Origin of the sequence: Amycolatopsis sp. A1MSW2902 (genome assembly GCF_017312175.1) — a bacterium.
GTDB classification, from domain to species: domain Bacteria; phylum Actinomycetota; class Actinomycetes; order Mycobacteriales; family Pseudonocardiaceae; genus Amycolatopsis; species Amycolatopsis nivea.
In genome coordinates this window covers 571,021-799,842 of record NZ_QJPO01000001.1, presented here as the reverse complement: position 1 = coordinate 799,842, position 228,822 = coordinate 571,021, and the positions used below count along the sequence as shown (strand labels likewise).

Annotated in this window: 212 protein-coding genes, 5 pseudogenes and 1 riboswitch (2 of these 218 cut by a window edge); of the genes and pseudogenes, 154 read left to right on the top strand and 63 right to left on the bottom strand. The window is 70.1% G+C overall.

The annotated features are described in order from the left end of the window. The 6 genes and pseudogenes from alaS to DMP23_RS03705 all read left to right on the top strand — a co-directional run. Positions 1–2,191, top strand: partial view of an alanine--tRNA ligase gene (alaS, locus tag DMP23_RS03730; RefSeq protein WP_037818976.1) — the 3' portion only. The gene continues 473 nt to the left of window position 1, outside the view; 2,191 of the gene's 2,664 nt are visible here — the last part of the coding sequence; the start codon falls outside the window, past its left edge; the stop codon is at positions 2,189–2,191. Then, on the top strand, positions 2,181–2,681 hold the full coding sequence (gene ruvX, locus DMP23_RS03725) for a Holliday junction resolvase RuvX (RefSeq protein WP_037818975.1): 501 nt from the start codon (positions 2,181–2,183) through the stop codon (positions 2,679–2,681). The genes alaS and ruvX overlap by 11 nt, the downstream gene beginning before the upstream one ends. Then, complete coding sequence (gene mltG, locus DMP23_RS03720; RefSeq protein WP_337820167.1) at positions 2,678–4,930, top strand: endolytic transglycosylase MltG; 2,253 nt, start codon at positions 2,678–2,680, stop codon at positions 4,928–4,930. The genes ruvX and mltG overlap by 4 nt, the downstream gene beginning before the upstream one ends. Further along, positions 4,914–5,780, top strand: a complete 867-nt coding sequence (locus DMP23_RS03715; protein WP_337820166.1) for a shikimate dehydrogenase — start codon at positions 4,914–4,916, stop codon at positions 5,778–5,780. Before mltG ends, DMP23_RS03715 begins: the two co-directional genes overlap by 17 nt. Positions 5,781–5,824: 44 nt before the next feature. Then, a pseudogene (locus tag DMP23_RS03710) lies at positions 5,825–6,388 on the top strand (GrpB family protein); the annotation flags it as partial. Between the two features lie 25 nt (positions 6,389–6,413). Further along, a complete protein-coding gene (locus DMP23_RS03705) occupies positions 6,414–7,358 on the top strand; it encodes a D-2-hydroxyacid dehydrogenase family protein (RefSeq protein WP_337820164.1) in 945 nt (314 codons plus the stop codon). On the opposite strand, the gene DMP23_RS03700 is transcribed toward DMP23_RS03705, so the two are convergent. From DMP23_RS03700 to DMP23_RS03680, 5 genes are all read right to left on the bottom strand, one after another. Then, positions 7,355–8,851, bottom strand: coding sequence for an alpha/beta hydrolase (locus DMP23_RS03700; RefSeq protein ID WP_337820163.1), 1,497 nt, complete (start codon positions 8,849–8,851; stop codon positions 7,355–7,357). The genes DMP23_RS03705 and DMP23_RS03700 overlap by 4 nt on opposite strands. After that, positions 8,848–9,663 (bottom strand): serine hydrolase domain-containing protein, encoded by an 816-nt coding sequence (locus DMP23_RS03695; RefSeq protein WP_337820162.1) that lies wholly within the window; start codon positions 9,661–9,663, stop codon positions 8,848–8,850. The genes DMP23_RS03700 and DMP23_RS03695 overlap by 4 nt, the downstream gene beginning before the upstream one ends. A 124-nt stretch (positions 9,664–9,787) precedes the next feature. Then, on the bottom strand, positions 9,788–10,057 hold the full coding sequence (locus DMP23_RS03690) for an HPr family phosphocarrier protein (protein WP_037818967.1): 270 nt from the start codon (positions 10,055–10,057) through the stop codon (positions 9,788–9,790). 29 nt (positions 10,058–10,086) lie between these two features. Beyond that, positions 10,087–11,325 carry a PTS transporter subunit EIIC gene (locus DMP23_RS03685; RefSeq protein WP_238607453.1) on the bottom strand — a complete coding sequence of 413 codons (1,239 nt, stop codon included), beginning with the start codon at positions 11,323–11,325 and terminating at the stop codon, positions 10,087–10,089. Further along, complete coding sequence (locus tag DMP23_RS03680) at positions 11,322–12,119, bottom strand: GntR family transcriptional regulator (protein ID WP_037818964.1); 798 nt, start codon at positions 12,117–12,119, stop codon at positions 11,322–11,324. The genes DMP23_RS03685 and DMP23_RS03680 overlap by 4 nt, the downstream gene beginning before the upstream one ends. Positions 12,120–12,364: 245 nt before the next feature. On the opposite strand from DMP23_RS03680, the gene DMP23_RS03675 reads away from it, so the two are divergent. Next, positions 12,365–12,601, top strand: a complete 237-nt coding sequence (locus DMP23_RS03675) for a glucose PTS transporter subunit EIIB (RefSeq protein WP_037818963.1) — start codon at positions 12,365–12,367, stop codon at positions 12,599–12,601. Continuing rightward, positions 12,598–13,053, top strand: coding sequence for a PTS sugar transporter subunit IIA (locus tag DMP23_RS03670; protein WP_037818962.1), 456 nt, complete (start codon positions 12,598–12,600; stop codon positions 13,051–13,053). Before DMP23_RS03675 ends, DMP23_RS03670 begins: the two co-directional genes overlap by 4 nt. 48 nt (positions 13,054–13,101) lie before the next feature. Here the strand turns inward: DMP23_RS03670 and DMP23_RS03665 are convergent, their stop codons facing one another. Beyond that, a complete protein-coding gene (locus tag DMP23_RS03665; RefSeq protein WP_037818961.1) occupies positions 13,102–13,521 on the bottom strand; it encodes a Rieske (2Fe-2S) protein in 420 nt (139 codons plus the stop codon). Positions 13,522–13,625: 104 nt separating this feature from the next. Between DMP23_RS03665 and DMP23_RS03660 the strand changes: the two genes are divergently transcribed. Further along, on the top strand, positions 13,626–14,027 hold the full coding sequence (locus tag DMP23_RS03660) for a hypothetical protein (protein ID WP_443111329.1): 402 nt from the start codon (positions 13,626–13,628) through the stop codon (positions 14,025–14,027). Here the strand turns inward: DMP23_RS03660 and DMP23_RS03655 are convergent. Then, entirely contained in the window at positions 13,990–14,406 is a 417-nt protein-coding gene (locus DMP23_RS03655) for a pyridoxamine 5'-phosphate oxidase family protein (RefSeq protein ID WP_337820160.1), read from the bottom strand. The two genes, DMP23_RS03660 and DMP23_RS03655, sit on opposite strands and share 38 nt — an antisense overlap. Positions 14,407–14,488: 82 nt before the next feature. Here DMP23_RS03655 and DMP23_RS03650 point away from each other — a divergent pair, with 82 nt between their 5' ends. The 8 genes from DMP23_RS03650 (at position 14,489) to DMP23_RS03615 (ending at position 22,951) form a co-directional block, all read left to right on the top strand. Next, the gene (locus DMP23_RS03650; protein ID WP_337820159.1) at positions 14,489–15,433 is read left to right on the top strand and encodes an AraC family transcriptional regulator; all 945 of its coding nucleotides are present in this window, start codon (positions 14,489–14,491) and stop codon (positions 15,431–15,433) included. Between the two features lie 400 nt (positions 15,434–15,833). Next, positions 15,834–17,024, top strand: coding sequence for an A24 family peptidase (locus DMP23_RS03645; protein ID WP_337820158.1), 1,191 nt, complete (start codon positions 15,834–15,836; stop codon positions 17,022–17,024). 49 nt (positions 17,025–17,073) lie between these two features. Beyond that, positions 17,074–18,261, top strand: coding sequence for a chorismate synthase (gene aroC / locus DMP23_RS03640; protein WP_037818955.1), 1,188 nt, complete (start codon positions 17,074–17,076; stop codon positions 18,259–18,261). Next, the gene (locus tag DMP23_RS03635) at positions 18,258–18,782 is read left to right on the top strand and encodes a shikimate kinase (protein WP_205670102.1); all 525 of its coding nucleotides are present in this window, start codon (positions 18,258–18,260) and stop codon (positions 18,780–18,782) included. Before aroC ends, DMP23_RS03635 begins: the two co-directional genes overlap by 4 nt. A 248-nt stretch (positions 18,783–19,030) precedes the next feature. After that, positions 19,031–19,204, top strand: coding sequence for a hypothetical protein (locus DMP23_RS03630; protein WP_337820157.1), 174 nt, complete (start codon positions 19,031–19,033; stop codon positions 19,202–19,204). An 8-nt stretch (positions 19,205–19,212) separates the two neighbouring features. Next, on the top strand, positions 19,213–20,328 hold the full coding sequence (gene aroB / locus DMP23_RS03625; RefSeq protein WP_037818953.1) for a 3-dehydroquinate synthase: 1,116 nt from the start codon (positions 19,213–19,215) through the stop codon (positions 20,326–20,328). Further along, a complete protein-coding gene (gene aroQ, locus DMP23_RS03620) occupies positions 20,325–20,756 on the top strand; it encodes a type II 3-dehydroquinate dehydratase (protein WP_037818952.1) in 432 nt (143 codons plus the stop codon). Before aroB ends, aroQ begins: the two co-directional genes overlap by 4 nt. A gap of 704 nt (positions 20,757–21,460) precedes the next feature. Then, positions 21,461–22,951 (top strand): beta-xylosidase, encoded by a 1,491-nt coding sequence (locus DMP23_RS03615; RefSeq protein ID WP_337824355.1) that lies wholly within the window; start codon positions 21,461–21,463, stop codon positions 22,949–22,951. Here the strand turns inward: DMP23_RS03615 and DMP23_RS03610 are convergent. After that, the gene (locus DMP23_RS03610) at positions 22,875–23,492 is read right to left on the bottom strand and encodes a B-4DMT family transporter (RefSeq protein WP_337820156.1); all 618 of its coding nucleotides are present in this window, start codon (positions 23,490–23,492) and stop codon (positions 22,875–22,877) included. The two genes, DMP23_RS03615 and DMP23_RS03610, sit on opposite strands and share 77 nt — an antisense overlap. A 128-nt stretch (positions 23,493–23,620) precedes the next feature. Between DMP23_RS03610 and DMP23_RS03605 the strand changes: the two genes are divergently transcribed. From DMP23_RS03605 to nusB, 3 genes are read left to right on the top strand one after another with little or no spacing between them, the layout of a single operon-like run. Beyond that, positions 23,621–24,712 carry a M24 family metallopeptidase gene (locus tag DMP23_RS03605; protein WP_337820155.1) on the top strand — a complete coding sequence of 364 codons (1,092 nt, stop codon included), beginning with the start codon at positions 23,621–23,623 and terminating at the stop codon, positions 24,710–24,712. A gap of 43 nt (positions 24,713–24,755) precedes the next feature. After that, positions 24,756–25,319: an elongation factor P gene (gene efp / locus DMP23_RS03600; RefSeq protein ID WP_134666313.1), complete on the top strand. Its 564-nt coding sequence runs from the start codon at positions 24,756–24,758 to the stop codon at positions 25,317–25,319. Beyond that, on the top strand, positions 25,319–25,777 hold the full coding sequence (gene nusB / locus DMP23_RS03595) for a transcription antitermination factor NusB (RefSeq protein WP_037818946.1): 459 nt from the start codon (positions 25,319–25,321) through the stop codon (positions 25,775–25,777). Before efp ends, nusB begins: the two co-directional genes overlap by 1 nt. An 840-nt stretch (positions 25,778–26,617) precedes the next feature. Here the strand turns inward: nusB and bldD are convergent. Beyond that, a complete protein-coding gene (gene bldD / locus DMP23_RS03590; protein WP_003096372.1) occupies positions 26,618–27,106 on the bottom strand; it encodes a transcriptional regulator BldD in 489 nt (162 codons plus the stop codon). Positions 27,107–27,367: 261 nt separating this feature from the next. Between bldD and pyrR the strand changes: the two genes are divergently transcribed. The 12 genes from pyrR to metK all read left to right on the top strand — a co-directional run bounded on the left by pyrR (position 27,368) and on the right by metK (position 39,836). Further along, entirely contained in the window at positions 27,368–27,964 is a 597-nt protein-coding gene (pyrR, locus tag DMP23_RS03585; RefSeq protein ID WP_009075803.1) for a bifunctional pyr operon transcriptional regulator/uracil phosphoribosyltransferase PyrR, read from the top strand. Then, positions 27,961–28,893 carry an aspartate carbamoyltransferase catalytic subunit gene (locus tag DMP23_RS03580; protein ID WP_037818941.1) on the top strand — a complete coding sequence of 311 codons (933 nt, stop codon included), beginning with the start codon at positions 27,961–27,963 and terminating at the stop codon, positions 28,891–28,893. Before pyrR ends, DMP23_RS03580 begins: the two co-directional genes overlap by 4 nt. Then, positions 28,890–30,176 carry a dihydroorotase gene (locus DMP23_RS03575; RefSeq protein WP_238607444.1) on the top strand — a complete coding sequence of 429 codons (1,287 nt, stop codon included), beginning with the start codon at positions 28,890–28,892 and terminating at the stop codon, positions 30,174–30,176. The genes DMP23_RS03580 and DMP23_RS03575 overlap by 4 nt, the downstream gene beginning before the upstream one ends. Then, complete coding sequence (locus DMP23_RS03570) at positions 30,176–30,679, top strand: PH-like domain-containing protein (protein ID WP_134666309.1); 504 nt, start codon at positions 30,176–30,178, stop codon at positions 30,677–30,679. The genes DMP23_RS03575 and DMP23_RS03570 overlap by 1 nt, the downstream gene beginning before the upstream one ends. Next, positions 30,676–31,803, top strand: coding sequence for a glutamine-hydrolyzing carbamoyl-phosphate synthase small subunit (gene carA, locus DMP23_RS03565; protein ID WP_337820154.1), 1,128 nt, complete (start codon positions 30,676–30,678; stop codon positions 31,801–31,803). The genes DMP23_RS03570 and carA overlap by 4 nt, the downstream gene beginning before the upstream one ends. Next, positions 31,803–35,120, top strand: a complete 3,318-nt coding sequence (carB, locus tag DMP23_RS03560; protein WP_337820153.1) for a carbamoyl-phosphate synthase large subunit — start codon at positions 31,803–31,805, stop codon at positions 35,118–35,120. The genes carA and carB overlap by 1 nt, the downstream gene beginning before the upstream one ends. Beyond that, positions 35,117–35,959: an orotidine-5'-phosphate decarboxylase gene (pyrF, locus tag DMP23_RS03555; RefSeq protein ID WP_337820152.1), complete on the top strand. Its 843-nt coding sequence runs from the start codon at positions 35,117–35,119 to the stop codon at positions 35,957–35,959. The genes carB and pyrF overlap by 4 nt, the downstream gene beginning before the upstream one ends. A gap of 107 nt (positions 35,960–36,066) precedes the next feature. After that, complete coding sequence (gene mihF / locus DMP23_RS03550) at positions 36,067–36,384, top strand: integration host factor, actinobacterial type (RefSeq protein WP_003096398.1); 318 nt, start codon at positions 36,067–36,069, stop codon at positions 36,382–36,384. Beyond that, positions 36,381–37,052 (top strand): guanylate kinase, encoded by a 672-nt coding sequence (gmk, locus tag DMP23_RS03545; RefSeq protein WP_037818934.1) that lies wholly within the window; start codon positions 36,381–36,383, stop codon positions 37,050–37,052. The genes mihF and gmk overlap by 4 nt, the downstream gene beginning before the upstream one ends. Continuing rightward, the gene (rpoZ, locus tag DMP23_RS03540) at positions 37,049–37,318 is read left to right on the top strand and encodes a DNA-directed RNA polymerase subunit omega (RefSeq protein ID WP_020658117.1); all 270 of its coding nucleotides are present in this window, start codon (positions 37,049–37,051) and stop codon (positions 37,316–37,318) included. Before gmk ends, rpoZ begins: the two co-directional genes overlap by 4 nt. Continuing rightward, positions 37,311–38,543, top strand: coding sequence for a bifunctional phosphopantothenoylcysteine decarboxylase/phosphopantothenate--cysteine ligase CoaBC (gene coaBC, locus DMP23_RS03535; RefSeq protein ID WP_337820151.1), 1,233 nt, complete (start codon positions 37,311–37,313; stop codon positions 38,541–38,543). The genes rpoZ and coaBC overlap by 8 nt, the downstream gene beginning before the upstream one ends. Positions 38,544–38,633: 90 nt before the next feature. Further along, the gene (metK, locus tag DMP23_RS03530) at positions 38,634–39,836 is read left to right on the top strand and encodes a methionine adenosyltransferase (RefSeq protein WP_037819197.1); all 1,203 of its coding nucleotides are present in this window, start codon (positions 38,634–38,636) and stop codon (positions 39,834–39,836) included. Between the two features lie 328 nt (positions 39,837–40,164). Here metK and DMP23_RS03525 read toward each other — a convergent pair whose 3' ends face one another. Continuing rightward, the gene (locus DMP23_RS03525; RefSeq protein WP_337819958.1) at positions 40,165–40,998 is read right to left on the bottom strand and encodes a transposase family protein; all 834 of its coding nucleotides are present in this window, start codon (positions 40,996–40,998) and stop codon (positions 40,165–40,167) included. Positions 40,999–41,599: 601 nt separating this feature from the next. Between DMP23_RS03525 and DMP23_RS03520 the strand changes: the two genes are divergently transcribed. Together DMP23_RS03520 and DMP23_RS03515 are read left to right on the top strand one after the other, a co-directional pair. Then, a complete protein-coding gene (locus tag DMP23_RS03520; protein ID WP_337820150.1) occupies positions 41,600–43,702 on the top strand; it encodes a primosomal protein N' in 2,103 nt (700 codons plus the stop codon). Between the two features lie 437 nt (positions 43,703–44,139). Continuing rightward, the gene (locus DMP23_RS03515; RefSeq protein WP_134730954.1) at positions 44,140–44,685 is read left to right on the top strand and encodes a GNAT family N-acetyltransferase; all 546 of its coding nucleotides are present in this window, start codon (positions 44,140–44,142) and stop codon (positions 44,683–44,685) included. Between the two features lie 4 nt (positions 44,686–44,689). On the opposite strand, the gene DMP23_RS03510 is transcribed toward DMP23_RS03515, so the two are convergent. Both DMP23_RS03510 and DMP23_RS03505 read right to left on the bottom strand, forming a co-directional pair. Continuing rightward, positions 44,690–45,847 carry a hypothetical protein gene (locus DMP23_RS03510; protein ID WP_337820149.1) on the bottom strand — a complete coding sequence of 386 codons (1,158 nt, stop codon included), beginning with the start codon at positions 45,845–45,847 and terminating at the stop codon, positions 44,690–44,692. Next, on the bottom strand, positions 45,844–46,911 hold the full coding sequence (locus DMP23_RS03505; RefSeq protein WP_134730950.1) for a helix-turn-helix domain-containing protein: 1,068 nt from the start codon (positions 46,909–46,911) through the stop codon (positions 45,844–45,846). Before DMP23_RS03505 ends, DMP23_RS03510 begins: the two co-directional genes overlap by 4 nt. A gap of 253 nt (positions 46,912–47,164) precedes the next feature. Between DMP23_RS03505 and DMP23_RS03500 the strand changes: the two genes are divergently transcribed. The 3 genes from DMP23_RS03500 to DMP23_RS03490 all read left to right on the top strand — a co-directional run bounded on the left by DMP23_RS03500 (position 47,165) and on the right by DMP23_RS03490 (position 48,887). Beyond that, positions 47,165–47,785 (top strand): hypothetical protein, encoded by a 621-nt coding sequence (locus DMP23_RS03500; RefSeq protein WP_037814607.1) that lies wholly within the window; start codon positions 47,165–47,167, stop codon positions 47,783–47,785. Positions 47,786–47,819: 34 nt separating this feature from the next. Further along, positions 47,820–48,482, top strand: a complete 663-nt coding sequence (locus DMP23_RS03495; protein WP_043838216.1) for a cyclic nucleotide-binding domain-containing protein — start codon at positions 47,820–47,822, stop codon at positions 48,480–48,482. Between the two features lie 120 nt (positions 48,483–48,602). After that, on the top strand, positions 48,603–48,887 hold the full coding sequence (locus DMP23_RS03490) for a hypothetical protein (protein WP_199817737.1): 285 nt from the start codon (positions 48,603–48,605) through the stop codon (positions 48,885–48,887). A gap of 615 nt (positions 48,888–49,502) precedes the next feature. On the opposite strand, the gene DMP23_RS03485 is transcribed toward DMP23_RS03490, so the two are convergent. Continuing rightward, on the bottom strand, positions 49,503–50,336 hold the full coding sequence (locus DMP23_RS03485; RefSeq protein WP_337820148.1) for a transposase family protein: 834 nt from the start codon (positions 50,334–50,336) through the stop codon (positions 49,503–49,505). A 399-nt stretch (positions 50,337–50,735) separates the two neighbouring features. Then, a complete protein-coding gene (locus DMP23_RS03480; RefSeq protein WP_337820147.1) occupies positions 50,736–51,194 on the bottom strand; it encodes a GatB/YqeY domain-containing protein in 459 nt (152 codons plus the stop codon). 125 nt (positions 51,195–51,319) lie between these two features. Between DMP23_RS03480 and fmt the strand changes: the two genes are divergently transcribed. The 3 genes from fmt to DMP23_RS03465 are packed head-to-tail and all read left to right on the top strand — an operon-like array spanning position 51,320 to position 54,170. Further along, positions 51,320–52,246, top strand: a complete 927-nt coding sequence (fmt, locus tag DMP23_RS03475; RefSeq protein ID WP_337820146.1) for a methionyl-tRNA formyltransferase — start codon at positions 51,320–51,322, stop codon at positions 52,244–52,246. Next, a complete protein-coding gene (locus DMP23_RS03470) occupies positions 52,243–53,667 on the top strand; it encodes an RsmB/NOP family class I SAM-dependent RNA methyltransferase (RefSeq protein WP_134666290.1) in 1,425 nt (474 codons plus the stop codon). Before fmt ends, DMP23_RS03470 begins: the two co-directional genes overlap by 4 nt. Next, the gene (locus DMP23_RS03465; protein ID WP_337820145.1) at positions 53,664–54,170 is read left to right on the top strand and encodes a flavoprotein; all 507 of its coding nucleotides are present in this window, start codon (positions 53,664–53,666) and stop codon (positions 54,168–54,170) included. The genes DMP23_RS03470 and DMP23_RS03465 overlap by 4 nt, the downstream gene beginning before the upstream one ends. A 64-nt stretch (positions 54,171–54,234) precedes the next feature. Here DMP23_RS03465 and phoA read toward each other — a convergent pair whose 3' ends face one another. After that, positions 54,235–55,638, bottom strand: a complete 1,404-nt coding sequence (phoA, locus tag DMP23_RS03460; protein WP_337820144.1) for an alkaline phosphatase — start codon at positions 55,636–55,638, stop codon at positions 54,235–54,237. 169 nt (positions 55,639–55,807) lie between these two features. Here phoA and rpe point away from each other — a divergent pair, with 169 nt between their 5' ends. From rpe to DMP23_RS03435, 5 genes are all read left to right on the top strand, one after another. Beyond that, positions 55,808–56,491 carry a ribulose-phosphate 3-epimerase gene (rpe, locus tag DMP23_RS03455; protein ID WP_037814617.1) on the top strand — a complete coding sequence of 228 codons (684 nt, stop codon included), beginning with the start codon at positions 55,808–55,810 and terminating at the stop codon, positions 56,489–56,491. A gap of 84 nt (positions 56,492–56,575) precedes the next feature. Continuing rightward, a complete protein-coding gene (locus DMP23_RS03450) occupies positions 56,576–57,181 on the top strand; it encodes a riboflavin synthase (protein WP_337820143.1) in 606 nt (201 codons plus the stop codon). Between the two features lie 33 nt (positions 57,182–57,214). Next, the gene (locus DMP23_RS03445; RefSeq protein WP_337820142.1) at positions 57,215–58,546 is read left to right on the top strand and encodes a bifunctional 3,4-dihydroxy-2-butanone-4-phosphate synthase/GTP cyclohydrolase II; all 1,332 of its coding nucleotides are present in this window, start codon (positions 57,215–57,217) and stop codon (positions 58,544–58,546) included. Then, complete coding sequence (gene ribH / locus DMP23_RS03440; protein ID WP_037814621.1) at positions 58,543–59,049, top strand: 6,7-dimethyl-8-ribityllumazine synthase; 507 nt, start codon at positions 58,543–58,545, stop codon at positions 59,047–59,049. The genes DMP23_RS03445 and ribH overlap by 4 nt, the downstream gene beginning before the upstream one ends. A gap of 5 nt (positions 59,050–59,054) precedes the next feature. Beyond that, positions 59,055–59,501 (top strand): PH domain-containing protein, encoded by a 447-nt coding sequence (locus DMP23_RS03435; RefSeq protein ID WP_037814999.1) that lies wholly within the window; start codon positions 59,055–59,057, stop codon positions 59,499–59,501. A 6-nt stretch (positions 59,502–59,507) separates the two neighbouring features. Here the strand turns inward: DMP23_RS03435 and DMP23_RS03430 are convergent, their stop codons facing one another. Beyond that, entirely contained in the window at positions 59,508–60,293 is a 786-nt protein-coding gene (locus DMP23_RS03430) for an exodeoxyribonuclease III (RefSeq protein WP_337820141.1), read from the bottom strand. An 81-nt stretch (positions 60,294–60,374) separates the two neighbouring features. Here DMP23_RS03430 and DMP23_RS03425 point away from each other — a divergent pair, with 81 nt between their 5' ends. The 6 genes from DMP23_RS03425 to DMP23_RS03400 all read left to right on the top strand — a co-directional run bounded on the left by DMP23_RS03425 (position 60,375) and on the right by DMP23_RS03400 (position 67,411). Next, positions 60,375–60,608, top strand: coding sequence for a DUF2283 domain-containing protein (locus DMP23_RS03425; RefSeq protein WP_337820140.1), 234 nt, complete (start codon positions 60,375–60,377; stop codon positions 60,606–60,608). 68 nt (positions 60,609–60,676) lie between these two features. Then, complete coding sequence (uvrC, locus tag DMP23_RS03420; RefSeq protein WP_337820139.1) at positions 60,677–62,695, top strand: excinuclease ABC subunit UvrC; 2,019 nt, start codon at positions 60,677–60,679, stop codon at positions 62,693–62,695. Between the two features lie 52 nt (positions 62,696–62,747). Beyond that, entirely contained in the window at positions 62,748–63,605 is an 858-nt protein-coding gene (gene rapZ / locus DMP23_RS03415; RefSeq protein WP_020658140.1) for an RNase adapter RapZ, read from the top strand. A gap of 1 nt (position 63,606) precedes the next feature. Continuing rightward, positions 63,607–64,569 (top strand): gluconeogenesis factor YvcK family protein, encoded by a 963-nt coding sequence (locus DMP23_RS03410; RefSeq protein WP_337824354.1) that lies wholly within the window; start codon positions 63,607–63,609, stop codon positions 64,567–64,569. Positions 64,570–64,605: 36 nt separating this feature from the next. Beyond that, positions 64,606–65,595 carry a DNA-binding protein WhiA gene (gene whiA / locus DMP23_RS03405; protein ID WP_093574335.1) on the top strand — a complete coding sequence of 330 codons (990 nt, stop codon included), beginning with the start codon at positions 64,606–64,608 and terminating at the stop codon, positions 65,593–65,595. Between the two features lie 841 nt (positions 65,596–66,436). Continuing rightward, positions 66,437–67,411 (top strand): LLM class flavin-dependent oxidoreductase, encoded by a 975-nt coding sequence (locus DMP23_RS03400; protein ID WP_337820138.1) that lies wholly within the window; start codon positions 66,437–66,439, stop codon positions 67,409–67,411. A 51-nt stretch (positions 67,412–67,462) separates the two neighbouring features. On the opposite strand, the pseudogene DMP23_RS03395 reads toward DMP23_RS03400, so the two are convergent. Beyond that, positions 67,463–69,508 (bottom strand): annotated as a pseudogene (locus DMP23_RS03395) (PQQ-dependent sugar dehydrogenase); the annotation flags it as partial. 208 nt (positions 69,509–69,716) lie between these two features. Next, entirely contained in the window at positions 69,717–70,157 is a 441-nt protein-coding gene (locus DMP23_RS03390; RefSeq protein WP_037814629.1) for a PPOX class F420-dependent oxidoreductase, read from the bottom strand. A 77-nt stretch (positions 70,158–70,234) separates the two neighbouring features. On the opposite strand from DMP23_RS03390, the gene DMP23_RS03385 reads away from it, so the two are divergent. From DMP23_RS03385 to DMP23_RS03375, 3 genes are read left to right on the top strand one after another with little or no spacing between them, the layout of a single operon-like run. Beyond that, complete coding sequence (locus DMP23_RS03385) at positions 70,235–71,698, top strand: hypothetical protein (RefSeq protein WP_275295595.1); 1,464 nt, start codon at positions 70,235–70,237, stop codon at positions 71,696–71,698. After that, complete coding sequence (locus DMP23_RS03380; protein ID WP_037814632.1) at positions 71,698–72,501, top strand: hypothetical protein; 804 nt, start codon at positions 71,698–71,700, stop codon at positions 72,499–72,501. Before DMP23_RS03385 ends, DMP23_RS03380 begins: the two co-directional genes overlap by 1 nt. Before the next feature lie 12 nt (positions 72,502–72,513). Further along, positions 72,514–76,983 (top strand): hypothetical protein, encoded by a 4,470-nt coding sequence (locus DMP23_RS03375; protein ID WP_337820136.1) that lies wholly within the window; start codon positions 72,514–72,516, stop codon positions 76,981–76,983. A gap of 48 nt (positions 76,984–77,031) precedes the next feature. On the opposite strand, the gene DMP23_RS03370 is transcribed toward DMP23_RS03375, so the two are convergent. After that, entirely contained in the window at positions 77,032–78,012 is a 981-nt protein-coding gene (locus DMP23_RS03370) for a YncE family protein (protein WP_337820135.1), read from the bottom strand. A 114-nt stretch (positions 78,013–78,126) separates the two neighbouring features. On the opposite strand from DMP23_RS03370, the gene DMP23_RS03365 reads away from it, so the two are divergent. Beyond that, complete coding sequence (locus DMP23_RS03365; RefSeq protein ID WP_337820134.1) at positions 78,127–79,017, top strand: LysR family transcriptional regulator; 891 nt, start codon at positions 78,127–78,129, stop codon at positions 79,015–79,017. A 54-nt stretch (positions 79,018–79,071) separates the two neighbouring features. Beyond that, the gene (locus tag DMP23_RS03360; RefSeq protein ID WP_337824353.1) at positions 79,072–80,523 is read left to right on the top strand and encodes a winged helix DNA-binding domain-containing protein; all 1,452 of its coding nucleotides are present in this window, start codon (positions 79,072–79,074) and stop codon (positions 80,521–80,523) included. A gap of 456 nt (positions 80,524–80,979) precedes the next feature. On the opposite strand, the gene DMP23_RS03355 is transcribed toward DMP23_RS03360, so the two are convergent. Next, positions 80,980–81,666, bottom strand: coding sequence for a hypothetical protein (locus DMP23_RS03355; protein WP_037814639.1), 687 nt, complete (start codon positions 81,664–81,666; stop codon positions 80,980–80,982). Positions 81,667–82,512: 846 nt separating this feature from the next. On the opposite strand from DMP23_RS03355, the gene gap reads away from it, so the two are divergent. The 5 genes from gap (at position 82,513) to DMP23_RS03330 (ending at position 86,308) form a co-directional block, all read left to right on the top strand. Beyond that, positions 82,513–83,514, top strand: a complete 1,002-nt coding sequence (gene gap / locus DMP23_RS03350; protein WP_037814640.1) for a type I glyceraldehyde-3-phosphate dehydrogenase — start codon at positions 82,513–82,515, stop codon at positions 83,512–83,514. 5 nt (positions 83,515–83,519) lie between these two features. Then, positions 83,520–84,734: a phosphoglycerate kinase gene (locus tag DMP23_RS03345; protein WP_337820133.1), complete on the top strand. Its 1,215-nt coding sequence runs from the start codon at positions 83,520–83,522 to the stop codon at positions 84,732–84,734. Next, positions 84,735–85,520 carry a triose-phosphate isomerase gene (gene tpiA / locus DMP23_RS03340; RefSeq protein WP_337820132.1) on the top strand — a complete coding sequence of 262 codons (786 nt, stop codon included), beginning with the start codon at positions 84,735–84,737 and terminating at the stop codon, positions 85,518–85,520. 136 nt (positions 85,521–85,656) lie between these two features. Beyond that, positions 85,657–85,887, top strand: coding sequence for a preprotein translocase subunit SecG (secG, locus tag DMP23_RS03335; protein ID WP_033292761.1), 231 nt, complete (start codon positions 85,657–85,659; stop codon positions 85,885–85,887). 76 nt (positions 85,888–85,963) lie between these two features. After that, entirely contained in the window at positions 85,964–86,308 is a 345-nt protein-coding gene (locus DMP23_RS03330; protein ID WP_009075886.1) for an RNA polymerase-binding protein RbpA, read from the top strand. A 531-nt stretch (positions 86,309–86,839) separates the two neighbouring features. Here the strand turns inward: DMP23_RS03330 and DMP23_RS03325 are convergent. Next, the gene (locus tag DMP23_RS03325; protein WP_162836018.1) at positions 86,840–88,042 is read right to left on the bottom strand and encodes a sensor histidine kinase; all 1,203 of its coding nucleotides are present in this window, start codon (positions 88,040–88,042) and stop codon (positions 86,840–86,842) included. A gap of 435 nt (positions 88,043–88,477) precedes the next feature. After that, complete coding sequence (locus DMP23_RS03320; RefSeq protein WP_337820131.1) at positions 88,478–89,017, bottom strand: YbhB/YbcL family Raf kinase inhibitor-like protein; 540 nt, start codon at positions 89,015–89,017, stop codon at positions 88,478–88,480. A gap of 90 nt (positions 89,018–89,107) precedes the next feature. Here DMP23_RS03320 and DMP23_RS03315 point away from each other — a divergent pair, with 90 nt between their 5' ends. Continuing rightward, positions 89,108–89,767 (top strand): GntR family transcriptional regulator, encoded by a 660-nt coding sequence (locus DMP23_RS03315; RefSeq protein WP_337824352.1) that lies wholly within the window; start codon positions 89,108–89,110, stop codon positions 89,765–89,767. A 301-nt stretch (positions 89,768–90,068) separates the two neighbouring features. On the opposite strand, the gene pgl is transcribed toward DMP23_RS03315, so the two are convergent. Genes pgl through tkt form a run of 6 tightly spaced genes read right to left on the bottom strand, consistent with a single transcriptional unit; the run spans position 90,069 to position 98,239 of the window. Next, positions 90,069–90,842, bottom strand: coding sequence for a 6-phosphogluconolactonase (gene pgl, locus DMP23_RS03310; RefSeq protein WP_337820130.1), 774 nt, complete (start codon positions 90,840–90,842; stop codon positions 90,069–90,071). Beyond that, positions 90,839–91,861, bottom strand: a complete 1,023-nt coding sequence (opcA, locus tag DMP23_RS03305) for a glucose-6-phosphate dehydrogenase assembly protein OpcA (RefSeq protein WP_037814651.1) — start codon at positions 91,859–91,861, stop codon at positions 90,839–90,841. Before opcA ends, pgl begins: the two co-directional genes overlap by 4 nt. Continuing rightward, positions 91,858–93,387, bottom strand: a complete 1,530-nt coding sequence (gene zwf, locus DMP23_RS03300; RefSeq protein ID WP_037814653.1) for a glucose-6-phosphate dehydrogenase — start codon at positions 93,385–93,387, stop codon at positions 91,858–91,860. The genes opcA and zwf overlap by 4 nt, the downstream gene beginning before the upstream one ends. After that, positions 93,384–95,003 carry a glucose-6-phosphate isomerase gene (locus DMP23_RS03295; protein WP_337820129.1) on the bottom strand — a complete coding sequence of 540 codons (1,620 nt, stop codon included), beginning with the start codon at positions 95,001–95,003 and terminating at the stop codon, positions 93,384–93,386. Before DMP23_RS03295 ends, zwf begins: the two co-directional genes overlap by 4 nt. Before the next feature lie 10 nt (positions 95,004–95,013). Beyond that, on the bottom strand, positions 95,014–96,126 hold the full coding sequence (gene tal / locus DMP23_RS03290) for a transaldolase (protein WP_037814657.1): 1,113 nt from the start codon (positions 96,124–96,126) through the stop codon (positions 95,014–95,016). A 13-nt stretch (positions 96,127–96,139) separates the two neighbouring features. After that, positions 96,140–98,239: a transketolase gene (gene tkt, locus DMP23_RS03285; protein ID WP_337820128.1), complete on the bottom strand. Its 2,100-nt coding sequence runs from the start codon at positions 98,237–98,239 to the stop codon at positions 96,140–96,142. Positions 98,240–98,678: 439 nt separating this feature from the next. On the opposite strand from tkt, the gene DMP23_RS03280 reads away from it, so the two are divergent. The 3 genes from DMP23_RS03280 (at position 98,679) to DMP23_RS03270 (ending at position 102,537) form a co-directional block, all read left to right on the top strand. Next, positions 98,679–99,659 (top strand): heme o synthase, encoded by a 981-nt coding sequence (locus DMP23_RS03280; protein ID WP_037814661.1) that lies wholly within the window; start codon positions 98,679–98,681, stop codon positions 99,657–99,659. 103 nt (positions 99,660–99,762) lie between these two features. Further along, positions 99,763–102,012, top strand: coding sequence for a HelD family protein (locus DMP23_RS03275; RefSeq protein ID WP_337820127.1), 2,250 nt, complete (start codon positions 99,763–99,765; stop codon positions 102,010–102,012). A gap of 9 nt (positions 102,013–102,021) precedes the next feature. Continuing rightward, entirely contained in the window at positions 102,022–102,537 is a 516-nt protein-coding gene (locus tag DMP23_RS03270; protein WP_238607425.1) for an FKBP-type peptidyl-prolyl cis-trans isomerase, read from the top strand. Position 102,538: 1 nt separating this feature from the next. On the opposite strand, the gene DMP23_RS03265 is transcribed toward DMP23_RS03270, so the two are convergent. Further along, positions 102,539–103,510, bottom strand: a complete 972-nt coding sequence (locus tag DMP23_RS03265; protein WP_337820126.1) for a quinone oxidoreductase family protein — start codon at positions 103,508–103,510, stop codon at positions 102,539–102,541. A gap of 92 nt (positions 103,511–103,602) precedes the next feature. Here DMP23_RS03265 and DMP23_RS03260 point away from each other — a divergent pair, with 92 nt between their 5' ends. Both DMP23_RS03260 and DMP23_RS03255 read left to right on the top strand, forming a co-directional pair. Beyond that, a complete protein-coding gene (locus DMP23_RS03260; protein ID WP_009075903.1) occupies positions 103,603–103,920 on the top strand; it encodes a hypothetical protein in 318 nt (105 codons plus the stop codon). Then, positions 103,917–104,780: an ATP-grasp domain-containing protein gene (locus DMP23_RS03255; RefSeq protein ID WP_337820125.1), complete on the top strand. Its 864-nt coding sequence runs from the start codon at positions 103,917–103,919 to the stop codon at positions 104,778–104,780. Before DMP23_RS03260 ends, DMP23_RS03255 begins: the two co-directional genes overlap by 4 nt. Positions 104,781–104,909: 129 nt before the next feature. On the opposite strand, the gene DMP23_RS03250 is transcribed toward DMP23_RS03255, so the two are convergent. The 5 genes from DMP23_RS03250 to mptB all read right to left on the bottom strand — a co-directional run bounded on the left by DMP23_RS03250 (position 104,910) and on the right by mptB (position 110,371). Next, a complete protein-coding gene (locus DMP23_RS03250) occupies positions 104,910–105,839 on the bottom strand; it encodes an acyl-CoA desaturase (protein WP_337820124.1) in 930 nt (309 codons plus the stop codon). Between the two features lie 95 nt (positions 105,840–105,934). Further along, positions 105,935–106,906 carry a COX15/CtaA family protein gene (locus DMP23_RS03245; protein WP_275295513.1) on the bottom strand — a complete coding sequence of 324 codons (972 nt, stop codon included), beginning with the start codon at positions 106,904–106,906 and terminating at the stop codon, positions 105,935–105,937. 142 nt (positions 106,907–107,048) lie between these two features. Further along, positions 107,049–107,837, bottom strand: coding sequence for an ABC transporter permease (locus DMP23_RS03240; protein WP_043827456.1), 789 nt, complete (start codon positions 107,835–107,837; stop codon positions 107,049–107,051). Beyond that, positions 107,834–108,760, bottom strand: coding sequence for an ABC transporter ATP-binding protein (locus tag DMP23_RS03235; protein WP_037814674.1), 927 nt, complete (start codon positions 108,758–108,760; stop codon positions 107,834–107,836). Before DMP23_RS03235 ends, DMP23_RS03240 begins: the two co-directional genes overlap by 4 nt. A 6-nt stretch (positions 108,761–108,766) precedes the next feature. Next, positions 108,767–110,371 (bottom strand): polyprenol phosphomannose-dependent alpha 1,6 mannosyltransferase MptB, encoded by a 1,605-nt coding sequence (mptB, locus tag DMP23_RS03230; RefSeq protein ID WP_337824351.1) that lies wholly within the window; start codon positions 110,369–110,371, stop codon positions 108,767–108,769. A 362-nt stretch (positions 110,372–110,733) separates the two neighbouring features. Here mptB and DMP23_RS03225 point away from each other — a divergent pair, with 362 nt between their 5' ends. From DMP23_RS03225 to DMP23_RS03190, 8 genes are all read left to right on the top strand, one after another. Next, positions 110,734–111,585: a helix-turn-helix transcriptional regulator gene (locus tag DMP23_RS03225; RefSeq protein WP_037814675.1), complete on the top strand. Its 852-nt coding sequence runs from the start codon at positions 110,734–110,736 to the stop codon at positions 111,583–111,585. Next, on the top strand, positions 111,582–113,030 hold the full coding sequence (gene sufB / locus DMP23_RS03220; protein WP_037814676.1) for a Fe-S cluster assembly protein SufB: 1,449 nt from the start codon (positions 111,582–111,584) through the stop codon (positions 113,028–113,030). The genes DMP23_RS03225 and sufB overlap by 4 nt, the downstream gene beginning before the upstream one ends. After that, the gene (sufD, locus tag DMP23_RS03215; protein ID WP_134669652.1) at positions 113,031–114,203 is read left to right on the top strand and encodes a Fe-S cluster assembly protein SufD; all 1,173 of its coding nucleotides are present in this window, start codon (positions 113,031–113,033) and stop codon (positions 114,201–114,203) included. It begins immediately after the preceding gene. A 32-nt stretch (positions 114,204–114,235) separates the two neighbouring features. Further along, positions 114,236–115,006 carry a Fe-S cluster assembly ATPase SufC gene (gene sufC, locus DMP23_RS03210; protein ID WP_037814678.1) on the top strand — a complete coding sequence of 257 codons (771 nt, stop codon included), beginning with the start codon at positions 114,236–114,238 and terminating at the stop codon, positions 115,004–115,006. A 50-nt stretch (positions 115,007–115,056) separates the two neighbouring features. Further along, complete coding sequence (locus DMP23_RS03205) at positions 115,057–116,373, top strand: cysteine desulfurase (RefSeq protein WP_037814680.1); 1,317 nt, start codon at positions 115,057–115,059, stop codon at positions 116,371–116,373. Then, positions 116,370–116,819 carry a Fe-S cluster assembly sulfur transfer protein SufU gene (sufU, locus tag DMP23_RS03200; protein WP_037814681.1) on the top strand — a complete coding sequence of 150 codons (450 nt, stop codon included), beginning with the start codon at positions 116,370–116,372 and terminating at the stop codon, positions 116,817–116,819. The genes DMP23_RS03205 and sufU overlap by 4 nt, the downstream gene beginning before the upstream one ends. Continuing rightward, positions 116,816–117,214: a metal-sulfur cluster assembly factor gene (locus tag DMP23_RS03195; protein WP_037814682.1), complete on the top strand. Its 399-nt coding sequence runs from the start codon at positions 116,816–116,818 to the stop codon at positions 117,212–117,214. Before sufU ends, DMP23_RS03195 begins: the two co-directional genes overlap by 4 nt. Positions 117,215–117,342: 128 nt before the next feature. Further along, positions 117,343–117,768: a hypothetical protein gene (locus tag DMP23_RS03190; protein ID WP_037814686.1), complete on the top strand. Its 426-nt coding sequence runs from the start codon at positions 117,343–117,345 to the stop codon at positions 117,766–117,768. Between the two features lie 745 nt (positions 117,769–118,513). Here DMP23_RS03190 and DMP23_RS03185 read toward each other — a convergent pair. Next, complete coding sequence (locus DMP23_RS03185; protein WP_337820123.1) at positions 118,514–120,433, bottom strand: ABC1 kinase family protein; 1,920 nt, start codon at positions 120,431–120,433, stop codon at positions 118,514–118,516. A gap of 173 nt (positions 120,434–120,606) precedes the next feature. Here DMP23_RS03185 and DMP23_RS03180 point away from each other — a divergent pair, with 173 nt between their 5' ends. Continuing rightward, the gene (locus DMP23_RS03180) at positions 120,607–121,149 is read left to right on the top strand and encodes a snapalysin family zinc-dependent metalloprotease (protein ID WP_043833247.1); all 543 of its coding nucleotides are present in this window, start codon (positions 120,607–120,609) and stop codon (positions 121,147–121,149) included. Between the two features lie 40 nt (positions 121,150–121,189). On the opposite strand, the gene DMP23_RS03175 is transcribed toward DMP23_RS03180, so the two are convergent. After that, a complete protein-coding gene (locus DMP23_RS03175) occupies positions 121,190–121,915 on the bottom strand; it encodes a class I SAM-dependent methyltransferase (protein ID WP_337820122.1) in 726 nt (241 codons plus the stop codon). A gap of 83 nt (positions 121,916–121,998) precedes the next feature. Between DMP23_RS03175 and DMP23_RS03170 the strand changes: the two genes are divergently transcribed. Next, complete coding sequence (locus tag DMP23_RS03170) at positions 121,999–123,198, top strand: sensor histidine kinase (protein WP_337820121.1); 1,200 nt, start codon at positions 121,999–122,001, stop codon at positions 123,196–123,198. Next, complete coding sequence (locus DMP23_RS03165) at positions 123,195–123,839, top strand: response regulator transcription factor (RefSeq protein WP_043833251.1); 645 nt, start codon at positions 123,195–123,197, stop codon at positions 123,837–123,839. Before DMP23_RS03170 ends, DMP23_RS03165 begins: the two co-directional genes overlap by 4 nt. Here DMP23_RS03165 and DMP23_RS03160 read toward each other — a convergent pair. Together DMP23_RS03160 and DMP23_RS03155 are read right to left on the bottom strand one after the other, a co-directional pair. After that, positions 123,823–125,502: a GGDEF domain-containing protein gene (locus DMP23_RS03160; protein WP_043833253.1), complete on the bottom strand. Its 1,680-nt coding sequence runs from the start codon at positions 125,500–125,502 to the stop codon at positions 123,823–123,825. The two genes, DMP23_RS03165 and DMP23_RS03160, sit on opposite strands and share 17 nt — an antisense overlap. 145 nt (positions 125,503–125,647) lie before the next feature. Then, a complete protein-coding gene (locus DMP23_RS03155; RefSeq protein ID WP_337820120.1) occupies positions 125,648–126,754 on the bottom strand; it encodes a lycopene cyclase family protein in 1,107 nt (368 codons plus the stop codon). A gap of 38 nt (positions 126,755–126,792) precedes the next feature. Between DMP23_RS03155 and DMP23_RS03150 the strand changes: the two genes are divergently transcribed. The 8 genes and pseudogenes from DMP23_RS03150 (at position 126,793) to DMP23_RS03120 (ending at position 135,587) form a co-directional block, all read left to right on the top strand. Beyond that, positions 126,793–128,355: a deoxyguanosinetriphosphate triphosphohydrolase family protein gene (locus tag DMP23_RS03150; protein WP_037814706.1), complete on the top strand. Its 1,563-nt coding sequence runs from the start codon at positions 126,793–126,795 to the stop codon at positions 128,353–128,355. A 41-nt stretch (positions 128,356–128,396) separates the two neighbouring features. Further along, positions 128,397–128,888, top strand: coding sequence for a GNAT family N-acetyltransferase (locus DMP23_RS03145; RefSeq protein WP_336158357.1), 492 nt, complete (start codon positions 128,397–128,399; stop codon positions 128,886–128,888). A 60-nt stretch (positions 128,889–128,948) separates the two neighbouring features. Next, positions 128,949–129,623, top strand: coding sequence for a barstar family protein (locus tag DMP23_RS03140; RefSeq protein ID WP_337820119.1), 675 nt, complete (start codon positions 128,949–128,951; stop codon positions 129,621–129,623). Positions 129,624–129,823: 200 nt separating this feature from the next. Next, positions 129,824–132,676, top strand: coding sequence for a S8 family serine peptidase (locus DMP23_RS03135; RefSeq protein ID WP_443111242.1), 2,853 nt, complete (start codon positions 129,824–129,826; stop codon positions 132,674–132,676). A 48-nt stretch (positions 132,677–132,724) separates the two neighbouring features. After that, a complete protein-coding gene (locus DMP23_RS03130) occupies positions 132,725–133,402 on the top strand; it encodes an acVLRF1 family peptidyl-tRNA hydrolase (RefSeq protein WP_337820118.1) in 678 nt (225 codons plus the stop codon). Positions 133,403–133,560: 158 nt separating this feature from the next. Further along, positions 133,561–134,148, top strand: a pseudogene (locus DMP23_RS47970) (ATP-binding cassette domain-containing protein); the annotation flags it as partial. Between the two features lie 75 nt (positions 134,149–134,223). Further along, positions 134,224–135,198, top strand: a complete 975-nt coding sequence (locus DMP23_RS47965) for an ABC-F family ATP-binding cassette domain-containing protein (RefSeq protein WP_370334306.1) — start codon at positions 134,224–134,226, stop codon at positions 135,196–135,198. A 179-nt stretch (positions 135,199–135,377) separates the two neighbouring features. Next, positions 135,378–135,587 (top strand): helix-turn-helix domain-containing protein, encoded by a 210-nt coding sequence (locus DMP23_RS03120; protein WP_003071237.1) that lies wholly within the window; start codon positions 135,378–135,380, stop codon positions 135,585–135,587. On the opposite strand, the gene DMP23_RS03115 is transcribed toward DMP23_RS03120, so the two are convergent. After that, entirely contained in the window at positions 135,574–136,884 is a 1,311-nt protein-coding gene (locus DMP23_RS03115) for a glycosyltransferase 87 family protein (RefSeq protein ID WP_337824349.1), read from the bottom strand. The two genes, DMP23_RS03120 and DMP23_RS03115, sit on opposite strands and share 14 nt — an antisense overlap. A 245-nt stretch (positions 136,885–137,129) precedes the next feature. Here DMP23_RS03115 and DMP23_RS03110 point away from each other — a divergent pair, with 245 nt between their 5' ends. Further along, positions 137,130–138,995: an ABC transporter ATP-binding protein gene (locus tag DMP23_RS03110; protein WP_337820117.1), complete on the top strand. Its 1,866-nt coding sequence runs from the start codon at positions 137,130–137,132 to the stop codon at positions 138,993–138,995. A gap of 130 nt (positions 138,996–139,125) precedes the next feature. Here DMP23_RS03110 and DMP23_RS03105 read toward each other — a convergent pair whose 3' ends face one another. Beyond that, positions 139,126–139,854 (bottom strand): SIS domain-containing protein, encoded by a 729-nt coding sequence (locus DMP23_RS03105; protein WP_337820116.1) that lies wholly within the window; start codon positions 139,852–139,854, stop codon positions 139,126–139,128. A 66-nt stretch (positions 139,855–139,920) separates the two neighbouring features. Between DMP23_RS03105 and DMP23_RS03100 the strand changes: the two genes are divergently transcribed. The 5 genes from DMP23_RS03100 (at position 139,921) to DMP23_RS03080 (ending at position 145,229) form a co-directional block, all read left to right on the top strand. Further along, positions 139,921–140,661, top strand: a complete 741-nt coding sequence (locus tag DMP23_RS03100) for an alpha/beta hydrolase (RefSeq protein ID WP_235146761.1) — start codon at positions 139,921–139,923, stop codon at positions 140,659–140,661. Positions 140,662–140,751: 90 nt separating this feature from the next. Further along, positions 140,752–142,014, top strand: a complete 1,263-nt coding sequence (locus DMP23_RS03095; RefSeq protein ID WP_337820115.1) for a cyclopropane-fatty-acyl-phospholipid synthase family protein — start codon at positions 140,752–140,754, stop codon at positions 142,012–142,014. Between the two features lie 109 nt (positions 142,015–142,123). Further along, complete coding sequence (locus tag DMP23_RS03090) at positions 142,124–143,320, top strand: LCP family protein (RefSeq protein WP_043833270.1); 1,197 nt, start codon at positions 142,124–142,126, stop codon at positions 143,318–143,320. Positions 143,321–143,398: 78 nt separating this feature from the next. Next, on the top strand, positions 143,399–143,923 hold the full coding sequence (locus DMP23_RS03085; RefSeq protein ID WP_337820114.1) for a GNAT family N-acetyltransferase: 525 nt from the start codon (positions 143,399–143,401) through the stop codon (positions 143,921–143,923). A gap of 145 nt (positions 143,924–144,068) precedes the next feature. Further along, the gene (locus DMP23_RS03080) at positions 144,069–145,229 is read left to right on the top strand and encodes an IS30 family transposase (protein WP_443111328.1); all 1,161 of its coding nucleotides are present in this window, start codon (positions 144,069–144,071) and stop codon (positions 145,227–145,229) included. A 77-nt stretch (positions 145,230–145,306) separates the two neighbouring features. On the opposite strand, the gene DMP23_RS03075 is transcribed toward DMP23_RS03080, so the two are convergent. Then, positions 145,307–145,765: a peroxiredoxin gene (locus DMP23_RS03075; protein ID WP_037814731.1), complete on the bottom strand. Its 459-nt coding sequence runs from the start codon at positions 145,763–145,765 to the stop codon at positions 145,307–145,309. A 245-nt stretch (positions 145,766–146,010) separates the two neighbouring features. Here DMP23_RS03075 and DMP23_RS03070 point away from each other — a divergent pair, with 245 nt between their 5' ends. Next, the gene (locus DMP23_RS03070) at positions 146,011–146,463 is read left to right on the top strand and encodes a hypothetical protein (RefSeq protein WP_337820112.1); all 453 of its coding nucleotides are present in this window, start codon (positions 146,011–146,013) and stop codon (positions 146,461–146,463) included. A gap of 17 nt (positions 146,464–146,480) precedes the next feature. Here DMP23_RS03070 and DMP23_RS03065 read toward each other — a convergent pair whose 3' ends face one another. From DMP23_RS03065 to DMP23_RS03035, 7 genes are all read right to left on the bottom strand, one after another. Beyond that, positions 146,481–148,316, bottom strand: a complete 1,836-nt coding sequence (locus DMP23_RS03065; RefSeq protein ID WP_337820111.1) for a diguanylate cyclase domain-containing protein — start codon at positions 148,314–148,316, stop codon at positions 146,481–146,483. A gap of 264 nt (positions 148,317–148,580) precedes the next feature. Beyond that, positions 148,581–149,984, bottom strand: a complete 1,404-nt coding sequence (locus DMP23_RS03060) for a cytochrome P450 (protein WP_337824348.1) — start codon at positions 149,982–149,984, stop codon at positions 148,581–148,583. A gap of 257 nt (positions 149,985–150,241) precedes the next feature. Further along, positions 150,242–152,506 (bottom strand): 5-methyltetrahydropteroyltriglutamate--homocysteine S-methyltransferase, encoded by a 2,265-nt coding sequence (gene metE, locus DMP23_RS03055; RefSeq protein ID WP_337820110.1) that lies wholly within the window; start codon positions 152,504–152,506, stop codon positions 150,242–150,244. Positions 152,507–152,604: 98 nt separating this feature from the next. Continuing rightward, a riboswitch (cobalamin riboswitch) is annotated at positions 152,605–152,826 on the bottom strand. Between the two features lie 175 nt (positions 152,827–153,001). Then, on the bottom strand, positions 153,002–154,075 hold the full coding sequence (locus DMP23_RS03050; protein ID WP_037814745.1) for a ribonucleotide-diphosphate reductase subunit beta: 1,074 nt from the start codon (positions 154,073–154,075) through the stop codon (positions 153,002–153,004). Between the two features lie 14 nt (positions 154,076–154,089). Next, positions 154,090–157,071, bottom strand: a complete 2,982-nt coding sequence (locus DMP23_RS03045) for a ribonucleoside-diphosphate reductase subunit alpha (RefSeq protein WP_337820109.1) — start codon at positions 157,069–157,071, stop codon at positions 154,090–154,092. 216 nt (positions 157,072–157,287) lie between these two features. Then, positions 157,288–157,899, bottom strand: a complete 612-nt coding sequence (locus tag DMP23_RS03040; RefSeq protein ID WP_337820108.1) for an acetoacetate decarboxylase family protein — start codon at positions 157,897–157,899, stop codon at positions 157,288–157,290. Then, positions 157,896–158,729: an enoyl-CoA hydratase-related protein gene (locus tag DMP23_RS03035; RefSeq protein WP_337820107.1), complete on the bottom strand. Its 834-nt coding sequence runs from the start codon at positions 158,727–158,729 to the stop codon at positions 157,896–157,898. The genes DMP23_RS03040 and DMP23_RS03035 overlap by 4 nt, the downstream gene beginning before the upstream one ends. 73 nt (positions 158,730–158,802) lie before the next feature. On the opposite strand from DMP23_RS03035, the gene DMP23_RS03030 reads away from it, so the two are divergent. The 9 genes from DMP23_RS03030 (at position 158,803) to DMP23_RS02990 (ending at position 168,997) form a co-directional block, all read left to right on the top strand. Beyond that, on the top strand, positions 158,803–159,168 hold the full coding sequence (locus DMP23_RS03030; RefSeq protein WP_337820106.1) for a VOC family protein: 366 nt from the start codon (positions 158,803–158,805) through the stop codon (positions 159,166–159,168). Between the two features lie 159 nt (positions 159,169–159,327). Continuing rightward, the gene (locus DMP23_RS03025) at positions 159,328–160,119 is read left to right on the top strand and encodes a TIGR03084 family metal-binding protein (RefSeq protein WP_037814753.1); all 792 of its coding nucleotides are present in this window, start codon (positions 159,328–159,330) and stop codon (positions 160,117–160,119) included. After that, positions 160,116–161,810 carry an acyclic terpene utilization AtuA family protein gene (locus DMP23_RS03020; RefSeq protein ID WP_337820105.1) on the top strand — a complete coding sequence of 565 codons (1,695 nt, stop codon included), beginning with the start codon at positions 160,116–160,118 and terminating at the stop codon, positions 161,808–161,810. Before DMP23_RS03025 ends, DMP23_RS03020 begins: the two co-directional genes overlap by 4 nt. After that, the gene (locus tag DMP23_RS03015; protein WP_443111241.1) at positions 161,765–162,958 is read left to right on the top strand and encodes an acyl-CoA dehydrogenase family protein; all 1,194 of its coding nucleotides are present in this window, start codon (positions 161,765–161,767) and stop codon (positions 162,956–162,958) included. The genes DMP23_RS03020 and DMP23_RS03015 overlap by 46 nt, the downstream gene beginning before the upstream one ends. Next, complete coding sequence (locus DMP23_RS03010) at positions 162,955–164,556, top strand: acyl-CoA carboxylase subunit beta (protein ID WP_051729070.1); 1,602 nt, start codon at positions 162,955–162,957, stop codon at positions 164,554–164,556. The genes DMP23_RS03015 and DMP23_RS03010 overlap by 4 nt, the downstream gene beginning before the upstream one ends. A 5-nt stretch (positions 164,557–164,561) precedes the next feature. Further along, positions 164,562–166,514, top strand: coding sequence for an acetyl/propionyl/methylcrotonyl-CoA carboxylase subunit alpha (locus tag DMP23_RS03005; RefSeq protein ID WP_337820103.1), 1,953 nt, complete (start codon positions 164,562–164,564; stop codon positions 166,512–166,514). Beyond that, positions 166,511–167,677: an acyl-CoA dehydrogenase family protein gene (locus tag DMP23_RS03000; protein WP_337820102.1), complete on the top strand. Its 1,167-nt coding sequence runs from the start codon at positions 166,511–166,513 to the stop codon at positions 167,675–167,677. The genes DMP23_RS03005 and DMP23_RS03000 overlap by 4 nt, the downstream gene beginning before the upstream one ends. 342 nt (positions 167,678–168,019) lie before the next feature. Then, the gene (locus DMP23_RS02995; protein ID WP_037814758.1) at positions 168,020–168,625 is read left to right on the top strand and encodes a TetR/AcrR family transcriptional regulator; all 606 of its coding nucleotides are present in this window, start codon (positions 168,020–168,022) and stop codon (positions 168,623–168,625) included. 102 nt (positions 168,626–168,727) lie between these two features. Continuing rightward, a complete protein-coding gene (locus DMP23_RS02990; RefSeq protein ID WP_337820101.1) occupies positions 168,728–168,997 on the top strand; it encodes a hypothetical protein in 270 nt (89 codons plus the stop codon). A gap of 295 nt (positions 168,998–169,292) precedes the next feature. Here the strand turns inward: DMP23_RS02990 and DMP23_RS02985 are convergent, their stop codons facing one another. Continuing rightward, on the bottom strand, positions 169,293–170,264 hold the full coding sequence (locus tag DMP23_RS02985; RefSeq protein WP_051729071.1) for a chitinase: 972 nt from the start codon (positions 170,262–170,264) through the stop codon (positions 169,293–169,295). A gap of 326 nt (positions 170,265–170,590) precedes the next feature. Between DMP23_RS02985 and DMP23_RS02980 the strand changes: the two genes are divergently transcribed. Further along, the gene (locus DMP23_RS02980) at positions 170,591–171,244 is read left to right on the top strand and encodes an NIPSNAP family protein (RefSeq protein ID WP_337820100.1); all 654 of its coding nucleotides are present in this window, start codon (positions 170,591–170,593) and stop codon (positions 171,242–171,244) included. A gap of 1 nt (position 171,245) precedes the next feature. Here the strand turns inward: DMP23_RS02980 and DMP23_RS02975 are convergent, their stop codons facing one another. Beyond that, complete coding sequence (locus DMP23_RS02975; protein ID WP_337820099.1) at positions 171,246–171,689, bottom strand: nucleoside deaminase; 444 nt, start codon at positions 171,687–171,689, stop codon at positions 171,246–171,248. Positions 171,690–171,768: 79 nt separating this feature from the next. Here DMP23_RS02975 and DMP23_RS02970 point away from each other — a divergent pair, with 79 nt between their 5' ends. Beyond that, on the top strand, positions 171,769–172,773 hold the full coding sequence (locus DMP23_RS02970; protein ID WP_337820098.1) for a helix-turn-helix transcriptional regulator: 1,005 nt from the start codon (positions 171,769–171,771) through the stop codon (positions 172,771–172,773). Here the strand turns inward: DMP23_RS02970 and DMP23_RS02965 are convergent. Both DMP23_RS02965 and DMP23_RS02960 read right to left on the bottom strand, forming a co-directional pair. After that, positions 172,720–172,983: a hypothetical protein gene (locus DMP23_RS02965; protein WP_337820097.1), complete on the bottom strand. Its 264-nt coding sequence runs from the start codon at positions 172,981–172,983 to the stop codon at positions 172,720–172,722. The genes DMP23_RS02970 and DMP23_RS02965 overlap by 54 nt on opposite strands. Positions 172,984–173,013: 30 nt before the next feature. Further along, positions 173,014–173,592: a TetR/AcrR family transcriptional regulator gene (locus DMP23_RS02960; protein ID WP_134663593.1), complete on the bottom strand. Its 579-nt coding sequence runs from the start codon at positions 173,590–173,592 to the stop codon at positions 173,014–173,016. Between the two features lie 89 nt (positions 173,593–173,681). Between DMP23_RS02960 and DMP23_RS02955 the strand changes: the two genes are divergently transcribed. Next, a complete protein-coding gene (locus tag DMP23_RS02955) occupies positions 173,682–174,584 on the top strand; it encodes an NADP-dependent oxidoreductase (RefSeq protein WP_337820096.1) in 903 nt (300 codons plus the stop codon). Here DMP23_RS02955 and DMP23_RS02950 read toward each other — a convergent pair. Next, positions 174,581–175,186 carry a TetR/AcrR family transcriptional regulator gene (locus DMP23_RS02950; protein ID WP_037814765.1) on the bottom strand — a complete coding sequence of 202 codons (606 nt, stop codon included), beginning with the start codon at positions 175,184–175,186 and terminating at the stop codon, positions 174,581–174,583. The genes DMP23_RS02955 and DMP23_RS02950 overlap by 4 nt on opposite strands. A gap of 335 nt (positions 175,187–175,521) precedes the next feature. On the opposite strand from DMP23_RS02950, the pseudogene DMP23_RS02945 reads away from it, so the two are divergent. The 7 genes and pseudogenes from DMP23_RS02945 to DMP23_RS02915 all read left to right on the top strand — a co-directional run. Continuing rightward, positions 175,522–175,760 (top strand): annotated as a pseudogene (locus tag DMP23_RS02945) (trypsin-like serine protease); the annotation flags it as partial. A 529-nt stretch (positions 175,761–176,289) separates the two neighbouring features. Next, positions 176,290–176,619 carry an AbrB/MazE/SpoVT family DNA-binding domain-containing protein gene (locus tag DMP23_RS02940; protein WP_275293929.1) on the top strand — a complete coding sequence of 110 codons (330 nt, stop codon included), beginning with the start codon at positions 176,290–176,292 and terminating at the stop codon, positions 176,617–176,619. Further along, entirely contained in the window at positions 176,616–177,002 is a 387-nt protein-coding gene (locus tag DMP23_RS02935; protein ID WP_337820095.1) for a type II toxin-antitoxin system VapC family toxin, read from the top strand. The genes DMP23_RS02940 and DMP23_RS02935 overlap by 4 nt, the downstream gene beginning before the upstream one ends. Before the next feature lie 179 nt (positions 177,003–177,181). After that, positions 177,182–177,316, top strand: a complete 135-nt coding sequence (locus tag DMP23_RS02930; protein ID WP_337820094.1) for a hypothetical protein — start codon at positions 177,182–177,184, stop codon at positions 177,314–177,316. A gap of 54 nt (positions 177,317–177,370) precedes the next feature. Then, positions 177,371–178,003: a DUF7711 family protein gene (locus DMP23_RS02925; RefSeq protein WP_275293931.1), complete on the top strand. Its 633-nt coding sequence runs from the start codon at positions 177,371–177,373 to the stop codon at positions 178,001–178,003. Positions 178,004–178,174: 171 nt separating this feature from the next. Next, positions 178,175–178,612: an SRPBCC family protein gene (locus DMP23_RS02920; protein WP_275293932.1), complete on the top strand. Its 438-nt coding sequence runs from the start codon at positions 178,175–178,177 to the stop codon at positions 178,610–178,612. Positions 178,613–178,621: 9 nt separating this feature from the next. After that, positions 178,622–179,287, top strand: coding sequence for an HAD family hydrolase (locus DMP23_RS02915; RefSeq protein ID WP_337820093.1), 666 nt, complete (start codon positions 178,622–178,624; stop codon positions 179,285–179,287). 30 nt (positions 179,288–179,317) lie between these two features. On the opposite strand, the gene DMP23_RS02910 is transcribed toward DMP23_RS02915, so the two are convergent. Continuing rightward, positions 179,318–179,938, bottom strand: a complete 621-nt coding sequence (locus tag DMP23_RS02910) for a LysE family translocator (RefSeq protein WP_134734253.1) — start codon at positions 179,936–179,938, stop codon at positions 179,318–179,320. Between the two features lie 230 nt (positions 179,939–180,168). Here DMP23_RS02910 and DMP23_RS02905 point away from each other — a divergent pair, with 230 nt between their 5' ends. Further along, positions 180,169–181,290 carry a S1 family peptidase gene (locus tag DMP23_RS02905; RefSeq protein ID WP_037814769.1) on the top strand — a complete coding sequence of 374 codons (1,122 nt, stop codon included), beginning with the start codon at positions 180,169–180,171 and terminating at the stop codon, positions 181,288–181,290. 68 nt (positions 181,291–181,358) lie between these two features. Here the strand turns inward: DMP23_RS02905 and DMP23_RS02900 are convergent, their stop codons facing one another. The 3 genes from DMP23_RS02900 to DMP23_RS02890 all read right to left on the bottom strand — a co-directional run bounded on the left by DMP23_RS02900 (position 181,359) and on the right by DMP23_RS02890 (position 186,406). Further along, complete coding sequence (locus DMP23_RS02900; RefSeq protein WP_337820092.1) at positions 181,359–182,207, bottom strand: formate/nitrite transporter family protein; 849 nt, start codon at positions 182,205–182,207, stop codon at positions 181,359–181,361. 240 nt (positions 182,208–182,447) lie between these two features. Continuing rightward, positions 182,448–185,399 (bottom strand): trypsin-like serine protease, encoded by a 2,952-nt coding sequence (locus DMP23_RS02895; RefSeq protein ID WP_337820091.1) that lies wholly within the window; start codon positions 185,397–185,399, stop codon positions 182,448–182,450. Positions 185,400–185,536: 137 nt separating this feature from the next. Further along, positions 185,537–186,406 carry an XRE family transcriptional regulator gene (locus tag DMP23_RS02890; RefSeq protein ID WP_337820090.1) on the bottom strand — a complete coding sequence of 290 codons (870 nt, stop codon included), beginning with the start codon at positions 186,404–186,406 and terminating at the stop codon, positions 185,537–185,539. Positions 186,407–186,523: 117 nt separating this feature from the next. On the opposite strand from DMP23_RS02890, the gene DMP23_RS02885 reads away from it, so the two are divergent. From DMP23_RS02885 to DMP23_RS02870, 4 genes are all read left to right on the top strand, one after another. Continuing rightward, positions 186,524–187,411: an XRE family transcriptional regulator gene (locus tag DMP23_RS02885; RefSeq protein ID WP_134734249.1), complete on the top strand. Its 888-nt coding sequence runs from the start codon at positions 186,524–186,526 to the stop codon at positions 187,409–187,411. Positions 187,412–187,678: 267 nt separating this feature from the next. After that, entirely contained in the window at positions 187,679–188,101 is a 423-nt protein-coding gene (locus tag DMP23_RS02880; protein ID WP_337820089.1) for a CHAP domain-containing protein, read from the top strand. Positions 188,102–188,115: 14 nt separating this feature from the next. After that, positions 188,116–188,961 (top strand): poly(ethylene terephthalate) hydrolase family protein, encoded by an 846-nt coding sequence (locus DMP23_RS02875; RefSeq protein ID WP_337820088.1) that lies wholly within the window; start codon positions 188,116–188,118, stop codon positions 188,959–188,961. Positions 188,962–189,040: 79 nt separating this feature from the next. Continuing rightward, the gene (locus tag DMP23_RS02870; RefSeq protein WP_337820087.1) at positions 189,041–189,733 is read left to right on the top strand and encodes an SGNH/GDSL hydrolase family protein; all 693 of its coding nucleotides are present in this window, start codon (positions 189,041–189,043) and stop codon (positions 189,731–189,733) included. 67 nt (positions 189,734–189,800) lie between these two features. Here the strand turns inward: DMP23_RS02870 and DMP23_RS02865 are convergent, their stop codons facing one another. Beyond that, positions 189,801–190,760, bottom strand: a complete 960-nt coding sequence (locus DMP23_RS02865) for a LysR family transcriptional regulator (protein WP_337820086.1) — start codon at positions 190,758–190,760, stop codon at positions 189,801–189,803. A gap of 154 nt (positions 190,761–190,914) precedes the next feature. On the opposite strand from DMP23_RS02865, the gene DMP23_RS02860 reads away from it, so the two are divergent. Together DMP23_RS02860 and DMP23_RS02855 are read left to right on the top strand one after the other, a co-directional pair. Then, positions 190,915–192,135 carry an FAD-dependent monooxygenase gene (locus DMP23_RS02860; RefSeq protein ID WP_337820085.1) on the top strand — a complete coding sequence of 407 codons (1,221 nt, stop codon included), beginning with the start codon at positions 190,915–190,917 and terminating at the stop codon, positions 192,133–192,135. Continuing rightward, positions 192,132–192,752 (top strand): NADPH-dependent F420 reductase, encoded by a 621-nt coding sequence (locus tag DMP23_RS02855; RefSeq protein ID WP_337820084.1) that lies wholly within the window; start codon positions 192,132–192,134, stop codon positions 192,750–192,752. The genes DMP23_RS02860 and DMP23_RS02855 overlap by 4 nt, the downstream gene beginning before the upstream one ends. A gap of 38 nt (positions 192,753–192,790) precedes the next feature. On the opposite strand, the gene DMP23_RS02850 is transcribed toward DMP23_RS02855, so the two are convergent. Both DMP23_RS02850 and DMP23_RS02845 read right to left on the bottom strand, forming a co-directional pair. Next, complete coding sequence (locus tag DMP23_RS02850) at positions 192,791–194,236, bottom strand: sulfatase family protein (RefSeq protein WP_337820083.1); 1,446 nt, start codon at positions 194,234–194,236, stop codon at positions 192,791–192,793. Between the two features lie 73 nt (positions 194,237–194,309). Further along, entirely contained in the window at positions 194,310–194,750 is a 441-nt protein-coding gene (locus DMP23_RS02845) for a VOC family protein (RefSeq protein ID WP_043840279.1), read from the bottom strand. 73 nt (positions 194,751–194,823) lie between these two features. Here DMP23_RS02845 and DMP23_RS02840 point away from each other — a divergent pair, with 73 nt between their 5' ends. Further along, complete coding sequence (locus tag DMP23_RS02840; RefSeq protein ID WP_037814782.1) at positions 194,824–195,342, top strand: MarR family winged helix-turn-helix transcriptional regulator; 519 nt, start codon at positions 194,824–194,826, stop codon at positions 195,340–195,342. A 17-nt stretch (positions 195,343–195,359) separates the two neighbouring features. On the opposite strand, the gene DMP23_RS02835 is transcribed toward DMP23_RS02840, so the two are convergent. Further along, entirely contained in the window at positions 195,360–195,548 is a 189-nt protein-coding gene (locus tag DMP23_RS02835) for a hypothetical protein (RefSeq protein WP_337820082.1), read from the bottom strand. A gap of 126 nt (positions 195,549–195,674) precedes the next feature. Here DMP23_RS02835 and DMP23_RS02830 point away from each other — a divergent pair. Continuing rightward, positions 195,675–196,727: pseudogene (locus DMP23_RS02830) on the top strand (sigma-70 family RNA polymerase sigma factor); the annotation flags it as partial. A gap of 85 nt (positions 196,728–196,812) precedes the next feature. On the opposite strand, the gene DMP23_RS02825 reads toward DMP23_RS02830, so the two are convergent. Further along, positions 196,813–198,297 (bottom strand): aldehyde dehydrogenase family protein, encoded by a 1,485-nt coding sequence (locus tag DMP23_RS02825; RefSeq protein WP_337820081.1) that lies wholly within the window; start codon positions 198,295–198,297, stop codon positions 196,813–196,815. A gap of 235 nt (positions 198,298–198,532) precedes the next feature. Here DMP23_RS02825 and DMP23_RS02820 point away from each other — a divergent pair, with 235 nt between their 5' ends. The 26 genes from DMP23_RS02820 to DMP23_RS02695 all read left to right on the top strand — a co-directional run bounded on the left by DMP23_RS02820 (position 198,533) and on the right by DMP23_RS02695 (position 220,918). Then, the gene (locus tag DMP23_RS02820; protein WP_037814787.1) at positions 198,533–199,051 is read left to right on the top strand and encodes a cupin domain-containing protein; all 519 of its coding nucleotides are present in this window, start codon (positions 198,533–198,535) and stop codon (positions 199,049–199,051) included. A 12-nt stretch (positions 199,052–199,063) separates the two neighbouring features. After that, a complete protein-coding gene (locus DMP23_RS02815) occupies positions 199,064–200,002 on the top strand; it encodes a PDR/VanB family oxidoreductase (RefSeq protein ID WP_337820080.1) in 939 nt (312 codons plus the stop codon). A 25-nt stretch (positions 200,003–200,027) separates the two neighbouring features. Beyond that, positions 200,028–200,273: a hypothetical protein gene (locus DMP23_RS02810; RefSeq protein ID WP_337820079.1), complete on the top strand. Its 246-nt coding sequence runs from the start codon at positions 200,028–200,030 to the stop codon at positions 200,271–200,273. Between the two features lie 82 nt (positions 200,274–200,355). Then, the gene (locus DMP23_RS02805; protein WP_037814792.1) at positions 200,356–200,577 is read left to right on the top strand and encodes a recombinase-like helix-turn-helix domain-containing protein; all 222 of its coding nucleotides are present in this window, start codon (positions 200,356–200,358) and stop codon (positions 200,575–200,577) included. Continuing rightward, entirely contained in the window at positions 200,577–201,635 is a 1,059-nt protein-coding gene (locus tag DMP23_RS02800; protein WP_043840273.1) for a Rieske 2Fe-2S domain-containing protein, read from the top strand. Before DMP23_RS02805 ends, DMP23_RS02800 begins: the two co-directional genes overlap by 1 nt. Positions 201,636–201,651: 16 nt before the next feature. Beyond that, on the top strand, positions 201,652–202,578 hold the full coding sequence (locus tag DMP23_RS02795; protein ID WP_337820078.1) for a VOC family protein: 927 nt from the start codon (positions 201,652–201,654) through the stop codon (positions 202,576–202,578). Next, positions 202,575–203,354: an aspartate dehydrogenase domain-containing protein gene (locus DMP23_RS02790; protein WP_337820077.1), complete on the top strand. Its 780-nt coding sequence runs from the start codon at positions 202,575–202,577 to the stop codon at positions 203,352–203,354. The genes DMP23_RS02795 and DMP23_RS02790 overlap by 4 nt, the downstream gene beginning before the upstream one ends. Further along, on the top strand, positions 203,351–204,139 hold the full coding sequence (locus DMP23_RS02785) for an alpha/beta fold hydrolase (RefSeq protein WP_337820076.1): 789 nt from the start codon (positions 203,351–203,353) through the stop codon (positions 204,137–204,139). Before DMP23_RS02790 ends, DMP23_RS02785 begins: the two co-directional genes overlap by 4 nt. Continuing rightward, positions 204,136–204,876 (top strand): 3-oxoacyl-ACP reductase family protein, encoded by a 741-nt coding sequence (locus DMP23_RS02780; protein WP_337820075.1) that lies wholly within the window; start codon positions 204,136–204,138, stop codon positions 204,874–204,876. The genes DMP23_RS02785 and DMP23_RS02780 overlap by 4 nt, the downstream gene beginning before the upstream one ends. 12 nt (positions 204,877–204,888) lie before the next feature. Further along, complete coding sequence (locus DMP23_RS02775; protein WP_337820074.1) at positions 204,889–205,677, top strand: SDR family oxidoreductase; 789 nt, start codon at positions 204,889–204,891, stop codon at positions 205,675–205,677. A gap of 13 nt (positions 205,678–205,690) precedes the next feature. Then, the gene (locus tag DMP23_RS02770) at positions 205,691–207,316 is read left to right on the top strand and encodes a thiamine pyrophosphate-binding protein (RefSeq protein WP_337820073.1); all 1,626 of its coding nucleotides are present in this window, start codon (positions 205,691–205,693) and stop codon (positions 207,314–207,316) included. 3 nt (positions 207,317–207,319) lie between these two features. Next, positions 207,320–207,907, top strand: a complete 588-nt coding sequence (locus DMP23_RS02765) for a dienelactone hydrolase family protein (RefSeq protein ID WP_337820072.1) — start codon at positions 207,320–207,322, stop codon at positions 207,905–207,907. Positions 207,908–207,951: 44 nt separating this feature from the next. Beyond that, a complete protein-coding gene (locus DMP23_RS02760) occupies positions 207,952–209,334 on the top strand; it encodes an MFS transporter (RefSeq protein ID WP_051173293.1) in 1,383 nt (460 codons plus the stop codon). Continuing rightward, positions 209,331–210,227 (top strand): MBL fold metallo-hydrolase, encoded by an 897-nt coding sequence (locus DMP23_RS02755; RefSeq protein WP_337820071.1) that lies wholly within the window; start codon positions 209,331–209,333, stop codon positions 210,225–210,227. Before DMP23_RS02760 ends, DMP23_RS02755 begins: the two co-directional genes overlap by 4 nt. Before the next feature lie 14 nt (positions 210,228–210,241). Next, positions 210,242–211,360 (top strand): FAD-dependent monooxygenase, encoded by a 1,119-nt coding sequence (locus DMP23_RS02750; RefSeq protein WP_337820070.1) that lies wholly within the window; start codon positions 210,242–210,244, stop codon positions 211,358–211,360. A gap of 99 nt (positions 211,361–211,459) precedes the next feature. Next, entirely contained in the window at positions 211,460–212,035 is a 576-nt protein-coding gene (locus DMP23_RS02745; RefSeq protein WP_337820069.1) for a dihydrofolate reductase family protein, read from the top strand. 330 nt (positions 212,036–212,365) lie between these two features. Then, positions 212,366–212,941: a TetR/AcrR family transcriptional regulator gene (locus DMP23_RS02740; protein ID WP_337820068.1), complete on the top strand. Its 576-nt coding sequence runs from the start codon at positions 212,366–212,368 to the stop codon at positions 212,939–212,941. Between the two features lie 128 nt (positions 212,942–213,069). Then, positions 213,070–213,564 carry a hypothetical protein gene (locus tag DMP23_RS02735; protein WP_275293957.1) on the top strand — a complete coding sequence of 165 codons (495 nt, stop codon included), beginning with the start codon at positions 213,070–213,072 and terminating at the stop codon, positions 213,562–213,564. After that, a complete protein-coding gene (locus DMP23_RS02730; protein ID WP_337820067.1) occupies positions 213,561–214,730 on the top strand; it encodes a WXG100 family type VII secretion target in 1,170 nt (389 codons plus the stop codon). Before DMP23_RS02735 ends, DMP23_RS02730 begins: the two co-directional genes overlap by 4 nt. A gap of 7 nt (positions 214,731–214,737) precedes the next feature. Then, complete coding sequence (locus DMP23_RS02725; protein ID WP_043840249.1) at positions 214,738–215,559, top strand: ESX secretion-associated protein EspG; 822 nt, start codon at positions 214,738–214,740, stop codon at positions 215,557–215,559. 36 nt (positions 215,560–215,595) lie between these two features. Continuing rightward, positions 215,596–216,378, top strand: coding sequence for a transglycosylase SLT domain-containing protein (locus DMP23_RS02720; protein ID WP_337820066.1), 783 nt, complete (start codon positions 215,596–215,598; stop codon positions 216,376–216,378). A gap of 10 nt (positions 216,379–216,388) precedes the next feature. Continuing rightward, entirely contained in the window at positions 216,389–217,495 is a 1,107-nt protein-coding gene (locus tag DMP23_RS02715) for a CHAP domain-containing protein (RefSeq protein ID WP_337820065.1), read from the top strand. Next, positions 217,492–217,791, top strand: coding sequence for a YbaB/EbfC family nucleoid-associated protein (locus DMP23_RS02710; RefSeq protein WP_037814821.1), 300 nt, complete (start codon positions 217,492–217,494; stop codon positions 217,789–217,791). The genes DMP23_RS02715 and DMP23_RS02710 overlap by 4 nt, the downstream gene beginning before the upstream one ends. Continuing rightward, on the top strand, positions 217,791–218,357 hold the full coding sequence (locus DMP23_RS02705) for a hypothetical protein (protein WP_337820064.1): 567 nt from the start codon (positions 217,791–217,793) through the stop codon (positions 218,355–218,357). The genes DMP23_RS02710 and DMP23_RS02705 overlap by 1 nt, the downstream gene beginning before the upstream one ends. A 479-nt stretch (positions 218,358–218,836) precedes the next feature. Further along, a complete protein-coding gene (locus DMP23_RS02700; protein ID WP_037814825.1) occupies positions 218,837–219,028 on the top strand; it encodes a hypothetical protein in 192 nt (63 codons plus the stop codon). Positions 219,029–219,139: 111 nt separating this feature from the next. Then, positions 219,140–220,918 (top strand): glycoside hydrolase family 76 protein, encoded by a 1,779-nt coding sequence (locus DMP23_RS02695; RefSeq protein ID WP_337820063.1) that lies wholly within the window; start codon positions 219,140–219,142, stop codon positions 220,916–220,918. 652 nt (positions 220,919–221,570) lie between these two features. On the opposite strand, the gene DMP23_RS02690 is transcribed toward DMP23_RS02695, so the two are convergent. Next, positions 221,571–222,743, bottom strand: coding sequence for an amidohydrolase family protein (locus DMP23_RS02690; RefSeq protein WP_337824347.1), 1,173 nt, complete (start codon positions 222,741–222,743; stop codon positions 221,571–221,573). 620 nt (positions 222,744–223,363) lie between these two features. Here DMP23_RS02690 and DMP23_RS02685 point away from each other — a divergent pair. The 7 genes from DMP23_RS02685 to DMP23_RS02655 form a co-directional block, all read left to right on the top strand. After that, positions 223,364–224,023 (top strand): GntR family transcriptional regulator, encoded by a 660-nt coding sequence (locus DMP23_RS02685; RefSeq protein WP_037814835.1) that lies wholly within the window; start codon positions 223,364–223,366, stop codon positions 224,021–224,023. After that, on the top strand, positions 224,020–224,832 hold the full coding sequence (locus DMP23_RS02680; RefSeq protein WP_337820062.1) for a carbon-nitrogen family hydrolase: 813 nt from the start codon (positions 224,020–224,022) through the stop codon (positions 224,830–224,832). The genes DMP23_RS02685 and DMP23_RS02680 overlap by 4 nt, the downstream gene beginning before the upstream one ends. Continuing rightward, positions 224,829–225,488: a DUF2848 family protein gene (locus tag DMP23_RS02675; RefSeq protein ID WP_238607326.1), complete on the top strand. Its 660-nt coding sequence runs from the start codon at positions 224,829–224,831 to the stop codon at positions 225,486–225,488. The genes DMP23_RS02680 and DMP23_RS02675 overlap by 4 nt, the downstream gene beginning before the upstream one ends. After that, positions 225,488–226,948: a 4-hydroxyphenylacetate 3-hydroxylase family protein gene (locus DMP23_RS02670; protein WP_037814842.1), complete on the top strand. Its 1,461-nt coding sequence runs from the start codon at positions 225,488–225,490 to the stop codon at positions 226,946–226,948. The genes DMP23_RS02675 and DMP23_RS02670 overlap by 1 nt, the downstream gene beginning before the upstream one ends. Beyond that, positions 226,945–227,289 (top strand): cupin domain-containing protein, encoded by a 345-nt coding sequence (locus tag DMP23_RS02665; protein ID WP_043840232.1) that lies wholly within the window; start codon positions 226,945–226,947, stop codon positions 227,287–227,289. The genes DMP23_RS02670 and DMP23_RS02665 overlap by 4 nt, the downstream gene beginning before the upstream one ends. Positions 227,290–227,344: 55 nt before the next feature. Further along, positions 227,345–227,863 carry a flavin reductase family protein gene (locus DMP23_RS02660; protein ID WP_037814847.1) on the top strand — a complete coding sequence of 173 codons (519 nt, stop codon included), beginning with the start codon at positions 227,345–227,347 and terminating at the stop codon, positions 227,861–227,863. Between the two features lie 108 nt (positions 227,864–227,971). Further along, on the top strand, positions 227,972–228,822 hold the 5' portion of the coding sequence (locus tag DMP23_RS02655; protein ID WP_337820061.1) for an MFS transporter. It continues 490 nt past the right edge of the window; the window shows 851 of its 1,341 coding nt (coding positions 1–851); its start codon is at positions 227,972–227,974; the stop codon falls past the right edge of the window.

Here is a 228,822-nt window from a genome sequence, read left to right as displayed (position 1 = left end):
CTACTGGGACATGGGCGTGCCCGGTCCCGGCGGCCCGTGCTCGGAGATCTACTACGACCGCGGCCCGGCGTACGGCCGCGAGGGCGGCCCGGTCGCCGACGAGGACCGCTACATCGAGATCTGGAACCTCGTCTTCATGCAGGACGTCCGCGGCGACCAGAGCCCGAAGCTGGGCCACCCGCCGATCGGCGAGCTGCCGAAGAAGAACATCGACACCGGCATGGGCGTCGAGCGCGTCGCGACGATCCTGCAGGGCGTCGAGAACGTGTACGAGACCGACCTGGTGCGCCCGGTGATCGGCCGCGCCGAGGAGTTCTCCGGCCGCCGCTACGGCGCCAACCACGCCGACGACGTGCGCTTCCGCGTCATCGCCGACCACGCGCGCACCGGCGTGCTGCTGATCGGCGACGGCGTCACCCCCGGCAACGACGGCCGCGGCTACGTGCTGCGCCGCCTGCTGCGCCGCATCGTGCGCTCCACGCGCCTGCTGGGTGTGCAGGAGCCGGTGCTGCAGGAGTTCGCGAAGGTCGTCAGCCAGACCATGGGCCCGACTTACCCCGAGCTGGTCAGCGGGTTCGACCGGATCTCCGAGGTCGTGCGCGTCGAGGAGGAAGCCTTCCTCGCCACCCTCACCAGCGGTTCGCGCATCTTCGACCTGGCCGCGGCCGAGACGAAGAAGGGCGGCGGCGACGTGCTCGCCGGCGACAAGGCGTTCCAGCTGCACGACACCTACGGCTTCCCGATCGACCTGACGCTGGAGATGGCGTCCGAACAGGGCCTCACCGTCGACGAGGCCGGGTTCCGCACGCTCATGGAGGAGCAGCGCAAGCGCGCCAAGGCGGACGCGGCGTCGCGCAAGAGCGGCCACGGCGACCTGTCCGAGTACCGCAAGGTGCTGGAGCAGCACGGCGAAACCGAGTTCCTCGGCTACACCGAACTGCAGGCGGACGCGAAGGTCGTCGGCCTGCTCGAGGACGGCCTGCCGGTGCGCAGCGTCGCCGCGGGCCGCAAGGCGGAACTGGTGCTCGACCGCACCCCGTTCTACGCCGAGAGCGGCGGGCAGATCGCCGACACCGGCGTGCTGGTCGGCGACGGCGTCGAGCTGAAGGTGCTCGACGTGCAGAAGATCGTGCCGGGCCTGTTCGTGCACCGCGTCGAGGTGACCCAGGGCGAGGTCGGGATCGACACCCGGCTCACCGGGTCGGTGGACGCGAACCGCAGGCTCTCGATCGAGCGCTCGCACTCGGCCACGCACCTCGTGCACGCGGCCGTCCGCGGCGCGTACGGCAAGCGCGCGGCGCAGGCCGGTTCGCTCAACGCGCCGGGCCGGATGCGGTTCGACTTCACCACGCCGGGCGCGGTGTCGGCCGACATCCTCACCGAGGTCGAGCAGGAAGTGAACGACTACCTGCAGACCGACGTCGAGGTGCAGAGCTACACCACCACCAAGGACAAGGCGCTCGAGCTGGGCGCGGTCGCGCTGTTCGGCGAGAAGTACGGCAACGACGTCCGCGTCGTCGACATGGGCGAGTACTCCCGCGAGCTGTGCGGCGGCACGCACGTCGGCCGGATCGGCCAGCTGGGCCTGGTCAAGCTGGTGTCGGACGCGTCGGTCGGCTCCGGCGTGCACCGCGTCGAGGCGCTGGTCGGCCCGGACGCGCTCAAGCACGTCCGCAAGGAGCAGCTGCTCGTGTCGCAGCTGGCGAACACGTTCAAGGTGCCGTCGGACGAACTGCCCGGCCGGATCGAGGACGTGCTGTCCCGGCTGAAGAACGCCGAGAAGGAGATCGAGCAGCTGCGCACGCAGCAGGTGCTCGGCTCGGCCGGCGCGCTGGCGGACAAGGCGCAGGACGTCTCCGGCGTCTCGGTGGTCGCCGAGGTCGTGCCGGACGTCGACGGCAACGGCCTGCGCGCGCTCGCCTCGGACATCCGCGGCCGCCTCGGCGACCGCGCCGGGGTCGTCGCGCTGTTCGCGCCCTCGGGGGAGAAGGTGGCCTTCGTGGTCGCCACGACCTCGGCGGCGCGCGACAAGGGAATCGCGGCGGGCAAGCTCGTGCCGTCGTTCGCCGGGGCGATCGGCGGGCGCGGCGGCGGCAAGCCGGACATGGCCCAGGGCGGCGGCAGCAACCCGGCGGGCGCGGAGCAGGCCGTGACGGCGCTGCGCGCGGCGGTCGCGGACCTTGGCCGCTAACCCCCGGAGAGGCCCGGATCGGCCCGGCGAGTCCGATCCGGGGCGGGGCAGGCGGCTCGCGGTCGATGTCGGGTCTGTCCGGGTGGGGGTCGCGCTCAGCGATCCCGCCCCCGTGCTCGCGAGCCCGCTCGTTACCCTCTCCCGTGATGCGAAGGACGACAGCGATCTGGACCGGCTTGCCGATCTCGTCACCGAACACGAGGTGGTCGAGGTGATCGTGGGCTTGCCGAGGACGCTGGCGAACCGGCAGGGCGCGGCCGCGGACATCGCGCTCGCGTATGCGGACAAGCTCGCCGGGCGCGTGGGGGACGTGCCCGTGCGGCTGGCAGACGAGCGGTTGACGACGGTCACCGCGTCGCGAATGCTGTCCCAGCGGGGGGTCAAGGGACGCAAGCAGCGCGCCGTGGTGGACCAGGCAGCGGCAGTCGAGATCCTGCAAGCCTGGCTCGACGCCGCCGCCGCGCACCGCGCCCGGAAAGGCGACTCATGACCGACCCCCGCGGCCCCGGCAATCCGGGTGGCCGCCGTCGGCTGCGCAACCCCGACAACCCGGACGTGCCGGACCCCGCGGCGGGTACCGGCGCTCCCGGCGGACGGCGCAGGCGACGCGAGCCCGAAGACGAAGCACCTCCCCGCCGCGCGATGCCGGAAGGCATGCCGCCTGGCGAACGACGACGTCCGCGCGGCGACGTGCCGCAGCGTCCCGCGGAAGGACGTCGGCGCGCACCCGAGGGAACCCCTCGCCCTGCCGGCGAACCGCCCCGTCGCGTCGCGCCGGACGCGATGCCTCCGGCCGAACCGCCCCGTGGCCCGGCCGCCGACGCTCCGCCGGCCCGGCGGCGCCGTCCGGTCGCGCCGCAGGACCGGCCGAAGCGGTCGACGGAGAACTGGGACTTGCCGCCGCACGCGGCCGACGACCTTCCCCGCGCCCGGCCGCGCCGCATAACTCCGGACGAGGTACCGGTGGCCGGGAACGACCTGCCGCCCGCGGAAGCCGAGCCGCCCGCCGGTCGACGCCGTCGCCGCGAGGACGTTCCGCCGCCCGTTGACGTCGAGCCGCCGTCCGGCCGTCGTCGCCGGGACGATGTCGAGCTGCCCGCGGAAGCTGCCGCGCCTGGCCGTCGCCGGGCGCCGGAGATGCCGCCGCCCCCTCCGGTCCGGCGCACTCCCGCTCCGCCGCCGGACGGCTCCATGCCGCCGGATCCCCGGTTCGCGGACGCGTCGATGCCGCCGGACCCGCGGTTCGCCGAGTCCTCGATGCCGCGCGATCCCCGGTTCGCCGACGCGTCGATGCCGCCGGATCCCCGGTTCGCCGAGGCTTCCATGCCGCGCGACCCGCGTTTCGCGGACGCGTCGATGCCGCGCGATCCGCGCAGCCAGCCGCCGCGCCGGCAGCCGGTCGAGCAGCCCACCGAAGTGATCCCGGCCGTGCCCGCCGCGGCGCACGAACCGGAGCACCCGGACGAGCAGCCGATCGACGGCCTCTTCGAGGACGAGTACGACGAATACGGCGAGTACGAGGACTACGACGAGGACTACGACGGCTACGACGAGGACGGCTACCCCGAAGACGGGGCCGAGCCGCCGGTCGACGAACCGCACGCGAAGAAGCCCCGCAAGAAGCGCAAGCGCGCGATCGGCTGGATCGCCGCGGTGCTCGTGCTCGTCCTGCTCAGCGGCGGCGCCTATTTCGGGTACCAGAAGATCTTCGGCTACGCGGACTTCGACGGTTCCGGCGAAGGCGACGCGCTCGTGCAGGTCGAACAGGGCGACACGACGTCCGCGATCGGCGCGAAGCTCACCGACGCGGGCGTGGTCGCGAGTTCCCGGGCGTTCGTGAAGGCGGGCGCGGAAAACACCGCGCTGAGCAAGATCCAGCAGGGCTACTACCTGCTGCGCCAGCACATGTCCGGCGAGAACGCGGTCGACCTCATCACCTCGCCTGCCGCGCGCGTCGGGCGGCTGGAAATCCGGCCGTACACCCAGTTCGACGACATCACCCAGCCCGACGGCAAGGTCACGCCGGGCGTGTTCAGCCTGATGTCGAAGGCCTCGTGCGCGACTTTGAACGGCAAGAGCACCTGCATTCCGGTCGACCAGTTGCGCAAGACCGTCGCCGACGCCGACCTCAAGGCGCTCGGCGCGCCGGAGTGGGCGCTGGCCGACGCGGGCAAGGCGCTGAGCAAGGACAAACGGCTCGAAGGGCTGATCGCGCCCGGCGTGTACGACGTGAAACCCGGCTGGAGCGCGACCGAGCTGATCACCGACCTGGTGAAACAGTCGGCCGATTCGATCCAGGCGGCCGGGCTCACCGCGCAGAACACCGGGCCGGGGAAATCGCCGTACGAGACGCTGATCATCGCGTCGCTCATCGAACGCGAGGCGATCAAGCCGGACTTCGGCAAGATTTCGCGCGTGATCTACAACCGGCTCACGCAGCGCATCCGGCTGCAGTTGGACTCCACGGTCAACTACGTGCTGGACCGCCCGACGCTGCTCACCAAACCCGAGGACCGGGCGAAAGCGGGACCGTACAACACCTACGCCAACTACGGTCTCCCGCCGACGCCGATCGCGGTGCCCAGCATGGACGCGATCAAGGCCGCGGTCAGCCCGACCCCCGGCGACTGGGTGTACTTCGTGAAGTGCGAGAAGGACGGACATTCCTGCTTCGCGGTCACGAACGACCAGCACAACGCGAACAGGACCCTGGCGGAGCAGCGTGGCGTCATCAAGTGACCGGCCGCGCCGCGCGGCGGTGCTGGGCAAGCCGGTGGCGCATTCGCTGTCGCCGGTGCTGCACCGCGCGGCGTTCGCGGCGCTGGGGCTGGACGGCTGGACCTACGACCGGGTCGAGACCGACGCCGACGAGCTGCCTGGCTTCGTCGACGGTCTTGGCCCCGAGTGGGTCGGCCTCTCGGTCACCATGCCGGGCAAGCGGGCCGCGCTCGACCATGCCGCCGAGGTCACCCCGCGCGCGGCCGCGGTCGGCGCGGCGAACACGCTCGTGCGGCGTCCGGACGGCTGGCTCGCCGACTGCACCGACGTCGACGGAGTGACCGGAGCCCTGCGCTACGCCGGTGGCTACTCGCCTTCCGCGAGTGATCAGGCGGTGGTGCTCGGCGCGGGCGGGACGGCTGCGGCCGCGGTGGTCGGATTGGCCGCGCTCGGCGTCGCGACGGTGCGTTTGGTGGTGCGCGAACCGGCGCGGGCTTCGGAAACCGTAGATGCGGCCAAGCGCGCAGGCCTGGACGTGGACGTGCTGCGCTGGTCCGATACGGACTTCGCGGACCTGGCGGACCGCGCGGCGGTGCTGGTCAACACGGTGCCGCCCGACGCGGTCGTGCCGCATCTCGCGGAGCTGTCCCGGATCGGCAGCGTGCTCGACGTGATCTACCATCCGTGGCCGACGCCGCTGGCCGAGGCGGTCGAACAGCGCGGTGGACGGATCGCGACCGGGCTCGACATGTTGCTGCACCAGGCATTCGGGCAAGCGGAGCACTTCACCGGGCAACCGGCGCCGCGCGCGGAGATGCGGGCGGCACTGCGCGAGGCGAGCGGGAACATCCTGCCGCTGCCGATCTCCTGATATCCTGGCGGGCTGCTTTTCAGTCAGCAACAGGGGGAATCACGGTGACCAGGCAACAGTTCGGGGAGAAAGAAATCCAAGCGGCGTGGGTCGGCGAGGCACCGAAACTCGGCACTACCATCACACTCGCCGAGTACGACCCGGAATGGCCGCGGCTCTACGAACGCGAGGAACAGCGGATCCGCTCCGTGCTCGGGGATCGCGTGCTCGTGCTCGAACACGTCGGGTCCACCTCGGTCCCGGGGCTCGCCGCCAAACCGATCGTCGACATTCTGCTCGAAGTGCCCGATTCGGACGACGAGGACGCGTACGTCCCCGACCTCGAAGCGGCGGGCTACCGGCTGGTGATCCGCGAGCCGGACTGGGAGAAACACCGCCTGTTCAAGGGGCCGGACACGAACATCAACCTGCACGTCCATTCGCCCGGCAACGGCCAGACCGAGCGCTACCGGCTGTTCCGCGACCGGCTGCGCAGCCATCCGGAGGAACTGGCGCTGTACCTGGCGAAGAAACGCGAACTCGCCGCGCAGGTCTGGGAGTACGTGCAGAACTACGCCGACGCGAAGAACGATGTGATCGACGAGATCATCGAGCGGGCGCGCAACGCCTGACCCGCGGGTTACGGTGGGCGGCATGAAGATCGCGATCCTCGACGACTACCAGAACGTGGCTCTCCAGTGTGCGGACTGGGAGCCGCTCGGGGCGGAGATCGAGGTGTTCACCGAGCCGTTCGCCGGGCCGGACGAGGTCGTCGCGCAGCTGGCCGGGTTCGACGTGGTGGTCGCGATGCGCGAGCGCACGCCGTTCCCGGCCGCGGTGTTCGACCGGCTGCCGGAGCTGAAACTGCTGGTCAGTACCGGCCGGCGGAACGCGGCGATCGATCTGGACGCGGCGAAGCGCCGCGGCGTCGTGGTGTCCGCGACCGGGGCTCTCGCCGCGCCGACCGTCGAACACGCGTGGGCGCTGATCCTGGCCGGTGCGCGCAATCTGCCGCTCGAATTCCGTTCGATGCGCGAGGGCGGCTGGCAGGTCGGTCTCGGGATGGCGTTGCGGGACAAGACGCTCGGCCTGCTCGGGCTCGGCAGGCTGGGAGCCGAGGTCGCGCGGATCGGCCAGGCGTTCGGGATGAAACCGATTGCGTGGAGCCAGAATCTCACTCCGGAGCGGGCGGCCGAGCACGGCGTCACGGCAGTGTCCAAAGAGGACCTGTTCGCACAGTCCGATGTGCTGTCAGTCCACTTGGTCCTGTCCGAGCGCACTCGCGGTTTGGTCGGTGCTGCCGAACTCGCCGCGATGAAGCCGACCGCACTCCTGGTGAATACTTCGCGCGGGCCGATTGTCGACGAATCGGCGTTGGTGGAGGCGTTGCGCGGCAAGAAGATCGCGGCGGCCGCCCTGGACGTCTACGACGTGGAGCCGCTGCCCGCGGATCACCCGCTGCGGACGTTGGACAACGCGATCCTCACGCCGCACATCGGTTACGTGAGCCGGGAAACGTACGAAATCTTCTACGGCGGCGCGGTCGAGGACATCGCCGCGTTTCAAGCGGGCGAGCCGATCAACGTGCTGAACGGCTAGGGGAACGGCCGGACCTCCGGCGGGTAGACCGTCCCTTCCGGAGGCACCGTCAGATCGGTGAAATACCGTGCCATCGCTGCGGAAGCGGCTGTGCTGGGCACGTCGAGCGTGGTGTGTCCGGCACCGTCGACCACGACTACGTGACCGTCGCCGAGTTCCCGTGCGGTGGCCTGGGCGTTGGCAAGCGGGGTGACCGGGTCGTTCCGGTTGGCCAGGATCAGGATCGGATGCTGCCGCGGCCGGTTCCACGGTCCGAGGTACCGGTCTTCGTCTCGGGCGGGCCAGCCGACGCACTGCGCCATCGAAAACACTGGCGCGACACCGAAATACGGCTGCCGTTTCGCTTCTTCCGCAGCGAGTTGGGCGTACTTGGCGGTGTCCTGCGGCAGTTCGCTGTCCAGGCACTGCACCGCCAGGAACCCGGGCGAATGCGTCGGCACGCGCGGATCCAGCACGGGCACGGGGGAGACTGGCGACGACGGCACGAGCGCGGCGAGCGTCTTCGCCAGCCGCGGCCACCGGGACGACTGATACAGCGCCCGGTCGATCGTTTCCATCAGCGACGCCACCGTCATGCCGCCGACCGGACCGTGCGTCAGCCGGGCGAACACCGCGGCGAATTTCTGTTTCAGGTCACCTCCGGCGAACGCGCATTTGCCCGGGCCAGCCGCGTTGCAGGCAGCGAAGAACGCTTCGAGTTCCTGTTGCTGGGCAGTCGCGACGTCGGCGCGCACGTCGACCGGTTTCTGCTGCTGGCCCGGCTGTCCGGTGGAATTCGCGACGAGGTCGAGCGTTCCGTCGAGGACCATCGCGCGCAGCTTGCCGGGGAACAGGTTCGCGTAGGTGCCGCCGAGATACGTGCCGTAGGAATAGCCGTAGAAGTTCAGCTGCTGCTCGCCCAGCGCCTGCCTCAGCAAATCCATGTCCCGCGCGACATTCGCCGTCGACAGGTGCGACAGCTCCGCACCGGTGCCCGCTGCACACGCCTTGCCGACGGCCGCGCTGGCGGTCCAGAACGCCGCGCTGTCCCGCAGCGGCGAACCGGCGGCGGGCGGCGTCCCCGGGCACTGCACCGGGGCGCTGCCGCCGATTCCGCGCGGATCGAAGCTCACCAGGTCGAACTTGGCCCGCAGCTCTTCGGGGTATCGCGGGCCGAACCGCATCAGCTCGCCGACGCCGTCTGTGCCCGGCCCGCCGAAATTGATCATCAGCGACCCGACGCGGTGCGCGGGATCGGTGGCGGGCATGCGGATCACCGAGAGATTCAGCTTCGCCCCACCGGGTTCGCGGTAGCTCAACGGAACCGGTGCCGTCGCGCATTGGAAACCGCCGTGACACGGTGCCCAGTCGAGTTTCGGTGCCGCGGCCCCGTTGGTGCCCAACGGAAGTGGCGCGTCCGGCGCGGGCAATGCTTGGGGCGCTTGGGTTTGCGCGGCCGGTGCGGAACAACCCGCGGCGAGCAGCAGAGCGGCCAGCGCCCACCGGAGTCTCACGCGGAGAGTTCCGCCAGCACGGCGTCAGTGAACGGCGGCCACACTTGCGCCGCCCACGGCCCGAACGAACGGTCGGCGAGCGCGACGCAGGCGTGTCCCGCTTCCGGGTCCACCCACAGGAAGGTGCCGGACTGCCCGAAGTGACCGAACGTGCGCGGCGAGCTGTTCGCGCCCGTCCAGTGCGGGCTCTTGTGGTCGCGCAACTCGAAGCCGAGGCCCCAGTCGTTCGGCTTCTGGTGCCCGAAGCCGGGCAGCACGCCGTTCAGCCCGGGGAACGCGATTTCCGTGGCCGCACTGAGGGTTTCCGGCGCGAGCAGCTTGGGCGCCTGCAGTTCCGCGGCGAACCGGAGCAGGTCGTCCAATGTGGACACCGCGCCCGCGGCGGGGGAGCCGTCCAGCCGGGTCGACGTCATGCCCAGCGGTTCGAAAAGCGCTTCCCGCTGGTACTCGGCGAAGGCGATGCCGGAATGTTCGGCCAGCGCGTCGGCGAGTTCCTCGAACCCGGCGTTGGAGTACAGCCTGCGCGTGCCCGGCTCGGCCATCGCCTTGTGCGCGTCGAAGGCGAGCCCGGAGGTGTGCGCGAGCAGATGCGCGACGGTGGAGCCTTCCGGCCCGGCAGGCGTGTCGAGGTCGACGACGCCCTCTTCGATCGCGATGTGCGCGGCGTAGGCGGTGAGCAGTTTGGTGACCGACGCGAGCCGGAACGGGCGGGCCGGGTCGCCGTGGCGTCCGCGCACCTCGCCGGAAGCGGAGACCGCCCCGGCCGCGGCGTTGTCCACTGGCCATTCGTCGATCAGGCGCAGACTCTCCATGCCCGCCAGCGTAATAGGACCCGCCGCCGGGCTGTTCCGCAGTGCCCCGACGCGAACGAACCGTGCGGGGCCCCGGAAGTCCGGGAGCCCGCACGGTTCGTGTTTTCCCCGTGGAGCGGTATCGCTACTGAGCGTCGAGATCGGTGGCGACCAGCTCGGCGACGGCCTCGACCGCCGCCTCGGCACCGTCTCCCTCGGCGCTGATGACGACCTCGTCGCCGTACGCGGCGGCGAGGGTCATCAGGTTGAGGACGCTGCCGGCGGCCACCGGGTCGCCGCCGTCCTTGGCGATCTGGACCGCGACGGGCTGGGCCGCGGCCGCCTTGGCGACCAGTGCGGCCGGCCGGGCGTGCAGCCCCACCTTGCTGGCCACGGTGACGCGTTTCTCCGGCATGGTGTACCTCTCTTGCTTTTTCTCGGGTGTTACTTCGCGGCCGTGCGCTCGAGGTCGCCCTCGATCGAGTCGTCCTCGCGGCCCGGCGTGCGCAGGTTGAACTTGGTGATCACGACGCGGAACACGACGTAGTAGATCACGGCGAACACGAGCCCGATCGGGATCAGCAGCCATGCCTTGTGCGCGGTGTCCAGCGACGAGTTCAGCGCGAAGTCGATCGCGCCGCCGGAGAACGAGAAGCCGAGGTGGATGCCCAGCGCGTTGCAGACCGCGAGCGAGACGCCGGTCATCACCGCGTGGAAGATGTACAGCGGCCACGCGACGAACATGAACGCGAACTCGATTGGCTCGGTGACGCCGGTGATGAAGGCGGTGAGCGCGGCCGAGATCATGATGCTGCCGACGAGCTTGCGCTGGCCGGGACGCGCGGTGTGCACGATCGCGAACGCCGCCGCCGGGAGGGCGAACATCATGATCGGGAAGAACCCGGTCATGAACGCGCCGGAGCCCTGCACGTGGTGGAAGAAGTTGGTGAGGTCGCCGCCGCCGAAGATGAACCACACCGGCACGTTCAGCAGCTGGTGCAGGCCGATCGGGATGAGCAGGCGGTTGAGCAGGCCGTAGATGCCGCCGCCGAGGACCGGCGAGCCGACGACGGCCTCGCCCGCCGAGGTGATGCCCTGGTCGACGTACTTGAAGAGCAGGCCGAAGATCACGCCGAGCACGATCATCGCCAGCGCGGTGATGATCGGCACGAACCGGCGGCCGCCGAAGAAGGCCAGCCAGGACGGCAGCTTGATCCGGTGGTAGCGCTGCCACAGCAGAGCCGCCACGATGCCGGACACGATGCCGGTCAGCACGCTGTAGGGCCAGTGGATCGGCGCGAGGTCCCAGCCGGGCTTGTAGCCCTGCTGGCTCTTGATCGGGGCGATCGCCTGGATCACCTTGTTAAACACGACCCAGCCGATGACGGCCGCGACGGCGGTCGACCCGTCGCCCTTGCGGGCGAAGCCGACCGCGATGCCGATCGCGAAGATCAGCGGCAGCCAGTCGAAGATGCCGCCGCCCGCCGCGCCGATCACGTCGGCGGCCTTGCCCCAGTTCAGGCCGTCCTTGCCGAGGACGTCGTCCTGGCCGAGCCGGTTCAGCAGACCGGCCGCGGGCAGCGTGGCGATCGGCAGCATGAGGCTGCGGCCGAAGCGCTGCAGCCCGGCAAGGCCGCCGCCCTTCTTCTTCCCGCTGGCCCCAGCCGCGGTGGTGGCGCTCATCGGATACCTCCATTGTGGGGTTGGTCGCCGGAACCCGGGGAGTTCCGGTCCAGCTGCATGGTCACCTGGTAGTGGTCGCCCCGGTACCAGGACGTCATGTCCTCGACCGGTTCGCCGCCGGAGCTGGAAACCCGGCGGAACACCAGGAGCGGACTGCCGGTGCGCATGCCGAGCAGGCGCGCCGTTTCGCGGTCCGCGGATTCGGCCCACACCGTCTGGTACGCCTGGTCCGGCCGGAGCGAGAACGCGTCGGCCAGCTGGGCGTACAGCGAACGGGTCAGGTCGAGGTCGAGCAGGCCGGGAGTCCGGCCCGCGTGGTACCAGCCGCGCTCCACGGCCAGCGGGACGCCGTCGGCGCGCCGCAGCCGCACGAGCCGGTGCGCCGCGACGCCCTCGGCGAGGCCGAGCGCGTGCGCCGAAGTCACCGGCGGGACCTCGGTCGAGGTCGAGATCACTTCGGTGGTCGGGGTGAGCCCGCGCCGGCGCATGTCGTCGGTGAACGACATCAGGTACACCTGCAGTTCCATCCGCCGGGCGGCGGTGAAGGTGCCCTTGCCCCTGACCCGGGCCAGCAGTCCTTCCTCGACGAGCTTCCCGATCGCCGAGCGGACGGTGAGCCTCGAAACGCCGTAGTGCTGCGCGAGCTCTCGCTCGGACGGGATCGGCGAGCCCGGCGGGAGCTCGCGCTCCACCAGGCGGCGCAGGATCTCCCGCAGCTGGGCGTGCTTCGGGGTCGGCCCGTTGACGACGCGGTCGGCGGGGTCGGACGGCGGAATGTGCGCGGCCGCACTCATCTCGATGTCACCCTCCCTCGCTTCTCGCGCACCGGGGCCGGTGCTCGCGTCCGCGCCGGAAGATTGGTACGTTCCGGTCTAGACCAATGATCTGATGGGGCAGGATGCTCCGCAGCGCGAGCAGGTGTCAACCACCGTTATCCGTTCGTGGCCGGGCTCGCTCGGCAACGTGGCAAACGGCGTAGTAATGGTGGCGGAGCGCACCTGTTCCAGGTGGAAAACCAACGGGATACGAGGAGGCCGCGATGGCGGATGACAGGCCGGAAAAGATTCTCGCGGCGCTCGGCGGCGCGGACAATCTCGTCGAGATCGAGGGCTGCATCACGCGGCTGCGGTGCGAGATCGAGGACATGTCCTTGGTGGACGAGGCCGCGCTGAAGTCGGCCGGCGCGATGGGCGTCGTGAAGATGGGCTCGGCGGTCCAGGTCATCGTCGGCCCGGAGGCGGACACCATCGCCAGCGACATCGAGGACTTGATGTGAGCCTGCCGATCCTGAGCCCGGTCGCCGGCGAGGTCGTCGCGATCACCGAGGTGCCGGACCCGGTGTTCGCCGAGGCGATGGTCGGCCCCGGCATCGCGGTGAAGCCGTCCGGCGGCCGCGCCGACGCGGTCGCCCCGGTCGACGGGACCGTGGTGACGCTGCACCCGCACGCGTACGTCGTGGCCACTGAGGACGGCCGCGCGGTGCTCGTGCACCTCGGCATCGACACGGTCAAGGAAAAGGGCGAGGGGTTCACCCTGCACGTCGTCAAGGGCGAGAAGGTGCGGGCGGGCCAGCCGATCGTGGGCTGGGACCCGGAGGCGGTCGCCGCCAAGGGCTACTCGCCGATCGTCCCGGTCGTCGGGCTCGACGCGTCCGCCGACGTCCTCGCCGGCCTCGAAGGCGGCCGCACGGTCGCCGCCGGGGACGAGCTTTTCACCTGGAACGATTGAGCCGAACGCCCTTTGTGGACGGTGAGCGTCCACAAAGGGCGATTCCGGTCACGCGGAGACGATGTCCCCGTTCTGGATCTTCACCGCCACTGCGGCCAGTGGCGTGCTCGCCGGTCCCTGCTTCACCGCGCCGGTCAACGCGTCGAATACCGAACCGTGGCAAGGGCAGCGCACCTGGCCGTTCTGCGGCGGGTTCACTTCGCAGCCTTGATGCGTGCAGACGGCGCTGAAACAGACGACCTTCCCCGCCGTCGGCTGCGCGACGACCACGTTGTCGCCGTTCATCAGCTTCGCGTATTTCGCTTGTCCCACCGGCACTTCCGCCAGTGCGATCACCTTCCCGCCCGGCTTCGGCGGGGCCGACTTGGGCTCTTGGCCCCCGGCCCCGCACGCGGCGAGGGTGACGGTGCCCGCGACGGTCGCCCCGCAGGCGAGGGCGGCGCGGCGGGAGTGCAGTTCGGCAGTCATGCCCAGTGCAACGAACCGCGGCGGTCCGAGTTGCCCGTGAACCGCCGAGGCCTTCCGTGCGTGTAGTCCGTATCCGGCTTTCCGCACGGAAGGAGACGCCCATGCTGACGACCTGGATGCGCGCACTCGGCGCGGCTGGCCTGGCGGGCTCGGCGGCGATCCACTTCTATCTGTATTGGGGCAGCGGCTACGCGGACATCCCGGTGGTGGGGCCGCTTTTCCTGGTGAACGGCATCGCTGGCGTGGTGATCGCGATCGCGCTGCTCGCCTGGCGGCATTGGCTGCCGGCGTTCTTCACGCTGGGCTTCGGCGGCGTGACGCTGCTGGCGTACCTGCTGTCGGTGACGGTCGGCTTCTACGGCGTGCGCGACCAGTTCAACAGCCAGTACGAGTACTGGGGCGTGATCACCGAAGCGGTGTGCGTGGTCTGCGGTCTGGTGCTGCTGGTGCAGGAGGTCCGCGGCCGGGTCAGAACGCGTAGCGGTGCACTTTCTCCGGGTGAATGACGATCCGGACCTGCGGCAGCTCTTCGAGGATCTTGAGCCCGGCCGCGCCCTCGTCGGTGCTGAGGTCCCAGTACCGTCCGGCGAGCCTGCGGGCGAGGTCGTGCCCGCCGTCTTCCTCGATCGTGACCCGCCCGGCGACGGACACCCAGCGCTCCGGTTCGCCGACCGGAGCCGCGACGACGATCGACGCGCGCGGATCCTCGCGCAGCTGGCGGATCTTCGCCGACTCCGGCGCGGTGAACAGCTGGATCGTCCCGTCGTCGGCGGCCTCGAACCACACCGGCCGGGGCTGCGGCGGCCGCGGTCCGGCGGCGACGGTCAGGAAGCCGTGCAGGGGTCGGCGGAGAAATTCGAGATCGTGGTCGGTCAGCGTGCTCATGGCTGGGATTTAACCGGGCTTTCTCGGACGATCCCATAGGCGATACGCCGGATTGCCTGTCCATTCGTCTAACCTCGGGCAGGTGGATGCCTTCAGCGATTTGATCCGCGGGGTCCGGGCGCACGGCTCGTTGTTCGGCTGCACGGCCCTGTCCGCGCCGTGGTCGCTGCGCTTCGTGGACGGCCCTCCGCTGACCCTGTGCACGCTGTTGAGCGGCGAGGGCTGGATCGTGCCGGAAGACCATCCGCCCGAGCTGCTGCGCGCCCGCGAAACCATCCTCGTCCGCGGCCCGTTCTCCTTCGTGGACCGCCTGGACACCCCCGCCGCCCCCGTCGAATGCGGCGAGTTCTGCGCCACCCCCGACCAGGGCGGCACCCAGCACCACCTGGGCTGGAACGACCCGTTCTATGGCGAAACCAACCTGATCGTCGGCGCGTATCCGGGACACAGCCGCAGCCGCATGGCCGCGCTGCTGGACGCACTGCCGGTAGTGGTCCGGCCTCCTTCCTCGGACGCGGAAGACCCGGTGCTGGACCACCTGGCCGCCGAACTGGCCGTCGACGCGCCCGGTCAGCAAGTCGTCCTGGACCGGCTCCTGGACTGGATGCTGGTCTGCCTGCTGCGCGACTGGTTCGACCGCCCAGGCGGCACCCCGCCGCCGTGGTGGGCGGCTCAACGGGACCCGGTGGTGGGCGCCGCGCTGCGCCTGCTGCACGCGGACCCGGCAGCCCCGTGGACGGTCGTCACGCTGGCCGCCCGCGCCGGAGTTTCGCGGTCCACCCTGGCCAAACGCTTCGCGGACCTGGTAGGGGAGCCGCCGATGACGTACCTGACCCGATGGCGGATGACCCTGGCCGCGGACCTCCTGACGGAACAGCCGTCAATGCCGATCGCGGAGGTGGCCTGCGCGGTGGGGTACTCGGACGCGTTCGGCTTCAGCGCCGCCTTCAAACGCTTGCGGGGCGTCAATCCGTCGGGATACCGGCGGGCTTTCCTGGCCGGGGAGTTGGTCTCTTCCCACGGCTGATTTTCGGCGGGCTGTGGCTTCTGCCCCGGCTGATGCTTTCCCCACTGCCGATCTCGGCGAGGCTGTTGTTTCGTCCGCCCGGCTGATGCGTTTCCCACGGCTGATCTCGGCGGGGTTTTGGCTTTCCGCCCGGCTGATGCTTTTTCTCACGGCTGACCTCGCCGAGGCGTTGGCCTCTTCCCCCGGCTGGGGCTTTTGCCCATGGGCTGATCTCGGCGGGGCTTTGGCTTGTCCCCTCCAGCTCATGCTTTTTCCGCCGCGTTCCTCGCCAAGGTTCTGGCTTCTTCCCCCAGCTGATTCTGCCTCTGTCGAGTGAACCTTCCGGCGTGTCGCGCACGAGGGGTCCCCTCGCGCAGTGGTTTGTTTGCCCTGGTCCAGGCGTTGGCGACAGGCTGGTCGCATGGTTTTGACAGCAGTGCTCGCAGCCGGGGCGGTGGTCCCCGTGCTGCTGGTGATGACGAAGAAAGCCGGTGCCCCAGTCTCCGCAGTGCTGGGCATCACCACCGCCGTGGCGGCAGTCGCCGTAGCCGCGTCCCGCGCCGACGCGGGCGCACTCCCGGCTTGGTGGCTCCCCGTGGCGTGGCTGGTCTCGGTACTCGGCGTACCCCTCGCGCTGGCTGACGCCCGGCACCGCCGTCTCCCGGACGTCCTGACCCTGCCCGCATACCCCGCTGTCGCCCTGACCCTCACCCTCGCCGCTCTGAGCGGCGGAGGCTGGCGCTTGGCCGCTGGCGCCCTCCTGGGCTGCCTGCTGTTCGGCGGAACACACCTGATCGTCCACCGACTGTCGGCGGGCGGCCTCGGCCCAGGGGACGTGAAACTGGCCGGGTCCTTCGGCGCTGTCCTAGGCGCAGTCGGCGGAATGGCCCCAGCGGTGGCGGCGGTTCTGGCGGCGCTGGTGAGCGTGGCGGCTTTCGTGCCGATGTGGCTGACACGCCGGATCCGTCAACTGCGCGGGTCCGCTCGACTGCCCGCGTTCGCTCCGCCCTTGTCCGCCATCAGTTCGACCGCGACCGCAGGAGGACTCCAGGAACCCGCCCCAACCCAGGTCGCTTCCGCGCCACCAGCGACTAACCCCACCCGCCGCGTCGGTCACCCACCGTCGGCGACCGACGTCCCCCTCGCGTCAACCGACTCAGCTCCGTCGCCGACGGCCGTTGCCCTCTCGCCGACCGACGTCGATCCCGTGCCGCTCGCTCCCGCTGCGCCGTCTGGTCCGGCCCCCACGCCAACCGGCACCGCCCTCCCGCCGAGGCCTGCCTCGTCCGCATCGTCGACCGGCCCCGCTACCGCGCCGTCTGCTCCAGCCCCCACGTCAACCGGCGTCGCCGTCCCGCCGAGGCCCGCCTCGTCCGCATCGCCGACCAGCCTCGCTTCCGCGCCGCCCGCTCCCGCTGCCGCGCCGCCTGCTTCAGCCCCCACGTCAACCGGTGCCACTCTCCCGCCGAGGCCCGCCCAATCCGCACCGCCGCCCGACCCCGCCCCCTCCCGAATCCGCGCCGGCCCCCTCCGCGTCCCCTACGGCCCGGGCTTGGTTCTGGCCACCTGGGCGTGCGCGGTCTTCCCAGCCGCTGGAACGGGCATCGCCTGAGGCCAGGGGCTCTGCCAGGCCGCCGGACGCGCCGTGACAGGATTGGCCGGTGCTGCGCTGGATCACCGCTGGAGAATCGCACGGACCCGCCCTCGCCGCTGTGCTCGAAGGGCTGCCTGCCGGGGTGGAGGTGACGACCTCGGACCTCTCCGCGCAGCTCGCGCGGCGCCGGCTCGGGTTCGGCCGCAGCCCCCGGATGGGCTTCGAGACCGACCAGGTCCAGTTCCTCGGCGGGGTCCGGCACGGGGTCACCCAGGGCGGCCCGATCGCCGTCCAGATCGAGAACGCCGAGTGGCCCAAGTGGGAAAAGGTCATGGCGACCGATCCGGTCGACGAGGCCGAGCTCGCCGGGCTCGCCCGCAACGAGCCGCTGACCCGGCCCCGCCCGGGGCACGCCGACCTGCCCGGCATGCAGAAGTACGGCTTCGACGAGGCCCGTCCCGTCCTGGAGCGCGCCAGCGCCCGCGAGACGGCCTCGCGGACCGCGCTCGGCACGGTCGCGCGGAACTTCCTGCGGCAGCTGCTCGGGGCCGAGGTTCTGAGCCACGTCGTCTCCATCGGCGGCGCGGACGCTCCCGACGGCCCGCTCCCGCAGCCGGGCGACCTCGCGGCGATCGACGAGAGCCCGGTGCGCGCGTTCTCGGCCGAGGGGACCGAGGCGATGGTTGCCGAGGTCGACGCGGTGCGGAAGGCGGGCGACACCGTCGGCGGCGTGATCGAGGTGATCGTCTACGGGCTGCCGCCGGGCCTCGGCTCGCACGTGCACTGGGACCGCCGTCTCGACGCGCGGCTCGCCGGCGCGCTCATGGGCGTGCAGGCGATGAAGGGCGTCGAGGTCGGCGACGGCTTCACCACCGCCCGCCGCTGGGGAAGCCAGGCGCACGACGAGATCGACCGCGGCACCGGACCGGTCGGCGTCACGCGCCGGTCGAACCGCGCGGGCGGGCTCGAAGGCGGCATCACCAACGGCGAACCGCTGCGGGTGCGCGTCGCGATGAAGCCGATCTCGACCGTGCCCAAGGCGCTGTCCACAGTGGACGTCCGGACCGGCGAGCCCGCCGTGGCGATCCACCAGCGTTCCGACGTGTGCGCAGTGCCGCGCGCGGGCGTGGTGCTGGAGTCGGTCGTGGCGCTGGTCGTCGCGGACGCGGCATTGGAGAAGTTCGGCGGCGACTCGCTGGCCGAGACCCGGCGCAACGCGCAGTCGTACTTGAAGGCGCTCGAGGAGCGCTGGTGAGCCCGCGCGCGGTCGTCATCGGACCGCCGGGCTCCGGCAAGAGCACGGTCGGCCCGCTGCTGGCCGCCGCGCTCGGCGTGTCCTTCCGCGACACCGACGACGACATCGTCGCCCGCGCCGGACGCGCCATCTCGGACATCTTCGCCGACGACGGCGAACCCGCCTTCCGCGCGCTCGAGGAGGAAGCGGTCGCCACCGCCCTCGCCGAGCACGACGGCGTCCTCTCCCTGGGCGGCGGAGCCCCGCTCACCCCCGGCACCCGCGCCCGGCTTCAGGACCACACGGTGGTCTTCCTGAACGTCGGGCTCGCCGCGGGCGTGCAGCGCACCGGGATGTCCAGCGCCCGCCCGCTGCTCGCCGGCATCAACCCGCGCGCCACCTTCAAAGCCCTGCTCGACCAACGGCTGCCGGTGTACCGCGAGGTGGCGACCGTCGAGATCGAGACCGACAAACGCACGCCAGAAGAGGTCGTCGCGGCCGCCGTCGCCGCCCTCGAACCCGACCGGGTCCGCGAACAGTGACCCGCCACCGGCCCGGACCCAGCCAGCGGAGCCAGCCCGGCCCCGCCTGGCTGACCGCGCCGAGCCAAGTGCGGTCCGCCATGTCGAGCCGAACCGGCTGGCCGGTTCGATGGCCGTGCCGGACAATCGGTCAGCGAGATCCGAGCGCGGCTGCCCGGTCGGCCGCGCCGAGCCGCGTTGTCGGAGTCCGGCCAGCGGGACTGCCCAGGCCGGTCAGCCACGCCGAACGGCGCGCCGCGGGCCGAGTCGTGCCGACCGGTTCGCCGGATCTGCTGGCCTCGGCCGTCCCCGGCGCGAACCAGCACCCCGCCGCGAACCAGCACCCCACCGCCAGCCACCCCGTCCGCACCAGCCTCGGCCGCACCCAGCCGATGCCGTTGAGTCACCACCCCGCCCAGGACCTCCCGGTCCGGGAGCAGTGAGGAGAACCGTGTCCGCCACCCCGCCCGTCCGGATCCGGGTCGCCACCGCGCAGCCGTACGACGTGCTCGTGGGGCGCGGCCTGCTCGGCGAACTCACCGAGCAGCTCGCCGACGCGTCGAAGGTCGCGCTGATCCACCCGCCGACGCTCACCGCCACCGCCGAGGCCGTTCGCGACGAGCTGGCCGCGGCCGGGCTCGACGCGCACCGCGTCGAGATTCCCGACGCGGAGGACGGCAAGGCGTTCTCGGTCGCCAGTTTCTGCTGGGAGGTGCTCGGCCGGATCGGGCTGGACCGGCGCGGCGTGGTCGTCGCGCTCGGCGGCGGGGCGGTCACCGACCTCGCCGGGTTCGTCGCGGGCACCTGGATGCGCGGCGTCCGGCTGGTGAACGTGCCGACGACGCTGCTCGGCATGGTCGACGCGGCGGTCGGCGGGAAGACCGGCATCAACACCGAAGCGGGCAAGAACCTCGTCGGCGTCTTCCACGAGCCCTCCGCCGTCCTGGTCGACCTCGCGACGCTGGAATCCTTGCCGCGCAACGAACTCGTCGCCGGGATGGCCGAGATCGTCAAGACCGGCTTCATCGCCGACCCGCGCATCCTCGAACTGATCGAGGCCGACCCGGAGCAGGCGCTCGACCCGGCCGGCGACGTGCTCGCCGAACTCGTCCGCCGCTCGATCCAGGTGAAGGCCGACGTCGTCGCGGCCGACCTGCGCGAGTCCGACCTGCGCGAAATCCTCAACTACGGCCACACCCTCGGCCACGCCATCGAACGCCGCGAGCGCTACCGCTGGCGCCACGGCGCGGCGGTCAGCGTCGGCCTGGTGTTCGCGGCGGAACTGGCCCGCCTCGCCGGACGCCTCGACGACGCCACCGCCGACCGCCACGCCTCGGTGCTCAAACTGATCGGCCTGCCCACCGCCTACGACCCGGACGCGCTGTCGCAGCTGCTGGAAACCATGAAAGGCGACAAGAAAACCCGCTCCGGTGTGCTGCGCTTCGTCGTCCTCGACGGGCTCGCCAAACCCGGCAGGCTGGAAGGCCCCGACCCGTCGCTGCTCGCCGCCGCGTACTCGGCGATCGCGGCCGAGCCCTCCGGAAACGGCGGGAGCGTGCTGCTGTGAAGACGTTCGTGTTCAACGGCCCCAACCTGGGCCGCCTCGGCAAACGCGAGCCGGACGTCTACGGCTCCACCACGCACGACGACCTCGCGCAGTTGTGCGTCTCGACTGGCCAGGAACTGGGCCTCGACGTCGAGGTGCGCCAGACCGACCACGAGGGCGAGCTGGTCGGCTGGCTGCACGAGGCCGCCGACGCGGGCGCGCCGGTCGTGCTGAACGCGGGCGCGTGGACCCACTACTCGATCGCCGTCCGCGACGCCGCCGCGCAGCTCACCGCGCCGCTGATCGAACTGCACATCAGCAACGTGCACAAACGCGAGGAATTCCGGCACCACAGCGTGCTTTCCGACATCGCGACCGGGGTGATCGTCGGCCTCGGCGTGGACGGTTACGGGCTCGCGTTGCGCTGGATTGCCGCGCACGCGTCCTGACTTCGCGGCGGGAGCTTCGGGACCGGCGTGATCGCTGGTTTGGGGCGGATGGTCACGGGCTCGCGTTGCGCTGGATTGCCGCGCACGCGTCCTGACTTCGCGGCGGGAGCTTCGGGACCGGCGTGATCGCTGGTTTGGGGCGGATGGTCACGGGCTCGCGTTGCGCTGGATTGCCGCGCACGCGTCCTGACCTCCCCGCGGAACCCCCGCAACCGGCGGGATCGCTGGTTTTGGGGCGGGTAGCCAAGGGCTCGCATTGAGCTGGATCGCGGTGCACACGTCCCGACCTCGCGGCGGGAGCTGTGACGAGGTGGTTTCGGGCGCACGGCGGGCTTTCGTGGATCGCGACCGGCGTGATCGCTGGCGTTGAGGCGGATGGTTGCGGGTTCGTGTTGCGCTGGATTGCCGCGCTCGTCCTGACACTGCGGCGGGGCGGTTCAGGCAGCAGAGCGGGCTTTCAGAGACCCCGCGCCCGCAACAACCGCCGGACTTGGCGCGGACAGCGCCATACCCCGCCCGACGCCAGGCAGCCACCCCCAGGCCAGCGGGCGAAAGACCTCCGCACCAGCCGAAAAGCAAGCCCCCGGTAAACCCGCCGTCTGACCGGCGGATGCGCGACGTGGTTCACCCATCCGGTGCCGCTGTCGCTACACTCGGCGATCATGCACCCGTTTCGTCGTGGGGGTCGGCGACCCGTGCGTCAGCTGCTCTCGCTGCTGATCGCCGGATCCCTCGTTTCCGGGTGCAGTCAGACGTTGGCGCAGCCGCAGGCCGAGGGCACCGGGCACGGCGGCATCGCGGGCGGGGCGCCGCAAACGCCGAAGGATCCGCCTCGGGCGGCGGACGTCGCGCTCGCCTCGGGGGCCAGCAGGCAGAGCGGCGGCGTCGTGGCGGCCGGGGCCGCGGACGCGTCCTACAACTACGGCCCCACCGTGATGGTCGAGAACGGCCGCACCCGGATCTGGTGGTGCAGCCAGTACAGCAGCGCCCCGCCGCCGGGGGACGACATCCTCTACGCCGAAGGTCCCTCGGCCGACGGACCCTTCACCGGGCCGGGTGGCGGCGCGCCCGCGGCGGTCCTGTCCGGCGCGCCCGGCAACTTCGACGGCATGCACACCTGCGATCCGTCCGTGCTGCGCGTCGGCGGCACCTACTTCATGTACTACACCGGCGCGGCGGGCGACCACGCGCTCGGCAACGCGATCGGCATGGCCACCAGCCCGGACGGCATCCACTGGACCCGTTCGAACGGCGGCAAACCGATTCTCGGCGCGTCCCACGACGTCCACCGCGCCAACGTCTACGGCGCCGGCCAGCCCTCGGTGGTCTTCCTCGACGGCTGGTACTACCTGATGTTCACCGACACCACCGGTCGCGCGGCGGGGTGGAACGGGGCGGGCCAGTTCGTGATCCGGGCGCACGACCCGGCGTTCCGCGAGGGCGTGGAAGCCTTGGGGGAGAAGGGATTCGAGCCCACCGCGACCACCGCCGCGCCGCGGACCCGTTCGGTGGTCGATGCGTTCAGCGTGGACCTCGAGTGGGTCGGCGCGCTCGACGCCTTCGCCATCGCGCACGAAACCGCGGACGGCACCACGATCACCTTCTGGGACCGCGATTTCACGATGCAGCCGTACAAACCGGTCGTGATCCCGGGCGCGTGGAAGGAAGGCCCCGGCCTCGTCCGCCGTCCCGACGGGCACGCGCCGACGTCGCTCAGCGACCCGTGCGACCTGGTTTCGCTGGACGTCGTGCGCGCCACCGAGATCGGCCCGTCGGGCGCGCCGACCGGGCTGAAGCACTTCGGGCTCGACGTGAAAGGCGCGGGCGGCTGCTCGACCCCGGCGCGCAGCACGGCGACCTTCGACGGCGTCGCGATGCCTTCGCCGGACCGCATGATCGACCTCTACCGCCGCGGCGAGCGGATCCGGATCGACCGGCGTTCAGTCGCCGAGGTGCTCGCCGGGGAACTGGTGAACCGGCCGTTGCCGCAGGTGCCGGAGGTGCCGGTGAAAACCCGCCTGCGTTCGGGGGCGACCGTCGTGCACGCGTACGGCCGCGGCTACGGCATGGTGCTCGACGGGCAGCTTTACGGCCTGCCGGACACGACGATCGTGTCGCTCAACGGTTCCGGGGTGCAGGAGATCGACCCGCAACAGTGGGACGGCGCCGCGCGCGGTTTGCCGCTTGGCGGCTGACCGGAGAAGGCTTCGGCTTCTCGGCCGGCGGCTTCTCCTCCCGAGGGGCCGGGCTCGGCGGGAGTTCGAGTTCGCCGGAACGGCTGCCGGTGCCGTCTTCGTCCTCGTCGTCGGGCTCCGGCTCGGCGTCGGCATCGGCATCCTCGGCCGGCCGCCGGATCCGGCCGCCGACGAACAATCCCAGCCCGGCGGGCACCAGCACCAGCAGCGCGGAGAACGCCGCCCCGCCGGTGAGCGCGGCTCCCAGTTCGGAAACCCCGGTCTGGTCGACGAAAATCGCCCGCCCGATCACGTACAGGATGCCTGAGCACACGCCCGCGACCAGGGAGGCGATGAACCACGCGCGCCCTCTGTCGCGCAGGCCGCGCCAGCCGTCGATCGCGCTCCACAACGCCGCAACGCCGACCAGCACGGCGATGGCGAGCGACGTGAACAGCGTCTGGCCGGTCGGGTGGAACACGGACCACTTGGCGAGCAGCGTCATCGCGGCGGCGTGCACGACCGCCATGACCAGCCCGCGCGTCAACCAGGCACCCAGCATGGACGGAGTGTAGGCGCGCCGAAGTTAACCGCCAGTAGGCCGTCCTCCCCGCCGCGCCGGAACCGTGCCGCAAGCGCGCTGAAACCGTGCCCGAACAGGGTCCGGAAGCCGCTGGTTAAGCTGGTCGCGTGCCGGAAATCCACGCTCGCCGCCGCGCCGCGCTCGCCGCCCTGCTCCACGAGAACGGGGTCGACGCGCTGCTGGTCACCGATCTGCTCAACATCCGCTACCTGACCGGGTTCACCGGGTCGAACGCCGCGCTGCTGCTGCACGCGGCAGGCGACGCGAAGACCCTGTTCTGCACCGACGGGCGCTACACGACCCAGTCGGAGTCGGAGGTGCCCGACCTGGAGCGCGTGCTCGACCGCGCCAGCGCCCGCGCGCTCGCGGTGCACGCCGCGGAGCAGGGCTACGGCCGGACCGGGTTCGAGAGCCAGCACGTGAGCGTCGAGGAGCACGAGAACCTCAAGGTGCGCTTCGACCGGGTCGAGCTGGTCCGCACGCCGGGCCTGGTCGAGCAGCTGCGAGTGGTCAAGGACGAGGTCGAGGTCGCTGCCCTGCGCGCCGCGTGCGCCGCCGCCGACCGCGCGCTCGCCGCCCTGATCGAGGCCGGGGGAGTGCGGCCGGGCCGGACCGAGCTGGAAGTGGCCCGCGACCTGGAGAACCGGATGCTGGAGCACGGTTCGTCCGGGATCTCCTTCGAATCCATCGTCGCCGCCGGGCCGAACTCGGCGATTCCGCACCACCGCCCGACCGGGGCCGAACTGAGCCGCGGCGACTTCGTGAAATTCGACTTCGGCGCCACCGTCGACGGCTACCACTCGGACATGACCCGCATGGTCGTCATCGGCGAACCCGCGGACTGGCAGCGCGAGATCTACGACCTGGTGCACCGCGCGCAGGCGGCGGGCTGCGAGGCGGTCCGGCCCGGCGCTGTGGTGTCCGAAGTGGACGCCGCGGCCCGCTCGGTGGTCGCCGACGCGGGGTACGGCGAGCAGTTCGCGCACGGTCTCGGGCACGGCGTCGGGCTGGAAGTGCATGAGGCACCGAGTCTCGCCGCGGCGGGCGTCGGTACACTGTCCGCCGGTATGGCGGTCACCGTCGAGCCCGGCGTGTACCTCGCGGGGCGCGGTGGCGTGCGCATCGAGGACACGCTCGTCGTGCGGGACTCCGGACCCGAACTCCTCACCCTGAGCACCAAGGACCTCGTGGCCGTCTGACGGCCGCGGCCGAAGAGATCGAACACAGGAGACCTGAAGACTCGTGGCCACCACCAACGACCTGAAGAACGGACTCGTCCTCAAGCTGGACGGCCAGCTGTGGAGCGTCACCGCGTTCCAGCACGTCAAGCCGGGCAAGGGCGGTGCGTTCGTGCGCACCACGCTCAAGCACGTGCTGACCGGCAAGGTCGTCGACAAGACCTTCAACGCGGGCACGAAGGTCGAGACGGCCACGGTGGACCGCCGGAACATGACGTACCTGTACAAGGACGGCGCGGACTTCGTCTTCATGGACGGCGACACCTACGACCAGATCACCGTGCCCGCCGAGACCGTCGGCGACAACGCGAACTACATGCTCGAGAACACCGAGGTCCAGGTCGCGGTGCACGAGAGCGAGCCGCTGTACGTCGAGCTGCCGACCTCGGTCGAGCTGGTCGTCCAGCACACCGACCCGGGCCTGCAGGGCGACCGCTCCACCGGCGGCACCAAGCCGGCGACGCTCGAGACCGGCGCGGAGATCCAGGTCCCGCTGTTCCTCACGACCGGCGAGAAGATCAAGGTCGACACCCGCGACGGCCGTTACCTCGGCCGCGTCTCCAGCTGATGGCGGACAAGCTTCCCCCGCACCCGAACCGCGGCGGCGCGATCAGCAGGCGGCAGGCGCGCCGGCGCGCGGTCGAGATGCTGTACGAGGCCGCCCAGCGGTCCGCCGACGCGGTCACGCTGCTGGCCGACCGGGTCGGCGCGGTCGAGGTCGACCCGGTCGCGGACTACACGATCACCGTCGTGGAGGGCGTCACGGCCCACCGCGAGCGGATCGACGAACTTCTCGCGGAGCACTCGCAGGGCTGGACCCTCGAGCGGATGCCGCCGGTGGACTTGGCGGTCCTGCGCGTCGGCGTGTACGAGATGCTGTGGTCGGGCGACGTCCCGGACGCGGTCGCGATCGACGAAGCGGTCGGCCTCGCGAAGGAACTTTCGACGGACGACTCGCCGCGGTTCATCAACGGCGTCCTCGGCCGCATCGGCACGATCGCCGACCGGCTGCGCGCGGTCCTGTAGCCCTCGCGGCTCGGTAGTCGGAGGTAACCCGGCTGGGGGAAAGCGGCCACCTGATTGGCCGCTGCCTGATCGGGTCACCGCCAGACCGCGGCGGTCGGCGCGAGGGGCGTCCGGGAGAAAATTGATCACCGAGCGGAATCAGAACCGGTCGGCGGGCGCCCTTCGCGGCAGCAGAATCCGGGCGGGCGCGCGGCGAGCCGGGGCGGCGGTCTTCCGGATTCGCTGCGGTGAGTGAGCAACCCGCCGGAGCGGCGACGCGGCATGCTGCCGGGGAAACCGCGACGGGGCAACGGTTTCCAGGCGGGGGAGAGAAACCGCTGCCCGGAGCAGGAATGTCGCGGGCGGGAAAGCAGCGGGACCGGATAGCCGCCGATGCCGGGAGAGCGTGCCTGGGGCGGAAAACCGGTCGCGAGCGGGCGAAATGCTCAGCGCGGAATTACCTCACTGCTTGGTCTCGGCGATTCAGGTTCGCGACGGCGGGCAAGCGATCGGCGCGAAACCGCAAGCCAGGCAAGGGAATCCGCTCGGGCGTCCAACACTCGGAGCTGGGGAGCGGCCGCGAGGAAAAGTCCTGGGCGGCGCTGCGGTGCGAAGCGGAAATGCGCCGGAATCCGGAACGAATCCGGGTTCTCAACACGGAAAACGTGGGCACTTACGGCGTTCGCCGAAGTGCGGAACACAGCAGGTCAACGGTCGCGGGCACCCCGGATCGCCCGAGGCCGGGCCGGACAGCGCGGAACCGCGGCGGTCGGAGCCTCACCCGAAGCGCGGCGGGCGTTCCCGGTTCCCCGGGTGCGGGAAGCCCGCCGCGTCGTGCACGGCCGTTGCCGCCATCAGTGCTCAGTCCTCTTTGGACGGGCGGGCTTCCGGCGGGAGGACGCCCCAGTCGATGAGCTGCTCGGTCAGCTCGCCGGGGGTCATGTCGTAGATGATGGCGAGCGAGCGCAGGTCCTCGGTGCGGATGGAGAGCACCTTGCCGTTGTAGTCGCCGCGCTGGCTCTGGATCGTCGCCGCGTACCGGGCGAGCGGGCCGACCTTCTCCGCGGGGAGCTGCTGGAGCCGCTCCAGGTTGATCACGATCTTCGTGGCGGGCTCGGCTCCCGAGGGGACCCGGCCCTCCGGCAGCAGTTCGACCACCGGCACGCCGTAGAAGTCCGCCAGCTCGGCCAGCTTCTGGACGGTGACCGCCCGGTCGCCGCGCTCGTACGAGCCGACCACGACGGCCTTCCAGCGTCCGCCGGACTTCTGCTCGACCCCGTGCAGGGACAGGCCTTGCTGCTGGCGGATCCCGCGGAGCTTGGCCCCGAGCGCCTTGGCGTAATCGCCCATCTGGTGGTTCTCCGTTTCATCGCCCCTGCCCGGCCGGGAGGACCGGAGCCGGGGACTCCTCGAGTCGAATACTCAGAGTAATGGTTACGCATAGTTGTCACCAGGTCAAGCAGAAGGTCGGTCCGCGCAGGTGGCGGCCGTGCGCGTACCACCCGGAAGACTGATTGACCGGTCCTGCTACTGTCGGTGCGGTTTCCGGCAGCAGCCGGTTGCCGACGTCCTTTAAGGACCCGTCCAGAGAGGCGGGGAAGGAGGTCCGCCTTGTCGTCACGTCCGCGTGGCGCGGCGGAGCCGGCGGGAGAGCGCGAGCTGCTTTCTGCCGGCGATGTCGCGCGCACGATCGCGAGGATGGCCCACCAGGTCATCGAGAAGACCGCTCTCGGAGCCGGTCCGCCTGAGCAGTACCCGGTGCTGCTCGGCATCCCCACCCGCGGCACTCCGCTCGCCGCGCGCCTCGCCGGGAAGATCGGCGAGTTCGCCGGGGCCGAGCCGCCGCACGGCGCCCTCGACGTCACCCTCTACCGCGACGATCTCCGCCGCCGTCCGCCGCGCGCGCTCGAGCAGACGCAGCTGCCGCCGGGCGGGATCGACAACCGGGTCGTCATCCTCGTCGACGACGTCCTGTTCTCCGGCCGCACCATCCGCGCCGCCCTCGACGCCCTGCGCGACCACGGCCGCCCGCGTGCCGTCCAGCTCGCCGTGCTCGTCGACCGCGGCCACCGCGAGCTGCCGATCCGCGCCGACTACGTCGGCAAGAACGTGCCCACCGCGCGCGCCGAAGGCGTCTCCGTGCTGCTGTCCGAAACCGACGGCCGGGACGCGGTGCTGCTGCGCGCGCCGGAAGGAGAAACCCGGTGAAGCACCTGCTCGCCACCGACGGGCTCGACGCGGACACCGCGACCGCCGTGCTCGACACCGCCGACGAGCTGAAGCACACGCTGCTCGGCCGCGAGGTCAAGAAGCTGCCGACGCTGCGCGGCCGCACCGTGATCACGCTGTTCTACGAAAACTCGACGCGCACGCGGGTGTCGTTCGAGATCGCCGGGAAGTGGATGAGCGCGGACGTGATCAACGTCTCGGCGTCCAGTTCCTCGGTGAACAAGGGCGAATCGCTGCGGGACACCGCGCTCACACTGGCCGCCGCGGGCGCCGACTGCGTGATCATCCGGCACCCCGCCTCGGGGGCCGCGCACCGGCTGTCGGGCTGGCTCGCCGGCCCGGGCACCGCGGTGGTCAACGCGGGCGACGGCATGCACGAGCACCCCACCCAGGCGCTGCTGGACGCGGCGACGCTGCGCGAACGTCTCGGTTCCCTGAAGGACCGGCGGATCGCGATCGTCGGCGACGTCCTGCACAGCCGGGTCGCGCGCTCGAACATCCACCTGCTCAGCACCCTCGGCGCGGAGGTGGTGCTCGTCGCGCCGCCGACGCTGCTGCCGGTCGGCGTCGAAAAGCTGCCGGTCACCGTGTCGCACGACCTCGACGCCGAACTGCCCGCGGTCGACGCGGTGATGATGCTGCGCGTCCAAGCGGAACGGATGCACGGCGGGTTCTTCCCGTCCGCGCGCGAGTATTCGATCTCCTATGGGCTTTCCGAGCGCCGCCAGGCGCTGCTGCCGGACCACGCCGTCGTGCTGCACCCCGGCCCGATGCTGCGCGGCATGGAGATCGCCTCCGCGGTCGCGGATTCCCCCTCCTCAGCCATTACCGAACAGGTCCGCAACGGCGTCCACGTGCGCATGGCGGTCCTCTACCACCTGCTGGCCAGTGAAGGAGCTGCCGCGTGAGCATCGTGATCAAGGGTGCCCGCCCGTACGGCGAGGGCGAGCCGGTGGACGTCCTGGTCGAGGACGGCGTGATCGCCGCGATCGGCGAGGTGGACGTTCCCGAGGGCGCCGAGGTGCTCGACGCCGAGGGCCAGGTCCTGCTGCCCGGATTCGTCGACCTGCACACGCACCTGCGCGAGCCGGGGCGCGAAGACACCGAGACCATCGACAGCGGATCCGCCGCGGCCGCGCTCGGCGGCTACACCGCCGTGTTCGCCATGGCCAACACCGATCCGGTCGCCGACAACGCGCTCGTCACCGACCACGTGTGGCGGCGCGGGCAGGAGGTCGGCCTGGTCGACGTCCACCCGGTCGGCGCGGTCACCGTCGGGCTCAAGGGCGAGAAGCTCGCCGAACTGGGCACGATGGCCAAGGGCACCGCGGCGGTGCGGGTCTTCTCCGACGACGGCGTGTGCGTCGCGGACCCGCTGCTGATGCGCCGCGCGCTGGAGTACTCGACCGCGCTCGACGCGGTGATCGCCCAGCACGCCGAAGAACCGCGGCTCACCGTCGGCGCGCAGGCGCACGAGGGCGAGCAGGCGTCGCGGCTGGGCTACGCGGGCTGGCCGGCTTCGGCGGAGGAATCGATCGTCGCGCGCGACTGCCTGCTGGCGCTGCACGCGAACGCGCGGCTGCACGTCTGCCACGTCTCCACCGCGGGCACGGTCGACGTCCTGCGCTGGGCGAAGGAACGCGGCACGAAGGTGTCGGCCGAGGTCACGCCGCACCACCTGCTGCTGACCGACGACCGGCTGGAGACCTACGACCCGGTCAACAAGGTCAACCCGCCGCTGCGCACCGGCGGCGACGCGGAGAAGCTGCGCGCCGCGCTGGCCGAGGGCGTCGTGGACTGCGTCGCCACCGACCACGCGCCGCACGCGGTGCAGGACAAGGACACCGAGTGGGCCGCGGCCCGGCCCGGCATGCTCGGCCTGCAGACCGCGCTGTCGGTGGTCGTCGAGACGATGGTCAAGACCGGCCTGCTCGACTGGCGCGGCGTCGCCCGCGTGATGAGCGAGCGGCCCGCGGAGATCGGGAACCTGTCCGGGCACGGCCGTCCGATCGAAGCGGGCGAACCGGCGAACCTGACGCTGGTCGACCCGGACGCCGAATGGACCGTGCGCGGGGCCGAACTGGCCAGCATCGCGGCCAACACCCCGTACGAGGGAATGCGGTTGCCCGGCGTGGTGACGGCGACCCTGCTGCGCGGGCGGATCACCGCGCGCGAGGGGAAGATCTGCTGATGGAGCGGTTGCTGCTGACTCTGGGGATCGTCGCGTTCTTCCTGCTGTGCCTGTGGGGCATGTGGATGGGCTGGCGGCGCAAGGCGCGTTCGCAGAGCGCGCGGATCGCCCCGTTCCCGGAAATCCCGGCCGACCCCGGCGAATTCCAGTTGGAATCGACGGGCGTGTACGTGGGCACCACGACCGCGGGCAACTGGCAGGACCGCATCGTCACGCGCGGCGCGGGCCCGCGGTCCGGCGCGGTCTGGCGGCTGCACCCGGACGGGGTGGCCGTGGAACGCGGCGGGCTCCCGGACTTCTGGATCCCGCGCGCCTCGATCACCGGGATCCGCCGCGACTCCCGGCTCGCCGGGAAGGTCACCGGCACCGACGTGCTGCTGGTGATCACCTGGCAGCTCGGTGACGTCGCGCTGGACACCGGGTTCCGCGGCGACGATCTCGACGACTATCCATTGTGGATCAACGAACTTTCCGATCACGACATCAAGGGAGGTGCCCAGTGAGCACCGGCACTCGCGGCCCCGCCGCCCTGGTTCTCGAAGACGGCCGGGTGTTCCGCGGCGCGGCATACGGCGCGCGCGGGCGGACCCTGGGCGAGGCGGTGTTCTGCACCGGCATGACGGGCTACCAGGAAACGCTGACCGATCCGTCCTACCACCGGCAGATCGTGGTGCAGACCGCGCCGCAGATCGGCAACACGGGCTGGAACGACGAGGACGACGAATCGGCCCGGATCTGGGTTTCCGGTTACGTGGTGCGGGATCCCGCGCGCACGCCGTCGAACTGGCGGGCGAAGCGCACGCTGGACGACGAGCTGGTCCGCCAGGGCGTGGTCGGGATTTCCGAAGTGGATACCCGGACGCTGACGCGGCATCTGCGCGAGCAGGGCGCGATGCGCGCGGGCGTGTTCTCCGGCGACGCGCTGGGCAGCGACGAGCAGATGGTCGCGGAGGTCCTGGCGAGCCCCCCGATGAAGGGCGCGGACCTCGCGGGCGAGGTCTCCACGGACAAGCCGTATGTCGTTGAAGCGCAAGGCGAACGCCGGTTCCGGGTCGCGGCGCTGGACCTGGGGATCAAGTCGAACACGCCGCGGCTGATGACGCAGCGGGGCATCGAGGTGCACGTGCTGCCGTCGAGCACGAGCGCGGAGGAACTGCTGGCGCTGGAGCCGGACGGGGTGTTCCTGTCCAACGGCCCGGGCGACCCGGCGACGACCGCGCACGCGACGGCGTTGACGAAAACCGTTCTGGAGCAGCGGATTCCGCTGTTCGGGATTTGTTTCGGCAACCAGATCCTCGGCCGCGCCTTGGGTTTGGGCACCTACAAGATGCGCTACGGCCACCGGGGCATCAACATCCCGGTGATCGACGTGGCGACCGGCCGGGTCGCGATCACCGCGCAGAACCACGGTTTCGCCCTCGAAGGCGAGCCGGGCCAGCGCTTCGATTCCCCTTACGGGGCCGCGCAGATCAGCCACTACTGCCCGAACGACGACACGGTCGAGGGCGTGCGCGCGTTCGACGTGCCCGCGTTTTCCGTGCAGTACCACCCCGAAGCGGCCGCGGGTCCGCACGACGCCGCGCCCCTGTTCGATGAATTCGTTGAGTTGATGGAGAAGAAGGCCTGATGCCGAAGAGGACGGACATCCAGCACGTGCTGGTGATCGGCTCCGGGCCGATCGTGATCGGGCAGGCGGCCGAGTTCGACTACTCGGGCACGCAGGCCTGCCGGGTGCTGCGGGCCGAGGGCCTGCGGGTGTCGCTGGTGAACTCGAACCCGGCGACGATCATGACGGATCCGGAGTTCGCGGACGCGACCTACATCGAGCCGGTGACGCCGGACTTCGTGGAGAAGGTCATCGCGGCGGAGCGCCCGGACGCGCTGCTGGCGACGCTGGGCGGGCAGACCGCGCTGAACTGCGCGGTCGCCCTGCACGAGCGCGGCGTGCTGGAGAAGTACGGCGTGGAGCTGATCGGCGCGGACATCGACGCGATCCAGCGGGGCGAGGACCGGCAGAAGTTCAAGGACATCGTGCGCACGGTCGGCGCGGACGTGCCGCGCAGCCGGGTGTGCCACGACATGGACGAGGTTCGTTCCACGGTCGAGGAACTCGGGCTGCCGGTGGTCATCCGGCCGTCGTTCACGATGGGCGGCCTCGGCTCGGGCATGGCGCACACGCCCGAAGACCTGGAGCGGCTGGCGTCGACCGGGCTCACGGAGTCCCCGGTGACCGAGGTGCTGATCGAGGAGAGCGTGCTCGGCTGGAAGGAGTACGAGCTCGAGCTGATGCGCGACAAGCACGACAACGTGGTGGTCGTGTGCTCGATCGAGAACGTGGACGCGATGGGCGTGCACACCGGCGACTCGGTCACCGTCGCGCCGACGATGACGCTGACCGACCGCGAGTACCAGGTGATGCGGGACGTCGGGATCGCGGTGCTGCGCGAGGTCGGCGTGGACACCGGCGGCTGCAACATCCAGTTCGCGTTCAACCCGGACGACGGCCGGATGGTCGTGATCGAGATGAACCCGCGCGTGTCCCGTTCGTCCGCGCTGGCGTCGAAGGCGACGGGTTTCCCGATCGCGAAGATCGCGGCGAAGCTGGCGATCGGCTACACCCTCGACGAGATCCGCAACGACATCACCGGCGAGACCCCGGCGTCGTTCGAGCCCGCGCTGGACTACGTGGTGGTGAAGGTCCCGCGGTTCGCGTTCGAGAAGTTCCCCGGCGCGGACCCGACGCTGACCACGACCATGAAGTCGGTCGGCGAGGCGATGTCGTTCGGCCGCAGCTTCCCCGAAGCCCTCGGGAAGGCGATGCGGTCGATCGAGACCAAGGCGACCGGGTTCTGGACCCAGCCCGACCCCGAGGGCGCGACGGTCGAGTCCACGCTGGACTCGCTGCGCACCCCGCACGAAGGCCGTCTCTACGAGGTGGAGCTGGCGCTGCGCCTCGGCGCGACCGTCGAGCAGGTGCACGAGGCGTCGGGGATCGACCCGTGGTTCATCGACCAGATCGCCCTCATCGGCGAGGTCGGCGCTGAGGTCCGCGACGCACCGGTGCTGGACGGCGACCTGCTGCGGCGGGCGAAGCGCACCGGCCTGTCCGACCGCCAGATCGCCGCGCTGCGGCCGGAGCTGGCGGGCGAGGACGGCGTGCGGGCGCTGCGGCACCGGCTGGGGGTGCGGCCGGTGTTCAAGACGGTCGACACCTGCGCGGCGGAGTTCGCGGCGAAGACCCCGTACCACTACTCGGCCTACGAGACCGACCCCGCCGCAACCTCCGAGGTCGCGGTCCAGTCGGACAAGCCGAAGGTGCTGATCCTCGGCTCCGGGCCGAACCGGATCGGGCAGGGCATCGAGTTCGACTACTCCTGCGTGCACGCGGCGATCGCGTTGCGCGAGGCCGGGTTCGAGGCCGTGATGGTCAACTGCAACCCGGAAACCGTGTCCACCGACTACGACACCAGCGACCGGCTGTACTTCGAGCCGCTGTCGTTCGAGGACGTGCTGGAGGTCGTGCACGCCGAGCAGCAGTCCGGCACGGTCGCCGGCGTGATCGTGCAGCTGGGCGGGCAGACCCCGCTCGGGCTCGCGCAGCGCCTCGCCGACGCCGGGGTGCCGGTGGTCGGGACGCCGCCGGAGGCGATCGACCTGGCCGAGGACCGCGGCGCGTTCGGCGAGGTCCTCACCGCCGCCGGGCTGCCCGCGCCGAAGTACGGGACGGCGACCTCGTTCGAGGGCGCGAAGCGGATCGCCGACGAGATCGGCTACCCGGTCCTGGTCCGCCCGTCCTACGTGCTGGGCGGGCGCGGCATGGAGATCGTCTACGACGAGGAGTCCCTGGCCGGCTACATCCGCCGCGCGACCGAGGTCACCCCGGAGCACCCGGTGCTGGTCGACCGGTTCCTCGACGACGCGATCGAGATCGACGTCGACGCGCTGTTCGACGGCGAGGACCTCTACCTCGGCGGCGTGATGGAGCACATCGAGGAAGCCGGGATCCACTCCGGCGACTCCTCCTGCGCGCTGCCGCCGATCACCCTCGGCGCGCAGGACCTCGACGCGGTCCGCCGCTCCACCGAGGCCATCGCGCGCGGCGTCGGCGTCCGCGGTCTGCTCAACGTGCAGTACGCGCTCAAGGACGACGTGCTGTACGTCCTGGAGGCGAACCCGCGTGCCTCGCGCACCGTCCCGTTCGTGTCCAAGGCCACCGCCGTCCCGCTGGCGAAGGCCGCGGCGCTGGTGATGACCGGCTCGACGATCAAGGACCTGCGCGCCAGCGGAGTCCTGCCCGCCGAGGGCGACGGCGGCCGGATGCCCGCCGACTCCCCGGTCGCGGTCAAGGAAGCCGTGCTGCCCTTCCACCGGTTCCGCACGCCGGAAGGACACGGCGTCGACTCCCTGCTCGGCCCGGAAATGAAATCCACCGGCGAAGTCATGGGCGTCGACACCTCCTTCGGGAAAGCATTCGCGAAATCGCAAAGCGGCGCCTACGGATCGCTGCCCACCTCGGGCCGGGTATTCGTCTCCGTCGCCAACCGCGACAAGCGTTCGCTGGTCTTCCCGGTGAAGCGGCTGGCCGATCTCGGCTTCGAGATCCTCGCCACCTCCGGCACCGCGGAAGTGTTGCGGCGCAACGGAGTTGCCTGTTCGGTGGTGCGCAAGCACTCCGAGCCAGACCCGGGCACCAGCGAGCCGAACATCGTCGACGTGATCCTCGCCGGCGACGTCAACATGGTGATCAACACGCCGTACGGAAACAGCGGACCGCGCGTGGACGGTTACGAAATCCGGACTGCCGCGGTGTCGCGCGACATTCCGTGCGTCACCACGGTGCAGGGTGCCGCGGCGGCCGTGCACGGCATCGAAGCGCTTATCCGCGGCGACATCGGCGTGCGCAGCCTGCAGGACCTCCAGGCGGCGCTGAAGGCGACGTCGTGACCGCGCGATTCGGGGCGCGGCTCGCCGAAGCGGTGGCCGCGCGCGGGTCGCTGTGCGCCGGGATCGACCCGCATCCGGGCCTGATCGAGGCGTGGGGCTTGCCGCTCGACGCGAGCGGGCTCGAACGCTTCGCGCTCAGCGCCGCGGAGGTGCTGGGCGAGGTGGCGGCGATCGTGAAGCCGCAGTCGGCGTTCTTCGAGGCGTTCGGGCCCGCCGGGGTGGCGGTGCTCGAACGCGTCGTGGACGTCGCTCACGACGCCGGAGCGCTCGTCCTGCTGGACGTGAAGCGCGGTGACATCGGCTCGACCATGGCGGCCTACACGGCGGCGTACGTGGCCGAAAAGGCGGCTTTCACCGCCGACGCGGCCACGGTGTCGCCGTACCTCGGCTTCGGCGCGCTCGACGCGGCTGTCGTGGCGGCGCGCGAAGCGGGCAACGGGCTCTTCGTGCTCGCGCGCACGTCCAACCCGGAAGCGGACGCGTTGCAGCGCGCGCGGCTCGAAGACGGCCGTACGGTCGCTCAGAGCGTCGTAGACGCTGCGGCGGACCACAACGCAGGTGCTGAGCCGTACGGCGACGTCGGCGTGGTCGTAGGGGCCACTGTGGCTCCTGGGGAAGTCGACCTGAGCCGGCTCAACGGACCGGTGCTCGCGCCCGGTTTCGGGGCGCAGGGGGCAACCGAGGCGGATTTGCGGGCAGTCTTCGGGGAAGGCCTCCCTGGCCTGCTCCCGGCGTCTTCGCGCGACCTGCTGCGGCACGGCCCGGACCCGGCGGCGTTACGCCGTGCGGCCCAAGAGGTGAACGGCCGGTTGGCGGGACTGCGCGGAAAAGGCCAATAGCAGGCCCCGGAATCGCGCTCCACCAGCCACCCCCGCATTGTGGCCCCTGCTCAGGGGTGGGTACCGTCGCGTCACCCACCCAGATGTGAGAACTACCGGAGGAAAACGTGGCACTTCCCCAGCTGACAGAGGAACAGCGTGCTGCGGCGCTGGAGAAGGCCGCCGCCGCCCGCCGCATCCGTGCTGAGCTGAAGGAGCGGCTGAAGCGGGGCGGTACCACTCTGGTCGACGTGCTGAAGCAGGCCGAGGAGAACGAAGTCCTCGGCAAGATGAAGGTTTCGGCCTTGCTCGAGGCGCTCCCCGGCGTCGGCAAGGTCCGTGCCCAGCAGACGATGGAACGACTGGAGATCGCCCCCAGCCGCAGGCTCCGCGGGCTCGGCGACCGGCAGCGCAAGGCGCTGCTGGCCGAGTTCAGCGGCGAGTGAGCGGCGTCGGTCAGGACTACCCGGTGACCCGGGGCGCCGACCGCGGCAGTGAGCCGGTGGCGGGGGACATCTCCCGCCCCCGGCTCACGGTCGTCTCCGGCCCTTCCGGCGTCGGGAAGTCGAGTGTGGTGGGACAGCTGCGCCGGCTCGAGCCGAACCTGTACTTCAGCGTTTCGGTGACGACGCGGGCGCCGCGGCCGGGCGAGGTCGACGGAAACCATTACCACTTCGTGGATTCCGCCGAATTCGACCGGATGGTGGCCGGGAACCGGCTGCTGGAATGGGCCGAGTTCGCGGGCAACCGGTACGGGACGCCGCGCGAGCCGGTCGAGAAGGCGCTGGCGGACGGCCGTCCGGCGGTGCTGGAGATCGAACTGCAGGGCGCGCGCCAGGTCCGGGCCGCGATGCCGGAGGCGCGGCTGGTCATGCTGATGCCGCCGTCCTGGGAGGAACTGGTCGGCAGGCTCACCGGCCGGGGCACCGAGACCGAGGCCGCGGTGGCCGCCCGGCTGGCCGAGGCGGAACGCGAACTGGCCGCGGCGGGGGAGTTCGACGAACGGGTCGTGAACGCCGACGTCGAGGTCGCCGCGCGGCGGTTGCTAGACTTGATTACCGGCGGTGGCGATTCTGCCGCCGATCGATGTGACGATACGGAGCACCACGAGTGACTGTGCAACAGGCGACGCTGGAAGAGCTCGAAGGCATCACCAACCCGCCGATCGACGACCTGCTCGAGAAGGTCTCCTCGAAGTACGCGCTGGTGATCTACTCGGCCAAGCGGGCCCGGCAGATCAATGACTACTACGCGCAGCTGGGCGAGGGCCTGCTGGAGTACGTGGGCCCGCTGGTCGAGCCCGGCCCCCGCGAGAAGCCGCTGTCGATCGCGCTGCGCGAGATCCACGGCGGGCTGCTCGAGCACACCGAGGGTGAATGACGCCAAGCCCAGGGTCGTCCTGGGCGTGGGCGGCGGCATCGCCGCCTACAAGGCGTGCGAGGTCCTGCGGGGCCTCACCGAATCCGGGCACGACGTCCGCGTCGTGCCCACCGAGGCCGCGCTGAACTTCGTCGGCGCGGCGACCTTCGAGGCACTGTCCGGGAACCCGGTGCACACCGGGGTCTTCACCGAGGTGCCCGAGGTGCAGCACGTGCGGGTCGGCAAAGGGGCCGACCTCGTGCTGGTCGTCCCGGCGACCGCGAACCTGCTGGCCAAGGCCGCGCACGGGCTCGCCGACGACCTCCTCACCAACACCCTGCTCACCGCCCGGTGCCCGGTCGCCTTCTTCCCGGCGATGCACACCGAGATGTGGGAGCACCCGGCCACCCGCGACAACGTGGCGCTGCTGCGCTCGCGCGGCATGGTCGTCACCGAACCCGCTGCGGGCCGGTTGACGGGCGTCGACACCGGCAAGGGACGGCTCGCCGACCCGGCCGAGATCGTCGACCTGGCCCGGCTGCTGCTCGCCGAGCCGCGCGCGCTGCCGCGGGACCTCGAAGGCCTGCGCGTGGTGATCTCCGCGGGCGGCACCCGCGAACCGCTGGACCCGGTCCGCTTCCTGGGCAATCGCTCGTCCGGCAAACAGGGCTTCGCGCTCGCCCGGGTCGCCGCGCAGCGCGGCGCCGAGGTGACGCTGGTCGCCGGGCACACCGACGAACTGCCGTCCCCGGCGGGCGCGACGCTGCAGCGCGTGTCCACTGCGGAGGAAATGCGCAAAGCGGTGCACGCCGCCGCGGCGGAGGCGGATGTGGTCGTGATGGCCGCCGCGGTCGCGGATTTCCGGCCCGCGACGCTGGCCGACCACAAGATCAAGAAGTCCGACGACAGCCCGGACCCGGTCATCACGCTCGACCGCAACGCCGACATCCTCGCCGAATTGGTGCGAGAACGGCGTTCCGGGCAGATCGTGGTGGGCTTCGCCGCGGAAACCGGCGACGAGAACGGCAGTGTGCTCGACCACGCCCGCGCCAAGCTCCGCCGCAAGGGCGCGGATCTGCTCGTGGTCAACGCGGTCGGCGACGGCAAAGCCTTCGGCACCGAGGACAATTCGGGCTGGCTGCTCGCCGCGGACGGCACCGAGCAGGTCATCTCGCAAGGCGCTAAAGCCCGGCTGGCGGCCACATTGTGGGATGCCGTAACAGCGTTGATCGAACGTCGACTCTAGCTACAGGCCCGCTGGGTAGGGTGGGCTGTGCCAGGAGCGCCTGAAATACCGGTGGGGCGCCATCGCTTGACCGAGGGAAGTGACGAGGTCGTGTCTGCGTCCACGAAGAGGCTGTTCACGTCGGAATCCGTGACGGAAGGCCACCCCGACAAGATCTGTGACGCCATCAGCGACTCGATCCTCGACGGCCTGCTCACCAAGGACCCGCGCAGCCGGGTCGCCGTCGAGACCCTGATCACGACGGGCCAGGTGCACGTCGCGGGCGAGGTCACGACCGAGGCTTACGCGGACATCCCCACCATCGTGCGGGACGTCATCCTGCGCATCGGCTACGACTCGTCGGCCAAGGGCTTCGACGGCAACTCCTGCGGCGTGAACGTGGCGATCGGCTCGCAGTCGCCCGACATCGCCCAGGGCGTCGACACGGCGTACGAGTCGCGGGTCGAATCGGACGAGGACGAGATCAACCGCCAGGGCGCGGGCGACCAGGGCCTGATGTTCGGCTACGCCTGCTCGGACACGCCCGAGCTGATGCCGCTCCCGATCGCGCTCGCGCACCGCCTGTCGCGCCGGCTGACCGCGGTCCGCAAGGACGGCGTGCTGCCGTACCTGCGCCCGGACGGCAAGACCCAGGTCACCATCGAGTACGCGGGCGAACAGCCGGTGCGGCTCGACACCGTCGTGGTGTCCACCCAGCACGCGGACGGGATCGACCTGGAGCAGATGCTCGGCGTCGACGTGCGCAAGCACGTCGTGGAGCCGGAGCTGGCCGAACTGGGCCTCGACACCGACAGCACCCGCCTCCTGGTGAACCCCACCGGCCGCTTCGTGATCGGCGGCCCGATGGGCGACGCCGGGCTCACCGGCCGCAAAATCATCGTCGACACCTACGGCGGCATGGCCCGCCACGGCGGCGGCGCGTTCTCCGGCAAGGACCCGTCCAAGGTGGACCGTTCGGCCGCGTACGCGATGCGCTGGGTGGCGAAGAACGTGGTCGCCGCGGGCCTGGCCGGACGGGTCGAGGTACAGGTGGCGTACGCGATCGGCAAGGCGGCTCCCGTGGGCCTGTTCGTCGAGACGTTCGGCACCGAAACGGTCGACCCGACCAAGATCCAGTCGGCCATCAGCGAGGTCTTCGACCTGCGCCCCGCCGCGATCATCCGCGACCTGGACCTGCTGCGCCCGATCTACGCCCCGACCGCCGCGTACGGCCACTTCGGCCGCCCCGACCTGAACCTCCCGTGGGAAAGCACCGCCCGCGCCGACGCCCTGCGCTCACTCGCCGGCGCCTGATCCGTTTCGGTCCGTGAAGGGCTCCTTGAGGGAATTGGATTCCCTCAAGGAGCCCTTCACGGACCTCGAACAACCACGTTTCCGCAGGCTGGCCAGCTGGCATGCCGTGAGGGGAACCCTCACGGCCGCTGATTCCCGCAGGGTTCCCCTCACGACCCCGCCTCGCTCGCCCCACACCCACCGCCGCCGGATGCGCCCCAATGCGGCATTGGGTGCGTCAGATGCACCCAATGCGGCGTTCGGTGCGTGGGATGCACCCAATGCCATATTGGGGATTTTTCATCCTGGTTTGTGCTGTTCATGGCGGGTTGACGGGGTGTGGTAGTTGTCAGGCCGGGGTGGGCTGGGCGGTGTCGCGGACGGCTTGTTCGTGCTGGGTGAGGACGAGCAGGGCGCGGACGAGGGTGGTGGCGTGGCGTGGTGCGATGCGGAGTTTGTCGAGGACGCGCCAGGTTTTGAGGGCGGCGAAGCCGCCCTCGACCGCGCAGCGCATCGCGTTGAACACGCTGTTGGCCTGTTTCTGCGGCTCGGTGAGCGGCCGGTTGGTTTCGGCTTTGAACGGGGTGAGCACGATCTGCGCGCAGGGGCCGCCGCAGTCCGGGCAGTGGCGGGTGTCGCGGACGTCTTTGTGCCAGCCCTGGTAGCCCTTGTCCGCGGCGGGGGTCAGGCCGTGGGCGTGGAGGCGGTCGCGCAGCCGGTGGCGGCGGGCGGCGGTGATGTCGGCGGTCCTGCCCGGCAGCGCGGCCGAGACCCACAGCAGCCGTCCGTGTTCGTCGGTGAGGCCTTGGACGTTGAGGCCGTGGTGTTTGTGCTTGCCGCTGTAGTTGCGGCGATTGTCTGTGCCGGTGCGGCGGCGGGTGCGGATCAGGGTCCCGTCGGCCAGCACCACCGCCGCGCCGCGGGCGGCCAGCCGCCGCAGCACCCGCCCCAGCCGCGGCGCCCGGGCCGCGAGCAGGTCGATGGCCTCCAGCAGCCAGCGGCGCAGCGTGGCGGCCGACACCGCGTTGGCGCGGGACAGGTCCAGCAGGCGCTGGTCGTGGCGCAGCATCGCCAGCACCAGCACCGCCTGCTCGGCCGGGGACGCCTTGCGCCACCGCGACCCGATCGCCCGGCGGCGGCGGCCGATCAACCCGGCCAGCATCGCGATCGTGGGCGGCGACACCGGCAGCACGCTGCGATACGAGGCCAGAACCTGCTGTGAGACAGTGAGAGCGGAGCCCCCGGACGTTTTTTCTCGAGTCACGACTTGATCAACATCCGGGGGCTCCGCCGCGTTCCCGCCCGGCCCACGCCCGCCCCGCAACTCCGTTACAGCACAACCACAACCAGCCCCGTCAACCCCACCTAACCAGCACCAACAAGATGAAAAATCCCCATTGGGGCGCTACACCGCCACCCACCAGACCGCAGCCAGCGCACCCAACGAGCGAGGCACCCAGCCCCTCCCCCAACCCCGATACGAAGCTCCCCTGCGGTTCGGGGGTGCTTGTCAAGGCATCTTTCCCGCCTTGACAAGCACCCCCGAGCCGTCAGCACAATCAAGCTTCGGGGTGCCCCGCCGCACCTTCCCCCCGAAGGGGAATCTCCCTCCCCGAGCCGTCAGCACAATCAAGCTTCGGGGTGCCCCGCCGCACCTTCCCCCCGAAGGGGAATCTCCCTCCCCGAGCCGTCAGCACAATCAAGCTTCGGGGTGCCCCGCCGCACCCTCCCCGAAGGGGAATCTCCCCGCCGCACTGTCGGACCAGTCTGGTAGAGATCTGCAAGTGACCAGCTCCGAACCCACCCCCCTATGGGACCTCCCGGAGCCTTCGCGCTCCGCTCCGGAGCCGAAGGCCACCCCGGCGAAAAAGCCCGCCCGCAAACCGGCCCGTTCCCGAAAAGGCCAGCAAACCCCGGCCCCCGAACTCGCCGTCGCGAAGATCGCCGTAGACATCCCGTTGGCCCACCTGGACCGCACCTTCGACTACCAGGTCCCGGAAAAACTGCACGAATCCGCAGTCCCCGGCTGCCGGGTCCGGGTGCGTTTCGCGGGCCAGCTGGTCGACGGCTACCTCATCGAACGCACCGACACGACGGAGTACGAACGGAAACTCGCCTACCTGGAGCGAGTCACCTCGAGCGAACCCGTCCTCCCTCCGTCGCTGCACGCCGTCTGCCGCTCGGTAGCCGACCGCTACGCCGGGACCCTTTCCGACGTCCTGCGCCTGGCCCTGCCCCCACGCCACGCGAAGACCGAAAGCGAGCCGCCCGCGGAACCGGCCCCGAAACCCGAGGCCCCGGACGTCTCCGCCTGGTCCCGTTACCAACGCGGCGAAGCGTTCCTGGAAGCGATCGCCGAATCCCGCCAGGCGAACGCGGTCTGGCAAGCCCTCCCCGGCGAAGACTGGCCGCGCCGCCTCGCCGAAGCGGCTGCCACCGCGGCAGCTCAAGGCAGGGGCGCGGTCCTGGTAGTCCCGGACCACCGCGACCTCACCCGGGTCCACGAGGCGTGCATCGAACTGGTGGGGGAGCAGGGCGTCGCCGCGCTGATCGCCGGGCTGGGTCCGGCGGAACGGTACCGTCGCTGGCTTTCCGTGCTGCGCGGCGCGGTTCGCGTGGTGGTCGGCACTCGCGCGGCGATGTTCGCGCCCGTCGCCGATCCCGGTCTGTTCGTCGTGTGGGACGACGGCGACGATCTGCATCTGGATCCGCATGCCCCGTACCCGCACGTGCGGGATGTGCTGATGGATCGGGCGCATGCCACGAAATCGGCGTTCCTGGTCGGCGGATTCGCCCGGACCGCCGAGGCGCAGCTGCTGGTGGAATCCGGCTGGGCGCAACAGATCCAGGCCGATCGCGCCGAACTCCGCGCCGCCGCCCCGCGCGTGACCCCGGTCGGCGAGGACTTCGACGTAGCGCGCGACGAAGCCGCCCGGGTCGCCCGGCTGCCCGCGGTCGCGTTCGAAGCCGCGCGCCAAGCTTTCGCCGCCGGTTTGCCGGCTTTGGTCCAGGTTCCGCGCCGGGGTTACGTTCCCGGATTGTCGTGCGGCCAATGCCGGACGCCCGCCCACTGCCGTCGCTGCGCCGGTCCGCTGGCGTTGCCCGGCGGGTCGGCGGACGGTGCTCCGCGCCCGCCCGCGTGCCGGTGGTGCGGCGTCCCGGAGACCGCTTTCCGTTGTCCTGCTTGCGGTTCCGTCCGGTTGCGGGCCGTGGTGGTCGGCGCGAAACGCACCGCCGAAGAACTGGGCCGGGCTTTTCCCGGGGTTCCGGTCCGGACTTCCGGCGCGACGGAAGTCCTCGCGACCGTCCCGGGCCGCCCGGCGCTGGTGGTCTGCACGCCGGGCGCGGAGCCGGTCGCCGAAGGCGGTTACGGCGCGGCGCTGCTGCTGGACGGCTGGGCGTTGCTCGGACGCCAGGATCTGCGTGCCGCGGAAGAAACCCTTCGCCGCTGGATGGCCGCCGGCGCGCTGGTGCGCCCCGCGTCGGGCGGGGGCCGGGTAATCGTCGGCGCGGAGGCGGGGCTGGCGGTGGTGCAGGCGCTGGTGCGCTGGGATCCGGGCTGGCATGCGAGCCAGGAATTGGAACAGCGCCGGGAACTGGGTTTCCCGCCCGCGATGCGGATGGCGAGCGTCGAGGGAAGCCCGGCTGCGGTGGCGAGCGTGCTCGACGACCTCCCGCTGCCGGACAGCGGCGAGGTCCTGGGTCCGGTCCCGCTGGGCGACTACGACGACGAGGGCAACGCGGAACGCGAACGGGCACTGGTACGGGTGGCCCGCCCGGACGGCCGCGCCCTGGCGACAGTGGTGCGCGACGCGGTGGCCCGCCGGGACGCCCGGAAAGCCGTCGAACCGGTGCGGGTGCAGCTGGATCCGCTGGACCTGATCTAGGCGCCGTGCGGCGGGGAAGCGGTTGTTCCGCTGCGAGCACGGCTGGATCGGCTGGTCCTGATCGAGGCGCGGGGCGGCCAGGCAGCGGTCCTCCCACCGCCGCACAGACCCGCCAACACGACTGGATCCGCTGACCCCCGTCCGCCCGACCGTTCATTTGCGCGCCAAACCCACCACCGGAAGCGGTTTTCCGCACTACCGCCCGGTTTCCGTTTGAATCGGGGCGTCCTGGGGTGTATTGGGGACGTGGAAACCGGGGGAGGGGCGCGGCGGCGCAGGGCGGCCCGTTGCTCCGTTCGCAGGACCGCGCTGCGGCATTCGCCGTCTTCGCGGTGCCCAGGCGCGCACTTACCCTTGAGGCCGGGCGGCCAAGATCAGGACCGCGGCCCGGGCCTGCCGCTCGCGTGCCCCGGTCCCGCGGACAGGAGTCGGCGTTGATGGGCGAGGTCTCGATCCGGCCGGCTGAGCAGGCGGACCTCGCGGCGCTGGCGGGGATCCTCGGCGACCAGGGGTTTTTCGAGGACCGGTTCACCCGGCAGGCGAAGGGACTCGGCGTCCTGTTCGCCGCGTGGTGCTCCGCGCGGCCGGTCGGCGCCGTGTATCTCTGGCTCGAGGACGCCGAGGAGCCGCCGATCCGCGGCCACCTGCCGGGCGTTCCGCTCCTGAACCATCTGGAGGTCGCCCCGGACGCGCGCAACCGCGGCATCGGCGCGGCTCTCGTGCGCGCAGTCGAGGATTACTTGGTCGGCCACGGTCACGCGCTCGGCGCGCTCGCGGTCCGCACGGACAACACGCGCGCCGCGAGGCTGTACCGCCGCCTCGGCTATCACGACTGGGGTCACGGCACGGTCGTCTGCTACGCCGAGCGCGTTTCGCCGGACGGGCGCACGATTCTCGAAGCCGAACGCTGCCACGTGCTGGTGAAGCGGCTGCCGGACGACCGTCCCGCGCCGCTCGCCACCCGCGGCTGCGGCGAACGCTGAACCTTCAGGACTTGTGCACGATCTCCGCGATCCCCAGCGTGTCGAACGCGGCGTCCGGATCGCCCGGCGCGCCGTGGCGCGCGCGCAACGACAGCAGATGCGTTTCCCACGTGTCCCGGTCCCGTTGCCAAGCGCGCAGGTAGCGAACACAGAGGTCCGGCTCGATCAGCAGGCTGCGGCCGAGCGCGGCCTTCAGCGCCGCGACCATCCGGTTCTCGTACGCGCCGGTCAGGTAAGGCGCGTCCTGGACCTGCTGCAGCGTGGTGCGGATGAACGCTCGGCGGCTTTCCAGGAAGTCCGCCCAGTACGCGACGTCCGCGCCGGCGATGCCGAGACCGTTGTCCAGCAGGCCGTAGATGCCCTCGGCGAGCGTGTCGCCCAGTTCCTCCGACCGGGCGCGCACCGTGTCGCGAAAGGGGTCGTAGTCGTGCTGGTAGGCGAAGCTGGTGATCGCCGTGGCGCGCAATCCGGTCGCGGTGAGGAGAAAAAACCAGTCCTCGTTGTAGATGTCCGGGAAGAACGAGGAGAACGCGGCCCGCCCGACGGCCAGTGCGCCGCCGCCGACGAACGTGTCCTGTTTTCCGCCGGACTCGCGGTAGGCGTGGCACACCACGGAGTTGTCCGGCATGCCGACGTTGGCCAGGCCCGCTGCCGCGTACTGGTCGAGCAGACCCGCGGCGGCGCGCAGGTTGCTCGGGCGAAGGAGCGGGATGTCCTTGTGCGGGAACAGCCGGATGTCGTCGTCGAGGAACAGGATGCGCTGCCAGCCCGCCAGGTCGGCGACGAGCACGCCGAGGTTGCGCTTGAAGCTCGTGTCAGTGCGGCGCAGCAGGCGCTTCGCCTGCAGCAGCTTGCTCGTCGCGAACGGCGGGACGGCGCCGAGACCGGCGGCCTCGTCGGTGTCGATCGCGCGGACTCGCACCCCGGCGCGCTTCCCGGCGAGCACCGCGTCGGTCGCGCGCGCGTTCTTGCTGCACAGCAGCAGAAGCGTGGCGTCGGCTTCGCGGGCGGCGCGGAACGCGTCCTTGAGATAGGCGGCGGGGCGGCCGTTGGGCACGACGATCGCGTCCAGCCTGGCCTGCGGCGCGTCTTCGGCGGCGACGTGGTGCAGCAGCCGCTGATGCGTCGTGTGCTGCGCCGGCGCTGCGACGGTCGCGGTCATGTGAGGCTCGATTCTGGCCACTCGTGCAGCCGGTTTTCGGGCAGGGTCCAGTCAGGGGTGAGCCCCTGGTTGTCGAAGACCGGGACCCGGCTGATGATGCTGAAGGAATCCGCGCCCGCGAAGCGCTGGTCGAGGTAGGCCTGGTTGCGGTCGCGGAAACGGCGGTCGGTCAGCGCTCGTACGGCCCCGAGGGTGCCGCGGCCGTACATTCCGTTGCACACGGTCACGGTGCGCTTGCGGTTGAGCGGGCTGACGCCGTGGTAGAAGTGCGCGACGTCCTCGAGCAGGATGCCGTCGCGCAGTTTGGCGCTGAACCTCTGGGTGCTGCCGTCCGGGCGGGTCACTTCGAACCCGGTGTCCAGCTGGTCCTCGTCGCCCTTGCGGCTGATCTGGCGGACCGGCACGTCGACCCGGTCGAGCAGCGCGCGGGTCTGCGGGTTCCAGTCGACGCCGCCGAGCAGCACCAGGTGCGCGGTGTACTCGTCCGCCGACAGCGTCGTGTTCTGGTCGGTGGTGCGGAAGGTGACGTTGCTGGCCGGGTTGCACGCGCGGATGTGGCCGTAGAGCTCCAGCAGCGCGTCCGGGTCGGCGTAGGTGTAGAGGTTCACGTAGTCCGGGCTGGACGGGTCGGTGTAGGCGATCCGGTACTTCTCCGGCAGCTGCGCGCAGACGATGACGATGTCCTGGTTCGGCGGGAAGTGCCACAGGCTCGACGGGGCGAACACCGGCTGGGCCGGCGGGTCGTCGAGGTCGCCGCGCAGCGCCTGCAGCTCCGCGAGCAGCTCCTTGCGGACGGTGTGCTCGTCGTCCGTCAGGTTCTCGGTGTCCAGGAGATGAAGCTGGGGGCCCTGCACCGAACGGCGGGTGGCGAAGAAGGTCGCGTACGCCTCGAGGCGGTGCGGCGGGGGCGTCACCGGTTTCGCCACGTTCTCCCACGACGACAGCAGGCCGGTGCTCACGCCGAAGGCCTCGGCGAGCTGCTTCTGGGTGAGCACCACGTCGGACCAGCTCTCCTTGCGCAGAGTACGCAGGCGAGCGGCGAGCGCGGGGTTGGGCTGAGACACGACTTCAGACCCTTCAGTGAAGTTCAGTCAGGCGTGAATGGCGGGGATTCTACACCCGGGAAGCCGGAGTGGCCGGACGGGCCGGGGTCGAGTGTCGGCGAGGGTTCAGGGGTTGCCTATCTCGGACTTGACCCGCACCTGAATCGAAGATGTCGTGTGCGCGACACCATTGTTTCAGTACGGGCCCACCCTTATAGTAGCTGCTGTGAAAGTCTACTAGATTTCAGTAGCTTCCTGAAATAAGGGGGCGGTCATGGACACCTCAGCAGTACCGGCACCAGTACACCGAGCCATCGTGGTCGTCGACATCGAAGGGTCGACCACCCGTACGAACCCGGCTCGGGCCGGGCTCCGTTCGGTTCTGTTCGCCCTGCTCGACGAGGCGTTCCGGGCCGGCGGCATCACGGAGCAGTTCCGGGATCCGTTCGTGGACCGGGGCGACGGGGCGCTGTGCCTCGTCCGGCCGGTCGACGAGGTGCCGAAGACGGTCCTGCTCGCCCGCGTGGTGCCCGCGCTCGCCGACCTGCTCGCCCGGCACGGCGACCAGGAGCCCGAACTGGCCTTCCGGCTGCGCGTTTCGGTGCACGCCGGCGAGGTGCACTACGACGCGCACGGGCCGTACGGCGAGGACATCGACATCGCCTGCCGTCTCCTCGACGCCCCTGATCTGAGACGCAGGCTGCGCAGCTCCTCGGGGCCGCTCGCGCTCGTCGTCTCGAACGCGATCCACCGCTCGGTCGTCCGGCACGGCTACGCCGGGATCGACCGCAGCTCCTTCGCACACGCCTTCCGCGTGCGCGTCGGCGGGCAGCGGACCCGCGGCTGGGTCCGCACCACCGACGCCGTCCGGCCGGGAGCGGGACTGATCGCCTGACCGGTCCGGCCGACGACGAGGAGGGGGGACCGCCGTGGAAACGATCGGGTTCTGGCCGGCGCTGGGCGCCGCGGAGCGCGCGAAGTTCGAAGAGCTGTCCGTCCGCAAGGCTTACCGGCGCGGGGACGTCCTCTGCCGCGAAGGCGAGCGGGCCTCGGTGGTGCTTCTCCTCCTTGCCGGGCACGTCCGGATCACCAACGCGACGCCGGACGGGCGCGAGGTCGTGATCGGCGTCCGCGGCGCGGGCGACGTGATCGGGGAACTGGCCGTGATCGACGGCGGACGGAGGTCGGCGACAGTGCAAGCGCTCGACGAACTGGACGTCCTGGTCGTGCCCGCCGCGCGGTTCGTCGCGCTGTGCCGGCGCGAGGCGGCGATTTCCTGGGCGCTGCTGCAAGTCCTTGCCGACCGGATGCGCGACGTCGGACGGCAATGGCTCGACATCGGCGGCGGGACGGCCACCCGCCGCGTCGCCGCGCAACTGATGCAGCTGGCGGTGCAACACGGCGTGCGGCGCGGTGCGGATATCGAAGTCGCGGTGCCCGGAACGCAAGCAGAACTCGCTATGACAGCAGCGATTTCGCGCGAATCGTGGGCGCGGGTGACACGGGAACTCCGCCGCCAGGGGGTGATCAGCACCGCGCGCGGAAAGGTGACCGTCCACCGGCTCGCGGAACTGCGGAGGCTCGCCCGCTGAAACGTGTCAGCTGACACAGATTTCCCGGCGCCGCCGGGGTTTTCTGGAAGCACACCACCGAGGGAGGCAGTCATGGAACCGTTTCTTCCCGCTCCTCAGCCGGTTCGCTGGCGTCGGGGGGTGTACGCGGCAGCTCTGGTCATCCCGTTCACCGTCGCTCAGGTGTGGGCGCTGCTGGTGTTGCTGAGCCTCGAATCGCTCCACGGTCTCGTCGGACAGGCCTTCCTGGTGACCCTCGCCGGTTCCGTCGTCGCGACGGTCATCGGCTGGCGGTGGGTGTGGCAGTTGGGCTCGGAACGGCGGCGGGTGCGGGCGCGTGAGGAGATGCGCAGGCGGGCGTACGAGAACGTGCGCGAATTCGGGCGGGAGAGTTTGGCCGAACCGCGGATAGAGGTGCGGTTATGAGTGCCGTGCTGGCTGCTGCGGAGAGCGCTGCTGCGGAGAGCGGCGGGCAAGGGGTGTCGGCTGGGGTTTTGGTGCTGGCGCTGGTTGTGTTGATCGCGGTGGTTCGGGTGCTGCGGTGGGTTGCCGGGCTGGCGGTGCGGTTGGCTGCTTCGGTTGCGGCTGTGGCTGGGTTGGTTGTGGGGGCGGCTGGGGTTGGGGGGTTGGCGACTATTACTGCGGTGGCTATGGCTGCTTCTAAGTGAGTGTCTGTGGGGCGGCTCGTCGCCTGGCGGCGACATTGCGCCCGTTGGTTGCGTGGGGCACCCCGAAGTTTGATTGTGCTGACGGTTCGGGGGTGCTTGTCAAGGCGGGAAAGATGCCTTGACAAGCACCCCCGAACCGCAGGGGAGCTTCGTATCGGGGTGCGGGGGAGGGCTGGGTGCCTCGATGGTTGGGTGCACCAGCTGCGGTACAGGGGCTGGGTGCCTCGACCGTTGGGTGCACCGGCTGCGGGTGGGGCGGGGTGCTCGGTGCGTGGGTGCGTCGGCTGCGGTTGGTGGGTGGGATAGCGCCCCAATGGGGATTTTTCATCCTGGTTTGTGCTGTTCATGGCGGGTTGACGGGGTGTGGTAGTTGTCAGGCCGGGGTGGGCTGGGCGGTGTCGCGGACGGCTTGTTCGTGCTGGGTGAGGACGAGCAGGGCGCGGACGAGGGTGGTGGCGTGGCGTGGTGCGATGCGGAGTTTGTCGAGGACGCGCCAGGTTTTGAGGGCGGCGAAGCCGCCCTCGACCGCGCAGCGCATCGCGTTGAACACGCTGTTGGCCTGTTTCTGCGGCTCGGTGAGCGGCCGGTTGGTTTCGGCTTTGAACGGGGTGAGCACGATCTGCGCGCAGGGGCCGCCGCAGTCCGGGCAGTGGCGGGTGTCGCGGACGTCTTTGTGCCAGCCCTGGTAGCCCTTGTCCGCGGCGGGGGTCAGGCCGTGGGCGTGGAGGCGGTCGCGCAGCCGGTGGCGGCGGGCGGCGGTGATGTCGGCGGTCCTGCCCGGCAGCACGGCCGAGACCCACAGCAGCCGTCCGTGTTCGTCGGTGAGGCCTTGGACGTTGAGGCCGTGGTGTTTGTGCTTGCCGCTGTAGTTGCGGCGATTGTCTGTGCCGGTGCGGCGGCGGGTGCGGATCAGGGTCCCGTCGGCCAGCACCACCGCCGCGCCGCGGGCGGCCAGCCGCCGCAGCACCCGCCCCAGCCGCGGCGCCCGGGCCGCGAGCAGGTCGATGGCCTCCAGCAGCCAGCGGCGCAGCGTGGCGGCCGACACCGCGTTGGCGCGGGACAGGTCCAGCAGGCGCTGGTCGTGGCGCAGCATCGCCAGCACCAGCACCGCCTGCTCGGCCGGGGACGCCTTGCGCCACCGCGACCCGATCGCCCGGCGGCGGCGGCCGATCAACCCGGCCAGCATCGCGATCGTGGGCGGCGACACCGGCAACACGCTGCGATACGAGGCCAGAACCTGCTGTGAGACAGTGAGAGCGGAGCCCCCGGACGTTTTTTCTCGAGTCACGACTTGATCAACATCCGGGGGCTCCGCCGCGTTCCCGCCCGGCCCACGCCCGCCCCGCAACTCCGTTACAGCACAACCACAACCAGCCCCGTCAACCCCACCTAACCAGCACCAACAAGATGAAAAATCCCCAATGTGGCGTTGGGTGCGTGGGACGCACCCAATGTGGCGTTCGGTGCGTCTGACGCACCCAATGCCGCATTGGGGCGCATCGGAGTTGGTCGTGAGGGGAACCCTGACGGAATCAGAGTTCCTCAGGGTGGCCCTCACGGACAGCGGGCCCGGCGAAGTGCGGGCCGGGACGGGGCGCAGGAGGAGTCAGCTGTTGGCGAGTTGGCGTTTCACCTCTGCGGCGACGCGGGAGCCTTCGGCGCGGCCTGCGATCTTCGGCTGCACCGCCTTCATCGCGGCACCCATTCTGGCCATTCCGGAGGCGCCGCTTTCCGTCACTGCCTCGGTGACCAAGGTGCGCAGCTCGTCGTCCGAGAGTTGGGCGGGCAGGTAGGCGGTGAGGACCTCTGCTTCGGCTCGTTCGCGTTCCGCTGATTCCGCTCGGCCTGCCTTCTCGAAGGCTTCGGCGGCGTCGCGGCGTTTCTTCACCTCTCGGGTGATGATCTTTTGTACCTCGTCGTCCGAGAGTTCGCGGGCGGTGTCGCCTGCGGTTTCTTCGTAGCCGATCGCCGAGAGGGTCAGCCGCAGCGTTGCCGAGCGCAGCTGGTCTCGGGCCTTGATCGCGGTCGTCAGGTCGTCGTGCAGGGTCGCCTTCAGCGTGGTCATATACCCGATCCTGGCGCCCGCCGCGGCTGGCTGCCCGCGCCGCGCCGTCGATGCGGGGGTCTTCTAGACTCGCTTCCGATGTCCGACCAGCCTGAAATTCCCTTTTCCCTTCCGGAGGTGCGGTGATGCGTCTCGTTTTCGCCGGCACCCCGGAGCCTGCCGTGCCGTCGTTGCGCGCGCTGATCGAGTCCGAGCGGCACGAGGTCGTCGCGGTCGTCACGCGGCCGGACGCCCAGGCCGGGCGCGGGCGCAAGGTGCTGCGGTCCCCGGTGGGGACGCTCGCCGACGAGCACGGCATCGAGGTGCTCACGCCCGCGCGCGCCGGCGATCCGGCGTTTCTCGCCCGGTTGCGCGAGCTGGAGCCGGACGTCTGCCCGGTCGTCGCGTACGGGGCGTTGCTGCCGCAGTCCGCGCTCGACATTCCCGCGCACGGCTGGGTCAACCTGCATTTTTCGCTGCTGCCCGCGTGGCGCGGCGCGGCCCCGGTGCAGGCGGCGATCCGCGCCGGGGACGAGATGACCGGCGCGTCCACCTTCCGGATCGTGAAGGAGCTCGACGCGGGGCCGGTGTTCGGCGTGGTGACCGAGCCGATCGGCCCGGACGACACGTCCGGAGTGCTGCTCGGCAGGCTCGCGGAGTCCGGGGCGCATCTGCTGGTGTCCACCGTGGACGGCATCGAGGACGGCACGCTCCGCGCGGTCGAGCAGCCGGGCGAGGGCATGAGCTACGCGCCGAAGGTGACCGTCGAGGACGCGCGCGTGTCGTTCGCTGACCCGGCTTCGGCGGTCGACCGGCTCATCCGTTCGGTGACGCCGGATCCCGGCGCGTGGGCGGAGTTCCGCGGCGAGCGGTTCAAGCTGGGGCCGGTCACCGTGCTCGACGAACCCGGTCCGCGGCCGGGCGAGCTGGTGGTCGAGCGCAAGCGCGTGCTCGTGGGCACGGCGACGAAACCGGTGCGGCTTGGCGAGGTCCAGGCGGCCGGGAAGAAACGGATGGCGGCCACCGACTGGGCGCGCGGCACGAGGATCGACGAAGGAGAGCGCCTCCAGTGAACGAGCGTGGAGAACGGCGGCCGTCACGGCCGCAGCGGGGCCGTCCGGCTCCGCGCAAACAGGGACCGCGGCGTCCGCCGGAGATCGACCCGGCCCGCCAGGTCGCGTTCGACGTGCTGCGCGCTGTGCGCGAGAAGGACGCGTACGCTAACCTCGTCCTCCCGCAGCTGCTGCGGGAACGTCGCGTGACCGGCCGCGACGCCGCGCTGGCCACCGAACTGACCTACGGCGCCTCTCGTGCGCAGGGCCTGCTCGACGCGGTGATCGCCGCGTGCGCCGACCGGCCGATCGAGAAGACCGACCCGGTGGTGCTCGACGCGCTGCGGCTCGGCGTCTACCAGCTGCTGCGCACCCGGATCCCGGAGCACGCCGCTGTCGGGTCCACTGTGGACCTGGTGCGCGCCGAAGCCGGTTCGTGGGCAACGGGATTCACGAACGCCATCCTGCGCGCGGTGTCCGCGAAGGACGAGACGCAGTGGCTCGACGAACTGACGCCGGACGAGGCCGCCGACCCGATCGGCGCGTACGCGCTCCGCACCGCGCACCCGCGCTGGGTCGCCCGGTCGTTCGCGGAAGCGTTGGGGGACAAGGGCGCTGAGCTGAAAGCCGCTCTCGAAGCGGACGACGCCCGCCCCGAGGTGCACCTGGTCGCGCGTCCCGGCGAGATCAGCGCAGACGAACTCGCCGCCATCACCGGCGGCGACCCCGCGCCGTACTCGCCCTACGGCGTCCACCTGCCCGCCGGCGCGGGCGACCCGGCCGACGCGGAACCGGTGCGCGAGCGCCTCGCGGCGGTGCAGGACGAAGGCAGCCAGCTGTGCGCCATCGCCGTCACCAAGGCCCCGCTGGAAGGCTCCGACGAGCGCTGGCTGGACCTGTGCGCTGGCCCCGGCGGCAAAGCGGCGCTGCTCGGCGCGCTGGCCAAGATCAGCGGTGCGCACGTGGACGCCGTCGAGAAGGCCCCGCACCGGGCCCGGCTGATCGAGAACGCGACCGAGGGCCTGCCGGTCACCGTGCACGTCGCCGACGGTCGCGAAACCGGCCTCGAACCGGGCTATGACCGGATCCTGGTCGACGCCCCGTGCAGCGGTCTTGGCGCGCTCCGCCGACGCCCCGAGGCTCGGTGGCGCCGCAAGCCGTCGGACGTCGCGGACCTCACCAAACTGCAAGGCGAACTCCTGATGGCGGCGCTGGACCTGGTGCGTCCGGGCGGCATCGTCACGTACGTCGTGTGCTCGCCGCATCTGGCCGAAACCGAAGGCGTGGTAGGCGAAACCGCCCGCCGGACCAAGTCCGAGATCGTCGATGCCCGCGAGTTCTTCCCGGACGTCCCGCAACTCGGCGACGGCCCGTACGTCCAGCTGTGGCCCCACCGACACGGCACCGACGCGATGTTCTGCGCGGTGCTGCGCAAGCCGTGACGGATCTGGGTTTGGTCGCCAGCTCGTGCGGCGGACTGGACACCCGGTTCACCGACGAGCTGGCGAAACCTGCGGTAGCCCGAGGCTGGCGGCTGACCGTCACCCTCACGCCGACCGCCTGGGGCTGGCTGAAAGCCACCGGCGGGCTGGGCGAACTCGAAGCCACGACGGATCTTCCGGTGCGCAGCACGTCCCGCCTTCCCGGCGAGCCGCGTCCGCACCCGGATCCGAAGGTGTTCCTTTTCGCGCCCGCTTCGGCGAACTCGGTGGCGAAGCTGGCGCTGGGGATCGCGGACAACCAGGCGCTCACGCTGCTCGGCGATGTCCTTGGCGCGCCAGGGATCACGATCGTCGTGGCCTACCAGATCCAGCCGACCCGGGAGCACCATCCGGCTTGGCGGCGGCATCTGGACACGTTGGCCGAGGCGGGCGTCCGGCTGCACCGGCTCGACCCGCGCCGTCCGTGGTCGGAAGCGCTCGACCTGCTGCCCTCGCCCGCGTAAAAAGCCGTGAAGGGCTCCTTGAGGGAATCAGATTCCCTCAAGGAGCCCTTCACGGACTTCAGGCTCAGCGCAAGCGAAGAGCGCGCTTCACGGTGCCGAACAGGTCGGTCTGGTTGGTCAGCCCGACGACGTTCGCCGCCTGCGGCCCGTAAGCCGCGATCCGGACCTGCGTGCCGGTGTGCTCCATTGAGGAACCGGGCAGCGCAGTCCCGTAGTTGAGGGTCATGTTCGCGCCCTCATTGGTGATCAGCGTGGCAGTCTGCCCAGGCGTCTTGGCGTCGTTGGACACGATCTGGCTGGTGTGCCCGTGGTCCGCGGTCACCACAACGAGCGTGTCGGTGTGGCTGCGCGCATACGCGAGCCCGGCGGCGACAGCGGCGTCGAAGTCGATCGTCTCGCCGATCTGCCCGCACGGGTCGGCCGCGTGGTCCTGCTTGTCGATCGACGCACCCTCCACCTGGAGGAAGAACCCCTTGTTGCTGCGGCGGTCCTCCAGCAGTTGCAACGCCTTCTGCGTCTGCGCCACCAGCTTCGGCTGCGTCTTCGGCAGGGCCGGGTTCGCGGTGCAGCGGGTCGGTGCGGTGCCGCCCTGCGTCGCCTTCGGGCCGGTCCAGTTCACCGGCATGTTGCCCGGCGCGAACAGCCCGAGCAGCGGCTTGCCGGGACGCGCCTTGGCGAGGTCGTCAGCGGTGTTGACCACGGTGTATCCAGCGGCCTTGGCCTGCTCCAGCACCGGTTTGCCCTTGAACTGCCCGGCGGTCGCCTTCTGGTCGAAGTACTTCGCGCCGCCGCCGAGGAGGACGTCCGGGCGGGTCTGCACGAGCTGCTCGGAGATCGAGCCCGCGCCGCCGTTCTCCTTGGCGTTCCGCGCGCACTTCTTGGTGGTCTCGTCCGGGCCCTTGCAGTCACGGTCGACGACGTGCGCGCCGAGCACGGCCGGGGTCGCGTCCTGGACCTCGGCGGTGGTCACGTCGCCGGTGCGCAGGCCGCTGCGCTTGGCGAGTTCGAGCAGCGTCGGGACCGGGTTGCCGTAGGCGTCCACGGAAATCGCGCCGTTGTAGGTCTTCGTGCCGGTCGCCCAGCCGGTGCCCGAGGCCGCGGAGTCGGTGACGTAGTCCGGCTTCGCCGGGTTGCCCTTCTCGACCGCGTACGTGGTGTAGTCGCCGGTCAGCGGGAATTCGTCCATCGCGAGCCGCCCGGCCGCGCCGCGTTCGTAGTTGCGCGCCGAGGTGATCTCGGACTGGCCCATGCCGTCGCCGATGAACAGGATGACGTTGCGCGCGTGCCCGCCCTGGATCGCCTGGCGGACCTCCTGCGTGCGGTCGCCCGCACCGGCCGAAGCGGCCCGCGTGCCCTGGTCGTCCTGGTTGCCCTGCGCGGCGATCGCGACCGGGGCGGCGGCGACCATCGCGACGCCGAGCGCGCCCGCGGCCAGCCACTTGCGGCGGCCTGCCAAGACCGTTCTCATGGTTCTCCTCGAAGTGCCTCTCGTCCGGAACTTCCGGACGTGACCCATTAGTGCTCGACGATGTGTTCGACGCGGAGAATCCCGATGAGCGCCGGATGTCCGTAAAGCGAACTCCGGTGCGGTCACGGCCGGTGAACAGGCCGGAACCGGGTCCTTTTACACTCGGGTCGTGGCTTCACCTCTCATCGCACCCAGCATCCTGTCCGCCGACTTCGCCAAGCTCGGCGAGGAGATCGCGGCCGTCGCGCGCCCCGGGGAGACCCGGGCCGACTGGGTGCACGTGGACGTCATGGACGCGCACTTCGTGCCGAACCTGACCCTCGGCCTGCCGGTGGTCCAGTCGATCCTCAAGTCCACCGACGTCCCCATCGACTGCCACCTGATGATCGACGACCCGGACCGCTGGGCGATCGGCTACGCCGAGGCCGGCGCGTACAACGTCACGGTGCACGTGGAAGCCGCCGCGGACCCGGTCATGCTGGCGAAGAACCTGCGTGCCGCGGGCGCGAAGGCCGGGCTGTCGATCAAGCCGGGCACGCCGCTCGAACCGCACCTGGAAACCCTCAAGCACTACGACACGCTGCTCGTCATGTCGGTCGAACCGGGCTTCGGCGGGCAGTCGTTCATCGCCGACGTGCTCGACAAGGTGCGCACCGCGCGCCGCCTGGTCGACACCGGGCACCTCAAGCTGGTCGTCGAGATCGACGGCGGGATCAACTCCGACACCATCGAACAGGCCGCCGAAGCGGGCGTCGACTGCTTCGTCGCGGGCTCGGCCGTCTACGGGGCCGAGGACCCGGGCCGCGCCGTCGCCGCGCTGCGCGAACAGGCCGCCCGCCTCCGCGTCGGCTGACGTTCCGGCCGGGGAAGCTCCCGGGGCCGGGCGGGTGTTGGATGGAGGGGTCGCCGAAGACGGCGGCCGGGCGAGGAGGCAGCAGTGTTCACGGGAATTGTCGAAGAGGTCGGCGAGGTCACCGCGGTCGAGCAGCTCACCGACGCGGCTCGGCTCACCGTCCGCGGCCCGCTGGTCACCTCGGACGCGGGCCACGGCGATTCGATCGCGGTCAGCGGCGTCTGCCTGACCGTCGTCACGGTCTCCGGCGGCGAGTTCACCGTCGATGTGGTGAACGAAACACTCCAGCGTTCGAGCCTCGCGAAGGTGGCCGTCGGCGACGCGGTGAACCTCGAGCGCGCGACCCCGGCGGGCGGGCGGCTCGGCGGGCACATCATGCAGGGCCACGTGGACGGCACCGGCGTCTTCGTCTCCCGCGACGAGCGCGGCGTGACGACGTTCTCCCTGCCCCCGGCCTTGTCGCGGTACGTCGTGGAGAAGGGTTCGATCGCCGTCGACGGCGTTTCGCTCACCGTCGCGAGCATCGCCGAGGACCGGTTTTCGGTCGCGCTGATCCCCACCACGCTCGAGGTGACGACCCTCGGCAGGCGGCAGGAAGGCGATCACGTGAACCTCGAAGTGGACGTCGTCGCGAAGTACGTGGAGAAGCTCACTGCGCCACACGTGGCGGCGAACGCGCACAATGTGTGACATCCACCCGGCGGCGGCAGCGAAGGAGCACCCGTGAGCGAGACGAAGGCGGCCGAGCCGCAGACCGGATGGACCCCGTGCGGAGCAGGCGCGGCGGTCGACGTGGACGCCATCGAGGCGGCGATCGCGGACATCGCCGCGGGGCGTGCGGTGGTCGTCGTGGACGACGAGGACCGCGAGAACGAGGGCGACCTCATCTTCGCCGCCGAGAAGGCGACGCCGGAGCTGCTCGCCTTCATGGTGCGCTACACCTCGGGTTACGTGTGCGTCGCGCTGACCGAATCCGAGGCGGACCGGCTCGACCTGCCGCCGATGTACCACACGAACCAGGACCAGCGCGGCACCGCGTACAGCGTCACGGTCGACGCGGCGGAGGGCATCAGCACCGGGATCTCCGGCACCGACCGCGCGCACACGACCCGGCTGCTGGCCGACCCCGAAGCCACCGCGAAGGACTTCCGCCGTCCCGGGCACGTGGTGCCGCTGCGCGCCAAGGAAGGCGGCGTGCTGCGCCGGCCCGGTCACACTGAAGCGGCGGTCGACCTGGCCCGGCTGGCCGGTCTGCACCCGGCGGGCGCGCTCTGCGAGATCGTGTCGCAGAAGGACGAGGGCGACATGGCCCGGCGCGACGAGCTGGAAGTGTTCGCCGCCGACCACGACCTCAAGATCATCTCGATCGCGGACCTCATCGCTTACCGGCGGCGCACCGAGAAGCAGGTCGAACGCGTCGCCGAGGCGCGGATCCCGCTGGCCGCGGGGGAGTTCCGCGCGGTCGGGTACGACAGCCTGCTCGACGGGATCGAGCACGTCGCCTTCGTGTACGGCGAGATCGGCGACGGCGAGGACATCCTGGTCCGGGTGCACTCCGAATGCCTCACCGGCGACGTGTTCGGCTCGCTGCGCTGCGACTGCGGCCCGCAGCTGGACGCCGCGCTGCAGAAGGTGGCCGACGAGGGCCGCGGGGTCGTGCTGTACATCCGCGGGCACGAGGGCCGCGGCATCGGCCTGCTGCACAAGCTGCAGGCGTACCAGCTGCAGGACGCGGGCGCGGACACCGTCGACGCGAACCTGGCGCTGGGCGTCCCGGCGGACGCGCGCGACTACGGCACCGGCGCGCAGATCCTGTGCGGCCTCGGCGTCCGGTCGATGCGGCTGCTCACGAACAACCCGGCGAAGCGGGTCGGCCTCGAGGGCTACGGCCTGCGCGTCACCGGCCGGGTCGCGCTGCCGATCTCGCCGAATCCGGAAAACCTGCGTTACCTGCGCACCAAGCGCGACCGGATGGGGCACGACCTCAGCCAGCTCGAGCACTACGACCAGGTCGGCGCGTCCGACCCGGGCACCGAGGAGGACACCACGCGATGAGCGGCGAGGGGCGGCCGGAAGCCGCGCTCGACCTGCGCGACTGCAAGTCCCTGCGGCTGGCGGTCGTCGCGACGCGGTGGAACGCGAAGATCACCGACGTGCTGCTGGAGCGCGCGCTCGCCGCGGCGAAGGACGCCGGGCTCGAGGAAGAGCCCACGGTCATCCGGGTGGCGGGCGCGGTGGAGCTTCCGGTCGCGGCGCAAGCGCTCGCGCGCAACCACGACGCGGTCGTCGCGCTGGGCGTCGTGATCCGCGGCGGCACCCCGCACTTCGAGTACGTGTGCGACGCGGTCACCGCTGGTCTCACCCGGGTCGCGCTCGACGAGAGCACCCCGGTCGGCAACGGCGTGCTGACCTGCGACACCGAGCAGCAGGCGCTGGACCGCTCCGGCATGCCCGGCTCCGTGGAGGACAAAGGCTACGAGGCGGCCGTGGCGGCGCTCGACACCGCGCACGTGCTGCGCGGTCTCGGCAAGCCGTGGACCGAGCGGGGATTCGTGTGAGCGTGATGACCGAGCAGCAGACCGCCCTGGTGATCCGGCCGCGCCGGGCGCTGATCATGTGCAGCGTGCTCGCGGTGGCGCTGCTCGCGGCGTTCGTGGTGGTGGCGGTCCTGCTGCGCAGTTCGCACACCGGTGTGGTGTTCGAGGCGTCGGACCAGATCGCGATGATCGGCATCGGCGTCGCGCTGTCGGCGGGCACGATGCTGTTCGGCAACGCCCGCGTCCGCGCGGACGCCACCGGCATCGAGGTCCGCAACGTCCTGGCGCGGCGGGTTTTCACCTGGGATCAGGTGCTGTCGATCAGCTTCCCGGACGGGGCTTCGTGGGCCCGGCTGGAACTGCCGGACGACGAGTACTTCTCGGTGATGGCCGTGCAGGCAGTGGACCGCGAACGCGCGGTGACGGCGGTGCGCGCGCTGCGCCGGTTGCACCGCGCCGCCACCGAGGCCTGAGGTCTCCTACAGGTCCAGATCCACGACGATCGGCGCGTGGTCGGACGGTTGCTTGCCCTTGCGGGCTTCGCGATCCACGTAGGAATCGGTGACCGCCTTGGCGAAAACCTCGTTCCCGTAGGCGAGGTCGATGCGCATTCCCTTGTTGTTGGGGAAGTTCCCGCCGCGGTAGTCCCAGTACGTGAACGGGTGGTCGTACTTCAGCGGCCGCGGGAACACGTCGGACAACCCGGCGTCGCGGAGCTTCTTGAGCGCGGCCCGTTCGGGTTCGGTGACGTGCGTGGATTCGGCGAACAGCGAGATGTCCCAGACGTCCTCGTCGGTCGGCGCGACGTTGAAATCGCCGAGCACCGCGAACGGGCGCGCGTGGGTCAGTTCTTCGCCGACGAGGTCGCCGAGCTTCTCGAACCACTCGAGTTTGTAGGCGTAGTGCGGGTTTTCCGGCTCGCGCCCGTTCGGCACGTACACCGACCAGACACGGATCCCGCCGCACGTCGCGCCGATCGCGCGCGCCTCGGCCTTCCCGTCGAAGCCCGGTTCGCCCGGCAGCCCGCGCACCACGTCGTCGAGCCCGATCTTCGAGAGGATCGCGACGCCGTTCCACCGCCCCAGCCCGTACGCGGCGACCTCGTACCCGCGCGCGGTGATCTCGTCGGCGGGGAAGGCTTCGGTGGTGTTCTTGAGCTCCTGAAGGCACAGAACGTCCGGAGCGGTGCTGTCGAGCCAGTCGAGCACGCGCGGCAGCCGGGGAACGATGGAGTTCACGTTCCAGGTGGCGACGCGGACGGTCATGGCTGCTCCCTGATCGTTCGGCGGGTCGGCGAGGCTAGGCTACGGCAGGCCGGTTTCTTCCGGCGACGACGGGGAGAAGCGATGGCGGAAGTCAGAGTCACTTACGACCGGGTAGCCAACGCGGCCTACATCTATTTCGTGGCTCCGGGCGATTCCACGAAGTCGGCGTACATGTATCCGTGCGACCCGGTCGCGGTCGACGGGATGATCAACCTCGACTTCGGCGAGAGCGGGCGGCTGGTGGGCGTCGAGGTCCTGGCCGCGAGCAGCAAGCTGCCGCAGTACCTGCTGGACTCGGCGGAGCAGCTTTCCTGAGAGGTCGAAGCCGCCCGCAGCAAGGGGTCTCACGGAAACTGTCGGACCCTCGCCATACAGTGGGGCACGTGGCTGATCCGACCACCTACCGACCTCAGCCGGGGAGCATCCCGGACTCGCCTGGCGTCTACAAGTTCCGCGACGACGCCAAGCGGGTCATCTACGTCGGCAAAGCGAAGAGCCTCCGCAGCAGGCTCAACTCGTACTTCGCCGACCTGTCCGGCCTTCATCCGCGCACGCGGCAGATGGTCACCACCGCGGCGAGCGTCGAGTGGACCGTCGTCGGCACCGAGGTCGAGGCGCTCCAGCTGGAGTACAACTGGATCAAGGAGTTCGACCCGCGGTTCAACGTCCGCTACCGCGACGACAAGAGCTACCCGGTCCTCGCGGTCACGCTGAACGAGGAGTTCCCCCGGCTGCACGTCTACCGCGGTGCGCGCAAGAAGGGCGTCCGCTACTTCGGGCCGTACTCGCACGCGTGGGCGATCCGCGAGACGCTCGACCTTCTCCTGCGCGTTTTCCCCGCCCGCACCTGTTCCGCCGGCGTCTTCCGCCGCCACGGGCAGATCGGGCGGCCGTGCCTGCTCGGCTACATCGACAAGTGCTCGGCTCCGTGCGTCGGCCGGGTGTCGGCGGACGAGCACAGGGCGATCGTCGAGGACTTCTGCGACTTCCTCGCCGGCCGCACGGACGCGATGGTGAGGCGGCTCGAACGCGAGATGGCCGCCGCTTCCGAGGAGCTGGAGTTCGAGCGCGCCGCGCGGCTGCGGGACGATCTGGGCGCGTTGCGGCGCGCGATGGAGAAACAAGCCGTGGTCTTCGGCGACGGCACGGACGCCGATGTCGTCGCGTTCGCGCACGACGAGCTGGAAGCCGCCGTCCAGGTGTTCCACGTGCGCGGCGGGCGCGTGCGCGGGCAGCGCGGCTGGGTGATCGACAAGGCCGAGGAAATGGACGTCCAGGCGCTGGTCGACCACTTCCTCACCCAGTTCTACGGCGAGGAATCCGACCGCGCGGGCCGCGACGACGTCGAGACCGGTCCGGTCGTCCCGCGCGAGGTGCTGGTGCCGGAGCTGCCCGCGGACGCCGACGCGGTCGCGGAGTGGCTGTCCGGCCTGCGCGGGTCGCGGGTACGGCTGCGGGTCGCGCAGCGCGGAGACAAGAAGGCGCTCGCGGAAACGGTGGAGCGCAACGCCAAGGAAGCGTTCACCCAGCACAAACTGCGCCGCGCGGGCGATCTCACCGCGCGGTCCGCGGCGCTGCAGGAACTTCAGGACTACCTCGCGCTCGACAGCGCGCCGCTGCGCATCGAATGCATCGACATCAGCCACATCCAGGGCAGCGACGTCGTGGCGTCGCTGGTGGTGTTCGAGGACGGGCTGCCGCGCAAGTCCGAGTACCGCAAGTTCGCGCTGCGCGAGGCGGCGACGGAGGGCGACGTCGCGTCCATCGCCGAGGTCGTGCGGCGGCGGTTCTACCGGTACCTCAAGGAAACGGCCGAAAACGCCGAGGAGACAACGGAAACCGCGTCGGAGACCGCGGACGAGGCGGTCCGGCCGGTGCGCGCCGGGATCGACCCGGAGACCGGCCGCCCGCGCAAGTTCGCCTACCCGCCCAACCTGCTGGTCGTCGACGGCGCGGGCCCGCAGGCCACCGCGGCCGCGGACGTGCTCGCCGAACTGGGCATCACCGACATCGCCGTCGTCGGGCTCGCGAAGCGGCTCGAAGAGGTGTGGCTGCCCGGCGAACCGGATCCGATGATCCTGCCGCGCACGTCGGACGCGCTGTATCTGCTGCAGCGGCTTCGCGACGAGGCGCACCGGTTCGCCATTCGCTACCACCGCGAAAAGCGCGCCAAGCGCATGCAGACGTCCGAATTGGACAGTGTGCCCGGACTCGGGCAGGCTCGGCGCACCGCGCTGATCAAGCACTTCGGCTCGGTGAAGAAGCTCAAACAGGCCCGGGTCGAGGAAATCGAAGCGGTGCCCGGCTTCGGCAGGCGCACTGCCGAGGCCGTGGTGGCGGCACTGGCCGGGGAGACCGGCGCCGCACCGCGGGCAGTACCGGGAGGGGACCAGGGGTCGTGATCGGGAAGGAAGCACAGACGTGAGTGCGGAAGAGGAAAAGCGGGGCAGCGGGATGGAGGTCGCGGTCGTCAGCGGCCTGTCCGGCGCGGGCCGCTCCACGGCGGCCAAATGCCTGGAGGACCTCGGCTGGTTCGTGGTCGACAACCTGCCGCCGGAGCTGATCGCCACCATGGTCGAGCTCGGCGCGCAGGCACGGGGGGCGATCACGAAGGTGGCGGTGGTGATGGACGTGCGCTCGCGCGCGTTCACCGACGACCTCGCCTCGGTCATCAAGGACCTCGACGCGCGCGGGTACAAGCCGCGCGTGCTGTTCCTGGAGGCCACCGACGCGGTGCTGGTGCGCCGGTTCGAGTCGGTCCGCCGCGGCCACCCGATGCAGGGCGACGGCAGGCTCGCCGACGGCATCACCGCCGAGCGCAAACTGCTTTCGCCGCTGCGCGAGGAAGCCGACCTGGTGCTCGACACGTCCGCGCTGTCGGTGCACGACCTGCGCGCGAAAATAGAGGACGCGTTCGGTTCCGAGGCCAGCACGCAGACCCGCGTCACCGTGCTGTCCTTCGGCTACAAGTACGGTTTGCCGATGGACGCCGACCTGGTGATGGACGTGCGGTTCCTGCCGAACCCGTTCTGGATCCCGGAGCTGCGCGAGCACACCGGCCTCGACGGCGAGGTGCGCAACTACGTGCTGTCGCAGGAAGGCGCCGAGGAATTCCTCGACCGCTACCACCAGCTGCTGCGGCTCATCGGCGCAGGCTACAAGCGCGAGGGCAAGCGGTACCTGACGCTCGCGGTCGGCTGCACCGGCGGCAAGCACCGCAGCGTCGCGATCTCCGAGGAACTCGCCCAGCGACTGTCCAATGAGGATGGCATGGCAGTAAAGGTGGTGCACCGGGATCTTGGCCGGGAGTGACGTGCGCGCGGTGGCGCTGGGCGGAGGACACGGGCTGCACGCGACGCTGACCGCGCTCCGGCGGATCACCCGCGCCGTCACGGCGGTGGTCACAGTGGCCGACGACGGCGGGTCGTCCGGCAGGCTGCGGCGCGAACTGGGGCTGCTGCCGCCGGGCGACCTGCGCCAGGCGTTCGCCGCCTTCGCCGCGGAGGACGGCGGGCGGCTGTGGGCGGAGGTGTTCCAGCACCGCTTCGGCGGCGACGGCGCGCTCGCCGGGCACGCGGTCGGCAACCTGCTGCTCGCCGGGCTGTTCGAGGTGCTCGGCGACCCGGTGGCCGCGCTCGACGAGGCGAGCAGGCTGATGGGCATCTCCGGCCGGGTGCTGCCGATGTCGCCGGAGCCGCTGGAGATCGAGGGCGAGGTCAGCGGCCTGGACAGCGAAGACCCGGACGCGATCCGGCGCATCCGCGGCCAGGTCGCGGTCGCGAGCACGCCCGGCCAGGTGCACCGCATCACGCTGCACCCGGCCGGCCGCCAGGAGCGTCCGCCGCGCGGCTGCCCGGAGGCGATCGAGGCGGTGCTGGAGGCGGACGTCGTGTTCCTCGGCCCCGGCTCGTGGTTCACCAGCGTGCTGCCGCATCTTCTGGTCCCGGATCTGCACGACGCGCTCGTGCGCACGGCGGCGACGAAGGTCGTCGTGCTGAACTTGGTCCCCCAACCGGGGGAAACCGGCGGATTCTCCCCGGAGCGGCATCTGGACGTACTCTTCGAGCACGCGCCCGCGCTGCGGGTCGACGCCGTCGTCGCGGACCGTGATTCCGTCCCTGACCCGGCAAGCCTGCGCCGGGCGGCCGAACGCCTCGGGGCGAGGGCCTGCCTGGGGGCGGTGGCCGACCCGGTCGTGGCGGGACGGCATGATCCTGGTGCGCTCGCCCAGTGCATGCGAGAGGCACTCGGCCTCGGCGGGGAGCACTGTGGGTGACGGCGGGCGCGCAGCGAAAGGCAGGAGGGGCAGTACATGGCGATGACCGCCGCGGTGAAAGACGAACTGAGCCGGCTCGAGATCACGAAGATCGGGCCGCGCCGGGCGGAGGTCGCGTCGCTGCTTCGCTTCGCGGGCGGGCTGCACATCGTGGCCGGCCGGGTGGTGGTCGAAGCGGAGCTGGACACGGGTTCGGTCGCGCGGCGGCTGCGCAAGGAGATCCACGAGCTGTACGGACATCATTCGGACGTGCACGTGATCACCGCGAGCGGCGGCCTGCGCAAGGGGACGCGCTACGTCGTGCGCGTGGTGAAGGACGGCGAGGGCCTGGCGCGCCAGACGGGTTTGATCGACCAGCGCGGCCGCCCCGTGCGAGGCCTGCCCGCCGCCGTGGTGTCCGGCGGAGTGGCCGACGCCGAAGCAGCCTGGCGCGGTGCCTTCCTGGCTCACGGTTCGCTGACTGAACCAGGCCGCTCGTCCTCGCTGGAAGTGACCTGCCCCGGCCCGGAAGCGGCCTTGGCCCTGGTCGGCGCGGCGCGGCGGATGGGCATCCAAGCGAAGTCCCGGGAGGTGCGAGGCGCGGACCGGGTCGTGGTCCGAGACGGCGACGCCATCGGCGCCCTGCTGACCCGTCTGGGCGCGCACACGAGCGTGCTGCAGTGGGAAGAACGCCGGATGCGCCGCGAAGTGCGGGCGACCGCCAACCGCCTCGCGAACTTCGACGACGCGAACCTGCGCCGCTCGGCTCGCGCCGCCGTCGCCGCGGCCGCCCGGGTGGAACGCGCCTTGGAGATCCTCGGCGACACCGCCCCCGACCACCTGCTCGCCGCCGGACGTCTGCGCCTGTCGAACCGCCAGGCGTCGCTCGAGGAACTGGGCCAGCTGTCCGACCCGCAGATGACGAAAGACGCCGTGGCCGGACGGATCCGCAGGCTGCTGGCGATGGCGGACAAGCGGGCGAAGGAGCTGAGCATCCCGGACACCGAATCGGCGGTGACCCCGGAAATGCTGGAAGAAGAAGCCTGACGCGCTTGACGGCGGGGTTCTGGTTCGGGACGGCCTAGCCCCGCCGCAGTGGCGTGGGGGAGTGGCCTGCGTGGCCCGGTTTGCGGCGTCTCGGTGGGAAGCCCGCTTCGCGCGTCGCTGGGGTAAGGGAGGGGCCTGCCTCATCCCTTTGCCGTGGCGTGCCCGGCCCCGGCTTGTGGCTTCTCGGGCGGGAAGCCCGCTTCGCGCGGTCGCTGGCTTGTGTGGGAAGGGAGCGGCCTGCTTCATCCCTTTGAAGTAGAATTGCCTGGCCCGGTTGCGGCTTTCTGAGGCGGAAGCCTGCTTCGCCCAGGGAGGGGCGAGGTCTGCTTCATCCCTTCGCAGTGGCTTGTCTGGCCCGGTTTGTGGCTTTCTCGGGCGGAAGCCCGCTTCGTGCGGTGGTCTGGCGACCAGCCTGATCCGTCCGCGGTGACTTGCGAGAGCGGAGCAGCCCAGTCGCGGAGCCACCAGCCGAGGCGGCTTGCTGGCGAGGGTCGGCCCGCCAAGATCTGAGGGATAAGAAGCCGCCTCGAAAGATCCAGCCGCGGTCGCCTGGGGCCTGCGCGATCGTTGGCGGGAGTCTCGTGAGTGTTCATGCCGGTTCTAACCGGCAAAAACGCTCACGAGGGTGCGCATGCCGAAGAACCTCGCCGCGCTGGCCGAGCCCGACATCATCCCTTGCCCCGCGGACCTCCCGCTACGCCTTCCGCACCACGCCCCACCCCACCCTGCGCTTTCCGCACCACCTGCCCGCCCCCCAACCGCGCCGCCCCGGCCGTCAAGACTTCGTCCACAGTGGACAAATCACCCCCGCCACACCACTGTCTTCGCTACCGTAGGGGGCATGATCGATCTGCCGCTCTCCGCACTTGAACTCGCGCTGGTCGAGGCCGGGCAGTCGGCCACCGCGGCGCTCGAACCGCTCTCCGCTGTCGCGCGCCGGGTCGACGAGCTCGGCTACCGCAGGCTCTGGTTTGCCGAGCACCACGGTTCCCCGGCCATCGCCAGTGCCTCCCCACAGGTGCTCGCGGCGCACGCGGGTGCGGTGACGTCCCGGGTCCGAGTCGGGTCCGGCGGCGTTCTCGCGCCCAATCACGCGCCGTTCGCGTTGGCTGAGCAGTTCGGCACCCTGTCCGCGCTCAACGGCGGCCGGGTCGATCTCGGTGTGGGGCGGGGGCCGGGTGCGCTCGATCCGGACATCATCCGGGCGCTGCGCCGCGGAGCAGAGCCGGCCGGGGAAGCCGACTATCACGCTGACGTCGACGAGCTCCTGAAGCATCTCGGCAGCGACAAGGTCCTCCCCGGCGGGGTGACCGTGCCGGAGCCGTGGCTGCTCAGTTCCAGTCCGGCGGGCGCGGAGGTGGCGGCTGAGCGCGGGTTGCCGATCGCGTTCGCGCATCACATCCGGCCGGACAACACCGCGCCCTCGCTGGAGCGGTACCGGGAGAAGTTCCGGCCGTCGAAGTGGCGCTCCGAGCCGTACGTGCTGTTGTGCGTCGAGACGATCTGCGCGGACACCGAGGACGAAGCCGAATACCTCTCCGGGCCGATGAACGTCCTGAAGTCCCATCTGCTCACCGGCGGCGGGGGAGACCAGCCGATGCTCACGCCGGACGAGGCCGCCGCCTACGAGTTCGCGCCGGAGATGGTTCCGCAGCTCGAACACTTCCGCGCGGCTCAGGCGTACGGCGAGCGGGAGCAGGTCCAGGCGCGGCTCGCGGAGCTGGCGAAGCAGACCGGCGCGGACGAAATCATGGTCACGGTGCCCGTCTTCGACGCGAAGGCGCGGATCCGCTGCTACGAACTGGTGAAAGAATAAGGTGCGGCAGGGGTGACCGGCGCCGCTCCGGTCACCCCTGCCGCGGCTTTATCCGGCGAACGCCGCGCCGGGGAACTTCAGCTGCACCACCACGTTGTCGATGGTGTCCGGCGTGCCGCCGAGCTTGTCGTTGTTCGTCGAGGTCACCCAGAGGTGTCCGTCCGGCGTCTTGGTCACCGAGCGCAGCCGGCCCCAGCGGCCGGAGAACACCGCCGACACGGTGCCGATGCTGTCGCCCTTGATCTGCGTCGCGAACAACTGCTTGCCGGTCACCGCCGCGATGTAGATCCAGTCGTTCACGATCTCGATGCCCGACGGCCCGGCCTGCGAGGTCGGCCACGTCTTCTTCGGCGCGATCGTCCCCTTGCAGTCGCCGATCGTGCCCTCGCACGCCGACCAGCCGTAGTTGCCGCCCTTCTGGATCAGGTTCAGCTCGTCCTGGCTGCTCTCGCCGAACTCCGACGACCACAGCCGCCCCTGCGAATCCCAGGCGAGGCCCTGCGGGTTGCGGTGCCCGTAGCTCCAGACGTACCGCGCGTTGCCGCCGGTGGCGTAGAACGGGTTGTCGCTCGGCGCGGAACCGTCCGGGTTGAGCCGCAGGATCTTGCCGTTGAGCGAGCTCTTGTTCTGCGCGTTGGCCTTGACCTTCGCGTCGCCGACGGTGGCGTACAGCTTGCCGTCCGGGCCGAACGCGATCCGGCCGCCGTTGTGGTACTGGTTCTTCGACATCCCGGTCAGCACCGGCGTGGTGGTCTTCGACAGCGTGGCGCCGTCGTAGGTGACCTTCACGATCCGGTTGTCGCTGGACGACGTGTGGTACAGGTACACCGCGTGGTCGGTGTTCCACTGCGGCGAAATCGCCAGCCCGAGCAGGCCGCCCTCGCCGTTCGTGGTGACCACGCCGGGGATCTTGCCGAGCGTCGTCTTCTTGCCGTCCGGGGTGATCTGCAGCAGCTCGAACCGGTCCCGTTCGGTCACCAAGGCGTTGCCGTTCGGCAGGAAACCGACCGCCCAGCCGAGGTCGACCTTCGCGATGTCCTTGTCGTACGACGGGATTCCGCCGCCCGCACCGCTGCTGCTGGTCGTCTTCGCGGTGACCGCGTTGCTCGCCGCGGAGGCGTTTCCGTTGGGGTCACGGGCTTTCACCGTGAACGTGTAGGACGTGTTCGGCTTGAGGTCGGTGACCGTCGCCGAAGTCTGCGACGTGGTCGAGACGACGGTGCCGCCCTGGTACACGTCATAGCCCGCGATCGAGCCGCTGTCGTCGGTGGAAGCCTTCCAGGACAGCGAAATGCTGTCCGAAGTGCTGCCGGTGACCTTGAGCGAACCGGGCACGCTCGGCGGGGTTTTGTCGTCGCTGGGCGGGGTTTTCACGCCGACGACGTTGCTCGGCTGGGACGGGTTGCCCGCCGCGTCGTAGGCGATCACCGAGATGTCGTACGACGTGTTCGGCGTCAGCTGGTCGACGGTCGCCGAGGTGGTCTTGCCGTCCACGACCTTCAGCGTGTTGCCGCCGCGGTTGATCTCGTACCGCGTGACGCCGACGTTGTCCGTCGCCGCGTCCCAGCGGAAATCGGCCGCGGTGGGCCGGATGTTCGACGCCTGGAAGTTCTTCGGCGGCGTCGGCGGCTCAGTGTCCACCGGGGCGCTGAAGCTGTCGGTGATCTTGTCGGTGTTGGGCCCGCCGTTCGCGGACGCCGAAACGGTGCGCACGTGGTTGACGCCCGCGGTGAGCTGGACGGTCGCGGTGACGGTCTTCCACGTCGTCCAGGAACCCGTGCCGGGGAAGGAAACCGTGCCCTTGTCGCCGCCGTCGACCACGAGCTTCATCGGCCGGTCGTCGGCGGTTCCGTTGGCATAGCGGAAAGTCAGCGTGTGCGTGCCGGCCTGTGCCGCGTTGACCGAGTAGTCGGCGTAGCTGCCGACGACGTTTTCGAAATCCACGAATCCCTTGCCGGAATAGCCGGAGTGGTTCGTGGCGATCTTGGCCTGGGAGAGCGTCGCGTCCTCGGACTCGTAATCCCCGGTCGCCGCGGTGGCGGTCACGGGGGTCAGCAGTGCGCAGCCGAGCGCGGTCGCCGCGGTACCGGCGAACAGCGCGCTCAACGTCGAGCGTCGTGCCACGGGGGCCTCCTGCTTGAGGGGGATCGGGGCGGCGGCGGGGAACTGCACGGTCTTCGTTAGGAAAGTTTCCTATTTATCGGGACAGATCACACACCCTCGGCAGGTGCGGTGTCAATAGTGCGATCGCGGCATTACGCTCCGCAGCCGTGGCCGCGGAGCGCGAGCAGAAAGAACGCGTAGGTCAGAAGCCGGCGATGTCCGCCCGCGCGATGACCTTCGTGATCCTCGCCCGGACGAGGGATTCTTCGGGGACGGCGTTGCGCTTGCCGTAGGCCGGGCCGTTCTCCTCGCCCATGTACCGCGCGCCGAGCCGGGTGGCCCACTCCAGCATTTCGTCGTAGTCGTGGTGCAGTTCCGCCTCGGCGGTGAACTGGACGTACGAGAACGGCGGCCGCTGGTCGTCCACCGCGAGCGAGAGCCGCGCGTCGCGGCGCAGGGCCTTGCCCTTGAGCGTGTCCGTGCCGGTGGTGAAGATCAGCTCGTCGCCGTTCGGCCCCTCGTTCAGCAGGAACCACACCGGCGTGACGACCGGGGCCCCGTTGGCCCGCACGATCCCCAGCATCCCGGTCCGCGTGCCCTCGCTCGCGAACTTCCACCACTCCGCCCTGGTCATCTCCCGCATGCCCGCCACGCTAGCCGTCCGCGTGTGCGGGCTCCCGGCCGGGCCGACTAGCCTGACCTGCTGTGCGATACGACGAGATGGGCGCCGCTGGGCTCGCCGACGAGGGGCTGACCCGTCGGCTGAAGGCGCTCGCCTGCACCGCGCCGTTGCACGACCTCGACGCGCGCAAGGCGAAGCTCGACTGGGCCGACGCCACGGTGTACCAGATGGCCGAGATCGCGCTGCACACGATCGACCAGGTCACCATCGCGATGGACTTCGACACCGGCGCGGGTCACGACCAGGTGATCGACCGGCTGCTGCCGTTCATCTCGCTGCAGGCGCCCTCGCGGATGCCGGAAGAGCACGTGCGCGTGGCGAAGTGGGTGCTGGACAACCTGATCAACGTCGGCACCACCGATCGCGGCTTCCGGCGCGTGTACGGCTCGCTCGGCCCCGGCGGCTACCAGCGCCGCCAGTTCGACTTCAAGCTGCTGGTCGAGCTGGCCGCCCCCGACGGCGAGGTGTACCTGCGCGCCACCGACGAGGCGATCAACGTGCTGGTCGGCGCGCTGGACACGGACGTCGAGTCGGCGCAGATCGCGGCCGAGGTGAAGCTGGAGAACCTGATCAACCGCGGCCGCCTCGCCGACGCGAAGCTCGCCGCGGAGCAGGCGCGCTACCGCACCGTGCAGTACGGCGAGACGCTGCGCGCGAAGCTTGACGCGACCCGCCGCGACGTGCGCGCGGTCGACTGGGAGAGCGAGGTGCCGGAGCTGATCGAATCGGCGCTCGGGCACATCGAGTCCCGGTTCCGCGCGGAGAACGCGATCCTGAAGAACATCACCACCGCGCGCGACGAGTCCGAGGACGCCGACCACAAGCGCCGCGCCGCCGAACTGGTCGACATCGTCGCCGACTGCATCCGGCGGCACACCCGCCTTCAGTCGCGGCTGGCCGACGCGGGCGCGGTCTTCCGCGCCGAACAGGACCGCCAGCAGTTCTCCGGACCGCCGCAGCGGGCCACGATCGACCTGTTCGGCCAGCTCCTGATGCCGACGCTCGGGCTGCCGCTCGCCGACGCCACCGCGCCCGCCGAGCACTTCTTCCACGCCGTCGCCGGGATCACGACGCCGGTCGTGCCGTCGCTGTCCTCGCTGGTGTCCCTGCTGCTGCGGCCCGCCCCGGAACGCGACCAGCTGGTCGGCGAGGTGCCGGAGCCGGAGCTGGTGCCCGCCGAGGTGACCGACCGCTTCGGCGACGACGTGTGGCGGCTCGCCGACGAACTGCTCGACCTGCCCGACGTGCCGCGGCGGCTGTCCGGGCTGCTGGAGGACGCGCGCCGCTCCGGGCAGCCGAACCTGGCGTCCCTGGTCGCGCTGCGTGCCCTGCACGCTTACAGTCCCGAGGTCGGCGCGGCGCGCCGGCAGGGGGAACGCCAGGTGCTGCTCGCCGTCGACGACGGCACCCTGCTCGACGACCCGGAGTTCGGCGGGGCCGATCTGCTGCTGATCACCGCGGAGGTCGAACGAGCTGACGACGAGACCGAGGAGGTCGCCTGATGCCGGTGACGCACACGAGCGTCGACGCCGAGGCCGCCGCGCGCCTCGTCGCATTCGGGATGCGCCCGAAGCAGCTGCCCGCCCGCGACGTCGTGTACGGCGAGCTGGTGCGCCGCTACGGCGAGGACAACGCGTTCAAGGCGCTCACCCACGCGGTCGCGTCCGGGCTCGGGCTGATGGTGCTGGAGGTGACGCAGCAGGCCGGATGCGTGCTCGCGGCCACCGACGAGTCCGTCTTCGAGATCAAGATGGACAGCTACGCGCGGCAGGCCAAGATCCGCGAGCGGCGCGAGACGGAAAAGGTGCTGCACGGCCTGATCCACCTCGCGACGGCCGCGCTCGGCTACCCGCGGCCGGACGACCTGGCCAACGACACCTACATCGGCCGGGTGAGCGTCGAGCAGGTCGACGCGATGGTCCGCGAAGCAGCGCGCGTGCTCGACGAGCGCGCGCAGCTGGCCGAGGCGAACAACGACCCGCTCGCGGACGCGCCGGAGCTGGAGCAGGCGTGGCGCGCGTACGCTCGGCGTCCGGCCGCGGCGGCGACGAAGGACGGCCGGATGGCGGCGGACACCACGCGCGGCATGGTGTCGCGGGCGCTGCGATTCCTTGCCGATCAAGGCTTTCTGGTGCAGGTGAGCGACGAGCAGGGCGGCACTTACCGCACGACGCCGCGGTACCAGATCCAGGTGCGGGAGCTGGCCGCGGACGCCGCGTTCGACGACCTGCTCGCGCTCGACGTCGTCGCGGTCGCCGGGGCCGGGGGAACGCTGCGCGCGACGGCCTCGGACACGCTGCAGTAAGAGGGGACGGGAATGTACGAGCTTTCGCGGGTCCGCCTGCATTCGGTGGGCCCGGCGGGCGCCCGGTACCAGGACGTGGTGCTGGACTTCAGCGGCGTCGGGGCCACGATCACCGCGCCGAAGCAGGACGCGCTGTTCTCCGCGGGCATCCACGCCGGCGGGCCGGTGCGCCGCCCGTCGCCGGCGAGCGTGCTGTTCCTGGAGAACGGCGGCGGCAAGTCCGTGCTGATCAAGCTGATCTTCTCGGTGATGCTGCCCGGGCGGCGCCAGGTCGTCGGCACCACGAGCACGAAGGTGCTGGAGAAGTTCGTGACGGCCAAGGACGTCGCGCACGTGGTGCTGGAGTGGCTGCACGTCGAGACCGGCCAGCGGGTGATCACCGGCAAGGTGTCGGAGTGGCGCGGGCACGTGACGTCGGCGGACTCGGAAAACCTCGTCGACTCCTGGTACTGCTTCCGCCCGACCGCCGACGTCGCGCTCGATTCGCTGCCGCTGACCGAGGACGGCCGTCTGCTGACGATGTCCGGGTTCCACGACCGGATCGCGGGCGCGGCGATGGCCGAACCGGAGCTGGAGCTGTTCTGGACGCGCCGGCACCACGAGTGGACCGGGCGGCTCGACCAGCTCGGTCTCGACACCGAACTGTTCCGCTACCAGCGCGCGATGAACGCCGGCGAGGGCGAGGCGGCCGACGCGTTCCAGTTCTCCACCGACGAGGCATTCGTGGAGTTCCTGCTGCGCGCGGTGCTGTCCGAGGACGAGCCGAAGGACCTCGCCGAGGTCGTGTCGACGTACGCGAACAACCTCGCGCAGCGCGGCGATCTGATGGCGGAGAAGGAATTCGTCGAGGGTGCGCTGGAACTGCTCGGTCCGCTGGCCGAGGAGGAAGGCGTGGCCGCGGCTTCGCGCCGGATCGCCGAATCGGCGCGCGAGGATCTCGGCGAGCTGGCCGGGCGGATCCACGCGCGCAACGAGCTGGAGAACGCGCGGCTGTCGGGGCTGGAAGAACACGTCGAGGAAGTGCGGAGTGCGGAAAAGCTCGCCGAGGGCGACCATCGGCGGCTGACCGCGGGCGTCACCGAGCTGCGGCGGCTGGTCGCGGTGCTGCGGCTGGAAGAAGCGCAGATCGAACGTGAGCGCGTCGACGGCGAGCTGGCCGAGGCGAAGACGCAGGCGGAAGCGTGGCGCGAAACCGCGACCGTGCTGAACCGGTTGAACGCTGCGCGCAAGGCGAAAGACCTGCGTGAGCTGGTCGGAAACCGTGAGGAGAAGGCGAAGCCCGCGTTGGCCGCCCGGGATGCGGCGGCGGTCGCGTTGGGGCGCGGTTTGCTTTCGCTGGCTCGTGACGCGCAGCGGCAGGCGGACAAAGCCGAGGCGCACGCGGACGCGTTGCGCGCCGAAGCGGAGAAGGCGCAGGTCGAGCGGGACGAGGCGGCGAACCTGGCTGCTGGGCGCCGGGCTGAGGCGCGTGGACTGTCGTCGCGGATTGCTGAGCTGCGCGAGGAAATTTCCGAATCTGTCCGAAGTGGACTGTTGCCGTCCGGGGCGGATGTCGCCGAAGCCGCGCGGTCCGCGCGGGCGGAAGCCGAGGCCGCGGCGGCGGAATCCGTTCGCCGGGAACAGGAACTCGACCGAGTGGGCGAGGACCTGCAAGCGGCGCAGCGTTCGGTGAACGAAGCGCATCAGCTCGCCGGGTCCACTCAGGACCGTCTCGTGCGGGCGGCCGAAGACCTCGAACGCGCGCACCGGCGGACCGACGCGCTGGCCGCGGAACCGCGGTTGATGGAGCTGCTCGGCGCGGACGACGTCAAGCTGGAGAGCGATCTTCCGGTGCTGCTGCAGCGCTTGCGCGACGCGAGCGCGGCGGTGGAGAAGGAACAGACCGCGCTGCGGATGGAAGAGTCGGCCGACGAACGGGCGCTGGCCGCGCTCGGTTCGGGCGGGCTGTTGCCGCCGCCGGAGGACGTCCAGGCTGCGCTGGATGCGTTGGAGCAGGCGGGAATCACCGCGTGGTCGGGCTGGCGTTATCTGTCCAAACTGGACTCGGTGCGGCGCGACGAAGTGCTGGAGCGGATGCCGCAGCTCGTCGCCGGCGTGCTGCTGAACGACGCGGCGCAGGTGAAGCGGGCGCGGGAAGTGTTGGCGGCTTCGCGGCTGCTCCCGAGCGCGGTGATCGCGGTCGGGACCACGGACGCGTTCCAAAAGGACGGTCCGGCCGCCGCGGGTGTCGAGTTCCTCGTGCCGCCGAACCCGGCGATGTACGACGAGGAAGCCGCGGACACCGAGCGGGAAGCCGTGGCGCAGCGGCACGCCGAACGGCAGCGTCGGCTGGAGCAGCTGTCGGAGTCGCTGGCGGCTGATGGCGCGTTGACGTGGAAGCTGACCACCTGGCGCGAGGACTATCCGGCCGGGGCGATCGGGACGCTTGCTGAGCAGGCTGAAAGCGCTCGCGTCGCCCGGGAGACCGCGCAGACCGCGCTCACGCAAGCCGAGGCGGAATTCGCCCGGTTGAGCGAAAAAATCACCGCCTTGCGGGAGCGGGTCCCGGCGTTGCGGACCGCGGCAGCGGAAGCCGAGGAGAAGGCACGTCGGCTCGGCGAACTGTCCACTCGGGCCGCGCGCGTCGCGGAGTGGACCGAAGAAGTCGAGCGGGCAACGGAAATCGCGGAACGCGCGGAGTCGTCGGCGGCTGAGGCATCGGCGCGAGCGGCGCGGTTGCGCGAGCAGGCGGCGGAGGAGCAGCGGACCGCTGACGGACACCGTCGCACGGTCACGACGGCACGGTCCGAGCTGGCCGAGGTGCCGGGCGCGGCCGAGCTGCCGGAGGACGTCGAAGCGCCTTCGGAACCGGTGGACGCGTTGCGGCGCACCTTCGTGTCGGCTTCCGAGTCTTACGCGAAGGTCGAGGTCGGCAGCGATCTCCGGGCAGAGTTGGAGCAGGCGGAATCCGCTGAGGCAGCGGCCTCGTCGGCGTTGGAAGCGCTGGACGAAGAGGTCCGGGTGCGCGCGGCTGCGTTGCTGGAGACGCCGGACGGTTCGGACGCTTCCACTCGGGCGGCGGCGTTGGCGCGGGCTCGGCGGGTCGTCGACGCGCTGGAGGAGGAACGCACCGAGGCGATCGGCCAGGTGTCGACGCGCCGGGCGGAGCTGGACGTGCTGCCGTTGCAGACCGGCGTCGCGTCTCCGGCCGAGCGGCCGCGCGACATCGAGCACGGGCTCGAGCTGATCGACGCGGCGTCGCTGGAAGTGTCTGCGGCGGCCCGGAAATGGGAAGAGCTGCAGGAACGCCGGGCGGCGGCGGAAGCGACGCTGGACGCGGGCAAGGCTTCGGCGTCCGGCTTCGGATTGCTGTCGGAATCGTTGGCGCACTTGCGTTCCGAGGAACCCGCGGACGCCTACGACGGCGACGTCGAGTCCGCGCGGACCCGGTACAATCAGCTCAACACCGTCCTGAACGACGCGCAGTCGGCGGCTGATTCCGGCGACCGGCGGGTGCGCGCGGCGGCGGACCAGCTGGCGCAATACGCGACCGAGAAGCGGTTCGAAAAGCTCAGCACGCCGGTGCGGCAGCAGGTGATTTCCGTGAAGCGGGACCAGCTTCCCGCGCACGCGGCGGAATGGAGCGACGCGCTGCGGCCCCGGCTGCGGACCCTCACCGACGACCTCGCGCAGATCGACCGGCACCGCGGCGGCATCATCACGCGGCTGCAGGGGATGGTCGAAGGCGCGTTGCGCACCCTGCGGTCGGCGCAGCGGGTGTCGCGGCTGCCGGACGGACTCGGCGACTGGTCCGGCCAGGAGTTCCTGCGGATCCGGTTCACCGAGCTGGAAGACCATGTGCTGGCGGAAAAACTGGGCGAGGTCGTCGACGAGGCGGCCGCGGGCAAGACCGCCGACGGCCGCGACGTGAAGCGCGACGGGCTGTCGCTGGTGCTGCGCGGGGTGCACGTCGCCGCGCCCAAGGGGTACCGGGTCGACATGCTCAAGCCGGACTCCGTGCTGCGCACCGAACGCCAGCGGGTGTCGGAGATCCGCGACGTGTTCTCCGGCGGCCAGCAGCTGACCGCGGCGATCATTCTGTACTGCACGCTGGCCGCGTTGCGCGCCAACAACCGGGGCAAGGCGCGGAACCGGCATTCGGGCGTGCTGTTCCTGGACAACCCGATCGGCCGTGCGTCCGCCGGATACCTGCTGGAACTGCAGCGGGCCGTCGCGGAGGCGCTGGGCGTGCAGCTTATCTACACGACGGGCCTGTTCGACGCGGGCGCGCTGGCGGAATTCCCGCTGATCGTGCGGCTGCGCAACGACGCGGACCTGCGGGCCGGGCGCAAGTACCTGTCGGTGGACGCGACGATCCGGAATTCCCTCGACGACCTCGGGGATCCAGACGGGGTCGCCCGGCTTTCGGCGACGCGGATGTTCAGCCGGGGGCCTTCCGCTCCCGCAGTGGACTCGTCTGCCGAAGAAGAACAACCGGCCTGACGGCTGGCGCGCGGTCTGCCCGGGCGGCACACCGCGCGCCGAGACCCGTCAGCTGATGGGTACGTACGCCAGCCCGTGACCGCCTGCCGCCCCGGCCGCTTCAGTGTCCAATGTGGTCACCAGGGTGCGGGTCTCGAGATCGATGACCTCCACCTCGGTCGATGCCGCCCCTGACACGAACGCGATCCGGCCGTCCGGGTCGGCGAGAATCGCGAGCGGAAACTCCGTCCGCAGCTCCATGGACCCGAGCAGTTCGTGGCTGGTCGCCGAAAACGCCAGCAACCGCTCGCCCAGCTCGGCGGCCAGCACCTCGCCGGACGCCGGGCAATGGATCGGCAGCACCGGATGTTCCGTCGGCAACAGGGTTTCTAGAGTCCCGGTGACCGCGTCGAACACCCGGATCCCGGGTGCCGCGCGAACCGGCTCGGTCCCGTTTTCCAGATACGGAGCCGCGACGTACAGCCGCTTGCCGTCCCGGGAGACTTCCAGCCCTTCACTGCCGGGCAGAGAGATTTTCTCGACCTCGCCACTGTCCAGGTCCACAAAGGACACGAACGGTGCTTCCTTGTTGGTCACGAACCCGCGCCGCCCGTCCGGACTCATGGCGACCCAATGCGGCCCCGGCGCGCCGGTCGCGAGATGCCGGACCTGCTGCCGCGTCGCGGTATCGACGACCACCAGACCGCCCTCGCTTTCCGGGCCGGCCTCGACCGTCACATACAGCAGCCCGCGCGTCGGATCGATCGTCAGACCGTGCGGCGCGTGATCCGGCGAGAGATCGACGACCTCCAGGACCTCGCGCGAATCCGGATCGATCGCGGTCAGCTCGGTCGCTCGTTCGCCATGGCTGTGGTACGCCCCGTGGCGGTACGCGCTCGCGGTCCAGACGAGGCGGTGGACGGGGTCGAAGCACAGGTCGTGCGGCTGCGCAGGCACCTCGACGGTGCCGAGGTGCTTCCCGGACCCGACGTCGAAGAAGGCGACCGCCGGCCCCTTCGCTCCCGCGACCGCGAGTATCGCTTCTCGCATTGGCTCTCTCCTTGTGTTCGGCTACGAGATCCACTCTGGGCGGCCGCGGATTGCGCGTCGATGCAAGAATCGGCACGGAATTCTTCCGCTGAACGCAAACCTTCCGGGACGGCCATGGACCTGAACCTCTTGCGCGTGCTGGACGTCCTGCTCCAGGAAGGCAGCGTCACGCGCGCCGCGGCCAGGCTGGGCAGCTCGCCCGCCGCGGTGAGCCGAACGCTCGCCAAACTGCGCCGCGCCGCCGGCGACCCTTTGCTGGTCCGCGCAGGTCAAGGCCTAGTCCCGACCCCGCGCGCGCTGGAACTGAAAGACGAAGTCGCCGCCCTGGTGCACCGCGCCGACCGCATCCTCGGCCCCGGCCCTGGTTTCGTCCCCGCTGACCTCCGCCGCACGTTCACCGTCCAGGCGACCGACCTGGTCGTGAGCGGCCTCGCTGGCTCTTTGACCGCCCGCCTCCGCGCCGAAGCCCCGCACGTCGAGGTCATCTTCGTCCCGGAGTCCACAGAGGACAGCGGAGCCTTGCGCGACGGCCGGGTAGACCTGGAAATCGGCGCCGCCGGTCACCACGACCCGGAAACCCGCACGGAGCCGTTGGTGCACTCGACGGTCCTGGGCATTGCGCGCCAAGGGAATCCGCTCTTCTCTGCCCCCATCGATCCGGTTTCCTTCGCCGCCGCCGACCACATCGGCATCTCCCGCCGAGGCAAGCAGCAAGGCCCGATCGACGCCGCCCTCGCCCGGCTGGGCCTGCACCGCCGAGTCGCCGCGGTCGTCCCCGGCCACCCGAGCGCCCTGATTTTGGCGAGCGAAAGCGACCTGGTGACCATCGGCATCGCAGGCTGGCTGGACCCGTTGCTGGCCGCTCTGGGCCTGCTGACGTTCGCCATCCCGCTCGACCTGCCGCCCGTCGAACTGGGCCTGGCCTGGCATCCCCGGACGGCAGCCGATCCCGCCCAGGCCTGGTTCCGGAACCACGTGCGCGCCGCACTGCTCGCATCCTCCTGACCAGCGCGGATGCGTTTTTTGTCGGACCTAGCTGGTAGGAATCAAGTCGTGAAGATGACCCTCGCCCAACGCCGGGCCCGCCTCGGCATACGCCACCACCTCGCGGCACGGGCGACGACCGTCGAGGAAGCAGTCGACGGCGTCGTCGCGCTGCACGCCACCGATCCCGCTTCGGTGTACCTGTCCGCCTGGTCGCGCGTGCGTGACGTCTCGATCGCCGACGTCGAGGACGCGCTGTACTCCCGGCGCACCCTGCTGCGCATCCTGGGCATGCGGCGCACCGTTTTCGTCACCGACGTCGCCACTGCCGGTGCGGTGCAAGCCGCGTGCTCATACGACGTCGCCGCCCGGCAACGCCGCTTGCTCGAGAAGCAGCTGGGCACCCTGGGCCATCCGGAGAACGTCGCGCGTCCCGGCGAATGGCTGGACGAGGTCATGGCGAGCGTCGAAAAAGCCTTGCACGCCAGGGGATCGGCGACCGCTCAGCAACTCGCGGACGACGAACCGCGCCTGCGGCAGCAACTGCTGATGGCGAAGGGAAAACCGTACGAGTCGATCGGCAACGTCACCAGCCGAGTGCTGTTCCAGCTGGCTGCGGAAGGCCACATCGTGCGCGGACGCCCGCGGGGGAGTTGGCAGAGTACGCAGTACCACTGGTCCCCGTTGACCGATTGGCTGGCAAGCGCTGAGGGGTCGGCTGGTTCTGGCGCTGGCCGTGGAGCCAAAACCGGTGCTGGCTCTGGCCCCGGCGCTGGGTCCGGCAGCCCCGCCCTCGTTCCCGCCGACTCGCCGGGCCCCTCGAGCTCTGCTGCTGGCAATCCGCACCACGCCGTTCCCGGCGTCGCGGGCTCGGGTTCTGGAACCAGCGGGCCAGGCCGCTCCGAACTCGGCGCCGCCGGACAACCAAACGGCTCGGACTTGGGCACCATCGGCGGGTCCCCCGACTGGCCAGGCCTCTCCGAAGACGGAGCCCGAGCCACCCTGGCCCGTCGATGGCTGCACGCCTTCGGCCCCGCCCCGGTCGCCGACCTCCGGTGGTGGACCGGGTGGACGGCAGGTCAGACGAAAAAGGCCCTGACCGCCGTCGCCCCCGCCGAGGTCGACCTGGACGGCGAACCAGCGATCGCCCTGCCCGACGACCTGGCCCCCGTCGCCGCTCCCGACCCGTGGATCGCCCTGCTCCCGGCCCTCGACCCGACCGCGATGGGCTGGCAGTCCCGAGACTGGTACGTCGGCCCGCACCGCCCCGCCCTGTTCGACCGCAGCGGCAACATCGGCCCGACGGTCTGGAGCGACGGCCGCATCGTCGGAGCCTGGTGCCACCGCCCGTCGGGAGAAGTCGCGGTCCGCCTGCTGGAGGACATCGGAACCGAGAAGACCGCCGCGGTGGACGCCGAGGCGGCCCGGCTGAGCGACTGGCTGGGGGAGGCGCGAGTGGTGCCGAAGTTCCGCACCCCGGTGGAGAAGGAGCTGGCTGAGCAGGGAGGCAAGGAACTGGCCGGGTAGCGGGGTCGCATTCCGCCGCCGAGAACCGTGGCCGGGCCGAGAATGCGCCGGGCCCCGCTGCCGAGCCCCGCTGCCGGGCCCCGATGGAGGCCGAGGCCGCCTGCCCAAGCCCGCGCCTGCCCAGGCCAGTCACCCGGGTCCGCGGTCGCCCGGGCCTGTCAGCTGGCTAGTCCGGTCGTCCAGGTCCGCAGTCGCCCGGGCCCGCACCTGCCTAGGCCAGTCGCCCAGGCCCGCGGCCGCCCGGGCGCGCCAACTGGCTAGTCCGGTCGCCCAGGCCCGCGGCCGCCTGGGTCTGCCAGCTGCCTAGCCCAGTCGTCCAGGTCCGCAGTCGCCCAGGCTCGCCAACTGCCCGGGCTTGCCCGGCACTTCGATCTGCCTTCCCATCAATCAGCCCGGCCGACCAGCCCGCGCCGCCCCACCGAAATCCGGCCAGCCAGACCCTGCCGGAACAGCCCCTCATTTATTCACCTTGAACGATTTCAGGATCTCGTCCTTGTCCGCCGCGGTCAGGTTCCGGTACCCGTCGATGGTCAAGGTCGGATCCATGAGGTAGTAGCAGATCACGGCGGTCACCGGTTTCCCGCCGGAATCCTTGGCGGGCAGCGCCACGAAGACCATGCCGTTGTCGAAATCGGGGTCGGTGTTGACACCGCCGTCGCAGTCGGCGACTCCGTGGTGCGCGGGACGGACGGAATACTTGTACCCCTGGACCCCGTCGATGTTCACCTCGCCCCATTGGCCGTGCTCGCCGTTGTTGACGTCTTGGAATTTGAAGCCGGTGGTCATCTCGTAGAACGACGGGATGATCTGCTGGAACAGCTTCAGCGCCGCGTCCTTGCCGGCACTGGCGCTGGCCGGGTACGCGGCGGTGAAGATGGACGCCTTGGTGACCTGGGCCTGCGAGGGTTTCCCGTCCTTGGTGCCGTGGCAGTCGCCGATGCCGTACTGCAGCATCTTCCATTCGCCGCCGCCCATGGTCAGCCGGGCGGAGAAGGGGGTCCACTCGTCGCTGACCTCGTACTGAAGGCCGGCCGCGTCGTCCGCGACCGGCTGGACTCCGGTGATGTGCGTCCAGTTGACCACGACGACGAGCGCGAGAAAAGCCGCGCCGAGAGCGAATACGAGGCCGGACGGGATGAACACCAACAGCTTCTTCTTGCGGCTCCACTTCTTCCGCGGCTTCTTACCGGTCTCATCGCCCTCCGGACCGGCGTGCGGCGAAGAAACGCCGACGGGATTCCACTGCCCCGCTCCTGGCCCGGGAGGTCCCTGGGGGAATTGCGGCCGCGTCGGCTGTTGTCCCGGATACCCGCCCTGCCCCTGACCGGGATACCCGGGATACCCGGGATACCCGGAATACCCGGAATGCTCCGGATAACCCGGACGGCCGGCTTGCCCTTGAGGGTTCTGATACGGCGGATACCCGCTTGGCTGCATTGCGCGATTCCTCCCCTGGCCGCCTTCCGGCGCATCGCGGAAGTGCGTGTTGATCAAGGAAGTTTATGAGGTCCGGGAGCCGGCTGTACCGCGTTCGGCGATAGTCGGCGCCGCCCGGGCCGGAGGCAACCGGGGGCGGTCCGCGCCGGGCATCACGGACCGGCGGCCACGGGGAGTCCGGCAGCTGTCCGGAAGGCCGCGGTCCGTCGGGGACCGTCCCGGCCACCCGCCCGACAGCGTGAACCGGGGCACCAAGACCGATCAAGCCACTGGTCCGCTCCCTCCCCCTGGCACCGCGGGAGCGTCCGCCCCGTTTCCGGTCCTCACCCGGCTGAGCTGGGTTCTTAATCGATTCTTGACGTCTCCCGGCAGTGGTGGAAGTCTCGTCAGGGCAGTCCGGGGCAACGGGGCCCGCACGCTAGGGTTGCACCGATTCCGGAAGTCGCAGAAGTCGTCCGGGGCGGGCGCCCCGGGGAACTTCCGCAGTGACCAACTTCAGCGGTCGGCGGCCGGCGCGCCGCCGCCGTGATCAACACCAGAGGAGTGGCAGCAGTGACCGTTCGCGTAGGTGTCAACGGCTTCGGCCGGATCGGCCGCAACTTCTTCCGTGCCGTGAAGGCGAGCGGTCACGACATCGAGGTCGTCGCGTTCAACGACCTCGGCGACGTCGCCACCATGGCCCACCTGCTCAAGTACGACTCGATCCTCGGCCGCTTCCCGGGCGAGGTCAGCGTCTCCGACGAGGGCATCGTCGTCGACGGCAAGACCATCAAGGCCCTCGCCGAGCGCGACCCGGCCAACCTGCCCTGGGGCGACCTGGGCGTGGACGTCGTCGTCGAGTCGACCGGCTTCTTCACCAACGCCGACGCCGCCAAGGCGCACATCGCCGGCGGCGCGAAGAAGGTCATCATCTCCGCGCCCGCCAAGGGCGAGGACCTGACCGTCGTCCTCGGCGTCAACGACGACAAGTACGACGGCTCGCAGACGATCATCTCGAACGCGTCCTGCACCACCAACTGCCTCGGCCCGCTGGCCAAGGTCCTCAACGACGCCTTCGGCATCGAGCAGGGCCTGATGACCACGATCCACGCCTACACGCAGGACCAGAACCTGCAGGACGGCCCGCACAAGGACCTGCGCCGCGCCCGCGCCGCCGCCCTGAACGTCGTCCCGGCCTCCACCGGCGCGGCCAAGGCGATCGGCCTCGTGCTGCCGGAGCTGCTCGGCAAGCTGGACGGCTACGCGCTGCGCGTCCCGGTCCCGACCGGCTCGGCCACCGACCTCACCGTGACCCTCAAGAAGTCCGCCACGGTCGAGGAGATCAACGCCGCCTACAAGGCCGCCGCCGAAGGCCCGCTGGCCGGCATCCTGAAGTACTCGGTCGACCCGATCGTGTCCTCGGACATCGTCACCGACCCGGCGTCCTGCATCTACGACTCGCCGCTCACCAAGGTGATCGGCGACCAGGTCAAGGTCGTCGGCTGGTACGACAACGAGTGGGGCTACTCCAACCGCCTCGCCGACCTGATCAAGCTCGTCGGCTCGAAGCTCTGAACCTGATGAGCGTCAAGAACCTCGACGACCTGCTGGGCGAGGGCGTTCAGGGCCGCTACGTGCTGGTGCGCAGCGACCTGAACGTCCCGCTCGACGGGTCGGCCATCACCGACGACGGCCGGGTCCGCGCCGCGCTGCCGACGATCAAGAAGCTCGCCGACGCGGGCGCGAAGGTCGTCGTCACCGCGCACCTGGGCCGCCCCAAGGGCGAGCCGGACCCGAAGTTCACGCTCGCCCCGGTGGCGAAGCGGCTCAGCGAGCTGCTCGGCGCCGAGGTCCCGCTCGCCGGCGACCTCGTCGGCGAGTCGGCGAAGTCGCTGACCGCCGGTCTGGCCGACGGCAGCGTCGTCCTGCTGGAGAACGTGCGTTTCGACGCGCGCGAGACCAGCAAGGACGCCGTCGACCGGTCCGAGCTGGCGGCCGAGCTGGCCGCGCTGACCCCGGGCGGAGCGTTCGTCTCCGACGGCTTCGGCGTCGTGCACCGCAAGCAGGCCTCGGTCTACGAGATCGCCGCGGTGCTCCCGGCGTACGCGGGCGGCCTCGTGCTGGCCGAGCTCGACGTGCTGAAGAAGCTCACCGACGACGTCAAGCGGCCGTACGTGGTCGCGCTCGGCGGCTCGAAGGTGTCCGACAAGCTCGGCGTCATCGCGAACCTGCTCACCAAGGTCGACCGGCTGCTCATCGGCGGCGGCATGGCGTACACGTTCCTCAAGGCCAAGGGCTGCGAGGTCGGCACGTCGCTGCTCCAGGAGGACCAGCTCGACCAGGTCAAGGGCTTCCTCGCCGAGGCCGAGAAGCGCGGCGTCGAACTGGTGCTGCCGGTCGACGTGCTCGCGGCCGACGGGTTCGCCGCCGACGCGGCGCACGAGGCCGTCGACGTCACCGCCATCCCGGCCGACCGCATGGGCCTCGACATCGGCCCGCGCAGCGCCGAGCTGTTCGCGCGGAAGCTCGCCGACGCGGCGACCGTCTTCTGGAACGGCCCGATGGGCGTCTTCGAATTCGAGGCGTTCGCCGGCGGCACCCGCGCGGTGGCCGAGGCGCTCGTCAAGAGCGACGCGTTCACCGTGGTCGGCGGCGGCGATTCGGCCGCCGCGGTCCGTCAGCTGGGCCTGCCCGAGGACGGCTTCTCGCACATCTCCACCGGCGGCGGCGCCTCGCTGGAGTACCTGGAAGGCAAGGAGCTGCCCGGCGTGGCGGCGCTGGAGGGGAAGAACTAAGTGGCACGCAAGCCCCTGGTGGCAGGCAACTGGAAGATGAACCTCAACCACCTCGAGGCCATCGCCCTGGTGCAGAAGATCGCCTTCGCGCTGCCGGAGAAGTACTACGCGAAGGTGGACGTGGCCGTGCTGCCGCCGTTCACCGACATCCGCAGCGTGCAGACGCTCGTCGACGCCGACAAGCTCTCCCTCACCTACGGCGCGCAGGACCTGTCGCCGCAGGACTCGGGCGCGTTCACCGGCGACATCTCCGGCCCGATGCTGGCGAAGCTGGGCTGCAGCTTCGTCACCGTCGGGCACTCGGAGCGGCGCGCGATCCACGGTGAGACCGACGAGCTGGTCAACAAGAAGGTCAAGGCCGCGCTCAAGCACGGCATCACGCCGATCCTGTGCGTGGGCGAGGAGCTCGAGATCCGCGAGGCGGGCGAGCACCTCGAGCACACCCGCAACCAGCTGATCGAGGGCCTCAAGGGGCTCAAGGCCGAGCAGGTGCAGGCCGCGGTGATCGCGTACGAGCCGGTGTGGGCCATCGGCACCGGCAAGGTCGCGACCGCCGCCGACGCCGAAGAGGTCTGCAAATCCCTGCGCGGGACGCTCTCGGAGAAGTACGGCGACGAGGTCGCCACCGCGGTCCGCGTGCTCTACGGCGGCTCGGTGAAGTCCGGGAACGTCTCCGAGCTGGTGGCCGCGGACAACATCGACGGGGCGCTGGTCGGCGGCGCGAGCCTCGACGGCGAGGAGTTCACCAAGCTCTGCGCGCTCGCCGCCGGTGGCCCGCTGCCCTGATCGTGGGCACTACCGGGTAGCCTGTGTGTTCGGTCCGTCACTAGAGCAGTGGACGAGTCCAGGGGTACGGTGAAGATCCGCACGCTGTGCGGGTTCGGCCGTACCCCTGCATGCTCCGACAAGCACAGAGGATGACATGAAGCTGTTCCTGCAAATCCTGTTGATCGCCTCCAGCGTCCTGCTGGTGGTGGCCGTGCTGCTGCACCGCGGCCGGGGCGGCGGCCTGTCGTCCCTGTTCGGCGGCGGGATGCAGTCGAGCCTCGCGGGGTCCAGCGTCGCCGAGAAGAACCTCGACCGGATCACGCTGCTGCTCGGGGCCATCTGGCTGATCAGCATCGTGGGTCTCGGCCTCCTGCTCAAGGTATGACCGGGTCCCCGGAAGGGGACTTGCGATCGGCGTGCCTATTGGGGGGCGCGCCGCCGATTCCAACGGGTGAGGATTCATGGTTGGCGGTAACGCGATTCGCGGCACCCGCGTGGGTGCCGGTCCTTCGGGCGAATCGGAGCGGGGTGAATCGGCGCCACGGCGCCGGGTGTCGTATTGGTGCGCGAACGGGCACGAGGCTCGCCCGTCGTTCGCGATGGACGCGGAAATCCCCGACGAATGGGACTGCCCGCGCTGCGGGCTCCCGGGCGGTCAGGACGAGCAGAATCCGCCCGCCGCGCCTCGTACCGAGCCGTACAAGACACATCTGGCTTACGTGAAGGAACGCCGCAGCGACGCCGACGGCGAGGCCATCCTCGCCGAAGCGCTCGAGCGCCTCCGCCAACGCCGCGAATTGATCTGAGGCACGGTTTCTCCGGGACCACCGGCTTCCCGTCCGCGAGGGCGAGGGCCGGTGGTTTTTTAGTTCCCGGGGTGGACTGGACCTCGGCAGGTCCAGACCACCCCCGGGCGTTCCCGTGCAGTGGGGATGCCTCGGCGGTCTGGACCGGCGAGGAGGCGGGTCTGGACCGCGGCCGGGTCGGCAGTTCGGGCGGCGGGATTGGCTGTCGTCCGGGCGGTCCAGGCGGGGAGAGGGCGGGCCTGGATCTGTGGCGCGGTTCGGAGCGCGGGACCTAGCCTGCGTGGTCCGGACCTTCAGGACCTTTGCGGGCCCGGAGACCCTCGATTTGCGCCGGGGGAGTGGCTGTCGCCCAGGCGTCTCAGTCCGGCGGAGACGCTCCCGCTCGGACCACCGGGACTGGATGCCGCCCAAGTGGTCCAGACCGCGCAGAAGCAGGTCTAGACCTCCGGAAAGGCCCGATTCCCGCTCTGGCGCCAGCAAGGCCCGGCGCGGCCAAGGCTCTTGACCGGTCCAGACCAATCCTCGCCAGGTTCAGCGGTCCAGCGGATACCGCGCCCGCACCCGGAACCCGCCGTCCTCCGTCCCGGAGGTTTCGAAGCTTCCGCCCAGCAGGCGGGCGCGTTCGGCGAGTCCGGTGAGTCCGTGGCCGCCCGACGGGAAGGCCTCGCCCGCACGGCAGGCGCGGGCGTTCTCCACCTCGATGTCCAGTGCGCCGCTCGCCGCGTGGATGCGGATGGTGGCCGTCGCGCCGGGGGCGTGCTTGTGGACGTTCGTCAGGCATTCCTGCACCGTCCGGTACGCCGCCGCCGAGACCTGGCTCGGCAGGGTGTCCGGGAGTTGCTCGACGGTCAGCTGCACCGGGACGTCGCACTCGCGGATCAGGTGGTCCAGTTCGCCGATGCCGGGCCGCGGGCCGTCGTCCCCGGAGCCGGAGCGCAGCACGCTCACCAGCGAGCGCAGTTCCTCGAGCGTCCGCGTCGACAGCTGGCGGATGACCTGCGCCGTCTCCAGCGCCGGGCCGTCCTTCGCCTGCGCCTGCAGCGCGCCGGCCTGCATGGCGATCAGCGTGATCTGGTGCGAAACCACGTCGTGCATCTCGCGGGCCAGCCGGGCGCGTTCCTCGGCGCGCACCGCGTCGGCGTGGAAGCGGCGTTCGCGGTCGCGGCTCTTGGCCAGCTCGCGCAGTTTCGCCGAGATCTCCGCGCGCGCCCCGATCAGCAGGCCGATCGCGATCGGCATCCCGGCCACCAGCACGCCGTAGATCCCGTCGAGGACGTGTTCGCGCCAGCTCAGCTCCGCGAACTCCGACAGCGGCCACCGCACGAACCGGCAGGTGAACACCAGTCCCGCGCCGACCCAGGTCTGCCAGTGCAGCTGGCGCCGCGTCGCGAGCATGCCGAGGTTGAGCATCGACGCGAGCTGCGCCCATCCGGCGAAGAACCCCGGTGCCGCGGCGAGCACCGCGAGGAACGGGAACCGCCGCCGCACCACGACCGCGAGGCACGCGGCGGCCGACAGGTAGAGCGAATAGGGCTGTGCTTTCGGCGGCACGACGAGCCAGACGTCGAGCACCGCCAGCAGCACGACCACCGCTTCGACGGCGATCGTCGCGACGAGGGGCTTCCGGAACACGGCGAACGCCCCGGTCAGGCTGACTCGCCTGTCCCGCCGGGCGGCTCCCGCGGCGGAGCTGCTCATCGAGATGCCAGGAATCGAGAGTCCCTCAGTGCTCATCGCGGCGACCCCATTCGTCTTGTGGACTTAGTGATGAGATGCTCCGGCCACCCGATCGGGACGCGCGGCGGTGAACAAATGTGCGGATGCTAACGGGAACGTGTGTGTTGCCAGTAAGTTTCACCCAGAGTGGTTCTTGTGGTGTTGTAATCTCCACAACTGCTCCAACAGGATGAACATAGCGCGGTCGACATCACCTTGTGTCGATCACATCACCTTATGTTCACCATACGGCGGTTCCCACATACTGGTGAGCCGCTTTTTGGCGCAGTGTCAGTTACTCCGTTTGCCGCCCAGGTCGACGCCGGGTCCGCGCCACGCGTACAGGGGAGAGATCACCCGTGCGGGTGGGTGGGAAGTGTCGCTGCGCAGTCGAGGGCCGCCGCGTCGTGGCGAGCACGGACGCGGCGGCCGGGTAAGCGAACGGGCTGAGGCTTACGCGGGCGTCTCCGCAGTCGCGACGAGAACCGCGCGGCCGAGCACGTGGCCGAACATGGTGAACCCGAGGACGGCGGGCGTCGCGTCGGCCTGGACGCCGATCGACGCGACATCCAGGGCGTGCACGACGACGAAGTAGCGGTGCTCGCCGTGGCCGGCGGGCGGGGCCGCGCCGATGAATCGGGCGGCGCCCGCGTCGCCGCGCAGTTGGAAAGCGCCCTCGGGGAGTCCGGAGCCGGTGTCGTCGCCCGCGCCTTCCGGCAGGTCGGTGACGGTGGCGGGGATGTCGGCGACGGCCCAGTGCCAGAAGCCGGAGCCGGTCGGCGCGTCGGCGTCGTACATCGTGACGGCGTAGCTCTTCGTGCCTTCCGGGGTGCCGGACCAGGACAGCTGCGGCGACGTGTCCTTGCCGCCGGGCACGCCGAAGATCCCGGAGAACTGCTCGGCGGACCAGGCCGCGCCGTCGGCGACGGTCGTGCTGGTGACGGTGAAGCTCGGCACCTCGGGGAGGCGCGCGAACGGGGAGTTGGCGGACATGGGTTCCTCTCAAGTGAAGCGGTGCGTCATCGACTATAACACTAATAATCGATGATTTGAGGGATCGTCTATCCTGAGGGCATGAAGCAGATGCTGTCCGAGCAGATCTACGACCAGGTCCGCGACGCGATCATGCGCGGCGAGGTCGAGCCGGGGCAGGCGCTGAAACCGCAGGAACTGGCGGCTCGGTACGAGGTCAGCCTGGCCGTGGTGCGGGAAGCGCTGGTGCGGCTGGTCGGGGAGGGCTTGGCGGAACGGCTGACGAACCGCGGGTTCGCGGTGCCCTCGCTGGCGGATCGGCGGTGGCAGGAGATCGTCGAGGCGCGCCAGACGGTCGAGCCCGCGATGCTGCGGTTGTCGGTCGCGCGCGGAGACCTGGAGTGGGAGACGCGGGTGCGCGCGGCGGGGCACCGGCTCGCCCGGACGCCGATGTATGTGCCGGACGAAGGCAGCTACTACTCCGCTGCTTGGGCGGAGGCGCACCGCTTGTTCCACCGCACGCTGCTCGACGGCTGCGGGAACGCGGTGCTGCTGGAGAATTTCGACCGGATGTGGATGGCGAGCGAACTGGCCCGGCGCTGGACGGTGCACCCCGCGTACCGGCTGCCAGTGGAGGACGTGCTCGCCCAGCACGAGGCCTTGGAACGGGCCGCGCTGAGCCGGGACCCGGAGGCGGCGGCGGGACTGTTGACGGACCACCTCGGGGCGACGGCGGCGCTGCTGACGGGGGCGGAGTCGGCGGGGGAGTAGCGGATTCCTTGCGGCGCGAGGGAGATGGGTCCGGCGGGAGTTGCTGGCAAGCGACGGTGAGTGGCAGATCCGTTGCGGCGCAATGCAGTCGGGCCCGGCTGGGTGTGCGGTTAGTTGCTGGCGAACCATTCGGCGGCGATGCTGCGCGGCGGGAGAGTAGCGGATTCGGTGCGCGCGGCGGAGAAGAACTCAGCGGCAATGCGCGAGGAGTCGCTGGCGAGCCATTCAGCAACCGCCTTGCCCCGCAACGAAAACGGCTCCCCGCGCCACACGCGCGAGGAGCCCTTCCCGGCAAACCGTCTTACTCGGCTGGCGGCTGATACACCTTCGTCAACTTCCCGGCCGCCTTGCGGTCGAGGAGCCACAGCGTCCGCCGGTAACCCCGGGCGCCCGAGACGGGGATCTGCGTTTCCGGCGCACCGGCCAGTGCCTGCGCGACCGCGTCCGCCTTGGCGGTTCCTGCCGTCATCAGCCACACCTCGCGGGCGCGGCGGATGGCGGGCAGCGTCAGCGATACGCGCGTCGGCGGGGGCTTCGGGCAGTCGCGGACCGGCACTACCGAGCGCTGTGTTTCGCGCACCTCGGCGGTTTCCGGGAACAGCGACGCCGTGTGGCCCTCGCCGCCGAGGCCCAGCAGCATGATGTCGAACTCCGGCACGTCCGCGCCGGGGCCCGCCGCGTCGGAGAGGACCTTTGCGTAGGCCTCGGCGGCGGCGTCGACGTCGTCGCCGAATTCGCCGTCCGACGGGGCCATCGCGTGCACCCGCTCCGGAGCCAGCGGCACGTGGTCGAGCAGGGCTTCGCGGGCGCCCTTTTCGTTGCGCTCGTCCGAATCCGCCGGGACGAACCGTTCGTCGCCCCAGTAGATGTCCAGCCGCGACCAGTCGATCGCGTCCCGCGCGCTCGACTCCCGCAGTTCGCGCAGCACGGCGATGCCGGTGCCGCCGCCGGTGAGCACCACCGACGCGGCGCCGCGGGCCGCCTGCACGTCGACGATCCGGGTCACCAAGCGGGCCGCGGCGGCCGCGGCGAGCAGGTCCGGGTTTTCGTAGACGACGACCTCGGTCCGGCTCATGAGCTGCTCTTTTCCGCCGTCTTGCGGGCCGTCTTCGGCTTCGCGGCGGCAGCGGGCTTAGCGGCGGCCGCAGGCTTGGCGGCAGCGGGCTTCGATCCGTTGGAAGCGGCGATCTTGTGCAGCCCGTGCAGCGCCGCCTCGTAGATCTCGTCCGGGTCGAGCCGCCGGAGTTCCTCGACGAGGCACTCCGGGTTGCTGCGCCGCTGCAACGCGATCCGCCGCGTCGGCTGGCCCGGCTGGGTCAGCGTGCCGACCCGCCCGTCCGGCCGCGTCAGCTCCACCGCGCCCGACTTCCGCTCCAGCTTCACCGAGATGATGCCCTGCGCGCTCGAACTCTTGACCCGGTGCACCGGGGCCTTGAGGTACTCGGCGAGCCAGCCCGCGAGCAGTTCGGTGGACGGCGAATCGGCCTCGCCGGTCACCGTCGCGCTCGTGATCTTCTCGTACGGCGGCAGGTCCAGCGCCGACACCAGCTGCGCCCGCCAGCGGGTCAGCCGGGTCCACGCCAGGTCGGTGTCACCCTCCACATAGGACTTCGCGCGCGTGGTGAGAGACCTTATCGGGCTCTTTTCCGCGGCCGAGTCGGTGATCCGCCGCTGCGCCAGCTGACCGAGCGGGTCCTCCGCGGGAGCCTTCGGGCCGGCACCGGGCCACCAGGTGACGATCGGCGCGTCCGGCAGCAGCAGCGGCACCACGGCGCTCTGCCCCTGCGCGGCCAGCGGACCGTACAGCCGCAGCACGATGACCTCGCTCGCGCCGGCGTCGCCGCCCACGCGGATCTGGCCGTCTATCCGCGGCGCGGCCGTGCGCGCGCCCTTCGCCACGACGATCACCCGCGACGGGTGCTCGCGGCTGGCGTCGTTCGCGGCCTCGATGGCGTCCTCGAGCTTGGCGTCGTCGTCCGCGACGATCACCAGCGTCAGCACCCGGCCGAGCGCGACCTGGCCGCCCTGCTCGCGGATCTCCACCAGTTTCTTGTTCAGCGCCGACGTCGTGGTCGACGGCAGGTCGATGATCACGGACGCCTCCAGTGCCTGCCGGTACGTTCCAGCATCTCGTCAGCCGACTTCGGACCCCAGCTGCCCGGCGGGTATTGCTCCGGCGCGGTGCCGAGCTTCGCCCAGTGCGACAGCACCGGGTCGAGGATCTCCCACGACAGCTCGACTTCCTCGTTCACCGGGAACAGCGACGGCTCGCCCAGCAGCACGTCCAGGATCAGCCGCTCGTAGGCCTCCGGCGACGATTCGGTGAACGCGTGGCCGTAGCCGAAGTCCATCGTGACGTCGCGGACCTCCATCGTGGTCCCCGGCACCTTCGACCCGAACCGCAGCGTGATGCCCTCGTCCGGCTGCACGCGGATGACCAGCGCGTTCTGCCCCAGCTCCTCGGTGGAGGTGGAGTCGAACGGCAGGTGCGGCGCGCGCTTGAACACGACCGCGATCTCGGTGACGCGGCGGCCGAGCCGCTTGCCGGTGCGCAGGTAGAACGGCACGCCCGCCCAGCGGCGGTTCTGCACCTCCAGCGTCACCGCGGCGTACGTCTCGGTCTTCGAGTCCTTCGCGAACCCGGCTTCCTGCAGCAGCCCCGGCACCTTCGTGCCGCCCTGCCAGCCGCCCGCGTACTGCCCGCGCGCGGTGGTCTGGTCGAGCGGCAGCATCGGCTTGGTCGCCGCCAGCACCTTGGCCTTCTCCGACCGCAGCGCCTTCGGCTCGAACGACAGCGGCTCGTCCATCGCGGTGAAGGCGAGCAACTGCAGCAGGTGGTTCTGGATGACGTCGCGCGCGGCGCCGATCCCGTCGTAGTACCCCGCGCGGCCGCCGAGGCCGATGTCCTCGGCCATGGTGATCTGCACGTGGTCGATGAAGTTCGCGTTCCAGATCGGCTCGAACAGCTGGTTCGCGAAGCGCAGCGCCAGGATGTTCTGCACCGTCTCCTTGCCGAGGTAGTGGTCGATGCGGAACACCGACTCCTCGGGGAAGACGTCGTTCACGATCGCGTTGAGCTCCTTGGCGCTCTTGAGATCGTGCCCGAACGGCTTCTCGATGACGACGCGCCGCCAGGTGTTCTCGTCGGCCTGCGCGAGGCCCGAACGCGCCAGCTGCTTGGTCACCACGGGGAACGCGCCCGGCGGGATCGACAGGTAGAACGCGGTGTTGCCGCCGGTGCCGCGTTCCTCGTCCAGTTCGCGCACGGTCTTCGCGAGCCGGTCGAAGGCGTCGTCGTCGTCGAAAGTGCCCTGGACGAACCGGATTCCTTCGGCGAGCCGGTTCCACACCGACTCCTTGAACGGCGTCCGCGCGTGCTCGCGCACCGAATCGTGCACCAGCTCGCCGAAGTCCTGGTGTTCCCAGTCCCGGCGGGCGAAGCCGACCAGCGAGAACCCGGCGGGCAGCAGCCCGCGGTGCGCGAGGTCGTAGATGGCGGGCATGAGCTTCTTGCGCGCCAGGTCGCCGGTGACGCCGAAGATCACCAGGCTCGACGGCCCGGCGATCCGCGGCAGCCGCTTGTCGCGGGGGTCCCGCAGCGGGTTGCGCCAGGTGGTCACTGAGCGGCCTCCTGCACTGCCCGCACGAGCTCGGCGAGCCCGGCGGCGCGGTCGGTCAGGTGCAGCCGCAGCACCGGGCGCCCGTCCTCGGCGAGCACCTGCCCGTCGCCGAGCGCCTGCGCGTGCTGGAGCTGCCCCAGCGTGTACGGGCGGTCCGGCACCGACAGGTCGTCCTCGACGGCTCCGGTGATCTGCAGGAAGCTGCCGTTCTGGTGGCCGCCCTTGTGGTACTGCCCGGTGGAGTGCAGGAACCGCGGGCCCCAGCCGAACGTGGTCTGCACGCCGGTCCGCTTAGCGATTTCGCCGCGCAGCAGCGAAGTCGACGCGTCGTCCAGCCGGTCGAGGTAGGCCTGCACGGCGATATACCCGCCGTCGGCCACCGAACCGAAGAACGCACGCAGGACGTCGGCGAGCTTGCCGTCCGTCGAAACCCCTTCGCTGCCAAAGACTTCGACCGCACCGTCCACAGTGGCCGGTTCCTCGCCGCCCTTCAGCTTCTCCGGGTCGTCCAGCAGCGCACGCGCCGCCTTCTTGGCCGCCTCGACGTCCGGCTGGTCGAACGGGTTGATCCCGATCAGCCGTCCGACGAGCGCGGTCGCGAACTCCCACAAGAGGAACTGCGCGCCGAGCGGGCCGGTCACCGAGATCTGCGCCGCGCCTTCCGGGGCGCCGATCGCGACCGCGGTCGCGTCCTTGCCGTGGTCGGCGAACCCGGGTGCGTCCGGGCCCTCGACGGCCACCGGCAGCAGGCCGGTGCCGAGCTTGCCGGTGGACTCGGCGATCAGCTGCTCCGCCCAGTCCGGGAAACCCTTGATGCCCGAACCGGTGTCGGCCAGCACGACCTTCTCCGCACCGGCCTCGTGCGCCGCGCCCCACGCCGCCGCCAGCTGCACGGCCGGGTTCTCGGGCGCGTCCTCGGCGAGCGTTTCCGCGACCGACGCCGCCTGGTCGAGCAGCCGCGCGACGTCCGCGCCCGCGAGACCGGCCGGCACGAGGCCGAACGCGGTCAGCGCGGAGTAGCGGCCGCCGACGTGCGGGTCGGCCAGGAAGGTCTTGCGGTAGCCCTCTTTCTCCGCCAGTTCGGAGAACGGGGAGCCGGGATCGGTGACGACGACGATGCGCCGCGCCGCGTCGATCCCGGCGTCCGCGAACGCCTTGGCGAAGATCCGGCGGTGGCTGTCGGTCTCGACAGTGCCGCCGGACTTCGACGACACCACGATCACGGTGCGCTCGAGGTCGCCCGCGAGCGCGTCGGCCACCTGGCCGGGGTCGGTCGTGTCGAGAACCGTGAGCGGGACGCCGGCGGTGGCGGTGATGACCTCCGGCGCGAGCGACGAACCGCCCATGCCGGCGAGCACCACGCGGTCCACGCCCTCGCTGCGCAGTTCCGCGCGCAGCGCTTCGATTTCCCCGATCAACGGACGCGACGACTTGTGCAACGTCGTCCAGGACAATCGGATCGACGCTTCGGACTCGGCGTCCGGACCCCACAGGGTGGAGTCCTTGGCGGCGAGCTTGGCAGCGGCGCCGTCGGCGGCCAGCCGCTGCGCCAGCGGCGCTGCCTTTTCTGCCAGTTCGGCGTCGACGATCACGACGCCGGTTTCGTCCCCGCTCATGGTCTCTGGTTCAGCCCCTCGCTTTGTTCAGCTGTCCGGTCACCGTGTCCAGCAGTTCCTGCCAGGACTTCTCGAACTTCTCGACGCCTTCGGTCTCCAGCGTCACGAACACGTCCGGCACGTCGATGCCGGCCGCCGACAGCTTGTCGAAGATCGCCTGCGCCTGCTCGCCCTTTCCGGAAACCGTGTCCCCGGTGATCTCGGCGTGGTCGGCGACCGAGTCCATGGTCTTCTCGGGCATCGTGTTCACGACGTCCTTGACCACGAGCTGGTCGACGTACCGGGTGTCGGAGTAGGCCGGGTCCTTCACGCCGGTGGAGGCCCACAGCGGACGCTGCGCGTTCGCGCCCGCCTCGGCGAGCGCCTTCCACTGGTCCGTGGCGAACAGCTTCTCGAAGGCCGCGTACGCGAGCCGCGCGTTGGCGATGGCCGCCTCGCCCAGCAGCGCCTTGGCCTCGTCAGTGCCGATCGCGTTCAGCCGCTTGTCGACCTCGCTGTCCACCCGGGACACGAAGAACGACGCGACCGAGTGGATGCCCTTGAGGTCGTGGCCGTTGGCCTTCGCCTGCTCGAGACCGGCGAAGAAAGCCTTGATGACGGCCTCGTAGCGCTCGACGGAGAAGATCAGCGTGACGTTGACGCTGATGCCCTCGGCGAGCACCGCGGTGATCGCGGGCAGGCCCTCTTCGGTCGCCGGGATCTTGATCATCACGTTCGGCCGGTCGACGGTCTTCCACAGGTCCTTGGCCTCGGCCACCGTCTTGTCGGTGTCCTTCGCCAGGCGCGGGTCCACCTCGATGGACACGCGGCCGTCGACGCCGTTCGTGGCGTTGTACACGTCGCGGAACAGGTCCGCGGCGTTGCGCACGTCGGTGGTGGTCAGTTCCCGGACGGTGCCGTCGAGGTCCGCACCGCGCGCGGCGAGGTCGTTGACCTGCTCGTCGTAGGCGGCGCCCTTCGACAGCGCGTTCGCGAAGATCGTCGGGTTGGTGGTCACGCCGACGACGTGCTTGTCGCGGATGAGCCCGGCGAGGTTGCCCGAGTTCAGGCGCTCCCGCGAGAGGTCGTCCAGCCAGATCGAGACGCCTGCTTCGGACAGCTGTGCGAGCCGATCAGTGCTCATGGTTGCTCTCCCTTCAGTTCTTGGTGTTGGCGATCGAGCGGCGGGCGGCGTCGACCACGGCTTCGGCGGTGAAGCCGAACTCGCGGAAGAGCGTCGCGGCGTCGGCCGAGGCGCCGTAGTGCTCGATCGACACGTTCTCGCCGGCGTCGCCGGTGAAGCGCTGCCACGGCATCGCGATCCCGGCCTCGACCGAAACGCGGGCCTTGACCGTCGGCGGCAGGACGGCGTCCTTGTAGTCCTGGTCCTGCGCGTCGAACCACTCGACGCACGGCATCGAGACCACGCTGGCGGGGATGCCGTCGGCCTCGAGGGTCTTGCGCGCCTCGACGGCCAGCTGGACCTCGGAACCGGTCGCGATCAGCACGACCTCCGGGGCGCCGTTGGACGCCTCGGCCAGCACGTAGCCGCCCTTCCTGACGCCCTCGGCGTTCGTGCCCTCCAGCACCGGCACGTTCTGCCGGGTCAGCGCGAAGCCGGACGGGTGGTGCACGTCCTCCAGCACGGCCTTCCACACGTACGCGGTCTCGTTGGCGTCCGCCGGGCGGACGACGTTGAGGCCCGGGATGGCGCGCAGCGCGGCGATCTGCTCGATCGGCTGGTGCGTCGGGCCGTCCTCGCCGAGACCGATCGAGTCGTGCGTCCACACGTAGATGACCGGGGCCTTCATCAGCGCGGCGAGCCGGACCGGCGGGCGCATGTAGTCGGAGAAGGTGAGGAAGGTCGCGCCGTACGGGCGGGTGCCGCCGTGGAGCGCGATGCCGTTGAGGATCGAGCCCATCGCGTGCTCGCGGATGCCGAAGTGCAGCGTGCGGCCGTACGGGTTGGTCTTCCACATGTCGGTGCCGGCCGCGGCCGGGCCGAACGAGTCGGCGCCCTTCATGGTGGTGTTGTTGCTCTCCGCGAGGTCCGCGGAACCGCCCCACAGCTCGGGCAGCGGCTCGGCCAGCGCGTTGAGCACCTCGCCGGAGGCCTTGCGGGTGGCGATGCCCTTGGCGTCGGGCTCCCACGACGGCAGGTTGTCCGCGAAGCCCTCGGGCAGCGTGCGGGTCGACAGCCGGTCGGCCAGCTTCTTGCGCTCCGGGTTCGCCGCGGCCCACGCCTCGAAGCGCTCCTGCCACTCGGCGCGCTGCTTCTCGCCGCGCTCGATCGCCTGGCGGGTGTGCGCGAGCACGGCCTCGTCGACGTCGAAGTTCTTCTCCGGGTCGAAGCCCAGCGCCTTCTTGACGCCCGCGACCTCTTCCGCGCCCAGCGCCGCGCCGTGCGCCTTGCCGGTGTTCATCTTCGTCGGGGCCGGGTAGCCGATGATCGTGCGCAGCTGGATGAAGGACGGGCGCTGGGTCTCGGCCTGCGCCGCCTTGATGGCCGCCTCGATCGCGACGACGTCCTCGCCGCCCTCGACGGTCTGCACGTGCCAGCCGTAGGCCTCGTACCGCTTCGCGACGTCCTCGGACAGCGCGATGTTGGTGTCGTCCTCGATGGAGATCTTGTTGTCGTCGTAGAAGACGATCAGGTTGCCCAGCTCCTGGCGGCCCGCGATGGACGAGGCCTCGGAGGTGACGCCCTCTTCGATGTCGCCGTCGGAGGCGATCACGTAGATGTGGTGGTCGAAGATGCTCTCGCCGGCGGGGGCGTCCGGGTCCAGCAGCCCGCGCTCGCGGCGCGCCGCCATCGCCATGCCGACGCCGTTCGCGAGGCCCTGGCCCAGCGGGCCGGTGGTGGTCTCGACGCCCTTGGTGTGCCGGTACTCCGGGTGGCCCGGGGTCTTGGAGCCCCAGCGGCGCAGCTGCTCGAGGTCTTCCAGCTCCAGGCCGAACCCGGCCAGGTACAGCTGGATGTAGAGGGTCAGGCTGGAGTGCCCGGCGGAAAGCACGAACCGGTCGCGGGCGGGCCACTCCGGGTCGGCGGGGTCGTGCCGCATCGTGCGCTGGAACAGCGTGTACGCCAGCGGCGCCAGGCTCATCGCAGTGCCCGGGTGCCCGCTGCCGCATTTTTCGACGGCGTCCGCGGCCAGCACGCGGGCGGTGTCCACGGCGCGGGTGTCGGTCTCGGTCCAGTCGGCCGGCACGTTGCGCCGGAGCAAGGGGTTGGTCTCGCTGCTAGAGGTTTCGGACACTGAACTCGAACTCCTGCGTCGGTGAAGTGGTGGCTGTATTCCGTGCGTGCCGCTCAAGTGCTGCGGTGTGCGCCCTCAGTTATCTCAATCGATCCCGAAGGGACGATATTCCTGCTGGCGGCGCTGTGCAGGCGGAGCGAGCGGCCCGTCGCTGTCACCCTAGTGCGTACGCGTGCGCGCGAGCGCGGGCGCGCACCCTGCGGGTGAGGTGATCCTGCCCGCCTGTCTGTCTCCGGCTACCCGCCGCGGGCCGTCCCGACTCATCGCGGCCCGCCGCGGCGGACGTGACGGAGGGAACACCGCCGGGCGTGTCCCGGACCCGCGGGCGTCGGGCCGGTCCGTCACGTCTAACATCGATCGCGGGCCAGGCACGGAAGTTCTCCATGAGCACCACCTCTTCTTCCGCGCCGCCCGGCCCAGGACTGACTCAGGGAGAGAAATGTCGTTGGTGAACGCTGCGCACGGACGCAGTGAAGACACCAGCGCCGTACCCCCGGACGGCGGACGGCCGAGCGGGGCCCGGCGAAGCTTCCGCCAGGTGGCCGGCGCGTACGCCGCGCTGGCGAAGCCGCGCGTGATCGAGCTTCTCCTCGTCACCACGATCCCCGCGATGTTCCTCGCCGGGCGCGAGGTGCCGAACCCGTGGCTGGTGGTCGCGACGCTGGTCGGCGGCACCATGGCCGCGGGCAGCGCGAACGCGCTCAACTGCGTGATCGACAGCGACATCGACAAGGTCATGAACCGCACCAAGCGGCGGCCGCTGGTGAAGGACGCGGTGCCGCGGCGCAACGCGCTGATCTTCGGACTCGTCCTGGGCATCGCCTCGTTCGCCGTCCTGTACTTCACGGTGAACCTGCTGGCGGCGGTCCTCGCGATCGCGACCATCCTGTTCTACATCTTCGTCTACACCCTCGGCCTCAAGCGGCGGACGTCGCAGAACGTGGTCTGGGGCGGGGCCGCGGGCTGCATGCCGGTGCTGATCGGCTGGGTCGCGGTCACCGGCACCGTGCAGTGGCCGGCGTTCGTGATGTTCGGCGTGATCTTCTTCTGGACGCCGCCGCACACCTGGGCGCTGGGCATGAAGTACCGCGACGACTACGAGCGCGCGGGCGTGCCGATGCTCCCGGTCGTCGCGACCGCCGAGCACGTGGCCCGGCAGATCGTCATCTACTCGTGGGTGATGGTCGCCTGGACGCTGCTGCTGCTCCCGGTCACCAGCTGGCTGTACGCGACCTTCGCGATCCTCGCCGGCGGCTGGTTCCTCTTCTACGCGCACCGGCTGCAGGCCGCCGTGCACCGCGGCGAGGAGACCAAGCCGATGGCGCTGTTCCACCGGTCGAACACGTACCTGATGATCGTGTTCGTCGCGCTGGCGGTCGACTCGGCGATCGGCTTGCCGGTCCTCGGCCTGCCTTTCTGACCCGACCCGTTCGCACCCGATCCGCGCCGGGCAGGAATGGCCCGGGATCCTCGCCGGTTGCACTCTTCCGGCCCCGATCCCGACCTGAAAGCAGGACCTTTCCTTGCCCGAGGAACCGGCCTACGAAGCCGAGCTGCGCCGCGAGCAGGCTTATGTCGACGCGCTGTTCGCGAAGCTCGACGCCGAACGCACCCAGACCCAGCGTCGCCTCGACGAGACCCTGCGCCAGACCGGCGGGACGCCGCAGGCGCGGACCGAACGCGAAGCCGCCACGAACCTGCACAGCGACCGGCTCGCCCAGCTCGGGTCGGTCGAACAGGGACTGTGCTTCGGGCGGCTGGACTTCGGGCCCGGCAGCGCCTCCGAAGACACCGAGGAAACCGCCTACATCGGACGGCTCGGGCTGTTCGACGAGGACGACGACTACCGGCCGCTGCTGATCGACTGGCGCGCGCCGGTCGCGCGGCCCTTCTACCTCGCCACCGCCGCTTCGCCGGACGGCGTGCGCCGCCGTCGCCACCTGCGGTCGCTGAGCCGTCGCGTCACCGGGTTCGACGACGAGATCCTCGACCTGACCGCCGCCGACCAGGGCCAGGACCTCGGGCTCGCCGGCGAGGCCGCGTTGCTGGCCGCGCTGGAGCGCCGGCGGACCGGCGAGATGGCCGACATCGTCGCCACCATCCAGGCCGAGCAGGACCGGATCATCCGCGCGCCGCTCGGCGGGGTCATGGTGGTGCAGGGCGCGCCGGGCACCGGCAAGACCGCGGTCGCGCTGCATCGCGCGGCGTATCTGCTTTACACGCACCGCCAGCAGTTGACCACGCGCGGCGTGCTCGTCGTCGGCCCGAACTCGACCTTCCTGCGCTACATCGGCCAGGTGCTGCCGTCGCTCGGCGAGACCGGCGTGCTGCTGTCGACCATCGGGCAGCTGTGGCCGGGCCTGGACGCGGACGGCGCCGAGTCGCCGGAAGCGGCCGAGGTGAAGGGCCGGCTGGTGATGGCCGAGGTGCTCGCCAAGGCGGTCCGCGACCGGCAAGGTGTACCCGATCCGGTGATCGAGATCGAGCACGAACGCGAAATCCTCAAGCTCGACCGGAAGACCTGTGCGCAGGCGCGCACCCGGGCCCGCCGTTCGCGCCGGCCGCACAACCTCGCGCGGCGGCTGTTCGTCTCCGACGTGCTCGACGCGCTCACCCGGCAGGCCGCGCGTGCGCTGGGCGAGGATCTGCTGGACGCGCAGGACGTCCAGGACATCCGTGCCGAGCTCGCGTCGAGCCCCGCAGTGGCCGCCGCGCTGAACTCGCTGTGGCCGAAACTCACGCCCGCGGGCCTGCTGGACGACCTGTTCGCCGAGCGCGAACACCTCGACCGGGCGGCGGGCGAGCTGCTGTCCGAAGAGGACCGGAAGCACCTGGAGAGCGGTCGCGACGCGAAGTGGACGCCCGCTGACGTGCCGCTGCTCGACGAACTGGCCGAACTGCTCGGCAGCGACGACTCCGAGGAGGAAGCCGAGCAGAAGCGCCAGGAACGCGTCGAGCGCGCGTATGCCGAAGGCGTGCTGGACATTCTCGAGCAGGACGAGGAAATCCAGGACGAGGAGATCCTGCGGGTGTCCGACGTGCTGGACGCCGAGCTGTTCGCCGAACGCCAGCAGGCGCGCAGCGAGCTGACCGCGGCGCAGCGGGCGGCGCAGGACCGGACGTGGACGTTCGGGCACGTGATCGTGGACGAGGCGCAGGAACTGTCCGCGATGGATTGGCGCCTGCTGATGCGCCGCACGCCGAACCGGTCGATGACGCTGGTCGGCGACGTCGCGCAGACCGGGGCCGCCGGGGGAGCGCGGACCTGGGACGAGGTGCTGTCGCCCTACGTCGCGGACCGCTGGCGGCTCGAGCAGCTGACGGTGAATTACCGCACCCCGGCGGAGATCATGGCGGTCGCGGCGGGCGTGCTCGCCGAACTCGACGTGGACCTGGCCGCGCCCGCGTCGGTGCGGGAGACCGGGGTGCCGCCGTGGGGCGTGGAGGTCGCCTCGCTGGACGAGGAACTGCCGTCGCTGGTGGCCGCGGAACTGTCCGCTGTGGACGGTGGGACGGTCGCGGTCCTGGTGCCGGGTTCGCGCATGGACGAGGTGCGGAAGCTGCTTCCGGAGGACGACCGGCTGAGCGTGCTGACCGTCGATCGTTCCAAGGGACTGGAGTTCGACGGGGTCGTGCTGGTGTCGCCGGACGAGATCGTGGCTGGCTCGGCGCGCGGGCTGAACGACCTGTACGTGGCGCTGACCCGGGCGACGCAGCGGCTCGGCGTGGTGCGGACTGGTCCGGCGGTGCCTGCGCTCGGTGGGCTTGGTTAATCTTCCGGCATGCAGAACATCGGCAGGACAGCTGTCCTCGGCGCGGTCGTGGCGGTCGCCGCGTTCGGCCTCACGGCCTGCGGCGGCGACAGCAGCGCGGCTCCGGCGACCCCGAGCCGCGAGTGCACCGCGGACGACATCAAGACCACCGGGAACTTCGGCCAGGCGCCGACGATCACCATCCCGGACGACTGTGCCCCGCCGAAGAAGCTGCTCACCAAGGATCTGTCGGAGGGCACCGGGAAGGCCGCGGCCGCCGGGTCGAAGCTGTCCATGAACTACCTGGTCGTCACCTGGTCGAACAAGAAGAAGCTGGACAGCTCGTTCGACCGCGGCGAGCCGTTCGGCCTCGATCTCGGCGCCGGCCAGGTGATCGAGGGCTGGGACCAGGGCCTCGTCGGCGTGAAGCAGGGCGGGCGGCGGTTGATGATCATCCCGCCCGCCCTCGCCTACAAGGACGGCGGACGCGGCATCGCGCCCAACGAAACGCTGGTGTTCGTGACCGACGCCCTCTCGGTTTCCTGAGTCAGGGGATCAGCAGCAGCTTCCCGGTCGTCCGGCGTCCCTGCAGGTCCTCGTGGGCCTTGCGGGCGTCGGCGAGCGGGTAGCGGCCGCCGATGCGGACGTTCAGCGAACCGTCCTGCACGGCGGCGAACAGTTCGCCGGCGCGCCAGTCGAGTTCCTCGCGCGTGCGCAGGTAGTGGCCGAGCGTCGGGCGGGTCAGGAAGAGCGAGCCGCCGGAGTTGAGCCGTTGCGGGTCGACCGGCGGCACCGGGCCGCTGGCCGCGCCGAACAGCGCCAGGGTGCCGCGGATCTTCAGGCTCGCGAGGCTGCCGTCGAAGGTGCTCTTGCCGACGCCGTCGTAGACCGCGGCGACGCCTTCGCCGTCGGTCAGCTCGCGGGTCACGGCGGCGAAGTCCTCGCGGTCGTAGCGGATCACGTGGTCCGCGCCGGCGCCGCGGGCCAGCTCGGCCTTCTCGTCAGTGGACACGGTGCACAGCACTCGCGCGCCGCGCGCCTTCGCCAGCTGGACCAGCAACAGACCGACCCCGCCGGCCGCCGCGTGGACGAGGATGTCGTCGCCTGCCTGGACTTCGTAGGTCGACCGCACCAGGTAGTGCGCCGTCATGCCCTGCAGCATCGTGGCGGCGGCGAGCTCGTCAGACACGCCGTCCGGCACCTTCACCGTGGCGCTCGCCGGGACCACCGCGCGCTGGGCGTAGCTGCCGAGCACGCCCTGCCAGGTCACGCGGTCGCCGGGGGCGAATTCGGTGACGCCCTCGCCGGTCTCCATGACGGTCCCGGCGCCCTCGGAGCCGAGGACGAACGGCAGGTCGATCGGGTAGATGCCCTGGCGCTGGTAGGTGTCGATGTAGTTGACGCCCGCGGCGGCGAGGTCGACCAGCAGCTCGCCCGCGCCGGGCGGGCCGGGCTCGATCTCGGCCAGTTCCAGCACTTCCGGGCCGCCGGTCCGGGTCACCTGCACTGCGGTCGGCATCGTTCCTCCTCGAGATGGGCGCGTCTGGCGTCCACTATGGCCGAGAACACGGTCGGGCCGCGGGGGCGGGGGTCTCGGGTTAAGCTCCGGACGTGGCTGAGGAGACCGAAAACACGCCGACCGCGCCGACTGCCCGCCAGCTGGCGTCCGCCCGCGACTTCGTGGCGAAGCACGGGAAACCGTCGCGCGCCGTGGTCGAGAACATCGGCCTCGCCGGCGCGCGGGTCGTGCTCGTGGGCCCGGACGGGGCGATGGGCGACGTGCTGGTCGCCGGGGTCGAGACGGGGAACGCGCTGGTCGAGCAGGTCGACGACCTCGAGGCCGCGGAGTGGGACAGCGAAACCGTGAAGACGGTCAAAATCGGTGCAGCGCACCGGCGCAAGATGGCCGGGCCGCGAGCAGGCCGGTGACCCGCTCGGCGATTTTCGTCGGCTGCGCCGCCCTGCCCGAGGGCGACGGCGACGAGGCCGCGGTGCTGCCCGCGCTCGCGGACCTCGGATTCGCCGTGAGCTGGGCGGCCTGGGACGCGGCCGCGGACTTCGCCTCGGCGGACATCGTCGTGCTGCGCGCCGCCTGGGACTACCCGGAGCGGCGCGAGGAATTCCTCAGCTGGTGCGAGGACGTGCCCGGGCTGAGCAATCCGGCCGCGGTCGTGCGGTGGAACACGGACAAGTCGTATCTCGGCGAACTGCTCGACGCCGGGGTGCCGACGGTGCCGGTCGAGATCGTGCCGCCGGGGGAGAAGCCGCGCTGGCCGAAGAAGCCGTTCGTGGTGAAGCCTTCGGTGGGCGCGGGAGGCCGCGGCGCCGCCCGGTTCTCCGCCGCCGGTGCGGACGCGGAACAGCATCTGCGCACTTTGCACGACGAGGGCCGCACGGGTCTGGTGCAGCCGTATCAGTCCAGTGTGGACGCTCAGGGCGAGATCGCGGTGACGTACTTCGGCGGCGTTTATTCGCACGCCTTCACGAAATTCGCGCCGCTGGAGTCCTCAATGGACAGTTCCGGCATGTACCGGGAGGAGCGCCTCGCGGCCGCGGTCCCGGCCCCGGAGGTGCGCGCGGTGGCGGAGGACGCACTGGACGCCGCTTGCGGGCTGCTCGGGATCTTGCGGGCGGAACTGCTGTACGCACGGGTCGACCTGGTCCGCGGGGACGACGGGCGTCCGCTGGTGCTGGAGCTGGAATTGACCGAACCGTCGTTGGGTTTCCGACACGCGGACGCGGGCGCGCCGTTGCGGTTCGCGTCGGCGGTGCGGCAGCAGTTGGCTTAGCTCAGGCGGGCTACGCGGCGTTTCGCGGGCAGGCTCTGCGCTCGAGGTGAGCGGATGTGAGTCGCCCGCTTGAGCTGCGCGTTACGCAGACTCGATTCGCGTCGGCGATGCGGAATCAACTGGCCTAACTCAAGCCGTCCGCCGCTTAGCCGCCAACCGTTCCGCCCGGGGCCACCGGACATCCGTCGCCCAGCCGAGGCGTTCGAAGGTCCAGATCACCCGCGCCGAGACGTCCACCTGGCCGCGCAGGACGCCGTGCCGGGCGCAGGTCGGGTCGGCGTGGTGGGAGTTGTGCCAGGACTCTCCCATCGACAGCAGCGCCAGTGGCCAGAAGTTCGCGGCGCGGTCGCGGCTCGCGAACGGGCGGTCGCCGATCAGGTGGCACACCGAGTTCACCGACCAGGTCACGTGGTGCAGGAACGCGATCCGCACCAGCCCGGCCCAGAAGAACGCCGTCAGCGCGCCCTGCCAGGTGCCGCTGAAGGCCCAGCCGAGGGCGGCGGGCAGGGCGAGGCTGAGCGTGATCCACAGCCAGAAGAACCGGTTCACCAGGCGCAGGTCGCGGTCGCCGACGAGGTCGGGCGCGAAACGGTCGGCGTTGGTGACCTCGCGCTGGAACATCCAGCCCATGTGCGCGTGCCAGAACCCGCGCAGCAGCGCCGCCGGCGACGTGCCGAACAGCCACGGCGAATGCGGATCGCCCTCGCGGTCGGAGAACGCGTGGTGGCGGCGGTGGCTCGCGACCCAGAAAATCACCGAACCCTGCACCGCCATGCTGCCCGCGATGGCTAGCGCGATCCGCAGCGGCCGGCCCGCTTTGAACGCGCCGTGGGTGAAATAGCGGTGGTACCCGACGGTCACGCCGAGCGTGGCGAGCACGTAGAAAACGGTCGCGAGGATCAGGTCGGTCCAGCCGATGCCCCATCCCCACACCAGCGGCACGGCGGCGATCAACGCGGCGAACGGCACGAGCAGGAACGTCTTGAGCACGAGCATCTCGGCGGTCCCGCGCCGGCCGGAGAGCAGGGATTTGGCGGCACGGGCAGGGGCGGTCGGCATGGCGGCACCTCGGGCTTTTCGGAAAGCCGGACGGCGACGACGGTAAGCCGCCGACCTGTCCGCCGGGCCGACGCGCAGTTACGCCCGGATGACCGTCAGTTCGCGGTGGCGAGTTCCCGCTTCTCGGCGGGCTCCAGCGACGTGACCGGACCCCGGTCGCGAGTGCCGGTCCACAGCACCGCCGTCACCACGATCACGAGCGCCGAGCCCAGCACGTGGAAGGACACCATCGCCTCGGGCACGCCCAGCGCGTACTGCACCGTCCCCAGAACACCCTGCAGCAGCGCGACAATCCACACCCACGCGTACCGCTGCCACACGCTCTTCGGCGCGCCGACGCGCATCAGCGTGAGCCCGAAGACCCCCAGCACGACGAGGTACGCGATCAGCAGTCCGCTGTGGATCCGGGCCAGCTGCTCGATCGGGGCGTCGAGGCGATGCGTGTTCACGTCGCCGCCGTGCGGGCCCGCGCCGGTGACCGTGGTGCCGGCGATGAGCACCGCCCACATCAGCACCGTCAGCAGCACCAGCATCTGCCGTCCCAGCTTCGGGACCAGCGGGCGCGCCGGTTCGTCTCCTTCGCGGAAGGCCTTCAGGAGCAAGACCGCCAGCCACACGAGCGGCGTCGAAGCGAGGAAGTGGATCGCGACCGTCCACCATTCCAGTTTCGCCAGCACCGTCAGCCCGCCGATGACCGCCTGCAGCACGACGCCGCCGGGCATCGTCCAGGCGAGCTTCACCAGCCGCTTGCGCTCCGGGTGGTCGATCTGGATCCGCCACGCGGTGAGCACGGCGAGCGCGGCCACCACGATCACGACGCCGGTCAGCATCCGGTTCGAGAACTCGATCCACTGCGTGACCGCGTCGATGCCGGAGTGCCGCACCGGCACCAGGCTGCCCGCGACGCACTGCGGCCAGGTCGGGCATCCCAGCCCGGACCCGGTCACCCGCACCACGGACCCGGTGACGCCGATGCCTGCCTGCGCGACCACCGCGGCGATCCCGACCGCGCGCTGAACCGCGGCGGACGGATACGGCAGGCGGGCGATCAAACTGCGAAGGGACACGCCGAAAGAATACTCGCGCGCGTTTTCCCGCCTGCACGCGGCGGTATTGTTCCGCCCGGATTTGCCAGCGTGCGCAAGGAATCGGGTGCGGCGGCGGTCACATTCCGGCGCGGAATTCCGCGCGGAAATCGCGGTGTGGGATTCAGGTGAGTTTTGTGGTTCGCGTCGCCAGCACCCCGGCCACCGCCGCCCACACCACCAGCACCGCGGCCGGTCCGAGCGGGAACTGGCCGTCCACCAGCGCCGCGCGCATCCCTTCGGCCAGCGCGCCGGAAGGCAGCAGCGACACCACGAACCCGACCCCGGACGGCAGCGCCGACGGGGCCAGCAGAATCCCGCCCGCCAGCAGCAGCACGAACCACACGATGTTCGCCAGCGCCAGCACGGCTTCCGCGCGCAACGCGCCGCCCAGCAGCACGCCCAGCGCGCCGAAAGCCAGCGTCCCCAGCACCAGCAGGACCACCGCGGAACCGATCCCGGCGGCCGAAGGGGACCAGCCCAGGAAAGCCGCCACGATGCCGAGCACCACGGACTGCAGCGCCACCACGACCAGCGCCGCCACGACCCGTCCGGCCACCAGCAGCCAGCGCGGCAGGGCTGTCGCCGAAAGCCGCTTCAGCACGCCGTACCGGCGGTCGAAGCCGAGCGCGATCGCCTGTCCGGTGAACGCCGACGACATCACCGCCAGCGCGAGGATCCTCGGCGTCATCCAGTCCACTTTGGACGTCGAACCGAGCTGGCTTGCCGGGAGGATGTCCAGCAGGCTCAGGCCGATCAGCAGCGCGAGCGGAATGATCAGGGTGAGCAGCAGCTGCTCGCCGTGCCGCAGGGTCAGCGCGGCCTCGACGCGCGCGTGCGTGCGCAGCATCTTGCCGAGCGAACCGCGGCCGGGCGCGGGGGCGAAAGTGCCCGCGGGGAACGGAGAACTCATGCGCGCAGCTCCCGTCCGGTGAGTTCGAGGAACACTTCTTCGAGCGTCCGCCGTCCGACTTGCAGTTGTTCGGGCAGTACGCCCTGTTGCGCGCACCAGGCGGTGACGGCGGAAACCACCTGCGGGTCGACCGCGCCCTCCACCAGGTACGAACCGGGCGCGGTTTCGCTGACCCGGTAGCCCTCCGGCAGCGCGGCCGCGAGCAGGGTCGTGTCGAGTTTCGTGCGGGCGCGGAACCGCAGCTGCGCCGCCTCGCCCGCCTCCAGGGTCAGCGCATGCGGCGTGCCTTCGACGACCACCTTGCCGTGGTCCACGATCACCACCTGGTCGGCCAGCGTTTCCGCTTCCTCCATCAGGTGGGTGGTGAGCAGGACGCTCACGCCGTCCGCGCGCAGGGCCGCGAGCAGGTCCCAGACCAGCCGCCGCGCCTGCGGGTCCATGCCCGCGGTGGGCTCGTCCAGGAACACCAGCTCCGGACGGCCGACCAGCGCGCACGCCAGCGAAAGCCGTTGCTGCTGCCCGCCGGAGAGCCGTTTGAACGGGGTGCGCTTCGCGCCGGCCAGCCCGAGCACGTCGAGCAGCCACGCCGGATCGTGCGGGTTCGCCGCGCAGGAAGCCACTAGCCGCAGCATTTCCTCCGCGCGCACGCCTGGGTACGCGCCGCCGCCCTGGGGCATGATGCCGACGCGGGGGCGGAGCCGGGAGCTGTCCGCGACGGGGTCGAGGCCGAGCACGCGCACCCGGCCCGCGTCAGGTCTGCGGAAACCCTCGCAAATCTCGACAGTGGTCGTTTTTCCGGCGCCGTTCGGCCCGAGCAGGGCCAGCACGCAGCCACGCTCCATGCGCAGGTCGATGCCGTCGACCGCGGTGGTGGAGCCGTAGCTTTTCGCCAAGCCGGAGATCTCGACGGCGGGGTTGTCCACAACGAATCACGATACGACCTCGGCGGGCGCGCGCGGTGCTGGGGACGCCGGAGGTGTCCTGGACAACAGCAGCGGCGAAACCCGGTACACGATCGCGAGGCCGCCGAGGGTCACCAGAGCGGCCGCGCCGTAGGCCCACGGCAGGACGTAGGAGCGGCCGTCGAAGGTGCCGCCGGTGGGCGGCAGCAGGAACGGCAGCCCGGCGCTGATGACCGTGGCGACGACCCGGAACCGCGACGTCCCGGCCGCGGCGGCGAGCGGGATCACCGCCCACAGCAGGTACCAGGGCTGGAGGTTGATCTGCAGGATCATCGCCGCGCCCAGCGAAACGCCGAGCCCGATGATCGGCCGGTACCGCCATTTGAAGCTGGCCCACAGGAATTTGATCGTGACGGCCGCGGTGATCGCGTTGCCGAGCGTGCCGAGGATCGGCACCAGCGCGTCGGTGTGGTTGCCCAGCCCGAGCGTGATGCCGAGGACGCCGCTGAGGTTCGCGATCTCCGCGGTGGGGGAGATGAACGACCGCACCAGCCCCGGCGTGCTCGCAGTCGCGCCGATCCAGCCGAAGCCCAGCCCGGTGCCGACGCAGATCGCGGTGAGCACGACGCCGAACAGCAACGCCATCGGCGCGCCCGCCCACACCAGGTCCTTCAGCCGCCCGTGCCATCTGCGCGCGACCATCACCGAAAGGAACGGCAGCGCCAGCACCGCCGGGATCTTCACGGTGGCGCCGACGGTGATGATGACGACGCCGAGCGCGATGAAGAGCAATTCGCCCTTCGCCAGCGGCGGCGGACTGTCTCCCTTCACCCGCACCGGCAGCCGCCGGATGCCGATCTCCAGCCCGGCCACCATGAGCCCGATGGCCAGCGAATCGTTGTGCGCGCCCGCGACGAAATGGAAGATCAGCAACGGGTTCGCCGCGCCGAGCCACAGCGCGGTGGCCGGCTGCACGCCGAACCGCCGGGCCAGCCGCGGCACCGCCCACACGATCAGCAGCACGCCCACCATCGCGAGGCCGCGCTGCAGCAGCACGCCGACGACGATGTTGTTGCCGCCGACCGGGGCCAGCCACCCGCCGAGCCGCAGCAGCAGCGGGCCGTACGGGGCGGGCGTCTCGCGCCAGATGTTGGTGACGCCCGCGGTGAGCGGGTCCGCGACGCCGAGCGCCTGCGCCGGGCCGAGCTGGTACGGGTCCATGCCGCGGTGCACGATCTCGCTCTGCGCGAGATAGCTGTAGACGTCGCGGGAGAACAGCGGCGGGATCAGCAGCAGCGGCGCGACCCACATCGCGACGGTGCGGGCGAGCTGCCCGCTGGTGGCCAGCCGCGCGCTCGCCGGGCGGGCGAACCGGGCGAGCATGAGCCAGCTCAGCACCAGGATGCCCATCCCGGAGAACGCGATCGCGAGCGAGACCGTCGGGATCCGGATGAACAGCCGCAGCACCGGCAGGTCCTGCACCGGGTTGATCACCGGCGCGGCGCCGGCCCCGAGCGAGCCGAGCGCGAGGAACAGCGAGCCGACCGTGCCGAAGCGGCGGACCGCGTCGAGGCCGCGGGTCTCGGCGGCGTTCAGCGGATCGGTGCGGCGCGGGCCGACCGGCGACGGCACGGTCGCCGGGTGGTCAGCGCTGTCGGCGCCGCCGGATACGTCCGGTTCCGGTGCCCGCTGGTCCGGGTGTTCGCCGACTGCCACGCCCGAAAGCGTATCGAGTCCGGTACGGGCGGCGTGGCGAGTCCGGCCGGAAGGCTGTGGGCGGGTGCGGGGCGGCGGGTCGCGAGTGGGTTTGGCGGGCGGTGCGGAGGGGCGGATCGGTCTGGTTCGGGCGAAGGGGAGGATCGAGTCCGGTCGGCGTGCGGAGTCCGGCGGGAACGGTGTGGGCGGGTGCGGGGCGAGGCCCGTTCCGCGTGAGTCGGGTCACTGGGCGACACCCCGCCTTTGCCCGGCGGCCGGAAATAAGACACACTTGTGTTGTGAAAAAGAACGGGACCACCGGCGAGGGGCGCGGCGAGCAGCCGCGCACCGCGGCTGTCGGCGTTCCCGTGCAGGTCAGCGCCGCGAACGTGGCCGAGGGCCGCACCCGGCACGAGGTCGCCCGGCTGCTGCTGGAGCAGGGCCCGATGACCGCCGTGGTGGTCGCCGAGCAGCTCGGGATCAGCCCGACGGCGATCCGGCGGCACCTCGACGCGCTGCAGGCCGACGGCGAGGCCGAGACCCGCGACGCCCCCCGCAAGGGCCCGCGCGGACGCGGCCGCCCGGCCAAGCTGTTCCTGCTCACCGAAGCGGGCCGCGCCCGGTTCGGGCACGCCTACGACGACCTCGCGGTCTCGGCGATCCGCTTCCTCGCCGAGCACGCCGGCCCGGACGCGGTGCGCGCGTTCGCCGAGCGCCGGGTCGAGGGGCTCGTCGGGCCGCACCGGCAGGCGATCACCGGATCGGCTGATCCGGTCGAGCGCGCCGAGGCCCTCGCCACCGCGCTGAGCAGGGAGGGCTACGCTGCCTCGACCCGTCAGGTCGGGGCGGGCACCCCCGCCGCGAACGTCGGCGCGCAGCTGTGCCAGCACCACTGCCCGGTCGCGCACGTCGCCGCGGAATTCCCGCAGCTGTGCGAGGCCGAGACGGAAGCGTTCGCGAAGCTGCTGGGCACCCACGTCCAGCGGCTGGCGACCATCGCGCGCGGAGACAACGCGTGCACCACACACGTACCCGCCGGACCGGCGGGTATCCCGGCCCATCCCGAGCCGGACCGCACGACGCCCGGACCAGCGGCCCCGCCGCCCGAAGGGCACGCACCACGGATCCCGAATGGAGGGAAACCCGCATGACTGCCGCTGCCGAGCAGCGCACTCCCACCACCGAGCCGTTGAGCCAGGAAGAGACCATCGCGTCCCTTGGCAACTACGCCTTCGGCTGGGCGGACTCCGACGAGGCTGGCGCCAGCGCCCGCCGCGGCCTGAACGAGGATGTCGTCCGCGACATCTCCGCGAAGAAGTCCGAGCCCGAGTGGATGCGCGACGCCCGATTGAAGGCGCTCAAGCTGTTCGACCTCAAGCCGATGCCGAACTGGGGCGCCGACCTCTCGGGGATCGACTTCGACAACATCAAGTACTTCGTGCGGTCCACCGAGAAGCAGGCGGCCAGCTGGGAAGACCTGCCCGAGGACATCAAGAACACCTACGACAAGCTGGGCATCCCCGAGGCGGAGAAGCAGCGCCTCGTGGCCGGCGTCGCCGCGCAGTACGAGTCCGAGGTCGTCTACCACCAGATCCGCGAGGACCTGGAGGAGCAGGGCGTCCTGTTCCTGGACACCGACTCCGCGCTCCGCGAGCACCCGGAGATCTTCCAGGAGTACTTCGGCTCCGTGATCCCGGCGGGCGACAACAAGTTCTCCGCGCTGAACACGGCGGTGTGGTCCGGCGGCTCGTTCATCTACGTGCCGAAGGGCGTGCACGTCGAGATCCCGCTGCAGGCCTACTTCCGGATCAACACCGAGAACATGGGCCAGTTCGAGCGGACGCTGATCATCGTCGACGAGGACGCCTACGTCCACTACGTCGAGGGCTGCACCGCGCCGATCTACCAGTCGGACTCGCTGCACTCCGCGGTCGTCGAGATCATCGTGAAGAAGGGCGCCCGCTGCCGCTACACGACGATCCAGAACTGGTCGAACAACGTCTACAACCTGGTCACCAAGCGCGCCAAGTGCGAAGAGGGCGCGACCATGGAGTGGGTCGACGGCAACATCGGCTCCAAGGTGACCATGAAGTACCCGTCGGTCTTCCTCATGGGCGAGCACGCCAAGGGCGAGGTCCTCTCGGTCGCGTTCGCGGGCGAGGGCCAGCACCAGGACGCCGGGGCCAAGATGGAGCACCTCGCGCCGCACACGTCCTCGACCATCGTGTCGAAGTCGGTCGCGCGCGGCGGCGGCCGGACCTCCTACCGCGGCCTGGTCAAGGTCGCGAAGCGGGCGCACCACTCGCGCTCCAGCGTGGTCTGCGACGCCCTGCTGGTGGACACGATCTCGCGGTCGGACACGTACCCGTACGTGGACATCCGCAACGACGAGGTGTCCATGGGCCACGAGGCCACCGTGTCCAAGGTCAGCGAAGAGCAGCTGTTCTACCTGATGTCGCGCGGCCTCGACGAGGCCGAGGCGATGGCGATGATCGTGCGCGGGTTCGTCGAGCCCATCGCGCGCGAGCTGCCGATGGAATACGCGCTCGAGCTGAACCGCCTGATCGAGCTGCAGATGGAAGGGTCCGTCGGCTAAATGTCCGTGGCAGAGAACAACGTTTCCGAAGCCATCCGCGAGGGGGCCGTCATCCCGGCGGCCTCCCGCGCGGAGCGCTTCACCTCCTACGACGTCGAGGCCTTCGAGGTCCCCGGCGGGCGTGAGGAAAACTGGCGCTTCACGCCGATGAAGCGCCTGCGCGGCCTGCACGACGGTTCCGCCGTCGCCTCCGGCGAGATCACGCTGGAGACCGAGGCCGCGCCCGAGCTGAAGATCGAGACCGTCGGCCGCGACGACTCGCGGCTCGGCCAGGCGGGCGTGCCGAGCGACCGCATCGCCGCGCAGGCGTACTCCTCCTTCGCCAAGGCCACCGTCGTGACGGTGCCGAAGGAGACGAAGGCGTCGACGCCGTCGGTGCTGCGCATCCACGGCCCTGGCGAGGGCCAGGTCGCCTACGGGCACCTGCAGGTCCGCGCCGAGGCGTTCGCCGAAGCCGTGATCGTGCTCGACCACGTCGGGTCCGGCACCTACGCCGACAACGTCGAGTTCGTCATCGGCGACGGAGCCAAGGTCACCGTGGTCAGCGTCCAGGACTGGGCCGACGACGCGGTGCACGTCTCCGAGCAGCACCTCAAGCTGGGCCGCGACGCCGCGCTGCGGCACACCGTGATCACCCTGGGCGGAGACCTGGTCCGCATCTCGCCGACCGCGACCTTCACCGACAAGGGCGGCGACGTCGACATGCTCGGCGTCTACTTCGCCGACGGCGGCCAGCACCAGGAGCACCGGCTCTTCGTCGACCACGCGGTGCCCAACTGCAAGTCGCGGGTCGGCTACAAGGGCGCGCTGCAGGGCGAGGGCGCGCACGCGGTGTGGATCGGCGACGTGCTGATCCGGGCCGCGGCCGAGTCCACCGACTCCTACGAGTTCAACCGCAACCTGGTGCTCACGCCCGGTGCGCGCGCGGACTCGGTGCCGAACCTGGAAATCGAGACCGGCGAGATCGAAGGCGCCGGCCACGCGAGCGCGACGGGAAGGTTCGACGACGAGCAGTTGTTCTACCTGCAGTCGCGCGGAATCGCCGAAGAAGCCGCCCGCCGCCTGGTCGTGCGCGGGTTCTTCCACGAAATCCTGGTGAAGATCGACGTCCCCGAGGTGCGCGAGCGCCTCGAAGCCGCGATCGAGGCCGAACTCGAAGCCGTCGGCGCCTGACGCCCTCCACCGCAGACTTTAGGAAACGAAGAATGGCTACCCTGGAAATCAAGGACCTGCACGCGTCGGTGACCACCGACGAAGGCGCCAAGGAGATCCTCAAGGGCGTCAACCTGACCATCCGGTCGGGCGAGACGCACGCGATCATGGGCCCGAACGGCTCCGGCAAGTCCACCCTGTCCTACGCGATCGCCGGCCACCCGAAGTACACGGTGACCTCCGGCGAGGTGCTGCTGGACGGCGAGAACGTGCTCGAGATGAGCGTCGACGAGCGCGCCCGCGCCGGCCTCTTCCTCGCCATGCAGTACCCGGTCGAGGTGCCCGGCGTCTCGATGTCGAACTTCCTGCGCACCGCGGCCACCGCGGTCCGGGGCGAGGCTCCCAAGCTGCGCCACTGGGTCAAGGAGGTCAAGGAGGAGATGGGCAAGCTCGGCATCTCCCAGGAGTTCGCCGAGCGCTCGGTGAACGAGGGCTTCTCCGGCGGCGAGAAGAAGCGCCACGAGATCCTGCAGCTGGCGCTGCTCAAGCCGAAGTTCGCGATCCTCGACGAGACCGACTCCGGCCTGGACGTCGACGCGCTGCGCGTCGTGTCCGAGGGCGTCAACGAGTACAAGGCGGGCAACGAGGTCGGCGTCATGCTGATCACGCACTACACCCGCATCCTGCGGCACATCACCCCGGACTTCGTGCACGTCTTCGCCGACGGCCGCATCGTCGAGTCCGGCGGCCGCGAACTGGCCGACGAGCTGGAGGAGAACGGCTACGTCAAGTACGTCGGCTCCGCCGAGCCGGCCAAGGCCTGACGTTCCCCGCGCCCCGTTCCCGACGACACCGAGAGAGAGGAGTTGGCTCGATGACCACCACGGCTTCGAACAGCCCGACCAACTCTGTTCCCCTTGACGTGGCGGCACTGCGTGCCGACTTCCCGATCCTGACGCGCACCGTGCGCGACGGGAAACCCTTGGTGTACCTGGACTCCGGAGCGACCTCGCAACGGCCGGTGCAGGTGCTCGACGCGGAACGGCGGTACGTGTTCACGTCGAACTCGGCCGTGCACCGCGGCGCCCACCAGCTGTCCGAAGAGGCCACCGACGCCTACGAATCCGCGCGTGCCAAGACCGCGGAATTCGTCGGCGCGGACCCGGAAGAGCTGGTGTTCGCCAAGAACGCGACCGAGGGCATCAACCTCGTGGCGTACGCGATGAGCAACGCCGCCACCGCCGGACCGGAAGCGGAGCGTTTCCGGATCGGCGAGGGCGACGAAATCGTCATCACAGAGATGGAGCACCACGCGAACCTCGTGCCGTGGCAGCAGTTGTGCCAGCGCACCGGGGCGACGCTGAAGTGGTTCAAGGTGACCGCCGAGGGCCGGCTCGACCTGTCCGACATGGACAGTGTGATCACGCCGCGCACGAAGGTGGTCGCGTTCGCGCACCAGTCCAACGTGCTCGGCACGGTCAACCCGGTGGCCAAGCTGGTGGCCAAGGCGAAAGAGGTCGGCGCGCTTACCGTCCTCGACGCCTGCCAGTCCGTTCCGCACTTCCCGGTGGACTTCCACGCGCTGGACGTCGACTTCGCGGTGTTCTCCGGGCACAAGATGCTGGCCCCGTCCGGGATCGGCGTGCTGTACGGCCGGACCGAACTGCTGTCCGCGATGCCGCCGTTCCTGACCGGCGGTTCGATGATCGAGCTCGTCACGATGGAGCGCACCACGTTCGCCGCGCCGCCGCAGCGGTTCGAGGCCGGGGTGCCGATGACGTCGCAGGCGATCGGCCTCGGCGCGGCGGTGGACTACCTGTCCGCCATCGGGATGGACCGCGTCGCGGCGCACGAGCACGAGCTGGCCGCGGCCGCGATCGCGGGCATCAGCGCGATCCCGGGCGTGCGCATCGTCGGGCCGACCGACCTGGAGGACCGTGGCGCCACCGTCGCGTTCGTGATCGACGGCGTGCACCCGCACGACGCCGGCCAGGTGCTCGACAGCCTCGGCATCGCGGTGCGGGTGGGGCACCACTGCGCGTGGCCGCTGCACCGGGCGTGCTCGGTGCCCGCCACCGTGCGGGCGAGCTTCTACCTGTACAACACGCTGTCCGAAGTGGACGCTCTGGTCGCCGGGATCCGCGAGGCGCAGAAGTTCTTCGGGGTGGCCCAGGACGGGGCCGAGAAGTGAACCTGGAGAGCATGTACCAGGAGATCATCCTGGACCACTACAAGAACCCGCACGGGCGCGGCCTGCGCGATCCGTTCGACGCGGAGTCGTTCCAGGTCAACCCGACCTGCGGCGACGAGATCACCTTGCGGGTGAAGGTCAGCGACGGCAAGGTCGAGGACGTGTCCTACGACGGACAGGGCTGCTCGATCAGCCAGGCGTCCGCGTCGGTGCTCACCGACCTGGTCGTCGGGCACACGGTCGACGAGGCGTTCACGACCATGGACGCGTTCGTGGAACTGATGCAGGGCAAGGGCAAGGTCGAACCGGACGAGGACGTACTGGAGGACGGCGTCGCGTTCGCGGGCGTCGCGAAGTACCCGGCGCGCGTGAAGTGCGCCCTGCTCGGCTGGATGGCGTTCAAGGACGCGGTGTCCAGCACCACCACAGGAGCTGAGAAGGCATGAGCGAAGAGACGGCCACCGACCCGCGCGAGGGGCGCACCGCCGCGGACCTGCCCGAGCAGTCCGCCGCCGTCCCCGCCGACATCGCCAAGATCGAGGACGTCGAGGAAGCGATGCGCGACGTCGTCGACCCGGAACTCGGCATCAACGTCGTGGACCTCGGCCTGGTCTACGACATCCGGGTCGAGACCGACAACACCGCGACGATCGACATGACGCTCACGTCCGCGGCGTGCCCGCTCACCGACGTGATCGAGGACCAGACGTCGGCCGCGCTGACGTCCGGCGGTCTCGTGAACGACTTCCGGATCAACTGGGTCTGGATGCCGCCGTGGGGCCCGGAGAAGATCACCGACGACGGCCGCGAGCAGCTGCGGGCGCTCGGTTTCACTGTCTGACGGTTTGTGCTTCGAGAAGGCCGCTCCCGGTTCGCCGGGGGCGGCTTTCGGCGTATCCGGGCTGGTGCTTTCGGGCGCTGCCGGGCGGAACGCCGGATTCTGTCGGGGGCGGGTGCTATTACTGGTCAATGACCGAACCCGACTCCGAATCCGTGCGTTCTTCCGAGGAAAGACCCAGCCGCGGCCTGGCCGTGGGAGCGGTGTCCGTGGCCGCGGTGAGTTTCTCGCTCGCGGTGCTCACCTGGCTGGCCTGGCTGCTGGTCCGGCCCCGGATGCTGACCGCCGGGGTGTATCCGCTCGTGGCCGAGGTGTTCGTCTTGGTGCTCGGTGCGTTGTGGTTCCTGGCGCTGCTGGCCGGGGTGCTGGCGGTGGTCCTGGGGCGGCTCGGGGGAGGACTGCGCTACGGCGGCGACCTGGCCCGCAAAGGCGCGCTGCTGGGCGGGCTGACGGTGGTGGTGGCGCTGGCCGGGACGGTCGCTTTCACGGTTAGTCCTGGGTTGATGCCTGCTTATGGGGATGTTGGGCGGCCGCTTAATTCGATCCTTCGGGAGTAGGGGTTGTATAACGGCCTATACGGGGGTGGGTGAGTCCATTGTGGATAGAGGGGCGTTATCTGCCTGGGCGGTCCTGGGCCGCGTGACGGATTCGCGGGTCCGGTTGATCCTCGCTCGGTGATCGATGGGTTTCTGGCTCGTGCCGCTGGTTTTCTGCGTGCTTCGCCGGTTTTCGGCGGGCTGGTGCGTATGCCGTTGCGCAGGGGTATTTCACTCTGCTGGGCCGGGTGATGCTTGGCGTGACTTGCTGTGGTGGTGAGGGCGTCGTGGTTTCGGGCGGCTCGTCGCCTGGCGGCGACATTGCGCCCGTTGGTTGCGTGGGGCACCCCGAAGCTTGATTGTGCTGACGGGCGGTGGGTGCTTGTCAAGGCGGGAAAGATGCCTTGACAAGCACCCACCGCCCGCAGGGAGGCTTCGTATCGGGGTGCGGGGGAGGGGCTGGGTGCCCCGATGGTTGGGTGCATCGGCTGCGGGTCGGGCTGAGTGTTTCGATGCGTGGGTGCGTCGGCTGCGGGAGCCGGGCTGAGTGTCTCGCTTGTTGGGTGCGTCGGCTGCGGTTGGTGGGTGGGTAGCGCCCCAATGTGGCGTTGGGTGCGTGGGATGCACCCAATGTGGCGTTCGGTGCGTCTGACGCACCCAATGCCGCATTGGGGCGCACCGGAGTTGGTCGTGAGGGGAACCCTGGGGGAATCTGGGTTCGTGAGGGTTCCCCTCACGTACTTCGCCGAGGCGGGTTCGGCCGGGGTCAGCGGGTTCGGGGCCGTCGTCCGGAGCGTCGGAAGACGACGAAAAGCAGTCGCAACCCCGCCAGTGCGCTGATCATCAGCAGGTTGTAGCCGAACACGTGGTTGAGCGTCAGCCCGGGCACCAACTGCGGGCCACTTGAGCTGGACAGCAGCAGTACGGCCATAAGTCCGGTTGCGATGCCGACCAGGGCCAGCAGGACCTCGTGCACCAGGCCGGTCACTAGGTCGCGGTCGCGTTCGTCGGAGAACAGGCGCATGTTCACCGACAGTCTGCCTTCCTCCAGCGCTGCGCCGATTCGGTCGACGCGGCGGGGGAGGCGGCGCAGCACTGGCAGCAAGGCGGTGAATTCGTCGGTGACGGTGCGGCGCAAGGTTTCCGGGCGCAGGCCGATGCGTTCGGTGGCGAATGCGCGGGATTCGGCGACCAGGTCGAAGTCCGGGGCTAGCGTCGCGAGGGTGCCTTCCATGGTTGCCAAAGCGCGGAACACCGCGGCGATCGGCGGCGGGACGGCGAGGCGGAAGTCGGCTATGACGCGGAACAGGCCGGTGAACAGGTCGAGACCGGGCGTCCGGCCGGGGCCGAAGTGTCGGGCCAGCAGGGCGCCGAGGGCGCGTTCCAGGCGTTGTTCGTCGAGATCGTCCGGGCGGTTGACGATTTCCAGCAAGCCGTCGCGGACGCCGGCTGGGTCGCCGCGGTCGATGGCGGGCAGCAGGGCTTGCAGACCGGCGCGCAGGCCGGTGTCTAGGCGGCCGACGGAGCCGAAGTCGAGCAGGCCGAGGGTGCCGTCTTCGAGCAGCAAGACGTTGCCCGGGTGCGGATCCGCGTGGAACACCCCGCCCAGCAGCACCTGGTCTAGCAGGCCGCGCAGGAAAGTGCGGGCGAGTTCTTCGCGGGAGTGCGCGGAACCTGTGGCAAGCGGTTTGCCGTCCAGTCGTCGCATCACCAGAACGCGCTCTGTGGACAGTGCTTTGTGGACAGTCGGAAGCGTGACGCCGGGGGTCGGATGTGCGGCGATGGCGTCTATGTTCGCGGCTTCGGTGCGGAAATCGAGTTCGTCCTCAAGGGATTCGGCGAAACCGTCGGCCAGTTCCCGGACACCGAGCGAACGTGCCCAGTCGGCGCGTTCGTACAGTACGGCGGCGAGGCGGCGGACGATGTCGATGTCGCGTTCCACCTGCTCGCGGATCCCGGGCCGCTGCACCTTCACGACCACCTCGGCGCCGGACCGCAGCCGGGCGCCGTAAACCTGCGCGATCGACGCTGCGGCAAGGGGTTTGTCGTCGATGTGGGCGAAGGCGGTGACGTCGATTTCCTCCCGCAGCAAAGCGCGCACCTCGTCTTCGGGCGCGGGCGGGACCTGATCGTGCAGCTTGCTGAGTTCGCGGATGTAGACCGGTGGCAGGAGATCGGCGCGGGTCGAGAGCAGTTGGCCGAGCTTCACGAACGTCACGCCCGCTTCTTCCAATGCAAGCCGCAGCGATCGCGCGAGTTTCGCCGAACCGTCAGGTCCCGCGGTGCGGCGGCCGGTGAGGAACGAGCCGAGGCCGTGGCGGATCGCGATGCGCATGATCCGCGAGTAACGACGGGCGCGGGACGCGCGGGACCGCAGCGAGCGCATCCGGGCGAACAGTCCCGGTCCGCCGGACGGAACCGCGAGTTCGGCGACGAACAGGACCAGCAGGGTCACCGCGAGCGCACTGCCCGCCAACGGGATCAGGAGTCCGATCGCGACCCCGGCGTTGGTGAGCACGGCGATCGGGAACAGCCGGACGGCGGTGCCCGCGACGAGCCAGCCGGCCAGCGCGGCGCCGAGCGCCCGGACGAGACCGACGCGCACCCCGAGCACTTTGCGGGCCGCGGCGACGAGCGGCCACAGCACGACGACGTAGGCCACCAGGCCGAGCAGCAGCGTTTGCATGCCGAAGAGCACACCAGCACGGCGGCGCGCGCGGATCCAGCCGGGGCGGGACGGGCCTCCCTCTCGCGGGGGAGCGCCCTACTTTCGGACGTAGTCGGCCCCGGTGGTGAACTTCTAACGTCATCGAGCGGACAAAGGGTTGCTTGCTTTCCCCGATGAATACGGAGGACACGATGCACGCACGAGGGTTCCGGCGGATCGCCGCACTGGCCACGGTCGCCGCCGTGCCGCTCGGCTTCGGCCTGGCGACCGCACCCGCCGCGTCCGCCGCCGCGGCGACCACCGTCTACTACAGCTCGGCAGGCGCGCCGGACTACGTCGCGCAGATCGACCAGGGCGCGGCGAACTGGAACGCCGCGGTCACCGACGTGCAACTGGTCAAGGACGAGGGCAAGGCGACGATCACCATCCACGAGGTGCACAGCGGCGGCTCGTACACGCAGACCGACGGACACGGCAACGGCGACGTCTACCTGGACACGAGCCAGGTCGCGGAGGGCTACGACCCGACCCGCATCGCCGCGCACGAACTCGGCCACAACCTCGGGCTGCCGGACCACTACGAGGGGCCGTGCACGGAGCTGATGTCGGGGCACGGCCCGGGCACGTCATGCACCAACGCGAAGCCGGACGCGCAGGAGTCGGCGAAGGTGCAGCAGTTGTGGGCCAACGGGGTCCGGGCCGCGGGCACGCGGGTTACGACGACTGTCTACTGAGGACTGCGCGCAGGCCGGAGCGGACCCGGCCTGCGCGCTCTCATTCCGCTTGCAGCACGAAGAACAGGCAGCTCGGGCTGACGCACAGCATCCGGTAGTCCTCCGGGAACAGCTTCTCCGCCTCCGGCACCGGATTCGGCTCGCTGAGCACCGCCATCCGGAATCCGGCCGCGGTGAACGCGTCGGTCATCGCGTGCACCGGCCGGTTCCAGAAGCTCATCGGCATGGTGCGGCCGTCGATCTCCCAGGTCTCGGTCCACTCGTAGGTGGCCGAGTAGTCCGTCTGCTGCCCGGCTTGCCGCTGCAGCAGGTGAATGGCAAACGGATGGTCGACCACCACGATCAGCCGTCCGCCGGGCTTGAGGATGCGGTGGAACTCGCCGAGCGTCGGGCCCCAGTCTTCGAGGTAGTGCAGCACCAGTGAGGCGACGACGTCGTCGAACGCGTCGTCCGCGTAGGGGAGCGGCTCGGCCACGTCGGCGACGCGCAGGTCCACGTCCGGTCCGAGCCGCTCGCGGGCGATGTCGAGCATGCCGCTGCTGAGGTCGAAACCGGACACTTCCGCGCCGCGATCGCGCAGCGCGACGGTGAGTGGTCCGGCGCCGCAGCCCGCGTCGAGAATCCTCCGCCCGGTCACGTCCCCGGCCAGCGCCAGCACGGCGGGCCGCTCGTAGTAGGCGTTCTGGATTTCGGTGTCCGACCATCGGGTGTAGGTGTCGGCCAGCAGGTCGTAGTCGTTGACGACGGTGCTCTCTTCAGGAGGCATGCGGTCCACGGTGCCAGAAAATCGGCCGCCGGGTCCCGCCCTGGAGGGAGGCGTCCGCTGGCGCCGCCTGTCAGGATTGGCGGGTGCGTTTCTTCCGTCCGCTGGTCAGCGGGGTCACCTATCGCCGGTGGGTGTACTTGATCCTCGGTGCCGCGCTCAGCGTGCCGTACCTGCTGCTCGCCATGGTCGCGATGCCCGCGCTGGTGCCGTTCGCCACGACGATGGGGTGGGCGAGCCTCGCCGGGTTCGTCGTGATGCTCGTGGTGCTGGCCGCGACCGCGTTCCTGCCCGCGGTGCGCGTGCTGGAGGCGGCGGCGGTGCGGGAACTGCTCGCCCAGCCCGCGCCGGGACGCGGACGGCTGCGGTGCGCGACGATGTTCGTGCTGCACGTCGTGACCGGTCTGTGCACTGGTCTCGCGACGCTCGCGGTGCCCGCCGGGTTCGGGTTCGCGATCAACGCGGTGTTCACCGGTCGGCTTGTCGACACGCCGGATTTCCACCTGACGGTTCCGCGCGGCTGGGCTTCGGCGTGGCTGCCCGCGGCGTTCGTGTCGGCTTTCGTCGTGCTGATCTACGTCGTGTGGGGCCTCGGCGGAGTGCTGCGCCGTGTGGCCGCCCGGTTGCTCGGCTGGTCCGCCGCCGAACGCATCGCGCAGCTCGAACGCCGCACCGACCAGCTCGCCGAACGCACCCGGCTCGCGCGCGAACTCCACGATTCCGTCGGCCACGCGCTTTCGGTGGTCACGCTGCAAGCCGGGGCCGCGCGGCGGACGTTGCACACCGACCCTGGTTTCACCGAGGAAGCGCTCACCGCGATCGAGGAATCCGCCCGCACCGCGCTCGACGACCTCGACCACGTGCTCGGCCTGCTCCGCGACGAAGCACGCGACCGGACGCCGCACGCGGGTCTCGCCAATCTGCCCGCGCTGATCACCGTGACGCAGCAGTCCGGGACGGAGTGCCGCTACGAGGTGCACGGCGACATCGCCGCGGTGCCGGCGGTGGTTTCCCGCGAGGTGTACCGGATCCTGCAGGAATGCCTCACCAACGCGGTGCGGTACGCGGGCAAGGTGCCGGTCACCGTCGCGCTGGCGGTCGCGGACGGGCAGCTGCGGGCGGCGGTCGCGAATCCGCTCGGCTCGGCCCGGCCGTCGCGCGCCCGCGGCGGACGCGGTCTGCGGGGCATGGCGGAGCGGGCGGAACTGGTGGGTGGCAAGCTGTCCGCGGGACCGGTCGGCGATAACTGGGAGGTCGTGGTGACGGTGCCGTGGGGGAACCGGTGAGCGTGCGGGTGCTGCTGGTGGACGACGAACGGCTCATCCGGGCCGGGCTGCGCGCGATCGTGGACAGCGAACCGGACCTGACCGTGGTCGGCGAGGCGTCCGACGGCGCGGAGGTGCCGGGGCTCGTCGGGCAGCTGCGGCCGGACGTCGTGCTGATGGACGTGCGGATGCCCGCGGTGGACGGGATCCGTGCGACGGAGCATCTTCTGTCCACTGTGGAGGATCCGCCGAAGGTGATCGTGGTGACCACCTTCGAAAACGACGACTACGTGTACGACGCGCTGCTCGCCGGGGCGAGCGGATTCCTGCTGAAACGCGCGCGCCCGGAGGAGATCGTCGCCGGGATCCGCACGGTGCTCGCGGGCGATTCGCTGTTGTTCCCGGCCGCGATCCGGGGCATGGCGGCTCGCCGCGCGCCGGGCGCCGCCGCCCCGCTGGACTTCCTGACCGAACGGGAACGCGACGTGCTGCGGCTGATGGCGGCGGGACTGTCCAATGGGGAGATCGCGGCGGAGTTGTTCCTGGGGCTGCAGACGGTGAAAACGCACGTCGGGAATGTGCTGTCGAAACTGGGCGCGCGGGACCGGACGCAGGCGGTGATCCGGGCCTACGAGTCGGGATTCGTCAGGCCGACCGGCTGATCGCGACGTCCCGGCCGATGCCGCGCAGGACTTCGACGCGGTCGCTGCCGGGGCGGCTGAGGACCCAGCTCGAACCCGGAACCGCTTTGGCGCGTTTCTTCAGCGGTGCGAGGAGCCGGGAAGCGTCCCGATAGGACGGAATGGCGCCGCTGCCGCACACCAGCGTCGCCAGGGAAACCGTGACCGGCATGCCCTCGGCGGACCAGTGCGTGTCCAGCAAAGCCGCGGCGACCGTGCCGATCTCGTCGACGTCGCACACGATCAGGAAGTCGTCGCCGCCCACGTGGCTCACGCGCATCCGCGGCAGCCGCCGGGCGAGGTCAGTGAGCGTTTCGCCCAGGGCGCGGATCAGGTCGTCGCCCGCGGCGAAACCGGCGTTGTCGTTGACCGATTTGAACGCGTCGACGTCCAGCCACGCCGCCACGAACTGCTCGCCGCTCGCGATCCGGCGTTCGACGTCGCGGGCCGCCGCTTCGCTGCCCGGCAGCCGGGTGAGCGGGCTGAGCGTGACCGCCTCCTCGACCTTCGCCTCGGCGACCCCGCGCACGACCTCGGTCACCAGCACCACGCCGAGACAGTGCCCGGACGCGTCGACCACCACGACGTCGTCGCCGGTGCGGCCCCAGTCGGCGTCGGTGACCAGTTCGAGGAATTCCAGCGCGCTCGCGCCCGCCTCGATCAGGTGCGGTTTGTCCGCGAGCCGGGCGGCGGGCCGCTTCGCGTGCAAGGCGTGTCCGTACGGACCGGTGATGGTGACGAGGAACCGGGTCCGGTCGACTGACCACTGTGGACGGTTGTCCGCGTCGACGCCGACCACGCCGCTCGGCGCGTCCGCGGCGGCGAGCACCTCGCGGACGTCGTCGCAGGTCGCGTCGACCGGCAGGGTCGTGGCCGGGCGGAGGAAGTCGCCGACGCGCGGGGCCTGCGGCGGCGCGGGCGTGCGCCGGTCCTCCGGGATGACCGCGCCGGAGGCGGGCGCGGACCGGTGCGCGGCGGGCGGCGCGAGCAGGTTGCCCTGCGCGATCCGGACGCCGAGGCTCTGCGCCGCGTCGAGCTGCGACTCGGTTTCGATGCCGGTCGCGACCAGCCGGATGTTCGTGCGCGTCGTGAAGTGCAGCAGCGCCTCGACCACCGCCGTCGACGCCGGGTCGCCGGGCAGGCCGCGCAGCACGCTGCGGTCGAGTTTCACCAGGTCCACCGGCGACTGCGCGAGCAGCGCCAGCGGCAGGTCGCCGCGGCCGAGCCCGTCGAGCGCGAGCCGGAAGCCCTGTTCGGTGAGCGCGCGCATGCCGTCGAGCAGGCGGCCGGTGGGCAGGTGCGTGAACGGCGGCCCGACCTCCAGCACCACGTCGCGGGTGCGTCGTCCGGCCGCGCCGAGTTCGGCGATCAGCTCGTCGAACGCCTCCAGCGGCGACGCGAGCGTGCGGGCGGAGACGTTGAGGTGCAGCGGGAGCGCGCTGGGCCGCTCGGCCTCCTGGCGCACCGCGGCGGCGGCCAGCCCCAGGTCGACCTCGGTGAGCTTGCCCGCGCGGCGGGCCTCGGCGAGCAGTTCGTGCGCGGTGCCCCGGCCCGGCCGGGCCAGCGCTTCGTACGCGACGACCCCGCCGGTGTGCAAGCTGTACATCGGCTGGAAGGCGAATCGGACCGCACGCAGCGTCGTCACGGACGCGATACTCGCACCGCCGAAGGGGGCCGCGAAACCGTTGTCAGCTGATGTTCACCGGCGCGGCACTTCGGCCACCGGATCGGAGTAACAAAATGCTTTTCCCGTTCGCTCGATCGGGCAAGGCAGAAATCCCGGCACGGACTCATCCGAGCAGCCGCCGGCGCAGCCGGGCGGGGGCGGCGCGGAACAGGTTTGCCATGGTCGAGGCGGTGCCGGGCAGGTCGGCGCGGCCCGAGGTGAACGCGCGCTGTGCCGGGATCGGGAGCTCGAAGAACAGGTCGAAAAATTGCGCCGACTGGGCAGGTGACATTCCGCACAATGCACGGAGTCCGTGGCGGCGCAAGGCATGCACTGCACGGGCTTCCGGCGGCCACAATGCCTTCCGGGCAGCGCCGGCTGCGGCCGCCGGACCTGCGTCGAACGCGTCCGCCAGAGCTTCCGCGACGCGGGGAGCGAGCTGCAGTGCGGTCGCGAGGCTGAAACCGGTCGCCGGGTGCACGAGCGCGCCCGCGACCCCGAACGGCACCGCCTGGCCGCGCTTCGGCAGCGGGACGTCGAGCACGATCCGCACCTGTTCGACCCGGCCCGCCGGACGGATTCCCGCTGCTTTGAGCCGCGCGTGCAGCCGCTGGGCCAGTTCGGACACCGGGAGCCCGGGTTTGCGGGCGAGCGAGGTCTCCTCGACCAGCACGGAGCCGTCGCCGAGGGGCAGGAGGTAGCGGAAGCTGTCGGTGCCGTCGCGCCAGTCCATGAAGACAGCAGTGTCGGGCGGGGCCAGCCGCTCGGCCTGGTCGGCGGGCAGCACGAGCCCGTACGCGGTCTGCTCAGCGCGCGGAGCCCGGAGCTTGGGCGCACCGGACGCGTCGACGAACACAGCGGCTGCGAGCCGTCGACCGTCGGCGAGCAGGACCGTCGAACCGTGCGGACCGTGTTCCGCGCCGGTCGCCTTGCCCGTGACGACCTCGACCTGCGGTTCGGTGAGCCACTCGCGCAGCCCGGCGTTGTCGAGCACCCGGTAAGCCCGGTCGACGCGGTGCTCGCGGGTCCCGAACGCGAGCGTCGTCGCCGGAGCCGCGGCGATCGCTTTATCCGGCAGCTCCGGCACTTCGTCTGCCCACAGTCCGTAAGTGTTCGGCCACTTTCGGTGCGGATCCGGGTCGAGCACGGCCGTTTCCAGTCCTCGCCGGGCGCACGCGGCCGCCAGCGCCCGTCCGGCCGGGCCGCCGCCCGCCACCAGCACGTCGGTCATCCCGCAATCCTGCCGGACGGCCGGATACGGTGGGACGCATGGACGAGACCGATCCGAGGGCAGCGCGGCGGGACCCGCAGGACGGAACCGGCGGGTTCACCGATCTGGCGACCAGCCCGTTCCGCGTCGACCGCGACCGGATCACCGCGTCGCCGTTCTTCGCGCGGCTCGGCGGGGTCACCCAGGTGGTCAGCGCCGGCGGCGCCGGGCTGCTGCACAACCGGCTGACGCACAGCCTGAAGGTCGCGCAGGTCGCGCGCGGGATCGCGGAGCGGATCACCGGATCGAGCGAGTCGGCCGAACTCGCGGCGAAACTCGGCGGCTGCGACCCGGACGCGTGCGAGGCCGCCGCGCTGGCGCACGACCTCGGGCACCCGCCGTTCGGGCACCTCGGCGAGCAGATCCTGGACCGGATCGCCCGGCACCGGTTCGGCCTGGCCGACGGTTTCGAGGGCAACGCGCAGTCGTTCCGCATCGTCACGACGACCGACGTGCGCGGCCCGTCCGCCATCGGCCTGGACCTGACGACCGCGGTCCGCGCCGCGGTCTTGAAGTACCCGTGGGCGCGGCTGCATTACCCGCAGCCGCATCCGACCGCGATGCCGCTGCCGCCCCGTGGCGCGGCCGAGCCGGACGACGCTCCCGGCACCGGCGCGAGCAAGTTTTCCGCGTATGTCACGGAATTGGACGACTTCGAGCAGTCGCGGGCCCCGTTCGCCGGCCGGATCGAGCCGTGGCAGCAGACGGTCGAAGCGTCCGTTATGGACACTGCCGACGACATCGCGTACGCGATCCACGATCTGCAGGATTTCCACCGCATCGGCGTCCTGCAGCACGCCCCCGTCGCCGCCGAACTGGGGGAGTGGCTGGCGCACGCGGTCGAGCTGGCCTCTTTGGACGATGCCCGGCTGACCGCGGAAATTCGCCGCCCAGGCCGTTCCCTGGAGCGGATGCGCCGCCGCATGCACCTGAAGGACAGCTGGATCGTGGACGACGACGCCTTCGCCGCGGCCGTCGCCCGAGTCCAGCGAGAACTGGTCGACGGCCTTCTCGCGGACGGCTTCGACGGCTCGACCGAAGCCGAACAAGCGACGGCCGCCTTCTCGGCGAACTGGATGGCGCGGCTGGTGGACGGGGTCTTCGTCCTGTCGTCGCCCCCGACCCGGTCCGGGCACGTCTCGCTGCGTCCCGCGCAGTGGCACGAGGTGCAGGTCCTGAAGTTCGTCCACCGGCGGTTTGTGTTGCTGCGCCCCGATCTCGCCCTGCACCAGCGCGGCCAGGCCAGTCTGGTCACGACGCTGGTCGACGCGCTGGACGCGTGGCTCCTGGACCGCGACGAGGCTTCCCGCTTGCCGCGCCGGCTGCACGACCTGATGGAACTGGCACACGGCGAGTACTCGGACCTCGCCCGGGTCGCGCCGGAGCTGCTGGTGGGCGCGACGGGCGAGCGAATCGAGGGCGCGGACGCGGTGCGCGGGCTGGCCCGGGGACGCGCGGTCGTGGACTTCGTGGCTTCGTTGACGGACAAGCAGGCGGTGACCTTGCTGGACGCTCTGTCGGGCCGGTCGAGCCAGCCTTGGTCGGATTCCTTTGTGCTGTAAATAGGTTGCGTTCGCCGGGGGCCGGTCAGCACGGTAGACAGATGCCGTTGACGATCCGGGACGCTGGCGCCGACGATTGGCCGGGGATCTGGCCGATCATCCGGGACGTGGTGACCGAGCAGCAGACGTTCCCCTACGACCCGGCGATGAGCGAATCCGAAGCCCGTCAGCAGTGGCTGGTCGCAGCCCCGGCGCGGGTCGTGGTCGCGGTCGACGGGGATCGGGTGCTGGGCACGGCGAACATGTACGCCAACCGGCCGGGCCCGGGCAGCCACGTCGCTTCGGGAAGCTTGATGGTGTCCAGGGACGCCCGAGGCCACGGCGTCGGGCGGGCGTTGGTGGTGGACTTGATCGCTTGGGCGCGGCGGATGTCGTTCGCGGCGATTCAGTTCAACGCGGTGGTGGAGACCAATGTCCATGCGGTTCGGTTGTACGAGAGTTTGGGGTTCGTGACGCTGGGGATCGCACCGGGGGCGTTTCAGCATCCGGTGGAGGGGCGGGTGGGGTTGCGGATCATGTGGCTGGAGTTGTGAGCGTTGTATCGGCTTCTGTCCGAAGCGGACCGTCCGGGGTTTGCGCTGGCCTTCGAATCGATGTCCGGCTTCCTCAGCGAGGGCCGGGCTGCTGGGCTGGTAACTCTCGAAAACGTGGTCGGCGCGGCTGAGGCGATACCGGTGACTGTCGAGGACGCGGAAATCGAGGTGGTCGACGGCGCTGGAAAGGCCATCGGCCACTACTGGTTCGGCCGCCTGGAATTGCGGCCGAAGAACCTTGTCCGGATGCCGGACGGATCGGTGCGCCTCGAAGTTTCGTTTCCCGACGGTTGGCCTTATCCGCACGCGCAGGCGATCTGGTCGCGATGGCGCCGCGGCTCGATCCTGCCGGGCGAGTGGACGCGGTATCCCGCGGCCCAGCACGGCGACTGGCTGCACGTCGTGCAAAACGCGTGGTTCACCTCCGGGAAGCGCGCGATGCGCTACAACACGGGCGACATCGTCATCGACGGGCAGGGCTTGTCCTCCGAGGACTCGTTCTATTGCGCCCTCGGCGAGGCGGCGAACGGGCCGGGAGGTTACTTCGGCAGCAACTTGGACGCACTCGACGACTGTCTCCGCAGCGAACCCGCTTCAACTCCGCGCTATCCGGTGGTCTGGCACGCCGCGGCGGAATCCCGCCGAACCTTGGGCGATGCGTTTGTGGAGGCGGTCGCGGAAGTGTTCGCCGACCACCGCATCGAACTGCACGAGCGTGAATCCGCTGTCCAGTAAACCCTCGCCAGGACAACCGAGGCGGCAGCAGCTCCGCCGAACGGCCTACGACGTCCGGCGGGCAACGGATATTGCCTCACCAACGTCACTCCAACGGCCGTTTTTCCCGGACAGAAGTGGTACTTAGCTGGATCCAGCCGGTGATCACCGGCGTTGGCCAGCGTGAGTCGGGGCACGCGGTGCGAGATCGGAGGGCGCACGTGCGTCGTACCCGTTCACCTGGAGCCTCGACAAGAAGACGGACGGGCGTGGTCGCCGCGGCGGTGCTTGCCGCCGGGCTGGTGACACCGCCCTTGGCCGATGCGCAGGAGTCTACTGTGGACTCCACTGCGAACAGTCAGATCGCCGCATTGCAAGCGGTGAAAGCAGGACAGACCGCGACTGAGTCCAAAATAGACAGCAAACTGCTCGTCCAGGAGAAGATGCGCACGCGGAGCCTGAGCGCGGCCGCGTTGCCCGGACTCGGCAAGACCGCGGACAAGGCACTGGTCGACATCCGGGTCACGAAGGTCAGCGACGGGCTCGTCAACGACCTGCGCAAGGCCGGGGCCGAGGTGCGTGCGGTGTCGAGCACGGCGGCGAGCATCCGGGCCGACGTGCCGTTGGCCGCATTGCCGGAGATCGCGAAGCGCGGCGACGTGAAGCACGTCGAAACCGCGGATCAGGCGATGACGGCGCGGCAGCGGGAAAACAAGAACGGCACGGAAACCAAGCAGCAGAAGGCCGATCGAATCGACCGGCAGCTCAAGGAAGCGATCGGGACCAAAACGCAGGTGGTCAGCGCGGGCGACCGGGCGCACAACGCGGACACGGCGCGTCAGCAGTTCGGCGTGACCGGAACCGGCGTGAAGGCGTGCGCGCTGTCCGACGGCGTCGATTCCCTGGAGGTTTCCCGCACCAAGGGCGAGCTTCCGGCGGTCGATGTCCTGACCGGACAAGCCGGCAGCGGCGACGAGGGCACCGCGATGCTGGAGATCATCCACGACCTCGCGCCGAACGCCAAGCTCGGGTTCGCCACGGCATTCACCTCCGACGCGAGTTTCGCCGACAACATCCGCAAGCTCCGTTTCGAAGCGCATTGCGACGTCATCGTCGACGACGTCATTTACTTCAAGGAATCCCCGTTCCAGGACTGGATCATCGCGCAAGCGGTGAACGACGTGACGGCCGACGGCGCGCTTTATTTCTCCTCCGCGGGCAATGAAGGCAATGTCGCCGACGGCACCGCGGCGCACTGGGAAGGCGACTTCGTCGATTCGGGAGTCTCGATCGGCAAGTTCGCCGGCACCGCGCACAACTTCGCGGGCGCAGCCGGAAATCAGGTGTACGAACCGATCTCGGACGCGTCGTCGGCGAGCATCCCGGTGACGCTGCACTGGTCCGAACCGATCGGCGCGGCCTCGGACGACTACGACCTCTACCTCCTCGACGCGCGCGGCAACGTCGTGAGCTTCAGCCAGGACGTCCAGAACGGCACCCAGGACCCGTACGAGCAGCTGGCCACCCCGCTGTTCGGCGGCACCGGGCTGCGGCTCGCCGTGGTGAAGTTCTCCGGGGCGAGCCGGTACCTTTCGCTGACCGCGTTCGGCAGCCGGTTCCGCGATTCCGCGGACGGGCTCAAGGCGTACTCCACGCCGGGTGCGGTCGTGGGCCACGCCGCGGCGCGCAAGGCGTTCGCGGTCGCCGCGGCACCGGCCGAGGCGGCGTTCGGGCGGCCGCTCGAACCGGGCGACCCGGCGAACCCGACCGGACCGTATCCGGCGGCGTATTCCGCGGCCAGCAAGGCGGAACGGTTCAGTTCGGACGGTCCGCGGCGCATGTTCTACGAAGCCAACGGAACGCCGATCACGCCGGGCGACGTGTCGTCGACCGGGGGAGAGGTCCGGCAGAAGCCGGAAATCACCGCGGCGGACGGCGTGCACACCTCGGTGAGCGGGTTCGACCCGTTCTTCGGCACCTCGGCGGCCGCACCGCACGCGGCCGCGATCGCGAGCCTGGTGCTGTCCGGCAATCCCGGACTGTCCTCTTCGGACATTCGCGAGGCGTTCCTCAAGACCGCGGTGGACATCGAAGCGCCCGGCACGGACAACCTCACCGGGGCCGGAGTGCTGCTGGCGGACAAGGTGCTCGCGTACACCGGAGCCAGTCCGCAGCCGTACGCGGAAGCGGGGCAGCCGACGGTCCGCGGACCCAGCGGCGGCAGCACGCTCAACCCCGGTGACACCGCGACTGTCACGCTGCCGGTGAAGAACACCGGCGACGGCACCGCAGTCTCCACGAGCGTTGTGCTCACTTCGCCGACCCAGGGCGTCACGATCGAGCCGAGGGCGAAGTCGTACGGCACGATCAGCCCGGGACAGACCGGAATCAACGACTTCACCGTCACGGTTCCGGCAAGCCAGCAGCTCGGCTCGCCGGTGGTGCTCACCGCGAAGGTGACCTTCGCGGGCTCGTACTCGCCGCGCACCAGCACGTTCTCGCTGCCGGTCGGCACACCGTCGCCGGTTTCGCAGGCGTTCGCCTACTCCGGTCCGGCGGTCGCGATCCCGGACAACTCGCAGCTCGGCGCGTCGGTCCCGCTCGTGGTGAGCGGCGTCGGTCCCGCGTCGAAGGTGTCGCTCTCGATCGACGGCGCCACCTGCTCCACGGCGGAGAAAGCGACCACGGTCGGCATCGACCACACCTACGTCAACGACCTGGTCGGCACGCTGACCTCGCCCTCCGGCGCGACGGCGACACTGTTCCAGAAGGGCGGCGGCAGCGGGAACAACCTCTGCCAGGTGGTCTTCGACGATTCCGCGACCAAGCTGTTCAGCTCGGCCGGGTCCGGGGACGCGCCCTACACCGGCACCTACCGGCCGGTCGCGGCGCAGAGCCAGCTCGGCGCTTCGGCGGACGGCACGTGGACGCTCAAGGTCGTCGACACCACCGGCGGCGACACCGGTTCGATCCGCAGCGTTTCGCTGCACGTCAACGGGTACGTCTCGGCCGGGCATCCGGCGGACGTGCACAAGACGGTGACCACCGGGCCGGTGCGGCCTCAGCTGGCCTGAGCGATGCGGGGCCGTCGCACCGCGCGGCGGCCCCGTACCGTTTCCGGCATGGCACGGCAGGTCGCAGGCGGCGGACGGGCGGTGGAAGTCCCGCCCGAACGGCTCGACGGCTGGTTCGCGCGCTTCGCCGAACGTAACCACGACGTGCGTACGACCGTTCTCGCCGCGACGCATGTGCAAGTCACCGCCGAGAACGGCACCACAGCTACCGCGACTGTCCCGTTTGGACCGTTGAGCGAGCAAGGCGAGTACCCCGGGCTGGCCGTCGAACCGTTGCTCCGCCACGTGCAGACACCGCGACTGATCGCGCTGCTGCTGGTCCGGAAAGGCGGACACTCCCTCGGACTCGCCTACGACGGCCGCGTAGTCCTCTCCCGAACCGATCGCCACCACGTGCAAGGCCGAACCGCGGCGGGCGGCTGGTCGCAGCAACGCTTCGCCCGCCGCCGCGAAGGCCAGACGCGGGCCGCGCTCCGCTCAGCCGCCCAGGACGCGTACGAGGTTCTACTGCCTCGACTGTCCGAAGTGGACGCTGTGGTGCTCGGCGGAGACCGTCGCGCGCTCGACGGACTGCGCTCCGACCGACGGCTCGCCGAGTTGTTCGACCGGGCGGAGCCGCGAGTGCTGGAGATTCCCGAGCCCGGCTATGCGGTGCTGGCCGAAGCGGCACAGCGAGCGCGTGCCGTCCACCTGGTGGTGAGGGATCGAACACCGGGACCCGAGTGAATCCGGACACGGCCGCGAAAACCGTTCGACGCCGACCCGTACACTGGGTTCGTGGTCAACAGGGCATTGGTGCGGATCCAGAGAGAGTAGCCGCCCGCCCCGCATCGCACGCGGTGCCGGGGCGCTCCAGCACGTCCACCTGACCGCCCCCGTATCCGGGAGTTCTCTTGATCACGGCCACTGGCCTTGAGCTGCGCGCCGGTTCGCGCATCCTGCTCGACGGCGCCACCCTCCGCATCCAGTCCGGCGACCGCATCGGCCTCGTCGGCCGCAACGGCGCGGGCAAGACCACCTCGCTGAAGGTCCTCGCGGGCGAGGGCGAACCGCACGCCGGCGACGTCCGGCGCAGCGGCGAACTCGGCTATCTGCCGCAGGACCCGCGCGAGGGCGACCTGTCGGTCACCGCGAAGGACCGCGTGCTGTCCGCGCGCGGGCTCGACACCCTGCTGCGCGACATGGAAAAAGCGCAGACCTCGATGTCCGAGCTGGTCGACGACAAGCAGCGGGACAAGGCGATCAACCGCTACGCGCGGCTCGAAGAGCGGTTCTCCTCGCTCGGCGGGTACGCCGCGGAGAGCGAGGCGGCGCGAATCTGCTCGAACCTCGGCCTCGCCGACCGCATCCTGTCCCAGACGCTCAGCACGCTGTCGGGCGGTCAGCGCCGCCGCGTCGAGCTGGCGCGGATCCTGTTCGCCGCCGCCGAGGCGGGCGCGGGCGGCAAGTCCGAGACGATCCTGCTGCTGGACGAGCCGACCAACCACCTCGACGCCGACTCGATCAACTGGCTGCGCGGCTTCCTCAAGCAGCACGACGGCGGGCTCGTGGTGATCAGCCACGACGTCGAACTGCTCGGCGACGTCGTGAACAAGGTCTGGTTCCTCGACGCGACGCGCGGCGAGATCGACATCTACAACATGAGCTGGCAGCGCTACCTCGACGCGCGCGCCACCGACGAGAAGCGCCGCCGCCGCGAGCGCGCGAACGCCGAGAAGAAGGCGTCCGCGCTGCAGGCGCAGGCCGCGAAGCTCGGCGCGAAGGCGACCAAGGCCGTCGCGGCCAAGAACATGGCCCGGCGTGCGGAGCAGATGCTGTCCTCGCTCGACGAGACGCGCCAGGCGGACAAGGTCGCCCGGATCAAGTTCCCGGACCCGGCCTCGTGCGGGCGCACGCCGCTGACCGCCGACGGGCTGTCCAAGTCGTACGGTTCGCTCGAGATCTTCACCGGCGTCGATCTGGCGATCGACCGCGGCTCGAAGGTCGTCGTGCTCGGATTGAACGGCGCCGGAAAGACGACATTGCTCCGGCTGCTCGGCGGAATGGAAACCCCGGACACCGGATCCGTCGAACCGGGTCACGGATTGCGTTTGGGCTATTACGCACAGGAACACGAAACGCTCGACCACGACGCGTCGGTGTGGGAAAACATCCGCCATCTCGCACCGGACACCGGCGCGCAGGAGCTGCGGAACCTGCTCGGCTCGTTCCTGTTCACCGGCGAACAGCTCGACCAGCCCGCCGGAACCCTGTCCGGCGGCGAGAAGACCCGGCTCGCGCTCGCTGGACTCGTGTCCAGCCAAGCCAATGTGCTGCTGCTCGACGAACCGACGAACAACCTGGACCCGGCCAGCCGCGCACAGGTTCTCGACGCGCTGCGCAGCTTCGCCGGCGCGGTCGTGCTGGTGACGCACGACCCGGGCGCGGTCGAGGCACTCGAACCCGAGCGCGTGATCCTGCTTCCGGACGGAACCGAGGACCACTGGTCGGCGGATTATCTGGAACTTGTCCAGCTTGCCTGACCGAGTGCGTCCGTTCGGGTGCTGACCGTGTCGGGCAAAGCACTGGAATGGCCCAATGTGATCGCGGTTTCGATCGTTTTACGGCTGTCGTCTGGCAATCCGGCGCGTAGTGTTCGATCATTGCCCCGGCAGGGGCCGTGAATGGCCCGGAACAACCACTCGGCGGGAAGGCGATCGACGTGGCTGATCTCAAGAAAGGCGCGCGGATCACCGGCAACACGCGCGACAAGCTGGCCGCTGACCTGAAGAAGAAATACGAGAAGGGCTCGAGCATCCGGGCTCTGGCCGAATCCACCGGACGGTCCTACGGGTTCGTCCACCGGGTGCTGTCGGAGTCCGGGGTCCAGCTGCGGGGGCGCGGCGGGGCCACGCGAGTCAAGAAGAAGTAGCGTCAGCGCGGCCGCTGCGCGGGGGGCGCACGGTCGGAGAGGTCGTCCGGAAGGTCAGCGCGGCGCCGAGGAGTACCAGCGGGTACACGAGGTAGCCGTACCGGGTGGCCGGAGTAAGCAGGATCAACGCGCCGAGTCCGACGGCGGTTCGCGTCAGTGCAGCGGATCCCGTCGCGGGGGGCCGGCGCGCCAGCCAGATCAGCATCGCCACCGCCGCGACACCCACCAGTACCAGGGAAATCACGGTGCCGGCCGGTCCGGCCTGCGCGATCAGATGCCCGGGCAGCGGGCTCGCCGCGGGGGAGCGGACCGCGCCCATGCCGAGCGGGAAGCGGATCACGTGCTCGGTGAACGCCGCCGGGTTCGCCAGATACACCGGCAGATGCAGCGCGATCGTCGCCGCGGCCAGCGCGCCCGCGAAGCGACCTGTTGCCGCCCAAGGATTTTCACCGCGAGCCCGCTGCCAAACGAAGACCGCGAGCACCCCGGCGGCGGGCGCGACGATGAGTTTCGCGCTGATCACCAGCGCCAGCACGAACCCGGTCCATCCTGGACGCCCCGAAGCGGCGAGGGCGAACGTCAGCACGAGCAGGCCCACGATCGCGAGGTCCGGTCCGGCCACCGCCCAGGTCAGCGCGGTCAGCGGACAGGCGATCGCGAACTGTGCGGCGAAAACCGGGATCCGGGGCCGGTTCAGCAGCCGCCAGGACGCGTACGCGCAGAGCACCGCGGCCAGCGCGAACATCCACCGCGCGTCGGTCAGTGCATTGAGGACCGGGCTGCCGCCGAACAACGCGCGCGGCAACCCGAAAACGGTCATCACCGGGCCGTACGGCGTGTAGTCGTTCACTTCCGGTGCGCGGTGGAGCGCGGTGATGTCGATGTACGGGGTTCCGTTCCGCAGCAACAGGTCCGCGCTGCGTTCGATCACCCACACCTCCGGCTGCGCGGCCCAGGAGAACGGGGTGATCAGCCAGTCCGTTCCGGTCAGCCGCCGGATCACGAGCGTCACCAGCGGCGCGCACATCGCGAGCACGACAACCGCGCCGATACCGATCCAGCGCGACCCGAATTTGCCGTTAGTTTGCATTCCGCGGCGCGCGGAAATCGTCAGCCAGGCGCTGTGCGCGGCGGCCAATCCGTATCCGGCGACGGCGAAATTGCCCCAGATCCGATAGCCGTAGAACTCCGAAGCGAGCGCGGTGCCGAGCGCGAAGGCGAAGCAGCCGAGATAGAAGACGAGATCCCAGGCGGCGACGCGCACGGGATGGGCTTCCCCGGCACGCGCAGGGGCCATCAGCAGTTGCACCCGCGTTTCCTCCCCGGCTCGCCGACCCCGAAACGCCAGGCTACCGAGCCGGGCGGCACCGGATCCCACCGCCCGTGGCCCGCGCCGGCCCGAGGTCCGTGATCGGAATCCGAGTCCCTGGGAAGTCCTTCGCGGACATCGGGAAGAATGCCGGGCATCCCGGTGTTGTGCAGGGCATCTCCGGAAAAAAGTTCAACTAATCTAGAGGTTTTCACGAGCTGGGGGACACTCCGATGGACAACACCTGGGCGCTGCTGAGCTCCGCGATGCGGGCGGGCGACGCGCCGAAAGCGCTGACCCGAGGCACGGTCCGCCGGGTCGCGCGGTTCGCCCGGCCGCACTGGAAGCGGCTGCTGGCCTTCCTGGTGCTCACCGTGATCTCGGCGGTGCTCGCCGTGACGACCCCGGTGCTCGCGGGCAAGGTCGTCGACGCGATCGTGGGCGGGCACGAGCTGAACGTGGTCATCTGGCTGTCGGTGGTGATCGCGACGCTCGCGATCCTCGACGCCGGGTTCGGTCTCGCGGAACGCTGGCAGTCGTCGCGGATCGGCGAGGGCATCATCTACGACCTGCGCGTGGCGGTGTTCGAGCACGTGCAGAAGCTGCCGATCGCGTTCTTCACCCGCACCCGCACCGGTGCGCTGGTCAGCAGGCTCAACAACGACGTGATCGGCGCGCAGCGCACGTTCACGGCGACTTTGTCCGGTTTGGTCACCAATGTGATCCAGCTGGTGCTGTCGCTGGTGGTGATGGTGTCGCTTTCGTGGCAGGTCACGCTCGTCGCCCTGGTCCTGTTGCCGATTTTCGTGCTGCCCGCCCGCCGGCTTGGCCGCCGCATGGCCGGGTTGCAGCGCGAGGCCGCGCAGCTCAACGCCGGGATGACCACGCAGATGACCGAACGGTTCTCCGCGCCGGGCGCCACGCTGGTGAAGCTCTTCGGACGGCCGCGCCAGGAGGTCGCCGACTTCGGCCTCCGCGCCGGACGGGTCCGCGACATCGGCGTCCGCACCGCGATGCTGACGCGCTGGTTCATGACCAGCCTGACGCTCGTGTCCGCGCTCGCGCAGGCGCTCGTCTACGGACTCGGCGGCTACCTGGCGCTCACCGGCAAGCTCGAACCGGGCACCGTGGTCGCGCTGGCGCTGCTGCTGACCCGGCTGTACACGCCGCTGACCGCGCTCGCGAACGTGCGTGTGGACGTGATGACCGCGCTGGTGTCGTTCGAGCGGGTCTTCGAGGTGCTGGACCTGGAACCGATGATCAAGGAACCGGCGGAGCCGAAGAAGCTGCCCGAGGGCGGGGTTTCGGTCGAGTTCTCCGACGTGAAGTTCGGGTACCCGGCGGCGGACAAGTTCTCGCTCGCCTCGCTGGAGGACGTGGCCACTTTGGACAGCAGGGGCGGCGAAGAGGTGCTGCACGGCATCAGCTTCCGCGCCGAAGCCGGGCAGATGGTCGCGCTGGTCGGTTCGTCCGGTGCGGGCAAGTCGACGATCGCTTCGCTGCTGCCGCGGCTGTACGACGTGGACGCCGGTTCGGTCCGGCTGTCCGATGTGGACGTCAAGGACCTGAGTTTCGCTTCGCTGCGCGAAACCGTCGGCGTGGTGACCCAGGACGGGCACCTGTTCCACGACACGATCCGGGCCAACCTGAGCTACGCGCGCCCTGGCGTCGCGGACGACGAGATCTGGGCCGCGCTCGAAAAGGCGCGGCTGGGCGATCTGGTGCATTCGCTGCCGGACGGACTGGACACGACCGTCGGCGAACGCGGCTACCGCCTCTCCGGCGGCGAACGTCAGCGGCTGACCATCGCGCGCTTGCTGCTGGCGCAGCCGAAGGTCGTGGTGCTGGACGAGGCGACCGCGCACCTGGACTCGGAATCCGAGGCCGCGGTGGGCGAAGCGCTCACCGGCGCGCTGGAAGGCCGGACGTCGCTGGTGATCGCGCACCGGCTGTCGACCGTGCGGGCGGCGGATCTGATCCTGGTGGTGGAAAACGGGAACATCGTGGAACGCGGCACGCACGACGAACTGCTGGCTGCCGAGGGGCGGTACGCGGAGCTGTACCACACGCAGTTCGCGGAGGAACCCGCTGCTGCCTGACCCGAATGCCCCCGGCCGTTGGCAAGGTCCGTGAAGGGCTCCTTGAGGGAATCTGATTCCCTCAAGGAGCCCTTCACGGCCCTCAGCGGAGAGGAATCGCCCGGCGGGTCTCGTCGGCCGGGCGCGCGGGTCAGCGCAGAGCGGGCACCCGGGGTTCGTACTTGGCCAGCAGAGCCGCGTTCGCCGCGTCCCCACCCTCCACATTGGAGCTGCGCCACAACGGCACGTCGAGCCCCTCGGCGGTGCCGCGGTCGTAAACCTCGGCCAGAATCAGGTTCCACAGAAACGCATTGACCACAGTGGACAGTGGACCGGTGCGCGGCGCGGAGGCGGGATAGCTGGCATCGCCGGGAATTACCAGCGAATCCAGCACCACGGTGCCTTCCTCGACCAGCGTCGTGGCGGACCGGCGCGGTGCGGCGGCCACGCAGGCCCGCGACGTCACGGCGATCACCGAGGCGCCGCGGCGGCGTGCGCCTGCGGCCAGTTCGACCGGGTACGGATTCACGCCGGACGTGGAGAACACGACTAGCACGTCGTCCGGTCCCGGTGCGCGTTCGGCCAGGACCTCTTCGGCGAGCCCGGAACGGCGCTCGGTGCGCGTGCTCTGCTGCGCGCCGTGCAGCGGCAGCAGTTCCGGGTGGTACACGGGATACACGCAGGCGAGCCCGCCCGCGCGGTAGAACGTCTCGGCGACCGCCGCGAGCGAGTGCCCGGCGCCCGCGGTGAAGACCAGCGCGTCGGCCCGGATCACCCCCAGCAGCAGGTCGGCGGCGGCGGACACTTGCGCGGCGTTGGCCTCCGCGGCCGCCGCAAGCTGGTCCGAAGTGTTCTTCACGAGATCCGTGGCGCTCACCACACCTGCCCTTCCTCGCGGGTCCGGGCACCGAATCTATCGGGTGGACACGCTTCGTGGTGGATTACCGTGGAGTTGATCGAAACGGGGGTGCCGGTGAACGGGAAACGGCGGAACGGCCGGACGGATCCGGCTGTGCGGGTGTGGCGGGCCCCCGGGCAGACCCGCGCGGTGGCGCTCGTGTTGCACGGCGGGGCCGAACGCAGCACCGCGGCCGTCCAGCCGTGGCGGCTGGCGTACCAGCGGATGGTTCCGCTGGCCCGCTCGCTGCACCGTGCCGGAAAGCGGCACGGGCTGGAAGTCCGGCTCATGCGGAACCGGCTGTACGGCTGGAACGGGCGGACGGAAAGCCCGGTGCCGGACGCGCGCTGGGCCCTTGAACAGATCCGCGCCGACCATCCTGGGCTCCCGGTCGTCCTCGTCGGGCATTCCATGGGCGGCCGCGTCGCGCTGCGCGTCGCCGACGATCCCGCGGTGACCGGGGTGTGCGCGATGGCTCCGTGGACGCCGCAAGGCGAGCCGGTGGACGCCGTCGCGGGCCGCGCGGTGCTGATCGCGCACGGCACCCGCGACCGGATGACCTCGCCGGCCGAGTCCTATGCCTTCGCCGCGCGCGCCCGCGAGGTCACCGACCTGGTCGCGCGGTTCGAGATCGCCGGCGAGGGCCATTCGATGATCCGCCGTCCCGCGGTCTGGACCCGGCTCATGTGTGCTTTCACACTGGACCGGATCGGAGTGGGCGAGACGGACGAGACTCTTCGTCAGGCCTGGTCCCGCCCCTCCGGCGACCGGCTGCGCATTCCGGGGTAACCGGAGGGTGCGGCCCGGTCGCGAGGGCGACGGGGACGAAGCGGGAATATCATGGGGAAGGGCTCGAAAAGCCCGTTCGGAGGGAGTGTCTTGTCCACGTCACGAGTCGATCCGACAGTGGTCTCAGCGGTCTCGCAGCCGGTGCCCGACGAATCCCGATGGCCCGGTCTCGCCACGCCGCCGCATTCGCCGCTGCGGGCGCGCGCGGCCGAGGCGCTCTTCCGGCACGCGGTGAAAACGCTGGACGTGCGGGTGACGTTCCCGGACGGCACGGTGCTCGGCGCGGGCGGCCCGGACGCGCCGGAGATGCGCATCCACCGGCCCGCGGCGTTCTTCCACCGGCTCGGAGCCGACGCGAAGATCGGCTTCGGCGAGGCGTACCTGGTCGGCGACTGGACCGCGGAAGACCTGGCCGGCGTGCTGACGCCGTTCGCCGAGCGGCTCGCCACGCTCGTGCCGCCCTTCCTGCAGCGGTTCCGCCGGTTCGCCGAGCGCATGCAGCCGTCCGCGGAAGAGAACACGATCGAGGGCGCCCGGTCGAACATCCACCGGCACTACGACCTGTCGAACGACCTGTTCAGCGCGTTCCTGGACGAGTCGATGATGTACTCCTCGGCGCTGTTCGGGCCCGGGGACACGCTCACCCAGGCGCAGCACCGCAAGCTCGACAGCGTGCTCGACTACGCCGGCGTGCGCAAAGGCAGCGAGGTGCTGGAAATCGGCACCGGATGGGGCGAGTTGTCCATCCGCGCGGCCTCGCGCGGCGCGAAGGTCACGTCGCTGACCATCTCGCAGGAGCAGAAGGTGCTCGCCGACGCGCGGATCGCCGAGGCGGGCCTGTCCGACCGCGTCGACGTGCGGCTGTGCGACTACCGCGAGGCCACCGGCGAGTACGACTCGGTGGTCAGCGTGGAGATGATCGAGGCGGTCGGCGCGTCCTACTGGCCCACGTTCTTCTCCACGATCGGCAAGCGCCTTCGCCCCGGCGGGCAGTTCGGCCTGCAGGCGATCACCATGGACCACGACCGGATGGAGGCCTCGGCCAAGTCCTACACGTGGATCCACAAGTACGTCTTCCCCGGCGGCATCATCCCGTCGGTGCAGGCGATCGAGGACGGGATGCGCGAGAACACCCGGCTGAAGCTGGCCGGGATGCGCGAGTTCGGCCAGGACTACGCCCGCACGCTCAAGCTGTGGCGGGACCGCTTCCAGCAGCGCTGGGACGACATCCGCGGCTTCGGGTTCGACGACGTGTTCCGGCGGATGTGGGAGTTCTACCTCGCCTACTCCGAGGCCGGGTTCCGGGCGGGGCACCTGAAGGTCCACCAGTTCGGGTTCGCCGACCCGCGCTGACCTCTCCTCCCCCTTCCGGAACAACCCGCGTAGGGTCCCGCACGTCCACCGCAGGAGGACCGTGCAGGATCCTGCGCGGCCACACCCACCGGATCGGGGAGACAGGCCCATGACGTACGGAGGCGACGACGGCAGGCGGCGGATGCCGCCCAGGCCACCGCAGCCCCCCGCACGCCCGCGTCAGCAGCAGCAGCGGGCGCAGATGCTGCCGCTGCCGGGGAGAGGGCAGAGCCCCTACGACGCCCGCACCCGGCCGATGGGCGCGCGCGGCGAGGCCCCCGCTCCGCCGCCCGGACCGCCGAGGCAGGACCCGCCGGAGCACGGCGGCCGCCAGCCGCGGCCGCGCCGTCGCCGCCGGTGGAGCATCGGCAAGATCCTGATGACGCTGCTGATCGTGTTCGTGCTGTTCGTCGGCGCGATCTGGGCGTATCTCGAGTTCTCCATCAACAGGGTGGACGCGATCGGCGACTACTCCGGGCGCCCGGCCGCCGCGTCGGGCACGAACTGGCTGATCGTCGGCTCGGACAGCCGCCAGGGCCTGACCGCGGAGGACGAGGAGCGGCTGGCCACCGGCGACACCGGCGAGGCGGGCGGGCAGCGCACCGACACGATCATGATCGCGCACCTCCCGGACAACTCGACGAAGCCGACGCTGCTGAGCCTGCCGCGCGACTCGCAGGTGAAGATCCCCGGCCACGGCACGAGCAAGATCAACGCCGCGTTCGCGCTCGGCGGGCCGAAACTGCTGGTCCAGACGGTCGAGCAGGCCACCGGGCTGCGGATGGACCACTACGCGGAGATCGGCTTCGGCGGCTTCGCGAACATCGTCGACGCGATCGGCGGCGTCGACATGTGCATCGACAAGGACATGAGCGACCCGATGACCGGCATCGACATCAAGGCGGGCTGCCAGAAGCTCGACGGCCGGTCGGCGCTCGGCTTCGTCCGGATGCGGCACGCGTCCGCGACGCCGCGCTCGGACCTCGACCGGGTCGCGAACCAGCGGAAGTTCATCGGCGCGCTGGTGAGCCAGGTGGCGAGCCCGGGGACGCTGCTGAACCCGTTCGACTTCTTCCCGCTGCTGGGCTCCGCGCCGGACGCGCTGACCATGGACACCGGCGACCACGTGCACAACCTGGTCGGCCTGGCGATCGCGATGCGCGGCATTTCCTCCGACGGCGTCACGACCACGACGATGCCGATCACCGACGCTTCGGCGCAGCACTGGGACAAGAAGAAGTCGGCGCAGCTGTTCGACGCGCTGAAGAACGACACCGAGGTGCCGCAGGACATCGTGGTGAACTGACGGCTGCCACAGCGCGACGGCGGCGGGCTTCCGGAGATTCGCGAGCCTGCCGCCGTTTCTGCTGTCAGGATGGCTCGCATGGAAACTCTCGCCGACGGTGTGATCACCCTCGTTCGCTGGCGCCCGGACCATCGCGACGCGCAGGTGGAGACCGTCGTGGGATCCCTGGACCACCTGGCCGCCTGGATGCCCTGGGCGATCGACGGTTACGACTCCGCCAAGGGAGACGAGTTCCTCGCCCGCGCGGCCGCGCAGTGGGAGAGCGGCGAGGAGTACAACTACGCGATCTTCACGCCGGACGACGAACTGGCGGGCAGCTGCGGGCTGATGCGTCGCGGCGACGGGTGGGAGATCGGGTACTGGCTCGCGAAGTCCCAGACTGGCAAAGGTTATGTGACGCGGGCGAGTGCTCTGCTGGTGTCTTTGGCTTGGCGGTTGGATGCTGCGTATGTGTTGATCAAGCACGATTCGGAGAATGTGCGCAGCGGCGCGGTTCCGGAGCGGCTTGGGTTTTCCCGAGTGGGGGAGGAGAAGGCCGAGGGACGGCTTCCGTCGGCTTGCAGCGGGGTGAATGTGGTGTGGCGGCTTGAGCGGGCCGCTTGAGTCTGCGGTTGGCTTCTGTCGAAAGCCGTGAGGGGAACCCTGAGGGAATCTGCTTGGGTTCTAGTGGTGGTTGCAACGCCTGAGTTGTGCAGGGGTTGCAGTGGTCGTGGTCGGGCGTGGTCGGGCTCCGCGGGGCCGGGTGAGGCTGGCGGCGGAACGCCGCCGCTATTTTGATCTTGTGGCGGAGGGCGTGGGCACGGTCGAGGCGTGCCGCAGGGTCGGGGTCGACCGCAGGACCGGGCACTATTGGCGGCACGGGCGGCCGAGCCGGGCGGGCGCGACCGCGCGTCCGGCCGCGCGGCCCGGGCCGGACTCGGGCCGGTTCCTGAGCGCGGGCGAGCGGATCGCGATCGCGGACGGGCTGGCGGCGGGCCGCTCGCGGCGGGCGATCGCGGCCGAGCTGGGCCGCAGCCCGTCCACGATCAGCCGGGAGATCGCCCGCAACGCCCGCCCCTGCGGCGACTACCGGCCCCACGCCGCCCACGACCTCGCCCGGGCACGGCGCCCGCGACCGAAAACAGGCAAGATCGCGGCCTGCCCCGAACTGCGGGACCGGGTGCAGGCGATGCTGACCGACAAATTCAGCCCGGAGCAGATCGCCGCCCGGCTGCGCCGCGACCACCCCGACCGGCCGGAGCTGCACGTGACCCACGAAACGATCTACCAGGCCCTCTACGTCCAAGGCCGCGGCGAACTGCGCCGCGAGCTGGCCCGCGCCCTGCGCACCGGCCGCACCATGCGCAAACCCCGCGCCAGCGGCGAACAACGCCGGCCCCGCTTCGCCGAACCCATGGTCATGATCAGCGACCGGCCCGCCGAAGCCGCCGACCGCGCCGTCCCCGGCCACTGGGAAGGCGACCTGATCATCGGCAAGGACAACGCTTCCGCCATCGCCACCCTCGTCGACCGCTCCACCCGCTACACCCTGCTCGTCGCGCTGCCCGACGGCCGCGGCGCCGACGCCGTCCGCGACGCCCTCGCCGCCGTCGCCGCGACCCTGCCCGCGCACCTGCGACGATCCCTGACCTGGGACCAGGGCAGCGAAATGGGCCGCCACCACGAATTCACCGTCGCCACCGGCATCCCCGTCTACTTCTGCGACCCCCACAGCCCCTGGCAACGCGGCAGCAACGAAAACACCAACGGCCTGCTGCGCCAGTACTTCCCCAAAAGCACCGACCTCTCAGTCCACACCCCCGAACACCTCGCCGCCGTCGCCGCACAACTCAACCGCCGACCCCGCAAAACACTCAACTGGGACACCCCAGCCGAACGCCTCGCTACACTCCTCGCCGAAACCAGTTGAACCACCCGCGTTGCAACAACCCCTCGAATCCACCCAGATTCCCGGAGGGTTCCCCTCACGTACGTTCGCTGGGGTAGTCAGGCGTCCGCGCGCTCTCGCAGCACTTTCAACGCCCGATCCGCATGCGCCGTGAAGTTCAGTTCGCTCTTGATCACGTCCAGCACCCGCCGGTCCTCGCCGATCACGAACGTCTGGCGTTTCGTGTGCAGCGGCAGGATTTTGCGCCACACGCCGAACTGCTTCGCCACCGTGCCGTCCACATCGGACAGCAGCGGATAGTCGAAACCGTGCTTCGCGGAGAATTCGCGCTGTTTGCCGACCGCGTCCGGGCTGATGCCGACCCGTTGCGCGCCCGCCTCGGCGAATTCCGCGGCGAGGTCCCGGAAGTGGCAGCTTTCGGCGGTGCAGCCGCTCGTCATCGCGGCCGGGTAGAAGAACAGCACGACCGGGCCGTCGGCCAGCAGGGCGGACAGGGTGCGTTCGACGCCCTGGTCATCGGGGAGGGTGAAGTCGGGGGCGAGGTCGCCAGGCTGCATCGGGGGAACCTTTCGGTCGTCGGCAATGTCATCTTGCCTGGGTGCCGGACACGTCGTCGCGGCGACCTCGGCAAGCGACCGCGAGACCGTCTGAACCTCCTGCTCACCAGCCCTGCTCGCCCCGGTTCCTCCGGGGCGCGTGCTGGCCGTCGCCTGATAGAGATCAGCTGTCCGTAACTTCTGAGCCGCTGAGACCGACAAGAGAGGACGTCAACTGCGGACTGAAGTCGATTGCGGAGGAAACTGTGGCGCTGCTCAAGAAGAAGACGCCCGAGGAGGCAGCCGCGGAAGCCGCGGCGAAGGAGCAGGCACGCCTTGCGGCGGAGGACCGCAAACGCCAGGCGCAACTGGAGAAGGAAAGGCAAGCGTTCGAGCGGTCCCCAGCCGGGCGCGCCCGGGCGGCATTCAGGAAGGGCGACCGCGTCTTCCAGTTCTCTATCGACGTAATGAACCAGAAGGCCGTCATCGTCGCGATGGTCGGCGGCACGACGACTCAGCGGACGAGCGACCCTGTCGACGTGCTCAACTCCGTGTGCCGCGAAGGCTGGGACCTGGTCAACGGTTCGTTCGTCTTCGTCGAGCAGGGCCAGGAGAGCCGTGACAAGTTCATGTCGTCCGGACAGAACGTTGCGGTCAAAGGCGAAGTGGTGGGCTACTACCTGTTCAAGCGTTGCGAGGCGAACCGGCAGGCGGCATAGGCGCACGAACGCCGGGGTCAGCTGGCGTGCCGGGCGATCATTTCGTCGACCTCGTCGCCCGTCGCGGACTCCGCCACGAACGAACCCCGCGCCGCCAGCACGCCCTGTTCCCGCAGGCGTGCGGCATGACCATGGTCGCGCACGCCCTCCGCGCCGATGCGCAGCCCCAGTTCCTTGGCCCGCGTGACCAGTTGCGACAGGTGCCGCACGTCAGTCTCCGCCGGGTTCGGGTCGACTAGCGCGTCGACGACCGGGCCGCTCAGGATCACGTGTTTCACCGGGAGCTGGTAGCGCGGGATGAGTTCCAGGTCGGACGACCCGGTGATGGTGAGCACGAGCTGGGCGCCGAGGTCGGCGAGCACGCTGAACGAGTCCAGCAGTTCGCCCTCGCTGTCGAACATCGACTCGCGGTCGGTGCACAGCCGCAGCGCTCGTGCGGGCAGGCGGTGCCGGTCGAGCTGGTTCTTGACCATCAGCACCAGGTCCTCGTCGGTGGCGAGGCGCTTCGGCAGGCGGATGCACACGTCCGGCGCGGCGGGGCCGTACTGTTCGCGCCAGCGCGCGGTCGCGCCGAGCGATTCCTGCAGCAGCCATTTGCCGAGCGGCACGGTCATTCCGGTGGTCTGCGCGAGCGGGTAGAACTCCTCGGGCCCGAGTTCGCCGCGTTCGGGGTGGCTCCAGAGCAGTCCGGCGTTCACCGCGGCGATTTCGTCCGGCTTCGCGAGTTTGACCGTCGGCTGGTAGATCAGCGAGAACTCGCCGTTCTCCAGCGCGCCGGCGATCACCGCGCCGAGCTGGTAGCGGTTGCGGTCCCGTGCGTCGAGCTGCGGGTCGAACAGCATCCACTGCGCCTTGCCCGCTTCCTTGGCGCGGTGCAGCGCCAGTTCGGCCGCGCGCAGCAGGTCGCCGTGGCTGCCTTCGTTCGCCGGGCGCACGACGATCCCGATGCTCGCGCTGACGCCGATGCCGTGCCCGTCGACGTACACCGGCTCGCTGAGTTCCTCCAGTACCCGGTCGGCCAGCAGGACCGTCTCCTGCCCGGTCAGCGCCGGGCCGCGCAGCAGCACCGCGAAACCGTCGCCGGACAGCCGCGCGACGTAGCCCTCGTGCTTGCCGGCGAACACCGCCTTCAGTTTCCGCGAGATCTCCTTCAGCACCTGGTCGCCCATGCCGGCGCCGAGCCCGTCGTTGATCACCTTGAACCCGTCGATGTCCAGGTACAGCAAGGCGATCTCGGAAGAGCCGCCCGAACCGAGCGCGAGTTCGAGCTGGGCGTTGAACGCGGCGCTGTTGGGCAGCCCGGTCAGCGGGTCGTGCAGGTTCTGGTGGCGCAGCCGTTCGCCGAGCAGGTGCAGGTCGTCGTCATCGGCGGCCATGAACACCGGGAAGTACGTGCCCGGCCGGTCGCCGGGCAGCGACGCGAGCGTGACGTTCGTGGTCAGTTCGCCGTCGCGGCTGTGGCCGAGCTGCACGCTCTGCACGGTCCGGCGCGCGTCGGCGGTGAGCGGCAGGCCTTCGAGCGCGGTGCGCAGCCGGGTGGCGTCCTGCGGGCCGGCGGCGAGATCCGCGATGTGCTTGTCCCGCAACGCCGCCGCGGACGTGCCGAGCAACCGGGCCAGCGCGCCGTTCGCCTCGACGACGTTCCCGGCCGGGTCGGTGAGCGCGATGCCGAGCGGCGCGGAGGAGAAGAGCGCGGTGAACCGCCGCGTGGCGCCCGCGTCCTCGGGACGCGCGGCGACCTCGCCGGCGAAGTCGAGCAGGATCCGCTCCACCTCGGCGGGAGGGAGCGTTACTCCGTTGGTGTCGGTCAGCGCCGCCGCGTACTTGCGCGCGACGTCGACCAACCCTGGCATGGCACCAGGCTCCGGCACACTCCACCTCTTCATACGCGGACAAAGACCAGCTCAGACCCGGTGCGGAGGATCCGAAGACCCACACTGGGTACGAGTTGGCCGCAAGTGATGCCACGGCATCACGGACCAAACAGGGTGTCTACCGGCTGAACGAGTGATGGGCACTACACAACTGGTGACATCAAGTCACCTTGAGTACACGAAGGTGGCTTGTACTGCAGTTTTGTCTCCAGCTGTCGACCTTTCTGTCCCGCTCGGCGGCCGTCAACGATAGGCCAACCGGGCGGGCAGTCCGTCGGCGGGCACCGGAAGCGAGACGTAGTCCCACTTCGCGACGTAGTCCTCGGGCACCGACCAGCGGTGCGCCCGCAGCAGCTCGTGCATGAGCGCTTTCACCTCCAGGCCGCCGAACTGCAGCCCGATGCACTTGTGCGCGCCGCCGCCGAACGGCATCCACGCGAACCGGTGCGCCTTGTCCTCGCGGCGGTCCGGCCCGAACCGCTCAGGGTCGAAGCGCAGCGGATCGGTCCAGTGCTCGGGGGAGTAGTGGTTCAGCGTCGGCGAAACCGCGACCATCGTGCCTTCCGGCAGGTAATGGCCGAGGACGGAAGTGTCCTTTGTGGTCTTCCGCGCCAGCGACGGCACCGGCGCGCGCAGCCGCAGCGCCTCCTTCATCACCAGATCCAATGTTTCGAGGCTCTCCAGCGCGTCGAGGTCCGGCAGGTCGTCGCCGAGGCGCAGCGACTCCTCTCGGGCGCGCTCCTGCCATTCCGGGTGTTTCGCGAGGTAGTAGGCCATCGCGCTGGCGGTGATGGTGGTCGTGTCGTGCGCGGCCATCATCAGGAAGATCATGTGGTTGACGATGTCGGCGTCGCTGAACCGGTCGCCGTCCTCGGAAACGGCGTGGCAGAGCGCGGAGAACAGGTCGTCGCCGTCCGTGTCGCGCTTGGCCGCCAGGTTCTCGCCGAAATAGCGCTCCAGCGTCCGCCTGCCGCGCAAACCCGCGGCCCAGCGGCCGCCAGGCACCGGATAGCGCACGACGGCGGTACCGGCGCGCACAGCGGCCACGAACGCGCGGTTGATGCGCTCGGCGTCGGAAGCGGAGCGCATGCCCATGAAAACCTGCGTCGCGACGTCGAGCGTCAGCTGTTTGAACGCCCAGTACAGCTGGGGGCGGCCGGACGGCAGCGCGGCGACGCCTTCGCGCAGCGCCGGACCCATCTGCGCGACGTAGCCGCGGAGCCGGTCGCGCGTGAACGCCTCCTGCATGATCCGCCGGTGCAGGTGGTGCTCGCCGAAATCGAGCAGCATGAGCCCGCGCTCGAAGAAGCGCTCGATGAAGAACTTCCAGCCCTCCTGGGAAAACGCCTTGTCCTTGTTCACGAGCGCGGCCTGGGTGGCCTCGGCTCCGGACAGCGTCACGATCCGCTGGCCGAACACCCCCATCCACGACACCGGGCCGAACTGCTCGAAGCGGTGCAGGCTGAAGTCGAGGCCGAACCGCATCCCGTCGAGCGTGTGGCCGATCAGCGGCGGCCCGTCGTCGCCGAGCACCGGTTTCAGGCCGCTGCCCGCCGGGGGCGCCGCGAGTTCGCGGACCGGCCAGCGCGCGCCGAGCCAGCGTTCGTCGAACTTGCGCGGCAACGGGATCGCGGTCAGCGGCGGCATTCGGCCGCGCAGGTTCTCCGACAGCCGTGTGACGCCGTCGCTCCCGGCGTGGGCGACCTTGCCGAGCGCGCCGCCTGCCGCCGGGAGCCTCGTCTTTCCGGTCACGTCCGCCATGGCGACCACCTCCCGGTCAGGGTATCGGCCGCCTCCACGGTCCCGCGTTATTGACGCATTGACAATACCTCGCGGGCCTGCCGTTCGGGTGATCCTCGGACCGGTGCCGGGCAGCGGGCCGCGCTGCCCGGCACCGGGACGCGTCAGCGAGGTTCGGCGCGCAGTTCCCGGGCCGCGCCAACCAGATGCCGCAGCGCCGGCTCGACCTCGGCGTAACCGCGGGTCTTGAGACCGCAGTCCGGATTGATCCACAGCCGTTCCGCCGGGACCGCGCCGAGCGCCGTGCGCACCAGGTCGGTCATCTCGGTCCGGTCCGGCACGCGCGGCGAGTGGATGTCGTACACGCCGGGCCCGACGCCGCGGCCGAAGCCCGCTTCGTTGAGGTCGGCGAGTACTTCCATCTTCGAGCGGGCGGCCTCGATGCTGGTGACGTCGGCGTCGAGGGCATCGATCGCGGGCAGCACGTCGCCGAATTCCGAGTAGCACATGTGCGTGTGGATCTGCGTCGTGTCCGCGACGCCTGAGGTGGCCAGCCGGAACGCGGGCACTGCCCAGTCGAAATATGCCTCGCGGTCCGCCGCGTGCAGCGGCAGCAACTCGCGCAATGCCGGTTCGTCGACCTGAATGATGCGGATTCCGGCGGCCTCCAGATCCGCGACCTCGTCCCGGACGGCCAGCGCGACCTGGCGTGCGGTGGCGGCCAGGGGCTGGTCGTCACGGACGAACGACCACGCCAGGATCGTGACCGGGCCGGTCAGCATGCCCTTCACCGGACGGTCGGTGCGGCTTTGCGCGTACTGCGCCCATTCGACGGTCATCGGGCGTGGCCGGGAGACGTCGCCGAAGAGGATTGGCGGGCGGACGCAACGGGATCCGTACGACTGGACCCAGCCGAGGGCGGTCGCCGCGAAGCCGGTCAGTTGTTCGGCGAAGTACTGGACCATGTCGTTGCGCTCGGGTTCGCCGTGGACCAGGACGTCTAGGCCCAGGTCTTCCTGCAGCCGTACGACGCGGTCGATTTCGGTGCGCATCGCGGTGCGGTAGGCGGTGTCGTCGAGTTCGCCCGCGCGGAGTGCGGCTCGGGCTCGGCGGACCTCGCTGGTTTGCGGGAAGGAGCCGATTGTGGTGGTCGGTAGTGGGGGCAGGTTCAGGGATTTCTGTTGTGCCGCAGCGCGTTCTGCATACGGCGCGCGGACGGTGTCTACTGGGCGGAGTGCGTTGACTCGTGCACGGACGTTGGCGTCGTTGAGTTCGGCGGCTCCGGCCCGGTCGGCGGCCGCGGCTCGGGCCGGAGTGAGGTCGGCCTTCTCTCCGCTTAGGGCTCGGCCTAGCAGGACGACCTCGTCCACCTTTTGCTTCGCGAAAGCCAGCCAGTTCTTGAGGCGCGGGGCGAGGTCTGTTTCCGCGTTCACGTCGTAGGGGACGTGAAGTAGCGAGCAGGACGTTGAGATGCTCACGCGTGCGGCGGTGTCTCGCAGTTGCGCTGCGTGGGCTAGTGCGACGTCTGGGTCGGTGCGCCAGACATTTCGGCCGTCTACTACTCCGGCTAGGACTTCCTTGTCTCGCAGTGCTCCTTCTGCTGCGACTTTGTCCACAAAGGACTCATCGGTTGCCAGGTCCACGGCTATTGCTTCGATGGGGGAGCGGGCTAGGACGCCCAGTGCTCGGCCGAGGCCGCCGAAGTATCCGGCTGCCAGCAGCTTCGGGCGATGGGTTTCCTTGGCCAGCCAGTGGTAAGCGCGGGTGAGTGCGTTGAACTCCGGCGTGGTCCGGTCGGCAGCGAAGGCTGGTTCGTCCAACTGGACCCATTCGACGCCCTCGTCGGCCAGTTTGCCCAGAAGTTCGGCGTAGGCGGGAAGTAGTTCGTCCAGCAGTTCAAGTGGGTTGAAGCCGGGTTCGGTGGGCTTGGCCAGCAGTAGGAAGGTGACCGGTCCGACGAGTACCGGGCGTGGCGTGATGCCTAGTGCCTTTGCCTCGCGGACTTCGTCGATCGGGGCGGTGCCGGTGAGCGCGAAGCGGGAGTTCGGGCCCAGTTCCGGGACCAGGTAGTGGTAGTTGGTGTCGAACCACTTCGTCATTTCGAGGGCGGGTGCGTCCGGGACTCCTCGTGCGGCGGCGAAGTAGGTGTCCAGTGGCGACAGGCCCAGCCGGGTGAAGCGGTCCGGCAGAGCGCCGAAGAGGGCGGCGGTGTCCAAGACCTGGTCGTAGAGCGAGAAAGTGCTGGACGGGATTGAGTCGAGGCCCTGGTCTCGCAGGGTTGTCCAGGTTTGCTCGCGCAGCTGCCGTCCGGCGGTCAGGAGGTCTTCTTCGGTGGTTTTTCCTGACCAGTAGGACTCGAGTGCTCGTTTGAGTTCTCGCGCTGGGCCGATCCGCGGATAGCCCAGAACGGTAGTGCCGATCGTGGTCACAGCAATGCATCCTCACGTGCTCGCCGGAAGAGTCCGGGCACGCGGAAGTCGTGCTTCGGTCGGTGCCCTTCCCGCGAGGCCCGGACTCACGCACGCCGTCGGCGTGCGTGCCAGTGGCAGGTATTCGGACTCGTGGGCGTATCGCTCGTGCCTACCGGCTGTCGCTTCCCGGGCTGGGCGCCCAGTGCTTTACCGCATTTCGCGGTGACAGCTTTCGTTCCCACATACCGCTGCGGGGCAGTCCCGGAATCGCACCGGGTTCCCTGTTGCCTCGCCGGGACGCGGCTGCGTCCTGGCGAACCAGTGGCGGGGCTGAGCTTAGCGGTTCCCGCGCGGATCCGGCACAAGCCGGACGCGGCTCCCGGATGGCGGGATTCAACGCGGTCCCGGACCACGCAGTGCTGGCGAAACAGACCGGCTCGCCGAAACGCGACTCGGCCCCGCCCTGGCGAACCAGGACGGGGCCGAGTGTTCAGCGTTGTGCCGGAACCGGGATCAGTCCCAGTCGAGCGCGCCGCCGGACTGGTATTCGATGACGCGGGTTTCGAAGAAGTTCTTTTCCTTCTTCAGGTCCATCGCCTCGGACATCCACGGGAACGGGTTTTCGTTCTCGCCGTAGATCGGGGACAGGCCGATCTGCTGGGCGCGCCGGTCGGTGATGAAGTGCATGTACTGCTCGCACAGGTCAGCCGACAGGCCGAGCATGCCGCGCGGCATGGTGTCTCGGGCGTACTTCACCTCGAGCTCGCACGCGTCCTGCAGCATTCCGCGCACCTCGGCCTGGAACTCCTCGGTCCACAGGTGCGGGTTCTCGATCTTGATCTGGTTGATGCAGTCGATGCCGAAGTTCAGGTGGATCGACTCGTCGCGCAGGATGTACTGGTACTGCTCGGCGATGCCGACCATCTTGTTCCGCCGGCCCAGCGACAGGATCTGCGCGAAACCGGTGTAGAACCACATGCCTTCGAAGATCACGTAGAACGCCACGAGGTCGCGCAGGAACGCCTGGTCGGCCTCCGGCGTGCCGGTCTCGAAGTCCGGGTTCTCCAGGTTCTGCGTGTACTTCAGCGCCCACGCGTCCTTGTCCGAAATGGACGGGACCTCGCGGTACATGTTGAACAGCTCGCCCTCGACCAGGCCGAGGCTTTCGCAGATGTACTGGAAGGTGTGCGTGTGCACGGCCTCCTCGAACGCCTGGCGCAGCAGGTACTGGCGGCACTCCGGGTTCGTGATCTGGCGGTACACCGCGAGCACGATGTTGTTGGCCACCAACGACTCCGCCGTGGCGAAGAAGCCGAGGTTGCGCTTGAGCATCTGCCGCTCGTCCTCGGTGAGGCCGTCCGGCGACTTCCACAGCGCGATGTCGGCCTGCATCGCGACCTCGGTCGGCATCCAGTGGTTGTTGCACGCCGCCAGGTACTTGTCCCACGCCCACCGGTACTTCATTGGCAGCAGCTGGTTGACGTCGGCGCGCGCGTTGATCATGCGCTTGTCGTCGACGTTGATCCGGGCCGCGCCGACCTCGATCTCGCCGAGGCCGGTCGCGTCCGTCGTTTCCACGTTCGTCATGGTTCAGGAATTCCTTACTGGCAGGCTTCGCAGTCGGGGTCGTCGATCCGGCAGGCAGCGCCCTCGGTGGCGACGAAGTCGACGTCGGTCTTCGGCATCTCCTTCGGCTCCGCCGGGACGGCCGCGGCGGGCGACGGCGACGGTGCGGGAGAAGCGGCCGGAACCGCGGCTGACGGCGACGGCGACGGTGCCGGGGAAGGCGCGGCGGCCGGAGCGGCGGCAGCCGGAGCGGCCGGGGCGGGGGTGGCGGAGACGGCGTTCAGCTTGCCGTCGGTGCCGCGCAGGGTGCTCTTCTCCACGTGCGTCGCGGACTGCGCCCGCAGGTAGTACGTGGTCTTGAGGCCCTTGTGCCAGGCGTAGCGGTACAGCTCGTCGAGCTTGCGGCCGCTCGGCGCCGCGATGTACAGGTTCAGCGACTGCGCCTGGTCGATCCACTTCTGCCGCACCGAACCGGCGTCCACGATCCACTTCGACTCGATCTCGAAGGCGGTCGCGTACAGCGCCTTGAGGTCGTCCGGAACGCGGTCGATCTGGCCGAGGCTGCCGTCGAAGTACTTCAGGTCGCTGACCATGACCTCGTCCCACAGGCCGCGCGCCTTGAGGCTCTTGACCAGGTGCGGGTTGACGACGGTGAAGTCGCCGGACATGTTCGACTTGACGTACAGGTTCTGGAACAGCGGCTCGATCGACTGGCCGACGCCGGAGATGTTGGAGATCGTCGCGGTCGGCGCGATCGCCATGACGTTCGAGTTGCGCATGCCGACGGTCTTGACGCGCTCGCGCAGCGGGGCCCAGTCCAGCGTCGTGGAGGTGTCGACGTCGAGGCCGTCGCCCTGGCGGGCGTCGATGAGCAGCTGCATCGAGTCGATCGGCAGGATTCCTTTGCTCCACAAGGAACCCTCGAAGGTCTGGTACTGGCCGCGCTCCTCGGCGAGGTCGGTCGAGGCCGAGATCGCGTAGTAGGAGAGGTGCTCCATCGACACGTCGGCGAACTTCACCGCGTCGGCGGACGCGAACGGCACGCCCAGCTCGAACAGCGCGTCCTGGAAGCCCATGATGCCCAGGCCGACCGGACGGTGGCGCAGGTTGGAACGCCGCGCCTCCGGGATCGTGTAGAAGTTGATGTCGATCACGTTGTCGAGCATGCGGACCGCGGTGCGCACGGTCTTCTCGAGCCGCTCAGTGTCCAAACCGGACGGAGTGACGTGCTTGAGCAGGTTCACCGAGCCGAGGTTGCAGACCGCGACCTCTTCGGTGTTCGTGTTCAGCGTGATCTCGGTGCACAGGTTGGACGAGTGCACGACGCCGACGTGCTGCTGCGGCGAACGCAGGTTGCACGGGTCCTTGAAGGTGATCCACGGGTGGCCGGTCTCGAACAGCATGGTCAGCATCCGCCGCCACAGCTCGACCGCGCGGACCTTGCGGAACACCTTGATCTCGCCGCGCGCGGCGGCCGCCTCGTACTCGCGGTAGCGCTGCGCGAACGCGTTGCCGTAGAGGTCGTGCAGGTCCGGCGTCTCGTTCGGGGAGAACAGCGTCCACTCGGCGTTCGCCTCGACGCGGCGCAGGAACTCGTCCGGGACCCAGTTGGCGGTGTTCATGTCGTGCGTGCGCCGCCGGTCGTCGCCGGTGTTCTTGCGCAGGTCGAGGAATTCCTCGATGTCGACGTGCCAGGTCTCCAGGTACGCGCACGCCGCGCCCTTGCGCTTGCCGCCCTGGTTGACCGCGACCGCGGTGTCGTTGGCGATCTTCAGGAACGGCACGACGCCCTGGGACTGGCCGTTGGTGCCCTTGATGTGCGCGCCGAGGCCGCGGACCGGGGTCCAGTCGTTGCCGAGGCCGCCCGAGTACTTCGCCAGCAGCGCGTTGTTCTTGTACGCCTGGAAAATCGAGTCCAGGTCGTCGTCCACCGTGGTCAGGAAGCAGGACGACAGCTGGGCGCGGTTGGTGCCGCTGTTGAACAGCGTCGGGGTGGACGCCATGAAGTGGAACGTCGACAGCAGCTCGTAGAACTCGATCGCGCGGGCTTCGCGGTCGTCCTCGCGGATCGCCAGGCCCATCGCGACGCGCATGAAGAACGCCTGCGGCAGCTCGAACCGCACGCCGTTGTGGTGCTGGAAGTACCGGTCGTACAGGGTCTGCAGGCCGAGGAAGCCGAAGTCGAGGTCGCGCTCGGCGTGGATGGCGGCGGTGATCTTGTCCAGGTCGAAGCGCAGCAGCTCGCCGTCGACCAGTTCCAGTTCGACCGCGCGGCGCAGGTAGGCGCGGAAGTACGCCGGGTATTCGCTCGCCATTTCGTCCTGGCTGGCCTGGCGCGGCTTCTGCGCGAGGTAGCTCAGCGCCTCGCCGCGCAGCTTGTCCAGCAGCAGGCGGGCGGACACGAACGAGTAGTTCGGCTCCTGCTCGACGAGCACGCGCGCGGCCATGATCTGCGCGAGCGCCAGTTCGTCGGCGGTGATGCCGTCGTAGAGGTTGCGCTTGGCCTCGGCCAGCACCGGCTCGGCGGAGACGTCCTCGAGCCCGGCGACGGCCTCGCCGACGACGTGCGAAACACGCGCCCAGTCGAGCGGGCGCAGCGTCCCGTCGGCGCCCTTGACGCTCAGCGCGACCTCGGCGGACGCCGGCGCGGCGGCCTCGCGGGCCTTCGTGCGCTCGTCGCGGTACAGCACGTAGGCGCGGGCGACCTTGTGGTGCCCGCCGCGCATCAGGGCGAGTTCGACCTGGTCCTGGATCTGCTCGATGTGCAGCGCGGTCTCCGGGCCGGTGTGGCGCAGCAGCGCCGCCTCGACCTGCCCGGTCAGCTCCGCGACCACGTGGTGCACGCGGGAGGACGCGGCGGCGTCGCCGCCCTCGACCGCGAGGAAGGCCTTGGTCAGCGCCACCGAGATCTTGCCCGCGTCGAAGGGCGAGACGCTTCCGTCCCGCCGGATGACGCGGACCGCGCTCGGGGCCCCCTCCGCCGCCGACGGCGGCCGCTGACCGGTTTCCACTGACATGCGTGTCTCCAACAGTTCCTCGAAATGGGCGCGTTCGAGCGGCACACGGCCGGTCAAGGCCATGCGCTGCGGTTTCGGCGAAACAGCCCGGCCGCCCTCTTCAAGCGGTCTCCCCGTCGCTGGGGGCTGCCGGTTCCCAGAGACTACATGTTGGGGTGGGGGCTCGCACGGGCCCCAAGGTATGGCGTGTCGGTCTCACCCTGGCGGGTTATCCGATCACCGAGGGCAAGATCCGAAACGGAGCCTCGTGGCGCCCAGTGCGGCACTGGCCACGGGCCGTTTCCCGGCGAGATACGCCAGCGGCCCGGCCGGGTTGACCGACCAGTCGGCGGCCGCCGCGCGGGGCTTCGAACGCCACTCGACCGGGGTACGCAACGGGCTGCCGCCGCGGTCCTGAGCGATCTCGAAGCGTACCGGGAGCGTGATCGGGAGCCCGAGGCGCGGGGTGAAGGCGGCGGTGGCGATCCAGTCGTCGGAGGTCGCCGCGGTGAAGGTGCGTCCGCCGGTGAAGGCGAAGGACGCGAGGTCCTTCGGGATGCCCCACAACTCGCGCCCGCCCGCGCGCGAGACCTCGCTGTCGACCCAGATGTCGGTGATCGACGCGGCGAGCCCGCGGCCGCGCACGGCGACGCAGGAGAGGAGTTCGTGGTAGCTCAGCTGGCCGGACGGCAGGTAGTCGATCCAGGCGGTGAAGACGGCGGCCTGCTTGCCCAGGAGCAACGGTTCGGCGCCGGCGGGAAAGGCGGGCAGTTCCTCGACGGGGACCCGCCACATCGAGATGCACGCGTCGGCGGCGAGGTGCCACGGTTCGGGCGGGTACTCGGTCATTCGGTGATCCATGGCAGGTAAGGCGGCAGATCGCGGTCCACGCGCAAGGGGAACTCCGGCGGGCGTTTCTGAAAGAACGAGGCGATGCCTTCGACGGCGTCGGGGTTCGAGCCCAGCTGGGAGATGAGCTTCGAGTCCACCTGATGGACGTCGAACGGAGACGGGGCCGAGGCCATCCGGTAGAGCAGCTGCCGGGTGACCGCTACCGCGACCGGCGCGGTCGTTTCGGCGATCTCCCTCGCCTTGGCTTGGGCTTGGGCGAGGACGTCCCCGGGGTCGTGGATCTGGTGGACGAGTCCGGTCCGGAGCGCTTCGTCGGGTCCGAAGAGCCGTCCGCTGATCATCCAGTCGACGGCCGCGCCCATCCCGACGAGGCGCGGGAGGAACCACGCGGACGCGCCTTCGGGATAGATGCCGCGGCGGGTGAAGACGAAGCCGAACTTGGAGTCGGTGGAGGCGAACCGGTAGTCGCAGGACAGCGTGATGGTGATGCCCGCGCCCACGGACGCCCCGCGCAACGCGGCGAGCACCGGTTTGTTCATCGTGAAGATCCGCTTCGACACGCGGCCGGCCGGTTCCTGCCAGTCGTCCGGCGGGCGGTCGCCGAAGTCGAAGCCGCCGGAGGAGAGGTCGGCCCCGACGGAGAAGTCCTTGCCGGTGGTGCTGAGCACGACCGCGCGAACGTCCTCGTCCCGGTCGGCGCGGTCGAGGGCGTCGGCGAGTTCGTCGGCCATCCGGATCGTGTAGCCGTTGCGGGCTTCGGGCCGGTCGAGCAGGACGGTCGCGACCTTGGCGGCGACCTCGTAGGCGATCTCCGCGTAGGAGTCCATGGGAGGACGGTAGGACCTTGTTTTCATTGCGTCAATAACGGTTGGGCGGCCGCGGCCCGGGCATGCTCGGATCATGCTGAAGGTGGGCACGGTGGTGCTGGGAGTCGAGGACATGGAACGCGCGGTCGCGTTCTGGAGCGCGGCGCTGGGGTACGTGCGGCGGGACGACGCGGCGGATTTCGTGGTGCTGCAGTCCGCGGACGACGCCGGGCCGAGGGTGGCGTTCCAGCGGAGTTCGGTGCCGGTGCAGGAGGTGCCGCGGGTGCATCTGGACCTGTACGCGGGGGACGCGGCGGATCAGCGGGCGGAGGTCTCCCGGCTGGTGGAGCTGGGGGCGCGGCGGGTGGACTGGCCGCTCTATCCGGAGGATCCGGACTTCGTGGTGCTGGCCGATCCGGAAGGCAATCGGTTCTGCGTGATCGACACTTCGCACGGCTGACCGAGGTCCGTGGAGGACTCCTTGAAGGAACCAGATTCCCTCAAGGAGTCCTTCACGGCACGTCCGGAGCAAAACAATCATGCGCGCTTGATTTTTCCGGGGCCAGGGTCCACGCTGGGTCCGCACGAGGTGGTGCGGCGGACGCAGGGAGGCGCAGGAATGGCTGATCTCGCGGGGATTCTCCGGGATCTCGCGGCCGAATCGCAGGCGGTCGACGACCTGGTCGCCGGGTTGCCCGCCGGGGAATGGGCGCGGCCGACGCCCGCGCCCGGCTGGAGCATCGCGCATCAGGTGGCGCATCTGGCGTGGACCGACGGCAAATCGCTGATCTCCGCGAGCAGGCCGGAGGACTGGCAGTCCGAGGTCGAAAACCTGTTGAGCATCGGCGAGAACTACGTCGACCAGGGTGCCGAGGACGGGGCTCAGCTGCCGCCGGACGAGCTGCTGGCGCAGTGGCGCGCGGGACGGGCCGCCCTCGCCGAGGCGCTCGCCGCGGTGCCGGACGGGCAGAAGCTGCCGTGGTACGGCCCGCCGATGAGCGCGGCTTCCATGGCGACCGCGCGGATGATGGAGACCTGGGCGCACGGCCAGGACATCGCCGACGCGCTCGGCGTCACCCGCGAACCCACCGAACGGCTGTGGCACATCGCCCGGTTCGGCACGCGCACGCGCGATTTCGCGTACAAACTCCACTCGCTCGCGCCGCCGGCGGAGGAATTCCGGGTCGAGCTGACCGCGCCGGACGGCAGCACGTGGGCGTTCGGGCCGGAGGACGCGGAGCAGCGGCTGACCGGCAGCGCGCTCGACTTCTGCCTGGTCGCGACGCAGCGGCGGCATCCGGCGGACACTGATCTGGTCGCGACGGGCGCGGACGTCGAGGAATGGCTGGGCATCGCGCAGGCGTTCGCCGGGCCGCCCGGGGCGGGGCGCAAGCCGGGGCAGTTCGCGTGAGCGCGCCGTTGCGCGTCGGGAACGCGTCCGGGTTTTACGGCGACCGGTTCTCCGCCGTGCGGGAAATGCTGACCGGCGGCCCGCTCGACGTCCTGACCGGCGATTACCTCGCCGAGCTGACCATGCTCATCCTCGGCCGCGACCGGATGAAGGACCCGGCGCGCGGCTACGCCAAGACGTTCCTCCGGCAGATGGAGGAAAACCTCGGCCTGGCGAAGGAGAAGGGCGTCCGGATCGTCGCGAACGCGGGCGGGCTCAACCCGGCGGGGCTGGCCGACGCGTTGCGCGAACTGGCCGAGAAGCTCGGTCTCGAGGTCCGCGTCGCGCACGTCGAAGGCGACGACCTGATCGCGCGAGCGGACGAGTTCGGCTTCGAGAAACCGTTGACTGCCAACGCTTACCTCGGCGCTTGGGGCATCGCGGAGTGTCTCAAGGCTGGGGCCGACATCGTGGTGACCGGGCGCGTTACGGACGCGTCGGTGATCGTCGGACCGGCGGCGGCGCACTTCGGCTGGGCCCGCGACGACTACGACGCGCTCGCCGGAGCGGTCGCGGCGGGACACGTCATCGAGTGCGGCGCGCAGGCGACCGGCGGGAACTACTCGTTCTTCCGGGAACAGCCGATCGGCCTGCCAGGGTTCCCTCTGGCGGAGATCCACGCGGACGGCTCCAGCGTGATCACGAAGCATCCGGGTACGGGCGGCGTGGTCAATAAAGGGACTGTGACGGCGCAGCTGCTGTACGAAATCACCGGTGCGCGGTACGCGAATCCTGATGTGACGGCGCGGTTCGACACGTTGTCGCTGTCGGACGACGGACCGGACCGCGTGCGGATCAGCGGGGTCCGCGGGGAAGCGCCGCCGCCGACGTTGAAGGTGTGTCTCAACCGGCTCGGCGGCTTCCGGAACGAGACGACGTTCGTCCTTACTGGACTGGACATCGAAGAAAAGGCCGCGCTGGTACGGGAACAGCTGGAAGGCGCGCTGGCAAAGCGTCCGCCAGCCGACGTCCGGTGGACGCTCGCGCGCACCGATCACGCGGACGCCGACACCGAGGAACGTGCCAGCGCGCTGCTGCACGTCGCGGTGAAGGACAATGATCCGAAGGTCGCCGGACGTGCGTTCAGCGGAGCGGCGATCGAACTGGCGCTCGCGAGCTACCCGGGATTCCACGTGACCGCACCGCCCTCGGATGCTTCACCGTTCGGGGTGTATTCGGCGGCCTTTGTGGACGCTGCCGCGGTTCCGCATGTCGCGGTCCTGCCGGACGGGTCCAAGGTGGACATCGCGCCCGCTGCCGAGACGCTTGAACTGTCTGAAGTGGACGAACCGGCGCTGCCGGAACCGTTTCAGGCGAACAAGGTGCGCCGAGTTCCGCTCGGACTCGTCGCGGGCGCGCGCAGCGGCGACAAGGGCGGCAACGCGAACCTCGGCGTGTGGGTGCGGTCCGAGGAGGCGTGGCGCTGGCTCGTGCACCGGCTGACGGTCGGGGAATTCCGCCGTCTGCTGCCGGAAACCGAAGGACTGCCGGTCACCCGGCATCTGCTGCCGAACCTGTGGGCGATGAACTTCGTGGTCGAGGGCATCCTCGGCGACGGCGTCGCTTCGCAGGCCAGGTTCGATCCCCAGGCGAAGGCGCTCGGCGAATGGCTGCGGGCGCGCGAACTCGACGTCCCGGAGGCGCTGCTGTGACCGTGGATCCGTTCCGCACGCCGGAACGCACCGAACTGCGCGCGACGGTGCGCCGGTTCGTGGAGAAGGACGTGCTGCCGCACCTGGACGACTGGGAGCGGGCCGGGGAACTGCCGCGCGACCTGCATCGCAAGGCCGGGCAGCTGGGCCTGCTCGGGGTCGCGTTCCCCGAATCCGCGGGCGGGGGCGACGGCAATTACCTCGACGCGCTCGTGGTCGCCGAGGAAATGCACTACGCGGGCGGGTCCGGCGGGCTGTTCGCGTCGCTGTTCACCTGCGGGATCGCGGTGCCGCACATCGTCGAGGCCGGCGACCCGGTGCAGATCGAACGCTGGGTGCGGCCGACGCTCGAAGGCGAGAAGATCGGCTCGCTGGCGGTCACCGAACCGGACGGCGGGTCCGACGTCGCCGGGATCCGCACCACTGCGGTGCGCGAGGGCGACGAGTACGTGATCAACGGGGCGAAAACGTTCATCACTTCCGGCTGTCGCGCGGACTTTGTGACCACTGTGGTCCGAACCGGTGAAGCGGGCGCGCACGGGCTTTCGCTGATCGTGGTCGAGCGCGGGACGCCAGGCTTCACGGTGTCGCGCAAGCTGGAGAAGATGGGCTGGGCGGCGTCGGACACCGCGGAACTGTCTTATGTGGACGTCCGAGTCCCGGCGGAGAACTTGGTCGGCGCGGAGAACAGCGGCTTCGCTCAGGTGGCCACGCAGTTCGTCACCGAACGGCTTTCGCTGGCGGTGCAGGCATATGCGCACGCGCAGCGGGCACTGGATTTGACGCTGGACTGGTGCCGGATGCGCGAGACGTTCGGGCGTCCGCTGATCTCGCGGCAGCTGGTGCAGCACAAGCTCACCGAGATGGCCTGCAAGGTCGACGTCGCGCGGACGTACGCCCGGCAGGTCGCGCTCCGGCACGTGTCCGGCGAAGAAGTGATCGCCGAGGCGTGCTTCGCGAAGAACACCGCGGTGCAGACCGCCGAATGGGTCGTGAACGAGGCGGTGCAATTGCACGGCGGGCTCGGCTACATGCGCGAGTCCGAAGTGGAACGGCACTACCGCGACGTCCGCATTCTCGGCATCGGCGGCGGCACCACCGAAATCCTCACCGGACTGGCCGCGAAGCGATTGGGATACACCGCATGACCACTATCAGGTCCACAGTGGACACCCGCGCCGACGAGTTCGCCGCGAACCGCGAGGCGATGCTGGAGAAGCTCGCGGAGATCGACGCCGAACAGGCGAAAGCGGTCGCCGGCGGCGGGGAAAAGTACGTCGAACGGCACCGCAAGCGCGGGAAGCTGCTGGCGCGCGAGCGGATCGAATTGCTGCTGGACGAGGACTCGCCGTTCCTGGAGCTGTCGCCGCTGGCCGCGTGGGGTTCGGACTACAAGGTCGGCGCGAGCGTGATCACCGGGATCGGCGTCGTGGAAGGCGTCGAATGCCTGATCTCGGCGAGCGACCCGACGGTCAAGGGCGGCGCGAGCAACCCGTGGACGACGAAGAAGTCGTTCCGGGCGGCGGACATCGCGGCGCAGAACCGGCTTCCGGTGATCAACCTGGTCGAATCCGGCGGCGCGGATCTTCCGACGCAGAAGGAAATCTTCATCCCGGGCGGCCGTGTCTTCCGTGATTTGACGCGGTCCTCGGCGGCGAAGGTGCCGACCGTCGCGCTGGTGTTCGGCAACTCCACCGCGGGCGGCGCGTATCTGCCCGGCATGTCCGACTACGTCGTGATGGTGAAGGAACGCGCGAAGGTGTTCCTCGGCGGACCGCCGCTGGTCAAGATGGCGACCGGGGAGGAATCCGACGACGAATCCCTCGGCGGCGCGGAAATGCACGCGCGGACGTCGGGGCTCGCCGATTACCTCGCGGTCGACGAGGAGGACGCGATCCGGCTCGGCCGCAGCATCATCAAGCGGCTCAACTGGACCAAACAGGGCCCGACGCCCAAACCGGACTACGCCGAACCGCTGTTCGACGCCGAAGACCTGCTCGGCATCGTGCCGACCGACCTGAAGATCCCGTTCGACCCGCGCGAGGTGATCGCGCGCGTCGTGGACGGTTCGGACTTCGACGAGTTCAAGCCGCTGTACGGGCCGAGCCTGGTCACCGGCTGGGCGAGCATCCACGGGTATCCGGTGGGAATCCTGGCCAACGCCCAGGGCGTGCTGTTCGGCGAGGAATCGCAGAAGGCCGCGCAGTTCATCCAGCTGGCCAACCAGATCGACACGCCGCTGGTGTTCCTGCACAACACGACCGGCTACATGGTCGGCAAGGAATACGAGCAGAGCGGCATCATCAAGCACGGTGCGCTGATGATCAACGCGGTGTCGAACTCGAAGGTGCCGCACCTGTCCGTCCTCATGGGAGCGTCCTACGGCGCCGGGCATTACGGGATGTGCGGCCGGGCCTACGATCCGCGGTTCCTGTTTGCCTGGCCGAGCGCGAAATCGGCGGTGATGGGACCGGCGCAGCTGGCCGGTGTGCTGTCCATTGTGGCCCGCGCCGCGGCGGCGAGCCGGGGACAGGAGTACAGCGAGGAGAACGACGCCGCGATGCGCGCCATGGTGGAAAACCAGATCGAGGCGGAATCGATGCCGATGTTCCTCTCCGGCATGCTTTACGACGACGGCATCATCGACCCGCGCGACACCCGCACGGTGCTCGGGCTGAGCCTGTCGGCGATCCACAACGGACCAGTGAAGGGCGTCGAAGGCGGCTTCGGCGTCTTCCGGATGTGAGGGCCATGATCCAGAATCTGCTGGTCGCCAACCGGGGCGAAATCGCCCGCCGCGTGTTCCGCAGCTGCCGGGACGCCGGAATCGGCACCGTCGTGGTGTTCTCCGACGCGGACGCCGACGCGCCGCACGCGCGGGAAGCCGACGTCGCCGTCCGGCTGCCGGGCAACGCACCGGGCGAGACCTATCTGCGCGGCGAACTGATCGTCAAAGCCGCGGCGGACGCCGGTGCCGACGCGATCCACCCCGGATACGGCTTCCTGTCCGAGAACGCCGGTTTCGCCCGGGCAGTGCTCGACGCCGGGCTGACCTGGGTCGGCCCGCCGCCCGCGGCGATCGAAACGATGGGTTCCAAAGTGGAGTCCAAGCGGCTGATGGCTGCCGCCGGGGTCCCGGTGCTGTCCGAATTGGACCCGTCCTCGGTAACCGATGCCGATCTTCCGTTGCTGGTCAAGGCTTCCGCTGGCGGCGGTGGTCGCGGCATGCGTGTGGTCCGCTCGCTGGACGAGCTGGCTGAGGCCGTCGAGAGTGCTCGCGCGGAAGCGGGATCGGCGTTCGGCGACCCGACGGTGTTCTGCGAGCGGTACCTCGAAACCGGACGGCACATCGAGGTCCAGGTGCTCGCCGACTTGCACGGCACCGTCTGGGCGGTGGGGGAGCGGGAGTGCTCCATCCAGCGGCGGCACCAGAAGGTGGTCGAAGAAGCGCCATCGCCCTTTGTGGACGATGCCATGCGGGCGGAGTTGTTCGACGCGGCACGCAAGGCCGCGCAGGCGATCGACTACGTCGGTGCGGGAACGGTCGAATTCCTCGCTGGCCCGGACGGTCGGTTTTACTTCCTGGAGATGAACACGCGGCTGCAGGTCGAGCATCCGGTGACGGAGAACGTCACCGGACTGGATCTGGTGGCGTTGCAGCTTTCGGTGGCCGAAGGCGGTCGGTTGCCCGCCGAACCGCCTGCTGCTAATGGGCATTCGATCGAAGTCCGGCTGTATGCCGAAGACCCGTCGGCCGGATGGCAGCCGCAGAGCGGGACGCTGCACACCTTCGAAGTGTCCGGAGTGGACCGCGAATTCATCCACGGTGCCGGACTGCGGCTGGACTCCGGGGTCGAATCCGGTTCGGTGATCGGCGTCCATTACGACCCGATGCTGGCGAAGGTCATCACGTGGGCTCCCACGCGGGCGGAAGCCGCGCGTCGGCTCGCCGGTGCCTTGGCTGGTGCGAAGATCCACGGCGTGGTAACCAACCGCGACCTGCTGGTCCGGATCCTGCGCCACGAAGCTTTCCTTGCCGGAGAAACGGATACCGCGTTCTTCGACCGGCACGGACTGGACACTTTGGCCGCGCCACTGGCCACTGTGGACACCGAACGCTGGTCCGCGCTGGCCGCCGCACTGGCCGATGCTGCGGGAAACCGGGCCTCCGCGACCACTCTGGGACGGCTGCCCAGCGGTTGGCGCAACGTCCGTTCCGGTGGTCAGCGCAAGGTCTTCGCCAAGGGAGACAACCGTTACGAGGTCGTCTACTCGCTGACCCGCGACGGCCTGCGTGCCGAGGGTTACGACGACGTCGCCTTGGTCGCCGCGACGCCGGACCAGGTGGTCCTCGACATCGCCGGAGTGCGCCGGACCTTCGCCGTCGCCCGGCACGGCGCGGTGTCCTATGTGGATTCGCCATTGGGGTCGGTGACATTGACCGCCGAGCCGCGGTTCGCCGATCCTGATTCGGCTTTGGCCGCGGGTTCACTGCTCGCGCCGATGCCGGGCACGGTCGTGCGGCTCGCAGTGTCCGCAGGGGACAGTGTGCGGGCGGGCGATCCGTTGCTGTGGCTGGAAGCGATGAAGATGGAACACCGGATCTCGGCCCCGGCGGACGGCGTGGTCGCCGAACTGCCGGTCGAGGTCGGGCAACAGGTCGAGGTAGGCGCGGTGCTGGCTGTGGTGGGAGAGACCGAATGAACGCGATGAACTTCGTCGAGCCCGAAGAGCGGGTGGCGCTGCGGAAGGCCGCGGCCGATCTGGCGGGCAAGTACGGGCACGACTATTACGCGAAAAAGGCCCGCGCGGGCGAGAAGACCGACGAGCTGTGGAACGAAGCCGGACGGCTCGGCTACCTGGGCGTGAACCTGCCGGAGGAATACGGCGGCGGGGGAGCCGGGATCGCGGATCTCGCCGCGGTGCTGGAGGAATTCGCGGCCGCCGGCTCGCCGCTGCTGCTGATGGTGGTGTCGCCGGCGATCGTCGGGACGGTGCTGTCGCGCTTCGGCACGCCGGACCAGAAGAAGCAGTGGCTGCCCGGAATGTCGGACGGCAGCAAGAAAATCGTCTTCGCGATCACCGAACCGGACGCCGGCTCCAACTCGCACAAGATCACGACGACCGCCCGTCGCGACGGCGGCGACTGGGTGCTGTCCGGGCGCAAGGTGTTCATCTCGGGCGTCGACGAGGCGGACGCGGTGCTCGTCGTGGGCCGCACCGAGGACGCGAAGACCGGTCGCCTGAAGCCCGCGCTGTTCGTGGTGCCGACCGACGCGCCCGGGTTCGAGTTCACGAAAATCGACATGGACATCGTCGCGCCGGAAAGCCAGTTCTCGCTGTTCCTGGACGACGTGCGGCTGCCCGCGGAAGCCCTGGTGGGCGAGGAGGACGCGGCGATCGCGCAACTGTTCGCGGGCCTGAACCCGGAACGCATCATGGGCGCGTCGTTCTCGCTGGGCACCGCGAGGTACGCCCTGGACAAGGCGGTCGGCTACGCCAACGAACGGCAGGTGTGGGGCGCGCCGATCGGGTCGCACCAGGGGCTCGCGCATCCGCTCGCGCAGGTGAAAATCGAGCTTGAGCTGGCGAAACTGATGACGCAGAAGGCCGCCTCGCTGTACGACGCGGGCGACGATTTCGCCTCCGGGGAGTCCGCGAACATGGCGAAATACGCGGCGGCGGAGGTCGCGATCCGCGCGGTCGACCAGGCAGTGCAGACCCACGGCGGAAACGGGCTGGCGACCGAATACGGCCTGGGAACCCTGGTAACGGCCGTGCGCCTGGGCCGGATCGCGCCGGTGAGCCGCGAGATGGTGCTGAATTTCGTGGGTCAGCACAGCCTCGGGCTGCCGAAGTCGTACTGAGCAAGGGTGAAGTCATGAGGTGCGTCGGCGATCGGAGGCCCGGCCGTGGAGTGCGGCCGGGTCCCCGGTGCGTGCCTGGGCGGAAGTCCGGGAAGGGATCAGAGTCCCGCAGGGCTCCCATCACGGACTTCTGCCGGAGCGGGCTGGGGCTGATGCTTCGCGAGCTGCAGCAGGATCGCAGTCGCACCGCTCGGAGCGTGTCTGGTCTGAGGTCTGGGTGCGGACTGGTTCGGGCGGGTGAGGGCTGATGCTTCGCGAACCGCAACAGGAACGCAGCTGCACCGCTCGGCGCGTGTCTGGTTCGAGGTCCGGATGCGTACTGGCTCGGGCGGGTGAGCGCTGATGCTCCGCGAACCGCAACAAGAACGCAGTCGCACCACCCGGCGGCGGCTGATCGAAGCCGCGATGGACTGCATCGGGGAGCGTGGCTGGCACGGGGTGACCGTCGCGGTCATCGCGGAGCGGGCCGGGGTTTCCCGGGGTGCCGCGCAGCACCACTTCCCGACGCGGGAATCGCTGGTCGCCGCGGCGGTCGAGTTGCTCGGCGAGGCCCAGCTGGACGAACTGCGCACGCGCGCGGCCGGGTCGCCGGGCGGCTCGTCGCGGATCGAGTGGGTCGTCGAGATGCTGCTGACCCTCTACACCGGGCCGATGTTCCGCGCCGCGCTGCAGCTGTGGGCCGTCGCGTCGACGGACGACCAGCTGCGCGACGTGCTGGTGCCGCTGGAGGCGCGTGTCGGGCGGGAGGCGCACCGGGTCGCGGTCGAACTGCTCGGGGTCGACGAGGCTCAACCGGGCGTTCGCGAACTGGTCCAGGCCACTCTCGACCTCGGGCGCGGGCTCGGCCTCGCCAACCTCCTCACCGACGACACCCGCCGCCGCGAGCAGATCGTGCGCGAGTGGGCGCGGACGCTCGAGTCTCGCCTGGCGGGAACCGAACAGGTCTAGGCATCGTCACATTCCCGAACCGCTACAGTGTGGCTGTTAACACATTCGGCCCAATCGGCGATAACGTTGAGTAAGTAGCCCACGAGGAAGAAGGCGATCCCGGTGTCCGGTGCAGAAGGGGTGACCGTCGAGCTGACCCATCGCGCGATGGCCATGCTCAAAGCGGTCGCGCAGCAGCGCGCGGAGATGTCCACCAGCTGCGAGCCCGACCTGTTCGTCGACGGTTTCGCTTGCTGCGACCAGATGACCGCACACGCACTCGCCAAGGGCGGCTACGTCCGTCCGGGTATCGGGGTCACCGCCGCGGGCTGGGTCCCCGCCGAACTGACCGAGGCTGGCGCGGCCGCGCTGTCGGTCACCGCCGCCGCCTGATCTTCACTCGTTCGGCAGTATCCGCACACGGTGTGTGACGGACGGCAGAACGGGGACCTCCCGGGCGGGAAGGTCCCCGTCGCCAGACCCGGCGGCCGCGATCCAGGCGTGCGCCAGGTGGTTCAGTCCACCGGGGTGACCCGCGAGTCTTCGCTCGAACGGTGCCCGGTTCGCTCAGCTGAGCCGCCGCCGGTTTGATCCGGGCCGGTCGAACCGTTGCGCGGCTTGGGCCAGGTCGGCAGAGCTGTCGCCAACCTGACCCACCTCGCCTGGCTCAACCCAGCCTGGCCCCCGGTCAGCCGTTGTACCCGGCCACGACCTTCGTGAACGCGTAGTTCTCCTGGTCGATCCCGCTGCAGCCGCCGCAGTCGCGGTTTGTCGCCCAGAACGTGACGCGGCCCAGGTGGTGTTCGGCGGCCCAGTCGCGGATCGCGGTGAAGTCCGCGACCGACACGACCTCGCCCGCGCGGTCGGTCTTGCCATTCATCGACGACAGTCCGGCGCGGTGGTAGGCGGTGGCGTCGTCCCAGCCGAACGTCGACTTCAGTTCGCCGACCAGGCCGTCGACAGCGGATTTCGTCATCGCGACCATGTCGCCGCCGTCGGAGAAGTCGAACGGCATGAGCGACCACACGTCGACGTCCGCGCCCAGTGCCTTCGCCTGCGAGACCAGGCGCTTGCCCCAGTCGTTCGGGCCCTGCGGCGTGGTGCCCATGGTGATCACGACGCGCACGTTCGGGTTCTTCTCCTTGACGATCTTGACCGCGCCGAGGATGCGGTCCTGCACCGCCGCGTTCTCGAACTCGTCGGTGTTCTCGATGTCGAGGTCGATCGCCTTGAGGTCGTAGGCGTCGATCACCTTCTGGTACGCGCCGGCCAACTCCTCAGGCGACCCGCAGTTCGGGCCCAGTTTGTTGCCCTGCCAGCCGCCGAACGACGGGATCACGTCGCCGCCCGCGGAGCGGATCTTCTGGATCATCGCGGCGTCGGTCCCGTCGAGAGGGCGGTTGCCGTCCCAGGCGGGGGTGCAGCCGCCGCCGGAAAGCATGAACGCGAGGGTGAACGCGCTGACGCCGGTCGCGTCCATCGCGGCGGACGGATCGCTTTGGCCGCCCCACTGGTACAGGTACGGGGCCGCGAGGACCGGGTCTCCCGCGGCTGAGGCGGTGCCGGTCGCGGTGGACAGAGCGGCGCCCGCGGCGAGCGCCAGCACGCCGAGACGTCCGGCGAGTTTCCGGCGGGAACTGGTGCGGCGCAAGGATTTCATGGGTCCTCCAACGGGGGAACGCGCACCTCGCGGCACGCGTCATCGGAGCACCTGGCGAAGCCGGACGTGGCGGCGGCGCCCCGCAGGCACTCGGGGGAGTGTGTGCGCAGTCACAATGGACTAGACCATTGAGAAGTGTCAAGACATGGACCAGGGTGGGAAAAAACCTCACCGAGGGCGCCGAGGTCGCCGGGAGGTTCCGGGGCGCCGGTCAGCGGGACGATCGGGAAGCGGTGCGTGGCCGGGAGGGCAGCCGAGTCCGCTCAGCGAGCGCGGTCGCGGGGCTGTGTCAGGCTGGAAGGGCGAGCGAGCGAAGTGGGAGCGTCATGACCGAACCGGTCCGGATCAGCGGTGCCGACGTCGCCCCGGAGCAGCAGGCTGTCCGGTACGAGCTGGCGATTCTGTCGTTCCAGCTGCTCGACGGGCCGAAAGCCGTCGAGGGCGTGCTGCCGTGGGTCGAGGGGCACGGCGAACTGCTCGGCTGCTGGCAGACGGAAAACGGTCCGCTCGGCAGGCTGGTCGTGCTGCGCGGGTTCGAGAATCAGCAAGCGCTGGACGAGGAACGCTTGCGCGCTCGGCACAGCCGCGCACCGTTCGGCGGCGGCTGCCTGACCGACCTGTCGCTGCAGAGTTTCGCGCCGTTCCCGTTCGTGCCGCCGGTGCGGCCGGGCAAGTACGGCTCGGTGTACGAGATCCGCGACTACCACCTCCGGCCGGGCGGGCTGACCGCGACGATCGACGGCTGGCGCGAAGCGTTGCCCGCGCGGCATCTGGTCGATCCGCTGACCGTCGTGATGTACGCGCTCGACGGCCCGGACCGGATCATCCAGATCTGGCCGTTCGCGAGCCTGGACGAACGGCTCGCGATCCGCCGCGACCTCTACGCGAAGGGGATGTGGCCGCCGCCGGGCGCGCCGGAGGAGATTCTCGACGCGGACTCGATCATCGCGGTGCCGCTGGAGTTTTCGCCGCTGGCGTGAGTCACGTCGGCTCGCCGATGTCCTCGAACCAGAGCGCCGGTTCCCGTTCGATGAATTCCGTCATCAGGGCGACGCAGGCGGGGTCGTCGAGGAGGTCGACGCGGACGCCGTGGCCGGCGAGCCAGCCGTGGCCGCCGGTGAAAGTGCGCGATTCGCCGATCACCACGTGCGGGATGCCGAACTGCCGGACTAGGCCGCTGCAATACCAGCACGGCGACAACGTGGTGACCATGATCGTGTCGCGGTAGTGCGGGCGGCGCCCGGCGGCGCGGAAGGCGGCGGTTTCGGCGTGCAGGGACGGGTCGCCGTCCTGGACGCGGCGGTTGTGGCCGCGGCCGAGCAGCTTCCCGTCGCGGTCGAACAGGGCCGCGCCGATCGGCACGCCGCCCTCGGCTTTTCCGGCTTCCGCCTCTTCGCGGGCGACAGCGAGCAGGTCGTCGAGCATGCGTCACTTTCGCATGCCGCCGCGACGCCCTGGCGATCGAGGACCGAAGCTGTCCGCGAAGCGTGGCAGAGTGCTCGGTATGTACGGAACCTCCGAACGCCTGTTGCGCCTGCTCTCGCTGCTGCAGGCGCGTCGCGAATGGCCTGGTCCGGACCTCGCGGGCCGGCTGGGGGTCGACGTGCGGACGATCCGCCGCGACGTCGAACGGCTGCGGCAGCTCGGCTATCCGGTGCACGCGACGCCGGGGGTCGCGGGCGGGTACCGGCTGGGTTCCGGTGCGGCGCTGCCGCCGTTGCTGCTGGACGACGACGAGGCGGTCGCGGTGGCGGTCGGCCTGCGCACGGCGGCGAACGGCACGGTGGCGGGCATCGAGGAGACGTCCGTGCGGGCGCTGGCGAAGCTCGAACAGGTGCTGCCCGCGCGGCTGCGGCACCGGGTGCGGGCGATGGATTCGGCGATGGTCCGGATCCCCGGCGGCGGGCCGACGATCGACGCGGAGCTGCTGACCGTGGTCGCGGCGGCGTGCCGGGACAACGAGCGCCTGCGGTTCACCTACGGCACCCACGCGGGCGAGGTGACCGAACGCGACGTGGAACCGTTGCGGCTCGTGCACGCCGGATGGCGCTGGTACCTCGTCGCGTGGGACCTCCGCCGAGACGACTGGCGCACCTTCCGGCTGGACCGCATCGACGGTCTCCCGGTGCCTAGCTTCCGTTTCACGCCAAGGGAACCACCGGCCGAGGACCTCGCTGCTTACGTGTCGAGCCGGATCGCGACCGCGCCGTATCCGCACATCGTGACGCTGCGCGTGTCGGCTCCGGCGGAAGTGCTGACGGCGTGGATTTCCCCGACGACGGCGGTGATCGAGCCGATCGACGACGAAACCTGCCGGATCCGCACCGGCGCGAAAACCTTCGAATCCATTCCGTTTTACCTGGCGCAGTGGGAATTCGACTTCGTGGTGGAGGACGGGCCGCCGGAATTGCTGGACCGCATGGCGAATATCGCGGAACGATTCGCGCGGGCGACGTCAGGCCGGACTTCCGCCGGTGGCGACGGCGAGCAAATCCGCGGCGGCGGTTGACAGAGCTTCGGGGAAGCCGTTGCTGTCGCGGTGTTTCTCGGTCATCCAGCGTTCGGTGGCGAGTCGTAGGACGGAGAGTCCGAGGTCGGTGGCCAGGCGGGCGGTTTGGGGATCGATGCCGCGGTCTTTCAGTGCGCTGGTGAGGGTTTCGGAAATGGTGACGAGTTTGATCAGTTCTCGTTCTCGCAGTGGGGGATTGGCGGCGATCACGGTCGCTCGGCGCAGCAGGAATGGGCGACGTCAGGTAGGACTTCCGCCGGTGGCGACGGCGAGCAAGTCCGCGGCGGCGGTTGACAGGGCTTCGGGGAAGCCGTTGCTGTCGCGGTGTTTCTCGGTCATCCAGCGTTCGGTGGCGAGTCGCAGGACGGAGAGTCCGAGGTCGGTGGCCAGGCGGGCGGTTTGGGGATCGATGCCGCGGTCTTTCAGTGCGCTGGTGAGGGTTTCGGAAATGGTGACGAGTTTGATCAGTTCCCGTTCGCGCAGTGGGGGATTGGCGGCGATCACCGTCGCTCGGCGCAGCAGGAATTCGCGCGGACGGAATACCCGCGGCGCGGTGGCGAAGGCGGCCAGCAGGGTCGGCAGCGCGGGCGTTCCGGGCGGGACGGCGTCGATCGCGGTGACGAATTCGGTTTCCAGTTCCTGGCTGCCGCCGAACAGCACTTCCCGTTTGTCCGCGAACCAGCGGTAGAACGACCGTTCGGTGAGGTTCGCGCGCTGGGCGATCTGCGCGACCGTCGTGCGGTCGTAGCCTTGTTCCTCGAACAACTCCAGTGCGGCTTGCTCGAGCCGGTTCCGGGTGTTGCCCTCCCATCGCGCCATGGGGCCAGTGTAGCGACAGCAGATGCTGTCATCACTCTGGTAGCGTCAGTGACGACAGCTTCTGTCATCACTCACGAGGAGACAGCCGGATGCGCACCCTTCGTTTCTCTGAACACGGTCCTGCGGCCCAGGTCCTGCGGGTCGAGGACGCCGCGGCCCCCGAACCCGGGCCGGGGCGGATCCGCGTCGCGGTCCAGGCGTGCGGCCTGAACCCGGCGGACTGGGCGTTGTGCGAGGGCCTCTTCGCCGGTGACCTGCCGCGCGGGATCGGCCTGGAGGTGTCCGGCACGGTCGACGCTCTCGGCGAAGGCGTGACCGGCGTCGAGGTCGGCGACCCGGTTTTCGGCATCGCGCCGTTCACCGGCCCCACCGCGGGCGCGTCTGAACAGGCGCTGCTCGACACGTGGTTCCTGCGGCCGGACGGGCTCGACGCGGTCCACGCGGCGGCATTGCCGATGGCGGTCGGAACGGCTTACGCGGCGCTCGACGCACTCGGCTCCGGCACCTTGCTTGTACACGGTGCGGGCACCACCACCGGGTTCGCCGCGGCGCAGATCGCGCTCCTGCGCGGGGCACGCGTGATCGTCACCGCGGGCGAAACGCACGCCGCCGCGCTCCGTTCGGCCGGCGCGGAAGTCACCGGCTACCAGGACGGAATCGCCGAACGCGTGACGGCGCTGGCCGGGGGGCCGGTCGATCGGGTGCTGGACGCGGCGCCGTTCAGCGGCAAGGTGGCCGAACTTGTGCGCACGGTCAAGGAACCCGGACACGTGCTGACGCTCGACCTCAGCTCGGACCAGCCCGGGGTCCAGACCATTGTCAGCTCGGGCGCTCAGCCGCGCTACGACGTCCTCGGCGAGTTCGCGTCGCTAGCGGCGGAGGGCCGGTTTTCGATCCCGGTTTCCCGGATTTTCCCGCTGGACGACTGGCGGGCCGCGCTCGAACTGAGCCAGTCGCGGCAGGCGCGGGGCAAGCTGGTGCTGGCGCTCTAGCCCGCGCCGAGCATGCGGAGGACGAGTTCGCCGTACTCCTTGCCGAGTTCAGTGGGGGTCTGGCGGGTCCGTTCGCTGTACCAGCGCGCGACGTCGACGCCCAGCGACAGCACCGCGCGCGCCGCGATCCCGACGTCGCCGACGGTGAACGCGCCGGACTCGACCCCGTCGGCGATCACCTCGCGCACGCGCTGCTCGATCTTCCGCCGAAGCTGCGCGACGACCTGGTATTCCTTCTCCGGCAACGCATTCAGCTCGTACTGCACGACCCGCGCGACCGTGTGCCGCCGCGCGTGCCAGGCGACGAAATCCTCGACGAGCAGCCGCATCCGCTCCACCGGCCCGGTGACGCGCCCGATCACGTCCTCGACGAGGGCGAGCGTCTGCTCGTGCCCGTTGCGGCTGATCGCGAAAAGCAGCGCGGCTTTGGACGGGAAGTGCACATACAGCGCGGCCGGGCTCATCCCCGCCGCGCCGGCGATGTCCCGCGTGGTGGTGGCGTGGTAGCCGCGCTCGGCGAACGACTCCACCCCGGCGAGCATCAGCCGTCGCGCGGTCTCAGGCTGCACGTCGGGCCACAGGTCGGCCGAGAGCGTGGTCATCCGGCGATCCTCCTCTAGTCCCGCGCCGGCCGGTGAGTCCGCCCGTCGTCTGTCGAGTGTAAGCGCTCGCTTTGTGGAGGATTCCGGTGATACATCCCGTGTTCGGGGACGACATACCGACGAGCCTATCCGAGCCGCGCGGTTGAGACGGAGAGAACTAGCACCTTTTGGTGGTCGTGTGCTCGCGCCATGCAGCCGCTGGAGCCAGCCTCCGGAACACCGGCACGCGAGCTGTGCCGAGGGCGAGCTTCCGGCGGTGCCGGCGCGCCAGTTGCCCGGAAGTCTGTTCCGGAGTGGACGGTCGGAGCAGCCGCGGCGACGGGTTTCGGACAAAATGCGGGTCGTCGCTGGGCCTGAACGAAACCATCAACTACGCCCGGGCGCGGTCTACGAAGCGACGCACACCAACGCGTGCGCGGAACGCGGCGACTCCGGCGGTTCGTTCGTCACCGGCGGCCAAGCCCAGGGCGTCACCTCGGGCGGCTTCGGCAACTGCAGCACCGGCGGCGAGACCTGGTTCCAGCCGGTGAACGAAATCCTGCAGACCTACGGACTGTCCCTCGTCGCCGGCTGACCCCGCCGGCTCGCCCGGACTCGGGTGCCGGCCGCTTCCCGGGTCGGCGCCCGAGTCGCGTCGCCCAGCGCGTCTTTCCCGAACCGGAAAACTCAGCCGCCCGGCTGGTGTCGGGGCGACGTCCGCTGTGGACGCAGCCCGAGCGGTCTTCTCGTTGTGGCAAGCATCGGGATCGTCCGGTGTATTTGCAGGACTGTGAATCGGCCTCGCGAAGACCGGACTGACGTGCTGAACCCCAGAGCGAGCACGTTCCGACGTTCCCGCCTGGTACCGGCGGGGTCGTGAGCCGGACGAGAGCATCCGGCTCAGGAAGTCGGAAGCGGCGGCTGAGGTTCGAAAGAGCTGAATTTTCGGTATGCCCGGCGGGTACGCGCGCACGATCTTTGGCGCCGGCTGAGGCCCGCCCGCTGTGCCGAGGTTCACGCGCTTCCGCCGGGTTTGCTCGATCGCCGCCGAGGAATCGAGATCCTCGCCGGACTTCGACACTTTACGGTGGAGGTTCGCTGAGCCCGGCGGTATGCTGAGGAGCATGACGCGCGCAGATCTCATGACGGCGAGGGCCGACGTATCCGTCGCCCCCGACGGCCGGGTGACGATTCCGGCACAGCTTCGGCAGGCGGCGGGGATCTCTCCGGGATCGAACCTTGTCGCCTACGTCGAACGAGGCAGGGTGGTTCTCGAGGACCGCGATCATCTGCTGCAGAGGGTGCAGGACGAAGCGATCGCGGCGGCCCGTGCAGCCGGCGCGGCCGGAAGCGTGACGGATTCCCTGATTGCCGACCGGCGAGCTGAGGCGGCGCGGGAGGGCTCCAGCGGCAATGCGGCCGCGTCAGGCGAGCAGGTGGGGGGTTCGGCGTGACGGCGGTGCTGGACGCGAGCGCGGTCCTCGCGCTGATCTACCGCGAGGACGGCCACGACCAGGTTGCCGCGCAGATCCGAGGGGCGGTGATCAGCGCCGTGAACTTCTCCGAGGTCGTGCAGAAGCTCGCTCAGAACGGCCATCCAGCGCCGGCGGAAGCGGCAGGCGTCGTGCTTTCCCTCGGCGCGACGGTGGCCGCGTTCACCGCTGCCGAAGCGGTAGACACCGCGGTGCTGTGGAGCAGCACCCGCAGCGGAGGGCTGTCGCTGGGCGACCGTGCGTGCCTCGCGGCCGCCCGTAGCGTCCCGGAAGGCCGTGCGGTCACCGCGGACAAGGCCTGGACACGGGTCGATGTCGGCGTGCCGGTCGACCTCATCCGCTGACCGCGCGCTCGGCGGCGTGGCGGGCAGCCTCGGACGGCGGCTGCCGGGACGAGCTGTGGCTCCGGCTTGCCCGGGAACGCGGCGAGACCCGCCCGGACAACGCGATCCCGATTCTGCTCGCGGCCGCGGATCAGGCGATCGAGCACAAGAACCGCGACGCTTACCGCACTGCCGCGCGGTTGCTGACGGAAGCGGGCCAGTTGTCGCGCGGTGCCCGGGCGGCCGATTTCCGGTCCCATCTCGGCGCGCTGCGTACGACGCATCGAGCCAAACGGGCGCTGCGCGAGGAACTCGACCGAGCCGGACTGCCGTGAGCCGTCGTGCGCGGGCACGAGGGCCGAACGACCTTTGGAGGTGACACTCTCGCCATGCGCTACCGCCGAGCCGTCGAAAAGCTGCGCGAGCTGGCCGACGCGTGCGAGCACACGAGACGCCTGCCCGTCGACGAGCCGTTCCTGTGCGCGGCATACGTCTTCGGGGACGTGCTTGCCGGAGCGGATTCCGTCGAGTCCGTCCAGGTCGCGCTCACCCTCGACCTGCCCGCCGAGCAGGTGCCATGGTGCTCGCAACCGCCCGGGACAGCGTGGCTTGCGGACAGCCTGCGGTTGGACAAGGGCGGCTTCGCGTACTGGTGGCGGTCGCGGCACGAGCCGGTGTGGAACCACGTGATCCGTGCGCCGGTCCGGTTCTGGTCGCCCGCCGGACCGGACGAGGCCGTGCTGGACGCCCTGCGCGACCGCCGGTTCGGGGATTTGCCGGGCAACGCGCCGAGCAGCACGGAATTGCGGCGGAGCACCGAAGCGGAACTCGACCGGGCCCTGCGTCAACTCCGTGTCGTGCATCAGAAGTACTGGGATCGGGATTGGCGCCGCGAGCACCGGGGGAACGGCCGATACCCAGAGAACCGCTTGTGGGACGCCGTGGACGGCTATCTCGATCTTCTGACCGCTCTCCGCTGGCCAGACGCGGCGACCGACCAGCCGGGGGATCGCGACTGGTGATAGCCGTGGCGGTCCTCCTGAAGAACGGTGCCACTGGCGTCCAAGAGAACGTCCGGAACGCCAAGGCCGAGCCGGGCCATTCAGCGGAGAGCCGTCCGTTGTTCACCGGTCCTTGAGCCCGAGCGAAAGCCGGGCTTGCAGCGGCCACGCGGCTGGGAAGGCTTCCTCGCGATGGATCCCCGTGCCTATGCGGCGGTCGACCGCAAGATCGGTGCGATCGAATGGGTGCGGCGCGCCGGGGACGTCACCGAATTTCGTTTCGGCAGCAGGCTTCCGGGCATTCCCGGCCCTGCCGCCAAGGTGGTTTCGCGGATGACCCGCACGCCGGGCGAGCGGGTGGACGTGCGATTGCCGCCGATCCCGGCGAATCGGCTGGCCAATCTCGTTTCCGAGTTCAGCGCCAGCTGGGTCTGCGCGGCCTCGGGCGAGCGCACTGCGGTTACCCGGACTGTGCGATGCGGGTTCAAAGGGCCGTTGAAGTGGTTCGCGGAGCCGGTTTTGCGCCGGACACTGCGGCCGGACGTCGAGGACGAGATGCGGCAGGCCAAGGCGGCGCTTGAGTCGTCCGGAGAGATGCCGCCGGTGATTGACTCCCGCGGCGGTGGGTAATCAGTGATCGTGACTGCTTCCCCCATCGCCGTCCTCGACATCGACGGGACGCTCGTCGATTCCAACTACCACCACGCTCTCGCCTGGTACCGGGCGTTGCGGTCGGTGGGCGAGGTGTATCCGGTGTGGCGGCTGCACCGGCTGATCGGGATGGGCGGGGACCAGCTCGTCGCCGCGGTCGGCGGGGAGGAGCTGGAGCGCCGGGCGGGCGATCGGGCCCGGGAGCAGCAGGGCAAGGAGGTCGATGCGCTGCTCGAGGAGATGGCACCGTTGCCTGGCGCGCGCGACCTGCTCGTGGCCCTCAAGGAGCGCGGCCACCGGGTGGTGCTCGCCAGTTCGGCTCAGCAGCGTCACGCGGATGTCTTCCTGGACAAGCTCGACGCGCGCGACCTCGTCGACGACTGGACCACCAGTGCCGACGTCGAGGCGTCCAAACCGGCCCCGGATCTGCTGCAGGCGGCGTTGAAGAAGCTGGGTGCCCCGTCCGACGCGTCCGCGGTCATGGTCGGCGACTCGGTGTGGGATGTCGAAGCGGCGAAACGAGCCGGAATGCCCGCGATCGTCGTCCGCTCCGGCGGTTTCGGCGACGACGAACTCCGGGAGGCCGGTGCCGTCGCCCTCTATGACACGCCGGGGGATCTCGCGAAGGCTCTGGACGACACTCCGCTCGCTTGAGTGGAGCGCCGGAAGCGGTCAGCAGGCCATCTACGCAGCGGGGCGTTCGACGGCTAGGCCGATGCCGAACGCCGCGAGGATCGCGCCGCCCGTCCGGAGAATTGCGCGGACCACTCGTGCGTTGCGCAGCATCCTGGCAGCGGCGCTGAAAACGAGGGCGTAGCTGGTGAGGGAGAGGAAGCCGATCACCGCGAACGCTGCCCCGAGGACCAGCGTGTCGACGGGTCGCGCGCCGTGGTGGAGGAATTGGGGGATGACGCTGGTGAAGACGATGACGGTCTTGGGGTTGGACAAGTCGCTGAGCAGTCCTTCCCGGAACGCGCGCCATCCGCTGCGCGGCCTGCCGGTGGTCAGCGCCGCCAAGTCCGGCCCGGAGCGGGTCAGCAGGAGTTTGCCGCCCAGGAAGATCAGGTAGGCGGCGCCCAGGTAACGGACCACGTCGAACGCCACCTGCGAGGACACCAGCAGTGCGGTCAGTCCGGCGACCGACGCGCCTGCCCAGACCAGGTCGGCTGTCAGCACTCCCAGCGCGGTCAGCAGGGCCGGACCCCGGCCGCGAGCGATCGCGCTCTTGAGGATCAGCATGACCGCGGGTCCGGGAATGAGGACCAGGAGGACGGACAGCGCCGAGAAAGCCGCAATCGAAGACATGGGGACATTGTTGCCCGAGCCCTGTTGATTCCGGTCCGGTTCACCCGTCCCGCCCATCTGAGCGGCGCCGGCGCGCCAGTTGCCCGGAAGTCCGTGCCGGAGTGGACGAACGGAGCAGTCGCGGCGACAGGTTTCGGACAAAACGTGGGCCGTCGCTGGACCGGCTTCGCGCACCCTCCGCACACTCGGCCGACAGTGGGTTTCTTTCCCCCGGCCTTCGAGGAGTTCCGATGCGTCGAAGAATCACCCTCAGCCTCACCGGTGCGGCCGTTCTCGCGGCCAGTCTCACCGCCGTGGTCGCGCCCGCCGCCCAGGCGTCGCCCGGACTGATCTCGGCCATGCAACGGGATCTCGGCCTCAGCGCCGCACAAGCGCAGACCCGGCTCCGGCAGGAGCTGACCGCGTCGAAGCAGATGCCCGCGGCCCAGCAGGCGGCTGGAACGGCCTTCGGCGGGGCCTGGTTCGACCCGGCGCGCGGCAAGCTGGTCGTCGGCGTGACGGACCCGGCCGTGGCCGACGCCGTTCACCGGACTGGCGCGGAAACTGTTCCGGCAAAGGTCACCGCCGCGGCGCTGGACGCGGCGAAGACCGCCATCGACACCGCCGCGAAAGCGAAACGAGCCCCGGCCTCGGTCAGCGGGTGGCACGCGGATCCCCGCAGCGGCAGTGTGGTCGTCACCCTCCAGCCCGGCGCGCACGGTCCGGACGTCGACGCCTTCCTCGCGCGAGCCCGTGAAGCAGGCCCAGTGACCGTGGCGTCCGGTGCCCGGCCGCAGACCTTCTCGGCAGGCACTGTCGGCGGGGATCCCTACTACATCAACGGAAACACCCGCTGCTCCATCGGTTTCTCGGTGCACGGCGGGTTTGTCAGCGCCGGGCACTGCGGCAGCAAGGGCAGCTCCGTCGTCGGCTGGGACAACTCGGCGATGGGCACGTTCGCCGGATCTTCCTTCCCCGGCAACGACTACTCCTACATCACCATCGGCAACGGCTGGTGGACCGCCCCCGTCGTGCTCGGCTGGGGCACGGTCAGCGACGTGATCGTCCGCGGGTCGGCGGTCGCGCCTGCCGGTTCGTCGATCTGCCGCTCCGGCTCGACCTCGCATTGGCACTGCGGCACCGTGCTGGGATTGAACGAGACCATCAACTACGCCCAGGGCGCGGTTTACCAGGCGACGCACACCAACGCGTGCGCGGAACCCGGCGACTCCGGCGGCTCGTTCATCACCGGCGACCAAGCCCAGGGCGTCACTTCGGGCGGCTTCGGCAACTGCAGCACCGGCGGCGAGACCTGGTTCCAGCCGGTGAACGAAATCCTGCAGACCTACGGCCTGTCGCTCGTCACCGGGTGACCCGTCCGGGCTGCGGCATCGGCCTCTTCCGAGACCGGCGCCGCAGCCCGGTGCCGACCGCGCCCGGGTCAGCTGCCGGTGGTCGCGAGTTCTTCCGCAGCCGGGGCCGGGGGAGCGGTCACGCGGGACCGGGAGCCCAGCAAGACGTACGCGGCTCCGACGAGAAGCCCGCCGCCGACCAGGTTTCCCAGTCCGACGAACAGCAGGTTGCGGCCGAACGCGCCGATCGTCGCGCCGGGCACGCCGTCCAGGAGGCCGAGGGTGTAGGTCGTCATGTTGGCGACCACGTGCTCGAATCCGGAGCTGACGAACGCGAGCAGGCACCAGAAGATCAGCGCCAGCTTCGCGCCGTCCGACTTCGTGCGCGCGGCCATCCACACGGCGAGGCAGACCAGGAAGTTGCACAGCACGCCGCGGAAGAACAGCGCACTCGCCGATTCCGCGGTTTTCGCCTTGACCAGGCTCGCGAGCAGAGCCGCGCCCGGACCGGGGTGCCCGGCGGAGCCGCCTACGGACAGCACTCCGCCCTCGTGCACGAGCCAGGCGAAGACGAGCGAACCGAGCAGGTTGCCGACGAACGACACCACGATCACCGCCACTGCCGCACCGGCGCCGCGCCGCCGGACGAGCGCGCCCTGCACCATCGTCATCATGTTCCCCGTGGACAGTTCCGCGCCGGCGAACACCACGGCGGTCAGCGCGATCCCGAACACGAGGCCCTGCACCGTTTTCGTCCACGGCGAACTCGCCGCGTTGAGAGGTCCGGTCGCGGACAGCAGCAGCACGACCGCCACGCCGATGAACGCCCCGGCGAGCATCGAGCTCACCAGGTAGCGGCCGGGACGGCGCAGGTCCTCGATCTTTCCGTCGGCGACGTCCGCCTGCAGGTCGAGAGCTTCGGATACGGGAATCGGCATGGCGCGGGCCTTCCGGGCCGGGGGCGGGTACCCCGGCATTCGACCCCGCGCACTCTGCGTCCGGGTAGCGTCGTGATCAGCATCTGGTGTCCGAGTGCGCACAGCCCGCGGCGGCCGCGGTGAATTGCCCCGTCCGGTGCATAACGGGGCATAACGGGCATCAGCTCGATCGCGCCGGGATGGAAAACGCGAGATGCCGCCCCCGGGAAGGGGACGGCATCTCGGTGCGGGGCAAGGAACTCAGCCGAAAACGAACCAGAAGAACGTCGTCGCGGCAGACTTCCCGGCCGCGTCAGTGACCGTGACGGTCACCTGCCTGCTGTCGGCGCGCGTCGGCGTTCCGGACACGACTCCGGTCGCCGGGTCGAGCGTCAAGCCCGGGGCGAGAGCGGTCGACGACCACCGGTACGGGCTGGCGCCGCCGGAGGCCTTCAGCTGCAGGTTCACCGCTTTGCCGGTCCAGCTGTCCTGGTTGCCCGGGGCCGCCAGCATCAGGGCCGAGGGCTGCCCGCCGGTGACGGTCAGCTGGTAGTGCGTGGTCTGCGTCGATTTCGGGCTCTTGCCGGAGATCGTGACGTCGTACGTTCCGGCCGGAGTGCTCGCGCTCGTGGCGATCGTGAGAGTGGAGCGGCCGCTGAGGTCGACGCTCGCCGGGCTGAACGTCGCCGTCGCGCCCGAGGGCAGTCCGGCGGCGGTCAGGCTGATCGACCCGGTCGGCGGCGGCGGGTTGTCGCCGCCCGGCAGGTGCGGGGCGAGGTCCGCGGCGTAGGTGGAGACCCGGGCGTAGACGGCGTACCAGTCGCACGAGGTGGACATCCACGAGAACACCCCGACGACCGTGTTGCCGACCAGGTACGGTCCGCCGCTGTCGCCGACGCACGCGCCGGCGTGGTGGTCGGCGTATCCGGTGCAGAGCATCGCCGGGGTCTTGTACTCCTCCTGCCCGTGGGGATCGGTGAACCGGCCCTTGCAGGCGCTGTCCTCGGCGACCGGCACGTCGGCCTGCCGCAGCACGGTGCTGTAGGTGTTCGCGCCGGTTTCGCCCCAGCCGATCGAAACGCCCTTGGTGCCGGGCGCGTCGAGGCTCGGGTCGGTGTTGAGCTTCGGGTACGTGATCCCGGCGGGGACCGGCATGTCCTTGTCGAGGGTCACGACCGCGACGTCCGCGCCGATGCTCCAGTCCGTGTAGTCCGGATGCACCCACTGCGAGGCGATTTCGGCGGTGGTGCCGGTGTTCTGCGTGAGGTCGTCGTCGCCGTAGACGAACCACTTGTGACCGGGCTTCTCCAGGAGGCAATGCGCGGCCAGCAGCACGGTGTGCGGTCCGAACAGCGTGCCGGTGCAGGACTGCTGTCCGGGGAAGGCCGAACCTTCGCGGCGCATCGAGATGATGAACGGATGATCCGCCGTGGTGGTCGGAGTGCCGCCTACGACGCTTGGCGAAGCAGCGGAGGGCGCGTTAGCGGTGACGGTCGTGCTCGCCGAACTGCCCGCGGCGACGCTGCCGGAGGACGGCGAGGCGGACAGCGTGAAGTCCTGCGCCGGAGGCGGGGTGTCGCCGCCGGTCAGCTTCGAGGCCAGCGCGTCGGCCTTCGGGGAACCCCAGCCGGTGCACAGGTCGTAGCCGGTTCCCGCGTTGTAGGTGCCGTTGCCGCCCGAGGTGACGTCGTGGAACGTCGAGGCGTAGTCCGCCGAACCGGCGATCCGGTAGAGGCTCGGGTTGAGCTGGCCGAGCCGGGATTTGCCGCCGCTGAGGGATTTCTGGTTCAGCATCGCCGCGTAGCCCGCCCAGAGCGGGGACGACAGGCTGGTGCCGCCGACGTCGAGCCAGCCGCCGTTCATGTACACCGACAACGCGCCGGCGCCGTAGTCGGCGACCATCGAAACGTCCGGAACCGAGCGGTACTGGTTGGTGCCGGGCTGCCAGTCCGGGCGCGAGTAGATCTTCGAATACCCGCCCCCTGACCGGGTATTGCCGCTGCTGCCCTGGTTCCAGCACGATTCCGACTGCCACGTGCCCGCGCTGTCGGACGTCCGCAGCTGGGTGCCGCCGACGCCGGTGAACAGCGGGTCGCTCGCCGGGTAGTCGGCCTGGACCGTCTTGTTGTCGCCCTGGTAGCCGCAGCCGGTGCCGCCCCAGTCGCCGGACGCGGAGAACATCGTGACGCCCTGCGCGGCGAGCTGGGTGTAGGAATCGTGCGAGGCCGCGATCGGGCTGGATTCGCAGAGTTCGCCGTTGAGCCACGATCCGGAAAGGACGGTGATCTTGTTGTCCGACGCGATCTGCGCCATTTCGTGCACCCACGCCTGGTCGGAGTTCGGCGCGGAGTAGACGACCTGCTTGGCCTTCGGCGCGGTCGCCGCGACGGCCTGGACGTCGAGGGTGACCTCCATCTGGTCGCCGCCCGGATTCGGGACGCCGCCGTCCACCTTGACGACTTCCGGCGTGACCGCGGGTTGCTTGAAGTACTGCGTCCAGGCGTCGATGTCGGACTGCTTGAACGTGTCGAACTCGATCAGCCCGACCGTTTCGCCGGAACCGTCGTAGCTGCCGGAGACGCCGGTCATGCTGTAGGCGGTGCGCAGCTGCGCCGGGGTGTAGCCGCCGCCGGGACCGGACGGGCCCGCCGGTGCGCTCGCCCGGTGCGCGGCGGGCCGGTTCGTCAGGCCGGTGACCCCGCGGACGACGGCTGCGACGTCCGAGGGGACCGCGGTTGCCTTGGTGGCGTTGAAAAACCGCTCGCCCTTGGCGGACCGGAAGCCGGAAAGCGAGGTGCTGAACGCGTTTTCCACTTCCGCGGGCGTGCCGGACGCGGTGACGACCTGGCGGTTGCCGGTGACGTCGTCGATGCGCAATCCCTTGCCGGTCAAGTACTTCCGCACCTGGCTGACCGCGCTGGCGGTGGGACCGAACCGGTCGGTGTATTCGGCGGCGCTCAAATAGTGGTGGTACAGCGGGGATTTCGGGTTGGCCGTGTCGGCGACGTACCGCTCGGCTCCCGCCGCGTCGTGGGGCTTGAGCGCGACGGACACGGTGACTTGGCCGGGCAGAGCGGAACTGTCCGCCGTGGCGCCCGCGGGGACAGCGGGGGCGTTGTTCAGCGGGACCAACGGCTGGGCCGCGGTGGCTGTCGGCGGGGAAAGTGCCGCTGTCGTCAGGAAAGCGGCTACGAGGAGAGCTGGACTTCGCATGTGCTGCTCCGGAGTTGTGAGGAGGAATACAGCACTGCGCACGGTAAGAACCGCGTTCCGGCCTCTGCCACGAAAAGTGGAAACCGCGCCGAGCTGCCGGGGTATCCCCAGCTCAGCGGGCTGTGTTCACAGAATTGCTACCAGGTCCACTCGACGCCGATGATCCCGGCGCCGACGTCCCGCGCCGCCAGCGTCACCGAGCCGCTGCCTGCCGCGCGCAGTTCTTCCACTTTTCGGCGGGGTGCGGCGAGGTCGCGTTGTTCGAAACGGCGAACGCTTTCCGGAATGTCCGAGCCGAATTGCACCCGGCAGGTGTACAGGGGAGCGGGCCGGGTGAGCCTGCGGTGGTATCCCTGCACCGGGCGGCCGTGCGGGAACACGAATTCGTACTCCACCGCCGCGACCTCCCCGGCCCGCAGTTCCCGGTCGAAGAACAACTCCGCGATGAGGAGCCCGCTGACCGCGTCGACCCGGGTCCGGCCCGCGCGGCAGCAGTGCCCGGCGGCGAAGCGCGGAGGCTGCCGCGCGCGGTCTTCGGTCTGGTAGTAGGCGGCCATCCGGACGACCCCGTCCACGGCGGCCTCGGCCACCACGCGCACCCTGAGCAGGCGTTCCTGCCGGTCGTCGTCCACGAGAAGTTCGTCGTGCACCGACCGCAGCCGCACCTGGTCCTCCGGCGGCAGGTCGAATTCGAGCGATGAGGGCCGCACCGACGGCCACAGCCGGCGCCGTTCGAGCAGGGGCGTCCGCTGCGGGCGGGAACCCTGGCGGTCCTGCGGCCCGAGCAGCGACGTGAGGCGGCCCGCGCCGAGGCCGAGCACCTGCTCGAGTTCGACGACCGCGTGCAGCGACGTCTCGCGGCCCGGCAGCGACCGGCCGGTCCGCCAGTACGCCAGTGCGCTGCGCGACACCGTCACCCCGCGGGCCGCCAGATGCTCGCGCAGCCGGTCCAGGGTGAGCCCGGCGCCGCTGATGGCGGCGTCCAAGGCGTCGGCGAACGAGGGCACGACGTCCACTGTGGTGCGCCGGTATCCGCCGGACCAGCGTCGTTCGTCGGATACCGGGGGGTAACTGCGGACTTTCGGAGGTTCCGGAACGCCTGCCAGTGAGATCATCCTGGAGGCGTGACTCGGCCTTCCGCGGGCTCGTTCGCGGTCACGCTGGACACCGCGATCGAGGAATCCGGACTGTCGCTCGACCGGCTCCAGCACCACCTCGCCGCGCGCGGGGTGCGACTTTCGCGCTCGGCGCTGTCCTACTGGCGGCGCGGCCGGTCGCAACCGGAACGCGAGACGTCGATCGCCGCCGTCGCGCAGCTGGAATCCGTGCTGAGCCTCGAACCCGGGACGCTCACGTCCAGGCTCGGCCCCAAAGCGCCGCGCGGGCGCTGGCTCGGCGAACCCGCCTGCCGGATCGAGCGCCGCCGGCTGTGGCCGCAGCTGCGGGCGTTCTCGGCCGAGCTGAAACCGCCGCCGGACGGGCAGCTGTCGTTCTGGTCGATCCACGACCGGATGCTGCTCGACGAGCACGGCGGCGAGCGCGCGCTGCAGGTCCGGATGGTCGCCGAGGCCGCCGTCGACGGCGTGGACCGCCTGATGGCCTACTACCAGGCCGACTCGTTCCTGACCGCCGACCCGGTTTACCGCAGCGCGCGGTCGGCGCGGGTCGGCCGGGTCTGCGTCGACCGGGAAACCGGCATGATCGCGGGCGAACTGCGGCTGGAGCGGGCCCTGGCGCTGGGCGAGGTGACGATCGTGGAGTACGAGGTCCGGTTCCCGCCGGGTCCGCCGATCGACCACTACCACCGCCGGTTCACCCGGCCCGTCGCGGAGTACGTCTGCCAGGTGAGCTTCGGACCGCGCGTTCCGCGTCGGGTCCGGTCGTTCGAGCAGCGCGGGCTCGGCGGTCCCGAACATCCCGGCAGCGCGCTGTCCGCCGGTGCGACGCACACGACGACGCTGGCGCTGCGCGACGTCCGGCCCGGCATCTACGGCACCGGATGGCAGTGGTGAGCAATTCTGTGAACGGGAAGCCCCGACCAGGGAAGACGATCAGCGGCGGACCAGTCGTCCACAAAGGTCTGGTTCGGAGGTGATCAGCGACTTACCGTCACGGCGCATTTACTCCCCGAAGCAAGAAAGGCCCTCCCCATGTGCCGATCCTCCCGTGCCGTACTCGCCCTCGCCGCCGCGGCCGCCTTCGCCGTCAGCGGAACCGGTACCGCCACTGCCTCCGCCTCTGCCTCCGCGGCGACCGCGTCCGCAACTGCGTCGACGTCGATGGCCGCTCACTTCGGAACCGTCCCGGCCTCGTCGACCGCGGGCACCATCGGCGACATCTACCCCTCGAAGTGGCGCGACGTCCCGCAGGACTCCGTCGTCGACGACTGGAACATGTACAACCGCGAGTGCGTCTCGTGGGCGGCCTTCAACATCGCACGCCACGGCGAAAGCGCGAACAACTACGGCGACGCGAAGTACTGGGACGACAACGCCCGCAACCACGGCTACCGCGTCGACAACACCCCGACGGCGGGTTCGATCGCCCAGACCGACAACGGCACCTACGGCCACGTCGCCATCGTCGACAGCGTCCACAACGGGACGGTCACCGTCGAGGACTACAACTGGACCGGCGACGGCCACTACCTCGTGCACGACGTGAACGCTTCGTCGTTCCGCTACATCCACTTCTACAACTGATCCCGGAGTCCGACATGCGTTCGTTCAGCCGGAGATCCCTCCTGGCGACGACCACGGCGGCGGTCGCGGTCGCGCTGGTGCCGGGGGTGGCCGCGGCGGCTCTGCCGAGCGTCGCGGCCACCGCCCGCGACTACGAGAAGGACGGGCCGCACCAGCCCGTGAAAGCCGCTGGCGACAGCGCGCACACCCTCTATTACCCCGCCGACCTCGCTTCGAGCACCGCCAAACATCCGGTGCTGATCTGGGGCAACGGAACCGGCGCCACCGTCGACCAGTACGAGCTCCTGTTCACCCACCTCGCCACTTGGGGTTACGTCGTCGCGGCCGCGAACACCGGACAGTCCGGCTCCGGCATCGAGATGCTCGACGGGGCGAAGTACCTGATCGCCGAGAACTCCCGGCAGGGCAGCGTTTTCCAGGACCGCATCGACACCGGGCAGATCGCCGCCGCCGGGCACTCCCAGGGCGGCGGCGGTGCGATCGCGGCCGGTGCCGACCCGTTGGTCAAGACCACGATCCCGATCATGCCGGGGCCTCAGGGCACCGTGGGCGCGTTGCACGGTCCGGCGTTCTTCGTGTCGGGGCAGGCGGACATCATCGTCCCGGCGCTCTATGTCCGCGCGCGTTTCGACGCGTGCGATCAGGTGCCTGCCGTCTACGGGCAGCTGCGCAGCGCCACGCACTTCTTGCAGGGCGACACGCGGTACCGGCTCGTCGGCGCGATCACCGCCTGGCTACAGTACCACCTGGCTGGCGACCAGGCGGCGAAGAGCGTGTTCTACGGTCCGAACCCCGGGCTGCAGCAGGACACCGCGGCGTGGTCGGATTTCGCGCGCAACAGCCGGGCCGACAGTGCGTAGAGCGGTCGTCGCGGTTCTCGCGTTCACGGCAGCTGTCCTCGGGTGCCAACCGGCCGGTGCCACCGAGTCTCCGACCTCGATGGCCGCGCTCGGCGACTCGATGACGCGGGCGTTCAACACCTGCCTGCTGCCGTGGACGGACTGCGTCCGCAATTCGTGGGCCACCGGCACCGACGTCGACAGCTACTACCAGCGGTTGCGGAAGCCGGACATCGCGAACCACAACTTCGCGCTGACCGGCGCCCGGATGAAGGATCTGCCGAGACAGGCGAAGGTCGCCGTCGCCAGCCGCGTCGACCTGGTCACCGTCCTGATGGGCAACAACGACGCCTGCAGCGGCGGCACGGAGGTGGCGACGTTCGCGAACCAGTTCAAGGAGGCGATGACAACTCTGCGGGAAGGAGTGCCCGGCGCTCAAGTCAAGGTGGCGTCCATTCCGGACATTTACCAACTCTGGGATGTCTTGCACACCAACAAATCCGCGGTCGCGAAGTGGGGCACCTTCCACGAATGCGACGCACTGCTGGCGAACCCGACCTCGACCGCCCCGGCCGACCAGCAGCGGCGCGACGCGTTCCGGCAGCGGATCGTCGACTACAACGCCCAGCTCGCCGCGGTCTGCGCCGAGTTCGCCCAGTGCCAGTACGACGGAGGCGCGGGTTTCGCGGCTCGGTTCGATCCGAGTGACGTGTCCACTGTGGATTACTTCCACCCGAGCGCGAAAGGGCAGGCGTTGATCGCTGACGTCGCCTGGAAAGCCTTGGGCTCCTGATCGCCGGCAGCGGTGCCGCTCGCGGAGAGCGGCACCGTTTCCGCGTGTCCGGGACGCCGAGGAATTCCTAACGCTCCGCTGCAGACGCGGCCGAGTCCTCGGATGTCGTCCGAACCGGAATCGCGTCGGCGAGCCCGTGCTCGCCGAGCCGTTCGGCGGCGAAGTCGAGAAGGGCGGAGGCGCGCGGAGTGAGCTTCATGTCCGCCGGCCAGATCCCCACCACGTGGGTCACCGTGACCGGGGGGTCGAGGGGCCGGACGACGACCGGTCGTCCCTCGATGCTCATGGGGAGCGCGTGGGGCCGGGACATGAGCAGCCCGTAGCCGAGTCCGCGGCCCACCAGTGCCTCGACGAGGCCGATCTGGGAGACCCTGGCTTCGATCTTGGGCTCCAGGCCGCGCGCGGTGAACGCGTCCGCCACGTTGCGAACGCCCGGTGTCGCGTCGTACTGGATGTAGGGCTCGTCGGCGAGATCCGCCAGGTCCACTGTTTCGGCCGCCGCGAGCGGATGCCCGGGAGGCAGGTGCGCCTCGAGTTCGGTCGCGTAGATCCTGCGGCGGCGGCATCCGGTCGGCAGCGACACGTCGTACACGAGGGCCACGTCGAGCCGCCCTGCCTCGAGATCGGAGAGCAGCTCTTCGTTGGTGCCCACCGTGATCCCGATGCTCACGCCGGGATGGCGCTTGGGGAAGCCCTCGAGAAGCTCCGGCACCACGTTCGCGGCGAAGCTCGAGTAGCAGCCGAGCCGCACCGGACCCCTCAGCTCCTGTTCGCGCCCGGCGTTCAGGACGAGTTCGTGCGTGTCGGCCACGATCTGACGCGCCCGTCTGGCGAAATCCTGACCGGTCGGAGTGAGCGTGAGCCCTCTGGCCTTGCGCCGCACGCACAGCTGCTCGCCCACGGCGCTTTCGAGGCTCGACACGGCCTGCGACAGCGCGGATTCCGAGATGTGCAGGTGCGCCGCGGCCGCGCTGAGCGTGGGGAAGTTCGGCAGTGCCGCGAACAGTTCGAGTTGCCGCAGGCTCACCTCGGAGATGGCTGCCCTTCCCCTTCTTCAGTTCAACCGAATTACATCCTCACATTACCACGATTTACACGCAGAGGAAGGCCTCCCATGATGGGAGGAACAGCTTCCCGATCCCTCCGAACGGAGGGCTGGCAAGGACTTTGGGGGAGAAGCAGTGGCAAGTCAGGACACTCGCATCGCGATCATCGGCGGAGGGATGGGCGGGCTGACGGCCGCGATCGCGCTGCGGAAGATCGCCGGAGTACGGGCCACCGTGTTCGAGCAGGCGGGTAAGCTGGGCGAAGTGGGCGCGGGGGTCACGGTCGCGCCGAACGCCGCGCGCGTCCTCGAGAGACTCGGCGTGCTCGATCGGATCAGGCGGGTCGGAGCGGTCCCGGACGGGCACGGCGTCTACCTGAACGCCATGGGCGGTCTGGTGACCGACGCGGCGTGGGAGGACTCGGCCAAGCAGCACCAGAACATCGGCATGTACCGCCCGGACTTGATCGACGCCTTGGCGCAGGAGGTCGATCCGGCGACCATCCGTCTCGGCCACCGGCTGGTTTCCGCAGAGCCACTGGGCTCCGGCGTTCGCGTCGAGTTCGAGAACGGCGCGGACGAAGTGTTCGACGCCGTAATCGGAGCGGACGGCATCCATTCGGTGGTGCGGGGAGCCGTCGGCCAGTTCCCAGAGCCGGTCTACTCCGGGTACATCGTCTATCGCGGAGTGGTCGACGCGTCCCGCCTGCCCGGCGACTGGCCCATGATCAGCCAGGTGTGGATGGGCAACCGGAGGCACTTCATGTGCTATCCGCTGCAGCAGCGGAAGCTGTTCAACTTCGTCGCCGGCGTCCCGAGCGACCGGCCGCTCGACGGGGCCTGGTCCGGCCCGGCGGAGGTCGGCGAACTCGCCGCCGAGTTCGCGGGCGCGGACTGGGACCCGAGACTCCAGGAATTCATCGGGCGCATCGAGCACACCTTCTGGTGGGGCCTCTTCGATCACGAACCTCTCGCCAACTGGTCCCGAGGGCCGATCACCTTGCTCGGCGACGCGGCGCACACGATGCTGCCGCACCAGGGGCAGGGGGTGAACCAGGCGATCGAGGACAGCATGGCGCTCGCGACGTTCCTCGCGGCGGCCGACAGCGTCGCCGACATTCCCGAGGCGTTCAGGCGCTACACCTCGGTCCGCATGCAACGCACGGCGATCCTGCAGAACGGCTCTCGCCGGGCCGGCGCCATGTTCGACGCGCAGTACGAATTCGCGGATCTCGAAAAGCGCGACGCCGATCTCCGGGTGGGGCGCGATTTCCGGCGGAGCGCGGTATTCGACTACGACGCACAGAAGGTGGCCGAACAGGCGCTCAACCGATTTCAGGGGGTTCCGGTCGCATGACCTCGATCAGCATCATCGGCAGCGGCAAGATGAGCGGGGCGATCGCGGAGGTCGCGGCCCGGGCCGGGGCAAGCGTCCAGATCATCAAGCGCAGTGCGGAAAGCAGGTCCGCGGCGCGTCCTGGTCCCGGCTACGGCGTCATGGGCGACAAGCTCACCGGAGACCTGGTCGTGCTCGCCGTTCCCTACGGGGCGTACCCGGGCATCGTCGAGCACTATCGGGACCAGTTCCGCGAAAAGGTCGTCATCGACATCAGCAACCCCATCGACTTCTCCACCTACGACCGGCTGAAGTCACCCGCTGATTCGTCCACCGCGGCCGAACTCGTGAAGCTGCTGCCCGCGGGCACGGCCGTCGTCAAGGCGTTCAACGTCAATCTCGGAGACACGCTCGTCAGCGGCACGAACGGCACGACGCGCACGACCGTCCTGTTCGCCGGTGACTACGCCGAGGCGAAGATGGCCGTCGCGGAGTTCATCGAGGCGGCGGGAATGCGCGCGGTCGACGTCGGCCCGCTGACCCGCGCAAGGGAACTCGAGGCGATGGGATTCCTCCAGATCGTGGTGGCGGCGCTCGGCAAGACGCGGTACGAGTCGGGCTTCGCGCTGCTGGAGTGAGCGGCGTCGAGCGCCTCCGCGTGCTCCGGTGAACGGGGTCAGTGCCGGCAGGCGGCCGCCCCGTGGCAGGAGGCCATCGCCCGCAGCGTGTCGTGCAGTTGTCGTGCCTTGTCCGGCGGCAGCTGAGCGGCGGTGTTGTGCAGTTCCTGCGGATCTGTGGTCCGGTCGTAGTACTCCTTGGCGCCGTCGGCGTACTCGACGTAGGTGTAGGCGGTGCTCCGAATCGCCTCGTAGGTGGTCGGATTGCCGCTGTTCTTCGCGGGCTTGTCCGGATCGTTCTTGTCGAAGTCGGGACCGTGGTGCTCCACCAGCCCGACGGTGCGCCACGCCGGCGGTGCGGTGCCGTTCAGCAGCGGCACCAGGCTTTCGCCGTCCACCGGTGCGGGGGTCGGCGCCCCGGCCAGCGCTTCGAAAGTCGGCCGCAGGTCGATGTTCTCGGCGGGCTGGTCCACCGTCGCGCCCGCTTTGACGCCGGGGCCGGTGACTATCAGCGGCACGTGCACGTCCGTGTCGAACGCCGTCTGCTTTCCAGGGGTGAGCCGGTACTCGCCCATGTGGTAGCCGTTGTCCGAGGTGAAGACGAGGTCGGTGTTGCCGCGCACTCCGGCTTTGTCCAGTGCCGCTTGCACGGTGCCGATCATCTTGTCGACCGACTGCACGGCCTGCGCTCGCTTGCGGAAGTCCTTGTCGATGGTCTGTTTTTCCCGGTCGGTCAACGGGGTGCGGGAGGCGAGCCACGACGGCGGCGAGGACGGGAGCGTGTCGTACGCGGGGCCGCGCGGTGCGGTGAGCCCGGGGAACGCGTCGGCGTCGCGGGGCGCGGGGGTGTAGGGGCCGTGCGGGGCGAACGTGGCGAGTTCCATCGCGAACGGGGTGTGGTCGGCCGCCGAACTGGCCACGAATCGCGCGGCCTTGTCCGCCATGACGTCGACGAGGTAGTCCTCGGGCTTCTTGCCGTAATGCTTGACGGTGCCGTTCTCGTTGAGGTCGTAGTCGAATTCGCGGTAGCCGTTCCCCGCGACGTCCCATTCGTTCCAGCCGGGCGGGATCCCGTCGGATTTCGGCTGGTAGCCGTTGAGATACTTGCCCATCATCGCGGTCCGGTACCCGGCCTGCTGCAACGACGTCGCGTAGGTCGACTTGTCGTCGCCGCGGCCGTGGAAGACGCGGTAGCCGCCGTCCTCGCCGCCGTTGGTGAACACGCCGGTGTCGTGCGGGACCATCCCGGTGAACAGCGACGAGCGCGACGGGCAGCAGAGGGAGTCGGTGACGGTGTAGTTGGCGAACGAGGTGCCGTTCCTGGCCATTTCCTGGACATGCGGCAGATACGGCAGCAAGTTCATCGACAGGTCGTCAGTGAGCACGAGGACGATGTTCGGTTTGCCGCCGGCCGCGGCGGGCTGGCCCGGCACGCAGGCGACGGCAGTCGAAGCCACTGTCAAGGCCAGCAGCGAGATCAGGAGAGAACGAGCGCGTTGCGGCATGCCCCGCACGCTAGAACCGCGATCCGCGAGCTCGGTTCGGAGCGTGTTCGGGTTCGGTAAATCCGCCGCGCGCTCAGCCGAGTTCCTGAGCCAGCCCGACGACGATGTTCTCCGGACCCCGCACGTAACACAGCAGGAAGATGTCCTCGTACTGCACCACTTCGTCGACCAGTTCGGCCCCGTGCGCGCGCAGGCGGGCGAGGGTGTCCTCGAGGTCGTCGACCGCGAACATCATCCGGCGGATGCCGAGCGTGTTCGCCGGGGCCCGCCACGGCTCCGGGGCGATCGCCTTCGGCTGGTGGAATTTCGCCAGCTCCACCCGGCCGGGTCCGTCGGGGACGCGCAGCATGGCGACGTCCTGCCGGATGTCCTTCAGCCCGACCACCCGTTCCGCGCCGCGCCAGTCCAGCGGGCCCTTGTTTTCCAGCTCCAGCCCCAGTTCGACGAAGAACGCGATGACCGCGTCGAGGTCCTCGACGACGATGAGGACGTTGTCCATCCGCTTGACCGTCATGCGGTCACCGTAGCCTGCTCCGAAAAGTCTTAGTGGTGCTATTCTTAGCCCAAAGCTATTCAGGGGGTGCCGGATGCCGAAGCGGACCGAGCCGGACGAGGTCGACGAGATGCTCGCGCAGTGGCGGGACGAGGTGCCGGAGGTAGACACGTCGCCGCTCGCGGTGTTCGGGCGGTTGCACCGTTCGTTCGACCGGTACCAGCGGCAGCTGACGCGCGTGTTCGCCCGGCACGGGATCACGGTGGCGGACTTCGGGATCCTCGCCGCACTCCGGCGGGGCGGCGCGCCGTACCGCCGCACGGCGGGCGACCTCGCCGACACCAACCTGCTCACCACCGGCGGCATCACCCAGCGGGTCGACAAGCTGGTCCAGGCCGGTCTCGTCCGCCGCGAACGCGACGAGGACGACCGCCGGGTCGTGTTCATCGGCCTCACCGAGGAGGGGCTCGCGGCTACGGACAAAGTGGTGCACGAGCATTTCCCCAACGAGAATCGCATGCTGGCCGGGTTGACCGCGACGGAACGGGCGCAGCTGGCGAAGTTGCTGGGGAAGCTGGAGCAGTCGCTGGACCAGGCCGAGTTCGGGGACTGACTCCGTCCGGCTGAGTGTCAATTCTGCTCGTTCCGCGGCGGGGCATTCTTCGGACGGCGCGGATAACACGCGAGAATGAGCCGTTCCAGGTCGTCGGCCGGAATGTTCCACTCGCGACGGGCGCGGAGGGCGAGGAGGAAGACCGCCAGCCGCACGAGGTTGAGCAGGACGGTCGTCGCGAGAAGGGTCCAGGCGCAAGCGGGCATCACGATTCCCCGGATTCGTCGGCGAGCCGATCGGGGTCGGCCGGAAAAGCTGTCATGGGCTCACTGGACCGGGGCCGGAGCCGAACGTGACGCCGTTCCGGGAAATAAGTTCCCGGAAACCGCGTCATGATCCCCGGATCGGCAGGTCCACCGGGCATCCCGACCCTGGAGGCTCGCGTGCCCGCCACAGAGAGTGACGCCGAATTGATCGCCGCCGTGCGTGCGGGGAGGGTCCGCGCGTACGGCATCCTTTACGAACGGCATTCCGAGGCTGCCCGCAACCTGGCCCGTCAGCTCGCCAAGTCCGCAGCGGAGGCCGACGACCTGGTGTCCGAGGCGTTCGCGAAGGTGCTCGACACCTTGCGCGCGGGCAAGGGGCCCGACGTGGCTTTCCGCGCGTACCTGCTGACGGCGCTGCGGCACATCGCCTACGACGTGACCCGGCAGCATCGCGGCATCCATCTCTCGGAAGACCTGTCCGACCCGGTCGGCAAACACGCGCAGGCGCTGGCCGTGCCGTTCGCCGACACCGCGGTCGCCGGACTCGAACGGATGCTGGCCGCGAAGGCATTCGCGCGGCTGCCCGAGCGCTGGCAGGCGGTGCTCTGGCACACCGAGATCGAACAGCAGAGCCCGGCCGAGGTCGCACCGCTGCTCGGGCTGACCCCCAACGGCGTTTCGGCGCTCGCTTATCGCGCCCGTGAAGGGCTCCGGCAGGCCTACCTGCAGGTCCAGGTGGCGGAGAACCAAGCGGAAGGCTGCCGGGAGGCAGTTGACCGGCTCGGCGCGTGGACGCGAGCGGGACTGTCCAAACGGGAACGCGCCCAGGTCGAGAACCATCTGGACGCATGCGAGAACTGCCGTGCGCTCGCGGCGGAACTCGCGGACGTCAACGGCGCGTTGCGTGCGGTCATCGCCCCGATTGTCCTGGGCGGGGCGGCGCTCGGTTACCTCGCCGCCGTCGGCGCGGGGAAGTCCACTGCGGCAGCGGGGGTGTCTGGGTCCTTGACCGCGGGGCCTCGACGGTATTTAGGCGTCGCCGCGTCCGGTGCCGCAGCCATCGCGGCCGTCATCGTCGCGCTTGCCGTCGGCGGCTCGCAAGAGCCTTCGGCGGCCCCTCCGCCGATCCCCGCCGCGGACGGCAAGGTACCGGCTCCGCTGCCTGCACCGCCGACCCCCGGCCCAGGTCTTCGAGGAGGCGATGGCGAGGCTGGCTTCGCCAAGTACTGTTTCGCGCCGGACGGCAAAGCCAGGATTTGCTGATTCAGCCCCGAGCCCACGGAATCGGTTCGTCCGCCAGGCTCAAATACAAGCTCTTCTGCCGCTGATAACTCCGGATCGCGGTGCGGCCCTTGTCCGTCCCGAGGCCGCTTTCCTTCGTGCCGCTGAACGGGGTCGAGATGCTGAACTGCTTGTACGTGTTGATCCACACCGTCCCGGCCTCGACGCGGCGGGCCAGGCGGAGCGCGCGGCGGTAGTCGGCGGTCCAGATGCCGCACGCCAGGCCGTAGACGGTCGAATTCGCCTGGGCGACCAGGTCTTCCTCGTCGTCGTAGGGCAGCAGGACGCCGACCGGGCCGAAGATTTCCTCCTGGCACGTCTTCGCGTCCGGCGCGAGGCCGTCCAGCAGCGTCGGCAGGTAGTACGCGCCGCGCGAGAGGCGTTCGTCGGAAGGGATTTGCCCGCCGCAGCGGACCACCGCGCCTTCTTCGCGGGCGCGGTCTACCATCGCGGCCACCTTGTCGCGGTGGGCGAACGTCGCCAGCGGACCGACCTGGGTGGCCGGGTCGGTGCCGGGGCCCAGTCGCAGGGCGGTGGCCGCCTCGATCAGGCGGGAAGCCCATTCGCCGTACTGCTTGCGCGGCAGGAAGATCCGCGATCCGGCGATGCAGCTCTGCCCGGTCGACGAGAAGATTCCATACAGGATTCCGGCGACAGTCTCCTCGACGTCGGCGTCCTCGCAGACGATCGTCGGGGACTTGCCGCCGAGTTCCATGGTGACCGGGATGATCCGGTCCGCGGCGATCCTGCCCAGCACGCGTCCGGTGGTGGTGCCGCCGGTGAAGGCGAGCTTGCCGACCAGCGGGTGGCGGGAGATCGCATCGCCGACGATCGAGCCGGGGCCGGGCAGGACGGACAGCAGTGCGGGCGGCACGCCGGCGTCGTGGACGAGGCGGGCCAGCGCCAGCGAAACCAGGGGAGTGGCTTCTGCCGGTTTGAGCAGGACGGCGTTCCCGGCGGCCAGTGCGGGGGCGATTTTCTGGGCGTCGCTGGCGATCGGCGAGTTCCAGGGCGTGATCGCGCCGACGACGCCGATCGGTTCATGCACGCTCATCGTCAGGTGTGCGCCGCGGCTGGGCGGGAGTTCGCCTTCGAGGGTTTCGAGCGCGGCCGCGTAGTAGCGGAAGGTGCCAGCCGCGCTCGCGACCAGCGCACGCGTTTCGCCGAGGGCCTTGCCGGTATTGCGGGTTTGCAGCAGGGCGAGTTGCTCGGCGTGGTCCTCGATCGCGTCGGCGACGCGGGTCAGCAGGCGGGCGCGCTGGTGCGGCAGCAGGTCTCGCCATGCCGGGTCCGCAGCGGCCGCGGCGCCGGCCCGCGCGGCGGCGTCGACCTGGGCGGAGTCGGCGGCGTGGAGCGAGGCGACCGTCGACCCGTCGGCGGGGTCCACGCACGCGGACGCGGGACCGCCGCCGCGCTGCCAGTCGCCGCCGACCGGGATTTCGTCGGGCGGGACGGGGAAGGGCTGCATGGCGACGTCCTTTCGGCGCGGATGACGAGGGGTGCGACCGAGGAAACCTTAGACCTAAGATTTCGTCAAGGCCTGGCGCTGCACGCGAGTCGCCGGGAGACTGCCGGAAAGAATTTTAGGCCTAAGGGGTTGTGCGGATCACAGCCCTCGGGGTACAACCCTTATCAGTAAGTCTCTTAGACCTAAGGCATTCGGCGGCGAGCCCGCCGAGGACCACCGGAGGAGTTGCCCCGCGATGACCACCACCGAAAACAAGCACCAGGAACTCGAGGAGCTCATCGACTCGTGCATCGCCGCTCGCGAGACGCGGTACGAGGACTGGGACACCCTCGGCTTCCAGGCCGCCGCGAAGGGCGACGAGTTCCGCCGCGCGCAGATCCGCTACATCGGCTCCGGCGCGACCGGCAACCACGAGGGCGACGCGCGCCAGCTGCCCTCGGAGCACTTCACCTTCTCCAACATGCGGCTGCCGGTCGGCGCGATCGGCCCGGAGCACACCCACCACGACGTGGAAGAGGCGTTCTTCGTCCTCGAGGGCACGCTGGAGGTGACCGTGCACGACGTCGAGGACGGCACCAAGACCGCGACCCGCGTGCTCGGCTACCGCGACCTGATCCGCGTGCCCGCCGGGGTGCCGCGCAGCCTGCGCAACGCCGGCGACACCGACGCGCTGTTCTGCGTCATCATCGGCGCGCAGAAGCCGCAGCTGCCGACCTACCCGCCCACCTCGCCGATGCACGGCGTCACTCGCTGAGAAGAGACCGCGATGCCGACGATGCTGCGGGTGCACCGGACGACGTGGCTGGCCGACCGGGTCACGCAGGTGGAACTGCGCGATCCGGAAGGAAAGCCGCTGCCCGGCTGGGAGCCGGGAGCGCACCTTTCCCTGCACCTGCCGAACGGGCTGGTGCGCGAGTACTCCCTCTGCGGCGACCCGGCCGATCGGCACAGCTGGACGGTCGCGGTGCTGCGGGAGGAATCCTCGCGCGGCGGCAGCGCGTGGGTGCACGAGCGGCTCACCGCGGGGAGCGTCGTCCCCGTCGAGGGCCCGCGCAACACCTTCGAACTGCACGACGCCCCGGAGCACCTGCTCATCGCCGGCGGCATCGGCGTCACCCCGATCCTCGCGATGGCCCGGCAGCTCGCGGCGGGCTCCGCGCCGTGGTCCATGCTCTACTGTGGACGGTCGCGCGGCGGAATGGCTTTCCTGGACGAGCTTTCCGGGCTCGCCGGGGACCGGCTGGAAGTGCACGCCGACAACGAGCACGGCGGTCCGCCCGATCTGGCCGCGAGGCTGGCCGGGCTCGCCCCGGGAACGGTCGTGCACTGCTGCGGCCCGGAACCGCTGCTCCAAGCGGTCGAGGCGGCTTTGCCGGAAACGGCGACCTTGCGGGTCGAACGCTTCCGGGCCCCCGAGGCTCCGGCCGCCGCGCCGGGAACGGGATTCGACGTCGTGTGCGCCGGTTCCGGGACCAGGGTCGCGGTCGCCGCCGACGAGTCCATTGTGGACGCCCTCGGCCGCACCGGGATTTCCGTGCCCACCTCGTGCCGCGAGGGCGTGTGCGGGACTTGTGAAACGAAGGTGCTCTCCGGCGAACCGGACCACCGCGATTTCGTGCTCGACGACGACGAGAAGGCGACCTCCGGGACCATGATGCTGTGCGTGTCGCGGTGCCGCTCCGCCGAACTCGTGCTCGATCTGTAGAAGAACCGATCCTGAGGAGCCGGCCATGGCCGGACACACCCACCGGCAGCTCGCCGTGCTGCGCGCCGCCGCCGCGGGGCACGTGGAGATGACGTGCAGCCGCGAACCGCACCTCGACGTCGACGGCCTCGCCTGCTGCGACCCGACGCTCGGGCACCAGCTGGCCGGGCTGCTCGCCCCCGAACCGGCCGCGCCGCGCGGACCGGGGCTCCGGGTGCCCGCGGTGCTCACCGCCGCCGGGCAGGCCGTGCTCGCCCCGTCCGCCGCCTGACGGCTCGTGCGCGGCGCCGCCGGTGAGAACCGGCATCGCCACGCACGACGCCCGACCCACCACGAACCGAAGGGAACGCCCGATGCCGCTGCAGCTGCGGCCGGTGCAGAGCCGCACCGCCCCGCCAACGAGCTACGAGAACGCGCTGGCCGACGAGCTGGAAGCCGTCTACGGCCGGGGCGTGCACGACCTGCCCGGCGTGGTCTCCGCGCTCAACGCGGGCGGCCTGCGCCCGGCGGACGGCTCCGACTGGACCGAAGAGACGTTCACCGCCGAACTCGCGCGGCTGGCAGGGGAGGCGTGATGGCGACCAAAACCGCCGAAGAGCTGCTGGCGCTGGGCCTGCGCGACCGCTGGTACCCGCTGTGCCCGTCCGGCACCGTCAAACGCGGCGAGCTGACCCGCATCGAACGGGCCGGGGAGCAACTGCTGCTCTGGCGCGACTCCGCCGGGGTCGTGCACGTTCAGGAAGACCGCTGTCCGCACCGCGGCGCGCGGCTTTCGCTCGGTGTGCACATGGGCGACCGGGTCGCCTGCAACTACCACGGCGTGCAGGTGGACGGCGACGGTGTCGTCGTGTCGGTCCCCGGCAGCCCGGGGTGTGCGCTGGAGGGCCGGCGCGCGCTGCGGACGTTCCCCGCGGAGGAACACGCCGGTGCCGTCTTCGCCTGGTTCGGCCTGGACGAGTCAGCCGAGCCGACGCCGTTGCAGCTGCCGGACCCGATCGCGGGCGGCGAGTGGGACAACTTCCTCTGCTACGTCGAATGGGACGCGCCGTACGGCTACTCCCTGGACAACCTGCTCGACCCGATGCACGGCGCGTTCCTGCACCGCAACAGCCACACCATGTTCGGCGGCAAGCGCGAGGCCGTCTTCCAGATCCGCGCGATCGACGACGGGTTCGTCTTCGAGAAAACCGACCAGCGCGGCGTGAACTTCGACTGGGTGCAGCTCACCGACGCGGGCGCGCAGTGGGTCACGCTCGACATCCCGTACCCGGACACCGCCGGTCCGGGCGGCGCGTTCACCATCGTCGCCGCGCTGTGCGCGATCAACGAGACCCAGCACGCGGCCTTCTTCTGGCGCTGCCGCAAGGTTTCCGGCTGGGAACGCGACAGCTGGCGCGTCCTCTACCGCAACCGGCTCGAAGCCCGGCACTGGGCGGTGCTGGAGCAGGACCGCGAGATGGCCGAGGCGATGCCGCTCGACGCGTGGGACCGGGAAAACCTGTACCAGCACGACATCGCGCTCGTCCGGATGCGCAGGCTGCTGCGGTCGGAAGCCCGCCGCCAGGCCGCCGCGCTCGCCGCTCCCGCCGCCGCACCGGCCCCCGCCGCGCCCGTGCCCGCCCCGACCCGCTGACGTTTCAGGAGGCCCCATGTCCGCCGAACCCATCGCGCGGCTCCGCGCCCTGCGCGCGGTGACGCTGCGTTCGACGCAGTGCGCCGATTCCGGCGAGTTCTACCGCGAAGTCTGGGGGCTGCAGCAGGTCGAAGCCGACCGCGGCGCCGTGTGGCTGCGCGGTTCCGGCGACGAGCACCACGTGCTCCAGCTCGAACAGGCCGACCAGAACGCGCTGGGCAAGATCGCGTTCGCGGTCGCCACTCCGCGCGAGGTCGACGCGGCCGCCGCCCGGCTGGCCGCGCACGGCGTCCCGCTGGTCACCGAACCCGGCAAGCTCGACCAGGTCGGCGGCGGGTACGGCCTGCGCTTCGCCGACCCGGAAGGCCGGCTGGTGGAGCTGTCCGCCGAGGTCGACGCGGTCGTCCCGGGCGACCCGTACGGTCGCGCCGCGGTGCCGCGGAAACTGGCGCACGTCGTGCTCAACACGGTCGACATCGACGCGGCCTGCGAGTTCTACACGCGGGTGCTGGGCATGCGGATCTCGGACTGGTCCGAGCACCAGATGGCGTTCTTGCGCTGCAACGCCGACCACCACGTGATCGCGTTCAACCAGGCGGAATTCGCGTCGGTGAACCACATCGCGTACGAGATGAACTCGATCGACCACTTCATGCGCGGTATCGGGCGGCTCAAGCACAACGGCGTCACGCCGCTGTGGGGCCCCGGCCGGCACGGTCCGGGCAGCAACACCTTCGGCTACTTCGCCGACCCGGCCGGGCTCGTCTGCGAGTACACCTCCGAGGTCGCGCAGGTCGAGGAAGACGCGTGGCTGTGCCGGGTGTGGCGGCGCACGCCGGAGCTGTCCGACCTGTGGGGCACCGCGGGTCCGCCGTCGAAGGACGTCCGCGCGCACATGCGCGGCGCGCCGGACCCCGGCTACTCGGCGTGGTGGCAGTCGTGAAGGTAGGAGTGCTGGGCGCGGGATCGATCGGCTCGGTCGTCGCGGAAGCGCTGCGCGACGGGCTGGTGCCGGGCGCGGAGCTGGCCGGGGTCGTCGATCCGGCGCTGTCCCCGGCGGGACTGCCGATGTGCGCGCTGCCGGAGCTGCTGTCCACTTCGGACTTGGTGGTCGAGGCGGCCGGACAGCGGGCGCTGACGGACGCGGGGCCGCAGGTGCTGTCGGCGGGGTGCGACCTGCTGGTGGTTTCGGTCGGCGCGCTGGCGGCGGACGGGCTGCTGGAGAAGCTGCTCGCGGCCGGCCCGGGCGCGGTCCATTTGTCGACCGGCGCGATCGGCGGGCTCGACCTGCTGCGTTCGGCGGCGCTGCTCGGGCAGTTCGAGCGGGTGGTCATCGAGACGACGAAAAAGGCGTCTTCGCTGGTCCAGCCGTGGATGTCCGAGACGGAGGCGGAGGAGTTGCGGCAGGCGACCGCACCGGTCGAATTGCGGCGCGGGCCCGCGCGGGAGATCACCGCGGCGTTCCCGAAGTCGGCGAACGTGGCCGCGTCGGTGGCGCTGGCGGTGCGGGATTGGGACGTCGTGGAGGCGGCGGTGATCGCCGATCCGGCCGCGCCGTTGACCTCGCACGTGATCACCGCGGCCGGTCCGGCGGGGGAGTACCGGTTCGAGATCCGCAACCGGCCGTCGCCGCAGACGCCGACGTCGAGCCAGGTCGTGCCGTACGCGGTGCTGTCCGCGCTGGAAGCGCTGGCGACGCCGAGGGCGGTGTTCCGGTGACTTCCACAGTGGACGGGGTGCGGGTGCGGATCGCCGGGGACGGCAATCCAGTCCTGTTGCTGCACGGCATCGGCGGATCGAGCGCGTCGTTCGACGCGCAGCTTGCTGGTCTGGCGCCGAAACACCGGGTGCTGGCTTGGGACGCGCCGGGCTACGGCGGTTCGGCCGATCCGGAGAAGCCGCTGGGCATGGCCGGATACGCGGCGCTCGTCGGCCGTCTGCTGACCTCGCTGGACGCGGTGCCCGCACATCTCGTGGGCGTGTCGTGGGGCGGCGTGATCGCGACCCGCGTCGCGCTGGAGTACCCGGAGGTCGTGCGATCGCTGGTGCTGGCCGATTCGACTCGCGGCTCCGGCGTCGACTCCGAGCGCGCAGCGGTGATGCGGGCCCGGCCGAGCGAGCTGAACCGGGTTGGCGCGGCGGAATTCGCCCGTCGGCGCGCGCCTCGGCTGCTCGCCCCGGGCGCGGATCCTGCGGTGGCGCAACGGGTCGAGGACATCATGGCGGGCATCCGGCTGCCCGGGTACACGTCCGCCGCGGAATCGATGGCCGAGACGGATCACGGTCCGCGGCTGGCGCGGATCTCGGTGCCGACGCTGGTGCTCGTCGGCGAGCACGACCAGGTGACCGGGGTGTCCGAGTCGCGACGGCTCGCCGCGTCGATTCCCGGTGCCCGGCTGGAAGTGCTGCCCGGCGGACACGCGGCGAATCAAGAATCGCCGCGCCGGTTTTCCGCCGAGGTCTTGGACTTTCTGTCCCAAGTGGACTCGGTGGTGGCGCGATGAAGGACCGGCTGTATGTGGTCACCGGCGCGGGGCGCGGGCTCGGCTGGGCGATCGCCCGCGAGATCGGGCGTCAAGGCGGTCGCGTCGTGATTGCCGAACGTTCTCCGGATCGGGCGGCGGACGGTGTCGCCCGGTTGCAAGCAGAAGGCGTTGAGACACATCGGATCGACACGGATGTCGCGGATCCGGAGTCCGTCGCGGCTTTGGCGGACGCGGTCGCGAAGCTCGGCCCGTTGCACGGCTTGGTGAACAACGCGGCGATGGCGGACGGCGTCGGCGGCAAGCACTTCGCGGAGCTGGACGTCGACGCGTGGGACACGTTGATGACCGTCAACGCGCGCGGCCCGTGGCTCGTCTCTCGCGCGCTGTACCCGCAGCTCGCGCAGACCGGCGGACGCATCGTGAACCTCGCGTCCGACGCCGCTCTGTACGGCTCGCCGCGCCTGGTCCAGTACGTGGCCTCCAAGGGCGCGGTGATCGCGATGACCCGCGCGATGGCGCGGGACGGCGGTCCGGACGGGGTGACCGTCAACGCGGTCGCGCCCGGGCTGACCGAGGTCGAAGCCACCGCGGGCATTCCGCAGGAGCGGCACGACCTGTACGCGATGAACCGCGCGCTGACCCGGCCGCAACAGCCGGAGGACGTCGTCGGTTCGGTGGCGTTCCTGTTGTCCGACGCGGCCTCCTACATCACCGGCCAGACCCTCGTGGTCGACGGCGGATTCGTCTGCAGCTGAAGGGAAAAGCCCGTGGATTTGGGATTGAAGGGCGCTGCGGTGCTCGTGACCGGGGCCAGCTCCGGCGTCGGGCTCGCGACCGCGGCTGCGCTGCTGGCCGAGGGCGCGCACGTCGCCGCCTGCGCCCGCGACGGCGTCCGGCTGGAGAAGGCCCTCGCCGATCTGCCCCGCGCAGAGGGAGCCCGGCTGTACACCGCGTCCTGCGACGTGCTCGACCAGGCGCAGGTGGAAACCTTTGTCGCCGACGCCGCCGGTGAGCTGGGCGGCCTGGCCGGGATCGTGAACAACGCGGGCCGGTCGCTGATGGCACGGCTCGCCGAGACCACCGACGACCAGTGGCGGGACGAGCTGCACCTCAAGATCTTCTCGGTGCTGCACGTCGTCCGGGCCGCGTTGCCGTGGCTGCGGGCGGCGGCGAATCCGGCCGTGGTGAACGTGAACGCGATCCTCGCGCGTCAGCCCGAACCTCGGTTGGCAGCCACTTCGGCGGCGCGGGCGGCGTTGCTCAATCTCTCCACGACTCTGGCGACCGAATTGGCCGAGGACGGCGTGCGAGTCAACTCGGTCTGCCTCGGCCTGGTCGACACCGGACAGTGGCGGCGCCGGTACGAGGCTTCCGGCAGCAACCTGTCCTTTGTGGACTGGTCGGCGGAGCTGGCGGCCGACCGCGGGATTCCGCTCGGCAGGCTCGGCACCGCGGAAGAGGTCGCTTTCCCCATCGTCACGCTGCTTTCGCCGCGTGCCTCCTACGTGACCGGCGCGACGATCGACGTCGGCGGCGGCATTGCCCGTTACGTCTAGAAGGGACGGACCCATGAATCACGGTCACGGAGGCGAGCTTCTCGTTCGCCTGCTGTCCGAAGCCGGAGTGGACACCGCCTTCGGCGTGGTGAGTGTGCACAACCTGCCGCTGGTGGAGGCGGTCGCGCAGCAGCTGCGGTTCGTGCCCGTGCGGCACGAAGCCGCCGCGGTGAACGCCGCCGACGGGTACTCCCGGGCCAGTGGCGGTCTCGGCGTCGCGATCACCAGCACCGGCACCGGCGCGGGCAACGCGGCGGGCGCGCTGGTCGAGGCCCTCACGGCGGGCAGTCGCGTGCTGCACGTGACCGGCCAGATCGATTCCGAATTCCTCGGCAGCGGCCGCGGCGTCATCCACGAGACGCGCGACCAGATCGGCATGCTGACCGCGATCTCCAAACACGCGGCCACGGTCACGTCGGTCGAGACCGCCGAGGAGACGCTGCGCGCGGCGATCCGGCACGCGCTGTCGGTGCCGAGCGGTCCGGCGAGCGTCGAATGGCCGATCGATCTGCAGTACTCGCGGCACGAGTTCCGTACTGGCTCGCTCGAACCGGCCTTGATTCCGCCGCCCGACGCCGCTGCGCTCGCGGAAGCCGCCGAATTGCTCGCTGCCGCCCGCCGTCCGGTGTTCTGGCTCGGCGGCGGAGCGACCGGCGCGCGCGACGAGGTGCGCGCACTCGCGGAACGGCTCGGCGCGGCAGTGTTCACCAGCAACTCCGGCCGCGGCACGGTGCCGGAGAACCACGAACTGGTCGTCGGGAACTTCGCCGCGCACGAGTCGGCGGCGCAGCTCCTCGCCGACGCTGACCTGCTCGTCTCGATCGGTACGCACTTCCGCTCGAACGAAACCAAGCACTACCACCTCGCATTGCCGGAACGGCACCTGCAGATCGACGTCGACGCCGACGCGCTGGGCCGCGTTTACCCGGCCACTGTCGGAGTGCGAGGCGACGCTGCAACGGTGCTCGCCGGGCTGTCCACTGTGGAAGCCAACACCGAGCCGGGCTGGCGCGAACGCGTCGTCGAGACCCGGAAAGCCGTGCGGGACAAGCTGAACGAGGCGATCGGCCCGTACGCGGAGATCTGCGCCGCGCTGCGCGACGGCCTCCCGGTCGAGTCCGTGATCGCCCGCGACGTCACCATCCCGTCCAGCCAGTGGGGCAACCGGCTGCTGGACATCCACGACCCGCGGACCAACGTGTTCCCGGTCGGCGGCGGCATCGGACAGGGCCTCGCCACCGGCATCGGGGCCGCGCTCGCGACGCCGGACGCGCCGACCGTGGTGATGGTCGGCGACGGCGGTCTCGCGGTGCACCTCGGCGAACTGTGCACGCTGGCGCAGGAACGGCCGTGGCTCGCGCTGGTCGTGTTCAACGACGGCGGATACGGCGTGCTGCGCAACATGCAGGACCACCACCGCGGACAGCGGGCCGGCGTCGACCTGTTCACCCCCGATTTCGCGCGCCTGGCGCAGTCGCTGGACCTGCCGCACACGCTGGTGTCGAAGCCGGGCCAGTTCGCCGACGCGCTGGCGAAAGCGGTGGCCCAGCACGGTCCGTCGGTGATCGAGGTCGACGTGACCGCTTTGCCCGCGACGCCGCGGCCGTTCGTGCCGCCGGTTCCGGTCCCGGAGAGCTGAGACGTGGGAGGCATCATCGAAGCTGCCGAAGTCCACCATCACGGGCACGGACCCGCGAACCGCCGCCGCCGGGTGGTGCGGACGTCCGCGCCGCTGCTGGTGCGGCATCCGCCCGGCCGCGTGCGCGGCGCGGTGCTGGTGCTGCACGGCGCCGCCGGCCTCGACGAACCCGTCGAGAACTGCTGCCGCACGCTCGCGAGCTGCGGATACGTCACTGTCGCGCCGCTGTTCTACTACGAGACCGGCGGCCACACCTTCGGTCCGGACAAAGCGGACGCCGCCTTCGCCGCGCTCGCCCTCCCCGACCTCGAAGCCGATCTGGCCGGTGCTCTCGATTACCTCGGGACCCGGCTGGGAATGCCGCGCCACCGCGTGGCCGCCGCCGGTTTCGGCTCCGCCGCCCACCTCGCCGAACTGGCGGGCGTGGACCTCGCCGCCGCTCTCGGACCCGAGCCGCCACCGTGGCCCGGCACGCCCGGATTCGACCCGCATGCGCCCGACCGGCTCGTGCTGCCCGCCGGACCGTCCGCCGCGGACGACCTCGTCCGGTTCCTGGACGCCGAGCTGCCGGACTCTCCTCCGGCCCGCTGAAACCCCCTACGATCGATTGCACGCTCCGGCTCCGAGGAGGGCCCATGAGTATCGCCGCCACCCCCGAGGTGACCCAGCGGGACATCGCCGCCCGGCTGGAACGGCTCCCGATGTCGCGCTGGCAGGTGTCGATTCGCCTGATCATCGGCATCGTCACGTTCTTCGAGGCGTTCGACCAGCTGCTGATCGCCTACACGCTGCCGGTCATCGGCCGCGAATGGCACATGACGACCGCGTCCAGCACCGCGACGCTGACCATCGGCTCGATCGGCATGCTGCTCGGCGCGCTCGCGTCCGGCTGGGCCGCCGACCGGATCGGCCGCGTCAAGGTGATCACCCTGTGCGTCGCCGTCACGGCGTTGTGCAGCTTGGCGATGACGCTGTGCACCGCGTTGCTGCCGTTCCTGATCCTGCGGTTCGTCCAAGGCCTCGCGATCGGCGGTGAAGTGCCGACCGCGGCCGCGTACATCGCGGAGATCAGCCGGGCCCGCCGCCGCGGCCGCTTCGTGCTGATGTACGAGATCGTCTTCCCGGCCGGGCTCGCGGTCGGCGCGCTGGTCGCGGCCTGGGTCATCCCGCACTGGGGCTGGCGTCCGCTGTTCGCGCTGGCCGCCGTTCCGGGTCTCGCCGCGGTGCTGCTGCAGTTGCGGATCCCGGAATCGCCGCGCTGGCTCGCCTCGCACGGGCACATCGAGAAGGCCGAGGCGACGATGGCGCTGATCGAGCGCCGGGTCGAGGAATCCCTTGGCCGACCGCTGCCTCCGCCCGCCGAGGCCGCCGCGGCGCCGGCAGCGGTTCCTTCGAAGCGCAGTTCGTTCCGCGACCTGTTCGCCGGTCGCTACCGGCGGCGCACGCTGATGGTGTGGACGATCTGGTTCGTCGGCTACCTCGCCAACTACGGCATCACCTCGTGGCTGCCGACGCTGTACAAGGGTTCGTTCCACCTCTCCATCGGCCAGGCGCTCTGGTACAGCACCGCCACGTCCGTCGCCGGTCTCGTCGGCTGCCTGATCGCCGCGCTGGTCGTGGACAAGCTCGGCCGCCGGGTCGTGCTGGCCGCTGGCCTGGGCGGGACGACCGCGATGCTGGTCGTGCTGGGCGCGCTCGGTGCCGGAACCCCGTTGCAGCTGCTGGTGTGGTCGTCGCTCGCGGCGATGTTCAACTTCGCGGTCAACGTCTGCCTGTACCTGTACACACCGGAGCTGTACCCGACCCGCAGCCGCGCGCTGGGCGTCAGCCTCGGCGGCGTGCTGAACCGGTTCGGCCTGATCCTCGGCCCGATCCTGGTCGGCGCGCTGTACGCGGGCGGCAGCGGGCTCGCGTCGGTGTTCCTGGTGCTCGGCGGGATCTGTTTCGTCGGCGCGCTGGTCGCCGGGTTCTTCGCCGAGGAGACCAAGGGCCGCACGCTGGAAGAGGTTTCGCCGTGACGGACGCGCTGCGCGTGGTCCTGCTCGGCACGGCGGCCGGGCCGTACCCGGCGCCGGGCAGGCAGGGCTGCGCGAACGCGGTGGTGGTCGGCGGGCGCGTCTACCTGGTCGACGCGGGCTACGGGACGCTCGGCAAGTACGTCTCCGCCGGGCTGTCCCTGCGCGATCTGGGCGGGGTGTTCGTGACGCACCTGCATTCCGACCACGTCGCCGAGCTGTTCACGCTCTTCCTGCTCGGCTGGGGCCCTGCCAACCAGGGCGTCGTCGATCCGGTGCGGGTCTACGGCCCCGGCCCGGACCCGACCGACCCCGGCCCGCCCGCCGCGGGCACGGAGGGGCTGGTGGCGGGCAATCTCGCGGCGTTCGGACAGGACGTCGCGGTGCGCCAGCGGACCAGCGACCGGCCGCGGCTGGCCGGGCTCATCCACGCCACTGATCTTTCGGCGGCTGGTGCGGAAATCGTGGTGCACGAAGACGACCGGGTGCGCGTGACGGCTCGGGCCGTCCCGCATCCGCCGCTGCACCTGGCGCTGGGCTATCGGTTCGAGACCGAACACGGTGTCGTCGCCTTCTCCGGCGACACCGCCCGAAGCGACGCGGTCGGCGAGCTGGCCGCGGGCGCCGATTTGCTGGTGCACGAAGCGATGGAGCCCGATTTCTACCGCAGCATCGGCTATTCGCCGAAGCTGCTGGACTTCCTCGCCGCCTCGCACACCTCGCCCGCGGACGTCGGCCGGGTCGCCGCGGCGGCCGGGGCCCGGCGGGTCGCGCTGTCGCATCTCGGCCCGTCCGATCCCGCCCGCCTCGACGACGAAGGCTGGCTCGGCCGGGTCCGCCCGCACTACTCCGGCCCGGTCGTCGTGGGCCACGACCTGCTCGACCTCACTGTCTAAAAGGAGCTTTCGCTGTGCCGGAAATCGCGATCGTCGGCGGCGGGATCGGCGGCCTCGCCGCCGCTGTCGCCCTGCGGAAGGCCGGATTCTCCCCGGTCGTGCACGAACAGGCGGCCGGATTCGGCCGCGTCGGCGCGGACATCAACCTGACCCCCAACGCCGTCCGCGCCCTCGACGGCCTCGGCATCGGCGACGAACTGCGCGAAACCGCCGCGCGGCCGAAGTACCGGATCAGCCGCACCTGGGACACCGGCGAGGAAACGTCGCGACTGCCGATGGGCGACGAGGCCGAACGCCGCTACGGCTCGCCGCAGCTCACGATGCACCGCGCGGATCTGCTGGCCGCCTTGGAACGCGCGCTGCCCGACGGCGTAGTCCACTTGGGACACAAGCTGACCAGACTGTCCACAACGGACTCGGTGTCCCTGGACTTCGGATCTTCGACGGCTTCCGTGGACGTCGTGATCGGTGCCGACGGCATCCACTCGGCCGTCCGCACCGCGTTGTTCGGCGCGGAACACCCGGAGTTCACCGGCGTGGTCGCCTACCGCGCGGTGCTGCCCGCGGGTTCGGTGGACGTGCCGAACCTGGACTGCTTCACCAAATGGTGGGGTCCGGATCCGGACACGCAGCTGGTGACGTTCCCGCTCAACCGCGGCGAGGACGTGTTCGTCTTCGCCACCACGAGGCAAAGCCAGTGGCGGCACGAATCCTGGACGACCCCAGGGGATGTCGACGAACTGCGCGAGGCGTACCGCGGCTTCCACCCCGAGGCCCGCGCGTTGCTGGCGGCGTGCGATTCGGTGCTGCAATCGGCGCTGTACGTCCGCGACCCGCTGCCGAACTGGTCATCCGGCCCGGTGACGCTGCTGGGCGACGCGTGCCACCCGATGATGCCGTTCATGGCCCAGGGTGCGGGAATGGCCATCGAGGACAGTGTGGTGCTGTCACGGGCGCTGGCGGCGTACCCGAACACCGAGGTCGCGCTGAAGGCCTACCAGGCCGCCCGGCTGGACCGGACCCGCGAAGTGCAACTGGCCTCGCGGGGCAACAGCTGGCTCAAGGAGAGCGGAAACAGCTCGGCCGCGGCGGACGCGATCTACGGGTACGACGCTTGGCATACTCCGGTGTGACCCAGGTCATAGCTTGGGTCGCGGGTGGCGTGTCTGACCGGGACGGTGCCGTTCGACGCGTAGGTGAGCAGGCACTGTCCCGAACCAGGAGCTGATCCCATGCGCACCATCATCGCCACCGCGTTCGTTTCCCTCGACGGCGTCGTCGAAGCCCCCGGCGGCGAAACCGGCTACCGGAACGCCGGCTGGACGTTCAAGGACATCGAGTTCGACCCCGCCGCCTACGCGCTCAAGGGCGCCGAGCAGGAGGAAGCGACCGCGCTGCTGCTCGGCCGCGTCAGCTACGAGGCGTTCTCGCCGGTGTGGCCGGACATGACCGAGGAGTTCCCGCACTACAAGGTGATGCCGAAATACGTCGTGTCCACCACCCTGCGCGACGAGGACCTGGTGACGAATTGGGGCGAAACGACCATTCTCCGCTCCCTCGGCGACGTCGCCGCGCTGAAGGAAACCGAGGGCGGCCCGATCATCGTCAACGGCAGCGCGACGCTGGTCCGCGCCCTCACCGACGCGGGCCTGGTCGACCGGCTGAACCTGCTGGTCTTCCCGGTCCTGCTGGGTGCGGGGAAGCGGCTGTTCAGCGAGACCGACAAGGACAAGCAGCCGCTGAAGCTGATCGAGAGCGAGAGTTACTCGAACGGGATCCAGAAGCAGATCCTCGAGTTCGTCCGCTGAGCGGATCCGCGGGCGTGCTCCGAGAACTGCCGTGCGGGCCACCCTGACGGAATCTGGGTCCCACGCCAGGGGCTTAAGCCGGGCGGCCTCGGCCTGCGGACTGTCCACACAGGACGCCACCTCCGCCGAAATGCCCGATTGATACCCGTCTGGCCGGGTCTGTGGGCCTGTGAGGGTCCCCTTGAGGGAATCTGATTCCCTCAAGGGGACCCTCACGGACCGCACACCGCGCTTCCGGCCCCGCCAGGCGGCCCTCACGCACCTCGACGGCAGCCGAGCAACCCCGCCAGCCTCATCTAGGCACTGACAAGCCGGTGCATACTCGACGCCATGGCCCGTCGTTACCACCACGGCGATCTGCGGCAGGCGGTGCTGACCGCGGCCGTCGAGGTGCTCGGCGAATCCGGCCCGGCCGCGGTCAACCTGCGCGACCTCGCCCGCCGGGTCGGGGTCTCGCACGCCGCTCCGGCGCACCACTTCGGCGACCGCACCGGCCTGCTCACCGCCGTCGCCGCGCAGGGGTTCGACCTGCTCGCCGAGACGCTCGAGGAGATGCCGCCCGCGCCGGACCTGCTCGAGGCCGGGGTCGCCTACGTTTCGTTCGCGGTCGGGCACCGGGCGCATTTCGAGGTGATGTTCCGCGCGGACCTGCTCCGCGGCGACGACCCGGACCTGCGGGCCGCGCAGGAGCGGAGCAGCCAGGCGCTGGACTGGGCCGTCGCCGGGTTCCGGGACGGCAGCGTCGACCCGGTGGTCGCGGGCGCGGCGGCCCGGTCGCTCGTGCACGGGTTCGCGACGCTGTGGCTGCAGCGGGCGCTGCCCGCGGACCTCGGCGACGACGCGGCAGCGGCCGCTCGCTCGGTCGCCGGACTGCTCGTCCGGGGTGCGCACCCGCCGTCCGGGTGATCCGCGGAACCGCGGCCGCGGCGGGCTCGTCTCATCGCCGACTTTCCCGGACCGGATGCCTGCGGTCCGGCTGGCTGACATACTGGTGCGCGCGTCCGAGGAGGACGCCCGCTGGGAGGTGGACTGGGGTGAGTTCGCACCGGGTTTCCGACTGGGCAGACGTCCGTGCCCTGCACAAGAAACAGGCCAAGGAGACGCACCGGTCCGGGCGGCCGGAGACGTCGGATTCCGTGCGGGACCCGTCGGGGGCGGGCAACGCCGAGATCGTCGCCGACACCGGGATCATCGAGCTCGACCCGGCCGAGATCGCCGCGGCCGACGCGGAGCTGGAGAAGCGCCAGCAGGAGCTGACCGCGTGCCTCGAACAGGCGAAGTCGCTCGTGCATCCGCTCAAGGACGGCACCAGCCCGGTGGCCGCGCACCTGCGGAAGGCGTTCGGCCTGCGCGGGTCCGCCGACGGCGGCGCGCAGGCGATCCTGCAGCAGTACCTCGACGAGCTGTCGTCCTTGCGCGAGGCCATCCGCCGGGCGAGCGCGGGGCACGTCCAGCAGGAAAGCGACGCGAAGGACTCGCTCGACGCGCTGGGCCGCCGGGCGGACGACGGGGGAGGGACGCCGGCATGAGCCGGACACCGGGCTACGAACGGCTGCCGTACGAGAAGCACCGCAAGCGCCGGCTGTGGAGCGAGGACCACCCGCCCACCGCCGCGCAGCGCCGCGTCCTGCGGCGGACGAAGCTCGCCCAGCGGGCCAACATGAAGGACACGTCCTTCGGCAAGATCAACTGGAACGCCTGGGCGCACACCACGCTCTACGACATGATCATGACCGCGGACCCGGTCGCCATGGGCGCGTCCGCGCACCAATGGGGGAAGCTGGCGTACGACGTCGACTCGGCGACCTCCGCGGTGCACAAGACGGTGCAGAAGCTGCTGCTGTCCTGGCGCGGCGGCGCGGCCGGGAACGCGGCGCAGTCGGCGTCGAAGCTGACGTCCTGGGGCGCGGGCGCGAGCGAGACGATGCGCACGGTCGGCGACAAGCTCGACCACTACACGAGCGCGGTCGAAACGGCGAAGCACAAGATGCCGGAGCCGGTGTTCTACACGGCGGAGAACCAGTTCCGCGACGGCTACGACCTCAACGCGGCCAGCGGTCCCAGCGGCGCGGTGATGGTCGATCAGCTCCTCGACGACCACCTGCCCGCCAAACGCGCGGCGTCGCACGCCAAGGCCGAGGCGGTCCGCGTGATGGAAGGCTACGAGACGTCCAGCAAGGGCGTGCACGACAAGCTGCCGCATTTCACCGAGGCGCCCGCGGTCACGAACGTCGATCCGGACGGCCGGTCGCGCAGCGATTCGCGCGGCTCCCGGGATTCGGCCGGTAACTCGGACGCGGCCGTCACCACGGCTTCGTCCGCTCCGGCGGGAGGCGCCGGGCTGCTGGCGGGGATGAGCGGTCCGGGCGGAACGGCCGGAATGCCGGGTTCGCTGGGCGCGGGGCCGGGCGGTGCGCTCGGCGCGGGCGCGGGTGCCGGAAGCGGGGGCGCGTTGCCGGGCGGACTGCTGGGCGGCTCGGTCGGAGCAGGCGGCGCGGCGGCCGGGGCAGCCGGTGCGGCCGGTGCCGCGGCGGGCGCGCGCGGCGGCAGCCCGATGTCCGGCGGGTTCTTCCCGCCGATGGCGGGCCAGCGCGGCGACGGCTCCGACGACCATCAGAACCGCTACACCAAGGGCAGTTCCTTCGACTTCCTCGAGGACCTGCCGGACGCGTACCCGCCCGTGCTGGGCGAGTGAGGCGGGGATGGCCAGACATCTCCCGGAGGTCGACGGGGTAGCGCTTTCGCACCTGGAATTCGACCTGCTGTGGTCGGATTTCGACCTCGGCCCCATGCCGTACCCGTTCGACGTGCCCTCGCACGGTTCCACGATGGACGAACGCGACCAGCTCGGCGTCCAGGTCGCGGAAAGCCTCGCGGCGGCCGGGCTGCTCGACGAGGACGACGAACCGCACCCGCGGCTGGGCCAGGTGTTCGCGGTGCTGGCCGAGCCGGTGTTTTCGGTCGACCTGCTGGTGTTCCGCGACCCGCCGCTGCGCGCGCTGGCCGCGGCCGGGCGCAAACTGGGTGTGCTGGCCGTGCTCGACGCGGGCGAACTCGCGCTGCGGCCGTGCCTGCCCGACGACGTCCCGCAGCTCGCCGCGAGCGTCGTTGGCCCCGCCGAACCCGGTCCGGGCAACGTGGTCCGATTGCCGCGCTCGGTGTTTTCCGAGGCGATGCAAGCGTTTGCGGACAGCGGGCACGCCGCGTTCGAGCGGGTGCTCGGCCGGGCAGGTCTGGCCGGCCGGGACCTGCGGGCGATTTCGACGCTCGTCACCACGCCGCGCGTCGCGTACGGACAGTTCGCGGTGAACGGCCCGGGCGGACGTTCGCCGGTCGTCGCCTGGTATGACACGGAAGCCGGGCGGTACGGCGCGGTCGTGCACGAGTCCGCGGGCACGAAGTGGGTCACACTCGCGCCCGCGGACCACGCCTGGCTCGCCGACCGGATGCAGGAACTGGGGCGCGGGGTTTCGTCCGTTCGGGGGACTAGGGAACCTGAGGACGAAGGCTTCCGTCTCACTTAGGGCAGCGGCGAAGCGCCCTGCTGAAGGGGGCAGGAAATGAGCAAGTTGTCGGCCGAGGAAATCGCCCAGCACGCGTACCGGGCCGGGTTCCGCGGGCACGCGCTCACCACCGCGGTCGCGGTGGCGCTGGCGGAATCGGGCGGGAACACCCGTGCGCACAACGGGACCCCGCCGGACAATTCGTACGGGCTGTGGCAGGTCAACATGCTCGGCTCGCTCGGGCCCGCCCGCCGCCACGAGTTCCATCTGCACTCCAACGACGAACTGTTCAACGCGGACGAGAACGCCAAGGCGGCCTGGGCGATTTCGGGGCACGGCAAGAGCTTCCAGCCGTGGTCCACCTACACCAACGGCGCGTACAAGAGCCATCTCGCCGCCGCGCGCAAGGCCGCGGAGGACGTCACGCACCACCACGGCAAGGGCGCGCACCATCCGCACAAAACCGAGCACCACCCGCACAAACCGCACCACGGCAAGGGCGGCAAGGACGGCGGGTTCAAGGCCGATCTCGAGCAGTTCCTCGCCTACGAGCGCACCACCGAGCACGTCGCGAACGAACTCGTGTCGGTCGGCCGGAAGACGGTGCACCGGGTCACCGGGATCGCCAAGGACAGCTTCGGGAAGGTCGGCGAGGAAACCGGATTCTCCGACGCGCTGGGGGATTTCAGCCGTTCGCTGGAATCGCAGGTGCGGGCCACCGGAGCGCACGCGCGCACGCTGAGCGCCTCCGTTTTCCGGGCCCGGCAGGCATACGCGGGTGCGGATTCCGACGCGAGCGCGGCGATCAGCGCACACGACATCAAGGGCATCCTGGGCTGAGGGGGAATCCGTGCTGGACACCGCAGGGGTCGCGACGCTGTTCGCGGACGAGATGAAAACGCACCACGGCAAGCTTCGCGGCAAGGCCGCGGACTCGCAGGCCGCGCAGCACGCGCTGCAGCAGGCCGCGCGCGAGATCGCCGAACAGTACGAAGCGCAGCGCAAAGCCGCGCACGCGCTGCTGAACACCTGGCACAGCAAGGCGAATCCGGCGTTCGAGCACGACACCGGCAAGTTCGGCCGCGATCTCAAGGTCACCGCGCAGGCGAGCACGCACGGGGCCAAAGTGGTCAGCGAGGTCACCGACGCGCTAGCCGGGCGGCACCAGGCCACCGGCAAGCTGATCGACGAGTTCGTCGCGAAGGCCCGCAAGATCATCGACGCCGGTTACGTCCTGGCGCGCAACGGAAGCCCGGCCGCCCTGCTGATGGCGATCGGCGACGTGGCCGACCTGGCGGGCAAGTACCTCAAGGAGTCCGGCGGGCACCTGAAGAACGCCCGCGCGGAGATGGAGGAGGCGGCGCGCAAACTGCGTGCGCTGCAGAAGGACCTGAACCACGACGGCGTCGCCGACCCGGGCGGAACGCACCGCGCCAAGCCGGGCGACCACCGCAAGCACGAGCAGCACAAAAAGCACGAAGCGCACAAAAAGCACGAGCAGCACCACGGCAAGACGCACCCGAGCCACAGCAAGAAGGTCGACAAGATCCTCGACCACGCGCGGCACAACCTCGGCTACCACGAGGGCCCGAACAACCGGAACAAGTGGGGCCCGACCGGACAGCCGTGGTGCGCGTACTTCGCGACGTCGATGTGGCGTTCGGCCGGGGTGGACATCCCGAAGTACGGCTTCACCGGCGACGTCTACAAGTGGGGCCAGCGCCACCACCTCGCCTACGACCGCGGCGCGCTCGCGCACAACGCGCGTCCCGGCGACACGATCCTCTTCGGCGACGGTCCGTCGTGGGGGCAGAGTCACCACATCGGGATCATCGAAAAGGTCGAGGGCAACAAGATCACCACGATCGAGGGCAACGCGAACGACCAGGTCGAGCGCCTCACGTACACGCTGCCGCGCGACCTGCACAAGTTCTACGGCGGAGTGCACCCGAAGTGAGCATCACCGGCACGGCGCGGCACGCCGGGGTGACCGTCGAAGTCGCCCCCGGCGGCGCTTTGCGCACCCTGGAGTTGACCGCAGACGCCCTCCGAGCCGGCGGCCCGCGCCTGGCGGACACGATCCTGCACGCAGTCCGCGAGGCGGCCGCTGAGGCGAACGAACGCGCCCGCCGCGCGCTGGAAGCCGAACTGGGCGACCTCGGCGGTACCGATTTGAGGAGCCTCGGCCTCGGTTCGGAACAGGACCTGGCGGACCGCGCCGAAGACACCACACCGGACACGTGGAGGGTGTGATGGCGGAGGCGTACCAGGAGAACGAGGATTCGCGCGCGGACGCGAATCCGGCTGCGCAGTTCGGGCCCGGCGAGCCTTGGGAGGAGTCGCCCGATCCCGCCGATCCTGATGGGGACGAACGAGGGATCGACGAACTCATCGAGATCGCCGAAGAAATCCCGGACCAGCTGGGCCTGTCCGAAGGCCTAGCCGCCCTCCGCGCGACGGCCAGCAGCGAGGGACTGAGCGTCACGGTGAACATGCACGGCATGCTCGTCCACCTGGACATCGGAGAATCCGCCCTCGAACTGGGCCCGGACGCCCTGGCCGCGGAGATCTCGCGACTCAGCACCGAAGCAGGCACGCAGGCGCTGCACCAGGGCTTGCGTGCCATCCGCGCAGGATGCGTCCCCGCAGTCGCGGCGGCAGTCGAAGACGAGCTGGCGCTGGACGAGGTTCCGGAAGCAACGCCCGATCCAGCCGCCACCCGCGCACCTGACCCGGCACCGGCACCGGCCGCGCGACGCCGGGCCCCGGCCGAGGAATCGGACGACGGAGGCTTCGTACTCAAGCCGGTCAAGGACTGAGCGGGCGCACCTCTCGCGGCACCTGCCCACGGTCCTCGCTCGGCCGCGGTCTCGCGGCGCTGGTCGATAGCCGAGACGGCGAAGGATGCCAGGCTGCCCGCCCGAGGTTTCTTCGCAGGCGAGTCAGGAACACTCGCATGCCCAGGCATGTGCCCGCAGTCCTGAACCAGCAGCCTCGCGCCTCAGCTGACGACGAGATCGTGCCTAAGACGGTCAAGAACGGATACCGCGCATGGCATTCACCTGCCCGGGTGTGTCTCCGAGAATCCGGCCGCAGTCCTGAACCGGCCTCGGTTGACGACGGGCTCGTCCCAATCCGGTCAAGGCCCGAACACCGCACGCGGCACCCGCCTGCTCGGCGTGTCCCGTCGAAGCGCTCGTCCCCAAGTTCGGTCAAGAACCGAACATCACACCCGTCCCCCGAGCGCACTCGGTGCGTCCCCGAGCGCCCACTCGCCGCCGATGCCATCCTGGGAGGCATGACCCACTACGCGCTGACCCAGTCCGTGGCGATCGCGACCGACCTCGAGGCCAAGGGATTCCTCGGCACGGTCGGCAAAATCGCCGCCGCCACCGTCATCTTCTTCATCGCCATCGGCCTGATCGTCGGGCTCATCCTCGGGTACTTCATCGGCCGTTCGGTCGGACGGCGCCAGGGCAGCGGCGGCTGATCGGGTTAACCCGCCTGTCCGGAACGGGACAGAACCTCGCGCGGGCCTTCACCATCACCCGCGCGGGTTTCTATTCTGGGTGGAAATTCACCCAGGCGAGGGGACGAGTCCATGCGGACCGTGCTCGTAGTGCTGCTCGTGTTCGCCTCGTTGACCGTCCCGCGCGCGGCCGCCGCCGTCTGCGCGCTCTCGTGCGACACCCTTGACCCGTCGCGGGCCGCGCAGGAGAGTTTTCCCTTGCCGGACAAGGACATCAACGGCCGGGTGCTGCGCCTGCACGTCTCCGACCAAGACGGGATGGCCTGGGCCAGCATCGACAACGGCCGCGTCGGCGACGCGGTGTGGCTCGACCGCTCCTGGGACGGCGGCCGCACCTGGGATGGCCTGCTCGGCAAAGCGAGCATCTCGGACACGTGGACCGGCACCCGCACGCTCATGTACAACCTCACCGACCCCGTCGGCCACCGCCGCGGCCTGCTCCGGGCCTGCGGGGACGCACAAGCGGTCGCCTGCACAGCCTGGATCTACCCGACCGTCTGCGCCGCCGCCTGCGATGGTTCCGCTCCTGGCACCGGCGACACCCAGCCGGTACCGCCCGCGACGATCTTCGGCCGCACCATCCGGCTCCACTTCGACGACCGCGGTATGGCCTGGTCGAGCATCGATTCCGGCGGCCCCGGCGACGAAACCTGGCTGGACCGTTCGTGGGACGAAGGCACGACCTGGCCCGACGGCTCGTCACTCGGCCGCACGAGTGTCCCCTCCGCCGCGACCGCGACACAGACCGCAACGTTCGCCACCCAAGATCCACGAGGACGACTGAATGGCGGCGTCGTTCGAGCATGCGGCCGGGAAGCTTCCCACCAAGAAGGCGCCTGCACCGCGTGGGCACGCCCCGCACAATCCCGGGTCGCGGCCGCCGTCGACGCTTTGCTGTGGTCCCACGACATTTACCGCGCCTGGTGGCCGTCGAGCTGGTGGAATTCGGCCGTAGCGGTGACCGCACTGGCGGATTCCGGAGTACCCAACCTGGATCCGGTACTGGCAAGGGTTTTCGACGTGAACCGCGCCGCCTTCCCCGCCGGAGCCCGCAGCTCCGACCCGATCGACGGCGACTTCATCAGCCGCGCCATCGACGACTCCGCCTGGTGGGCCCTGGCCTGGCTCGCGGCATACGACCGTACGCACGACTCCCGATATCTCGCCGAAGCCACGAAAATCGCCGACTACGTGCACGGTTTCTGGGACCCCAGCACATGCGGCGGGGGAGTGTGGTGGGATCGCGAACGGACGTACAAGAACGCCGTCACCAGCGGCCTCTACCTCCGCCTAGCCGCCGCCCTGCACCGCCGCCTGCCCGGCGACACCGAATGGCTGGCCCGCGCCCGCACCGCCGGCGATTGGTACCTGCGGAGCGGCCTGATCAACTCAGCCGGCCTGGTCAACGACGGCCTGACCGCAAGCTGCACGAACAACGGCCAAACCGTCTGGACCTACAACCAGGGCCTGGCCATCGGCGGCTTCACCGAACTCTGGCGAGCAACCGGCGACCAGTCCTATTTGGACGCCGCCCACCGATTGGCTGATTCGGCGATAACCGGTCTGACTTCGGGTGGGGTGCTGGTAGAATCGTGTGAGAGCGGCTCGTGCGATGACAATCAGAAGCAATTCAAGGGCATCTTCCTGCGCTACTTCGGCGACCTCGCAACGGCTACCGGCGAACAGAAGTACCGAGATTTCGTGCAGCAGCAAGCGGATTCGATCTGGCAGCGAGACCGTGACCCCCTGAACCGAATCGGCGCACGGTGGACTGGCGGCACCCCGAACGCGGTGGACTGGCGGACACAGGCTTCGGGACTGGAAGCGTTGATCGCCGCTGCCGCACCCTAGCTCCGCGCTGGCCGAGACGCCGCGCGGTGGCCGGAATCCGTCGGGACGGCTGGTGCTGCGCGACCGTCGGACGCTGCGTGACGCCTGGAAGTGGCGTGGCGGTTAGGACGCCGGACGTATCGTGGCGATGCTGCGTGACGCCTGGAAGTGGCGTGGCGGTTAGGACGCCGGACGTATCGTGGCGATGCTGCGTGACGCCTGGAAGTGGCGTGGGAGTGAGGACGCCGGACGCTCGTAGGGATGTTGCGTGACGCCGGGATGTTGAGTGGCGGTCAGGTTGACGGACGCTCGTGGGATGCCATGTGACGTCTGAATGTTATGTCGCTGCCCGCACGCCGCACGCATCGTAGGATGCCGTGTGGCGCGTGGTGGCTGGGACGTCTCGTGGTCGTGGAGATATTGTGCGGTGGCTGGATGTTGCGTGGTTGCCGGGACTCCGCGCGGTCGTTCTGAATGTTGCATGGCGGTCGGGTTGCTGCGCGATAGTTGGGACGCTGTGCGGGTGGTTTCGATGCCGCACTGATCGCGGGGAACCTGTGCGATGGCCGGACGTATTGTCGCAACCGGGATTCTGCATGCTCGCCAGGACCCCGCAACGCACGATGCCGCCTCTGATCCAGCGCGGCCGCAGCATCCGGAGCGCGGCGATGCCTCAGGATCCGTTCCGCCACACGCGACGAATCGAAAGGGTGTCGCCAATAGCGCCCGTAGGGTCGCCATCGACCAGTACGAGGTCTGCGCGCAGTCCGGGCTTGATGTGGCCGCGGTCGGGCAGACCGAAGCGTCGAGCGGGGACCGAGGTAGCTGCCCGCAAGGCTTCGGTCGGAGTGAAGCCCGCCGTTGTCAGAAGGCGCAGTTCGTCGTGCAGGCTCGCTCCGTGGGCCATCCCTGGCGCGCCGAGGTGTGCTGCGTCCGTGCCCGCCAGGATGTCGACTCCGGCGTTCTTCAGTGCTGCCAACGTTTCCACTGCGTAGTCGAAGTGTTCGCGCGGGCTTGTGGCCATAGCGCCGGACAGGTTCTCGAGCCATTCCGGAGTCAGCTTGGGGAGGACCCGCCGGTCCTCAGCGAGTCGGCGGCCAGCGGGCTCGCCGGTGATCGACGCGATTACCATCAACGTCGGAATGACGAACACACCGGCGGCGGCGATTTTGTCGATCAACTCCGCGGTATGCGGACGGTCGAAGAACAGATGGCTGAGTCCGTCCACTCCGCCGTCGACGACCTGTCCTGCGGTCTCGACGGTCATCGCGTGCGCCACCACCATTTTCCCGCGACTGTGGCTTTCGCGAACCGCCGCTTCGACCAGCTCGGGAGTGAGCCTGGGCAGGTTGCCGCTCCCGAAAAGCTGGCCGTCCTCCACCAGGACCTTGAGATAGTCGGCACCCTCCGCGATCCGGGCCTCGACAAACGCCGCCACCTCGTGCGGACGCGTGGCAGTCGGCCATGGCGGGTCGTCCTTTCTGAGCTGCTGCGGATGTCCGCCCGCCGGGGTGAGACCGATGGACGGAGACAGCACGTCAGCTAGGTCATTCGAGGCGGCGACCTTGCGGCGCAACGGAATCATCTGCTGTGGCATCGAGAGCATGTCGAATTCGGTGGTGACTCCGAAGGTCAGCGCTTGGCGCAGCGACTGCTCGTCGGTGTGCGTGTGCGCGTCGATCAAGCCGGGCAGCAGCGTGGTGCCTGCTCCGTCAATGAGATCGACACCCCCGGGGCGGGTGCCGCCGACGCTCGCGATTCTTCCGTCAGCGACCTCGACATCGACGGTTCCGAGTGAGTCCTCACCGTCGAAGACATGTGCGCCAGTGATGACGAAGTGGTTCACGGAGGCTCCAAGCGGATGGTGCGAAGGTGGCTCAGGAACCGTAAGCGGCGGGTGATCATGGTGCCAAGAAGGCACTTTTCGGGTAGGTGGTGAGGGCGAGGTGACCGGCTTACCTGGCGGATGAAGGGGCCGCCTTTTGATCAGCGGATCCCGTGCAGTCGCGCTGGGCGAGGCGGGATCCCCTCGGTCGACGCGCCGTCATCGGTGCTTAGGCAGCGGCGGGTGCCGTCGTCACGGATTCGCCCCGGCCAGGGGTGACACATCAGGGCAACCGCGTCGGGGAGGTGCCAGGGCAACTGCGGTTACAGGACGTTGCGGCGGAGGCACGAGGGCTACCGCGGTGACAGGACGTTCCAGGCGACAAGCCAGGGCGTCGCCCCGACGTCCAGCACGACCCATCACGGCGCCAACACGACGTCCCGCGCGGGCCTATCGGGACCACCGCCCCCCAAGTCGCCTCCCCGACAACACGCACCCTCCTCCGCGAGCGAGCCCGAGCCCCCCCGGGGCAACGCGACCCTCCTCCGCAAGCGAGCCCAGTCCGCCCCACCCGGCACACCCGCTCAACCTCGGCAAACACCCCTTGCCCACCTGCCATGCGTGATGTATACATCTTGTCCATGAGCAGTGTACGACAGGCTGGGCGGGCCGGGTCCGCGCAGGACGTCACCTATCGGTTCCTCAAGCAGCGCATCGCCGAGCTGCCTCGCGACGGCGGGACGTTCCTCACCGAATCGGAGGTGGCCGAGGCGGCGGGGACGTCTCGGACGCCGGTGCGGGAGGCTCTGCTGCGGCTCGAGGCCGAGGGGTTCCTCGAGATCGTGCCGAAGAAGGGTGCGTTCGTGCCGCCGATCTCCGACGCGGAGGTGCGGGCGGTGATGGAGGCGCGCGAGCTGGTCGAGGACTGGTGCGTCCGCAAGCTCGCCGAGCGGGTCGACGAGACCTTTCTCGGCGAGCTGGACGACATTCTCGCGAAGCAGCGCGAGGTGGTGGACGAGCCGGTGCGGTTCATCGAGTTCGACCGTGCTTTTCACCGGGCGATCGTGCGGCGGGCCGGGAATCCGGTGCTCGCCGAGTTCTACGAATCGTTGCGGGAGCGGCAGGTCCGGATGGGGTTGCGCGCGGTGGCTGGCAGCGAGACCCGGGCGGGCACGGTGCTGGCTGAGCACGCGGCGATCGTCGAAGCGTTGCGCGGTGGCGAGCCGGAGGTGGCTGGGGAGGCGCTCGCGAAGCATCTCTCCAGCACGATGACGGCACTGCGGGTCGGGGAGCGGCTGTGAAGGTCGCGTTGGTGCAGCTCGCCAGTCCGCCGGACGAGACGGCGGCGGATCGCCGGGTGCGGGCTGGGCAGTTGGTGGAGTCCGCGCGCGGGGCTGATCTCGTGGTGTTGCCGGAGTTGTGGGCGGCCGGGTATTTCTCGTTTGACGCGTATCCGGACGAGGCGGAATCGCTTGACGGGCCGACGGTCGCAGCGGGGCGCGAGTGGGCGCGGAGCCTTGGTGCGTATGTGCATCTGGGCAGTTTGGTTGAGCGGGACGCGGCCGGGCGGTTGTTCAATACCGCGGTGTTGCTCGCGCCGGACGGCACGATCGCGCATACCTATCGCAAGGTGCATGTCTTCGGATATGCCTCGCGTGAGGCGGAATTGCTTACGCCGGGCGAAACGCTCAGTGTCGCGGAAACGGAACTCGGGCCGATCGGCGCGACGACCTGTTACGACCTGAGGTTTCCCGAATTGTGGCGCGGGCTGGTGGATCGCGGCGCGAAGACGGTCGTGGTCCCGGCTGCGTGGCCGGCGGCGCGGCGCGAGCACTGGCGGATGTTCACGTCGTGCCGGGCGGTGGAGGAGCAGGTCCTGGTGATCGCGGTCAACGCGGCCGGCACCCAGCACGGCGGCGTCGAACTGGCGGGTACCAGCCGGATCGTCGATCCGTGGGGGACTGTGCTGGCCGAGGCGGGCACCGGCGAGGAAGTGCTGCGCTGCGAAATAGACCAATCCATTGTGGACACGGTCCGGGCGGAGTTCCCGGTGCTGGCCGATAGGCGGTGGCCGGTGTCCACAGCAGACTTTACGGGAGCGGGAGTATGAGCACGATTGCCCTGCACGTCGCGGGAACCGGGGAGGAACTGGCGTTCACTCCGGCGCGGCTGGTGGTGGCCGGGTACACCGGGAGCGACGAGGCTGCGGTCGAGGAGCACATCGCGGAATTGGCGGCGATCGGGGTGCCGCGGCCGGAAACGGTGCCGGCGTTCTACCACCTGGACACTGGATTGCTGACGACGGAGCCGGTGGTCGGGGTGAGCGCGCCGGGGACGTCCGGGGAGGTCGAACCGGTGCTGATCCGGCACCAGGGGCGGTATTTCCTCGGGGTCGGGTCCGATCACACCGACCGCGACCTCGAGCGGGACGGGGTGGCACTGTCCAAAGCGGCCTGTCCGAAGCCGCTCGGGGAGGTGGTCGCCGAGCTCGGGACCGAAGTGTCCATTCCGGACTGGGACCACGTCGTCGCGGACTCCAGTGTGGACGGATGCCCGTACCAGAAGGGGGAACTGGCCGCGCTGCGGCATCCGGCGGATCTGCTGGACCGGCTCGGTCCGGTCGAAGGCGATTTCGCGCTGTACTGCGGCACTTTGCCGTTGCTCGGCGGCGAATTCACCTACGGCGCGTACTGGCGCGTCCACTTGGAACTGCCCGGCGGCCCGACCCTGACCCACGCGTACGAAACGAAACAGAGGAGCGAGTGATGCGCAGCGGAGCCGACTATCTGGCCGCACTGAAAGGCCCCCGGCGGATCTACCTCGACGGCGCGCCGGTCGAGGACGTCGCCCACCACCCGGCGTTCGCGCCGATCGCGAAGACCATCGCGGAACTCTTCGACCTCGCGGCCGACCCGGAATCCGGCATCTCGGTCACCGACCCGGCGTCCGGGTCCACAGTGAACCGTCTGTTCACGCCGCCGCGCAGCCGGGAAGACCTGAAGGCGTACCGCGAAGCGGCGACCACCTGGGCGCGGCACACGCACGGCTGGGTCGGCCGCAGCCCGGACCACGTGGGCGCGTTCGTCGCGGCGTTTTCCGCGCATCCGGAGGCGTTTTCGCAAGGGGAGCGCGACTTTTCGGCCAACATCGCCGCGTACCACAAGCGGGTGCTGGAAGAGAATCTGTACGTTTCGTATGCGATCATTCCGCCGCAGGTTTCGCGGGCGACGACCGCACACGCCTGGGAAGGCGACCTGATCCAGGCGGGAGTCGCGGAGGAGCGCGAGGACGGCATCGTGATCCGCGGTGCGCAGATGCTCGCGACCGGCGGCGCGGTGGCCGACGAGATCTTCGTATCTTGCATTAAACCGCTCGGACCGGAGGATGCTGACTTCGCGCTCGGATTCGCGGTTCCCGTTGACGCAGAAGGACTTAAGCTCTACTGCCGCCGTCCGTACGCGCCGGCCGCCACGAGTGAATACGACTATCCGCTCACCTCGCGTTACGACGAAACCGACGCGCTGGTCGTCTTCGATGACGTCTTCATTCCGTGGGACCGAGTGTTCGTCTACCGCGATGTAGCGGGATTGCGGCGGCAGTTCTTCGACACCGGCGCGCACGTGTTCGGGAACTGGCAGGCGCAGATCCGGTTCATGGTGAAGACGCAGTTCATCGCCGGGCTCGCGCGCAAGGTCGCGGCGGTCAACGGGGTCGACAAATTCCCCGGCGTGGTCGAGAAACTCGGTGAGCTGGCTAGCCTCGCGTCCATTGTGGAATCGGCGGTGCTGGCAGCGGAGTACACCGCGGAGCCGGACGAGAACGGCATGTGGCGGCCCGGTTCTCGCGCGGTGTACGGCGCGATGGGGCTGCAGGCCGAGTTGTACCCGCGGCTGCTGGCGATCCTGCGCGACCTGGTCGGCGGCGGCGTGCTGCAGGTGCCCTCCAGCGTCGCGGACCTGACGAACCCGGAGACCCGCGCCGATATCGACAAATACATTTACAGCCCGTCCGCGCCCGCCGAGGAGCGGGTGAAGCTGTTCAAACTCGCCTGGGACGTCGTCGGCAGCGAATTCGCCGGACGGCACCACCAGTACGAGATGTTCTACGCGGGCGCGCCGTTCGTGGTGAAGGGCTACGCCTTCCGCAATTACGGCTTCGACGGCGCGCTCGGCGACATCGACGCCTTCCTGTCCAGCTACGACCTCGACGGAGCAATCACCCGATGAGCAAACCGGAACACGAATTCTTCCCGGTGACCGACGTCGCCTTCACGGTGTGCCCGGGCGACGACCCGAAGATCACCGAGCGGATTCTCGCGAAGGATCCGGAAACCGGTGTGGCGACGCGGATCCTGCGGTACGAACCGGGTGCCGATTCGACGCCGATGGGCGTGCAGAAGCACGATTTCTGGGAGGAGGTCTACATTCTTGAGGGCTCGTTCACCGACCTCACGCTCGGCCGGACGTTCACGGCGGGGATGTACGCCTGTCGTCCGCCGGGCATGCCGCACGGCCCGTGGCGGACCGACGAGGGGGTCGTCACGTTCGAGGTCCGCTACCCCGCCTGAGCCCGTTCGGGAGCGGCGGTCACGGGACCGCCGCTCCCTTCGCAAGGAGAACGTCATGATCACTTCCTCGGCCGAGGTCGACCCGATGACGATGCGCCGCACGATGGGGCGTTTCGCGACCGGCGTCGCGGTGGTCACCACCCGGGCGGCGGGGGTGCCGCACGGGATGACCGTCAACTCGCTGACGTCGGTTTCGCTCGACCCGCCGCTGCTGCTGGTGTGCCTGACGACCGGCGCGCGCAGCACCGACGCGGTCGTCGAGGCGGGCCGGTTCGCGGTCAACATCCTGTCCGCGCGGCAGGAACAGCTCGCGCTCCGCTTCGCCCGTCGCGGCGAGGACCACTTCGCCGGGCTGGAGGTGACCGAGGGCCGCCACCGCGTGCCGGTGATCCCGGACGCCTTCGCGCACCTCGAATGCGACGTCGAACGGCATCTGGTCGCCGGCGACCACGTGGTCGTGTTCGGGCACGTGCGCAGCGTGTGCGAGCGCGACGGCGACCCGCTGGCGTTCCACGGGGGCCGGTTCGCCGACGTCGCCGACCGGGCCAACGAGCCCGTGCACTGGTTCTTCTGAGGCAGTTCCCAGGGGGGAGCACGCCTCGGTGGCTGCGCCAACAGCCACCGAGGCTTCCGGCATCAGCACTTCATCCGCGTCACGGACCCTCCGACCACAGGAGCCGAAATGGCCGATACCTCTCGCGAACGTAACAGAAAACGCCCGCACACGCGGCTGGGGGTGGTGGCGGCGTCGAGTCTCGCCGGCACCGCCGTCGAATGGTACGACTTCTTTCTGTACGGCACCGCGTCCACTTTGGTCTTCAACAAACTGTATTTCCCTTCGCACGACCCGTTGGTCGGCACGGTGCTCGCTTTCGCCACCTACGCCGTCGGATTCCTGGCCCGTCCGCTGGGCGCGGTCGTGCTCGGCCATCTCGGCGACCGCAAGGGACGACGTTCGACGCTCATCGCCAGTTTGCTGTTGATGGGTGCTTCGACGTTCTTGATCGCTCTGCTGCCCACTTACGAAGCGGTCGGTGTGCTGGCACCATTGCTGCTCGTCGTCTGTCGCCTGGTGCAAGGATTCGCGCTCGGCGGCGAATGGGGCGGGGCCGTGCTGCTGGTGTCCGAACACGGCGGCAGTGCGCGTCGCGCATTCTGGTCTTCGTGGCCGAATGTCGGGCCGCCGCTGGGGAACCTGCTTGCTGCCGGTGTGCTGGCGGTGCTCGGCGCGGTGATGCCTTCGGCGCAGTTCCTTTCTTGGGGCTGGCGGATCGCGTTCGGCTTGTCCGCGGTGCTGGTGTTGATCGGGTTGTGGCTGCGGCTTTATGTCGCGGAAACTCCGTTGTTCAAGGAAGCGCCGAAGCCGAAGGGGCTGCCCGCCGGTGTGGTGGTCCGCAAGCATTGGCGCAGTGTTTTGCTCGCCGCGGCAACGCGTTTCGGGGAGAACGCCGGGTTCTATCTGTTCTCGTTGTTCGTGATCACTTATGTCACGACTGTGCTCAAAATGGACAGTTCGGTCGGATTGACGGCGGT

Excerpts from the sequence above, each read along its gene's own strand:
- DMP23_RS03010 (WP_051729070.1), top strand. The coding sequence starts at position 162,955 with ATGACCACTATCAGGTCCACAGTGGACACCCGCGCCGACGAGTTCGCC.
- DMP23_RS02815 (WP_337820080.1), top strand. The coding sequence starts at position 199,064 with ATGCCGACGATGCTGCGGGTGCACCGGACGACGTGGCTGGCCGACCGG.
- DMP23_RS03060 (WP_337824348.1), bottom strand. The coding sequence starts at position 149,984 with ATGCCGCCGCTGACCGCGATCCCGTTGCCGCGCAAGTTCGACGAACGC.
- DMP23_RS03430 (WP_337820141.1), bottom strand. The coding sequence starts at position 60,293 with ATGACCGTCCGCGTCGCCACCTGGAACGTGAACTCCATCGTTCCCCGG.
- rapZ (WP_020658140.1), top strand. The coding sequence starts at position 62,748 with ATGGAGGTCGCGGTCGTCAGCGGCCTGTCCGGCGCGGGCCGCTCCACG.
- DMP23_RS03315 (WP_337824352.1), top strand. The coding sequence starts at position 89,108 with ATGCTGTCCGAGCAGATCTACGACCAGGTCCGCGACGCGATCATGCGC.
- DMP23_RS03435 (WP_037814999.1), top strand. The coding sequence starts at position 59,055 with ATGACCGAGCAGCAGACCGCCCTGGTGATCCGGCCGCGCCGGGCGCTG.
- DMP23_RS02840 (WP_037814782.1), top strand. The coding sequence starts at position 194,824 with ATGCCGAAGCGGACCGAGCCGGACGAGGTCGACGAGATGCTCGCGCAG.
- secG (WP_033292761.1), top strand. The coding sequence starts at position 85,657 with ATGAAGCTGTTCCTGCAAATCCTGTTGATCGCCTCCAGCGTCCTGCTG.
- DMP23_RS02850 (WP_337820083.1), bottom strand. The coding sequence starts at position 194,236 with ATGCCGCAACGCGCTCGTTCTCTCCTGATCTCGCTGCTGGCCTTGACA.
- phoA (WP_337820144.1), bottom strand. The coding sequence starts at position 55,638 with ATGAGAACGGTCTTGGCAGGCCGCCGCAAGTGGCTGGCCGCGGGCGCG.
- carB (WP_337820153.1), top strand. The coding sequence starts at position 31,803 with ATGCCGAAGAGGACGGACATCCAGCACGTGCTGGTGATCGGCTCCGGG.
- DMP23_RS03655 (WP_337820160.1), bottom strand. The coding sequence starts at position 14,406 with ATGAGCACGCTGACCGACCACGATCTCGAATTTCTCCGCCGACCCCTG.
- DMP23_RS03425 (WP_337820140.1), top strand. The coding sequence starts at position 60,375 with ATGGCGGAAGTCAGAGTCACTTACGACCGGGTAGCCAACGCGGCCTAC.
- DMP23_RS02720 (WP_337820066.1), top strand. The coding sequence starts at position 215,596 with ATGAGCAAGTTGTCGGCCGAGGAAATCGCCCAGCACGCGTACCGGGCC.
- DMP23_RS02665 (WP_043840232.1), top strand. The coding sequence starts at position 226,945 with ATGAGCAAACCGGAACACGAATTCTTCCCGGTGACCGACGTCGCCTTC.
- DMP23_RS03110 (WP_337820117.1), top strand. The coding sequence starts at position 137,130 with ATGGACAACACCTGGGCGCTGCTGAGCTCCGCGATGCGGGCGGGCGAC.
- DMP23_RS03270 (WP_238607425.1), top strand. The coding sequence starts at position 102,022 with ATGCAGAACATCGGCAGGACAGCTGTCCTCGGCGCGGTCGTGGCGGTC.
- DMP23_RS03190 (WP_037814686.1), top strand. The coding sequence starts at position 117,343 with ATGACCGAACCCGACTCCGAATCCGTGCGTTCTTCCGAGGAAAGACCC.
- DMP23_RS03155 (WP_337820120.1), bottom strand. The coding sequence starts at position 126,754 with ATGACCGACGTGCTGGTGGCGGGCGGCGGCCCGGCCGGACGGGCGCTG.
- DMP23_RS02995 (WP_037814758.1), top strand. The coding sequence starts at position 168,020 with ATGCTCCGCGAACCGCAACAAGAACGCAGTCGCACCACCCGGCGGCGG.
- DMP23_RS03665 (WP_037818961.1), bottom strand. The coding sequence starts at position 13,521 with ATGACTGCCGAACTGCACTCCCGCCGCGCCGCCCTCGCCTGCGGGGCG.
- DMP23_RS03130 (WP_337820118.1), top strand. The coding sequence starts at position 132,725 with ATGGCACGGCAGGTCGCAGGCGGCGGACGGGCGGTGGAAGTCCCGCCC.
- DMP23_RS02980 (WP_337820100.1), top strand. The coding sequence starts at position 170,591 with ATGACCGAACCGGTCCGGATCAGCGGTGCCGACGTCGCCCCGGAGCAG.
- DMP23_RS02675 (WP_238607326.1), top strand. The coding sequence starts at position 224,829 with ATGAGCACGATTGCCCTGCACGTCGCGGGAACCGGGGAGGAACTGGCG.
- DMP23_RS02960 (WP_134663593.1), bottom strand. The coding sequence starts at position 173,592 with ATGGCGCGATGGGAGGGCAACACCCGGAACCGGCTCGAGCAAGCCGCA.
- DMP23_RS02940 (WP_275293929.1), top strand. The coding sequence starts at position 176,290 with ATGACGCGCGCAGATCTCATGACGGCGAGGGCCGACGTATCCGTCGCC.
- DMP23_RS02685 (WP_037814835.1), top strand. The coding sequence starts at position 223,364 with ATGAGCAGTGTACGACAGGCTGGGCGGGCCGGGTCCGCGCAGGACGTC.
- DMP23_RS03250 (WP_337820124.1), bottom strand. The coding sequence starts at position 105,839 with ATGCCGACCGCCCCTGCCCGTGCCGCCAAATCCCTGCTCTCCGGCCGG.
- DMP23_RS03510 (WP_337820149.1), bottom strand. The coding sequence starts at position 45,847 with ATGACCGCGACCGTCGCAGCGCCGGCGCAGCACACGACGCATCAGCGG.
- DMP23_RS03280 (WP_037814661.1), top strand. The coding sequence starts at position 98,679 with ATGTCGTTGGTGAACGCTGCGCACGGACGCAGTGAAGACACCAGCGCC.
- DMP23_RS02705 (WP_337820064.1), top strand. The coding sequence starts at position 217,791 with ATGGCGGAGGCGTACCAGGAGAACGAGGATTCGCGCGCGGACGCGAAT.
- DMP23_RS03025 (WP_037814753.1), top strand. The coding sequence starts at position 159,328 with ATGGCTGATCTCGCGGGGATTCTCCGGGATCTCGCGGCCGAATCGCAG.
- DMP23_RS02845 (WP_043840279.1), bottom strand. The coding sequence starts at position 194,750 with ATGACGGTCAAGCGGATGGACAACGTCCTCATCGTCGTCGAGGACCTC.
- DMP23_RS02920 (WP_275293932.1), top strand. The coding sequence starts at position 178,175 with ATGGATCCCCGTGCCTATGCGGCGGTCGACCGCAAGATCGGTGCGATC.
- DMP23_RS02880 (WP_337820089.1), top strand. The coding sequence starts at position 187,679 with ATGGCCGCTCACTTCGGAACCGTCCCGGCCTCGTCGACCGCGGGCACC.
- DMP23_RS02695 (WP_337820063.1), top strand. The coding sequence starts at position 219,140 with ATGCGGACCGTGCTCGTAGTGCTGCTCGTGTTCGCCTCGTTGACCGTC.
- DMP23_RS03205 (WP_037814680.1), top strand. The coding sequence starts at position 115,057 with ATGACCACCACGGCTTCGAACAGCCCGACCAACTCTGTTCCCCTTGAC.
- DMP23_RS02955 (WP_337820096.1), top strand. The coding sequence starts at position 173,682 with ATGCGCACCCTTCGTTTCTCTGAACACGGTCCTGCGGCCCAGGTCCTG.
- DMP23_RS03140 (WP_337820119.1), top strand. The coding sequence starts at position 128,949 with ATGTCCGGCTTCCTCAGCGAGGGCCGGGCTGCTGGGCTGGTAACTCTC.
- DMP23_RS02810 (WP_337820079.1), top strand. The coding sequence starts at position 200,028 with ATGGCCGGACACACCCACCGGCAGCTCGCCGTGCTGCGCGCCGCCGCC.
- DMP23_RS03685 (WP_238607453.1), bottom strand. The coding sequence starts at position 11,325 with ATGAGCGCCACCACCGCGGCTGGGGCCAGCGGGAAGAAGAAGGGCGGC.
- DMP23_RS02725 (WP_043840249.1), top strand. The coding sequence starts at position 214,738 with ATGGCCAGACATCTCCCGGAGGTCGACGGGGTAGCGCTTTCGCACCTG.
- DMP23_RS03085 (WP_337820114.1), top strand. The coding sequence starts at position 143,399 with ATGGAAACTCTCGCCGACGGTGTGATCACCCTCGTTCGCTGGCGCCCG.
- DMP23_RS02760 (WP_051173293.1), top strand. The coding sequence starts at position 207,952 with ATGAGTATCGCCGCCACCCCCGAGGTGACCCAGCGGGACATCGCCGCC.
- DMP23_RS03185 (WP_337820123.1), bottom strand. The coding sequence starts at position 120,433 with ATGCAAACGCTGCTGCTCGGCCTGGTGGCCTACGTCGTCGTGCTGTGG.
- DMP23_RS03360 (WP_337824353.1), top strand. The coding sequence starts at position 79,072 with ATGACCCTCGCCCAACGCCGGGCCCGCCTCGGCATACGCCACCACCTC.
- DMP23_RS02795 (WP_337820078.1), top strand. The coding sequence starts at position 201,652 with ATGTCCGCCGAACCCATCGCGCGGCTCCGCGCCCTGCGCGCGGTGACG.
- DMP23_RS03050 (WP_037814745.1), bottom strand. The coding sequence starts at position 154,075 with ATGACGAACGTGGAAACGACGGACGCGACCGGCCTCGGCGAGATCGAG.
- DMP23_RS03370 (WP_337820135.1), bottom strand. The coding sequence starts at position 78,012 with ATGCGAGAAGCGATACTCGCGGTCGCGGGAGCGAAGGGGCCGGCGGTC.
- DMP23_RS02855 (WP_337820084.1), top strand. The coding sequence starts at position 192,132 with ATGACCTCGATCAGCATCATCGGCAGCGGCAAGATGAGCGGGGCGATC.
- DMP23_RS02925 (WP_275293931.1), top strand. The coding sequence starts at position 177,371 with ATGCGCTACCGCCGAGCCGTCGAAAAGCTGCGCGAGCTGGCCGACGCG.
- DMP23_RS03385 (WP_275295595.1), top strand. The coding sequence starts at position 70,235 with ATGGGCGCCGCTGGGCTCGCCGACGAGGGGCTGACCCGTCGGCTGAAG.
- DMP23_RS02800 (WP_043840273.1), top strand. The coding sequence starts at position 200,577 with ATGGCGACCAAAACCGCCGAAGAGCTGCTGGCGCTGGGCCTGCGCGAC.
- DMP23_RS02780 (WP_337820075.1), top strand. The coding sequence starts at position 204,136 with ATGAAGGACCGGCTGTATGTGGTCACCGGCGCGGGGCGCGGGCTCGGC.
- DMP23_RS02970 (WP_337820098.1), top strand. The coding sequence starts at position 171,769 with ATGTACGGAACCTCCGAACGCCTGTTGCGCCTGCTCTCGCTGCTGCAG.
- DMP23_RS02905 (WP_037814769.1), top strand. The coding sequence starts at position 180,169 with ATGCGTCGAAGAATCACCCTCAGCCTCACCGGTGCGGCCGTTCTCGCG.
- DMP23_RS03115 (WP_337824349.1), bottom strand. The coding sequence starts at position 136,884 with ATGGCCCCTGCGCGTGCCGGGGAAGCCCATCCCGTGCGCGTCGCCGCC.
- sufC (WP_037814678.1), top strand. The coding sequence starts at position 114,236 with ATGGCTACCCTGGAAATCAAGGACCTGCACGCGTCGGTGACCACCGAC.
- DMP23_RS03345 (WP_337820133.1), top strand. The coding sequence starts at position 83,520 with ATGAGCGTCAAGAACCTCGACGACCTGCTGGGCGAGGGCGTTCAGGGC.
- DMP23_RS02825 (WP_337820081.1), bottom strand. The coding sequence starts at position 198,297 with ATGCAGCCCTTCCCCGTCCCGCCCGACGAAATCCCGGTCGGCGGCGAC.
- DMP23_RS03175 (WP_337820122.1), bottom strand. The coding sequence starts at position 121,915 with ATGCCTCCTGAAGAGAGCACCGTCGTCAACGACTACGACCTGCTGGCC.
- DMP23_RS03705 (WP_337820164.1), top strand. The coding sequence starts at position 6,414 with ATGAAGATCGCGATCCTCGACGACTACCAGAACGTGGCTCTCCAGTGT.
- ribH (WP_037814621.1), top strand. The coding sequence starts at position 58,543 with ATGAGCGGCGAGGGGCGGCCGGAAGCCGCGCTCGACCTGCGCGACTGC.
- DMP23_RS02875 (WP_337820088.1), top strand. The coding sequence starts at position 188,116 with ATGCGTTCGTTCAGCCGGAGATCCCTCCTGGCGACGACCACGGCGGCG.
- DMP23_RS03265 (WP_337820126.1), bottom strand. The coding sequence starts at position 103,510 with ATGCCGACCGCAGTGCAGGTGACCCGGACCGGCGGCCCGGAAGTGCTG.
- DMP23_RS02820 (WP_037814787.1), top strand. The coding sequence starts at position 198,533 with ATGACCACCACCGAAAACAAGCACCAGGAACTCGAGGAGCTCATCGAC.
- DMP23_RS03040 (WP_337820108.1), bottom strand. The coding sequence starts at position 157,899 with ATGACCGAGTACCCGCCCGAACCGTGGCACCTCGCCGCCGACGCGTGC.
- DMP23_RS03365 (WP_337820134.1), top strand. The coding sequence starts at position 78,127 with ATGGACCTGAACCTCTTGCGCGTGCTGGACGTCCTGCTCCAGGAAGGC.
- fmt (WP_337820146.1), top strand. The coding sequence starts at position 51,320 with ATGCGTCTCGTTTTCGCCGGCACCCCGGAGCCTGCCGTGCCGTCGTTG.
- DMP23_RS03145 (WP_336158357.1), top strand. The coding sequence starts at position 128,397 with ATGCCGTTGACGATCCGGGACGCTGGCGCCGACGATTGGCCGGGGATC.
- DMP23_RS02870 (WP_337820087.1), top strand. The coding sequence starts at position 189,041 with ATGGCCGCGCTCGGCGACTCGATGACGCGGGCGTTCAACACCTGCCTG.
- DMP23_RS02835 (WP_337820082.1), bottom strand. The coding sequence starts at position 195,548 with ATGCCCGCTTGCGCCTGGACCCTTCTCGCGACGACCGTCCTGCTCAAC.
- DMP23_RS03515 (WP_134730954.1), top strand. The coding sequence starts at position 44,140 with ATGGGCGAGGTCTCGATCCGGCCGGCTGAGCAGGCGGACCTCGCGGCG.
- DMP23_RS03000 (WP_337820102.1), top strand. The coding sequence starts at position 166,511 with ATGAACGCGATGAACTTCGTCGAGCCCGAAGAGCGGGTGGCGCTGCGG.
- DMP23_RS03675 (WP_037818963.1), top strand. The coding sequence starts at position 12,365 with ATGGCGGATGACAGGCCGGAAAAGATTCTCGCGGCGCTCGGCGGCGCG.
- DMP23_RS03390 (WP_037814629.1), bottom strand. The coding sequence starts at position 70,157 with ATGCGGGAGATGACCAGGGCGGAGTGGTGGAAGTTCGCGAGCGAGGGC.
- DMP23_RS03320 (WP_337820131.1), bottom strand. The coding sequence starts at position 89,017 with ATGTCCGCCAACTCCCCGTTCGCGCGCCTCCCCGAGGTGCCGAGCTTC.
- DMP23_RS02950 (WP_037814765.1), bottom strand. The coding sequence starts at position 175,186 with ATGACCACGCTCTCGGCCGACCTGTGGCCCGACGTGCAGCCTGAGACC.
- DMP23_RS03480 (WP_337820147.1), bottom strand. The coding sequence starts at position 51,194 with ATGACCACGCTGAAGGCGACCCTGCACGACGACCTGACGACCGCGATC.
- tal (WP_037814657.1), bottom strand. The coding sequence starts at position 96,126 with ATGAGCACTGATCGGCTCGCACAGCTGTCCGAAGCAGGCGTCTCGATC.
- DMP23_RS03680 (WP_037818964.1), bottom strand. The coding sequence starts at position 12,119 with ATGAGTGCGGCCGCGCACATTCCGCCGTCCGACCCCGCCGACCGCGTC.
- DMP23_RS02985 (WP_051729071.1), bottom strand. The coding sequence starts at position 170,264 with ATGAAATCCTTGCGCCGCACCAGTTCCCGCCGGAAACTCGCCGGACGT.
- sufD (WP_134669652.1), top strand. The coding sequence starts at position 113,031 with ATGTCCGTGGCAGAGAACAACGTTTCCGAAGCCATCCGCGAGGGGGCC.
- DMP23_RS02670 (WP_037814842.1), top strand. The coding sequence starts at position 225,488 with ATGCGCAGCGGAGCCGACTATCTGGCCGCACTGAAAGGCCCCCGGCGG.
- DMP23_RS03330 (WP_009075886.1), top strand. The coding sequence starts at position 85,964 with ATGGTTGGCGGTAACGCGATTCGCGGCACCCGCGTGGGTGCCGGTCCT.
- DMP23_RS03570 (WP_134666309.1), top strand. The coding sequence starts at position 30,176 with ATGGAGCGGTTGCTGCTGACTCTGGGGATCGTCGCGTTCTTCCTGCTG.
- DMP23_RS03090 (WP_043833270.1), top strand. The coding sequence starts at position 142,124 with ATGACGTACGGAGGCGACGACGGCAGGCGGCGGATGCCGCCCAGGCCA.
- sufB (WP_037814676.1), top strand. The coding sequence starts at position 111,582 with ATGACTGCCGCTGCCGAGCAGCGCACTCCCACCACCGAGCCGTTGAGC.
- DMP23_RS03180 (WP_043833247.1), top strand. The coding sequence starts at position 120,607 with ATGCACGCACGAGGGTTCCGGCGGATCGCCGCACTGGCCACGGTCGCC.
- DMP23_RS02730 (WP_337820067.1), top strand. The coding sequence starts at position 213,561 with ATGAGCCGGACACCGGGCTACGAACGGCTGCCGTACGAGAAGCACCGC.
- DMP23_RS03375 (WP_337820136.1), top strand. The coding sequence starts at position 72,514 with ATGTACGAGCTTTCGCGGGTCCGCCTGCATTCGGTGGGCCCGGCGGGC.
- DMP23_RS02900 (WP_337820092.1), bottom strand. The coding sequence starts at position 182,207 with ATGCCGATTCCCGTATCCGAAGCTCTCGACCTGCAGGCGGACGTCGCC.
- DMP23_RS02975 (WP_337820099.1), bottom strand. The coding sequence starts at position 171,689 with ATGCTCGACGACCTGCTCGCTGTCGCCCGCGAAGAGGCGGAAGCCGGA.
- DMP23_RS03030 (WP_337820106.1), top strand. The coding sequence starts at position 158,803 with ATGCTGAAGGTGGGCACGGTGGTGCTGGGAGTCGAGGACATGGAACGC.
- pgl (WP_337820130.1), bottom strand. The coding sequence starts at position 90,842 with ATGAGCCGGACCGAGGTCGTCGTCTACGAAAACCCGGACCTGCTCGCC.
- DMP23_RS03610 (WP_337820156.1), bottom strand. The coding sequence starts at position 23,492 with ATGCTGGGTGCCTGGTTGACGCGCGGGCTGGTCATGGCGGTCGTGCAC.
- DMP23_RS03035 (WP_337820107.1), bottom strand. The coding sequence starts at position 158,729 with ATGGACTCCTACGCGGAGATCGCCTACGAGGTCGCCGCCAAGGTCGCG.
- DMP23_RS03045 (WP_337820109.1), bottom strand. The coding sequence starts at position 157,071 with ATGTCAGTGGAAACCGGTCAGCGGCCGCCGTCGGCGGCGGAGGGGGCC.
- DMP23_RS02895 (WP_337820091.1), bottom strand. The coding sequence starts at position 185,399 with ATGCGAAGTCCAGCTCTCCTCGTAGCCGCTTTCCTGACGACAGCGGCA.
- DMP23_RS02745 (WP_337820069.1), top strand. The coding sequence starts at position 211,460 with ATGCGCACCATCATCGCCACCGCGTTCGTTTCCCTCGACGGCGTCGTC.
- DMP23_RS03400 (WP_337820138.1), top strand. The coding sequence starts at position 66,437 with ATGATCGATCTGCCGCTCTCCGCACTTGAACTCGCGCTGGTCGAGGCC.
- DMP23_RS03645 (WP_337820158.1), top strand. The coding sequence starts at position 15,834 with ATGGTTTTGACAGCAGTGCTCGCAGCCGGGGCGGTGGTCCCCGTGCTG.
- DMP23_RS03065 (WP_337820111.1), bottom strand. The coding sequence starts at position 148,316 with ATGCCAGGGTTGGTCGACGTCGCGCGCAAGTACGCGGCGGCGCTGACC.
- DMP23_RS03380 (WP_037814632.1), top strand. The coding sequence starts at position 71,698 with ATGCCGGTGACGCACACGAGCGTCGACGCCGAGGCCGCCGCGCGCCTC.
- whiA (WP_093574335.1), top strand. The coding sequence starts at position 64,606 with ATGGCGATGACCGCCGCGGTGAAAGACGAACTGAGCCGGCTCGAGATC.
- DMP23_RS02740 (WP_337820068.1), top strand. The coding sequence starts at position 212,366 with ATGGCCCGTCGTTACCACCACGGCGATCTGCGGCAGGCGGTGCTGACC.
- DMP23_RS02805 (WP_037814792.1), top strand. The coding sequence starts at position 200,356 with ATGCCGCTGCAGCTGCGGCCGGTGCAGAGCCGCACCGCCCCGCCAACG.
- DMP23_RS02700 (WP_037814825.1), top strand. The coding sequence starts at position 218,837 with ATGACCCACTACGCGCTGACCCAGTCCGTGGCGATCGCGACCGACCTC.
- DMP23_RS02910 (WP_134734253.1), bottom strand. The coding sequence starts at position 179,938 with ATGTCTTCGATTGCGGCTTTCTCGGCGCTGTCCGTCCTCCTGGTCCTC.
- DMP23_RS03150 (WP_037814706.1), top strand. The coding sequence starts at position 126,793 with ATGGACGAGACCGATCCGAGGGCAGCGCGGCGGGACCCGCAGGACGGA.
- DMP23_RS03695 (WP_337820162.1), bottom strand. The coding sequence starts at position 9,663 with ATGGAGAGTCTGCGCCTGATCGACGAATGGCCAGTGGACAACGCCGCG.
- DMP23_RS03195 (WP_037814682.1), top strand. The coding sequence starts at position 116,816 with ATGAGCGAAGAGACGGCCACCGACCCGCGCGAGGGGCGCACCGCCGCG.
- DMP23_RS03240 (WP_043827456.1), bottom strand. The coding sequence starts at position 107,837 with ATGAGTTCTCCGTTCCCCGCGGGCACTTTCGCCCCCGCGCCCGGCCGC.
- DMP23_RS03075 (WP_037814731.1), bottom strand. The coding sequence starts at position 145,765 with ATGCAGCCTGGCGACCTCGCCCCCGACTTCACCCTCCCCGATGACCAG.
- DMP23_RS03295 (WP_337820129.1), bottom strand. The coding sequence starts at position 95,003 with ATGAGCGGGGACGAAACCGGCGTCGTGATCGTCGACGCCGAACTGGCA.
- mltG (WP_337820167.1), top strand. The coding sequence starts at position 2,678 with ATGACCGACCCCCGCGGCCCCGGCAATCCGGGTGGCCGCCGTCGGCTG.
- DMP23_RS02660 (WP_037814847.1), top strand. The coding sequence starts at position 227,345 with ATGATCACTTCCTCGGCCGAGGTCGACCCGATGACGATGCGCCGCACG.
- DMP23_RS03015 (WP_443111241.1), top strand. The coding sequence starts at position 161,765 with ATGGCTGCGGGCGCGCGAACTCGACGTCCCGGAGGCGCTGCTGTGACC.
- bldD (WP_003096372.1), bottom strand. The coding sequence starts at position 27,106 with ATGGGCGATTACGCCAAGGCGCTCGGGGCCAAGCTCCGCGGGATCCGC.
- DMP23_RS02770 (WP_337820073.1), top strand. The coding sequence starts at position 205,691 with ATGAATCACGGTCACGGAGGCGAGCTTCTCGTTCGCCTGCTGTCCGAA.
- DMP23_RS03500 (WP_037814607.1), top strand. The coding sequence starts at position 47,165 with ATGGACACCTCAGCAGTACCGGCACCAGTACACCGAGCCATCGTGGTC.
- DMP23_RS03325 (WP_162836018.1), bottom strand. The coding sequence starts at position 88,042 with ATGAGCACTGAGGGACTCTCGATTCCTGGCATCTCGATGAGCAGCTCC.
- DMP23_RS03690 (WP_037818967.1), bottom strand. The coding sequence starts at position 10,057 with ATGCCGGAGAAACGCGTCACCGTGGCCAGCAAGGTGGGGCTGCACGCC.
- nusB (WP_037818946.1), top strand. The coding sequence starts at position 25,319 with ATGGCGGACAAGCTTCCCCCGCACCCGAACCGCGGCGGCGCGATCAGC.
- DMP23_RS03005 (WP_337820103.1), top strand. The coding sequence starts at position 164,562 with ATGATCCAGAATCTGCTGGTCGCCAACCGGGGCGAAATCGCCCGCCGC.